The organism is Streptosporangium vulgare (assembly GCF_042428775.1).
Taxonomy (GTDB): Bacteria; Actinomycetota; Actinomycetes; order Streptosporangiales; family Streptosporangiaceae; genus Streptosporangium; species Streptosporangium vulgare.
The window spans coordinates 63,111-293,796 of record NZ_JBHMBS010000005.1 but is presented as its reverse complement, the minus strand read 5'-3'; the positions used below and the strand labels follow the sequence as shown (position 1 = coordinate 293,796).

General features: G+C 71.7%; 184 protein-coding genes, 3 tRNA genes, 1 pseudogene and 1 riboswitch (1 of these 189 running past the window's edge). Of the genes and pseudogenes, 82 read left to right on the top strand and 106 right to left on the bottom strand.

Annotated features, from left to right (window positions below; all coding sequences use genetic code 11):
• The 8 genes from ACFFRH_RS13290 to ACFFRH_RS13255 form a co-directional block, all read right to left on the bottom strand.
• Positions 1–287: the 5' end (the start) of a hypothetical protein gene (locus tag ACFFRH_RS13290; RefSeq protein ID WP_386156537.1), read on the bottom strand. 496 nt of this gene lie to the left of the window's left edge; only the first 287 of its 783 coding nucleotides appear in the window; it begins with the start codon at positions 285–287; the stop codon falls past the left edge of the window.
• 234 nt (positions 288–521) lie between these two features.
• Positions 522–1,160 carry an ACT domain-containing protein gene (locus ACFFRH_RS13285; RefSeq protein WP_386156534.1) on the bottom strand — a complete coding sequence of 213 codons (639 nt, stop codon included), beginning with the start codon at positions 1,158–1,160 and terminating at the stop codon, positions 522–524.
• A 93-nt stretch (positions 1,161–1,253) separates the two neighbouring features.
• Positions 1,254–2,519 (bottom strand): right-handed parallel beta-helix repeat-containing protein, encoded by a 1,266-nt coding sequence (locus ACFFRH_RS13280; RefSeq protein WP_386156532.1) that lies wholly within the window; start codon positions 2,517–2,519, stop codon positions 1,254–1,256.
• A gap of 125 nt (positions 2,520–2,644) precedes the next feature.
• Positions 2,645–3,724: a LacI family DNA-binding transcriptional regulator gene (locus ACFFRH_RS13275; RefSeq protein WP_386156529.1), complete on the bottom strand. Its 1,080-nt coding sequence runs from the start codon at positions 3,722–3,724 to the stop codon at positions 2,645–2,647.
• Complete coding sequence (locus tag ACFFRH_RS13270) at positions 3,714–5,330, bottom strand: glycoside hydrolase family 13 protein (RefSeq protein WP_386156527.1); 1,617 nt, start codon at positions 5,328–5,330, stop codon at positions 3,714–3,716. The genes ACFFRH_RS13275 and ACFFRH_RS13270 overlap by 11 nt, the downstream gene beginning before the upstream one ends.
• Positions 5,331–5,380: 50 nt before the next feature.
• The gene (locus ACFFRH_RS13265; protein WP_386156524.1) at positions 5,381–6,262 is read right to left on the bottom strand and encodes a sugar ABC transporter permease; all 882 of its coding nucleotides are present in this window, start codon (positions 6,260–6,262) and stop codon (positions 5,381–5,383) included.
• The gene (locus tag ACFFRH_RS13260) at positions 6,259–7,272 is read right to left on the bottom strand and encodes a carbohydrate ABC transporter permease (RefSeq protein WP_386156521.1); all 1,014 of its coding nucleotides are present in this window, start codon (positions 7,270–7,272) and stop codon (positions 6,259–6,261) included. Before ACFFRH_RS13260 ends, ACFFRH_RS13265 begins: the two co-directional genes overlap by 4 nt.
• 3 nt (positions 7,273–7,275) lie before the next feature.
• Positions 7,276–8,568: an extracellular solute-binding protein gene (locus tag ACFFRH_RS13255; protein WP_386156517.1), complete on the bottom strand. Its 1,293-nt coding sequence runs from the start codon at positions 8,566–8,568 to the stop codon at positions 7,276–7,278.
• Positions 8,569–8,934: 366 nt separating this feature from the next.
• Here ACFFRH_RS13255 and pulA point away from each other — a divergent pair, with 366 nt between their 5' ends.
• The 4 genes from pulA to ACFFRH_RS13235 all read left to right on the top strand — a co-directional run bounded on the left by pulA (position 8,935) and on the right by ACFFRH_RS13235 (position 20,883).
• Positions 8,935–14,802, top strand: a complete 5,868-nt coding sequence (pulA, locus tag ACFFRH_RS13250) for a pullulanase-type alpha-1,6-glucosidase (RefSeq protein WP_386156514.1) — start codon at positions 8,935–8,937, stop codon at positions 14,800–14,802.
• A gap of 180 nt (positions 14,803–14,982) precedes the next feature.
• Positions 14,983–16,713 carry a carbohydrate-binding module family 20 domain-containing protein gene (locus ACFFRH_RS13245; protein ID WP_344747248.1) on the top strand — a complete coding sequence of 577 codons (1,731 nt, stop codon included), beginning with the start codon at positions 14,983–14,985 and terminating at the stop codon, positions 16,711–16,713.
• 91 nt (positions 16,714–16,804) lie between these two features.
• Positions 16,805–19,789, top strand: a complete 2,985-nt coding sequence (locus ACFFRH_RS13240; RefSeq protein ID WP_344747247.1) for a carbohydrate binding domain-containing protein — start codon at positions 16,805–16,807, stop codon at positions 19,787–19,789.
• A gap of 218 nt (positions 19,790–20,007) precedes the next feature.
• Positions 20,008–20,883, top strand: a complete 876-nt coding sequence (locus ACFFRH_RS13235; RefSeq protein WP_344747246.1) for an AEC family transporter — start codon at positions 20,008–20,010, stop codon at positions 20,881–20,883.
• 13 nt (positions 20,884–20,896) lie between these two features.
• On the opposite strand, the gene ACFFRH_RS13230 is transcribed toward ACFFRH_RS13235, so the two are convergent.
• Positions 20,897–21,853, bottom strand: coding sequence for a GntR family transcriptional regulator (locus tag ACFFRH_RS13230; protein WP_344747245.1), 957 nt, complete (start codon positions 21,851–21,853; stop codon positions 20,897–20,899).
• Positions 21,854–21,989: 136 nt separating this feature from the next.
• Here ACFFRH_RS13230 and ACFFRH_RS13225 point away from each other — a divergent pair, with 136 nt between their 5' ends.
• Entirely contained in the window at positions 21,990–22,586 is a 597-nt protein-coding gene (locus ACFFRH_RS13225; RefSeq protein WP_344747244.1) for a GNAT family N-acetyltransferase, read from the top strand.
• Between the two features lie 61 nt (positions 22,587–22,647).
• The gene (locus tag ACFFRH_RS13220) at positions 22,648–23,526 is read left to right on the top strand and encodes an alpha/beta hydrolase (protein ID WP_344747243.1); all 879 of its coding nucleotides are present in this window, start codon (positions 22,648–22,650) and stop codon (positions 23,524–23,526) included.
• A gap of 213 nt (positions 23,527–23,739) precedes the next feature.
• Here ACFFRH_RS13220 and ACFFRH_RS13215 read toward each other — a convergent pair whose 3' ends face one another.
• Together ACFFRH_RS13215 and ACFFRH_RS13210 are read right to left on the bottom strand one after the other, a co-directional pair.
• The gene (locus tag ACFFRH_RS13215; RefSeq protein ID WP_344747242.1) at positions 23,740–26,262 is read right to left on the bottom strand and encodes a WD40 repeat domain-containing serine/threonine protein kinase; all 2,523 of its coding nucleotides are present in this window, start codon (positions 26,260–26,262) and stop codon (positions 23,740–23,742) included.
• A gap of 572 nt (positions 26,263–26,834) precedes the next feature.
• On the bottom strand, positions 26,835–27,236 hold the full coding sequence (locus tag ACFFRH_RS13210) for a winged helix-turn-helix transcriptional regulator (RefSeq protein ID WP_386156506.1): 402 nt from the start codon (positions 27,234–27,236) through the stop codon (positions 26,835–26,837).
• A gap of 262 nt (positions 27,237–27,498) precedes the next feature.
• On the opposite strand from ACFFRH_RS13210, the gene ACFFRH_RS13205 reads away from it, so the two are divergent.
• On the top strand, positions 27,499–28,152 hold the full coding sequence (locus tag ACFFRH_RS13205; protein WP_386156503.1) for an NAD(P)-dependent oxidoreductase: 654 nt from the start codon (positions 27,499–27,501) through the stop codon (positions 28,150–28,152).
• Positions 28,153–28,324: 172 nt separating this feature from the next.
• Here the strand turns inward: ACFFRH_RS13205 and ACFFRH_RS13200 are convergent, their stop codons facing one another.
• The 4 genes from ACFFRH_RS13200 to ACFFRH_RS13185 form a co-directional block, all read right to left on the bottom strand.
• Positions 28,325–29,122 (bottom strand): ArsR/SmtB family transcription factor, encoded by a 798-nt coding sequence (locus ACFFRH_RS13200; RefSeq protein WP_386156500.1) that lies wholly within the window; start codon positions 29,120–29,122, stop codon positions 28,325–28,327.
• 295 nt (positions 29,123–29,417) lie between these two features.
• Positions 29,418–30,134, bottom strand: coding sequence for an MgtC/SapB family protein (locus ACFFRH_RS13195; protein WP_386156497.1), 717 nt, complete (start codon positions 30,132–30,134; stop codon positions 29,418–29,420).
• A gap of 241 nt (positions 30,135–30,375) precedes the next feature.
• Positions 30,376–30,648 (bottom strand): hypothetical protein, encoded by a 273-nt coding sequence (locus tag ACFFRH_RS13190; RefSeq protein WP_344747237.1) that lies wholly within the window; start codon positions 30,646–30,648, stop codon positions 30,376–30,378.
• A gap of 306 nt (positions 30,649–30,954) precedes the next feature.
• Positions 30,955–34,473 carry a S8 family serine peptidase gene (locus ACFFRH_RS13185; protein ID WP_386156493.1) on the bottom strand — a complete coding sequence of 1,173 codons (3,519 nt, stop codon included), beginning with the start codon at positions 34,471–34,473 and terminating at the stop codon, positions 30,955–30,957.
• A 356-nt stretch (positions 34,474–34,829) separates the two neighbouring features.
• Here ACFFRH_RS13185 and ACFFRH_RS13180 point away from each other — a divergent pair, with 356 nt between their 5' ends.
• From ACFFRH_RS13180 to ACFFRH_RS13150, 7 genes are all read left to right on the top strand, one after another.
• Positions 34,830–35,801, top strand: a complete 972-nt coding sequence (locus ACFFRH_RS13180; RefSeq protein WP_344747233.1) for an alpha/beta hydrolase — start codon at positions 34,830–34,832, stop codon at positions 35,799–35,801.
• Between the two features lie 305 nt (positions 35,802–36,106).
• On the top strand, positions 36,107–38,164 hold the full coding sequence (locus ACFFRH_RS13175) for an N-acetylneuraminate synthase family protein (RefSeq protein ID WP_386156490.1): 2,058 nt from the start codon (positions 36,107–36,109) through the stop codon (positions 38,162–38,164).
• Positions 38,165–38,225: 61 nt separating this feature from the next.
• A complete protein-coding gene (locus ACFFRH_RS13170; RefSeq protein WP_386156487.1) occupies positions 38,226–39,152 on the top strand; it encodes a glycosyltransferase family 2 protein in 927 nt (308 codons plus the stop codon).
• The gene (locus tag ACFFRH_RS13165; protein WP_386156484.1) at positions 39,152–40,441 is read left to right on the top strand and encodes a polysialyltransferase family glycosyltransferase; all 1,290 of its coding nucleotides are present in this window, start codon (positions 39,152–39,154) and stop codon (positions 40,439–40,441) included. Before ACFFRH_RS13170 ends, ACFFRH_RS13165 begins: the two co-directional genes overlap by 1 nt.
• Before the next feature lie 78 nt (positions 40,442–40,519).
• A complete protein-coding gene (locus tag ACFFRH_RS13160) occupies positions 40,520–42,241 on the top strand; it encodes a serine hydrolase domain-containing protein (RefSeq protein ID WP_386156481.1) in 1,722 nt (573 codons plus the stop codon).
• Positions 42,242–42,247: 6 nt separating this feature from the next.
• Complete coding sequence (locus ACFFRH_RS13155; protein WP_386156479.1) at positions 42,248–42,922, top strand: response regulator transcription factor; 675 nt, start codon at positions 42,248–42,250, stop codon at positions 42,920–42,922.
• A complete protein-coding gene (locus ACFFRH_RS13150) occupies positions 42,919–43,977 on the top strand; it encodes a HAMP domain-containing sensor histidine kinase (protein ID WP_386156477.1) in 1,059 nt (352 codons plus the stop codon). The genes ACFFRH_RS13155 and ACFFRH_RS13150 overlap by 4 nt, the downstream gene beginning before the upstream one ends.
• A gap of 152 nt (positions 43,978–44,129) precedes the next feature.
• On the opposite strand, the gene ACFFRH_RS13145 is transcribed toward ACFFRH_RS13150, so the two are convergent.
• Together ACFFRH_RS13145 and ACFFRH_RS13140 are read right to left on the bottom strand one after the other, a co-directional pair.
• The gene (locus tag ACFFRH_RS13145; protein WP_386156475.1) at positions 44,130–45,332 is read right to left on the bottom strand and encodes a DUF6716 putative glycosyltransferase; all 1,203 of its coding nucleotides are present in this window, start codon (positions 45,330–45,332) and stop codon (positions 44,130–44,132) included.
• A 115-nt stretch (positions 45,333–45,447) separates the two neighbouring features.
• Entirely contained in the window at positions 45,448–46,416 is a 969-nt protein-coding gene (locus tag ACFFRH_RS13140; RefSeq protein WP_386156473.1) for a hypothetical protein, read from the bottom strand.
• An 812-nt stretch (positions 46,417–47,228) separates the two neighbouring features.
• Positions 47,229–47,367, top strand: a riboswitch (cyclic di-AMP (ydaO/yuaA leader).
• Positions 47,368–47,385: 18 nt separating this feature from the next.
• Here ACFFRH_RS13140 and ACFFRH_RS13135 point away from each other — a divergent pair.
• From ACFFRH_RS13135 to ACFFRH_RS13105, 7 genes are all read left to right on the top strand, one after another.
• A complete protein-coding gene (locus ACFFRH_RS13135; protein WP_344748608.1) occupies positions 47,386–48,078 on the top strand; it encodes a CHAP domain-containing protein in 693 nt (230 codons plus the stop codon).
• Positions 48,079–48,598: 520 nt separating this feature from the next.
• Positions 48,599–49,948: an ABC transporter substrate-binding protein gene (locus ACFFRH_RS13130; protein WP_344748609.1), complete on the top strand. Its 1,350-nt coding sequence runs from the start codon at positions 48,599–48,601 to the stop codon at positions 49,946–49,948.
• A gap of 355 nt (positions 49,949–50,303) precedes the next feature.
• A complete protein-coding gene (locus tag ACFFRH_RS13125; RefSeq protein ID WP_344748610.1) occupies positions 50,304–51,281 on the top strand; it encodes a carbohydrate ABC transporter permease in 978 nt (325 codons plus the stop codon).
• 89 nt (positions 51,282–51,370) lie between these two features.
• Positions 51,371–52,177: a carbohydrate ABC transporter permease gene (locus ACFFRH_RS13120; RefSeq protein WP_344748611.1), complete on the top strand. Its 807-nt coding sequence runs from the start codon at positions 51,371–51,373 to the stop codon at positions 52,175–52,177.
• Entirely contained in the window at positions 52,174–53,598 is a 1,425-nt protein-coding gene (locus ACFFRH_RS13115) for a GH1 family beta-glucosidase (protein WP_344748612.1), read from the top strand. Before ACFFRH_RS13120 ends, ACFFRH_RS13115 begins: the two co-directional genes overlap by 4 nt.
• Before the next feature lie 34 nt (positions 53,599–53,632).
• Positions 53,633–54,640 (top strand): LacI family DNA-binding transcriptional regulator, encoded by a 1,008-nt coding sequence (locus ACFFRH_RS13110; RefSeq protein ID WP_344748613.1) that lies wholly within the window; start codon positions 53,633–53,635, stop codon positions 54,638–54,640.
• Between the two features lie 111 nt (positions 54,641–54,751).
• The gene (locus ACFFRH_RS13105; RefSeq protein ID WP_344748614.1) at positions 54,752–55,741 is read left to right on the top strand and encodes a phosphotransferase family protein; all 990 of its coding nucleotides are present in this window, start codon (positions 54,752–54,754) and stop codon (positions 55,739–55,741) included.
• A gap of 170 nt (positions 55,742–55,911) precedes the next feature.
• Here the strand turns inward: ACFFRH_RS13105 and ACFFRH_RS13100 are convergent, their stop codons facing one another.
• The 4 genes from ACFFRH_RS13100 to sigK all read right to left on the bottom strand — a co-directional run bounded on the left by ACFFRH_RS13100 (position 55,912) and on the right by sigK (position 58,641).
• Positions 55,912–56,316 carry a YkvA family protein gene (locus ACFFRH_RS13100; protein WP_344748615.1) on the bottom strand — a complete coding sequence of 135 codons (405 nt, stop codon included), beginning with the start codon at positions 56,314–56,316 and terminating at the stop codon, positions 55,912–55,914.
• Between the two features lie 164 nt (positions 56,317–56,480).
• A complete protein-coding gene (locus ACFFRH_RS13095; protein ID WP_344748624.1) occupies positions 56,481–57,089 on the bottom strand; it encodes a TetR/AcrR family transcriptional regulator in 609 nt (202 codons plus the stop codon).
• A gap of 188 nt (positions 57,090–57,277) precedes the next feature.
• On the bottom strand, positions 57,278–58,045 hold the full coding sequence (locus ACFFRH_RS13090; protein WP_344748616.1) for an anti-sigma factor: 768 nt from the start codon (positions 58,043–58,045) through the stop codon (positions 57,278–57,280).
• Positions 58,042–58,641, bottom strand: a complete 600-nt coding sequence (gene sigK, locus ACFFRH_RS13085) for an ECF RNA polymerase sigma factor SigK (protein WP_386156467.1) — start codon at positions 58,639–58,641, stop codon at positions 58,042–58,044. Before sigK ends, ACFFRH_RS13090 begins: the two co-directional genes overlap by 4 nt.
• 85 nt (positions 58,642–58,726) lie before the next feature.
• Between sigK and ACFFRH_RS13080 the strand changes: the two genes are divergently transcribed.
• Both ACFFRH_RS13080 and ACFFRH_RS13075 read left to right on the top strand, forming a co-directional pair.
• Positions 58,727–59,944 (top strand): FAD-dependent oxidoreductase, encoded by a 1,218-nt coding sequence (locus ACFFRH_RS13080; protein WP_344748618.1) that lies wholly within the window; start codon positions 58,727–58,729, stop codon positions 59,942–59,944.
• Positions 59,945–60,009: 65 nt separating this feature from the next.
• A complete protein-coding gene (locus tag ACFFRH_RS13075; protein ID WP_344748619.1) occupies positions 60,010–61,341 on the top strand; it encodes a class II 3-deoxy-7-phosphoheptulonate synthase in 1,332 nt (443 codons plus the stop codon).
• Between the two features lie 182 nt (positions 61,342–61,523).
• On the opposite strand, the gene trxA is transcribed toward ACFFRH_RS13075, so the two are convergent.
• Positions 61,524–61,895, bottom strand: a complete 372-nt coding sequence (gene trxA, locus ACFFRH_RS13070) for a thioredoxin (protein ID WP_344748620.1) — start codon at positions 61,893–61,895, stop codon at positions 61,524–61,526.
• Between the two features lie 570 nt (positions 61,896–62,465).
• On the opposite strand from trxA, the gene ACFFRH_RS13065 reads away from it, so the two are divergent.
• Positions 62,466–63,527 carry a pentapeptide repeat-containing protein gene (locus ACFFRH_RS13065; protein WP_344748621.1) on the top strand — a complete coding sequence of 354 codons (1,062 nt, stop codon included), beginning with the start codon at positions 62,466–62,468 and terminating at the stop codon, positions 63,525–63,527.
• Between the two features lie 53 nt (positions 63,528–63,580).
• Here ACFFRH_RS13065 and ACFFRH_RS13060 read toward each other — a convergent pair whose 3' ends face one another.
• Complete coding sequence (locus ACFFRH_RS13060) at positions 63,581–64,426, bottom strand: alpha/beta fold hydrolase (protein ID WP_344748622.1); 846 nt, start codon at positions 64,424–64,426, stop codon at positions 63,581–63,583.
• A gap of 166 nt (positions 64,427–64,592) precedes the next feature.
• Between ACFFRH_RS13060 and ACFFRH_RS13055 the strand changes: the two genes are divergently transcribed.
• A complete protein-coding gene (locus ACFFRH_RS13055; RefSeq protein ID WP_386156463.1) occupies positions 64,593–65,285 on the top strand; it encodes a permease prefix domain 1-containing protein in 693 nt (230 codons plus the stop codon).
• Positions 65,286–65,605: 320 nt separating this feature from the next.
• Here the strand turns inward: ACFFRH_RS13055 and ACFFRH_RS13050 are convergent, their stop codons facing one another.
• On the bottom strand, positions 65,606–65,935 hold the full coding sequence (locus tag ACFFRH_RS13050) for a PadR family transcriptional regulator (protein ID WP_386156461.1): 330 nt from the start codon (positions 65,933–65,935) through the stop codon (positions 65,606–65,608).
• Between the two features lie 166 nt (positions 65,936–66,101).
• Between ACFFRH_RS13050 and ACFFRH_RS13045 the strand changes: the two genes are divergently transcribed.
• The 4 genes from ACFFRH_RS13045 to cydC are packed head-to-tail and all read left to right on the top strand — an operon-like array spanning position 66,102 to position 71,828.
• Positions 66,102–67,286, top strand: coding sequence for a cytochrome ubiquinol oxidase subunit I (locus tag ACFFRH_RS13045; protein ID WP_386156459.1), 1,185 nt, complete (start codon positions 66,102–66,104; stop codon positions 67,284–67,286).
• Between the two features lie 9 nt (positions 67,287–67,295).
• The gene (locus tag ACFFRH_RS13040; RefSeq protein WP_386156457.1) at positions 67,296–68,066 is read left to right on the top strand and encodes a cytochrome d ubiquinol oxidase subunit II; all 771 of its coding nucleotides are present in this window, start codon (positions 67,296–67,298) and stop codon (positions 68,064–68,066) included.
• Positions 68,067–68,082: 16 nt separating this feature from the next.
• A complete protein-coding gene (gene cydD, locus ACFFRH_RS13035) occupies positions 68,083–69,927 on the top strand; it encodes a thiol reductant ABC exporter subunit CydD (RefSeq protein ID WP_386156454.1) in 1,845 nt (614 codons plus the stop codon).
• Positions 69,924–71,828 carry a thiol reductant ABC exporter subunit CydC gene (cydC, locus tag ACFFRH_RS13030; protein ID WP_344747476.1) on the top strand — a complete coding sequence of 635 codons (1,905 nt, stop codon included), beginning with the start codon at positions 69,924–69,926 and terminating at the stop codon, positions 71,826–71,828. The genes cydD and cydC overlap by 4 nt, the downstream gene beginning before the upstream one ends.
• Before the next feature lie 350 nt (positions 71,829–72,178).
• On the opposite strand, the gene ACFFRH_RS13025 is transcribed toward cydC, so the two are convergent.
• Both ACFFRH_RS13025 and ACFFRH_RS13020 read right to left on the bottom strand, forming a co-directional pair.
• Positions 72,179–72,835 carry an acyl-homoserine-lactone synthase gene (locus ACFFRH_RS13025; protein WP_344747477.1) on the bottom strand — a complete coding sequence of 219 codons (657 nt, stop codon included), beginning with the start codon at positions 72,833–72,835 and terminating at the stop codon, positions 72,179–72,181.
• Positions 72,836–72,979: 144 nt separating this feature from the next.
• On the bottom strand, positions 72,980–74,380 hold the full coding sequence (locus tag ACFFRH_RS13020; RefSeq protein ID WP_386156451.1) for a family 43 glycosylhydrolase: 1,401 nt from the start codon (positions 74,378–74,380) through the stop codon (positions 72,980–72,982).
• A 539-nt stretch (positions 74,381–74,919) separates the two neighbouring features.
• Between ACFFRH_RS13020 and ACFFRH_RS13015 the strand changes: the two genes are divergently transcribed.
• Positions 74,920–75,171 carry a glycoside hydrolase family protein gene (locus ACFFRH_RS13015; RefSeq protein ID WP_344747479.1) on the top strand — a complete coding sequence of 84 codons (252 nt, stop codon included), beginning with the start codon at positions 74,920–74,922 and terminating at the stop codon, positions 75,169–75,171.
• Here the strand turns inward: ACFFRH_RS13015 and ACFFRH_RS13010 are convergent.
• Positions 75,168–76,350: pseudogene (locus ACFFRH_RS13010) on the bottom strand (RNA-guided endonuclease InsQ/TnpB family protein). The gene ACFFRH_RS13015 and the pseudogene ACFFRH_RS13010 sit on opposite strands and share 4 nt — an antisense overlap.
• 844 nt (positions 76,351–77,194) lie before the next feature.
• Between ACFFRH_RS13010 and ACFFRH_RS13005 the strand changes: the two are divergent.
• Positions 77,195–78,544: a ricin-type beta-trefoil lectin domain protein gene (locus ACFFRH_RS13005; protein ID WP_344747480.1), complete on the top strand. Its 1,350-nt coding sequence runs from the start codon at positions 77,195–77,197 to the stop codon at positions 78,542–78,544.
• 110 nt (positions 78,545–78,654) lie between these two features.
• On the opposite strand, the gene ACFFRH_RS13000 is transcribed toward ACFFRH_RS13005, so the two are convergent.
• From ACFFRH_RS13000 to ACFFRH_RS12950, 11 genes are all read right to left on the bottom strand, one after another.
• On the bottom strand, positions 78,655–80,028 hold the full coding sequence (locus ACFFRH_RS13000) for a S1C family serine protease (RefSeq protein WP_386156448.1): 1,374 nt from the start codon (positions 80,026–80,028) through the stop codon (positions 78,655–78,657).
• Between the two features lie 283 nt (positions 80,029–80,311).
• Positions 80,312–81,847 carry an acyl-CoA synthetase gene (locus ACFFRH_RS12995; protein WP_386156446.1) on the bottom strand — a complete coding sequence of 512 codons (1,536 nt, stop codon included), beginning with the start codon at positions 81,845–81,847 and terminating at the stop codon, positions 80,312–80,314.
• Between the two features lie 311 nt (positions 81,848–82,158).
• A complete protein-coding gene (locus ACFFRH_RS12990) occupies positions 82,159–82,764 on the bottom strand; it encodes a ubiquitin family protein (RefSeq protein WP_386156444.1) in 606 nt (201 codons plus the stop codon).
• 179 nt (positions 82,765–82,943) lie between these two features.
• A complete protein-coding gene (locus ACFFRH_RS12985; protein ID WP_386156442.1) occupies positions 82,944–83,600 on the bottom strand; it encodes a methionine ABC transporter permease in 657 nt (218 codons plus the stop codon).
• The gene (locus ACFFRH_RS12980) at positions 83,597–84,559 is read right to left on the bottom strand and encodes a methionine ABC transporter ATP-binding protein (RefSeq protein ID WP_386156440.1); all 963 of its coding nucleotides are present in this window, start codon (positions 84,557–84,559) and stop codon (positions 83,597–83,599) included. The genes ACFFRH_RS12985 and ACFFRH_RS12980 overlap by 4 nt, the downstream gene beginning before the upstream one ends.
• A gap of 456 nt (positions 84,560–85,015) precedes the next feature.
• On the bottom strand, positions 85,016–85,261 hold the full coding sequence (locus ACFFRH_RS12975; RefSeq protein ID WP_386156438.1) for a DUF2630 family protein: 246 nt from the start codon (positions 85,259–85,261) through the stop codon (positions 85,016–85,018).
• A complete protein-coding gene (locus tag ACFFRH_RS12970) occupies positions 85,258–86,022 on the bottom strand; it encodes a pyridoxamine 5'-phosphate oxidase family protein (RefSeq protein WP_386156436.1) in 765 nt (254 codons plus the stop codon). Before ACFFRH_RS12970 ends, ACFFRH_RS12975 begins: the two co-directional genes overlap by 4 nt.
• Positions 86,023–86,344: 322 nt before the next feature.
• Positions 86,345–87,214 (bottom strand): alpha/beta fold hydrolase, encoded by an 870-nt coding sequence (locus ACFFRH_RS12965; RefSeq protein WP_386156434.1) that lies wholly within the window; start codon positions 87,212–87,214, stop codon positions 86,345–86,347.
• Positions 87,215–87,357: 143 nt separating this feature from the next.
• A complete protein-coding gene (locus ACFFRH_RS12960) occupies positions 87,358–88,077 on the bottom strand; it encodes an alpha/beta fold hydrolase (protein ID WP_386156432.1) in 720 nt (239 codons plus the stop codon).
• Positions 88,078–88,246: 169 nt separating this feature from the next.
• Positions 88,247–89,110, bottom strand: coding sequence for an alpha/beta fold hydrolase (locus tag ACFFRH_RS12955; protein WP_386156430.1), 864 nt, complete (start codon positions 89,108–89,110; stop codon positions 88,247–88,249).
• 112 nt (positions 89,111–89,222) lie between these two features.
• Positions 89,223–89,834 (bottom strand): TetR/AcrR family transcriptional regulator, encoded by a 612-nt coding sequence (locus tag ACFFRH_RS12950; protein WP_386156428.1) that lies wholly within the window; start codon positions 89,832–89,834, stop codon positions 89,223–89,225.
• A gap of 373 nt (positions 89,835–90,207) precedes the next feature.
• Between ACFFRH_RS12950 and ACFFRH_RS12945 the strand changes: the two genes are divergently transcribed.
• Complete coding sequence (locus ACFFRH_RS12945) at positions 90,208–93,462, top strand: ATP-binding protein (protein ID WP_386156426.1); 3,255 nt, start codon at positions 90,208–90,210, stop codon at positions 93,460–93,462.
• 55 nt (positions 93,463–93,517) lie between these two features.
• Here the strand turns inward: ACFFRH_RS12945 and lon are convergent, their stop codons facing one another.
• Positions 93,518–95,887 (bottom strand): endopeptidase La, encoded by a 2,370-nt coding sequence (gene lon, locus ACFFRH_RS12940; RefSeq protein ID WP_386156424.1) that lies wholly within the window; start codon positions 95,885–95,887, stop codon positions 93,518–93,520.
• Positions 95,888–96,158: 271 nt separating this feature from the next.
• Complete coding sequence (locus ACFFRH_RS12935) at positions 96,159–97,004, bottom strand: cellulose binding domain-containing protein (RefSeq protein WP_386156422.1); 846 nt, start codon at positions 97,002–97,004, stop codon at positions 96,159–96,161.
• Positions 97,005–97,393: 389 nt separating this feature from the next.
• Here ACFFRH_RS12935 and ACFFRH_RS12930 point away from each other — a divergent pair, with 389 nt between their 5' ends.
• The 3 genes from ACFFRH_RS12930 to ACFFRH_RS12920 all read left to right on the top strand — a co-directional run bounded on the left by ACFFRH_RS12930 (position 97,394) and on the right by ACFFRH_RS12920 (position 101,691).
• On the top strand, positions 97,394–98,734 hold the full coding sequence (locus tag ACFFRH_RS12930; RefSeq protein WP_386156420.1) for a sensor histidine kinase: 1,341 nt from the start codon (positions 97,394–97,396) through the stop codon (positions 98,732–98,734).
• A 49-nt stretch (positions 98,735–98,783) separates the two neighbouring features.
• Positions 98,784–99,440 carry a response regulator transcription factor gene (locus ACFFRH_RS12925; protein ID WP_386156418.1) on the top strand — a complete coding sequence of 219 codons (657 nt, stop codon included), beginning with the start codon at positions 98,784–98,786 and terminating at the stop codon, positions 99,438–99,440.
• Positions 99,441–99,765: 325 nt separating this feature from the next.
• Positions 99,766–101,691: an MGMT family protein gene (locus ACFFRH_RS12920; RefSeq protein ID WP_386156416.1), complete on the top strand. Its 1,926-nt coding sequence runs from the start codon at positions 99,766–99,768 to the stop codon at positions 101,689–101,691.
• A 97-nt stretch (positions 101,692–101,788) separates the two neighbouring features.
• On the opposite strand, the gene ACFFRH_RS12915 is transcribed toward ACFFRH_RS12920, so the two are convergent.
• Positions 101,789–102,316 (bottom strand): GNAT family N-acetyltransferase, encoded by a 528-nt coding sequence (locus tag ACFFRH_RS12915; protein ID WP_386156414.1) that lies wholly within the window; start codon positions 102,314–102,316, stop codon positions 101,789–101,791.
• 273 nt (positions 102,317–102,589) lie between these two features.
• On the opposite strand from ACFFRH_RS12915, the gene ACFFRH_RS12910 reads away from it, so the two are divergent.
• From ACFFRH_RS12910 to ACFFRH_RS12900, 3 genes are all read left to right on the top strand, one after another.
• The gene (locus ACFFRH_RS12910; RefSeq protein WP_386156412.1) at positions 102,590–103,333 is read left to right on the top strand and encodes an alpha/beta hydrolase; all 744 of its coding nucleotides are present in this window, start codon (positions 102,590–102,592) and stop codon (positions 103,331–103,333) included.
• Complete coding sequence (locus ACFFRH_RS12905; protein ID WP_386156410.1) at positions 103,326–104,651, top strand: acyltransferase family protein; 1,326 nt, start codon at positions 103,326–103,328, stop codon at positions 104,649–104,651. Before ACFFRH_RS12910 ends, ACFFRH_RS12905 begins: the two co-directional genes overlap by 8 nt.
• A gap of 85 nt (positions 104,652–104,736) precedes the next feature.
• Positions 104,737–105,390 (top strand): biliverdin-producing heme oxygenase, encoded by a 654-nt coding sequence (locus ACFFRH_RS12900; RefSeq protein WP_386156408.1) that lies wholly within the window; start codon positions 104,737–104,739, stop codon positions 105,388–105,390.
• A 34-nt stretch (positions 105,391–105,424) separates the two neighbouring features.
• Here the strand turns inward: ACFFRH_RS12900 and ACFFRH_RS12895 are convergent, their stop codons facing one another.
• Positions 105,425–105,796 carry a DoxX family protein gene (locus ACFFRH_RS12895; RefSeq protein ID WP_386156406.1) on the bottom strand — a complete coding sequence of 124 codons (372 nt, stop codon included), beginning with the start codon at positions 105,794–105,796 and terminating at the stop codon, positions 105,425–105,427.
• 92 nt (positions 105,797–105,888) lie between these two features.
• Here ACFFRH_RS12895 and ACFFRH_RS12890 point away from each other — a divergent pair, with 92 nt between their 5' ends.
• From ACFFRH_RS12890 to ACFFRH_RS12880, 3 genes are all read left to right on the top strand, one after another.
• Positions 105,889–106,545 carry a TetR/AcrR family transcriptional regulator gene (locus ACFFRH_RS12890; protein ID WP_386156404.1) on the top strand — a complete coding sequence of 219 codons (657 nt, stop codon included), beginning with the start codon at positions 105,889–105,891 and terminating at the stop codon, positions 106,543–106,545.
• 41 nt (positions 106,546–106,586) lie between these two features.
• Positions 106,587–107,201, top strand: coding sequence for a TetR/AcrR family transcriptional regulator (locus ACFFRH_RS12885; RefSeq protein ID WP_386156402.1), 615 nt, complete (start codon positions 106,587–106,589; stop codon positions 107,199–107,201).
• Between the two features lie 356 nt (positions 107,202–107,557).
• The gene (locus ACFFRH_RS12880) at positions 107,558–108,490 is read left to right on the top strand and encodes a class I SAM-dependent methyltransferase (RefSeq protein ID WP_386156400.1); all 933 of its coding nucleotides are present in this window, start codon (positions 107,558–107,560) and stop codon (positions 108,488–108,490) included.
• 122 nt (positions 108,491–108,612) lie between these two features.
• Here the strand turns inward: ACFFRH_RS12880 and ACFFRH_RS12875 are convergent, their stop codons facing one another.
• The 5 genes from ACFFRH_RS12875 to ACFFRH_RS12855 form a co-directional block, all read right to left on the bottom strand.
• A complete protein-coding gene (locus ACFFRH_RS12875; protein WP_386156812.1) occupies positions 108,613–109,485 on the bottom strand; it encodes an STM4011 family radical SAM protein in 873 nt (290 codons plus the stop codon).
• A gap of 88 nt (positions 109,486–109,573) precedes the next feature.
• Entirely contained in the window at positions 109,574–111,076 is a 1,503-nt protein-coding gene (locus tag ACFFRH_RS12870; RefSeq protein WP_386156398.1) for an STM4012 family radical SAM protein, read from the bottom strand.
• The gene (locus tag ACFFRH_RS12865) at positions 111,067–111,873 is read right to left on the bottom strand and encodes an STM4013/SEN3800 family hydrolase (RefSeq protein ID WP_386156809.1); all 807 of its coding nucleotides are present in this window, start codon (positions 111,871–111,873) and stop codon (positions 111,067–111,069) included. Before ACFFRH_RS12865 ends, ACFFRH_RS12870 begins: the two co-directional genes overlap by 10 nt.
• Complete coding sequence (locus ACFFRH_RS12860) at positions 111,870–112,979, bottom strand: STM4014 family protein (RefSeq protein ID WP_386156396.1); 1,110 nt, start codon at positions 112,977–112,979, stop codon at positions 111,870–111,872. Before ACFFRH_RS12860 ends, ACFFRH_RS12865 begins: the two co-directional genes overlap by 4 nt.
• Entirely contained in the window at positions 112,976–113,932 is a 957-nt protein-coding gene (locus ACFFRH_RS12855; protein ID WP_386156394.1) for an STM4015 family protein, read from the bottom strand. The genes ACFFRH_RS12860 and ACFFRH_RS12855 overlap by 4 nt, the downstream gene beginning before the upstream one ends.
• 323 nt (positions 113,933–114,255) lie before the next feature.
• Here ACFFRH_RS12855 and ACFFRH_RS12850 point away from each other — a divergent pair, with 323 nt between their 5' ends.
• On the top strand, positions 114,256–115,683 hold the full coding sequence (locus tag ACFFRH_RS12850) for an MFS transporter (protein WP_386156392.1): 1,428 nt from the start codon (positions 114,256–114,258) through the stop codon (positions 115,681–115,683).
• Positions 115,684–115,695: 12 nt separating this feature from the next.
• Here the strand turns inward: ACFFRH_RS12850 and ACFFRH_RS12845 are convergent, their stop codons facing one another.
• Complete coding sequence (locus ACFFRH_RS12845; RefSeq protein ID WP_386156390.1) at positions 115,696–116,925, bottom strand: cytochrome P450; 1,230 nt, start codon at positions 116,923–116,925, stop codon at positions 115,696–115,698.
• A 95-nt stretch (positions 116,926–117,020) separates the two neighbouring features.
• Between ACFFRH_RS12845 and ACFFRH_RS12840 the strand changes: the two genes are divergently transcribed.
• Complete coding sequence (locus ACFFRH_RS12840) at positions 117,021–118,454, top strand: FG-GAP repeat protein (protein ID WP_386156388.1); 1,434 nt, start codon at positions 117,021–117,023, stop codon at positions 118,452–118,454.
• Between the two features lie 29 nt (positions 118,455–118,483).
• Here ACFFRH_RS12840 and ACFFRH_RS12835 read toward each other — a convergent pair whose 3' ends face one another.
• On the bottom strand, positions 118,484–119,230 hold the full coding sequence (locus tag ACFFRH_RS12835; RefSeq protein WP_386156386.1) for a TetR/AcrR family transcriptional regulator: 747 nt from the start codon (positions 119,228–119,230) through the stop codon (positions 118,484–118,486).
• Positions 119,231–119,323: 93 nt separating this feature from the next.
• On the opposite strand from ACFFRH_RS12835, the gene ACFFRH_RS12830 reads away from it, so the two are divergent.
• Together ACFFRH_RS12830 and ACFFRH_RS12825 are read left to right on the top strand one after the other, a co-directional pair.
• Positions 119,324–120,391 carry an amidohydrolase family protein gene (locus tag ACFFRH_RS12830; protein WP_386156384.1) on the top strand — a complete coding sequence of 356 codons (1,068 nt, stop codon included), beginning with the start codon at positions 119,324–119,326 and terminating at the stop codon, positions 120,389–120,391.
• 147 nt (positions 120,392–120,538) lie between these two features.
• Positions 120,539–121,753, top strand: a complete 1,215-nt coding sequence (locus ACFFRH_RS12825; protein WP_386156382.1) for an ROK family transcriptional regulator — start codon at positions 120,539–120,541, stop codon at positions 121,751–121,753.
• Between the two features lie 97 nt (positions 121,754–121,850).
• Here ACFFRH_RS12825 and ACFFRH_RS12820 read toward each other — a convergent pair whose 3' ends face one another.
• The 3 genes from ACFFRH_RS12820 to ACFFRH_RS12810 all read right to left on the bottom strand — a co-directional run bounded on the left by ACFFRH_RS12820 (position 121,851) and on the right by ACFFRH_RS12810 (position 125,246).
• Positions 121,851–122,390 carry a hypothetical protein gene (locus ACFFRH_RS12820; protein ID WP_386156380.1) on the bottom strand — a complete coding sequence of 180 codons (540 nt, stop codon included), beginning with the start codon at positions 122,388–122,390 and terminating at the stop codon, positions 121,851–121,853.
• Between the two features lie 43 nt (positions 122,391–122,433).
• The gene (locus ACFFRH_RS12815; protein WP_386156378.1) at positions 122,434–123,981 is read right to left on the bottom strand and encodes an alkaline phosphatase D family protein; all 1,548 of its coding nucleotides are present in this window, start codon (positions 123,979–123,981) and stop codon (positions 122,434–122,436) included.
• A gap of 431 nt (positions 123,982–124,412) precedes the next feature.
• Positions 124,413–125,246 (bottom strand): hypothetical protein, encoded by an 834-nt coding sequence (locus tag ACFFRH_RS12810; RefSeq protein WP_386156376.1) that lies wholly within the window; start codon positions 125,244–125,246, stop codon positions 124,413–124,415.
• Positions 125,247–125,471: 225 nt separating this feature from the next.
• Between ACFFRH_RS12810 and ACFFRH_RS12805 the strand changes: the two genes are divergently transcribed.
• Entirely contained in the window at positions 125,472–126,296 is an 825-nt protein-coding gene (locus ACFFRH_RS12805) for a PaaX family transcriptional regulator (protein WP_344745205.1), read from the top strand.
• A gap of 24 nt (positions 126,297–126,320) precedes the next feature.
• Here the strand turns inward: ACFFRH_RS12805 and ACFFRH_RS12800 are convergent, their stop codons facing one another.
• Positions 126,321–126,830, bottom strand: a complete 510-nt coding sequence (locus tag ACFFRH_RS12800) for a flavin reductase family protein (RefSeq protein WP_344745206.1) — start codon at positions 126,828–126,830, stop codon at positions 126,321–126,323.
• 94 nt (positions 126,831–126,924) lie between these two features.
• Between ACFFRH_RS12800 and ACFFRH_RS12795 the strand changes: the two genes are divergently transcribed.
• Positions 126,925–127,413, top strand: a complete 489-nt coding sequence (locus tag ACFFRH_RS12795; RefSeq protein WP_344745207.1) for a hypothetical protein — start codon at positions 126,925–126,927, stop codon at positions 127,411–127,413.
• 6 nt (positions 127,414–127,419) lie between these two features.
• On the opposite strand, the gene ACFFRH_RS12790 is transcribed toward ACFFRH_RS12795, so the two are convergent.
• From ACFFRH_RS12790 to ACFFRH_RS12755, 8 genes are all read right to left on the bottom strand, one after another.
• Positions 127,420–128,193, bottom strand: coding sequence for an SDR family NAD(P)-dependent oxidoreductase (locus ACFFRH_RS12790; protein WP_344745208.1), 774 nt, complete (start codon positions 128,191–128,193; stop codon positions 127,420–127,422).
• Complete coding sequence (locus tag ACFFRH_RS12785) at positions 128,190–129,212, bottom strand: LLM class flavin-dependent oxidoreductase (RefSeq protein WP_344745209.1); 1,023 nt, start codon at positions 129,210–129,212, stop codon at positions 128,190–128,192. The genes ACFFRH_RS12790 and ACFFRH_RS12785 overlap by 4 nt, the downstream gene beginning before the upstream one ends.
• The gene (locus tag ACFFRH_RS12780) at positions 129,199–129,486 is read right to left on the bottom strand and encodes a TIGR04076 family protein (RefSeq protein WP_344745210.1); all 288 of its coding nucleotides are present in this window, start codon (positions 129,484–129,486) and stop codon (positions 129,199–129,201) included. Before ACFFRH_RS12780 ends, ACFFRH_RS12785 begins: the two co-directional genes overlap by 14 nt.
• Positions 129,483–129,755: a TIGR04076 family protein gene (locus ACFFRH_RS12775; protein WP_344745211.1), complete on the bottom strand. Its 273-nt coding sequence runs from the start codon at positions 129,753–129,755 to the stop codon at positions 129,483–129,485. The genes ACFFRH_RS12780 and ACFFRH_RS12775 overlap by 4 nt, the downstream gene beginning before the upstream one ends.
• Positions 129,756–129,778: 23 nt before the next feature.
• On the bottom strand, positions 129,779–130,987 hold the full coding sequence (locus ACFFRH_RS12770; protein ID WP_344745212.1) for an acyl-CoA dehydrogenase family protein: 1,209 nt from the start codon (positions 130,985–130,987) through the stop codon (positions 129,779–129,781).
• 98 nt (positions 130,988–131,085) lie between these two features.
• Positions 131,086–131,877 carry an amino acid ABC transporter ATP-binding protein gene (locus ACFFRH_RS12765; protein ID WP_344745213.1) on the bottom strand — a complete coding sequence of 264 codons (792 nt, stop codon included), beginning with the start codon at positions 131,875–131,877 and terminating at the stop codon, positions 131,086–131,088.
• Complete coding sequence (locus ACFFRH_RS12760; RefSeq protein WP_344745214.1) at positions 131,874–132,746, bottom strand: amino acid ABC transporter permease; 873 nt, start codon at positions 132,744–132,746, stop codon at positions 131,874–131,876. Before ACFFRH_RS12760 ends, ACFFRH_RS12765 begins: the two co-directional genes overlap by 4 nt.
• Before the next feature lie 9 nt (positions 132,747–132,755).
• On the bottom strand, positions 132,756–133,727 hold the full coding sequence (locus ACFFRH_RS12755) for a transporter substrate-binding domain-containing protein (protein ID WP_386156369.1): 972 nt from the start codon (positions 133,725–133,727) through the stop codon (positions 132,756–132,758).
• Positions 133,728–134,204: 477 nt separating this feature from the next.
• Between ACFFRH_RS12755 and arfB the strand changes: the two genes are divergently transcribed.
• The gene (gene arfB, locus ACFFRH_RS12750) at positions 134,205–134,627 is read left to right on the top strand and encodes an alternative ribosome rescue aminoacyl-tRNA hydrolase ArfB (RefSeq protein ID WP_386156367.1); all 423 of its coding nucleotides are present in this window, start codon (positions 134,205–134,207) and stop codon (positions 134,625–134,627) included.
• A gap of 103 nt (positions 134,628–134,730) precedes the next feature.
• The gene (locus ACFFRH_RS12745; RefSeq protein ID WP_386156365.1) at positions 134,731–135,174 is read left to right on the top strand and encodes an NUDIX hydrolase; all 444 of its coding nucleotides are present in this window, start codon (positions 134,731–134,733) and stop codon (positions 135,172–135,174) included.
• 28 nt (positions 135,175–135,202) lie between these two features.
• Here the strand turns inward: ACFFRH_RS12745 and ACFFRH_RS12740 are convergent, their stop codons facing one another.
• From ACFFRH_RS12740 to ACFFRH_RS12730, 3 genes are all read right to left on the bottom strand, one after another.
• Positions 135,203–136,648 (bottom strand): glycosyltransferase family 39 protein, encoded by a 1,446-nt coding sequence (locus tag ACFFRH_RS12740; protein ID WP_386156363.1) that lies wholly within the window; start codon positions 136,646–136,648, stop codon positions 135,203–135,205.
• A 299-nt stretch (positions 136,649–136,947) separates the two neighbouring features.
• Complete coding sequence (locus ACFFRH_RS12735) at positions 136,948–139,311, bottom strand: ABC transporter permease (protein WP_386156361.1); 2,364 nt, start codon at positions 139,309–139,311, stop codon at positions 136,948–136,950.
• A complete protein-coding gene (locus ACFFRH_RS12730) occupies positions 139,305–140,066 on the bottom strand; it encodes an ABC transporter ATP-binding protein (RefSeq protein WP_344745184.1) in 762 nt (253 codons plus the stop codon). The genes ACFFRH_RS12735 and ACFFRH_RS12730 overlap by 7 nt, the downstream gene beginning before the upstream one ends.
• Before the next feature lie 107 nt (positions 140,067–140,173).
• Between ACFFRH_RS12730 and ACFFRH_RS12725 the strand changes: the two genes are divergently transcribed.
• Together ACFFRH_RS12725 and ACFFRH_RS12720 are read left to right on the top strand one after the other, a co-directional pair.
• A complete protein-coding gene (locus ACFFRH_RS12725; RefSeq protein ID WP_344745183.1) occupies positions 140,174–141,376 on the top strand; it encodes a sensor histidine kinase in 1,203 nt (400 codons plus the stop codon).
• On the top strand, positions 141,367–142,008 hold the full coding sequence (locus ACFFRH_RS12720; RefSeq protein ID WP_344745182.1) for a response regulator: 642 nt from the start codon (positions 141,367–141,369) through the stop codon (positions 142,006–142,008). The genes ACFFRH_RS12725 and ACFFRH_RS12720 overlap by 10 nt, the downstream gene beginning before the upstream one ends.
• Before the next feature lie 175 nt (positions 142,009–142,183).
• Here ACFFRH_RS12720 and ACFFRH_RS12715 read toward each other — a convergent pair whose 3' ends face one another.
• The 3 genes from ACFFRH_RS12715 to ACFFRH_RS12705 all read right to left on the bottom strand — a co-directional run bounded on the left by ACFFRH_RS12715 (position 142,184) and on the right by ACFFRH_RS12705 (position 144,999).
• Entirely contained in the window at positions 142,184–142,816 is a 633-nt protein-coding gene (locus ACFFRH_RS12715) for a hypothetical protein (RefSeq protein ID WP_344745181.1), read from the bottom strand.
• A gap of 153 nt (positions 142,817–142,969) precedes the next feature.
• The gene (locus ACFFRH_RS12710) at positions 142,970–143,752 is read right to left on the bottom strand and encodes an HAD-IIA family hydrolase (protein ID WP_386156358.1); all 783 of its coding nucleotides are present in this window, start codon (positions 143,750–143,752) and stop codon (positions 142,970–142,972) included.
• A 347-nt stretch (positions 143,753–144,099) separates the two neighbouring features.
• On the bottom strand, positions 144,100–144,999 hold the full coding sequence (locus ACFFRH_RS12705) for a TIGR03619 family F420-dependent LLM class oxidoreductase (RefSeq protein WP_344745180.1): 900 nt from the start codon (positions 144,997–144,999) through the stop codon (positions 144,100–144,102).
• Between the two features lie 57 nt (positions 145,000–145,056).
• Here ACFFRH_RS12705 and ACFFRH_RS12700 point away from each other — a divergent pair, with 57 nt between their 5' ends.
• Complete coding sequence (locus tag ACFFRH_RS12700; RefSeq protein ID WP_344745179.1) at positions 145,057–146,151, top strand: aminoglycoside phosphotransferase family protein; 1,095 nt, start codon at positions 145,057–145,059, stop codon at positions 146,149–146,151.
• Between the two features lie 45 nt (positions 146,152–146,196).
• Entirely contained in the window at positions 146,197–146,484 is a 288-nt protein-coding gene (locus ACFFRH_RS12695; RefSeq protein ID WP_344745178.1) for a TFIIB-type zinc ribbon-containing protein, read from the top strand.
• 335 nt (positions 146,485–146,819) lie between these two features.
• Here the strand turns inward: ACFFRH_RS12695 and ACFFRH_RS12690 are convergent, their stop codons facing one another.
• From ACFFRH_RS12690 to ACFFRH_RS12615, 16 genes are all read right to left on the bottom strand, one after another.
• The gene (locus tag ACFFRH_RS12690; RefSeq protein WP_344745177.1) at positions 146,820–147,797 is read right to left on the bottom strand and encodes a hypothetical protein; all 978 of its coding nucleotides are present in this window, start codon (positions 147,795–147,797) and stop codon (positions 146,820–146,822) included.
• A 23-nt stretch (positions 147,798–147,820) separates the two neighbouring features.
• Entirely contained in the window at positions 147,821–149,452 is a 1,632-nt protein-coding gene (locus ACFFRH_RS12685; RefSeq protein ID WP_344745176.1) for an ABC-F family ATP-binding cassette domain-containing protein, read from the bottom strand.
• A gap of 429 nt (positions 149,453–149,881) precedes the next feature.
• Positions 149,882–151,333 (bottom strand): bifunctional phosphatase PAP2/diacylglycerol kinase family protein, encoded by a 1,452-nt coding sequence (locus ACFFRH_RS12680; RefSeq protein WP_344745175.1) that lies wholly within the window; start codon positions 151,331–151,333, stop codon positions 149,882–149,884.
• Positions 151,334–151,607: 274 nt separating this feature from the next.
• Complete coding sequence (locus ACFFRH_RS12675; protein ID WP_344745174.1) at positions 151,608–152,393, bottom strand: polyphosphate kinase 2 family protein; 786 nt, start codon at positions 152,391–152,393, stop codon at positions 151,608–151,610.
• 54 nt (positions 152,394–152,447) lie between these two features.
• Positions 152,448–154,466 carry a CehA/McbA family metallohydrolase gene (locus ACFFRH_RS12670; RefSeq protein ID WP_344745173.1) on the bottom strand — a complete coding sequence of 673 codons (2,019 nt, stop codon included), beginning with the start codon at positions 154,464–154,466 and terminating at the stop codon, positions 152,448–152,450.
• A gap of 321 nt (positions 154,467–154,787) precedes the next feature.
• A complete protein-coding gene (locus ACFFRH_RS12665) occupies positions 154,788–155,429 on the bottom strand; it encodes a GTP-binding protein (RefSeq protein ID WP_344745172.1) in 642 nt (213 codons plus the stop codon).
• Complete coding sequence (locus ACFFRH_RS12660; protein WP_344745171.1) at positions 155,410–155,796, bottom strand: DUF742 domain-containing protein; 387 nt, start codon at positions 155,794–155,796, stop codon at positions 155,410–155,412. The genes ACFFRH_RS12665 and ACFFRH_RS12660 overlap by 20 nt, the downstream gene beginning before the upstream one ends.
• Complete coding sequence (locus tag ACFFRH_RS12655; RefSeq protein WP_344745170.1) at positions 155,793–156,296, bottom strand: roadblock/LC7 domain-containing protein; 504 nt, start codon at positions 156,294–156,296, stop codon at positions 155,793–155,795. Before ACFFRH_RS12655 ends, ACFFRH_RS12660 begins: the two co-directional genes overlap by 4 nt.
• Before the next feature lie 103 nt (positions 156,297–156,399).
• Entirely contained in the window at positions 156,400–159,159 is a 2,760-nt protein-coding gene (locus ACFFRH_RS12650) for a sensor histidine kinase (RefSeq protein WP_386156352.1), read from the bottom strand.
• A 212-nt stretch (positions 159,160–159,371) separates the two neighbouring features.
• Complete coding sequence (locus ACFFRH_RS12645) at positions 159,372–161,147, bottom strand: prenyltransferase/squalene oxidase repeat-containing protein (RefSeq protein WP_344745167.1); 1,776 nt, start codon at positions 161,145–161,147, stop codon at positions 159,372–159,374.
• A complete protein-coding gene (locus tag ACFFRH_RS12640) occupies positions 161,144–162,082 on the bottom strand; it encodes a terpene synthase family protein (RefSeq protein ID WP_344745166.1) in 939 nt (312 codons plus the stop codon). The genes ACFFRH_RS12645 and ACFFRH_RS12640 overlap by 4 nt, the downstream gene beginning before the upstream one ends.
• A complete protein-coding gene (locus ACFFRH_RS12635; protein ID WP_344745165.1) occupies positions 162,079–163,473 on the bottom strand; it encodes a cytochrome P450 in 1,395 nt (464 codons plus the stop codon). The genes ACFFRH_RS12640 and ACFFRH_RS12635 overlap by 4 nt, the downstream gene beginning before the upstream one ends.
• A 438-nt stretch (positions 163,474–163,911) precedes the next feature.
• A complete protein-coding gene (gene meaB / locus ACFFRH_RS12630; RefSeq protein ID WP_344745164.1) occupies positions 163,912–164,898 on the bottom strand; it encodes a methylmalonyl Co-A mutase-associated GTPase MeaB in 987 nt (328 codons plus the stop codon).
• Positions 164,882–167,116, bottom strand: a complete 2,235-nt coding sequence (gene scpA, locus ACFFRH_RS12625; RefSeq protein WP_344745163.1) for a methylmalonyl-CoA mutase — start codon at positions 167,114–167,116, stop codon at positions 164,882–164,884. Before scpA ends, meaB begins: the two co-directional genes overlap by 17 nt.
• On the bottom strand, positions 167,113–168,993 hold the full coding sequence (locus ACFFRH_RS12620) for a methylmalonyl-CoA mutase family protein (protein ID WP_386156348.1): 1,881 nt from the start codon (positions 168,991–168,993) through the stop codon (positions 167,113–167,115). Before ACFFRH_RS12620 ends, scpA begins: the two co-directional genes overlap by 4 nt.
• 409 nt (positions 168,994–169,402) lie before the next feature.
• Positions 169,403–170,170 carry a peptidoglycan recognition protein family protein gene (locus tag ACFFRH_RS12615; protein WP_344745162.1) on the bottom strand — a complete coding sequence of 256 codons (768 nt, stop codon included), beginning with the start codon at positions 170,168–170,170 and terminating at the stop codon, positions 169,403–169,405.
• A 225-nt stretch (positions 170,171–170,395) separates the two neighbouring features.
• On the opposite strand from ACFFRH_RS12615, the gene ACFFRH_RS12610 reads away from it, so the two are divergent.
• The gene (locus ACFFRH_RS12610) at positions 170,396–171,883 is read left to right on the top strand and encodes a serine/threonine-protein kinase (RefSeq protein WP_344745161.1); all 1,488 of its coding nucleotides are present in this window, start codon (positions 170,396–170,398) and stop codon (positions 171,881–171,883) included.
• Here the strand turns inward: ACFFRH_RS12610 and ACFFRH_RS12605 are convergent.
• Positions 171,849–172,814 (bottom strand): DMT family transporter, encoded by a 966-nt coding sequence (locus tag ACFFRH_RS12605; protein ID WP_344745160.1) that lies wholly within the window; start codon positions 172,812–172,814, stop codon positions 171,849–171,851. The two genes, ACFFRH_RS12610 and ACFFRH_RS12605, sit on opposite strands and share 35 nt — an antisense overlap.
• 70 nt (positions 172,815–172,884) lie before the next feature.
• On the opposite strand from ACFFRH_RS12605, the gene ACFFRH_RS12600 reads away from it, so the two are divergent.
• From ACFFRH_RS12600 to ACFFRH_RS12585, 4 genes are all read left to right on the top strand, one after another.
• Positions 172,885–173,769, top strand: a complete 885-nt coding sequence (locus tag ACFFRH_RS12600) for a LysR family transcriptional regulator (RefSeq protein WP_344745159.1) — start codon at positions 172,885–172,887, stop codon at positions 173,767–173,769.
• 42 nt (positions 173,770–173,811) lie between these two features.
• Positions 173,812–174,945 carry a DUF5925 domain-containing protein gene (locus ACFFRH_RS12595; protein WP_344745158.1) on the top strand — a complete coding sequence of 378 codons (1,134 nt, stop codon included), beginning with the start codon at positions 173,812–173,814 and terminating at the stop codon, positions 174,943–174,945.
• Between the two features lie 85 nt (positions 174,946–175,030).
• A complete protein-coding gene (locus ACFFRH_RS12590; protein WP_344745156.1) occupies positions 175,031–175,474 on the top strand; it encodes a DUF1622 domain-containing protein in 444 nt (147 codons plus the stop codon).
• Positions 175,467–175,778, top strand: a complete 312-nt coding sequence (locus ACFFRH_RS12585; protein ID WP_344745155.1) for a hypothetical protein — start codon at positions 175,467–175,469, stop codon at positions 175,776–175,778. Before ACFFRH_RS12590 ends, ACFFRH_RS12585 begins: the two co-directional genes overlap by 8 nt.
• Here ACFFRH_RS12585 and ACFFRH_RS12580 read toward each other — a convergent pair.
• Entirely contained in the window at positions 175,760–178,849 is a 3,090-nt protein-coding gene (locus ACFFRH_RS12580) for a DUF6493 family protein (protein ID WP_386156343.1), read from the bottom strand. The genes ACFFRH_RS12585 and ACFFRH_RS12580 overlap by 19 nt on opposite strands.
• Positions 178,846–180,210 carry an SWIM zinc finger family protein gene (locus ACFFRH_RS12575; protein WP_386156341.1) on the bottom strand — a complete coding sequence of 455 codons (1,365 nt, stop codon included), beginning with the start codon at positions 180,208–180,210 and terminating at the stop codon, positions 178,846–178,848. The genes ACFFRH_RS12580 and ACFFRH_RS12575 overlap by 4 nt, the downstream gene beginning before the upstream one ends.
• 1,224 nt (positions 180,211–181,434) lie before the next feature.
• Here ACFFRH_RS12575 and ACFFRH_RS12570 point away from each other — a divergent pair.
• The 7 genes from ACFFRH_RS12570 (at position 181,435) to ACFFRH_RS12540 (ending at position 192,642) form a co-directional block, all read left to right on the top strand.
• Positions 181,435–181,815, top strand: a complete 381-nt coding sequence (locus tag ACFFRH_RS12570) for a histone-like nucleoid-structuring protein Lsr2 (protein ID WP_344745152.1) — start codon at positions 181,435–181,437, stop codon at positions 181,813–181,815.
• A 145-nt stretch (positions 181,816–181,960) separates the two neighbouring features.
• Positions 181,961–183,268, top strand: a complete 1,308-nt coding sequence (locus ACFFRH_RS12565) for a M20/M25/M40 family metallo-hydrolase (protein WP_344745151.1) — start codon at positions 181,961–181,963, stop codon at positions 183,266–183,268.
• Positions 183,269–183,790: 522 nt separating this feature from the next.
• Positions 183,791–185,323, top strand: a complete 1,533-nt coding sequence (locus tag ACFFRH_RS12560; protein WP_344745150.1) for a lipopolysaccharide biosynthesis protein — start codon at positions 183,791–183,793, stop codon at positions 185,321–185,323.
• Between the two features lie 108 nt (positions 185,324–185,431).
• On the top strand, positions 185,432–186,553 hold the full coding sequence (locus ACFFRH_RS12555; protein WP_344745149.1) for a DegT/DnrJ/EryC1/StrS family aminotransferase: 1,122 nt from the start codon (positions 185,432–185,434) through the stop codon (positions 186,551–186,553).
• Positions 186,554–186,812: 259 nt separating this feature from the next.
• Positions 186,813–187,904: a GNAT family N-acetyltransferase gene (locus ACFFRH_RS12550; protein WP_386156340.1), complete on the top strand. Its 1,092-nt coding sequence runs from the start codon at positions 186,813–186,815 to the stop codon at positions 187,902–187,904.
• Between the two features lie 20 nt (positions 187,905–187,924).
• Positions 187,925–189,193, top strand: a complete 1,269-nt coding sequence (locus ACFFRH_RS12545) for a DegT/DnrJ/EryC1/StrS family aminotransferase (RefSeq protein ID WP_344745146.1) — start codon at positions 187,925–187,927, stop codon at positions 189,191–189,193.
• Between the two features lie 89 nt (positions 189,194–189,282).
• Entirely contained in the window at positions 189,283–192,642 is a 3,360-nt protein-coding gene (locus ACFFRH_RS12540; protein ID WP_386156338.1) for an AfsR/SARP family transcriptional regulator, read from the top strand.
• Between the two features lie 178 nt (positions 192,643–192,820).
• Here ACFFRH_RS12540 and ACFFRH_RS12535 read toward each other — a convergent pair whose 3' ends face one another.
• Both ACFFRH_RS12535 and ACFFRH_RS12530 read right to left on the bottom strand, forming a co-directional pair.
• Positions 192,821–193,630, bottom strand: a complete 810-nt coding sequence (locus tag ACFFRH_RS12535) for an ABC transporter permease (RefSeq protein WP_344745143.1) — start codon at positions 193,628–193,630, stop codon at positions 192,821–192,823.
• Positions 193,627–194,577, bottom strand: a complete 951-nt coding sequence (locus tag ACFFRH_RS12530; protein WP_344745142.1) for an ATP-binding cassette domain-containing protein — start codon at positions 194,575–194,577, stop codon at positions 193,627–193,629. Before ACFFRH_RS12530 ends, ACFFRH_RS12535 begins: the two co-directional genes overlap by 4 nt.
• 322 nt (positions 194,578–194,899) lie before the next feature.
• Here ACFFRH_RS12530 and ACFFRH_RS12525 point away from each other — a divergent pair, with 322 nt between their 5' ends.
• Complete coding sequence (locus tag ACFFRH_RS12525; RefSeq protein ID WP_344745141.1) at positions 194,900–196,222, top strand: phytase; 1,323 nt, start codon at positions 194,900–194,902, stop codon at positions 196,220–196,222.
• 151 nt (positions 196,223–196,373) lie between these two features.
• On the opposite strand, the gene ACFFRH_RS12520 is transcribed toward ACFFRH_RS12525, so the two are convergent.
• From ACFFRH_RS12520 to ACFFRH_RS12510, 3 genes are all read right to left on the bottom strand, one after another.
• Positions 196,374–197,888 (bottom strand): acyl-CoA synthetase, encoded by a 1,515-nt coding sequence (locus tag ACFFRH_RS12520; RefSeq protein ID WP_386156334.1) that lies wholly within the window; start codon positions 197,886–197,888, stop codon positions 196,374–196,376.
• Positions 197,881–199,206, bottom strand: a complete 1,326-nt coding sequence (locus ACFFRH_RS12515; protein ID WP_386156332.1) for an MFS transporter — start codon at positions 199,204–199,206, stop codon at positions 197,881–197,883. Before ACFFRH_RS12515 ends, ACFFRH_RS12520 begins: the two co-directional genes overlap by 8 nt.
• 91 nt (positions 199,207–199,297) lie before the next feature.
• Positions 199,298–200,161 (bottom strand): amidohydrolase family protein, encoded by an 864-nt coding sequence (locus ACFFRH_RS12510; protein WP_386156330.1) that lies wholly within the window; start codon positions 200,159–200,161, stop codon positions 199,298–199,300.
• A 72-nt stretch (positions 200,162–200,233) separates the two neighbouring features.
• Here ACFFRH_RS12510 and ACFFRH_RS12505 point away from each other — a divergent pair, with 72 nt between their 5' ends.
• Entirely contained in the window at positions 200,234–201,085 is an 852-nt protein-coding gene (locus ACFFRH_RS12505) for a PaaX family transcriptional regulator (RefSeq protein ID WP_386156328.1), read from the top strand.
• Here ACFFRH_RS12505 and ACFFRH_RS12500 read toward each other — a convergent pair.
• Positions 201,075–202,403: an extracellular catalytic domain type 1 short-chain-length polyhydroxyalkanoate depolymerase gene (locus tag ACFFRH_RS12500; protein WP_386156326.1), complete on the bottom strand. Its 1,329-nt coding sequence runs from the start codon at positions 202,401–202,403 to the stop codon at positions 201,075–201,077. The genes ACFFRH_RS12505 and ACFFRH_RS12500 overlap by 11 nt on opposite strands.
• Before the next feature lie 228 nt (positions 202,404–202,631).
• Between ACFFRH_RS12500 and ACFFRH_RS12495 the strand changes: the two genes are divergently transcribed.
• Positions 202,632–203,105 carry a MarR family winged helix-turn-helix transcriptional regulator gene (locus ACFFRH_RS12495; protein WP_344745134.1) on the top strand — a complete coding sequence of 158 codons (474 nt, stop codon included), beginning with the start codon at positions 202,632–202,634 and terminating at the stop codon, positions 203,103–203,105.
• A 138-nt stretch (positions 203,106–203,243) separates the two neighbouring features.
• On the opposite strand, the gene ACFFRH_RS12490 is transcribed toward ACFFRH_RS12495, so the two are convergent.
• From ACFFRH_RS12490 to ACFFRH_RS12475, 4 genes are all read right to left on the bottom strand, one after another.
• Positions 203,244–203,684, bottom strand: coding sequence for an ATP-binding protein (locus ACFFRH_RS12490; RefSeq protein WP_344745133.1), 441 nt, complete (start codon positions 203,682–203,684; stop codon positions 203,244–203,246).
• Positions 203,685–203,848: 164 nt separating this feature from the next.
• Positions 203,849–204,607 carry a DUF1206 domain-containing protein gene (locus ACFFRH_RS12485; protein WP_344745132.1) on the bottom strand — a complete coding sequence of 253 codons (759 nt, stop codon included), beginning with the start codon at positions 204,605–204,607 and terminating at the stop codon, positions 203,849–203,851.
• Between the two features lie 97 nt (positions 204,608–204,704).
• Positions 204,705–205,637, bottom strand: coding sequence for a Ppx/GppA family phosphatase (locus tag ACFFRH_RS12480; protein ID WP_386156323.1), 933 nt, complete (start codon positions 205,635–205,637; stop codon positions 204,705–204,707).
• A 30-nt stretch (positions 205,638–205,667) separates the two neighbouring features.
• A complete protein-coding gene (locus ACFFRH_RS12475) occupies positions 205,668–206,306 on the bottom strand; it encodes a class I SAM-dependent methyltransferase (RefSeq protein WP_386156321.1) in 639 nt (212 codons plus the stop codon).
• Between the two features lie 199 nt (positions 206,307–206,505).
• Between ACFFRH_RS12475 and ACFFRH_RS12470 the strand changes: the two genes are divergently transcribed.
• On the top strand, positions 206,506–207,459 hold the full coding sequence (locus ACFFRH_RS12470) for an NADP-dependent oxidoreductase (protein WP_386156806.1): 954 nt from the start codon (positions 206,506–206,508) through the stop codon (positions 207,457–207,459).
• A gap of 438 nt (positions 207,460–207,897) precedes the next feature.
• Positions 207,898–209,736, top strand: coding sequence for a tetratricopeptide repeat protein (locus tag ACFFRH_RS12465; protein ID WP_386156319.1), 1,839 nt, complete (start codon positions 207,898–207,900; stop codon positions 209,734–209,736).
• A gap of 425 nt (positions 209,737–210,161) precedes the next feature.
• Here the strand turns inward: ACFFRH_RS12465 and ACFFRH_RS12460 are convergent, their stop codons facing one another.
• Both ACFFRH_RS12460 and ACFFRH_RS12455 read right to left on the bottom strand, forming a co-directional pair.
• Positions 210,162–211,163 carry a phosphotransferase enzyme family protein gene (locus ACFFRH_RS12460; protein WP_386156317.1) on the bottom strand — a complete coding sequence of 334 codons (1,002 nt, stop codon included), beginning with the start codon at positions 211,161–211,163 and terminating at the stop codon, positions 210,162–210,164.
• Between the two features lie 34 nt (positions 211,164–211,197).
• A complete protein-coding gene (locus tag ACFFRH_RS12455; RefSeq protein ID WP_386156315.1) occupies positions 211,198–212,079 on the bottom strand; it encodes a class I SAM-dependent DNA methyltransferase in 882 nt (293 codons plus the stop codon).
• A gap of 279 nt (positions 212,080–212,358) precedes the next feature.
• Between ACFFRH_RS12455 and ACFFRH_RS12450 the strand changes: the two genes are divergently transcribed.
• A complete protein-coding gene (locus ACFFRH_RS12450; protein WP_386156313.1) occupies positions 212,359–212,769 on the top strand; it encodes a GlcG/HbpS family heme-binding protein in 411 nt (136 codons plus the stop codon).
• A gap of 144 nt (positions 212,770–212,913) precedes the next feature.
• Positions 212,914–213,057 (top strand): hypothetical protein, encoded by a 144-nt coding sequence (locus tag ACFFRH_RS12445; protein WP_386156311.1) that lies wholly within the window; start codon positions 212,914–212,916, stop codon positions 213,055–213,057.
• 28 nt (positions 213,058–213,085) lie between these two features.
• Here the strand turns inward: ACFFRH_RS12445 and ACFFRH_RS12440 are convergent, their stop codons facing one another.
• The 3 genes from ACFFRH_RS12440 to ACFFRH_RS12430 form a co-directional block, all read right to left on the bottom strand.
• Positions 213,086–213,982 (bottom strand): ribokinase, encoded by an 897-nt coding sequence (locus ACFFRH_RS12440; protein WP_386156309.1) that lies wholly within the window; start codon positions 213,980–213,982, stop codon positions 213,086–213,088.
• A 198-nt stretch (positions 213,983–214,180) separates the two neighbouring features.
• Complete coding sequence (locus ACFFRH_RS12435; RefSeq protein ID WP_350966815.1) at positions 214,181–214,828, bottom strand: response regulator transcription factor; 648 nt, start codon at positions 214,826–214,828, stop codon at positions 214,181–214,183.
• Positions 214,819–216,069 carry a sensor histidine kinase gene (locus ACFFRH_RS12430; RefSeq protein WP_386156307.1) on the bottom strand — a complete coding sequence of 417 codons (1,251 nt, stop codon included), beginning with the start codon at positions 216,067–216,069 and terminating at the stop codon, positions 214,819–214,821. Before ACFFRH_RS12430 ends, ACFFRH_RS12435 begins: the two co-directional genes overlap by 10 nt.
• Before the next feature lie 289 nt (positions 216,070–216,358).
• Between ACFFRH_RS12430 and ACFFRH_RS12425 the strand changes: the two genes are divergently transcribed.
• The 4 genes from ACFFRH_RS12425 to ACFFRH_RS12410 all read left to right on the top strand — a co-directional run bounded on the left by ACFFRH_RS12425 (position 216,359) and on the right by ACFFRH_RS12410 (position 221,778).
• Positions 216,359–217,732 (top strand): acyltransferase family protein, encoded by a 1,374-nt coding sequence (locus tag ACFFRH_RS12425; RefSeq protein ID WP_386156305.1) that lies wholly within the window; start codon positions 216,359–216,361, stop codon positions 217,730–217,732.
• A 96-nt stretch (positions 217,733–217,828) separates the two neighbouring features.
• Positions 217,829–218,569, top strand: coding sequence for an SDR family oxidoreductase (locus tag ACFFRH_RS12420; RefSeq protein ID WP_386156303.1), 741 nt, complete (start codon positions 217,829–217,831; stop codon positions 218,567–218,569).
• A 127-nt stretch (positions 218,570–218,696) separates the two neighbouring features.
• Positions 218,697–221,189: a DEAD/DEAH box helicase gene (locus ACFFRH_RS12415; RefSeq protein ID WP_386156301.1), complete on the top strand. Its 2,493-nt coding sequence runs from the start codon at positions 218,697–218,699 to the stop codon at positions 221,187–221,189.
• A gap of 70 nt (positions 221,190–221,259) precedes the next feature.
• Complete coding sequence (locus ACFFRH_RS12410; RefSeq protein WP_386156299.1) at positions 221,260–221,778, top strand: DUF2087 domain-containing protein; 519 nt, start codon at positions 221,260–221,262, stop codon at positions 221,776–221,778.
• A 94-nt stretch (positions 221,779–221,872) separates the two neighbouring features.
• Here the strand turns inward: ACFFRH_RS12410 and ACFFRH_RS12405 are convergent, their stop codons facing one another.
• The 4 genes from ACFFRH_RS12405 to dusB all read right to left on the bottom strand — a co-directional run bounded on the left by ACFFRH_RS12405 (position 221,873) and on the right by dusB (position 227,595).
• Entirely contained in the window at positions 221,873–222,964 is a 1,092-nt protein-coding gene (locus ACFFRH_RS12405) for a sulfite oxidase (protein WP_386156297.1), read from the bottom strand.
• A 306-nt stretch (positions 222,965–223,270) separates the two neighbouring features.
• Positions 223,271–224,242: a TAXI family TRAP transporter solute-binding subunit gene (locus tag ACFFRH_RS12400; RefSeq protein ID WP_386156295.1), complete on the bottom strand. Its 972-nt coding sequence runs from the start codon at positions 224,240–224,242 to the stop codon at positions 223,271–223,273.
• A complete protein-coding gene (locus ACFFRH_RS12395) occupies positions 224,239–226,200 on the bottom strand; it encodes a TRAP transporter permease (RefSeq protein WP_386156293.1) in 1,962 nt (653 codons plus the stop codon). Before ACFFRH_RS12395 ends, ACFFRH_RS12400 begins: the two co-directional genes overlap by 4 nt.
• A 273-nt stretch (positions 226,201–226,473) precedes the next feature.
• Positions 226,474–227,595: a tRNA dihydrouridine synthase DusB gene (gene dusB, locus ACFFRH_RS12390; RefSeq protein WP_386156291.1), complete on the bottom strand. Its 1,122-nt coding sequence runs from the start codon at positions 227,593–227,595 to the stop codon at positions 226,474–226,476.
• A gap of 91 nt (positions 227,596–227,686) precedes the next feature.
• On the opposite strand from dusB, the gene ACFFRH_RS12385 reads away from it, so the two are divergent.
• The 6 genes from ACFFRH_RS12385 (at position 227,687) to ACFFRH_RS12360 (ending at position 229,083) form a co-directional block, all read left to right on the top strand.
• Entirely contained in the window at positions 227,687–228,349 is a 663-nt protein-coding gene (locus ACFFRH_RS12385; RefSeq protein ID WP_386156289.1) for an ACT domain-containing protein, read from the top strand.
• 174 nt (positions 228,350–228,523) lie between these two features.
• A tRNA-Gly gene (locus tag ACFFRH_RS12380) sits at positions 228,524–228,595 on the top strand.
• 25 nt (positions 228,596–228,620) lie between these two features.
• Positions 228,621–228,691: transfer RNA gene (locus ACFFRH_RS12375), tRNA-Cys, on the top strand.
• A gap of 17 nt (positions 228,692–228,708) precedes the next feature.
• Positions 228,709–228,783, top strand: a tRNA-Val gene (locus tag ACFFRH_RS12370).
• A 55-nt stretch (positions 228,784–228,838) separates the two neighbouring features.
• Positions 228,839–229,003: a hypothetical protein gene (locus tag ACFFRH_RS12365; protein WP_386156287.1), complete on the top strand. Its 165-nt coding sequence runs from the start codon at positions 228,839–228,841 to the stop codon at positions 229,001–229,003.
• Positions 229,000–229,083, top strand: a complete 84-nt coding sequence (locus ACFFRH_RS12360; protein WP_386156803.1) for a pentapeptide repeat-containing protein — start codon at positions 229,000–229,002, stop codon at positions 229,081–229,083. The genes ACFFRH_RS12365 and ACFFRH_RS12360 overlap by 4 nt, the downstream gene beginning before the upstream one ends.
• 136 nt (positions 229,084–229,219) lie before the next feature.
• Here the strand turns inward: ACFFRH_RS12360 and ACFFRH_RS12355 are convergent, their stop codons facing one another.
• Positions 229,220–230,080 (bottom strand): universal stress protein, encoded by an 861-nt coding sequence (locus tag ACFFRH_RS12355; RefSeq protein WP_386156285.1) that lies wholly within the window; start codon positions 230,078–230,080, stop codon positions 229,220–229,222.
• Positions 230,081–230,686 lie beyond the last annotated feature (606 nt).

The following is a 230,686-nucleotide window of genomic DNA, read 5'->3' as shown; positions in this document are numbered from 1 at the left end:
CCGTTGGCGGGTCCCCCGATCCGCTTGAACCCCTCCGGTACGGGCGCGGCGCCCTCCGGGGATCCGGGACCCGGGGTGGCGCTCGCCCCGGGCCCGGGGCCGCTCGTGCCCGGCTCGGGGCTCTGCCCGGGACCGGGACTTCGCGCGAGGTCGAGTCCTCGCGCGAGGGCTGCTGGGGCGGCGGGGGCGGCGCCCGTGACGGTCCCGCTCCCGCCCCCGCAGGCCGTGCTCGCTCCCAGGCAGAGTCCCAGCAGGGTCATCGTCACGACGTGGTGGCGCTCAGACATCAGGCTGCCCTCCTCGCGGACCCGCGAGGGCCCGGTACCGATACGACCAGCGGCGTCTATCGGGGGGAGATCTGATGCGGGTGTGCGCGACGGCCACCGTCCCGCCGGGCGGACCCGGCCGCCCGTGGCGGGCGGGACCGGGCACGACGGACGGGAAGGCGCGGTCACGGAAGGTGGCGCCGAGCCACTCCTAGCCTTCCTACCCCATAACCGACATATCGGAAACGTGAGGGCTCAGGAGGCGTGGCTCATGATGGAGACGATCTCCAGGACGCGGATGGCACGATCCAGCTCCGCACGGTGGAAGGGCGGGCCGTCGGTCCTGGCCAGGACCAGGTGCCGGCTCGTCTCCGGAACCGGGAGGCTCATCAGCTGGTGCCGCCCGGAGCCGAGGACGGCGGGGCGCAGCGTGGCGAGGTCGGCCGCCTTGACACCGACGAGACCACCCGTCTCGTCGAGGGCCGTCGGAGCCTGCCAGCTGCGGTGGACGAGATCCTCGCTCTCCGGCGACAGGATCACCGCCCACTCGGCGCTCACCAGGTCGGGCATGGCGTCCACGAGGGTGGCGAAGGCCCTGCCGGGATCGGCGGCGACGTGCTTCAGCAGGTCGTAGTCGGGCGCGGTGCCGGGTATCTCGCGAGTGGGCCAGACACCCTCGACCCGCATCCCGGGAACGCCCGAGAGACGGTCCCTGACCGTCTCCGCGTCCACGGGACCGGGCCAGGAGACGGTGAAGTCGTCCACCGCCCGGCCCACCTCACGTTCCAGGACGGTCACCTGGAGGATGTCCGCACCCAGCGTGCCGAGCACCCGGGCCGCCTGGCCCAGGGCGCCCGGCCTGTCGGGGAAGGAAACACGTAGCCGCAACATCATGCCGATCACCTCGCTCTGCGACCAGACTGTCCTAGCCAGGTTTCACGAAGGTTCCGGGGAGATGTCCAGAATAAGACCCAAAACCAGTAAAAGTCAGGACTGATAGGCCCCGGCGGCGGGGGTCGCGGACAGCGCGGCCCCGGAGAGGTCGCGGGCCAGGCCCGCCCCTCCGTACCAGGTGGGGCCGAGCTTGACGCCCCGGCCGAGCGCCGGGGAGCCGGGACGCAGGCGCAGGTCCGTCCGGCTCCTGAAGCGGGGGTCGGCCACGATCGACCTGGGGCCGAGCTTGAACTTCAGGGAGCGGCCCTTGTAGACGCCGGCGTCCTCGTCGGCCCCCTTGCCGTCCTCGAAGCCCACCTCGCCGCCGACCACGATGATGTTGTTGCGCAGCTTCAGGATGCCCGGGGAGCAGCCGTCGTGGCAGGCCCAGCCGAGGGTCTTGCGGGCGGGCAGGTAGACCGAGTTGTGCACCGCGACGGTGCCCTTCACCGGCCCGACCACGTGGCCGGGGCCCCGGGTGACGAGGAAGGAGCCCCGGCGCGAGGAGGTGACCACGTTGTGGGCGAAGATGTTGCCCCCGGCGGTCTTGCCCTTCTGCGCGCCGAGCTCGACGAAGGTCTCGTTGTTCCTGGCGACGTTGTGGGTGATCCGGTTGCGGTCGCCGTTGAACACCTCGACGGCGGCGCCGTCGGTGCCGTAGTCCTTGCTGCTCGCGTAGCTGCCGGTGATCGTGTTTCCGGTGACGAGGTTGTCGTCACCGTTGAGCAGCACGCCGAAGGCGCCGGAGTCGTCGTCGCCGCCCTCGTCGTTGACGCTCATCCGGTTGTTGTCGCTCAGGACGCTGTTCTTGACGACGTTGCGCGCGCCGATGAAGTGGACCCCGGTGATGTTGCGGTCGGCGATGACGCGGTCGAGCTCGTTGCGGCTGCCGCCGACCTCGAATCCGGCCCACTGGCAGTTGCTCGCCCGCACCCCCACGACCCGCACGTAGGAGCCCGAGATCACCACGCAGGCGGCGTCCCTGCCGCTGATCCTCGGGGCCGCGCCCTTGCCGTACGGCTCGACCGAGATGGGGCTGGCGGCGGTGCCCCGGCCCGACAGCGTCAGCGCGCCCGGCCAGCTGCCGCCGCGCTTGAGGCGCACGGTGTCGCCGGGGCCCAGGGTGGCGGCGTTGACGTTGTCCAGGCTGCGCCAGGCCGCCGCGGCCGAGGTTCCGGCGGCGGAGTCGTCCCCCGACCTGGAGTCGACGTAGTAGGTGGTGCCCGCCGCGGCCACGGCGGCCCCGGGCACGGCGACGAGCATGTTTCCGGCCACGAGAGCCCCTGCCACGGGAGCGGCCCACAGCCTCGTCGAGTTCATCTTGGTACGCTCCATCGCCGTCACCGCCGGTACGTCAGCGCAGATCTTCGCACACCCGGGGTTCACTCAGCGATCCGAGTGAGGGACACACAGCGGGCCGTTACCTCCGCCCCGGGCGGGGTCGATCAGCGAACGATCTTGGGCCCCGAACCGGTCGAGCCCCGCACGATGAGTTCCGGCTGGAAGATCAGCTCGGAGTGCTGGCCGGGCGCCCCGGCGACGGCCTCCAGGAGGGTGTGCACGGCGGCGGTGACCATCGGCTGCACGGGCTGGCGCACGGTGGTGAGCGGCGGGTCGGTGAACGCGATCAGCGGCGAGTCGTCGAACCCCACCACCGAGACGTCTCCCGGCACCGACAGCCCCCGGTCACGGCAGGCCCGGATCGCGCCCAGCGCCATCAGGTCGGACGCGCACACGATGCCCGTGCAGCCGCGCTCCAGCAGCTGCGCCGTCGCGACCTGGCCGCCCTCGACCGAGAACAGCGAGTGCGAGATCAGCCCGTCGACGTCCGTGACGCCGAGCAGCTGGGACATGGCCTGCCGGTAGCCCTCGATCTTCCTGATCACCGGCACGAACCGGCCGGGGCCGACGGCCAGGCCGATGCGCTCGTGTCCCAGGTCGGCCAGGTGCTGCACGGCGAGCCGGGCCGCGGCCCGGTCGTCGGGGGAGATGAACGGGGCGGGCACGTCGGCGGCGTGCCCGTTGAGCAGGACGATCGGCACGCCCTGCCCGATCAGCTGGGTGTAGCGGTCCGAGCGCGCGGTGATGTCCGCGTGCAGCCCGGAGACGAAGATGATGCCGCTCACCCCGCGCTCCACGAGAACCTCGGTGAACTCGTCCTCGACCGCCCCGCCGGGCAGCTGGGTGCAGAGCACCGGGGTGTAACCGTGCTGGGTGAGCGTCTTCTCGAAGGCCTGGGCGAAGGCCGGGAAGATGGGGTTGTCCAGCTCCGGGGTGACCAGGCCGATCAGCCCGTTGCTGCGCTGGCGCAGCCGTTGCGGGCGTTCGTACCCCATCAGGTCCAGGGCGGTCAGCACCGCCTGCCGGGTCACGGCGGAGACCCCCGGCTTGCCGTTGAGCACCCGGCTGACCGTGGCCTCGCTCACCCCGGCCTGCGCGGCGATGTCGGTCAGCCTGGCGGTACCGCCGCCGGTACCGGTACCGGTACCGGCGGCGGAGCCGAGCTGCCCGGTGCTATGCGACATCGGGTTCCCACCAGACGGCGGAGTCGGGGGCGAGCCGTGCCACGCCGCCCTCGACGGCCGTCTCCGCGCTGGCCAGCAGGATCCGTCCGGGGGCGGGCAGCTCCACGGGCTCGCCGGTGAGGTTGACCGTGCAGGCGAACCCGTCGCCCCTGGCGAAGGCGAGGGTGCCCTGCGGGGAGTCGAGCCAGGTCAGCGGGGCGTCGTCGAAGGAGCGGCGCTCGCGCCTGATCCGCAGCGCCTCCCGGTAGAGGTTCAGCGTGGAGACCGGGTCGCCGAGCTGGGACGCGACGCTGAGCGGCCCCCAGGACGGCGGCATGGGCAGCCAGGTCCCCTCGGCGCCGGGCAGGCTGAAGCCGAAGTGCGGCTCGCCGTCGGCCCACGGGAGTGGCACCCGGCAGCCGTCGCGGCCGTCGTCGGGGTTGCGCAGGCGCTGCGGGTCGCGCTGGAACTCCTCCGGCAGATCGAGGACCTCGGGCAGCCCGAGCTCCTCCCCCTGGTAGACGTAGGCCGAGCCGGGCAGGGAGAGCGTGAGCAGGGCGGCGGCGCGGGAGCGGCGCAGGCCGACCTCGCCGCCGCCGTAGCGGGTGAGGTGGCGCTTGACGTCGTGGTTGGAAAGCACCCAGGTGCAGGGCGCGCCGACCAGCCCGGCCGTCGTGAGCGACTCCCGGATGACCGCGTGGAACGCGGCGGCCTCCCAGGGGGCGACGAGGAACTGGAAGTTGAACGCCTGGTGCATCTCGTCCGGGCGGACGTAGTTGGCCAGCCGCAGCGAGGACGGCGCCCACGCCTCGGCGACGCCGATCCGCTCGCCGGGGTAGGAGTCGAGCAGCCTGCGCCAGGCGCGGTGGATCTCGTGCACGCCGTCCTGGTCGAAGAACGGCACCACCTCGGTGCCGATCATCCGGACCTGGTCGGGGTGGCCGACGTCGGGCAGGCCGTCGGCCTTGACCATGCCGTGGGCGACGTCGACGCGGAAGCCGTCCACCCCCATGTCGAGCCAGAACCGCAGGATCGACTCGAACTCCGCGTGGACCTCGGGGTTCTCCCAGTTCAGGTCGGGCTGTTCGGCGGCGAACAGGTGGAGGTACCACTCGCCGTCGGGCAGCCGGGTCCACGCGGGACCACCGAAGACCGACTCCCAGTCGTTGGGCGGCAGCTCCCCGCCCGCGCCCCGGCCCCGGCGGAAGATGTAGCGCTCCCTCGCGGGGTCTCCGGGGGGCGCGGCCAGGGCCTCCAGGAACCAGGCGTGCCGGTCGGAGGTGTGGTTGGGCACCACGTCCACGATGACCCGCAGGCCGTGCCGGTGCGCGTCGTCGATCAGCGCCCCGGCGTCGGCCAGCGACCCGAAGATCGGGTCCACGTCCCGGTAGTCGGCCACGTCGTAGCCGAAGTCGGCCATCGGCGAGGTGAAGAACGGGGTGAGCCAGACCGCGTCGACCCCGAGGTCCGCCAGGTACGGGAGCCTGCCGCGCACGCCGAGCAGGTCCCCCACGCCGTCGCCGTTGCCGTCGGCGAAGCTGCGCACGTAGACCTGGTAGATCACCGCGTCGCGCCACCATCGGGTGGCGGTCCCGGCACCCCGGTCCACTCGGGCAAGCTCAGTCATATTAAATCCCCCGATCAAGTGACATATCAGGACGTAATAGCACGGTGGTGTTACGACTTCGTGGCACCGGCGGTAAGCCCGGCGACCAGATGCCGCTGGACGAGCAGGAAGACGACCGCCGCCGGGACCGCGATCAGCACCGCCGCCGCGGTGAGCAGGCCCCAGTCGGACCAGTGCTGGCCGACGAACTGCTGAAGCCCGATGCCGAGCGTGCGCTTCTCCTCCTGCGACATGAACACGGTGGCGTAGGCCACCTCGCCCCAGGCGGTCATGAACGAGTAGAACGCGGTGACCGCGAGGCTCGGCCTGGCCAGCGGCAGGACGACCCGCCAGAACGCGCCGAACGGCGTGAGGCCGTCGACGAGCCCCGCCTGGTCGATCTCCCGCGGGATGGAGTCGAAGTAGCTCTTCATCATCCACGCGCAGAACGGCACCGCCACCGTCATGTAGGCGATGACCAGCCCGGGGATCTGGTTGAGCAGCCCGAGGCCCGCCATCAGGTTGTAGAGGGGCACGATCAGGATCGCCACCGGGAACATCTGGGTGACGAGCAGCATCCACATCACCCCGCGGTAGCCGGGGAAGCGGAAGCGGCTGATGGCGTACCCGGTCGTGGAGGCGAGGAAGACGCCGATGACCGTGGTCAGCCCGGCGACGATCACCGAGTTGAGCAGCCAGGTCGGGAACCGCGTCTCGGTGAGCACCCGCACGTAGTTGTCCAGCGAGGGCTGGTTGAAGATCTCCAGCTCGCTGGAGAGCCAGCCGTCGCGCGGCTTGAGCGAGGTGAGGACCAGCCAGACGATCGGGAACAGCGAGGTGACGACCGCGGCGAGCAGGGTCGCGTGCAGCAGGATCGACTTCCCGACGCTGCGTTCCCCGCGCCCCCGGGCGCGTCCGGTCCCCCCGGTGGTGGCTGTGGTGGCTGTGCTCACCAGACCTCCCCTTGCTTGCGCAGCGAGCGCCGGTAGACCACGGCCAGCACGACGAGGAGCAGGAGGATGATCACTCCCCACGCCGCGGAGTTGGAGTAGTTGCGGACGCCGGTGAAGGCCTCACGGAAGGCGTAGGTGACCAGGATCTCGGTGGAGCTGCCCGGTCCTCCCCCGCTGATCAGGTAGATCACCGGGAACATGTTGAACGTCCAGATCGTGCCCAGCAGGACGACCGTGCTCGACACGGTACGCAGACCGGGAACCGTGATGAAGCGGAAGCGCTGCCACGGCGTGGCGCCGTCCACCTCGGCCGCCTCGTACAGCTCACCGGGGATCGACTGGAGCCCGCCCAGCACGGCGACCATCATGAACGGCACGCCCATCCAGACGTTGACCGCGATGACCGCGATCTTCGCCGTGGTCGGGTCGTCGAGCCAGCCGACCGCGCCCAGGCCGGCGGCCCGCAGCATCGCGTTGATCACGCCGAAGTCGCTGTTGTAGAGGTAGCGCCAGATGAACGCCGAGACGAAGCCCGGGATCGCCCACGGCAGGATGAGCAGCAGCCGGTAGGCCGAGCGGAACCTGACCTCGCGGTTGAGCAGCAGGGCCAGGCCGAGGCCCAGGCCGTAGTGGAACGCCACGCAGGCGACGGTCCACACGACCGTCCAGGTCAGCTTCTCCCAGAACAGCCCGCTGGTCAGGATCGTGACGTAGTTGTCGAACCAGGTGAACTCGTAGGTCGAGGGGATGACGTTGACGCCGATCGTCCGGCCGATGTTGGCCTCGGTGGCGTCGGTCAGCGAGAGGTAGACGCCCCTGGCCAGCGGCCAGCCGACCAGCAGGCCGGTGACCAGGATCACCGGGGCGACCATGGCCCAGGCGTACCAGTGCCTGGCCGTCGTCCGCCGAAGCCGGCCGGGCTCCTTGCCGCGGCCCCGGCCGCGGGCGCCGTCGGCGCCCGCGGCCCGGTCCCTGGCCGTGCCGTTCACACGCCCAGTCGAGAGCGCCACGGGTCAGCTCCAGTCCTTGAAGATGCCTCGGTACTGGCCGTCGACCTTCTTGAGCATCTCCTCGGGGGTCGCCGTGCCGCCGACGAGCGACTGGTAGCCCTCAAGGAGCGGCTGGAAGAGCTGGCCGCCCTCGGGGATCCACGGCCGGGCGGTCGCGGTGTCCATGATGGGCTTGAAGACGGCGACGTCCTTGTTGGCCTGCACGTCGGGGTTGTCGTACGCGGAGGCGCGGGTCGGCAGGAGGCTGATCTCCTTGGCCACCCTGGCCTGGGACTCGGGGGTGCTCATGAAGCGGACGAACTCGTAGGAGGCGTCCAGGTTCTTGGAACCGGCGTAGATGGCCAGGTTCCAGCCGCCGGTGGGGGCGCCGGCCTTGACCGAGCCCGCCGGGACGGGGGCGATGCCCAGGTTCTCCTTGTCCTTGAACTCCTTGCCCTGGTAGATCTCCGACAGCGCCCACGGGCCGTTGTAGATCATCGCGGCCTTGCCGTCCTTGAGGGCGGTCATCGCGTTGGCGTAGCTGTCCTGGATCGCGGGCTTCGGCGCGGCGCCGGAGGTGACCAGGTCGGCGACGGTGGCCATCGCCTTCACGTTCGCCGGGGAGTTGACGGTGATCTTCTTGTTCTGCACGTCGAGGAGGTCGCCGCCCTCGCCGTACATGAAGGGCAGCAGGAAGTAGGAGTCGACGTTGAGCGCGAGGCCGTTCGCCCCGGTCTTCTCCTTGACGTCGAGCGCGGCCTGCTTGAGCTCCTCGACCGTGGTGGGGGCCTTCTCGTGCCCGGCCTCCTTGAGCAGCCGCTTGTTGTAGATGAGCGCGAGGGTGTCGGTGACCTGCGGGACGGCGTACGTCTTGCCGTCGTACTTGGTGCTGCTCAGCGGCCCCGGCAGGAAGTCCGCCTCGTTCTCCACCGCGCGGGTGCCCTCCAGCGGCTGGAGGTAGCCGAGCGAGGCGAACTGGGAGGTCCAGGCGACCTCGGAGCGGATCACGTCCGGCGCCCCCGCGCCCGCCTGCGCCGCGGTCTGGAACTGGTTCTGCGCCTGGTCGGAGGGGACGTTGACGTACTTGACCTTGATGCCCGGATACTTCGCCTGGAAGTCCTTGATGAGCGCCTGGAAGGTCGGGCCCTCACTGTCGGGCCTGACGGTGTCCCACCACGTGATCTCACCAGTGATCTTCGACGGGTCCGACGCCGCGGACTGGGCGGGGGCCGCCGTACCGGCGTCACCGCCGCCACAGGCGGAGACCGCCAGGGCGAGGGCCCCGACAATCGCCGCGGCCGAGAGGGCTCGCCGCATGTTCTTCTCCTCGTGTTCAGGGGGCGGCCGGGACCGATGAGCCGTCCGGCCGGGTCTGGAGTACGCCGGACGTTACGCCGACGTGAACCTCATTGGAAGAAGTTTCTGCAAGAGTCTGCAAAGTCGTTACAAAGCCCCCCAAAGCTGAGGAGTCATCCCACCTTCCCACTCGACCGACGAGCAGCCGTATCACCCTTTTAATCACGAAAAATCACCTTTTGTACGTTTTGGGCAACCGATTGGGTCCCCTTCCGGACGGCCATGAATTGCCGGGATTCAGAAAATTGCCGCAAGGGATTGCACAGACCATTCCCAGTGAGTAACTTCCGGGCAACACCCTCGAAACAACTCCCGTGGAGGCCCTCCGTGGTCTGGCCGTTCCCCCCACGGCGCGCGAGAACGACCTTCCTGACGGGGGCCGCGCTCGCGGTGACCCTGGTCACCACCCCTCTCGCCGCCCCGCTCCCCGCCGCCGCGTCCACCTCCCCCGCCCTCCCCCCCGCGCCCCTCTCCGCACCGGTCCCGGTCTCCGCGACGCCCTCCTCGTCCGGCGCCGGCACCGGCCCCGTGGTGTCCGCGCTCAGCCGCACCGCCGCCCCCTCCGACCGGGACCTCGCCCGCGACGCGCTCCGCACCGACCTGAGCCGCGAGCGCTTCTACTTCGCGATGACCGACCGGTTCGCCAACGGCGACACCGGCAACGACCGGGGCGGCCTGTCGGGCGACCGGCTCACCACCGGCTTCGACCCCACGCACAAGGGCTTCTACCAGGGCGGCGACCTCAAGGGACTGCTCGGAAAGCTCGACTACGTCAAGAACCTCGGCAGCACCGCGATCTGGATCACCCCGGCGTTCGTGAACCGTCCCGTGCAGGGCACCGGCGCGAACGTCTCGGCCGGATACCACGGCTACTGGATCACCGACTTCACCAGGATCGACCCGCACCTGGGGACCAACGCCCAGATGAAGGAGCTGGTGCGCGAGGCCCACCGGCGCGGGATGAAGGTCTTCTTCGACATCATCACCAACCACACGGCCGACGTGGTCGACTACACGGAGAAGACGTACTCCTATCGCTCCAAGGGCGCCTACCCCTACGTCGACAGGAGCGGCGTGCCCTTCGACGACCGCGACTTCGCGGGCAGGGACACCTTCCCGAAGGTGGACACCGGCTCGTTCCCGTACACCCCGGTCGCGCCGAGGAACGCGAAGACCCCGTCCTGGCTGAACGACCCGACGATGTACCACAACCGGGGCGACTCCACCTTCAGCGGCGGCGAGAACGACGAGTACGGCGACTTCTTCGGCCTCGACGACCTGTGGACCGAGCGCCCCGAGGTCGTCAAGGGCATGACCGACATCTACCGGACGTGGGTGCGCGACACCGGCCTCGACGGCTTCCGCATCGACACCGCCAAGCACGTGAACATGGAGTTCTGGGAGAGGTTCTCCCCGGCGCTGCGCGGCTACGCGGCCCAGCAGGGCAACAAGCGGTTCTTCATGTTCGGCGAGGTCTACTCCGGCGAGCCGTCCTTCACCAGCCGCTACTCCACCCGGGGCGCGATGAACGCCACCCTGGACTTCCCCTTCCAGGAGGCCGCCCGCTCCTTCGGCGGCGGCACGGCGGACGCCTCCAGGCTCGCCCGGCTGTACGCGGGCGACGACTACCACACCGACGCCGACGGCAACGCGTCGTCGCTGCCGACCTTCCTCGGCAACCACGACATGGGCCGCATCGGCCGTTTCGTCACCCAGGACAACCCGGGCGCCCCCGACTCCGAGCTGCTGCGCAGGGACCTGCTCGCCCACGAGCTGATGTACCTCACCCGGGGCCAGCCGGTCGTCTACTACGGCGACGAGCAGGGCTTCACCGGCAAGGGCGGCGACCAGGACGCCCGTGCGTCCATGTTCGCCTCCAAGACGGAGAGCTACCTGAGCGACGACCTGATCGGCACCGACTCCACCCACGCCAAGGACAACTTCGTCCCCACGCACCCGCTCTACCGGGGCATCTCCGCCCTCGCCGCGCTGCGCGACGCCCACCCGGCCCTCGCCGACGGCGCCCAGATCGAGCGGCTGGTCTCCGGCGGCGTCTACGCCTTCTCCAGGATCGACGCCACGCGGCAGGTCGAGTATCTGGTCGCGGTCAACAACGCCGAACAGCCCGCGACCGCGAGCGTGCCCACCTTCTCGGCGGGCGCGGCCTTCACGAAGGTGTACGGCGAGGGCGCCGCCGCCCTCACCACCGGCACGGACACGAAGCTGGCGCTCACCGTCCCCGCCCTGTCGGCGGTCGTCTACAAGGCGCCCGCCAGACTCGCCGCCCCGGCCGCCGCCCCGGCCGTCTCGATCGCCCTGCCGGGCACCGAGATCAGGGGCACCGCCGAGGACGGCCGGATCCCGGTCGTCGCGACCGTGCCCGGCACCGGCTTCGACCAGGTCACCTTCGCCGCCAAGGTCGGCGACGGCGCCTGGCGGGCGATCGGCACCGACGACGCCCCCAACGCCACCCCCTCGGGTCGCGCCTTCCGGGTCTTCCACGACCTGCGCGGCCTCGCGGCGGGCACGAAGGTGTCGTACAAGGCCGTGGTGAAGGACTCCGCGGGCCGGTTCGCCTCGGCGGTCGCGCAGGCGACCGTCGGCGCCGAGCCCGCCCCCGAGGAGCCGGGCGCGGTGAAGCGCGACTGGCTGGTCGTGCACTACCAGCGGGAGAACGCCGGCGACTACGACGGCTGGGGCCTGCACGTCTGGGGCGACGTGGAGAACCCGACCGAGTGGGCGGCCCCGCTCCCGCTGACCGGCGAGGACTCCTACGGCCGCTTCGCCTGGATCAAGCTCAAGCCGGGCGCCACCAGCGTCGGGATCATCGCCCACAAGGGCGACGAGAAGGACGGCGGCGACCGGATCGTGAACCCCGCCAGGAACGGCGAGGTCTGGCTGGCGAAGGGGAGACCGGAGACCCACCTGTCCCGCGCGGCGGCCCAGGGGTACGCGACCGTCCACTACAGCCGCCCGGACAAGACCTACGACGGCTGGGGGCTGCACCTGTGGGGCGACGGGCTCGCCGACGGGGTGCCCACCGACTGGGCTTCGCCGCGCCCGCCGGACGGCGTCGACTCCTACGGCGCGTTCTGGAAGGTGCCGCTGAAGGACGCCTCCGTCGCGGCGAACTTCATCGTGCACAAGGGCGACACCAAGGACCCCGGGCCCGACCAGTCGTTCACCCCGGCGCTGCAGCCCGACGCGTACGTCGCCTCGGGCGTGGCGAAGGCCCACCCGACCCGGGCGGCGGCCGAGAACGTCGCGATCCTGCATTACCACCGGCCGGACGGGAATTACGACGGCTGGGGACTGCACCTGTGGGGCGACGTGGCGAATCCCACCGAGTGGGGCGCGCCGCTGCGGCCCGCGGGCGAGGACGGGTTCGGCGTTCACTTCCGCGTCCCCCTGACCGAGGGGGCCAAGACCGTGAACTACATCATCCACAAGGGCGACACCAAGGACCTGCCCGACAACCAGTCGCTGGACCTGACCTCGACCGGCCACGAGGCGTGGCGGGTCGCGGCCACCGAGGGACACCTGCTGCCCCAGCCCTCGGCGCGCGGGGCCGACGCCGACCTGTCGAAGTCGTCGGCGCACTGGATCGACCGCGCCACCGTCGCCTGGAAGATCGACCCCTCGGCCGCGAACCGCTACTCCCTCGCCTTCTCCGCCAAGGGCGGCATCACCTACGACAAGGGCGACCTGACCGGCGACCTCAGGCTCGTCCGTCTCGCGCCCGGCGCGCTGACCGAGGCGCAGAAGGCGAAGTGGCCGCACCTGGCCGGGCACGCCGCGTTCACCGTCGACCCGCGCGACGCCGACCTGGTGAGGGAGGCCACCCGCGGCCAGATCGTGGCCGTCGAGCGCGACGCCTCGGGCGCGCTGCTCGCCGCCACCGGCGTGCAGTTCCCCGGCCTGCTCGACGACCTGTACCCCGGGGCGGCGACCGCCGACCTCGGGCCCTCCTGGAGCGGCGGCGCTCCCAAACTGTCGGTCTGGGCGCCGACCGCGGGCAAGGTCGAGCTCGCCCTCTACCGCGACTCCTCCGGCGGCGGCCGCACCGTCCACCCCATGCGCCGCGACGACGACACCGGCGTCTGGTCGGTGCGCGGACAGCGGGACTGGAAGGACCGCTACTACACCTTCCTCGTGACGGTCTACGCGCCGGGCGAGGGGAAGGTCGTCGTCAACGAGGTGACCGACCCCTACAGCCTGTCGCTGTCGGCGGGCTCGGGCCGCAGCCAGCTCGCCGACCTGTCCGACCGGGCGCTGCGCCCCGACGGCTGGACGTCCCTGGCCAAGCCGAAGGCCGTCCCCCAGCAGAAGGCGTCGGTCTACGAGCTGCACGTGCGCGACTTCTCCGCCTCCGACACGACCGTCCCGGCCGCCGAGCGCGGCACGTACGCCGCGTTCACCGGCGACTCGGCCGGGATGCGGGAGCTGCGCGGGCTGGCGAAGGACGGGCTGACCCACGTGCACCTGCTGCCCGTCTTCGACATAGCGACCGTTCCCGACAAGAGGGCCGACCGGACCGAGCCCGCCTGCGACCTGGCCTCGATGCCCCCCGACTCCGAGGAGCAGCAGGCCTGCGTCGCGAGGACCGCGGCGAAGGACTCCTTCAACTGGGGCTACGACCCGCTGCACTACACCGTGCCCGAGGGCTCCTACGCCGCCGAGCCCGACGGGTCGTCGCGGATCAGGGAGTTCCGCGGCATGGTCGGCGGGCTGAACAGGGCCGGGCTGCGGGTGGTGATGGACGTGGTCTACAACCACACCCACGCCGCGGGCCAGGACCCCACCTCGGTGCTCGACCGCCTCGTGCCCGGCTACTACCACCGGCTGCTCGACGACGGCACGGTGGCCACCTCCACCTGCTGCGCCAACACCGCGCCCGAGCACGCCATGATGGGCAGGCTCGTCGTCGACTCCATCGTGACCTGGGCCCGCGAGTACAAGGTGGACGGCTTCAGGTTCGACCTGATGGGCCACCACCCGAAGGCGAACATGGTCGCGGTCCGCGCGGCCCTCGACAAGCTGACCGTCGCCCGCGACGGCGTCGACGGCAAGTCGATCATCCTGTACGGGGAGGGCTGGAACTTCGGCGAGGTGGCCGACGGCGCCCGCTTCGAGCAGGCCACCCAGGCCAACATGGCGGGCACCGGGATCGGCACCTTCAGCGACCGGCTGCGCGACGCGGTGCGCGGCGGCGGCCCGTTCGACGCCGACCCCCGCGTGCAGGGCTTCGGCTCGGGGCTCGCCGGGGCGCCCAACGGCTCACCGGCCAACGGCGACGAGGCGCAGCAGAGGTCCCGGCTGCTGAACTACCACGACCTGATCAAGGTCGGGCTCGCCGGCAACCTCCGCGACTACACCTTCACCGCCTCCGACGGCAGGCTCACCAAGGGCTCGGAGGTGAGCTACAACGGCTCCCCCGCCGGGTACACCGCCTCGCCGGGCGAGGTCGTCACCTACGTGGACGCCCACGACAACGAGACGCTGTTCGACGCGCTGGCGTACAAGCTGCCACCGGCGACCGCCATGTCCGACCGGGTGCGCATGCAGTCGCTCTCGCTGGCCACGACCGTGCTCGGGCAGGGCACCTCGTTCATGCACGCGGGCAGCGAGCGGTTGCGCTCCAAGTCGCTCGACCGCAACTCCTACGACTCGGGCGACTGGTTCAACCGGCTGCTGTGGGACTGCTCGGCGGGCAACGGCTTCGGCGCCGGGCTCCCCCCGAAGCCCGACAACGAGGACAAGTGGCAGTACGCCAGGCCGCTGCTCGGCGACCCGGCGCTGAAGCCCGACTGCGCGGCGATCGGCGCGGCCCGCGCCCGGTACGGGGAACTGCTGCGGATCCGCTCCTCCTCGCCGGTCTTCGGCCTCGCCACCCTGGCCGAGGTGCAGAAGCGCGTGACCTTCCCGACCGGCGGCGCCTCGGAGACCCCGGGTGTCGTGACCATGCACCTGGACGCCACGGGGATCGACCCGCGCTGGAAGTCGGTCACCGTCGTCTTCAACGCGACCCCCGAGGCACGGCCGCAGACCGTCGGCGCGCTGAAGGGCGCCCAGGTGACGCTCCACCCCGTCCAGGCGGCCGGCGACGACGCCGTCGTGAAGCGGTCGGCGTTCGACTCCGCCACGGGCACGCTGACGGTCCCGGCCCGCACGGTCGCCGTCTTCGTCCAGCCCTGACGGAACCTGTCCTCGTCCAACCCCGAGAGAGCCCGCTTTCGTCCAGCCCCGGCAGAACCGCACGGAACTCCCCGGAACCCCCGGGGAGTTCCCCTACAGCCCCGCCAGACCGCCGGGCCGGGTGTTGCAGCACCCGGCCCGGCCAGGGAACCCGTCCATCGATCCTGGAGGCCCCCACCCATGAAACCCTACAGAGTCATCGTCACCACGGCGTTGAGCGCCCTGGTGAGCGCCGCCGTGCTGGTGCCCGGCGCGCTGAGCGCCCCCGCCCAGGCCGCGCCGCCCACCCCCGGCCCGATCGTCAAGCTGTGGAACTGGAACTGGAACTCCGTCGCCAGGGAGTGCACCGACGTGCTCGGCCCTGCCGGGTACGCCGCCGTGCAGGTCTCCCCGCCGAGCGACTCGATGTCCAAGGGCGGCTCGGTCTGGTGGGACATCTACCAGCCCGCCCGCTACACCCTCACCAGCAAGTTCGGTGACGAGAACGCGTTCAGGAACATGGTGAACGCCTGCCACGCGGCGGGCGTCAAGGTCCACGCCGACGCCGTCGTCAACCACATGACCGGTCAGGGCAGCACCAGCTACGGCGGCTACACCTTCGGCAAGTACAACTACCCGGGCCTCTACTCCGCCGCCGACTTCCACTCCCCCACCTGCACCATCAACGGCTCCGACTACGTCAACGACGGCTGGCGGGTGCAGAACTGCGAGCTGGTCGGCCTGTCCGACCTCAACACCGGCTCCGAGTACGTCCGCGACCAGATCGCGGGCTACCTCAACAAGCTGACCTCCCTGGGCGTGGACGGCTTCCGCGTCGACGGCGCCAAGCACATCAACCCCGGCGACCTCGCCGCGATCAAGGGCAAGCTCACCGGCTCGCCGTACATCCACCAGGAGGTCATCCAGGGAGACGGCGAGGCGATCACGCCGAGCCAGTACACCGGCATCGGCGACGTCCACGAGTTCGTGTACGGGCGCAAGCTCAAGGAGCAGTTCGGCGGCGGGCAGATCAAGAACCTGCAGAGCTTCGGGCAGAGCTGGGGCCTGTCGGTGCCCAGCGACAAGGCCGTGGTGTTCATCGACAACCACGACACCGAGCGCAACGGCTCGACCATGAACTACAAGTACGGCGACGCCTACAAGCTGGCCAACGTCTTCATGCTCGCCTGGCCGTACGGCACGCCGAGGGTCTACTCCGGGTTCACCTGGAGCAACGCCGAGGCCGGCCCGCCCTCGGCCAATGGCGGCTTCGCCACCGACGCCAACTGCGGCAACGGCCAGTGGACCTGCTTCCACCGCCAGATGAACGGCATGGTCGGCTTCAACCGCGCCGTGCAGGGCACCTCGGTCGGCAACTGGTACGACAACGGCAACAACGTGATCGCCTTCAGCCGGGGCGCGAAGGGCTGGGTCGCGATCAACAACGAGGGCGGCAGCGTCACCCGCACCTTCGCCACCGGCCTGCCCGCCGGGACCTACGCCAACGTCGCGGGCGGCGGCACGGTGACCGTCGGCGCGGGCGGCTCGGCCTCGGTGACCGTCCCCGCCAGGGGCGCGGTCGCCATCCACACCGGCGCCTCGGGCCCCGGCCCCAGCCCGACGCCGACCGTCGACCCCGGCCAGGTCGCCACCACGTTCAACGCGACCGTGACCACGAACTGGGGCCAGAACGTCTTCGTCGTCGGCAACGTCTCCCAGCTCGGCTCCTGGAACCCGGCGAACGCCGTCGCCCTGTCGTCGGCCGCGTACCCGGTCTGGAGGGCCACGGTGAACCTGCCGCCCGGCACGGCGATCCAGTACAAGTACATCAAGAAGAACTCCGACGGCTCGGTGACGTGGGAGAGCGACCCCAACCGATCCTTCACCACCCCGGCGAGCGGCACCGCGACACGTAACGACAGCTGGCGCTGACCTGTGGGCCGGGCTTCGGCCCGGCCCGCCATCCAGGACGCCCATCGGCGTCCTGGACCACCCCCTCGCCGTCTCGTACGGAGGAACCACCATGCGCTCATCTCCCAAACGTGCCCTCAGACTGCTCACCGTCGCGGCCTTCGGCCTGGCCTCCGCCGTCGTCCCGCTGTCCGCGGCCCTCGCCGCCAACAGCGTGACCGTCTACTACGCGACCACCTGGGCGAACGCCAACATCCACTACCAGCCCACCGGCGGCGCCTGGACCACCGTCCCCGGCGTCATCATGGACGAGGCCGCCTGCGCCGGCTGGAAGAAGAAGACCGTCGCCCTCGGCACCGCCACCGGGCTCAAGGCCGCCTTCAACAACGGAAGCGGCACCTGGGACAACAACAACGGCGCCGACTACACCATCGCCACCGGGACCGTGAAGGTCTCCGGTGGCCAGGTGACGTCTGGCAACCCGTGCCCGGGAGGCGAATCACCGGCCAACCAGGCCGTCGTCTACTTCCACAAGAAGACCAAGGGCTGGACGACCGCCAACATCCACTACCAGCCCACCGACGGCGCCTGGACCACCGTCCCCGGTCTCGCCATGGACGAGGCCGCCTGCGCCGACTGGGCCAAGAAGACCGTCGCCCTCGGCACCGCCACCGGGCTCAAGGCCGCCTTCAACAACGGAAGCGGCACCTGGGACAACAACAACGGCGCCGACTACACCATCGCCACCGGCGTCAGCACCGTCAGGAACGGCGCGGTGACCGGCGACGCCGCGGACCCGTGCGCCCCCGAGATCCCGGACACCGAGGAGCCCAGCACGCCGACGGGCGTGACAGCGGCCGCGACCGGTGTCTCGATCGCGCTCGCCTGGAACGCCTCCACCGACAACGTCAAGGTGACCGGTTACAAGGTCACCCGCACCGGCGGCACCGGGGGAACCAGGGTCGTCGACGTGACGGCCACCGCGCTCTCCGACACCGGCCTGGCGGAGAACACCCTCTACCGCTACACCGTCCAGGCCAGGGACGCCGCCGGCAACCTCTCCGAGGCGAGCGGGGAGGCCACCGCCACCACCGGGAGGAAGCCCGAGGAGCCCGAGGGCGGCACCCCGCTCGGCGGCGACCCGCGCGAGGACTCCATCTACTTCGTGATGACCGCCCGGTTCGCCGACGGCGACACCTCCAACAACCGGGGAGGCAGCCAGCACGTGAAGTCGGGCAACGCCGCGAACAACGATCCGATGTTCCGCGGTGACTTCAAGGGCCTGGTCGACAAGCTCGACTACATCAAGGGCCTCGGCTTCTCGGCCCTGTGGATCACCCCGGTCGTGCTCAACCGCTCCGACTACGACTTCCACGGCTACCACGGCTGGGACTTCCACCGGGTCGACCCCCGACTGGAGTCCGAGGGCACGTCGTACCAGGACCTGATCAACGCCGCCCACGCCAAGGGCATCAAGATCTACCAGGACGTCGTCTACAACCACAGTTCCCGCTGGGGCGCCAAGGGCCTGTTCACCCCCACCGTGTGGGGCGCGCGCGACGACCAGTGGAAGTGGCTCTACAGCGAGAAGGAGGCGGGCCGGGAGTACGACCCGATGCGGGAGCACCAGGGGAACGACCCGAGCCTGACGGCCGCGCAGAACGCGATGGCCAAGGGCAGGCCGTACAACGGCGACCAGTGGTCCACCACCGAGCCGACCGGCAACACCTGCCGCGACTGGGGCACTCCCACCCAGTGGAGCAGCCCCGAGGGGTTCCGCATCCACAACTGCCAGTGGCCGAACCCGACCTCCGGCATGTTCCCCGCGAACTACTACCACCAGTGCTGGATCGGCAACTGGGAGGGCGAGGACTCCCGGAGTTGCTGGCTGCACGACGACCTGGCCGACTTCAACACGGAGAGCAAGGTCGTCCAGGACTACCTGATCGACGTCTACAACAAGTACATCGACATGGGCGTGGACGGTTTCCGCGTCGACACCGCCGTGCACATCCCCAGGGTCACCTGGAACCGCCGGTTCCTGCCCGCGATCCGCGAGCACGCGACCGCGAGGTTCGGCGCCGAGAAGGCCAAGGACTTCTACGTCTTCGGTGAGGTCGCCGCGTTCGTGCACGACAAGTGGAACCGCGGCTCGGTGAACCACTCCGCCCAGTTCTTCACCTGGAAGGAGCGCAAGGAGTACAGCGCCGACGACGTCAGGGCGGCGATCGAGCAGTACGACTACGAGAACCTGATGGGCTCGGGCAACCAGCCCACCAGCAACAACGCCACGCTGAACGGCAACACCTACCACGCGCCCGACCACAGCAGGTTCTCCGGCATGAACGTCATCGACATGCGCATGCACATGAACTTCGGCGAGGCGTCCAACGCGTTCGGCAACGGCAAGGACTCCGACGACAGCTACAACGACGCCACCTACAACACCGTCTACGTCGACTCCCACGACTACGGCCCGAACAAGTCCTCGGTCCGCTACGACGGCGGCACCGACGCCTGGGCGGAGAACATGAGCCTGATGTGGACCTTCCGCGGCATTCCGACGCTCTACTACGGCTCGGAGATCGAGTTCCAGGCGGGCAAGCCGATCGACTGCGGGCCGACCTGCCCGCTGGCCACGACGGGACGCGCCTATTTCGGTGACCGCCTGGCGGGATCGGTCACCGCCTCGGGCTTCGGCACGGTGTCCAGTGCCTCGGGCACGGTGGCGCAGACCCTCGACAAGCCGCTGGTCAAGCACGTGCAGCGGCTCAACCAGATCCGCAGGGCCGTCCCGGCGCTGCAGAAGGGGCAGTACTCCACCGAGGGTGTCTCGGGTGGCATCGCCTACAAGCGTCGTTTCACGCAGGGGTCCGTGGACAGCTTCGTACTGGTCTCGGTCTCCGGGAACGCCACCTTCACCGGCATCCCCAACGGCACCTACGTCGACGCCGTCACCGGTGACAGCAAGACCGTCACCGGCGGAACACTCACCATCTCCCTGAGCGGCAAGGGCAACCTGCGGACCTACGTGCTCGCGCTGCCCGGCAACCCCGCTCCCGGCAAGGTCGGCGTCGCGGGACCGTACCTGAGGTAACCGCGCCCGACGGCACCGCCCGGATCGGCCCAGGGGCCGATCCGGGCGGGGCCGCGCCCTCCACCGGCGACACGTGGCGATCCCGCCGATCGCCACTCGGCGCCGTGACCTCGTTGGTTCGCCGGTCACGGCACCGGACGTGCCGGCGTTCCCCCGTGACGGGCGGAGCGGTGCCGAGCTTTTCCGGGGAGCGCGAGAACCCGGCTACGGTATGCCGAGTGCAGTCGGTTATCGCGGCATTTATCCCGATATGGTTTATCGGTGCCCTCGGCTGGCTGGCCGCCCGGTTCGGGTGGGCGGGCGACCAGGCCCGGCAGGCGCTGACGCGGTTCGCGTTCACCGTCGCGATGCCCGCGGTGCTGTTCACCACGCTCAGCCGTACCCCGCTCGACCGGATCCAGCCCGGCCCGCTGCTCGCCTTCGCGATCAGCACCTTCGCCGTCGGCCTGCTCGCGCTCGCGCTGTTCCGCGGCGGGCTGCCCGAACGGGTGCTCGCCGCGATGTCGTCGTCCTACGTCAACGCCGGCAACCTCGGCATCCCCGTCGGCCTGTACGTCCTGGACGACGCGACGTTCGTGGTGTCGGTCCTGATCTTCCAGGTCCTGATGGTCTCCCCGCTGATCTTCCTCGGCCTCGGGGCCGGGCGCGCGTCCTTCCTCGCCCCGTTGCGGACGCCGATCGTGATCGCCTCGTTCCTCGGCCTGGGCGTGTCGGCCCTCGGCCTGCGGCTGCCCGGCCTCGCGCTGCGGCCCCTGGAGATCCTCGGCGGCGCCGCGGTGCCCCTGGCGCTCTTCTCGCTGGGCATGTCCCTGAACGGCACGGCCGTCTCCTGGCGCAGGACGGCACCGGCGGTGCTGCTCAAGCTGCTGCTCCAGCCGCTGGTGGCGTTCCTGGTCGGGCGCTTCCTCCTGCACCTCGACGGCCCGGCGCTCTTCGCGGCCGTCCTGTTCGCCGGACTCCCCACCGCGCAGAACACGTTCGTGTACGCCGCCGAGTACGGCCGCCCCACCGACCTGCCCCGCGACGCCATCCTGGTCTCCAGCGTCCTGTCCCTGGGCACCCTGTCCCTCATCGCCCTGCTGGGAGCCGCCTGAGCCGAGGACGGAACTACGGGCGCGTCCGTTCCACCAGGGCGGCGAACCCGTCGAGGTGGCGCGCGAGGCTGTACTCGAACAGTCCGTCCACGTCCGGCACCTCCTCCCCGGTGAGCGTGGCCAGCAGCGGGAACCGTCCGGAGTCGAGGAGTTCGTCGGCCCGCTCCCGCCGCGCCAGCCACCACCGGTCGAGCGTCACCCCGGTCTCCTGCTCGGCCTCGGCCTCGTCCGCCATGGACAGCGCGACGCTGATGACCAGCGCGGGCAGCGTGAGCGCCTCGCGGATCCGGGTCTCCATGGGCAGCCCGAGCCCGTCGAGCGCGCGCAGGGTCCACTCGGTGTGCTCCATCACGTTGGGCGCAAGCGACGGGCGGACGAACGAGACGGCCCTGGGCAGCCAGAGGTGCCTGCGGCACAGCTCCCACTGCAGGCGGGAGATGAGTTCGAGCTTGGCCCGCCAGCCGTCCGGGCCCGGGACGGGAAGCTCCGGTTCGCCGAAGACCTCGTCGGTCATCCGCGTCACCAGCTCCTCCTTGCTCGAAACGTGCCGGTACAGCGACATCGGGCCGACACCGAACTCGGCCGCGAGCCGCCGCATGGACACGGCGTCGAGTCCCTCGGTGTCGGCGATCGCGATGGCGGCCCGGAGAGTCCGCTTCAGGCTCAGCGCCTGCCGGGGAACGCCGGCCCGCCGTGGTCCGGGAGGAGGGGGCACGGCGACCGGCCGCGTCCGGCTCCTGAGGGCGCCGACCACCGTGCCGGCGCCGACCCTCGTCTCGACCAGCCCCTCGTCGCGGAGGGTGGCCACCACCCTGGTCGCGGTCGCGACCGCGACGCCCCACCGCCGGGCGATCTCCCGGACGGACGGCACCCGGTCTCCGGGCCGCAGGTCACCGGCCAGGATCCGGGCACGGACCTCCGCGACGATCTGCCGGTACGGCGGTTCCGGTCGCTGCGCCGACGACGGCATGGAAGGGCCCCTGATCTTCGGTGAGGTTGCTGCCGGTCAAGAGTGTACTAGTTCAATCTTTCCGTACCAGTGCACTTTGACGTGCTGAACCCCTGAAATATGACCATTTGTACGGTCAGCTCAATACGCTGCACCCATGACAGTCGATACACCGTACGCATCCGTGCGGCGGGCGGATGACGCGGACCTGCGGGTGGTGTCGGACGTGCTGACCGAGGCGTTCATGAACGATCCCCTCGTCTGCTGGCTCTTCCCCGACGCGGACCGGCGAGGCCGTCTCCAGGCGCACCACCACCGCTCCCTGCTCGCCCATCCCGCCGCCGAGGCGTACCTGACCGGCCACCACGAGGGCGCCTCGATATGGCTGACGCTGGCTACGGGCCAGACGCCGTACGAGGACGGCTGGGGCCAGGAGACGGCCTTCGGTGAGGACGGCGCGCGATTGACGGCCCTGGGCGAGGCGCTGGCCCCACGGCACCCCGACCGCGAACCGCACCTCTACCTCCCGTGCATGGGGGTGATCGGCGTGCGGCGGGGCACCGGACTCGGCTCGGCGATGTTGCGGCACCGGCTGGGGCGAGCCGACGCCGACGAGCTCGCCGTGTATCTGGAGGCGAGCTCGCCCCGGAGCCACGCCCTCTACCTGCGGCACGGATTCGAGGATCTCGGCGAGCCGGTTCGCGTGGCGGACAGCCCGCCCCTGTGGCCGATGTGGCGCCCGCCGCGCCGTTGACCACCCACCCCGCACCACACCACCCGTTCAACAGACGGAAACAGACAGAAGGAGAACGTCGATGACCACGAACCGCGACACCGACCGGCGACCGCCGACCCTGGTATTCGTCCACGGCACCCATTCCTCGTCCGCCTGGGCCTCGGGGCTCACCACCGAGCTCACCCTGCGCGGGCACCGGTGCGTCGCCGTCGACCTCCCTGGACACGGCGGCGAGGCGTTCTCCCCCCGTTCGTACCAGGCCCCGCAGGACCTCGCGGAGCTGGCGGCCGAGCCGTCACCGCTCGCCAAGATCACCATCGACGACTACGTCGAGCGAGTGGTGGAGGTGGTCCGCCGCGCCCGCCGCCACGGGCCCGTGATCCTCGCCGGCATGAGCCAGGGCGGCGTCACCGTGAGCAGGGTCGGCAACGCCGTCCCCGAACTGCTCGACCGGGTCGTCTACGTCGCGGCGTACTGCTGCGTGGACCTGCCGAACATGACCGCCTATCTCAAAACGCCGGAGAACGGCGACAGCCTGCTCCCCCTGATCGCCGCGACCGTGGTCGCCGATCCGGCGGTCCTGGGGGTGACCAGGCTCAACTGGCGCTCGGCCGACCCGGCGGTGTTCCACGCCGTCAAGGACACCCTGGCCGGGGACTTCACCGACGAGGGGGTACGGCGGCTGCTCAGCGTGCTGGAGCCGGACGAGACCGCCGCCATACCCCTGGCCGAAGCCCGGGGCGAGGCGCACACCTGGGGCCGGATCCCCCGGACCTACGTGCGCTTCACCCTCGACCGGCTGATCCCGCCCGCGTTGCAGGACCGGTTCGTCGCGGAGGCCGACCGCCTCACCCCGGACAACCCGACCGACGTGCGAAGCGTCGCGGCTCCCCATGTCGGCCCGTTCGATCGGCCCGAGCTGGTGGAGATCTTCTCGGAGCTCGCCTCCGGTCGCTGACCCGGCACGGCACCCTCCTGGACAAGCGGCACGTTCCTCGAGAAGTCGCGTATGGCTGAGGGCGAGGGCCCACTGACCCGGGGCCGGTCGACGCGGGCGCCGGAAGCCGCGCACGGCCGATCGAGGTGAGGGCCCGGTGCCCCGGGGCCGGTCGACGCGGGCGCCGGAAATCGCGCACGGCCGAGGGCGAGGGCCCGGCGTCCCGGGGACCGGTCAGCGCAGGCGCCACACGCGGACGGTGTCGTCTCCGCCTCCGGTGACCGCGACGGGGCTCCCGCCGAGTTCGGCCACCGCGGCGGCGAACACGTTGTGGTCGTGGGCCTTGAACGGCCGCCCCGCCCGCTTTCCGGTGTCGAGGTCGTGGACCTGCGCGGTGGCGTCGTTGCTGCCGGAGACGACGACGGTGAGCGACCCCACCCGGCCGACGGCCAGGGAGTAGACCCAGCCGCTGTGGTCCCGGATGGGCGGGCGTGCCTCACCGGCGCCCGCGGCGTCGTCGATGTGGATGTCCTGCGCGCCCCCGGCGGACAGCACCACGAGCCGGCCGTCCAGTTCGGCCGTGGTGACGGCGCTGACCTGGCCGCGCTGGGTGAGGATCGTCTCGCCGGGCCCGGAGCGGAGCGGCCAGCGGCGCACCGTACCGTCACCGCCGCCGGTGAACACGACGGGCTCGCCGTCGAGCTCGGCGGCGGCCAGGCCGAACACGGCGCCGTCGGAGGCGCGGCGGGCCTTGCCGATCGCGGCGCCCGTCCTCAGGTCCCACACGCGCAGGCTCCCGTCGCGGCCCCCGGTCACCACGACGGGCTCGCCGTCGAGGGTGGCGAGGGCGAGGGAGAAGACGGGCACGGCGGCGTCGATCGCCTTGCCGACCGGCTTGCGGGTGGCGAGGTCCCAGCGGCGTACGGTGCCGTCGTCGCCGCCCGACACCGCGATCGTCCTGCCGTCCAGTTCGGTGACCGCGACGGAGCGCACCCAGTTGGTGTGCCCGGTGAGCGTGGCCAGCGGCCTGCGGGTGGCGAGGTCCCACAGGCGGACGGTGCGGTCGTTGGCCCCGGAGACGATCACGGACCTGCCGCCGACCTGGGCGATCGCCACCGTCTGGAGGTCGTCGCGGTGGCCGCGCAGCGGGCCGCCGACCGGTGCGCTCTTCCAGTTCCCGGTGACCGAGGTGGGGGTGGCGGCGGGAGACGGGGAACCGCTGGGGGATGGGGAGCCGCTGGGCGGCGGCGAGGCGCTGGGCGGCACGGACTCGCCGGGCGAGGGGGATTCCCCGGAGATCGCCGGGGAGCCGGTCAGCGCGACGGGGGTGGGGTCCGCGGGCTCCTCCCCCGTACCCGCCAGCAGCGGCGGGAGCACGAAGGCGCCCGCGGAGACCGCGACGGCCGAGACGGCGACGGCGGCCCCGATCCACCACGGGCGCGACCGGCCGGACGCGCCCGGCACGGTCGCGTCGGCGGATCCCTTCCACGCACCCCCGGGCAAGGCCGGTCCCCCGGGACCCGCCGGGCTCCACCGCTCCGGTGTGTCGCCCGGACCGATCGGTGACGGCCCGGTGTAGGAGGGCCGCGTGGGCGCGGCGCTCCGCCCGGGTGGCGGCAATGGCTGGGACGTCGGCTGGGACGTCGGCTGGGGTGGAGGCTCGGACAGCGATCGGGAAAGCGGCTGCCGGGACGGCGGGAGTTGGGACGGCTCGAACTCGCCGTCCCACCCTGAAGACGGCTGCCCGGACTCATCGTTCGGCTCGGGAGACGGCTGCCCGGACTCGGCACCCCATCCGGGGGACGGCTGCGGCGGCGGTGGCCGCTCGGCTCGCGAGGGTTGCCGGGACGACGACGGCTGGCCCCCTGCTGACTGCCCGGCCCGCGGCGGTGACGGGGACGGTGGCGCGGCCGGAGACGGAGACGAGGACGGTGGCGCGGCGGCGCCGGCCGACGACTGGCGGATCAGCCGGAACAGCAGGTCGGGGGCGGTCGGCCGGTCGGCGGGTGTCTTGGCCAGGCAGGCACGCAGCAGCGGCCGCAGTCCCTCGGGCACCTCCGACAGGTCGGGCTCGGCGGTGAGGATGCGGTGGAGCACGGCCGGGATGGTGTCCCGGCCGAACGCGGGACTGCCGGTGGCGGCGAACACCATCGTCACCGCCCAGCTGAACACGTCCGAGGGAGCGGCGGCGGGCTCGCCGTGGATCTGCTCGGGTGACATGTAGGTCGGGGTCCCGAAGGCGCCGCTGGTCTGGGCGGGCCCGGCGTCGAGCGCCTTGGAGACGCCGAAGTCGATGACGCGCGGGCCGTCGAAGCCGAGGAGCACGTTGGCCGGTTTGAAGTCGCGGTGCGCGATCCCCGCCTGGTGGATGGCGACGAGCGCGGTGGCCGTGCTGATCGCGATGCGCTGCAGGGCGGCGCCGTCGCGCGGCCCCTCCCTCTCGACGGCCTGCTGCAGCGACGGCCCGTCGATGAACTCGCTCACCACGTAGAGGTGGTCGCCGCTCTCCCCCGCGTCGAGCACGCGGGCGGTGCAGAACTCGGCGATCTGCCGGGCGACGGCGATCTCCCGCTCGAAGCGCGCCCTCGCGACCCGGTCGGCGGCGAACCTCGGGTGCAGCACCTTGACCGCGACGCGCTCACCGGCCGGGTCACGGCCGAGGTAGACCGTGCCCTGCCCGCCCTCGCCGAGCCTGGCCTCGATCGTGTACGGGCCAAGGCTCGCGGGGTCGCCGGGCCGCGGCGCCGTGACAGCCATCGTGCTCCTCCCAGGTACGCACCCACCCGGAACCGCTCCCCGCCGTACGAGGGGTGAAGCAGGCGCCGGACCGTGGGAGGCCGAGTCCCGGGAAAGAGCATGCCATCACCGACAAATTAGACCAAACGCCCACGGGCCCCCGTCTCCCGCCCGCCCGCCCGCCACGAGGCGACCTCCCGCCGCTCCGATGACCGGTACCCGAGGATGGCCGGTGCCCGGGGACGACGGGACGGGACGGCCGGACGGGATGGTCCGCGAGCCGGCCCCCGCCAGGCTCGCGGCTTTCCCGGCAGCCGGTGCGGCACCCGCGAGGAACGGCACCGGCGTCGTCGAAACGACGACGAGGACGGATCCAGCCTTTTCCCGCCCGCCCCCCGTGGATCGGTCAGGGCGGGTCTTTCCGAACGTTAGGCAGGGACGCGGCGGAAAGCATGAGTATCCCCTACTCATCCCACCGGACCCTCGCCCGGCAGAAGACGCGAGTCCCCACGGCATGGGTCCGCGTCCCCTCTCCACCCGGCAACGACGTCACGGAACGGTTCGCGATGACCGCAGTTCACGGTGGCGGTGGTTCAGGAGTCGCCGGGACGGTCCTCCCGCACCGGGACGGTCACCCGGTCCTCGTATGCGTCGCGGGCCCTGAGCAGCTCGGGCAGGTGCGCCTGGCTCCAGTGGCAGCAGGCGTTCATCGGTTCGAGGAGCGTGTGCCCCAGCGAGGTCAGCGCGTACTCGACCCTGGGCGGGATCTCGGGATGGACCGAGCGGGAGACCAGCCCGTCGCGCTCCATCGCTCGCAGGGTCTCGGTAAGCACCTTCGGGGTGATGCCGCGCAGCGGCACCTGCAGCTCGGAGAAGCGCCGGGGACCGTCCTGCAGGCATCTGATGATCTTCGGGGTCCACTTCCCGCCGATCTGGAACGGCGGGGTACCGGGGGCGCATCCGGTGAACATGTCGGGATCGAGCGGCTCAATCACCCTCCCAGCGTACGCGCGGCCATCACGTCGCACGGGCCACCGCCGCGATCACCGTCGTACCGGCCACCGCCACGCGAGCACCACCGCACGGTCGTCACCGCACGCGGGCCGTCGCCGTACGCGTCGTCCCCGTACGCGTCGTCCCCGTGCGCGGGACCCCCTTCGCACGCGGGTCGGTATCGTTGCGGGAACCGAGGGGTCACGGGCTACCGTCCGCGTCAGAGGCCGGCGATCACGCCGGTCCCGTCGATCGGAGCCCTGGATGAGCAGGATCGTTGTCTTCGGAGCGGGAGGCCGGGCGGGCCGCCGGACGGTCGCGGAGGCCGCCGCCCGCGGCCACCGGGTCACCGCGGTCGTCCGCGAACCGGCCCGGTACCCGGACCTGGCCGGTGACGGTGTGACCGTGGTCTCCGGCGACGTCACCGGCGCGGACAGCGTCGCGGCGGCCGCCGCCGGGCACGACGCGGCCGTCAACGCCGCCGCCCGGCTCGACGTGTCCGCGACGGATTTCTACCTGGCCTCCACCACCGCCCTGCTGGACGGTCTGGCGCGGGCGGGTGTCGGCAGGCTGGTCGCGATCGGTATCGGCACCACCCTGGAGACCGCGCCGGGGGTGCCTCTCTACAGCACGCCCGGCTTCCCCGCCGAGGCACGCGACTTCTCCCTGGGACACGCGGCGGAACTCGACGCCCTGCGCGCGGCGGACACCGCGATCGACTGGGTGGTGCTCGCCCCACCCGCGGTCCTCCTGGACGAGAAGGCCGCGCGCACCGGCCGGTACCGGACCGGCGACACCCGGCTGCCGTCCGCCGACGAGAGCGCGCCCCCGTTCTCCTACGCCGACCTCGCGGTCGCGGTCGTCGACGAGATCGAGACCCCGAAGCACCACCGGGCACTGGTCGCCGTGTCGTACTGAACCGGCGGTTTCCCGGCACCGGAACCGGTTCCTGACAGGCGGTTCCTGGCGGGAACGGCACCCCGAGACCGGGGGCTCTCCGGGGAGGCACGAGAGCAGGACCGGCGCCGGGTCGTTCCCCAGCGCTCCGGGGAGGGACGCCGCCCACCGGCAGCGAACCGCCACCCGCCCCCTAACCGAGCGGCAGCGTCTCGCCCGATTCCAGCAGGGTCTTCAGGTTCGACAGGATCTCGGGCCAGCCCTGACTGACCCCCTTGATCATCTCGCTGCCGGCGACGAGGCCCTCGTGGGTCACGGTCAGCTTGACCGTGGCCCCACCGGCGGGCTCGATCTCGAAGGTGATCTTCGAGATCGGCTCCTTCCTGAGCTCGGCGAGCTTCTCGTCGCTCCAGCCGAACAGGTCGGCGACCTCCCGCTCGTAGTTGTGCCAGGTGTACGACAGGCGCTTGCCGGGCTCGGCCTCGAGCACCCGCTGGCCCCAGTCGTTGTACTCGCCGTCCGCGGTGACCTTCCACTCGATCGGGGCCCCGGGCGTCCAGTCGGATCGCGGACCCCCGCCGCCGAAGTAGCGGCTGATGAAGGCCGGGCCGGTCAGGGCCTCCCACAGCCGTTCGGGAGTGGTCATGATGTAGCTGACGTAGACGAAGCTGGTCTCGGACACGTGCGTCCCCTCCAGGGCTCGTTTCAGGTCGGCGAGCGCGCGCGCCCGCTCGCGGTCGTAGCGGCCGATCCAGCGGTCGGCGATCTCGTTGATGGGCGCGGCGTTGAGGTAGTGGAACTTCTCCCTGCCACGCCTGACCGTCTCCACCAGACCTGCCGCCTCCAGGACGGACAGGTGCTTGGTCACGGCCTGCCGGGTCATGTCCAGCCCAGCGCACAGCTCGCGCAGGGTCTGGCCGTTGTGCCGGTTGAGGCTGTCGAGCAGCCTCCGGCGACTGGCGTCGGCGAGGGCTTTGAATACCGCGTCCATGCTGTCTCACAGAGTTAGGCAACCATTCGGATGCGTGTCCGAATATAGGCAACCCTTTGGTTGCCTGTCAATGTGGGCGACCGCGCCGTCGCGCTCAGGATCTCCGTAGATGATGAGCCTGACGGCCGCGACGACGCCGGAGACGATCACGGAGAGCATCACGAGGGGAAGGGGCGCGCCCAGGGGGTCGAGCGGCCTGGCGAGCACGATCGTAAGAGCCCGGCGATGAACTCCGGCCGGTCGGCGACGACGCCCCGCGCGGCCCCGACCTCGGTGCGCCATGTGTCGGCGTCTCTCAGCGCACCACCGTGTTGGCGTCCCGGCTCACCACGGCGAGCACCCCGTCGATCTCGGAGAGCGCCGTGGTGAGCTCCGTGATCGAGCCGGCGCCGTGCACGGTGAGCCAGAGCGAGACGGTCGCCGGGCTCCGCTCCTCGTGGCGCTGGTCGACGGAGAGCTCGTCCACGCCGAATCCCCGGTGCGTGCATTCGGCCAGTGCCAGCCGCAGCACGCCCCGCCCGTCGAGATAGGTCAGCTGGAGCCGCGAGGGCGCGTACTTGGAGCGGGGGAGCCGGTCGGCCAGCGGTGTGAGGACGAAAACCGTCGCGAAGTATCCCACGGTCACGACGATCGCCAGCAGCCACAGCCCGGCCCCGGCCGCCATGCCCACCCCGGCGGTGAGCCAGATCGCCGCGGCGGTGGTGAGGCCGCGGACCGCGTCACCGCGGACGAATATCAGACCCGCGCCGATGAAGCCGATGCCGGACACGATCTGGGCGGCCACCCGGGACGGATCGAGGGCGACGTTCTTTCCCAGGACGTCGTAGAAACCGTACTTCGACACCAGCATCATCAGGGCGGCGGCGAAGCCGACCAGGGTGTGGGTGCGCAGGCCCGCGCTCTTCAGGCGGACCTCCCGCTCAAGGCCGATCACGGCCGAGAGCACGAAGGCGAGGCACAGCGCCCCCACCTGTGCCCAGCCCTGTCCGGCGAGGTCACCGAGAGGTGCCATCATCCCCACCCCCACCCCCGGCCCTGGCCCTGGCCTCGGTGAAGGCGTCCCCCGTCTCCGTACCCGTTCCCGGTCTCGGCCGGGCCTGGCCTGGCAGAGATTCCGGTGGTTCCGGTGGTTCCGGTGCTGTCCCGGACGCCCGTCCGGGAGCTCGGGCGGCGGGAAAACCCGGGCCTGACATCCAGGGTCCCGTGCCGGGCGTTCGCGATCCCGTACTCGGCGTTCGTGATCCCGTACCCGGCTACGCGGCCTCGGCGGCCAGCCCGGCCTGCCGCAGGGCGGGGAAGCGCCGCTGTTCCGACAGGTAGTGGCCGAATCCGACGACGAGCGCGACGGGCCATTCGATGACTCCCAACGCTCCCAGAGCGCCCAGCACCCCGTAGAAGACCAGCCGGTCCGGCGACGGCAGGGTCAACGTGCCGATCACCGGCACGGTGATGTGCGGCGGCAGCTGTTCCCTGTTCGCCGGGACATGTGTCCTGCCGTTCGAGGCGGTGGTGGTTGTCCTGGCCATGGCGGCCTCCACGAATCACGACACACCCCGCCAATCCCCGGCTCAGCACGACCCGTAACACCGTTTGACCAGGACTTTGCCCGCCCGCCCAGCCACCCCAAGGCCACCGGTCCACCGGGCCGCTGAGCCGCAGGGCCGCGAGGCCACTGGACCGCAGGGCCACAGGGCCACAGGGCCACAGGCCCAGCGGACCGGCCCGCGCGGGCCCCGGTGACCCGCGGACCACCGGGAGACGAGCACGGCCCGTCCCGCGGGGAAGGCGGGACGGGCCGTCTGGTCGCCGGGTCGTCGGCGGGGTTCAGGCCGCTACGGGGTGGCCTTGTCGGGGCGCTCGGAGATGCGGATGCTGTTGAGCACGGTGTCGCCGGTCCGCTTGGCGAACCGCACGTTGAGCTGGCCGTCGGTGACCTTCACCGTGTACTGCCGGGTGGTGGCGACGTACGCGCCGGTCTCCAGGGCGAGGTCCAGCGCGGGGATCGCCAGCTGGCCCTCGACGATGACGTCGAAGACACGCTGGCCCTCACGCTTGCCCCGGGTCTCGGCGAAGCCCAGCTCGACGGCGTAGGTGCCGTTGGGCACCTGGTCGAACCGGTACTCCAGCATCCCCTCGCGGACGCTCCTGAACAGCGCCTGCTCGGTGGTGCCGGTGATCGCCTTGCTCGTCGTGTTCGTCTTGGTGCTGGTGCCGACGTAGCCGTGACCGCCGGTGCTGTGCTTGCGGTCCGCGGTCCAGCGGTCGCCCGCGCTGTCGACGACGTCCTTGGTACCGCCCACCTCGACGGCGACCTGGTGCTTGGGCACCACGACGGTCACGGCGATCTCGATCTGCGGGTTACGGCCGCTCGCCGAGCGGACCAGCAGCTTGCCGGTGCGTACGGTGCCCGGCGGGACACCCGCGCTGGAGGCGGTCACCTTCAGCGTCACCGACTTGCCCTTGGCGAGCTCGCCGGTGGCGGGGGTCACGCTCAACCAGCCCTGGGCGGGGTCGGTCACCACGGTGTAGGCCGTGGTGACACCCAGGTTGGACAGTTCGACCGTGCCCGTCCTGGTGGTCTCCGCCGGTTGCACCAGGGTCAGCTCGGCGACCGAGGCCGTCACCCGGCCGGTGGCCAGCGCGGTGTCGGCCCTGGTCACGGCTCCGGCGGTGATGGTGACCTCCTGGGTGAAGGTCCCGTAGTTCTCCTTGGAGACCTCGACCCGGTAGTCGCCCAGCAGGATCTGCCCGAGGAACCTGCCGTCCGCCCCGGTGGTGAAGGTCGCCACGTCGCCGACCTTCACCGTCGCGCCCGCCAGCGGCTCGCCGTCGTTGGCGTCGGTGACGACGCCGGTCAGCAGCCCGTGCCGGCTCGCGGTGAAGGTGAGGCTCTGGCCGTCGCCGATCGCGGCGCTGTTGAAGGAGTACTGCAGAGCGTCGGTGCCGTCGGCGTTCTCGATGCCCACCGTGGCACCGATCCCGGCGTCGCGCTCGCTGTCGATGCTGTCGTAGCGGTATCCGACCGACCCGTTCTCGCCGAGCAGCGCCGAGAACGAGACCCGCTGGGTGGCGTCGGCGTAGAAGCGGGCGTTGCGCCACTCGACGACGAAGGTCCGGTTCGGCGCGGTCCCGACGGTGGCGGTGTAGACGCCGGACTGGTCGTCCAGCACGAGGTCGTCCCAGAAGGCGTAGAGCGCCGCGTTGGGCGCGGCGGAGGCGGGCAGCGTCACGTTGCCCGCCAGGGCGGCGCTCTCCCTGAAGGCGAGGAACCCGTTGGTGCTCACCCAGGCACCGGTGTAGCCGGTGCCGTAGAACGGGAAGGTGAACGGCAGCGCGATCTGCTGGACCGCGTCGTCGCCGGTGAGCGTGCTCTTGGCGGTGCCCGCGACGTACGCCTCCGCGGCGCTGTCACAGGTGTAGCCGAAGGAGTCGGCGCGGCGCGGCAGGTCGACGTCCTTGGCCAGGTCGCCGACCACCGTGATCGGCACGGTGAGCTCTCCCGCGCACCGGGAGCCGGGGGTGACCTTCAGCTGGTAGTCGCCGTCGGGCAGCGTGAGCCGGTACCGGCCCGCCGCGTCGGCGACCGCGCTGACCGGGGTGCCCACCGCGGTCAGCGTGGCACCCGGCTCGGGGGCGCCCGCGGCGGTGACCGTGCCGGAGACCGTGCCCGAGGACAGCTGAGTCACCGACACGTCCTGGGTGGCCTCCTGGTCGGACACGACGGTGACGGTCGCGGTGGCGTCGGCGTACCCGAACTTCTTCACGGTGAGCCGGTAGTCGCCCGCGAGCAGGCGGGGCAGCGCGTACGTCCCGTCCTGGGCGGTGGTGGTCGTGCGGTTCAGCGGCCCGGTGACGGTGACGCTCGCCGCGGCGAGCGGCGTGCCGCCGGAGGTGACGGTGCCGCCCAGCCCGCCGAGCTCACCGGCGGGGGTGGCCTGGACCGCCGCGAACGCGTCGAGCCTGCCCTCGCCCCAGATGTTGTTGTCCGCGGCGGTGCCGCCGCAGCGCGTGTCGTCGACGTCGATCGCGGTCCGGTCGAGCAGTTCCCGCGTGGTGGCGATGTCGCCCAGCAGGGCCGGCGAGGCCGACCACATCAGCGCGACGGTGGCCGCCAGGTGCGGCGCGGCCATCGACGTGCCGGAGTTGGACCCGTAGCCGCCGTTGGTCACGGACGAGCGCACGTTCACACCGGGTGCCGCGAGGTTGGGCTTGATCTCGCCGTTCTCGCCGGTGCCCCGGGTGGAGAAGGTCGCGATCGTGTTGTTGACGTCGAACGCGCCCGCGCTGTAGCTGGCGACGTACTGGCCGGGCGAGCCGCTGGAGTTGCAGCCCGCGTTCGTGACGTTGCCGTTGGAGAAGACGGGGAAGATGCCCGCCGCGATCCACGCCTCGACGGTCTCCTTGTACCAGGGGTCGAAGCCGCCGCCGCCCCAGGAGTTGTTGACGACGTGCGGCGCCAGGTCGGGACGCGGGTTGCCGCCGTCCAGGTCGGTGGGCGCGAGCACCCACTGACCGGCGGCGAGCAGCGAGGCGTCCGAGCAGGTGTTGGACTCGCAGCCCTTGACGGCGATCCACTTCGCGCCGGGGGCGACGCCGATCGTGTTGGCGCCGCCGTCGTCGCCCACCATGGTGCCCATGGTGTGGGTGCCGTGGCCGTTGTTGTCGCACGGCGCGGTGCCGGAGCAGATGCCGGCCGGGTCGAACCAGTTGTAGTCGTGGTCGACGGTGCCGTCGGCGCTCCTGCCGCGGTACTTGGCGGCGAGCGCGGGGTGGTCGAACTGCACGCCGGTGTCGATGTTGGCCACGACGATGCCCTCGCCGCGGACGCCGAGCTCGTTCCAGACCCGGGGGGCGTTGACACGGTCGATGTTCCACTCGATCGCGTCGACCTTCGCCACCTCCTTACCGGGCAGCGGCTCGGGCAGCTTGGTGACCTGGCTGGGCGTGATCCGCTCCACCTCGGGCCGCTTGGCGATCTCCTCGGCCAGCTTGGCGTTGCCGGTCACCTGGATGGCGTTCGCGATCCAGAAGGGGGTGAAGTCGACGCTCTCGGCGGTGAGGAATTCACGCAGGCCCGCCTGCGAGGAGGCGGCGAGCTCGGTCTTGGCCCGGAAGACCTGCGCGGCCTTCTCGGTCTTGGTCTTCGCCCTGCGAGCCGCGCCGAGGTCGGCGTCGCTGCTCAGGCGTACCCAGAAGGTGGCCTTGTCGTCGACGGCCAGGTCCGCGAGGACAGTCTTGTCGATCTTGTCTGGGTCGGGTGCGGCCTGGGCCACTCCCTGAGGAAGCACGAGCATCAGGGCGGTGGCGATCCCGATCAGGACCGATCGCCGGTGTCGAGGGGTGTTTGACACACGATCTCCTTCACTCCGGGCGGGAGTTTCCCGCCGGGCAGAGCGCCGTGGGATGCACACGATCTTTACAACCCACGTGGAGAATCCTGAATAGACCTTGTGTAATTTTCAAGCTTTCGGGTTATTGAAACGCCATATGTCACCAGAATTAACATGAACGGACCGGCCTAAATGGCGAGCCGCACGGCCATGAGAACTCCCCTTCCAGCACACCGAGCCGCTCCGAGCCACGCCGGGCCGTTCCGGACCACCTCCGGGCCGCTTCGGGCTGCTTCGGGCCGCCCCGGGTGCTCCGCTACGAGCCGGTACGGCATGTGGGCTTCACGCGATCAACGAGACACGGGAGGATTGGCGGCGTGAACCGCACCGCTGTACGTCTCGGAGTGCTCCTGCTGGCCGCCGTCGCGGTCGTGGCGGTGCTGCTCGCCCTGCTGCCCCCGTCCTCCACCGGCACGTACGGGGAGGAGGGCGGGGAGAACGCCCGGGCCTCCGCCGTCGCGGTGAAGAAGCTGGGCGAGCGCGACCACGAGCTCACCGTCACCTCCGCCGCGCTCGGCCGCGAGGGCAGGGTCAGGGTCCTGCTGCCCCAGGGGTGGACGCCGGGCTCGGGCCCGTGGCCGGTGCTGTACCTGCTGAACGGCTGCTGCCAGTCCGGCTACGACACCTGGGTGACCAAGGGAGGCGCCGCGGAGCTCACCTCGGGCTACCCCGCGCTCGTGGTCATCCCCGAGAGCGGCCCCGTCGGTTTCTACTCCGACTGGCGTGAGGGCCCCGGCTGGGAGACCTTCCACCTCACCGAGGTGCGGACCGTCCTGGAGCGCGACTACGGCGCCGGGGACCGGCGGGCGGTGGCGGGACTGTCCATGGGCGGGTTCGGGGCGATGTCGTACGCGGCCCGCCACCCCGGCATGTTCCAGGCGGCGGCCTCCTTCTCCGGGGTGCTGCACACCCGCGACGGCAACGGCGGCGTCGACTGGCTGCTCGGGCAGTACGGCGAGGAGTCCGTGAAGCTCTGGGGCCCTCCGCAGGACCCGGAGTGGGCCGCCCACAACCCGGCCGACCTCACCGGCGCGCTGCGCGGGACGCGCCTCTTCGTCTCCAGCGGCGACGGCTCCCCCGGCCCGCTGGACGACGCCTCCGAGGCGCGGGACGAGGGCGAGGCCTCCCTGCTCCTGCAGGCCGTCACCTTCGTCGAGCGGGCCAAGGCGAACGGCGCCGACGTGGCCGTCGACTTCTACGGCCCCGGCACCCACTCCTGGCCCTACTGGCGCCGCGGCCTCGAACGCTCGCTCCCCATGCTCATGGGCTCCATCGGCGCGGCCGTCTGAGAACCGGCGGCGCCCCGGACCTGCGCTCCCGGACCCGCGCGTCCAAGCCGCCCCTCCCGGACCGGCGCACCCGAACCGGCGTACGCCCGGACCAGCACCCCCGGACCGGCGTGCGCCCCGGACCCGCGCACCCGGACCCGCGCCCCGAACCGGCGCGCGCCCGAGCAGGGGCTCCCGGTCGCGCGGAAAGTTAAGACGGGCGACTCTGGACGTTCAGCTCAGACACCCCTTTCCGGTCACCCCCATGGCTAGGTTCCTATGACACCCCAGCTCAGGGGCGTTCGCCGTATGTCTGAGGAGCCACCTTGCGAGTCCTGGCCGTTGTCCCCGCCCGTGGAGGTTCGGTGGGGGTCCCCCTGAAGAACCTGGCCGCGGTGGGCGGCAGTCCCCTGGTCGCCCGTGCGGTACGAGCCTGCGTGCGCGCCGAGCTGGTCGACGAGGTCGTGGTCAGCACCGACCACGACGGCATCGCCGAGGTGGCCCGCGCCGCGGGCGCGACCGTGATCGACCGGCCGGGAGAGCTGAGCGGCGCGACCGCCTCCAGCGAGTCCGCCGTGCTGCACGCGCTCGACCACCTGTCCGAGGTCCCCGACGTGGTCATCCTGGTGCAGTGCACCAGCGCGTTCATCGACCCCGCCGACCTGGACAGCGCGATCGCGAAGGTCCTGGACGGCAGCGCCGACGTGGTGTTCTCCGGGCTGGAGACGCACGAGTTCCTGTGGAGCGCGAGCGGCGCGGGCGTCAACCACGACCCGTCCCACCGTCCCCGCCGCCAGGACCGCGAGCCGAACTTCCGCGAGACCGGCGCGTTCTACGTGATGCGCACCGAGGGCCTGCGCGAGCACGGCCACCGCTTCTTCGGCGCCGTCGCCGTGCAGCAGGTGCCCTCGCGCCACGCCATCGAGGTCGACACCCCCGAGGACCTGGAGATCGTACGGGCGCTCGCGCCCTTCGTCGACGAGCCCGAGCCGATCGACGTGGACGCGGTGATCACCGACTTCGACGGCGTGCACACCGACGACCGCGCCTACGTCGACCAGGACGGCCGCGAGATGGTCGCGGTCAGCCGCTCCGACGGCATGGGCATCTCGCTGCTGCGCCGCTCCGGCGTCAAGCTGATGATCATGTCCACCGAGCACAACCCGGTGGTCGCGGCCCGCGCCCGCAAGCTCGGCGTGCCCGTCCTGCAGGGCCTCACCGACAAGCGGACCGTGCTGCGTGACTGGCTCGCCATCGAGGGGATCGACCCGGCCCGCGTCGCGTACGTCGGCAACGACGTCAACGACCTGGGCCCGATGAGCGACGTCGGCTGGCCCGTCACGGTCCCCGACGCCCACCCCAAGGTCCGTGCCGCCGCCAGGACCGTGCTGACCAGGGCCGGAGGGGCCGGGGCCGTACGGGAGCTGTGCGACCGGGTCCTCGCGGCCCGCCCGCTGGAGGAGGTCGTCACCGCTCCCGCGCCCCGCGCCGAGCTGCGGCTCACCCCGGTCGCCAAGCCCGTCCAGATCGGCGACGCGCTGGTCGGCACCGGCCAGCCGGTCTACATGATCGCCGAGATCGGCATCAACCACAACGGCGACCTGGACATCGCGCGCAGGCTGATCGACGTGGCCGCCGAGGCGGGCTGCCAGGCGGTCAAGTTCCAGAAGCGCACGCCGGAGATCTGCGTGCCGCTGGAGCAGCGCGACCAGATCCGGCAGACGCCGTGGGGCGAGATGACCTACATGGAGTACAAGATCAGGACCGAGTTCGGCCTGAAGGAGTACACCGAGATCGCCAAGCACTGCCGGGAGCGCGGCCTGGACTGGTTCGCCTCCCCGTGGGACGTGCCCTCGGTGGAGTTCCTGGAGTCGATGGACGTGGTCACCCACAAGATCGCCTCCGCGAGCGTGACCGACCTGGAGCTGCTGCGCGCGCTCGCCTCCACCGGCAAGCCGCTCATCCTGTCCACCGGCATGTCCACGCTGGAGGAGATCGACCAGGCGGTGGAGATCCTCGGCACCTCCAAGCTGGTGATGATGCACGCCACCTCCACCTACCCGCTCCCTCCCGAGGAGGCCAACCTCCGCGCGATCGTCACCCTCCAGGAGCGGTACGGCGTGCCGGTCGGCTACTCCGGTCACGAGCGCGGCCTGCAGATCTCGCTCGCGGCGGTGACCCTGGGCGCGGTGACCGTGGAGCGGCACATCACGCTCGACCGCACCATGTGGGGCTCCGACCACGCGGCCTCGCTGGAGCCGTCCGGGCTGGAGCACCTGGTCCGCGACATCCGGATCATCGAGACCGCCCTGGGCGACGGCGTCAAGCGGGTCTTCCCCGGCGAGGAGGCGCCCAAGTCGCGCCTGCGCCGCGTCACCGTGTGACCCTCCCGATCGGGAGGCCGCCTCACCGTACGAACCTCTGATCGGGAATGGGAAGAACAACTTGATCAAGCTGTCCGTCGTCGTCCCGGTGCGGGACGCGGAGGCCTACATCGGTGACGCGCTGACCTCGCTGGTCAGGAACGCGCGCCGGGACTTCGAGTTCATCGTGGTGGACGACGGATCCGCTGACGCGACCGGGCAGATCGTCGAGGACTTCCGCGACGACCTGCCCGGTCTGGTCGTGCTGCACAACGACGCGCCGGTCGGGCTGGCCGACGCGCGTAACCTCGGGGTCTCGCTGGCCTCCGGCCGCTACCTGACGTTCATGGACGGCGACGACTGGCTCGCGCCCGGCTACCTGGGAGACCTGGTGGGGGCGATCGAGCGGCTCGGCTGCGACTTCGTCCGGGTCGACCACGTCCAGGCCGAGGGCAGGAAGCGGGTGATCCACCGGGCGCCGCTCGCCACCCGGGAGGTGGTGCTGAAGCCGCGCGACCACATCCTGCCCGCCCGGTCGAAGACCATGGTCGACTACCCGTACGCCTGGGCGGGGATCTACCGCCGCGACCTCGGCGAGCTGCTGACCTTCCCCGGGCACCTGCACACCGCCGAGGACAGGCCGTGGATCTGGCGGCTGCACCGCGCCGCGGGTTCGTTCGCGGTGGTGTCGCTGGCCGGGCTGTTCTACCGGCGGATGGTGGCGGGCTCGCTGACGCGGATCGGAGACGCCAGGCAGCTGCACTTCTTCGACGCCTTCGACCTGGTCTTCGAGGACCTGGAGGAGGAGTTCGTCCCCAAGGCGGTGCGCATGTTCCGCGCGCTGCTCGCCCACCACCTGGAGACGGGCGAGCGGTTCTCCCCCGAGCTGCGCGCCCGCTTCGAGGAGCGCGGCGCCGCGACCCTGAGGCGGTTCCCCGCGGACCTGCTCGCCGAGACGCGCCTGGACCCGGAACGCGACCAGATCCTGCAGAGACTCCTGGAGGGCTGATGACGCAGCTGTTCTACGCCTCGACCCTGTTCGGCGCGATGACGCTCGCGGCGGCGATCGACGACGGCCGCTTCGGCCCGCGCGAGGGGCGCCGGATCCTGCTGGTCTCCAACAACGCGGCCATCCCGGAGATCACCCCGTCCCTGGACGAGACCCCCGGGTTCGCCGCGCTGCGCCCGCGCTTCGACGAGGTCCACTCGTGGAACGAGATCGTCGCCCCGCTGCACCCCTCGGACTGGAAGGCCCGCGTCATCGAGGTGCCGATGCTGAGCCGCCTGGTCGGCTCGTATCTGTCCCTGGGAGACGGGCCCGCCGAGCTGATCCTGGAGTCCGTCGCGGTCCCCCCGGCCAGGACGCTGGGAGGGCTGGTCAAGGACTGCCCGATCTCGGTCTACTCCGACGGCCTGATGAGCTACGGCCCGACCCGCGACCCGCTGCCGCTGGAGATCTCCGGCCGGATCACCCGCCTGCTCCACCTCGACCTGGTCCCCGGCCTGACGCCGCTGCTGCTGTCGGAGTACGGGGTCCCCGCCGAGACCGTCCCCGGCGCGGCCTTCCTCGACGTGATCGGAAGCGTCGGCGGGAGGGCCGGCGACGCGGCCCCGGGCCGGGCGATGATCCTCGGGCAGTACCTGTCGGCCCTCGACCTCGTCACCCCCGAGGAGGAGGCGCGGCTGCACGCCGACATGCTGCGCGGCCTCGCCGCCCGGGGGTTTCGCGAGGTGCTGTTCAAGCCCCACCCGGCCGCGGGGCGCGAGCACGCCCGGCGGCTGCGCGAGACGGCCGCCGAGCTGGGCGTCGGGCTGGACGTGGTGGCGGAGACCGTACCCGCCGAGTCGTGCTTCGCCGAGCTGCGGCCCGAGCTCGTGGTCGGCTGCTTCTCCACCGCCCTGATCACCGCGAGCCGCTACTTCGGGCTCCCGGTGGCGACGGTGGGCGGCGAGCTGGTCCTGGAGCGGCTCACCCCGTACGAGAACAGCAACCGGATCCCGGCCACCGTCACCGACGCCCTGCTGCCGCGCCTGTCGGCGGACGGCTCGCTGGAGGAACCGCCGCCGGTGGACCTTCCCGCCCTGGTGAGAGCGGTCGGCTACTGCATGCAGGCCGAGGTGTATCCGGGGCTGCGCGACAGCGCCGCCGCCTATCTGGAGGAGCACGGCCCCGCCCGCTACTTCAAGCGCCAGCGCCTCGGCGCCCTCGACCTGGTCTCCCCCCGGGCCTCCGCCGTCGCCCGGGAGCGGAGTCCCCTGGGCAGGCTCCGCGACCGCCTTTCCAGGGCGTTCCCATAAACCCCCGCCCCCGGGGAGCGCGCACGGCCGCGGAGCCGTTCACATCAGGTTTGCGGGCGGGGTCCTAGCTTCGCCCTCATGCGAAACCTCTTTCCAGCGATCGCGGCCGTCGTGCTGACGGCGACCCTGGCCGCGTGCGGCGCGAACCCGGGCGGCCCGCGTCCGCGGCGGGCCGCGGACGTCCCCGCGACGCGGTGCGACCACCGGTTGGACACCGCGTTCCGCGCGTGGGCCGGGGCCGGGTTCAGCGGCTCGATCGCGATCACGAAGGGCGGCCGGGTCGAGTGCCTCGCCGCCTACGGCACGGCCGACGAGGCCACCGGAAGACCGAACACCCCGGAGACGGTGTTCAGCATCGGATCGGTCACCAAGGCGTTCACCGCGGCGGCCGTGTTCGCCCTGGTGGAGGAGGGAAAACTGTCGCTCGACGACCGGGCGGGGCGGATCCTGCCCGAGCTGGACGGCGCCGCGGCCAAGGCGACGGTCAGGCAGCTGCTGCTGCACACCGGCGGGCTCAACGGCTCGCACGCCGGCGACGACTACGAGCCACTCGGCCGGGACGCCGCGCTGGCGGCGATCGGCGCGCTGGAGCCGGCCTTCGAGCCCGGCCGCGGCTACCTGTACTCCAACGCCGGCTACACGTTGCTCGCGCTCGTCGTCGAGAAGGCGTCCGGCCTGAGTTTCCGCGCCTACCTGGCGTCGAGGATCCTGCGGCTGCCCGGCGGACGGGGCGCGGGAGGATTCTGGGACGGTGAGCCGGCCGTGGCCGGCCCCCGGGCCGTCGGCCGCCTCGGCAACGGCACGGCCGGCCACCCGGGGGGTTTCGGCGGGCCGTACTGGGCCGTGGAGGGCAACGGCGGCCTCGCCATGACCATGCGAGACCTGGCGGCCTGGACACACGCGCTGTTCACCGGGCGGCTGCTCTCCCGCGAGTCGGCCGCGGCCATCGGCAGGCCGGGGCACGACCTGGGCGGCGGCAGGTCCGAGACCCCGGGCTGGGTGGCGTTCGACGAGTCGCTGTTCGGCGAACCGTTCCTGACCACGGCCGGGGGCGGTGGCGAGGTCGGCCACAACACCACCGTCGCGTGGATCCCCGGGCAGGAGCGGGTGGTCGCGATAGCGGCCAACAGGCCGGAGGTGAGCGCCGAGGACCTGTTGCGGGCGGTGGGCCCGGCCCTGCTCACCGGCGGCCCGCTACCCACCCCCACCGTCGCGCCCCGCGACGGCGCCGACGGCGCCGACGGCGGCGCTGCCGCCGACGTCGCCGCTATCGTCGGATCGTACGAGCTGGAGACGGGGGGTTCCTTCGACGTGAGCGCGGCCGCCGGCAAGATAACGGTCTCCGCCACCGGCCCCGACGCCGTCACGGCGCTGTTCCCGCCGGGCGGGTCCAGCGCCCTCGACCAGCGCGGGCACGACGAGCGCGTGCTGGCGCTGCTCGCCGGCGAGACTCAGGAGGGCCGCAAGGAGCGGGCGTCCCTCACCGCCGCCTTCGGGCCCCTGCGCGGCGTCGCCCTGGCAGGCACCGTGACCGGCGGCGGCGAGGTGCGCACCTACGTCACCATCACCGCGGGAACCCGGCCGGTCCTCGGCTGGTACAGCGTGAACGAGCGAGGGGGCGTCCAGGCGGCCGAGGTCCCCACCGAACCCCCGAGGCTCACCTTCGTCCCCTCCGGAGACGGCCGCTACGTCCCCGACGACCCGACCGGCGCCGGACCGGGGGTGAGCCTCTCCCTCCGGGACCGGAACCTGGTCGTCTCCCGGGCGGACGGGACGTCGACCGCCCGGCGAACCGGCTGACGCGCCGTGCGCATCCTGATCGTCGAGGACGACCCCGACCTGGCCGAGCTGGTCGCCCTCGGCCTGCGCAACGAGTCGTACGCGGTCGACCTGGCGGCGACCTGCCAGGAGGCGGAGGAGGCGCTGGGGACCACGGCCTACGACGTGGCCTGCTTCGACCTCTCCCTGCCCGACGGTGACGGGCTCGACCTCGTGCGCCGGCTCGGCCGTGATCCCGGCCTGCACCGGCCCCGGCGCACGCTCGTGCTGACCGCCCGCGACGCCGTCGCCGACCGGGTGGCCGGGCTGGACGCCGGTGCCGACGACTATCTCGTCAAGCCGTTCCACTTCACCGAGCTCGTCGCCCGGCTGCGCGCGCTGGGCCGGCGCGGCGACGACCACGGATCGATCCTGCGGTTCGGCGAGCTGACGCTCGACCTGACCGCCCACCGGGTCTGGCGATCCGATGTCGAGCTCGCTCTCACCTCGCGCGAGTACGCGATGCTGCGCTACTTCATGCAGCGCCCCGGTGCGACGCTCTCCGCCGAGGACCTGCTGGAGCACGTGTGGGACGCGCACGCCAACCCGTTCACCGCCTCGGTACGGGTCATCCTCAGCCGGTTGCGCAGGAAGCTCGGCGACCCTCCCCTCATCGTCACGATCACCAACGTCGGCTACCGGCTGGGGAGGCCGCCGTCATGACCCGTCCCTGGCGGTCGCTGCGCGGGCGCCTGGCCGTGCTCGGATTCCTCGCGATCTACCTGCCGGTCCTGCTGCTGTTCGGTGTGATCCTGGTGACCGACACCGAGACGACCCTCCAGACGTTCGACGGTGCGGAGATCGTCCGGAGCACCTCCACGCACAGGTCGGCGTGGGTCAGCTGGACCATCCTCGCGCTCGCTCCGGCCGCCGCCGCGCTCGCCTGGTGGTGGGCGGGCCGGGCGACGGCGCCGATCGAGCGGATCCGCGCCGCGGCCGACGACATCGGCGGAACCGACCTGAGCCGGCGTATCGCCCTTGACCGCGGGCCTGCCGAGGTCGTGGCGCTGGCCGCCTCCTTCGACGCCATGCTCGACCGGCTGGAGCAGGCCGCCGCGACGCAGTGGCGGCTGATCGACGAGACCAGCCACGAGCTGCGCGTACCCCTGTCGGTGCTGATGACCAACGCCGAGGTGCTCCTCGATCACCCCGCGCCCACCGTCGAGATCTACCGGCGAGGGCTGCAACGCTCGCGGGCGGCGTCCGAACGGCTCCGGACGACGATCGACCACCTGCTGGTCGACGCCCGCGCGCGGGCCCGCGCCGTCGACCGGCGACCGGCCGACCTGATGGCCCTGGTACGCGACGTCGTCGAGCACGCCGGCGTGCTGGCGGCCGGGAAGGAGATCGGCCTGTCGGTCACCGGCCCGCCCGTCGCAGTGTGCTCCGTCGACGAGCCCACCATGAGCCGCGCGATCTCCAACCTCGTCGACAACGCGATCAGGTACGCCCCGGCCGGATCGAGGGTGGAGATCGACGTCGAGGTCACCGGCACCGAGGCCGCGGTGACCGTGACCGACCACGGCCCCGGCGTCCCGGACGGCGAACGGGAACACGTCTTCCAGCGCTTCTGGCGCGGCCGGCGTGACGTCCCCGGCACCGGGCTCGGCCTGCCGATCGCCCGGCAGATCGCGCTGGCCCACGGCGGCGACCTCACGCTGAGCCCTTCCCGGCCCGAAGGCGACGGCTGTGCCTTCCGGCTCACCCTGCACCGCTGACCGTTTCGAGGACGGCCCCCGGGCTCCGCGCACCGGGGGCCGGGGCCGGGGGCCGTTCCCGGCCGGACGCCCTGGGACGTTCCGGCCGGACACCTCGAAGGTTCCCTGCCGAACGCCTCGAAGACGTTCCCGGCCGGGCGCCGTGGAGATTCCTAGCCGAGCGCCCTGAGATAGCGGCGCATCCGGCGCTTGGCGCGGTAGCCGACGCGCAGCACGTTCGGCGGGACCTCCACGCGCATGCGGGCGCGGCGGCGGGCGGCGGCGAACTCGGGGCCTTCGAGCAGGGACCTCGCCGGGACGAGACGCCCGGAGCGGGCCTGCCCGACCAGCGAGACCATCCGCGACGCCCAGTCGCTCTCACCACCGGGGTGGAAGTAGTTGACCTTGCACCAGGCGTCGTCCGGGTCCAGGAACCGCCCGGCGGAGAGGTCGTCGAGGGTGCCGAGCAGGCCGCTGTCCTCGAAGACCAGGTTGATCATCTCGGCGCCCACCCCGAAGTCCGACAGCACCAGGAGCGGCACCTTCTGGGCGATCGCCTCCAGCGCGGCGGTCGAGCTGACGGTGACGAACCCCGCCGCGTGGGCCAGGTGCTCGTGCATGGGCCCCACCGCGAAGCGCACGGCCTCGGCGCGCACCCGGCCCTCCCCGGCGAGCGACTGCCACAGGCGCTGGTAGTGGTGACGCTCGTTGTGGGTCTGGCGCTCGGTGTCCAGGGCGCGGAGCTTGACAACGACGTCAAGGTCCGGACGCCTCCTGGCCAGCTCGGCCAGGGCGAGCAGAATGCGCTCGCGCTCCTCCCTGCGCCTGGGCACCTTGGCCTGGGTGGCGAACACCACCCGGTCTCGCGGCCCGGTGGCGGGCGTCTCCGCGCCGTCGCGCAGGAACGGCAGCCGGGCCAGCCCGACCTGGCCCCCGCCGCCCAGCCTGCGGCCGATCTCGGAGAACTCCTCGACCTCCCGGCCGCTGTGCAGCACGAACAGGTCGCATCCGCTGCGGAACAGCCACGCCTTCTCGGTGGCGGGCACGGAGATGCCCGGCAGCCCAGAGACGAACACCGGCCGGGGCCGCAACCCGGCCAGCACCTCACCGGCCAGCACGTCCACCACGGGCCCCGTACAGGCGACGAGCACCACGTCGGGCCGCAGACGCTCCGCGGACCTGCGCAGCGCGCGGGCCGAGAGCACGGGCGGGTCGGCCGCCGAGCCGGCGACGGCGGCGTGGATCTGCGCCGGCGACGGGGTGATGGGGGTACGGACGACCGCCAGCTCCGTCTCGCAGCCCGAGGGCAGGTCCCTCAGCAGGCAGGCCGCCCACTTCAGGTAGGAGTCGGAGTCGGCCACGGCCAGGACCTTCAAAGAGAACCTCCGGCGGGGAATCCCCGGTTTCGCGCGGTTTTCGTACGGTTTCGTAGGCATAGAAGCGCGGCGCGCGGCCCGCGGGCGGCGAGCCCGCCGGGCGTCGGCCACGGGGTCATGACCCGGTGACTCCCGTGTCGTGGTGGGCGAACCTCGACAGGTGCGAGCGGAGTGAGGGAACCGCCTCGGCCGTCCACCACTCGTCGGGGACGTCCACCGTCTCCACGGCGACGCCCCGGGCCGAGAGCAGGACCCGCAGGGAGGTGACCGCGGTGGAGGGCAGGCTGAGCACCCGCTGCTCGGCGGCGAGCCCGCGCAGGGTCATCTCGGCGGGGGTCCCGCCGTCGTAGACGGTGATCCCCGGCTGCTCCCCGACCCGGGCGAGGTCGTCGGGATCCTCGCGGCGGTGCGGGAAGTAGGCCACCGGACCGGCCGAACCGAGCCCGGCCAGCCAGGTGAAGTAGCGGTCGCGGTGGATCAGGCCGTTGCGGACCAGCGAGGTCCCGAGGACGACGGTGCGCTCCTCGGGACGGGGCCCGCGCAGCGGCTGGGACCGCAGCCAGGCGAAGTCGTGGGTGACCAGCTCGGCTCCCCCCGCGCGTACCGCCTTCGCCAGGTCGGGAGGGACGGGCAGCGCGGTGAAGATCGACAGCCGTCCCGAGCGGGCGGCGGCGCGCAGCCTGAGCCCGGCCGCCGCGCCGAGGGCGGTCCTGAGCCTTCCGACCTTCGCCCTCGCCCTCAGCAGGGGCGTTCCCAGTCTGCCGGTGAGCAGTTCCAGGAGCCTGATGGTGGCGAGACCGTCGTCGACGATCACGATCCGGCCGGGGAGCGCGGTGAGCCAGCGGAACTGGACCTTGCCGGAGAAGGCGTCGCCCACCACCCAGGTCTCGCCCCGGCGCGGCCGGGGCATGTCCGGCCTGGCCGCGGTGAGCTCCAGCCCTCTGGGCAGGGTGAGACGGCCCAGCTCGCGGCCCGTCACGGCCAGCGGGCGGAGTTTCGCCCTGGGCACGAGATGGCTGCGGGCGCCGAGCAGCCCGGCATGATGGGCCTCCACCGCGCAGAGCATCTGCAGCGGGGACTCCACCCAGGCAACGGCCGAACCCTGATCCCGCGCGTGGTCTCGGCCGTCCTCCACGCCGGGCGATGACCCGTTCACGACTGCCACAACCTAACCCGGTGTCCTTAAGCGCCCGGGAACTGCGGGTGAACAGCCGACCACGCGCGCTTGTGGATGATCGTCCGGTCTTTACCCGCGTGCTCGGCGGGGCCTGGGGGAAAGCGTGTTCCTTTACTCGGCACCTTTACTTTCCCGGGGCCGCGGGACCCCGCCGAGCGCGTCGCTTTACCCTCCGGGCGGCGAGACCCGCTCACCCCTCTCCATCACCGCCCTGAGCTGGGGAAACTCCCCCGGGCACGAGCCTGGAGCCGCCGGATCCGGCACACCGGCCCCGGACCTCCCATGGGAGAACCCCTACCATCCGAATACTTTTTACTATCGAAAACATGTTCGACATTTGACCGGATGCGCCGCCTCCGGCCAGGACCCTCACCCGCGCGTCGTAGCACCCCTCGACCCGGGGGCCGCGGGCGGGTCCGGAGAACCCGGATCGCCGCGGAGGCAGGGGATTCCGGCCTCGAAGGGCCGTCCCTCCGTCCACCGGGACGAGGCACGGACAGGGTCGCCTCACCTCACCCCTCCCGCCGGGCGGCACCCGGCAACACCTTCCCGGTTCATACGTATTCCCAAGTCAGGGCAATATGTCCTACTTGTAATCGTCTGTCCGTCTGACGTACCTTCGTCCTATTCATGGCGATTGCCTAGGTCTACCAAGGTCTGTGCATTGCCGTCACATTGCCCGACCGTGTCCCACCTGGCGGAGCTCCTTCCACCGATGGTGAGCACGGCCGCCGAATCCGCGAGGTCTGCGGAACCGGGGAACCACGTTCCTGGGGTGAATCAGCGCACCTGTGCGCCGTAGGGCACTTCCCAGCCCGAACCCGTCAGCTAACCCGGTAGGCGGAATGGAAGCGAAGCAAGGAGTCGAACCCCCGCATGACCCATCGCCTCATCTCCACTCCCCGCGCGGCATGCGCCATCCTGGGCGCGTGCGTCGCCCTGGCGACCGGCGCCACCGGCACCGCACTTGCCGACGGACACGGCGTCGTGAACGCCCCGCCCGTCGACACCAAGGCCCAGGACGCCAAGGCCGCGAAGACCCCCCTCCAGATCGCGGCCGAAAGGCTCCCCAAGGTCTCCGCGGCGAAGGTCCTGGACATCGCCTCCAAGCAGATCGGCGTCCGCGAGAACGCCCAGGGCGGCGGCACCAAGTTCCACTCCTGGTACATGTCGAGCCCCCGCGCCAAGGAGACCCTCGCCCGCGACGGCGGCCGTAACGTGTACGACTACGCCAACGCCCCCTGGTGCGCGATGTTCGTCTCCTGGGTCGGCGAGATGGCCGGCATCCGCCCCACGATGGGCTGGGACGCCTACACCGTGGCCCACGCCAAGTGGTTCAAGAACAACGGGCACTGGGGCACCATCCCCACCCCCGGCGCCGTCGTCTACTTCGACTGGGCCGGTGGCAAGAGCATCGACGGCATCGACCACGTCGGCTTCGTGAAGAACGACAACGGAGACGGCACGATCACCACGATCGAGGGCAACACCGGCAACGGCGACGTCGAGCAGCGCGTCCGGCCCATCTCCCAGGTCGTCGGCTACGGCTACCCCGTCTACTCCAACTGATCCACCCCCGCCGCCCGCGCCCGTCATCCTCCCACGGCGCGGGCCTCCCGGCCCCACGGCCGTCCGCCGGCGAACGGCGGCCCGCTCCACACGCCCCCGGGGGCGTCGCTCCGTCCGGCGACGCCCCCGGGGGCGTTCCTACCGCCCCCCTCGCCCTGACACGCCCTTGACAGCCTTCCGCCGGCACCCGGCGGGTGCGCCCCTCCCGGCCCTGCCGACGGCACCCCGGCCACGCACGGACACGAAATGCCCCGACTGTATGTCCGTGAGATGGGAGCGCTCCCAATCACCTCGATGAGACGTTTGGGTAGGTTTGCTGCTAATAGTCCCGCCTAAAACGGCCGGATGTAACGGTTGAGTTTCGGCATATTGACGTCCTGGTTGCCCATCGTCCACTCTTCGTGGGAGCGCTCCCAAAGCACATTGAGGAACGACCTCGTCACGAGGACCGCGTTTGTCGGGGACCGGTCCGCGATGTCGCCTCCCAATGATTCGGGCGACCACCTGAGAGGGGTCCGGAATGTTGAACAACAAGCGACACGGCAAGCTCGCCGCCGTCGCGGTCATGGCGGCCACCGCCCTGGCCATCACGTCGTGTAGCTCCAGCGAGCCCGCCAAGACAGCCGCGGACGGCGGCTCCGCCGCACCGGCCGAGCCGGTGACCATCACCGTGCACACCTTCGGCGGCGGCGAGAACTTCGGCTACGACAAGGCCGTGGAGACGTGGAACGCGGCGCACCCGAACATCCAGGTCAAGTACCAGAACCTGACCGACCGGTTCGAGGACGTCTACCTCCCGCAACTGCTCCAGCGTCTACAGGCGGGCAGCGGCGCGGCCGACATCATCGCCCTGGACGAGGGCGCGATGGGCCTCATGAAGGCCCGCCCGCAGTTCTTCACCGACCTCGCCGAGTACGGGCTGGACAGCCGCAAGGCCGACTTCCCCGCGGCGAAGTGGGACAACGGCATCAACGCCGACAACAAGCTCTTCGCCGTGGGCACCGACATCGGTGGCATGACCATGTGCTACCGCAAGGACCTGTTCGAGAAGGCGGGCCTGCCCACCGACCGCGAGGAGGTCGGCAAGCTCTGGCCGGACTGGAACGCCTTCAAGGCGATCGGCGAGAAGTTCAAGGCCGCCAACCCCGGCAAGACCGATCCCAAGTTCATTGACGGCCCGAACACGCTCTACAACGTGATCCTGTCGCAGGAGGCGCCGAAGAACGGCAACGTCGCCTACTTCGACAAGAACAACCAGCTCATCATCGAGACCAACCCGGCCATCAAGACCTCCTTCGACACGGTGAAGAGCTTCAGCGAGGCGGGCCTGACCGCCAAGCTCGCCTCGTTCAGCCCGCCGTGGAACGCCGCGATCAAGAAGGGCGCCTTCGCGACCATGGGCTGCCCGGCCTGGATGCTCGGCGTGGTCTCCGGCGCGGCCGGTGAGGACAACAAGGGCAAGTGGGACGTCGCGGCCGTGCCCGGCGGCGCGGGCAACTGGGGTGGCTCCTACCTCGCGGTTCCCAAGCAGAGCAAGCACCCCAAGGAGGCCGCCGAGGTCCTGAACTACCTCACCGGCAAGGAGGGTCACATCATGGCCTTCCAGGAGGCCGCGGCCTTCCCGAGCTCCATCCCCGCCCAGCAGGACCCGGCGGTCGCCGACCTGAAGAACCCGTTCTTCAACGACGCGCCGACCGGTCAGATCTTCGGCGCCTCGGTCAAGGACCTGCTGCCCGTCTTCCTCGGCGAGAAGCACGCCCAGGTCAAGACCGCGGTGGAGAAGGTCCTTGAGGGCATGGACCAGGGCTCGGTCAAGTACGACCAGGCCTGGACCAAGTTCCTCGAAGCCGGCGTCAAGGCAGCGGGCTGATCCCCGTACCGACCCGCATCGGCCCGGCCGCGGTGACCCCGCGGCCGGGCCAGTCGCCTGACCCCGCTGAAAGGCTCTGACCTTTGACTTCCTCTCCACGGCTGAAGCCGGGAGATTCCGGCCCTCGCGGGCCGGGCTTCCCGGTTCACCGGCGACCGTCCGCCCGGCCCGAGCCGGCCGGGTCCCACCTCGCCCCCACAGGCGCTTCGTCTCTCCGCCCGCCCGGCGAGGGCACCACGCGTCATGCGTCGGCGGCCTGGTCATCGCCGCAGAACGCCCTACCGACCCGCGCGACACCGTGCCGCGTTCCCACCCCGGAGCCAAAGCTCGAGGTCTCCACGCTCAAGGAGATTCGATGACACTGCACGTCGACTCCCCGGCCGCCCCGCCACGACCCGGCCCCCGCCGGTCGCAGGGCCGCCGAGGACCGGAGCGGGGTGGTGGATGGGCCCGGTTCGACCTCCGGGCGACCCCCTACTTCCTCGTCTCCCCGTACTTCCTGCTCTTCGCCGTCTTCGGCATCTTCCCGCTCGGCTACACCCTCTGGGTCTCGCTGCACGATTGGGAGCTCGCCGGGGACAAGACCCTCGTCGGCCTCGACAACTACATCGAGCTGATCACCGACGAGGCCTTCTGGAACGCGGTGATCAACACCCTCGGCATGTTCGTCCTGTCGACGGTCCCGCAGCTCGTGCTCGCCCTCCTGCTGGCCAACGCGCTCAACAAGCGCATCCGGGGACGGCTCTTCTTCCGCCTCGGCGTGCTGCTGCCGCTGATCACCTCCGTCGTCGCCGTCGCGGTGGTCTTCACCCAGCTGTACGGGCGCGACTACGGCATGATCAACTGGTTCCTGAGCTTCTTCGGGGTCGACGCGATCAACTGGCAGAACGAGAAGTGGTCCTCGTGGATCGCGATCTCCACGATGATCGACTGGCGCTGGACCGGCTACAACGCGATCATCATGCTCGCCGCCATGCAGACCATCCCCAAGGACCTCTACGAGGCCGCCTCCATCGACGGTGCCACGCCCAGGCGGCAGTTCTGGCAGATCACCATCCCGATGCTGCGCCCGACGATCATCTTCGTCGTGTTCATCTCCACCATCGGCGGCCTGACGCTGTTCACCGAGCCGGTCATGTTCGACGGCAACCCGACGATGAGCGGCGGCGCCACCGGCCAGTACCAGACCGTGGCGATGTTCATCGTCAAGGAGGCGTTCCGCGACTTCGACTTCGGCTACGCCGCGGCCGCCTCGTGGCTGCTGTTCGCGCTGATCCTCATCGGGACGCTCATCAACTACTCCTTCACCCGCCGTATCGGGGGTTCCAAGTGACGGTCACCCAGCTCCGGCGGCCCCCCGCGCACTCCCGACGGGCCTCGGGCCAGTCGGCCGCGCGGAACCGCATCTGGGACGCCGGCCCCATGACGAAGGTCGTGCTGGCCTTCGCCCTCGTGCTGTCCGCGTTTCCCATCTACTACATGTTCATCATGGCCACCCGGACCAACGAGGAGGCCATCGACGTACCTCCGCCGCTGCTCCCCGGCGGCCACCTCGGTGAGAACATCGCGCGGCTGCTGTCCACCGAGGACGCCTACTTCATGACCGGCCTGATCAACTCGGCCATCGTCTCGGTCACCGTGACCGTCTCGGTCGTGCTGATCTCCACGCTGGCCGGCTTCGCCTTCGCCAAGCTCCGCTTCCGGGGCAGCAAGGTCCTGCTGGGCCTGATCCTGGTGACGATGATGGTCCCGCTCCAGCAGATGGGCGTCGTGCCGCTGTACGAGCTCATGGTCACGCTCGGCTGGACCGGCCAGCTGAAGGCGGTCATCCTCCCCTTCCTGGTCAACGGCTTCGGGGTCTTCATGATGACCCAGTACGCCACCCAGGCGGTGCCGGACGAGCTGGTCGAGGCGGCCCGCGTGGACGGCGCCTCCACCATGCGCATCTACGCGAACGTCATCCTCCCCGCGCTCCGGCCGGGCATGGCGGTACTCACCCTCCTGGTCTTCATGCAGACCTGGAACGAGTTCATGTGGCCGTTGATCGTGCTGAACCCGGACAACCCGGTGGTTCAGACGTCGATCGCCGCGCTCAACCAGGCTCACGGAACCGACTACGTGATGCTGTTCACCGGCACCGCGGCGTCGGTCCTGCCACTGTTCATCGTTTTCATCGCGTTCGGCCGCCAGATCGTCGGCGGACTCATGGAAGGTGCGGTCAAGGCGTGACGACGCAAGAGACGCGAATTCAGACCCCGGAGCTGGTGTTTCCGACGAACTTCGTCTGGGGCGCGGCAACCTCCGCCTACCAGATCGAGGGCGCCGTCTCGGAGGACGGCCGAGGCCGTTCCATCTGGGACACCTTCGTCAAGCAGCCGGGACGGGTGGTGAACGGCGAGCACGCCGACATCGCCATCGACCACTACAACCGCTACCGGGACGACGTGCGGGTGATGGCCGAGCTCGGCCTCAGCGCGTACCGCTTCTCCGTCTCCTGGCCCCGGATCCAGCCCGACGGGCGCGGCGCCGTCAACCCGGGGGGCATCGACTTCTACAGCCGCCTGGTCGACGAGCTCCTCTCCCGGGGCGTCGACCCGTGGGTGACGCTCTACCACTGGGACCTGCCCCAGCCCCTGGAAGACGCGGGCGGCTGGCCGTCGCGGGACACGTCGAAGCGCTTCGCCGACTACGCGGCGGCCGTGCACGACGCGCTGGGCGACCGGGTCCGCAACTGGAGCACGGTCAACGAGCCCTGGTGCTCGGCGTTCCTCGGGTACGCCTCGGGCGAGCACGCCCCCGGGCGGCGCGAGCCGGAGAAGGCCGTGTTCGCCGCCCACCACCTCCTGCTCGCGCACGGCCTGGCCGCGCAGGCGATCCGGGCCCAGCGGCCCGAGACCCTCATCGGCGGCTGCGTCAACCTGTACGCGATCTCGGCCCAGACCTCCTCCGAGGCCGACCTGGACGCCGCCCGCCGCATCGACGGGCTGCAGAACCGCTTCTTCCTGGACGCCCTGCTCAAGGGCGAGTATCCGGCCGACGTCCTGGAGGACCTCGGCCGGCCGGAGGGGCTCGTCCACGACGGGGACATGGAGACCATCTCGACGCCGCTGGACAAGCTGCTGATCAACTACTACAGCCGCTTCACCGTCTCGGGCACCCCGGGCGGCGCCGCGTCGGCCGCGGCGGCGCCCACCGACTCCGGGTCCCCCTGGGTCGGCAGCGAGCACGTGTCGTTCGTCGGGGGCGGACGGCCCGTGACCGCGATGGGCTGGGAGATCGACCACGCGGGGCTGCTGGAGATCCTGCACCGGCTCGCCACCGAGTACCCGCGCGTCCCGCTGGTCATCTCCGAGAACGGCGCGGCCTTCGACGACGTCGTGGGCCCCGACGGCGTCGTCCACGACCGCGACCGGGTGGACTACCTCGACGCCCACCTGCGCACCTGCCACGCCGCGATCGAGGCGGGAATCCCGCTGGAGGGCTACTTCGCCTGGTCGCTGATGGACAACTTCGAGTGGGCTTGGGGGTACGGCAAGCGGTTCGGGCTGGTCCACGTCGATTATGAGACCCAGGTCAGAGTTCCCAAAGAGAGCGCTCTCTGGTATGCCGGGACCATCAGGCGTGGAGGCCTGAGCGGTCCGGCAGAATAGGGGCCGGGAAATTCACCACTGGGGGCACAAACACATGAACGGCGACCGTCGTCCGACGCTTGAGGCGGTCGCGGCCCTGGCCGGCGTCGGCAGGGGAACGGTGTCGCGGGTCATCAACGGCTCACCGAAGGTGAGCGAGAAGGCCCGCGACGCCGTGCTGCGGGCGATCCAGGAGCTGGGATACGTCCCCAACCGGGCGGCCCGCGCGCTGGTCACCCGGCGCACCGACACCGTGGCGCTCGTCGTCTCGGAGTCGGAGCTGCGGGTCTTCGACGAACCGTACTTCGCCGGGACCATCCGTGGCATCGGCTCGGCCCTTTCCGAGACCGGTCTGCAACTGATCCTCGCGATGGCGCAGTCGGAGCAGGAGCACGAGCGGCTGGAGCACTACCTGACCGGGCAGCACGTCGACGGGGTGCTGCTGATCTCCCTGCACGGCGCCGACCCGCTGCCGGGACGGCTGGAGGCGATGGGCGTGCCGACCGTCATCGGCGGTCGGCCCGTCGGCCTCACCCCCTACAGCTACGTCGACGTCGACAACCGGGCCGGGGCGAGGCAGGCGGTCAAATACCTGCTGGGCAAGGGCCGCCGCCGGATCGCCACCATCGCGGGCCCCCAGGACATGGGTGTGGGCGTCGACCGGCTCGCGGGCTACCGCGACGCGCTGCTCGCGACCGGTGTGAGCGAGATCGTGACGTACGGCGACTTCAGCGAGGAGAGCGGCATGGCGGGGATGCGCAGGCTCCTCGCCGAGAACCGTGACCTGGACGCCGTCTTCACCGCCTCCGACCCGATGGCGCTGGGCGCGATGCGGGTGCTGCGCGAGGAGGGCAGGTCGATCCCCGGCGACGTCGCGGTGATCGGCTTCGACGACTCCCCCGCCGGGGCGCACTCCTCCCCCGCCCTCACCAGCGTGCACCAGCCCACCGAGTCGATGGGCCGGCAGATGGCCCATCTGCTCGTCGCCCGCATCAACGGCGAGCAGCTGGAGCAGCCGGTGGTGATACTGGACACCCACCTGATCGAGCGCGACTCCGCCTGATCCGCGCTACTTCCGTCCCTCCCCTTGACTCACCCCTGCCCGTCGCGTCACCGTTCCCCCGAGCAGCACCGAGGCAACCCCCGAGTCAGGACAGGCAGGACGAGGTAGGAAATGGACAGTAGGACGAAACGCCCGCTCACCTCCGCCGAACTCGACGCGCTGGCGCGGCGGGCCCTGGACGTCGGCGTCTCCTCGGCCACCGAGATGACCGACGGCTTCGCCAACGCCGTGTGGCGGCTCGCCCTGCTGGACGGCCGGGAGGTGGTCCTGAAGCTGTCGCCGCCGCCCGAGCTGGAGCAGCTGAGCTACGAGCGCGACCTGCTGCGCACCGAGGCCATGGTCTACGGCCTGGTCGGCCCCGCGGGGGTGCCGGTCCCCGAGCTGCTGCGCGCCGGGTTCGACGACCCGGTGCTGGGCGGCGACTACCTGGTCCTGGCCGCCCTCGACGGGGTGCCGTGGAACCAGGCGAGTCCGGCGGAGGCGGACCAGCGGGCCCTGCGCCGGGAGCTCGGCGGTCACCTGGCCCGGCTGAACGCGATCACCGGTGACGTCTACGGCTACCCGCACGCGGGCCTGACCGGCGGCACCTGGCGGGAGGCGTTCCTGACGATGACCGGCGCGCTCCTGGCCGACGCGGGCCGCTACGCCACCCCGCTGCCGAGGCCGGCGCCCGAGATCGCGGCGGCGATCGAGTCGGGCGCGGGCGCGCTGGACGAGGTCGAGGTCCCCCGCCTGGTCCACTTCGACGTGTGGCCGGGCAACGTCTTCCTCACCCGCGACGAGACACCGCGCATCCAGGCGATCATCGACCACGAGCGGGCCTTCTGGGGCGACCCGCTGGCCGACTTCGTCACCCCGACGATCTTCGAGGAGCTGGACGAGTCAGACCCGATCGTCGCCGGCTACCGCGACGCGGGCGGCGTCGTGGAGTTCACCGGTCCCGCCCGGACCCGGATGACCCTCTACCGCCTCTACCTCGCCCTGATCCTCCTGGTCGAGAACGGCCCCCGCCAGTACCCGGAGGAGGAGTACGCCTCCCTTCGCGACCGCTCCATCACGGCCGTGCTCAAAGCCCTCGACGAGCTCTCGGCGACGCCGTGACCGGTGCCGCCCGGGATGTCCGGTGCGTCCGGGGTGCTCACACGACCGAAGCCACCCACATGAACAGGGCGCCCGCGTAACCGGAGTCGCCCACGTGACCGGGGCGGCTCATCACGTGACCGGAGCCGCCCGTCACGCCCGCCGGTGCCGGGAAACGCGGCTCCCGGCCGTCACGTCCCGCCGACGAGGCGCCGGACGACGGCCAGTCCCTCCGGGGTGCCGGGCCAGTGCCCGGCCAGCGCCTCGGGTCCGGCACGCCTGACGACCGAGCGCAGGACGAAGGCGACGATGATCGCGTCGTCGGCGTAGCCGAGCACCGGGATGACGTCGGGGATCAGGTCGATGGGCAGCGCGAGGTAGCCCAGCAGCAGCCACAGCCGCACCCGTACCCCGCGCGGCAGGCCGCCGTCGCGCGCGAGCCTGGCGACCAGGCGGAGGAGGTCGGGCAGCAGGCGCAACGTCTCGGTCAGCGCGGTGCCCCTGGGACGCGCCATCACCAGGAAGGCGGCCAGGGCGAGCCAGAGCAGCAGCAGACCACCCGCGACCCCCGCCGCCACCCGCCAGACCTCGGACATCTTCTCGCTCTCCTTCTCGCCCGGCGAACGAACACCACCGGACTCCCGGGGCCGGACGCCGAACCGGGCGGGGCCGGGCCCGAGGCCAGAGTACGCGAGCGCCGGAGGACGGCCCGGCGGGCGTACGCCTACTCCGGTGAAGCCCGCGACGGAACGGGTGGGGGTCAGGCCGCCGAGGCCCGCAACGCCGTCAGCGCCGCGTCCAGCGCGGCGCGCAGCGGCGTGATCGACCGCGTCGTCTGGGTCAGCAGCAGGCCGCCCTGGAGCGCCGCGAAGATCGCCAGGGCCAGTTCCTCGGGGTCGGCGTCGGCGCGCAGCAGGCCGGTGGCGCGCATGCGCGTGAGCCCGGCCCGCAGGTATCCACACCAGCGGTCCATGTGCCCGGCCACCTCGGCGGCGCGCTCGGGATCGCTGCCGGCCAGCTCGCTCGCCATCGCCCCGATCGGGCAGCCCCAGTGCGGCTGCGAGCCGTAGTGCGCGATGACGGCGTCGCGCCAGCCCTCCCATGCCTCCCAGGTGTCGAGCGTGTCCAGGAACGGCCGCTGCGCCTGGAGCACCCGCTCGGCCTGGAACGCCGCGATCGCCGCGACCAGATCGCGCTTCCCGTCCGGGAAGTAGTGGAACAGCTGGCTCTTGCTGGTCGCCGTCCCGGCCCGGATGTCGTCCAGGGTGGTGCCCCCGACCCCGCGGGCGAGGACCAGATCGGCGGCGGCCTCGACGATGCGGGCGCGCGTGAGCGCCCCTTTGGCGGTGAACCTCACCGGGTTCGGCATGTCCACAGCATAACCTCCTGGACCGTACGGTCCAATGCGCCGCGCCGCCTCCCGGGACCCGTGCCCGCCGGGCCGATCCCCGCTCTCCCCGGCCCGGACGGCCCCGGACCCGGACCGGCGCCTCCTTCGTAGGGGGTCGAGGTACGGGATCGAGGCCCCTTCAGGCGTCCGGGCGCCGGGGAGCCCGTTCAGGTGGAGGGGAGGTCGGCGATCATGATGGGGGTCGTGGTGGGCCGGTCGGAGCCCCCGGCGGGCTCGACGGTGAGGCCGACCCGCTCGTCGCCGCGCAGGGGGGTGGCGAGGACCGGGACGACGCTGCCGTCGGCGGCCCGTTCCAGCAGCCCCGCCGGGCGGACGCCGTCTCCGCCCATCATCCACAGCTCGTAGACCCGGGAGCCGGGCAGCGGCGGCAGGCCGGTGGCGGTGAAGAGCATCCTGCCCTGGGAGGGCGCCATCACGACGACGCCGGTGCCCCCGGAGGAGACGCGCTGCCTGACGGTCTCGGCGTCGGGGGCCGCGATCACGGCGACGACCTGCCTGAGCTGCTCGCGTTCCCTGGCGGCGTCGACCGCGACGACGCCGAGGACCACCGCCGCCGCGGTCGACACCGCGGCCAGGCCGGTCAGGACACGCCCGCGCCAGGGGGAGGCCCCGCGCAGCGGCACCACGTTCTCCCGCCCGGACTCCCCGGGCCGGTCGGACGGCGCGGCCTGGCGCTCCAGGATCGGCGGCTCCTGCCGGACCTCGGCGATCCGCCTCATGACCCGGGCCTTCATCGCCCGGGGAGGGGGTTCGGCGGCGCCCAGGGCGAGCCGGGCGGCGGTCTCGGACAGGCCGCGCACCTCGACGGCGCAGGCCTCGCAGCGGGACATGTGCGCCTCGAAGAGCGCCACGTCCCGTTCGGGCAACGCGTGCAGCGCGTACGCGCCGGAGAGGGTGTGGAGGTCGTCGTTCACCTTTCCACCCCCATGCAGTCGCGGAGCCGCACCAGGCCGTCGCGCATCCTCGTTTTGATCGTACCCAGCGGCACCTTGAGCAGCCCGGCCACCTCCGGGTAGCTGTAGCCGCCGTAGTAGGCCAGTGTGACGGCCTGTTTCTGCAGGTCGGTCAGGCCGCCGAGGCAGCGGCGCACCCGCTCGCCCTCCAGCCGGGTGGTCACCGTCTCGGAGACCTGGTCGTAGGGGATCTCTCCCGACATCCTGGAGACCCGTTCCTCCCTGTCGGTGGCCGCCTGGGCGGAACGGACCCGGTCGACGGAGCGGCGGTGGGCCATCGTCATCACCCACGCCAGGGCGCTGCCACGGGTCCGGTCGTACCGGGAGGCGGTACGCCAGACCTCGACCAGGACCTCCTGCGCCACCTCCTCGGCCTGCGCGCGGTCGCGCACGACCCGCCGCGCGAGGCCGAAGATCGGACCGGCCAGCAGATCGTAGAGCCGCTCGAAGGCCGGCTCCCGCCCGAGGGCGACCTGGGCCAGCAGGTCCTCCAGGCCGGGGGGATCCTCGGGATCCGGCGTTCCCGCGGGGTCGCGTTCTGTCCTCACAGTTCGCAATTCGACACTGGGTGAGGGGTGGATTGCCGGCGAACCTGTTTTCTTCCGCCGGATCCTGTGTCAGAATTTCATTGGGTGATGAATTATGAGACGAACCACATGCGTGATCGCCGGGGGCGGCCCGGCGGGCGCGATGCTCGCGCTGCTGCTGGCCAGGGCCGGCGTCGAGGTGACGCTGCTGGAGAAGCACGACGACTTCCTGCGTGACTTCAGGGGTGACACCATCCATCCCTCGACCCTGCAGATCCTCGACGAGCTGGGCCTGGCCGAGGAGTTCCACCGCCTTCCGCACCGCAAGGCGTACGGGATGGAGATCCACACCGACGACACCACGGTTCCGGTCGCCAACCTGAGGCGACTTAAAAGCAAATATCAGTACATAGCCTTCGTCCCGCAGTGGGAGTTCCTCGACCTGCTGACCACCGCCGCCAAGCGCTACCCGAACTTCCACCTCCTCATGGAGACCGAGGTGCTCGGGGTGATCCGCGAGGGCGACGCGGTGCGCGGGGTGCGCTACCGGGACGCCTCGGGCGAGCACGAGCTGCGCGCGACGCTCACCGTCGCCGCCGACGGCCGCCACTCCGACGTACGCCGGTCCGCCGGGCTCGTCCCCGTGGAGCACAGCGCCCCCATGGACGTGGTCTGGTTCCGGCTGCCGCGCGAGCCCGAGGACCCCGGCGTGACGTTCCTGCGGGTGTCCAGCGGCCACATGATGGTGTCGATCAACCGCGAGACCTACTGGCAGCTCGCCTACCTGATCCCCAAGGGCGGGTTCGAAACCCTGCGCTCCCAGGGGATCGAGGCGATCCGCGAGCCGGTCGCCAGGCTGCTGCCCTTCCTCGGGGACCGGGTCGGGCAGCTGCGGGACTTCGAGGCGGTCAGCGTGCTGTCGGTCGTGCTCAACCGGCTGCGCCGCTGGCACCGCCCCGGCCTGCTGGTCATCGGCGACGCCGCGCACGCCATGTCGCCGATCTTCGGCGTCGGCATCAACCTGGCCGTACAGGACGCGGTCGCCGCCGCGAACCTGCTGGCCGAGCCGCTCGCCGCCGGGGCGGAGATCCCGGAGGCACTGCTCGCGAGGGTCCAGCGGCGGCGCACCCCGCCCACCGCCATCACCCAGTTCGCCCAGCGCGTCGTCCAGAACCGGCTGATCCGGCCGACGCTGAGCGAGCACCCCCGGCAGGTGCGGCTGCCGCGCGACATCTCCCGGCTCCCCCTGATCGGCTTCCTGGCCAGGCGTTTCGTGGGTTTCGGGGTCCTTCCGGAGCATATTTCCAGCCCCATGAAATCTCACCAGGTATAAAGACCTTCTCACTCCGTGGACAATCGGGTCTGTTCGAAGAGCCGGTTGCAATAGCCTGGTATGTCGTGAGCATCAACCTCGATTCCTGGCGGCAGCTGCCTGCGGCGCAGCAGCCCGAGTGGCCCGACCGCGGCGAGCTGGACAAGGTCGTCACCGAGCTGAAGGGCCTGCCGCCCCTCGTCTTCGCGGGCGAGTGCGACAACCTCAAGGCGGACCTGGCGGCGGTGACGCGGGGCGAGGCCTTCGTCCTCCAGGGCGGAGACTGCGCCGAGACCTTCGGTGGCGCCACCGCCGACGACGTGCGCAACAAGCTCAAGACGCTGCTCCAGATGGCCATCGTGCTGACCTACGCGGCGAAGGTCCCCGTGGTGAAGATCGGCCGGATGGCCGGGCAGTACGCCAAGCCGCGCTCGAAGAACTTCGAGACCCGCGACGGCGCCGAGCTGCCCGCCTACCGGGGCGACATGGTCAACGGCTTCGACTTCACCGCCGACTCCCGCGTTCCCGACCCGTGGCGGCTGCTGCGGGCCTACCACTCCTCGGCGGTGACGCTCAACCTGATCCGCGCCTTCACCAAGGGCGGCTACGCCGACCTGCGCCAGGTGCACGCCTGGAACCAGGACTTCGTGATCGAGTCCCCGGCGGGCAAGCGCTACGAGCAGCTCGCCCGCGAGATCGACCAGGCGCTGGCCTTCATGCGCGCCTGCGGCGCGGAGCCCGAGGAGTTCCACACCGTCGAGTTCTACTCCTCGCACGAGGCGCTGATCCTCGACTACGACCGGGCGCTCACCCGGATCGACTCGCGGACCGGCCGCCCGTACGACGTCTCGGCGCACATGGTCTGGATCGGCGAGCGCACCCGCCAGCTCGACGGCGCCCACGTGGAGTTCTTCGCCAGCATCCGCAACCCGATCGGCGTCAAGCTCGGCCCGACGACCAGCGCCGAGGACGCCCTCGCGCTGATCGAGAAGCTCAACCCCGACAACGAGGCCGGTCGCCTCACCTTCATCACCCGGATGGGCGCGTCGAAGATCCGCGAGCACCTCCCCGAGCTGGTGGAGAAGGTGACCGCGAGCGGCGCCCAGGTGGCGTGGATCTGCGACCCCATGCACGGCAACACCTTCGAGGCGCCCAGCGGCCACAAGACCCGCCGCCTGGACGACGTCCTGAACGAGGTGGCGGGCTTCTTCGAGGTGCACCGCGCGCTCGGCACCCACCCGGGCGGCGTCCACATCGAGTTCACCGGCGACGACGTCACCGAGTGCGTGGGCGGCGGCGCCGAGATCGTCGAGGACGACCTGTCCAGGCGCTACGAGACGGCCTGCGACCCGCGTCTCAACCGTGGCCAGTCACTTGACCTGGCCTTCCGGGTGGCCGAGCTCTACCGCTCGGCCTGACCTTCCCGGCCGGATCGGGCCGTCCCGGCGAACGCCGGGGGGCCCGGTCCGATCCTCCGGATCCGCGAGACGACTCCACGGCCCCTGAGGGAGCCGGAGAGCTCCGGTGCCCCCGATCATGCGAAAGCCCCGCGCCGCCCGAGGAAGCGATCCGATGGCGCGGGGCTTTCGCGATCCGGGCATCAGCCCTTCTGGGCGCCCAGCTCGTTGGCGAGCTCGGCGCGGATCGCATCCATGTCAAGCGCGCGAACCTGGCCGATGAGGTCCTCAAGGGCGGGCTCGGGCAGCGCGCCCGGCTGGGCGAAGACGACGATGCCGTCGCGAATGGCCATGATCGTCGGAATCGAGGTGATCTCGAATCCCTGCGCGAGCGCCTGCTCGGCCTCGGTGTCGATCTTGCCGAACTTGATGTCGGTGTGCTTCGCCGACGACTTCTCGAAAATCGGTCCGAAGGTGCGGCACGGTCCGCACCAGGCCGCCCAGAAGTCCAGCAGGACGATCCCCTCATCGGCGATGTCGTTGAAGTTCTTCTCGGTTACCTCGATGGTGGCCACCGGTGGCTCCTCCTGTCGTTCACGTCTGTACGGCTGGCATAACCACTTCCCCCCCTCGCGCATTCCATCCCGCCATCCCGCCACCCCGCCCTCGACCCCGGGGCGAGCGCACCGGCGGCGCCGGCTTCCAGGTGAGCCGCCCGAACGGCGACACCGCGCTCCCGTCCGGATACACCTGCGCCTGACGGCCACCCCCGGCCCGCCTGCCCCGGCTCCTCCGCCCGCACGAGGGGCGGGTGAGCCGGGGACCGGCGCCGGCGGACACTTGTGGGTCCGCCGGCCCCGGTCCGCCGAGGGCGGCGCCGAGGCGAGGGCCGCGACGCCGGTGGCGGGGAGGGCGGTGGTGGCGAGACCGATGCGGGGAGGCCGGTGACGAGGGCGGCGAACGGCCCGGACAAAGCACGCGTGAACCGGAGCGTAAGGCTCTGCCGCATTGCGGAACACACCCGCATAAGCGAATAGACGGTTAAATTACGAATATTGATACTTTATCGCTATCCGGCTTGGCCAGTTATGGCTTTCTTTGACCTGAAAGTCGCTTGTCCCGCCATCTAGGGGTATCACTGGAACATGAGAACTCTGGACGTGGGTTGGGTCACCTGCGCCGCCTCCCCGGAGTGCGCCGGATCCGCGCGGCAGCCGTACGGCCGGTGCCTGGCCCATCTGGACGCCACCGAGCTCGACGAGGTCGTCCGCGGCCTCTCCCCCGGTTCCGCCGTCGACCTGCGGGCCACCGTCGTCGACAGGGACCTGCTGGAGCGGATCCTCGGCGCGACCCGGGGCCGCCTGGGCCGGGCCCGGTTCGACTGGGCGACCTTTCCCGAGAGCGTGCGGTTCGGCGACATCACGTTCGGCGGGGACGTCTCGTTCGACCACGCGCACTTCGGGCGCCTCGCCTCGTTTTTCAACGCCCGTTTCGCGCGCAACGTTTCTTTCAGGGAGGCCAGGTTCGACCGGGGGCTGTCCCTGCACGGCGTCGCCGTCACCGGGCACGCGGCCTTCGACCGGGTCTCCATCGACGGTGACGCCCTGTTCGGGGGCGCTCTCTTCGACCGGACCGCGTCCTTTGAATGTGCTGACTTCCATGGATTCGTCACCTTCGACGGCACCGGCTTCGCGGGCGACGCGACCCTGAGGGGGTGCAGGTTCCGCCGTACGGTGTCCTTCCGCAAGACGAGCTTCGGCGGGCTGGCCGGGTTCGACGGGGCGCGTTTCTCGGCGGGCGGCTACCTGGCCCCGATCTCGGTCGGCCGCCACCTCACCCTCGCCGGGGCGTGGGCGGGCAAGGGACTCGACGTGACCACGGGCGGGTGCTCGGTGGACCTGCGGCGCCTGGAGGTCGGCGGGCGGCTGAACGTCCGGCTCGACGACGCCGAGGCCGACCTGGAGGGGGCGACCCTGCACGGCCCCGCCACGGTGCGAGGCCGCGACGGCGCCCGGGTGACCTCGCTGCACGAGGTGGACGCCGAGGAGCTGGAGCTCGCCGACCTGGACCTCAGCACCTGCCTCTTCACCGGCATCCGCCATCCCGAGGGGCTCAGGATGAGCGGCTGCGCGCTCGCCGCCGTCCCGCGCGGTCCCCGGCTCGGGCTGCGCTGGTGGTCTTTGTGGCGGGCCCCCGACCACGGGTGAGCGCGCTCCCGACCAAGGGTGAGTTCGTGGGCCGGGGCTCCCCTGGCGTGAGGCTAGGAGGTCGTACGGGCGATCTCCCCCGATCCTCCCGGGCCGGTTCCGGCGAGGAAGGCCGTGACGTCGGCGGCGAACCGGCCGCTGCGAAACGTCCCCAGGTGCCCGAGACCGGGATAGGTGATCAGGCGGCTGTCGCGGATCCCCTCGGCGGTCTCCCGGAAGAGCTCGACCGGATAGTCGAGGTCCCTCTCACCTCCGAGGACCAGGGTGGGGGCGACGACGTCGGCCAGGCGCCCGGTCAGGTCGAACCCGTCCTCCGCGCGGGCGAAGGCGAGCATGTCGCGGGGGTCGCCGGGCCGCACCAGCGGGTCCAGCAGCCACAGCAGCGCCCCGGCCAGGGCCTGCCCGGCGGGCGAGGAGGCGGCCGTGACCGCCTGGTGCTGCAGGCCGCGCCGCCCGGCGGCGACCGCCTCGGTGTAGCGGCGCTGGAGCCGCCTGACGTTCGGCGTGAGCCGGTGCGCCGCCCCGGCCACGACCAGCGCGCGGACCACGTCCGGATGGTCGGCGGCCATCTGCAGCGCCACCGAGCCTCCCGACGACAGGCCCATCACGTCGACCGGCCCGCCGAACTCCGCGCGGAGCGCCTCGGCGTGCCGGGCCGCGATGTCGGCCATGGTGGTCCCCTGAGCCATGCCGGGAGCGCGGCCCACGGCGTACAGCCGGAAGTGGCGGGCCAGCGGGGCCAGCACCCGCAGCTCCACCCCGCGCGTCAGCCCGGCCGGGTTCGCGTGGGCGGGGGTGAACCAGCGCAGCACGACGAGCGGCGCGCCGGTGCCGAGGGCGTAGTACGGCAGGTCGTTGGCGAGCGTGCCCTCCCGCACCTCCAGGCCCCTGATCCTCACGCCGAATCCCCTCCTTCCGCCGGCACGGCTGGATTCGAGCGTATTCGCAGATGAGCGCCGGTCGACTCGGGGTCTTCTCAGGGTGGTCCCCGATGCGCCCCTTCTGGCCGGGACACCAGGATGGGAAACGCATACCCTGGATGGAAATCGGGCGACTGGAGAGCGTATGGCAGGCACCGGGGTCATCGAGGACTACGTGACCGGGCTCAGCCGTACTCTCAGAGGTCCTCGGCGACCGAAGCTCGACATGATCACCGAGGCGCGCGACAGCCTGCTCGACAGCGCCGAGGCGCTGGAGAGCGACGGCCTGAGGCGCGACGAGGCCGAGCGGGCCGCGGTCGAGGAGTTCGGGACGATCCGCGAGATCGCGCCCGGCTACCAGGAGGAGCTGTCCAAGTCGGCGGGCCGGAGGCTCGCCGCCCTGCTGTTCGTCACCGTGCCGCTCACCGCGATCATGTGGAGCGTCATCTGGAAGATCTTTCCCACCGCTCCGACGGCGTACGAGCACACGCCCGCCTGGTTCGTCCCGGTCGCCCGCGGCGTGGACATGCTCCAGATGTTCATCGGCGTGGTCGGCGGGCTCGCGCTGTTCGCGCTGGGCCGGGGCCTGCGCGGGATCAGGCGGCCCTGGCTCGTCACCCGGTTCCTGGGCGTGTTCGTCTGGGCCATGCTGCCGGTCATGCTCGTGTCGTGCGGGGCGCTGATGTTCGGCTCCCGGGACTCCGCCGGGTTCAGCGACTATCCGCCGGGGATCGCCGCGTCGCTGGTGAGCTACGCGCTCTGGGCCATGCAGCTGTACGGCGCCTTCCGCTGTCTGAGCGTCACCCGGCGTGTGCCCGCCCCCGCCGTGGCCGCCTGAACCCCGCGACCGCCTGAGCCCCGTGACCGCCCGAGCCTTACGGTGGCCCGAGTCTCACGGCGGCCTGAACCGGCGGCCGGCCGGATCCGGTGACCACCCGCCTCACGACCACTTTCACGGCCCCCCGAACCCGCGACCGGCCGGATCCGGTGATCGTCCGGGCCCGTGGCCGCCTGAAGGTCGTGGCCGCCTGAAGGTCGTGACCCTCTGAGCCCCGCCTCGCGTGTCCCGGCCGGCGCGGGCGCCGGTGACCTGGACGCACGGGGTGCGGCCCGGCGATCCCGGACGCCCTCCCCCCGCCTGTCGGCGGCTCCGGGACGTCAGCGGGTGGTGCGCGGCTCCAGGACGCTGCCGATGACTCCGGCGAACTCCCGCCAGGCGGAGCGCTCACCGGCGAGGGCCGTGCGCCCCGAGGGGGTGAGCCGGTAGGTGCGCCGCTTGCGCCCGCTCACCGTGGCCCACTCGCTGGCCAGGTATCCCGCCTGCTCCAGCCGTCGCAGCGCCGGGTAGACCGTGCCCGTCGGCACGTTCAGCGTGCCGCCGCTGCGCGCCTGGAGGGCCTCGATGATCGCGTAGCCGTGCAGCGGCTCGTGCTCCAGCACGGAGAGCAGCAGGGCGTCCATGTGCCCGCGGAGCGCGTCGGCGTTCACGCGGTCACCTCCGCCCGCCGGACGGATCCCGCGTCACCGCGCACGGCGGTTCGTTCGCTTCGCTCGCTCACGTCGTCAGCCTACCTCTCGTATAGGCATGCTACATGTAGGCGTTCTACATGTAGAGTGCCTATAGGTAGACAAACATAACAACGGAGGTGAGACCGTGGACGTGCTCGACCTGGCCCGGACACAGTTCGCCGTGACAGGGAGCCTCCACTTCCTGTTCGTCGTGCTGACCCTGGGCCTGGCCCCCCTGATCGCGATCATGCACACCCGCTACGCCGTCACCGGCAAGCCGGTCCACGAACGGGCGACCCGCTTCTGGGGTCAGATCTACGTGATCAACTACGCGCTCGGCATCCTCACCGGGCTGGTGATGGAGTTCCAGTTCGGCATGAACTGGAGCGGCCTCTCGCACTACGCCGGGGACATCTTCGGCGCGCCGCTCGCGATCGAGACACTCGGCGCGTTCTTCCTGGAGTCCACCTTCCTGGGCCTGTGGATCTTCGGCTGGCACCGGCTGCCCAGGTGGCTCCACGTGGCGTGCATCTGGGTGGTGACGCTGACCGCCTACGCCTCCGCCTTCTGGATCATGGTGGCCAACTCCTTCCTGCAGAACCCCGCCGGAGCCGTGGAACGTGACGGCCACCTGGTCCTGACCGACTTCGGCGCGCTGCTCACCAACCCGACGCTGACCATGGCGCTGCCGCACGTGCTCGGCGCGGGCCTGTGGACCGGCGGTTTCGTGGTGATGGGAGCCAGCGCGTACCAGCTGTTCCGGCGCACCGCCGAGCGGGAGTTCTTCACGAGCTCGCTCCGCACAGGGGTGATCACCTCGTTGGTCGGCTCGCTGCTCGCGGTCGGCTTCGGCTACGCCCAGTTCGGCGTGATCGCCGCGGTCCAGCCGGACAAGTTCAACGGCGGCGGCCTCGCCGGCCTGGGGCTCGGACTCATGATCATGATTGGCCAGCTGATCCAGCTCCTCATCCTGTTCGTGCTGGCGCCGACCGTGTACTGGCTGCCGCGCTGGCGCTGGACACATCCGGTGCTGATGGCGATCACCCCGCTGCCGTTCGTGGCGGCGATCCTCGGCTGGCTGGCCAGGGAGTCCGGCCGGCAGCCCTGGATGGTCAACGGCAAACTGACCGTCGCCGACGCCATGTCCCCCGGGCTCACCTCCGGGATGGTCACCGTCTCGCTCGTCGCCTTCGCCGGCGTGCTCGCCCTGCTCGCGGTGATCGACTACGTGCTGATCGCCCGTACCGTGCGGCGCGGGCCCGCCGCCGTCACCCTCGGCGCCGACGCGCCGGCCGACCCCACCGAGCGCGCGCACGCGCTCAGCCACTAGGGAGAGACCGTGGACATCCTCTGGCTCGGCGTGTTCGCCCTCCTGCTGATCGGCTACTTCGCCCTGGAGGGCTTCGACATCGGCGTGGGCATGCTGCTGCCCGTACTCGGCAGGACGCGGAGGGACCGGGACGGGATCGTCGCCGCCATGGCGCCGTTCGTCCTGGCCAACGAGGTGTGGCTGGTGGCCGTGGCGGGCGTGCTGTTCGGCGTCTTCCCCTCGATCGAGGGAGACGTGCTGTTCGGCCTCTACCCGCTGGTGGTCTCCCTGCTGGTGTCGTGGATCGTCCGCGACGCCGGGCTCTGGTTCCGCCGCCGCGCCGACGGGAGCGCGTGGCGGGCGACCTGGGACTGGGCGATCGTCATCGGCTCGTACGGCCTGGCGCTGAGCTGGGGCATGGCCCTGGCCGCGGTGGCCGGCGGCCTGACGGGGTCCGCGATCGGCCTGCCGGGGCTGGCGGGCGGGCTGGTGGTGGCCGCGCTGCTCGCCTTCCACGGCTGGACGTTCGCCGCGTGGCGGCTGGCCGGGCAGGTGACCGGCGCGCGCCGCACCGGCCGGGCGTTCCTGCTCTCCGCGTGCGCCGCCGCCGCGCCCGTCGCGGTGCTGCTCGCCGTACTCGCCCCCTGGCTGCTCGACCGTACGGCGCCCGCCGGGACGCTAAGTGTGCTCAGTGTCATGATTCTGCCCTTCGCGCCGGTGATGGTGGGTGCGCAAGTATGGGTGTGGCGGACGTTCGGTCCCGGGCGCGCCGCCTCCGATCGGGTTCCGTCGTTCTTCTGAGCTCTCTAGGGTTGGCATGCACAAGGATCTCGTACGGCTGGCGCTGGGCGAGCGGGCCGTCCGCCGCCACCTGGCCGTGTGCCTGGCCGCCGCCGTCCTGACCGGGCTGCTCGTCCTCGTCCAGGCGGAGCTGCTCGCCGGGGTGCTGTCCGGGCGGTTCGCGGCCTCGGCCCTGATCCTGCTGGCGCTGGTCGTCGGGGTCCGGGCGCTGCTCACCCTGGCGCAGGGGGCCGCCGCCGGGCGGATGACCACCGGGGTGAAGTCCGCCCTGCGGCACCGCCTGCTGGCGCGGCTGCGGGACCTGGGCCCCGTCAGGCCGGCCTCCCAGCGCTCCGGCGAGCTGGTGACGCTGACCGGCCGGGGGCTGGACGCCCTCGACCCCTACCTGTCGGGCTACCTGCCCGCGGTGGCGGTCGCGGGCGTCGTGCCGATCGCGGTGCTCGTCCGGCTGTTCGCCGCCGATTTGGCCAGCGCGGTGATCGTGCTGGTCACGCTGCCGCTCATCCCGATCTTCGGGGCGCTGGTCGGCATGCACACCAAGGCCGTGACGGAACGCCAGTGGAGGGCCCTTTCCCGCCTCGGCGGGCACTTCCTTGACGTGGTGAGGGGCCTTCCCACGCTGCGCGCCTTCGGCAGGGCCCGCTACCAGGCCGAGGTGATCCGGCGGGTGGCCGACGCCCACCGGGCCGCGACGATGCGCACGCTGCGGGTGGCGTTCCTGTCCTCGCTGGTGCTGGAGCTGGCCGCGTCGCTGTCACTCGCCCTGGTCGCCGTCCCGGTGGGCCTGCGGCTGCTGTCCGGCTCCCTGGACCTGTCGGCCGCGCTGCTGGTGCTGCTCCTGGCACCGGAGGCGTACCTGCCGCTGCGCAACATGGGCGGCAGGTTCCACGCGGCGATGGAGGGCGTCGCCGCCGCCGACGAGGCGTTCGGCGTACTCGACGGCCAGGCGGAGACGGCAGGTAAGGCGAGGACGGCAGGGACGGCGGAGGCACCGCTTCCGCGCGACGAGCAGGCGGGCACGCGCACGGCGACGACGAGCGCACCGAGCCCGAGGCCGAAATCAGGACCGGGACCGCGATCAGGACCGGAGCCAGGCTCGGGGCCGGAATCGGGCAGGGCGCCGGAGATCCGGCTGGAGAACGTCACGGTGCGTTACCCCGACCGTGAGGAGGCCGCGCTGGAGGACGTGTCGCTGGTGATCGCGCCCGGTGAGCGGGTGGCGCTGGTCGGCGAGAGCGGAGCGGGCAAGAGCACCCTGCTCCACCTGCTGCTCGGCTTCGTCACCCCCTCGGAGGGCAGGGTGCTGGTCGACGGCGCCGAGATCGGCGATCACGACTCCTGGCGCGCCCGGCTGGCGTTCGTACCGCAGCGCCCGCATCTCTTCGCCACCTCGGTGGCCGACAACATCGGGCTCGGCGCCCCCGGCGCGACGATCGGCGAGATCAGGGCCGCGGCGCGGGCCGCGCAGGCCGACGAGTTCGTCACGGCACTGCCCGAGGGCTACGACACCGTGCTCGGCGAGCGGGGAACGAACCTGTCCGCCGGGCAGCGGCAGCGGGTCGCGCTGGCCCGCGCGTTCTGCCGCCCGGACGCCGGGCTGCTCCTGCTGGACGAGCCGACCGCGCGACTCGACGGCCGTAGCGAGGGCGCGATCGTGAGCGCGACCCGCGACCTCGCCGAGGGCCGCACCGCCGTGATCGTCGCCCACCGGCCCGCGATGATCGACCTGGCCGACCGGGTGATCCGGATAGCCGACGGCCGCGTGGTGGCAGGGGACGCGGGAGACACAAGGGACGCAGGGGACGCAGGGGACGCAGGGAACAGGGCATCGGCGGAGACGCGAGAGGAGGTCACCTCGTGACCGGCGTCAGCGGGATCCCGGTGAACCGGACGGACGGACGACCGGCGAGCGAGGCGGCCGAACGAGACGGACGACCGGCGAACCACCTGGACGAGCGGTCGACAGGCGGCGCGGACGAGCGACCGGCGAGCCGCACGGACGCACCACAGGCGAGCCGGGCGGACGCACCACAGGCGAGCCGGGCGGACGCACCACAGGCGGACAGCGCGGACGAGCGACCGGCGGGCCGGACCGGCGGGCGGCTCGTCCTCGCGGCGGCGGGGGCGGCCGCGGCCGAGCTGGCCGGGCTCGGGCTGATCGGGTCCGCCGCGTGGCTCATCACCAGGGCCGCGGAGCAGCCGCCGCTGGCCGCGCTGAGCGTGGCGATCGTCGGGGTGCGGGCGTTCGCGACCACCAAGGGCGTCTTCCGCTACGGGGAGCGCCTGGCCGGTCACGACGTGGCGCTGCGGGCCCAGGCGACGACCAGGGAGCGGCTCTACCAGGCGCTCATTCCCACGGGATCGTCGAACAGGCGCGGGGCCGACCTGCTCAGCCGCATGGTCGACGACACCGACGCGGTACAGGACCTGCTCGTACGCTGCCTGCTTCCGGCGGTCGCGGCACTGGTCACCGGCGTGGCCGCGATGGTGATCGGGCTGTTCCTGCTCCCGGTGGCGGCGCTGGTGCTCCTGGCCGGGCTGCTGGTGGCCGGGGTGCTGATCCCGGCGGGCACGGCCGCCGCCGCGCGGCGCTGGTCGGCGCGGATCGCCCCCGCGCGGGCGGACCTGGCGGCCCGGGTCGCCGACCTGGTGCACGGCGCGGCCGACCTGGCCGCCTACGGGGCGGACGAGCGGGCGCTGGCCGCCGCCGCCGAGACCGACGCCCGGCTGGCGGCGCTGGAACGCAGGCAGTCCCGGGCGAACGCGATCGCCTCGGCCCTGGGCCTGCTCACCCAGGGACTCACCGTGGCGGCCGTCGTCCTGCTGGCCATGAACTCCGGGGCGGGTGCCGTGGCCACCGCGGTCCTCGCGCTGGTCTCGCTGGTGTCCTTCGAGCCGATACTGCCGATGGCCGCGGCCGGGGAACGACTGACCGGGGTGCTCGCCGCCCTGCGCCGCCTGCGGGAGGTGGGCGCGACCCCACCGGCGGTGGCCGAGCCGGCCGTTCCCGTCGCGGTCCCCGCCGGGCCGCCCACCATCGAGATCGAGGACCTGGTGGTCCGGCACGGCGCCGGGCTTCCCCCGGCCCTGGACGGCGTCAGCCTGACCCTCACCCCCGGCAGGCGTGTCGCCCTGGTCGGCCCCAGCGGCGCGGGCAAGAGCACCCTGCTGTCGGCCCTGATGCGCCTCGTCGAGCCCGAGTCGGGGACGATCCGGGTCAGCGGGGTGGACGTCCGGGAGCTGGCGGCCGACGACACCCGGCGGGTGATGACCGGGCTGACGCAGGACCCGTACGTGTTCCAGACGTCGCTGCGCGACAACCTGCGGCTCGCGGGCCCGGAGGCCGGTGACGAGGAACTGGCCGAGGCGGTGCGGCGGGCGCGCCTGGACCGGTGGGTGGAGCGGACCGGCTGGGACGCGGTGCTCGGGGAGGACGGGCGCACGGTGTCCGGGGGCCAGCTGCAGCGGCTGGCTCTGGCGCGGGCACTGCTGCACGACCCGCCGGTGCTGCTGCTGGACGAACCCGCCGAGGCCCTGGACGAGACGACGGCGGACGCGCTCATGGCCGACCTCCTGGACGCCACCCACGGCCGCACGACGCTGCTCGTCACCCACCGCCTGCGCGGGCTGGAGCGGATGGACGAGATCGTCGTACTGGAGAACGGCTCGGTGACGCAGCGGGGCACCCACGCGGAACTGGTGTCCTCCCCCGGCTACTACCGCGACCTGTGGCGCTCGGAGGCCCTGACCGCCGGTCGGTGAGGGCCTCCGGGACGCTCCCCGACCGCGTTCGAGGAGCGGCGTTCGAAGCAACCCGGGTGGAGCGCGGCCAAGGACGACACTCGCGACGTGGAGAGCCGGCACCGACCGGACAGATGGCGTCTGTCGCTGCGTGTGATCTCGCATTCTCCTGGGCCGGGTCTGGACAGACCAGACAGGGGGTCCACCTTGCCCGCTTCATGGTCGGCGAGCCGCCAGAACCCGGCCGCCTCCACGATCTTCACCACATCCAGGCGACGACGACCTTCCCGCTGGTGTCTCCGTCCGCTGTCTCCGTCCACGTCGTGGCGCCCGCTTGGGCCCGATCCGGCGATCACCCTCCGCATCGGCTCTCAACCCCGAACGGCGGCACAACCGCCCTGACAATCGGTCTCCGTTTCCGGAACAGGTGGCGCGTTTTCCAGAAAATCCCTGGTCAATGTGATGTAGGCGGAACAGAGAAGCTTGCCGAGCCGGGCCGCTCCGCCATCGCCCAATCGCCGGGTAGGAACACCCATCGCATTCACCCTGCGCTCCAGGGCCACGCCCGAAACCGCTACCACCGCTTCGCCGTGCTGATCGACCCAGCGGAACGCCTCCCAGAGCAACGCACGAGCGAGGGGACCGAGACCCGCCGCCACGGTACGAGATCCGCCCCCGCCGGTGGCGAGCCGGCTCAGCTCCCAGACAGCCGGATCACGAGGAGCGACGCCACCGCGCAACGTCTCGGAAAAGACCTCGGGGAGCATGTAACGGCCGTCGGTGGGCAGCAGCCGACAGCACCCCGTGACCTCCCGGCAGCCCGCCCGATAGGTGATCACGTAGACCGGATCGCAGTCATCGTAGAAATCGCGTTCCATACCGTGAAAGCTGTCGACGTCCCAGCGCAGACGCTCGTAGAACACCTCGTGACGCAGGCGGAACATACCATCGAGCAGCCACCCCGGCAGTTCGCCCGCGCGGCCGACAACGATTCGCTGGGCGCACGACTTCGGTGGTGGATCGTTCACGAGAACCCCTGGGAAACGACCGGCTTTCCCGCCGATTACTTTTCTCCTTGTTCGTGACATCCCGCTGTTCGGATTGGCGGGCTTGAAAGAATCGTTACCTGGACCGATGTTCTCCGGACACTCCGTCGCGACCGGGAGAACAGCTCAGAGGGGGGGCACGACCGGGCGGATCGTGCCGTCCGCGTTGAACTCCATCCGGTCGACGGCCACCTCCCTGTTGGTGCCGTTCCCCGCCGGTACGGCGAACCGGTGGTAGGCGACGTACCACGTGTCGGTGCCGGGCGCCCGGACGACCGAGTGGTGCCCGGTGCCCTTGATCCCGGCCTCCAGCCGCTTCTGCAGCACGACGCCGCGCCTGGTCCACGGCCCCGTCGGGCTCGTCCCCGTGGCGTACGCCACCCGGTAGTCCTCGCTCCGGGTGTCGTTCTCCGACCACATGAGGTAGTAGATCCCGTTGCGCTTGAACACGAACGGCGCCTCGTTGTAGCCCGACGGGGTGATCACGCGCACCTGCGCGGGGTCGAAGGAGGTCATGTCACCGTTCAGCGGCACGACGCGGGCGGCGCCCTGCCCCCAGTACAGGTAGGAGCGGCCGTCGTCGTCGGTGAAGACCATCGGGTCGATCGCCTGGCCCGAGTACTGGCCGGCGGCGACGAGCGGCCGGCCGAGCGCGTCCCGGAACGGGCCCGTGGGCGAGTCGGACACCGCGACCCCCAGCTGCTTGGCGGTGTTCCCGGAGGCCGCGCCGCCGCTGAAGTACATGTAGTAGCGGCCGTCGGCGGCGGCGACCGCGGGCGCCCAGGCCGAGTCGTCGGCCCACGACACGTCCGGGCCGTGGTCGAGGACGACGCCGTGGTCGGTCCAGTTCACCAGGTCGGCGGAGGAGAACGCCTTGTAGTAGGTGCCGCCCCAGCCCGCGTAGCCGTCGGTGGTCGCGTAAAGGTAGTAGCGGCCGCCCGCGGTGATGACGTGCGGGTCGGCGAACAGGCCGGGAATCACCGGGTTGCGGTTCGTCCTGGGCGACCACGGCGCGGTGATCTTGAACGAGCTGTCCGCGCGGAACCCAGCGGTGTCCTGGTAGGTGTCCAGCCAGAGCCCGAAGTCGCGGTGCCTGATCCGACGGCCCGGGTAGTTGTAGGAGGTCAGGGAAGTCGAGCCGGCGACCGACCCGTCCACGGCGCAGAACGTGGCGTCGGCACGGAAGGTCGCGTCGCCGGTGTTGGCGTCGACGCGCAGCCGCCAGTCGTAATGCCGCAGGAAAAGGCCGCTCTTGGTCTGGAAGGAGTAGCAGGACGGCGAGGCCAGACCGTTGACCACGGTGAACGTGGCGTCGAGCTTGGTCTGGGCCGGGCTCGCGGAGGTCACCGGGTCGAGACGGCCGAGCGCGTCGGCGTGCCGGACGTAGTGGCCGGGGTAGTTGACCGCCTCCAGCGACCGGGCGCCGGTCGGCAGCGTCGCGGCGTACGCCGGGGAGGCCGTCGTCACCAGGGCGGAACCCGCGAGCACGAGCGCGGCCGTCCCGGCCGCCCATCTGCCGACCTTCATACGGACCTCTTTTCGAGCGCTGAAATGTTATCGCTAACATTCATTGACGGAGAACCGCCGCACGAGGAGGCGGGAAATGCCGATGCGCATGGCACACCATCCGCGAGCACTGCGGAACGGCAGGTCAGGTCGGCGCCACATCAGTGTGTGCGCTCACAATCGATCGGTCAAGCCTGTCAGATCCGGCGAGTACGCGTTCCGGGACCTCGCGGATCTGTTGACATCCGCGATGGCAACGTAAACACTCTGCGGAAACACAGCGGAAACACCGATGCGCTCCGATCCTTTCCGGCCCGCGGGGAATCCACCCGTTTCCACGGGCCGACGCGTATCCCTGCTGTTAGCGCTAACACAATCGCACGCCGTCCTGCCCCTCGTAGAAGGGTGCCTGTTGTGTCCCCGCGCCGGAAGACTCTCGCGGGCGTCGCGTCACCGGCGACCGTGCCGAGCCGTGTCGTCACCCCCGCCGCCGAACGACGCCCCACGGCGGCGCCCTGGTCGGCAACTTCTGGCCCGGCGGCCACCGCGAGGCGCCGGCCATGTTCAAGCGCGGGAGCACGTACTTCCTGCTGACGTCCGGCGCCACCGGATGGAATCCGAACCAGGCCAGGTACGCGACGGCCTCCAGCGTCTCCGGCCTGTGGAGCGGGTGGACCAACGTCGGCGACGGCACGACGTTCGGCTCCCAGCCGGCGTACGTCCTGCCGGTGCAGGGCACCTCGACGACGAGCTACCTCTACGTGACTCCTCCGCTACTCCTCCGCTCTCTGGAGGGAGCGGCTTCTCGCTAAGCCGCTCGCGCGACGTGGCGAAGGGCAAGCCCTGCCCTGAGGATGTTGGTCGCCGCGTTCACGTCGGCGTGCGCGACGTGTGCGCACCGCTGACAGTGAAACTCGGCTTGAGTGACGCGGTTCTCCTTCGCGCAGTGCCCGCATCGGGCACAGGTGCGGGAGGTGTTGGCGGGATTCACCGCGATCAGCTCTCGACCGGCGCTTTCAGCCTTGTGCGACAGGATCGTCAGGAACACCCCCCAACCCGCGTCCAGGATGCTGCGATTGAGGCCGGACTTGGCCGCCACGTTGCTGCCGGGCGCCTGGAGCGTGCCGGACGCCGAGCGGGTCAGGTTCGCGATCCGCAGGTCCTCGCAGGCGATGACGTCGTGGTCGCGGACCAGCGTGAGGGCGGCCTTGTGCGCCGTCGAGGCGTTGACGGCGGACCTTGCCGTGCAGGGCGGCGACCCGCGCCACCGCTTTACGGCGCCGCGTGGAGCCGCGTTTCTTACGGGCGAGATCGCGCTGGGCGGCGGCGAGACGCTCGGCGGAGGCGGTCAGGTGGCGCGGGTTGGCCAGGTGCTCACCCTCGCTGGTGGTGACCAGCGCCGCCACCCCCAGGTCGATCCCGACGGCAGCGCCGGTGGCGGGCAGCGCCTCGGCGGGCACGCCGTCACACGACAGCACGACGTACCAGCGGGAGCCCTCCCGCTTCACGCCGATCGTCTTGACGGTACCGCGCACGGCGCGATGCCGGTGGACACGGACGTGGCCGACGCCCTGAAGGCGGACGAACGTCACGGTGGGGTGCTCGGGCTGGGAGTCCCACCGGCAGCCGTCGCCGTCCTTGGGCCATTCGACGGTGTCGAACCGTCCCTCGCCCTTGAAGCGCGGAAAGCCCGGCGTGCGCCCGGCCTTGAGCCGGGCGAAGAACGCCTGAAACGCCTTGTCCAGGCGGCGCAGGGTGGCCTGCTGGGAGGAGAACGACCACCGGCCCTGGCCGTCTGTGTCATCGGCGCGGATGTGTTTCAGGTCGGCGGACTGGTCACCGTAGCGGATGCTCACCTTCGCCTTGGCGTAGGCGGTGCGGCGGTGCTCCAGCGCGGCGTTGTACAGGGCGCGGTGATCATCCAGGCAGGCGGTCAACGCGACGCTCTGGCGGGCGGTGGGGCGCAGCAGGAACTTAAACGACCTACGCACCACACCACCCCTCTCGCTCGAACCTTTGTTCCCACCGTATCGAATGTCGGAAAGAGGAGACGCGGAATGCGTGAACCCGTCAGACCACTACACGCTCGGGCCTTAGCGGCCCTTCACCGGCACGACCGGAGAGCCCCTGACATCCTGTTCGCGAGGCAACCCGGGCGGGGCGGGACCATGAGCCACGCCCGCTCCCCCCGGGCCTGCGGTCCCCGGTGATCCACCGCCGTCCGGCCTCGTCCGTGGTCGTTGTCACCCGGTCGGTCACCTGGTGATTCGCCTGTCCGAGCCGATGGAGCGCGCCGTCCCCGGTTCTCACTCGGGACCGCTCAACTCTCGGTACGCCTCGCGTAGTGGATGCGGGTCTCCTCGAACCCGACCCACGCGACCCAGGATTGGCCGATTCCAGCCGAAACTATCGGAATTATATCGAAACTTCAGGGCGGGGCGCGCCTACACGTGACAGCGGCATTCCATGATCATATTTGAGGACCGCAACCCTCCGCCCGGCGCGCGATCGACCCGTTCGCTACGAAACTTTCATTCCGGGCGTCAGGAGCGGGCACGAACCTTCCCTGGCCAGCACGCACAGGGGCACGCCCCGCGGGCCCGGCGGCCGGGACCGCGAATCAAGTTACTTGACATCCACAATCAGGTCGTATTTGCTCCCTGGCATTACGCCCCGTACAGCGCGCAAGCGGCATACCGATAAGTCCTGATGAACATTGGCGTTCACACCTCGATTCCGGTTTCGCGGCTCCGGGCATTCGATGCCGCCGATGGAGAGGAAGGCAGAACATGTCCTTGTCGTCGACCCGGTCCCTGCGGCCAGAGGGAATCACGAATGTTGAGGCATAGGTTCATCCTCGGGACCATGGCGCTCGCGGCGGCCGTCGTCCTGGTGACGGGACACGCGGCGATGAGCAGCGGCACAGGAGCCTCGGCGTCCACCGCCGCGCTCGCGGGAACCGCGGGATGTGGAAAGAACCCGACGCTGAGCAGCGGAACACACACCATTCAGTCCAGCGGAAAGAATCGCAGCTTCATTCTGCGAATTCCCGCGAACTACGACAACAACAATCCCTATCGCCTGATCTTCGGCATCCACTGGCTGAACGGCACCATGAACGACGTCGACTCCGGTGGAAGCAGCGGGGCCTCCTGGTCCTACTACGGACAACGACAGTTGTCGAACAACACCGCGATCTTCATCTCGCCGCAGGGCCTCAACAACGGCTGGGCCAACTCCAACGGTGAGGACGTCACCCTCTTCGACGACATCATGCAGCGGGTGGAGGCGGATCTCTGCGTCGACCCCTCGCTGCGTTTCGCCATGGGGTTCAGCTACGGCGGCGGCATGAGCTTCTCCCTCGCGTGCAGCCGCGCGACGGTCTTCCGCGCGGTCGCGGTGTTCGCCGGCTCGCAGCTCAGCGGATGCAGCGGCGGCACCCAGCCCATCGCGTACATGGGACTGCACGGCATCACCGACAGTGTCCTCAACATCTCGCAAGGACGGGCGCTGCGGGACAGATTCGTCCGCAACAACGGCTGTACCGCCCAGAACCCGCCTGAGCCGGCCTCTGGCAGCCGGACGCACGTCGTCACCGCCTATTCGGGGTGCCAGGCCGGATACCCCGTCGTCTGGGCCGCGTACGACAACGGTCACACGCCCGCCCCGGTGGACGGGACCTACACCGAGAACGGCGCCCAAACCTGGACCAAGGGGGAGGTGTGGAAGTTCATCTCCCAGTTCCAGAGCACCTCCACGCCCGGCCCGACGCCCACCGCGACGCCCACCCCGAGCGTCACCCCAACCCCCACGACCAGCTTCCGCCTGCGCAGCGAGGGCGCCGGACGCTGTGTCGACTCCCCCAACAGCGCCAGCGCCAACGGCACCCAGTTGCAGATCTACGACTGCCACACCAACGCCAACCAGCTCTTCAGCTACGGCTCCGGCAGGCTCCAGCTCCTCGGCAAGTGCCTGGACGCCCCCACGAACGCCGGCTCCGGCACCCGCGTGCAACTGTGGGACTGCCACACCAACAGCAACCAGCAGTGGACCTTCAACTCCAACGGCACCGTGACCAGCGGCGCCAACAACCTCTGCCTCAACGTCACCGGCACCGGCAACACCTCCACCGTGACCGTCGCCACGTGCAACGGCCAGGCCACCCAGAGATGGACCAGGGCATGACCACCTAGCCGACGGCAGACGTCGGGTCCAGGCGACTTCGCCCGGACACGGAGGCGCCGCCGGGGTCGTGGACATGTCCACGACCCCGGCGGCGCGCCCGCTCCCGAGCCCTACTCGCCGGTCTTCTCGGCGAGGGTGACGGTGACGGTGCCGGGCCGCCCGTCGCGGACGTAGGCGATGGTCACCTGCTGGCCGGGCTTGAAGCCGCGGACGGCCCCGACCACGGTGGCCGCCTCGTCCACGGCCGTGTTGTTGATCTTGGTGATCAGGTCGCCCTGCTCGATGCCCGCCTTGGCCGCGGGGCTGCCCTCGGTGACCTGGCCGACCAGGGCGCCGCCCGCGTCCCCGGTGGCGTCGGTCACGCTCACGCCCAGGAAGGCGTGGGAGACCTTGCCGCTCTCGATGAGCTGCTCGGCGACCTGGTTCGCGGTGGTGATGGGGATGGCGAAGCCGACACCGATGCTGCCCTCGCCGCCGTTGGTGGCGATGGCGGTGTTGATGCCCACCACCTCCCCGGCCGCGTTGACCAGCGCCCCTCCCGAGTTGCCGGGGTTGATCGCCGCGTCGGTCTGGATGGCGCCGCCGATGGTGGTGGCCCCGCCGCCGCCCTGCTGCTGCCTGCCCCAGCCGGGCGGGAGCTGCTGCTGGCCCTGGTCGCCGCCGACGGTCAGGGTACGGTTCAGCGCGCTGACGATCCCGGCGGTGACCGAGCCGGACAGGCCGAGCGGGCTGCCGATGGCGAGGACCGAGTCGCCCACCTTCAGCCGGTCGCTGTCGCCGAGCGTGGCCTTGGTGAGGCCGGAGACGCCCTCCGCCTTGATGACCGCGAGGTCGGTGGCCGGGTCGGTTCCGATGATCTTCGCGGTGGCGGACTTCCCGTCGCTGAACTTGACCGTCACCTGGCTGCCCGGACCCCCCTGGCCCCCGGCCTCCACCACGTGGTTGTTGGTCAGGATCAGGCCGTCGGCCGAGAGCACCACCCCGGACCCCTCGCCCCCACCGGCGGCGGTCCTGACCTCGATCGACACCACGGAGGGCTGGACGGCCTGGGCGATGTCGGCGACCGTGGTCGCGTTGCCGACCGGGCTGACCACCGGGCTGGACGACGAGACCTGGGCGGTGGCACCGCTGTTGAGACCCGTCGCGGCGAAGGCCCCCGCGACCCCACCACCGACGGCCATCGCCGCCAGCGCGAGACCGGCGCCTATCTTCTGCCCGGCGGTGAGCCGCCCCCGCTGCGGGGGGACCGTCCCCGGCCCCCCGGGCCCCCCGGCCCCTCCGGATCCCCCGATCCCCCCGGCCCCCCCGTGCGCCTCGGCGGCGAGCCGCTCCGGCACCGGGTGGATCAGCGTCGGCTGCGATCCGGTGTCGGCACCGGCGCGGTAGGCGCCCGCGCGGGGCGGCACCTTGCCGAACTGGGTCCAGCCGTCGTTCCCGGGGGTCGCCTCGGCCGGTGTGTTCTGCTCATTCCTGTTCGGGTCCATGTCTTCCCCCAAGTCCTACGTCCCCCCCGATCGGACGGGGCGGAGACCGGTACTCACCGGCTAGGGAAAACAATGCCCGACGACGTGTAAGCGCAGGTTAAGAGCCTGATCGCGGTGATCGGGATCCTCTGACAACGGCTTTATCAGCCGTGCTCAGCGAAGGTCCCGGCCACTCGAAATCGACGGGAGAAAACTTCGCGGCCACCCCTCGCGAACCCTGTCCGCCGGCGGTGAGCCCGCCGATCGGCCGATCAGGTGGGAGCGGGCAGCGTCCCTGGACGGCTCAGGAGCCGGAGGGCCAGTACTCGTCGCGCAGGAGTCGCTTGTAGAGCTTTCCGGTGGGGTGCCTGGGCAGTTCCTCGCGGAAGTCGACCGACCGGGGACACTTGTAGGGCGCGAGCTGGGAGCGGCAGTACTCGATCAGCTCGGCTTCCAGCCCCGGGCCCGCCAGGTCCATGGAGAGCGGCTGCACGACGGCCTTGACCTGCTCGCCCATCTCCTCGTCGGGGATGCCGAAGACGGCCACGTCCGCCACCTTCGGGTGGACGGACAGGACGTTCTCGGCCTCCTGCGGGTAGATGTTGACCCCGCCAGAAATGATCATGTAGGAGCGGCGGTCGGTGAGGTAGAGGAACCCCTCCTCGTCGAGATAGCCGATGTCCCCGAGGGTGGTCCAGCCCCGCCCCTGGGGGTCGCGCGAGGCCCGCGTCTTGTCCTCGTCGCCGTGGTAGACGAACTGGGGGCCGTCGGAGAAGTAGACCGTGCCGTGCTCGCGCGGCGGCAGCTCGTTGCCGTCCTCGTCGCACACGTGGGTGACGCCGAGCAACGGGCGGCCGACCGTCCCCCTGTGGGCGAGCCAGTCCTGGGAGCCGACGTACAGGAAGCCGTTGCCCTCGGTCCCCGCGTAGTACTCGTGGATGATCGGGCCCCACCAGTCGATCATCCGTTCCTTGACCGGGACGGGGCAGGGGGCGGCGGCGTGGATCGCGCAGGTCAGCGACGACAGGTCGTACCGCGCGCGGGTCTCGCCGGGCAGCTTGAGCATCTTGATGAACATGGTCGGCACCCACTGCGAGTGGGTGACGCGGTACCTCTCGATGAGCGCGAGCGCCTGCTCGGGGTCGAACCTCTCCATCACGACGAGCGTGGCGCCCAGGCGCTGGAAGGTCATGCAGTAGCGCAGCGGGGCGGCGTGGTAGAGCGGCGCCGGGGAGAGGTAGACGCTGTCGGCGGAGGGCGCGAACAGGAGCTGGACGAGCTGCAGCAGCGCCCCGGGCGCGTCCAGCGGGGCCCGGGAGAGGGTGGGCTTGACGCCCTTGGGCCGTCCGGTGGTGCCCGAGGAGTAGAGCATGTCCACGCCCTGGCACTCGTCCTCGACCGGGGTGGCGGGATGGGCCGCGACGGCCTTCTCGTACGAGTCGAAGCCGGGGGCCACGCCGTCCAGCATGAGCCTCAGCCCGACGCCCGGGGTGAGGTCCGCGATGGAGACGGCCACCTCCGCGAGGGCGGCCGAGGAGATGAAGACCCGGGCCTCGCAGTTGTCGACGATGTAGGCGAGCTCGTCGGTCCTCAGCCGCGGGCTGATCGCGGTGTAGTACAGGCCGGAGCGGTGCGCGGCCCACGCGACCACCAGGAACAGCGGGTGGTTCTCCAGCATGAAGGCGATGTGGTCACCCGGCCGCAGCCCGGCCGCGCGGAAGAGGTGGGCGAGGCGGTTGGACTCCTCGTCGAGCTCGCGGTAGGTGACGACCCGCCCGGAGCCCGCCATGATCACAGCGGGTTTGTCGGGCGAGACTGCTGCGATCGCTCCCGGATGCATGAAACCGAACATTACTCGGTGAGTAGTTCGGTGAGAAGTGCCCGCACGCGACTGGGCCGCGACCTCGCGTGAGGTCGCGGCCCAGCGGGTGGTCAGGTCTCGGGAGCGCCCTGACCGTGCGGATCACGTGCTGTACCCGGTAGCGCCCTGACCGTGCGGATCGGGTGCCGGGCCCGGGAGCGTCCCGGCCACGCGGATCAGGGGTGGCCGTACTCGGGTGAGCCCCGGCCGTGCGGATCGGCGTGGCCGGGTTTCCGGGAGTCCCGGCCTCGCTCGGCGTGGCCGTATCCCGGGGAGCCCCGGCCGGATGATCAGGCGTGGCTGTAGACGTGCTCCCAGCCACTCTGGTAGCCGTTCGAGTGGCCGTGGCTGCCGCGGCTCACCTTGACGTAGATGTGCTCGGCGTTCGTGCCGGAGAAGGAGTAGAAGGCGGGCTTCCTGGAGCAGTTCTGGAAGCTCTTGAAAGTGGTCGAACCGTCGAAGCCGACGACCTTGAAGGTCTCCCACGCGCAGAAGTGCTTGGGCTTGCTCCACCACTTGTGGTTGGTGAGCTTGCTATCGACGGTGTAGCGGTATTCGTGCTCCCACTTCCACGCGCGCTTCTTGAACCACTGCTTCACCCACTTGCACTTCTTTTCACCCTTGTACCAGGTGCACTTCTTGACGATCTTCGAGTACTTCTTCCAGTACCAGTGCCGTTCTGACTTCTTCTCCACGGCGACCTTGCCTTCGGCCTCCGCCTTCTCGTCACCGGAGTAGTACGGGCCCCAGCTGTCGGCGAAGTAGGGGTCCGCGGAGGTGGTCGTGGCGACGGTCTGGACGGGGGTCACGGTCGCGGCGCTGGCCATCGCCGGGGTAGCCGTGGTGAGCAGGGCGGCGACACCGGCGCCCAGGAGGATTCGGCTGGCGAATCGCATTTCGAGGGGTTCCTCTCGGGAGTGAGGATTCTGACACCCCTTGTTGTACGGTGCGCCGATTGCCGGTAACTTTCACTTCACTTAAAACCCGAGGCCACACCAATGATCAAATTAGGTTTCTTACCGGATAAATCATGAAATAGCACTGAATGATCAGTGTGACAATCCGATCGGTCCGGTCAGTTACGCGCGAGACGGCGGGCGACGGTATCGCCCAGGGTTTGCACGAGTTGCACGACGACGACCAGCACGACAACGGTGACGATCATGAGCGTGGTCTCGAAACGCTGGTAACCGTAACGGATCGCCAGGTCACCGAGCCCTCCCCCGCCGATCGCCCCGGCCATCGCCGAGTACGAGATCAGCGCGACCACGGTCACCGTGAGCCCCGCGACCAGGCCGGGCATCGCCTCGGGCAGCAGGACCTTGCCGACGATGGTCACGCGCCCGGCGCCCATGGCCTGGGCGGCCTGGACCTTGTCCCTGCCGACCTCGCGCAGCGCGGTCTCCACCAGCCGGGCGAAGAACGGCGCCGCGCCGAGCGTCAGCGGGACCACCGAGGCGATGGTGCCGATGGTCGTGCCGACGATCAGCCGGGTCAGCGGGAGGATCGCGATCATCAGCACGATGAAGGGCAGCGAGCGGCCGATGTTGACGATCAGCCCGAGCACCCGGTTGAGGGCGGGCGAGGGGAGCAGCCCTCCCCGGTCGGTGGCGACCAGCGCCACCCCGAGCGGGAGGCCGAGGATCACCGTGAACAGGGTCGACCACAGGACCATCTGGACGGTCTGGCCGGTCGACTCCATCAGCAGCGGGAACATCTCTTCCCAGGTCATCGGGCCTCCTCGACGAGCAGGCCGCGTCCGGCCAGGTAGGTGAGCGCGGCGGCGCGCTCGTCACCGGTGACGAGCAGGCGCAGCCGTCCCGTCGAGAGGCCCGCCACCTCCTCCAGGGCTCCGCCGAGGATGTTGACGTCCACGTCGAATTTGCGGACCACCTGCGACACCACCGGCTCGCCGGCCTGCCCGGTGAAGGTGATCGTGACGTGGCCCGGCTCCGGCTCGGGCAGGGGGAACAGCTCCGCGGCGAGCCTGGAACCGGGCCTGGAGATCAGCTCGGGGATGGTCCCCGACTCCTCGACCAGGCCGTCGCGCATGACGGCGACCGAGTCGCAGATCGACTTGACGACGTGCATCTCGTGGGTGATCAGCAGGATCGTGAGGCCCAGCTCGCGGTTGAGGCGCTTGAGCAGGGCCAGGATCGACTGCGTGGTACCGGGGTCGAGCGCCGAGGTGGCCTCGTCCGACAGCAGCACCGGGGGGCTTCCGGCGAGCGCGCGGGCGATGCCGACCCGCTGCTTCTGCCCTCCCGACAGCTGCGCGGGGTGCGCCCCCGCCTTGTCGGCCAGCCCGACCAGCTCCAGCAGCTCGGCCGTGCGCCTGACGCGCTCGGCCTTGGCCACCCCCATCACCTCCAGCGGGAAGGCGACGTTCCCGGCGACCGTACGGGAGGAGAGCAGCGCGAAGTGCTGGTGGATCATCCCGATCCGCTGCCGGGCCCTGCGCAGGTCGCCCTCGCGCAGGCCGGTCAGCTCCTGGCCCGCCACCGAGACGGTGCCCGAGGTGGGTCGCTCCAGCAGGTTCACGCAGCGCAGCAGGGTGCTCTTGCCGGCGCCGCTCTGCCCGAGCACGCCGAATATCTCACCCTCGCGGACGTGGAGATCCACCCCGTCGACGGCGACCACCTCGCGGCCCCGATCCTGATAGACCTTCCGCAGGCCCGACACATCGATCACAGCTGGTCCCCAACGCGCCCCGGCTTTGCCCTCATTCCCGACATGTTATGTGAAACCGATCACCCGTCACGAACAGTCGCTCCCGTTGGCCCCGGCCATTACCGGTACGGGTCCCGCGGCGGGACGATCCGCTGGACGAACTCCTCGATCGACCGCCTCCTTTCCCTGCCGCGTGGACGACCTCCCCGGTGGCGGATTCAGCCGGTCGTCGCCGGGGATCACCGTTCGCGCGTCGTCAACAAGGCGGCTCGGAACTCCGGAAGCTCCCTGCGAGAGGCTGAGCGCCCCTCGCCGGGACGGCGCTGATCACCGACCGGACGTCTCCGGCCGCCCGTTCGAGTCGCGCCGGCTGTGGACGTCGGCGCGGCTCCTGGGCGCCTGCTTCGCGAGGTCACGGGCTCGTCGCCTTCGGACTGCTCGCAGACGGCGGAGCCCGGTTCGAGCTCTGCCTCCGGCCTACTGCCAGTAGTGCTCGACCACTGAGGCGGACCTGGGGACGGCCTCGTCAGGGTCTCCGCCGAAGTCCCGCTTCGCGCGACGTTGCCGCAAAAGGTCCCAGCACTGATCGAGTTCCACCTCGACCGCGTGCAACTCGTGGTGTCCGGTCCGTTCTTCCAGGGAGCCGTCTGCCCGATGACCGCGCAACTTGTGCTCACGATCGATCAGTGCGGTGATCCGGTCCAGGATGTTGTCGTCGTTCACCGGTCCTCCTTCGGTTGTCGTGGCTGGGACAGACGCGTTTCGGGGTCCGATAGGAGTGACGCGACCCGGGCGCGAAGAAGGTCGTTCTCGGCCTCCAGGACCTCAACGCGGCGCCGGAGCGGTTGCAGCAGGGGCGCCACCTCCTCGGCCGTGTAGCGCGGAGTGATGTGCTGAGGGCAGTTCCAGTCGAACGCCCTCACCTCGACGCGCACCTCGCGTTCGACGATCGCCCGATATCCCGGGACAGCGGACGCACTTGACGACGGTCCCTGGTGGCGTACGTCCTCGATGGTCGCGACTCCGAAGATCTTGAGGCGCAGCCGGCGGGCGTAGTCCATGAAGATGATGGATACGCGCGGGTCGTGCGCCACGTTGCCGGTGCTGATGTACTGACGATTGCCTCGGAAGTCGGCCCAGGCCAGGGTGTGCTCGTCGGGGACCGTCACGAATCCCGGCGGGCCGCCACGGAACTGGACGTACGGCCAGCCGCTGGTGGCGACCGTCGCCAGATAGAAGCCGTCCCGTCCGGCGATGAAGTCTCGTTCGGTGCGGCCCAGGGGATCCCCGATCTGAGCGAGTCCGCCGATCTCCGCGACCTCGGTGTCCGGAGCCGAGCCCATCCCGTCCGCCGCCCCGATGCCCGAAGGTCTCGGGCCGGAGGAACGCCGGGTCATGCGGTCGGCAGCGGTCCGGCTTCCGTACCGGTCCTGCGCGTCCAGGACCGGCTCGGTGAATGCGATCGAATGATAATTACGGCTCATCTGTCCCCCTTGTCGGAGCGAGCCTCACGCTCGCGGGCTGCCTGGTCCGTTGCGATGTGGGAAAAGCCGCGACTGGGCGGCCAGGTCGCCGAAGCCATATGGGCGCGGTGGAGAAAGAGTGAGGACCCCCGTGCACCGTTGCGCCGGGCCGGCGGCGCCGACCGCCGGGGGGGGGGGGGGGGGGGCGGCGGGCGACCGCTCGGGGGCGTCTCCTCTGGAACAGCCTCAGACGAGCCGGGCAGAGTCCGGCACGTTCGGCCGCGCACGTCACCGAGCCTTCCGCGCCCCGCGCGGACGACCCGGTGGCTCGAGATCGCGTCGCCTACCTGGTCGGCGTCGACCGATCGGCCTCGACGATCAGCGCCTCGACGGTGTGCGGGTTGGTGACCATCGGGAGGTGCCCCGCCTTGACCTTGGTGATCTTGGCCCCTGCTTTCCCGGCCATCGCGCTCTGCAGGGCCGGGGGGACGATGTGATCCTGGGTCCCGAGCAGGTAGAAGCTCGGCAGCGACTTCCAGGCCGGCGCGCCGGACTCGGCCGTGAGCGCGCTGAGGGTGACGGGCCGCTGGGCCGCGGCCATCGCGGCCGCGGTCCCTGCCGGGATCCCGTTCGCGATGGCGTCGGGGAAGACACCCTGCTTCAGATAGAGGTCGGAGTCGCCGTCCGGAGCGCCCGGGTACCGCACGAAGTCGAAGAGATCGGCCGGGTCGATCTCGTGGTTCGGGTCCAGCAACCCGAGGATGCTGTCACCTGTGTCGGGAACGAACGCGTTGACGTAGACGAGGGCCTCGACGTCCTCGTCCGACCTGGCGGCGTTTGTGATGACGGCTCCCCCGTACGAGTGGCCGACCAGGACAACCGGGCCGGTGGTCCGGTCACGGAGGAACGCGGCGAGGTACTCCGAGTCTTCGTGTAGCCCACGCAGCGGGGTCGGCGGTGCGAGGACCTGGTAGCCCTGGGATCGCAGGCCGGCGGTGACCTTCGCCCATCCCGAGGAGTCCGCCCAAGCCCCGTGGACGAGCACCACCGTGGGCTTGGGCTTCGACTCGCCCGAAGGCGCCGTGCTCGTCATGGACTGCCGACCGCCCGCGTCGCCGACCGCCTGGGCCGCGGAGATGCCGGCCAGGGGCAGCATCCCGACAAGCGCGAGAAGGTTGACCGCGCGCAGCCGTCGTGCTCGGAAGATCTTCACTGTGACTCCTGATGGGTTGATGGGATCAAGCGATATGCCTGGAGGACTTGAGCGGAGAGACCGACGTTCTCGTGCGTGACCGATCGGGCCCGCGACGCCGCCATGGGCTCCCGGCGGGGTGTCGCGACGGGATGCCGGTGTCGTCACACGGTCACGGAAGCGAGTGCCTCGCGGATCACCCGGACGACCTCCGCCGGGTGGGCGTGCATCACCAGGTGCGAGGAGACGACCTCGGTGACCTTGGCCCGGGCGCGCCCGTAGCCGAACCGCTGAACGTCGGGGTTGATGGCCTGGTCGGAGGACGCGACGATCCCCCAGGCGGGCCGCTCCTTCCAGGCGGCCGTAGCGGCCGGCTCACCGAAGGCGGCCCCGGCGAGCGGTCGCTGGGAAACGGCGAGGACTCGGGTGAGGGCGGTGTCCACATCGGCGGCGAAGATCTCCGGGAATCTGGAGACGTCCACCGAGACATCGATGCCCGGCTCGTCGGAACCCTCGACGGGGAAGGGCGTGTAGACGAGGGCCCCGGCCAGCGGCGAGTCGGGGAAGCGGCCCTGCAGTTCTCCAAGGCTCTCGCCCTCGTCGAGGACGTACGCGGCCAGGTACACCAACCCCACCACGTTGTCCTCACGACCGGCGACGGTGATCACCGCGCCGCCATAGGAGTGACCGACGAGGAGGACCGGGCCCTCGATCTGCCGGACGACGGAGGCGACGTACGCCGCGTCACCGGCGAGACCGCGGTTGGGGACCGCGGGAACCAGCACCTGGGTGCCGTCGGCGAGCAGCTCGGTGACGACGCGGGCGTAGCTGGACGCGTCAGCGAAAGCTCCGTGGACCAGGACCACGGTGGGCGTGTTGGACATGGCTTCTCCTTCGGTGAACCGCCGGTGGCGGTAGTGGGAACGCGCCGTCCGGCACGTCCGTGAGATGTCGGTCGCTCCTCAGGAGCCCCTGCGATCGCTTTCAACGCTAGGGAGGTGCAGTGGAGGACTAGTGACCGATCTGTGGACCGCGCCGGCCGGAGTGGGCGCTTCAGAGGTGCTTGACGAGAAACGCCCGGACGAGAGGCACGACCTCGTCGAGAGCGCTCTCGAGCAGGAAGTGGCCACCGGCCACCAAGTGGACCTCGGCGTCCGGCAGGTCGGTGGCGAAGGTGAGCGCCCCGGCGGGTCCGAAGATCGGGTCGCTCTTCCCCCAGACGGCGAGCAGCGGAACCTGCCGCTCGCGGAAGTATCGGTGCACCTCGGGGTACAACGCCAGGTTGGTGGCGTAGTCCAGGAACAGCGCGAGCTGCACCCGGTCGTTGCCGGGCCGCGACAGCAGGTCGTGGTCGTGAGTCCAGGTGGTGGGGTCCACCAAGGTCTCGTCCGTCACGCCCGCGAGGTACCGCCAGCGGGTCAGTTCCAGGGTGAGCGCCTGACGGACCCCTGCCTCGGTCTGGGGGGTCTGCTCCCGCCAGTAGTCGCTCACCATGACGAAGAACTCCGGCTGCAATCCCTCGGCGTACGCGTTGCCGTTCTGAGTGATGATCGCCGTGACCGCGTCCGGTGCCCTCAGGGCGAGCCGCCACCCGATCGAAGCGCCGTGGTCGTGGACGAACAGGCAGTACCGCTGGATGCCGAGCTGCGTGAGAAGAGCCTCCGTGACATCGGTGAGCGAGTCGAAGGAGTACGTGAACTCGTCAGCCGTCGGCGCGTCGGAGAGTCCGAAACCGACATGGTCAGGTGCGACGAGGTGCCAACGGTCGGCCAGCCGAGGGAGGAGGTGCCGGAACATCATGGAGCTGGTGGGGAAGCCGTGAAGGAGCACCAGGGTGGGCCGATCTCTCGGCCCGGCTTCTCGGTAGAAGATCTGATAGCCGTCGACCACGGCGTACCGGTGATGGATCATGACCATGTTTTGTGCCGCCTTAGCCCGGTGTTCCCGTTGTCCTGGGGTGCTCACCGAAACGTATGGACACACTGTGGATGAATTGTGAAGTCGCGGCGAAGCGACGTGTCCGCCCCCGTCAGCCCTTGAGGATCGCGGCCGCGACCCGATCCACGAGCCACCGTGTCCCCCGGTCGACACCCCATCCGAACGTCTCCACGACGAGGACGAATTGAGGGTTGCGGAAGTGGAAGTAGATGATCTTCGCTGCGTCCTCGACCGAGAGCCCCTCGGCCAGGTCGCCGTTGCCGGCGATGCCCTCGACGATCATCTCCAGCGCCTCGATGTGGCGTTGGTCGGCGACATCAAGGAATGTCTGGGCGACCGGGGAACTGGGGGCGGCGCGCTCGACGATGCGCATGATGTCACCGGCCTCTGCGGCGTGCGCGGCGTAGCCCGCGGCCAGGACCTCCAGCTTGGTCCGACTTGCGGACGCGGCCGCCGCGTCGGTGATGATCCGTCCCACCGTCGGGCTCATCGTCCATATGTCCATCAAGGTCCGGAGCAGCCCCTCCTTGCCTCCGCACTGGGCGTAGACGGTGGCGGGGGAGACACGCGCCTCGCGTGCGATCTCGCCAACCGTGGTCTGTGCGTAGCCGGGCACGGAGTACAGCTTCCGCGCCGCCTTGATGACCTCCTGCCGAGTCATCTCGGCGTACTCGTCACGACGGCTTGGCGCCTGATCTGGCAACGTCTCGCTCCCCATCCCGTTAACGACCTGTCTCACCGGATCAAGTTCGGCCGAATGCTCTCATGGGGATCCGGTCGGCACCGGTCGCGCACGCGGACTCGAAGGCGCCGCTCCTCAGGATCGCCGAGACACCGATCCACACTCGTACCCGCGCCTGGCCGCCCGCCATCCGGCTTCCGGCGTCGCCCTGCCGAAACGTCGCACGACGGTGCCGTCCGTCCGCCACCGATCCTCCCCCGGCCGGAAACTCAAGTCTGGCTGGAGTGGCACTCTAGCATTTAGAGTGTGCGTACACTCGCAATAGAGCAACTACGATCCGGCGCGGAGCGAGCGGCAGGGCCAGGGCCGGGCCACCGAAGGAGTCGGATCGGATATGACAGCGACGCTCGTCATTCCCGAAAGCGTCGGCGCGAGGAGGGGACTGCCACTCGAGGGTCCCCTGCGCCTGCAGGTTCTCGGCCCGTTGCGGGTGTGGCGAGGCGAGAACGAGGTCGAGCCCGGGCCACGCCAGCAGGCGTACCTGCTGGCGCTGCTCCTCGCTCGCGGAGGCCGGCCGACCGGCACCGGGGAGCTGATCGACCTGATCTGGGGTGAGGACGCGCCCGCCAGCGCCCTGAACGTGATCCACAAGTACGTCGGCTCGTTACGACGCCTGCTGGAGCCCGACCTGCCCCCTCGAGGAACGGGCGCCTACCTGCTGAAGCGGGGAAACGGCTACCTGTGCGCAGCCGGGGCGGACCTTCTCGACCTCACGAGGTTCCGGCAGCAGTCCGCCGCCGCCCGGACGGCGCGGGCGGAGGGGCGCGACGCGGCGGCACTGGACCACTACCTCGACGCGCTCCGCCTGTGGAGTGGGCCGGCCGGCGACGGGTGGGTACACGGACCCGCGGCCACACCGATCTTCGCAAGCCTCGACGACGAGTACTTCCATGCCTGCGTCGAGGCGGCCGCCGTCGCACTTGTGCTCGGGCAGCCCGCGCGAGTACTGCCGGCCCTGCACCTGGCCGCCGCGATGGCTCCCCTGCACGAACCGGTGCAGGCCAGCCTCATCACCCTGCTGGGCGGCGCGGGTCAGCAGGCGAAGGCCCTGGCCGTGTTCGACACGGTGCGCGGACACCTCGCCGAGGATCTCGGAATCGACCCCGGGGAGGCCCTCAAGGCCGCCCACCGGCGGGTGCTCACCCAGACCCCCGCGACCCGGGCGCCGGCCACCGAGGTTCCGGCCGCCGCGCCCTCGGGCACACCGGCACCGCCGGCCTCGCCGACGCCCTTGCCGGGCGGCGCCGGCCGATTGGTCGGCCGGGCGGACGAGATCGCGGTGCTGCGAAGTGCCGTCGAGCCGGCCCTGAAGAACGGCACGGCGGTCGTGCTGCTCGAGGGCGAACCCGGGGCCGGGAAGAGCCGGCTCATGGAGGAGATCGCCGGCCACGCCGAGGATCACGGCGCCCTCGTGGTGTGGGGTCACTGCCTCGAGGGTGAGGGCACGCCGACGATGTGGCCGTGGGTCAAGACAGTGTCCGGCCTGCTCGACGTCATGCCACAGGCACGGCGCGAGCAGTGGCTGGCTCGCGATCTCGGTCATCTCGTCGGCTCCCGCGTGGAGACGTCAGAGGCGCCGGCGATCCCGGCCGACAACGCCCGGTTCCGCCTGATGGAACAGGTCGCCGACCTGATCGCCGAGGCTGCCGGCGAGCGACCTCTCGTGATGATGCTCGACGATCTGCAGTGGGCCGACACGAGCTCGCTACAGCTTCTGGATCATGTCGTCTCCCGCCTTCCCGCCGGCACGGCCATCGTCGGCGCGCTTCGCAACCGAGTCCCCTCGCCCCGCTTGGAGCTGGTCCGGACGCTCGCCGCCGCCAGTCGCGCGACCGGTCACCGGCGGCTCCTGATCGGCCCCCTGGGCCCCACCGAGGTGGCCGAGCTCATTCACCTCGAGACCGGCGTCCGGCTCGCCCCCGACGTGGCCGCATCGGTACACACCCGCACGGCCGGCAACCCGTTCTTCGTCCAGGAGCTGGGCCGGCTGTGGGGCGCCGGCAGCGAGCTCACCACGGAGACGGTGCTGCGCGGCACCGTCCCGGTGACAGTGCGCGACGTCGTACGCGACCGCCTCGCCGTGCTCGACGGCGAGGCGCAGGAACTGCTGGAGATCGCGGCACTCGTCGGCCAGAGCGTCGAGCTCGCCCTGCTAGCCCGGACGGCGTCACTCGACGTGGGGTCCTGCCTCGAGCGCCTGGAACCCGTCCGCGCCCTCGGTCTGGTCGGCCCGACGCCCGGCGACCCGTTCTCCTACCGTTTCACCCACGACCTGGTGCGCCAAGCCGTGTCGGAGGCGATCCCGCCAGGTCGCGCGGCCGCGCTGCACGGCTCCATCGCGGACGCCATCGAGGAGGTCGGACTGAGCGACGAGTCCGTCGCCGAGCGAGTGGCACACCACCTGTGGACCGCGGGGCCCGTGGCAGACCCGGCTCGTACCGTCGCGGCCCTGATCCGCGCCGGCGCCCGCGCCAAGGCGAAGACGGCGTTGGCGGCAGCCGAGCGCCACCTCGGGTCGGCGGTGGAGCTGGCGCGCAGGGCGTCGCTTCTCGAGCTGGAGCTCGAGGCGCTCTCACAGCTGATCGCGGTCGTCGGGATGCGCTCGATGTACGGCATGGCCTCCGTCAGCCTGCTGGAACGAGCGGAGCAGGTCGCGCGGCGCCTCGGGCGCGATCGCGAGGCGGCCGGGTTTCTGTTCTCCCGCTGGACCGCGCACGGCCAGGCTCTCGACCTGGACCGCAGCAGTCCCCTCGCCCGCCGGCTCGAGGAGCTGGGCGGGACTTCCCAGGACCCAGTCGTCCGGTGCTACGGCAGGGCCGCGGCGGGCATCCACGAGTGGTGCCTGGGGAACATCGGTGGGTCCTTCCGGCGACTGAGCGCGCTGAGTACCGACGTCCTGTCCGACGATCACGACGAAGATCACCGCGATTCCGTGCGGGACGGCGTGCAACTGATGGCCGCCGGGATGTTCGCCGAGATCGCGGGCTACCACGGACAGACGGCCCAGGCGCGCGCGGTGCTCGACACCCTGGCGAAAGCGGCAGGTGACGACCCGTACGCGGTCACCGCCGCGACCTCCTTCGAGGCCCGAACCGCCTCGGTGGTCGGCGACCCCGACTGGGCTCTGCGTGCGGCGGAGCGCGGGATCGCCGCCGACCCGCACTTCTCCTTCGTCTCCCTCGGCACCTACCTGCGCCTGGCCCGGTGGTGGGCGCTGGCGACGACCGGGCAGGACCCCGTGGCCGCCGCGGACGAGGCCGAACGGCTCATTCGCACCAACCTCGCCAGCCCCGCCCGTACCTGCGTGTCGACCTGGTACGCGCTGCTGGGCGAGATGCGCCTCGCCGCGGGCTCGCCGGACAAGGCCGCGGCGGCGCTCGACAGCGCCGAGGAGTATCTCGAGCACTACGGCCAACGTTCCGCGGAGGCGCTGATCATCCTCGTCCGCGCGCAGCTGGAGCACGCCGTCGGTGACGACCGCACCGCCGTACGCCTTGCCGGCCGGGCCCGCACCGTGGCGCTTCGGCAGGGGGCACATCTCTTCGTGCGACGCGCCGACCGGTTTCTTGCCGAGAGGCCCGCCCCCTAGAAAGCGCCCTGTGAGACCAGGGGCCCTTTCCAGGGGGCGTCACGGGGATCGCGCGTCAGGCGGCGGTGTGCTGGGCCACCTTGGCCGGGGTGAGCGCGATCTCCAGAACCTCGCGCACGTCGCTCACCGTGTGCACGGTGAGCTCGTCGCGGACGGCCTGCGGGACGTCGTCCAGGTCGGGCTCGTTGCGCGCCGGGATCAGCACGGTCGTGATGCCCGCCCGGTGGGCGGCGAGCAGCTTCTGCTTCACCCCGCCGATCGGGAGCACCCGGCCGGTGAGGGAGACCTCCCCGGTCATGGCCACGTCACCGCGGACCTGACGGCCGGAGAGCAGCGAGGCCAGCGCCGTGATCAGGGTGACGCCCGCGGACGGGCCGTCCTTGGGCACGGCTCCGGCCGGGAAGTGGACGTGCACCGAGCGGTCCTTGAGGGAGGCGACCGGCAGCTCCAGCTCCGCCCCGCGCGAGCGCAGGTAGGAGAGCGCGATCCTGGCCGACTCCTTCATGACGTCGCCGAGCTGGCCGGTCAGGGTGAGGCCGGTGTCGCCGGTCTCGGGGTCGGCCAGGGACGCCTCCACGTAGAGGACGTCGCCGCCCGCCCCGGTGACCGCCAGGCCGGTGGCCACGCCGGGCACCGACGTACGCTGGCTGGACTCGGGGAGCGAGGACTCCGGCACGTTGCGCGGGCGGCCCAGGTAGGGGACCAGGTCCCCCACCGTCACGGGCAGCTCGCTCTCGCCGAGCGCGACGTTGGCCGTCACCTTGCGCAGGATCCTCGCGATCGAGCGCTCCAGTGACCGGACCCCGGCCTCCCGGGTGTACTCGCCGGCGAGCTTGCGCAGCGCGTCGTCGCCGACGGTGACGTCCTCGGCGGTGAGACCGGCCTTGTCGAGCTGGCGCGGGAGCAGGTGGTCGCGGGCGATGGCGACCTTCTCGTCCTCGGTGTAGCCGTCGAGCGTCACGATCTCCATGCGGTCGAGCAGCGGGCCGGGGACGGCTTCCAGCACGTTGGCGGTCGCCAGGAAGAGCACGTCGCTGAGGTCGAGCTCCACCTCCAGGTAGTGGTCGCGGAAGGTGTGGTTCTGTGCCGGGTCGAGCACCTCGAGCAGCGCGGCCGTCGGGTCGCCCCGGTAGTCGGAGCCGACCTTGTCGACCTCGTCGAGCAGCACGACCGGGTTCATCGAGCCGGCCTCGCGGATGGCCCGGACGATCCGGCCGGACTGGGCGCCGACGTAGGTGCGCCGGTGACCGCGGATCTCGGCCTCGTCGCGCACGCCGCCGAGGGCGACGCGGACGAACTTGCGGCCCATGGCGCGGGCCACGGACTCGCCGAGGGAGGTCTTGCCGACCCCGGGGGGACCGGCCAGCGCCAGCACGGCGCCGCTGCGGCGCCCGCCGACCACGCCGAGGCCCTTCTCGGCCCTGCGCCCGCGGACGGCGAGATATTCGATGATGCGGTCCTTGACGTCGTCGAGACCGGTGTGGTCGGCGTCGAGGACGGCACGGGCCGCGGCGATGTCGTACGAGTCCTCGGTCCGGTCGTTCCACGGGATGTCGAGGACGGTGTCGAGCCAGGTGCGGATCCAGCCGGTCTCGGGGGACTGGTCGGAGGTCCGCTCCAGCTTGTCGACCTCCTTGAGCGCGGCCTCGCGCACCTTCGCGGGCAGGTCGGCGGCCTCGACGCGGGAGCGGTAGTCCTCCTCCTCGGAGGAGGGGGTGTCACCGTTCAGCTCGGCGAGCTCCTTGCGGACCGCGGCGAGCTGCTGGCGGAGCAGGAACTCGCGCTGCTGCTTCTCCATGCCCTCCTGGACGTCCTTGCGGATCGTCTCGGCCACGTCGAGCTCGGCCAGGTGCTCGCGGGACCAGTCGACCAGCATCGAAAGGCGGTCGGCCGGGTCGGCGGTCTGGAGGATCTCCGCCTTGCGCGGGGTGCTCAGCCAGGGGGCGTACCCGGAGTTGTCGGCGAGGATCGAGGGGTCGTCCATCTGGTTGACCGCGTCGACGACCTGCCACGCGCCCCGCTTCTGCAGGATCGTGGTGGCCAGCGCCTTGTACTCCTTGGCGAGCTCGTGGGCGCGCTCACCGGCCGCGACGGCGGGAATGCGGGTGGCCTGCACCCACAGGGCCGCGCCGGGGCCGGTCGTGCCGGTGCCCACCCGGACCCGGTCGACACCGCGCACCACGGCCGCGGGCTCGCCTCCGGGGAGCCTGCCCACCTGCTCGACGATCGCCCGCACGCCCACCGAGCCGTATCTGCCGTCGATCCGGGGAACGAGAAGGACCTCGGGCTTGTTGTCAGCGAGAGCCTGCGCCGCGTCGATCGCGGCCCGGACTTCGGTCTCCGACAGGTCAAGCGGGACCACCATGCCCGGCAGCACGACCTCGTCGTCGAGCGGCAGGACCGGGAGGATCAAGCTCTCACTCATGCGAACTCCAAAGGTTGAGTTATACACACTCAATTAATGGGAGCCGGAGAATGTTCCCGAGCTTGAGTGAGTTCGCTGTGAGCGATCGTAATCGTGTAATCATGGCTGCTCGGATGACTCGGTGAGCACGTGTTTCAGGCCCGTCCGGGCGAGGCGCGCACCCCCGTGGGAGTGGCGGGCGGCGCGCCCTCACCCGGTCCGGACCTCGGGTTCCGCCGCCGGAAAGGCCCTGGCCGTTCAGCGGGGGCGTGTCACCGGGCCGGCCCCTCCCTCACGACTGAGCACACGTGATCCCGTTGAACCGGAAGGCCGCCGGAGGGGGGTTGGCGCCCGTGTGGGTGCCCTGGAAGCCGATGAGCAGCGACTGTCCGGGAGCGAGGTCCTTGTTCCAGGGCTGGGCCACGGCCGTCACCGCGCTCGCGGTCTGCAACCAGGTGGCAGACCAGCCGGAGGTCACCCGCTGGCCGGGGTCGGCGAAGGCGAACGCGAGCTGCCAGTCGGTGAAGGTCGCGGAGCCGGTGTTGGTGATCCTGATGTTCGTGCTCATCCCGGTGCTCCACGGCCAGGAGGTGTACTTCACCTCGCAACTGCCGGGCACCGGGGGGAGGTCGTTGTAGATCGTGACAGGCACCGTTTCGGACGGGGGGCTCACCTCGCCCTTCGTGTCGACGGCCACGACGTACAGGTGGTGGACCTCCGACGCGACGTAGCGCGGGGGGAACGGAAGATAGATCGTCGCCTCGGTGACCGCGGGCTGGAGGGTGGCCAGCCGGACGGCCGTGCCGTTCTTGTTCTCGTAGATGTAGTAGCAGGCGATGCCGTGCGGATCGGTGGAGGGGGCCCAGCTCAGGCGCACCTGGGTGAGCATGACGTCCACGACCACGGGCGTTCCCGGCGCGGTCGGCGGGGTGCTGGAGGGAGCCGGGGTCTGCGGTGGCGTACGGCACGGGAGGGCGGGGGACGGAGAGGGCACCGGTACCGGTGCCACTGCCGGTGCCGCTGCCGCTGCCAGTGCCGGTGACGGTGCGGCCGTGGCGCTCCCGGCCGCCAGGATGGCGAGAGCGACGGCCGTCACTCCCCCGCCGACCCAACCGGCCAGCCATGTCGTCATCCGCATCGATGTGCCCCCTTCGGTGATCGATCCTTTCCACGAAAATCACACTCCGGACGGGACCGGTCAACGTCGCGCCGCCATCACGGCCGGGTGACCCTGATGAACGGTGCCGGCCGATGAAATGTTCAGCGACGGCGGGTGCGCGGGGAATCACCGGGAGGAGAACGAGGGCGTGGCCGCTCCGGCTCTCCGGCTCTCCGGCTCTCCGGCTCTCCCGCGCGACTTCACGACTCGGCGACTCGGCCCGGAAGGCGACCCGGCGTATGTGGGGGCCGGCGAACCGGGCCGGGCACGGCCCGAGCCCACCGGACGGCACGGGTTCCGTCCCCGGTCGTGTTCCGTGACCCACCAGGGGGTGACACGGAAGGTCACCCCCTGGTGGGATGCGGGCGATGACCGCGCCGCCTACGCTGATCCGGGTGACCCCCAGCCCCGCGCGGCAGTTCCTCGCACGGCGCGCGCAGCGGGCGTGGAAGACCGCCGTACGGCTCACCCGCCCGCTCACCGAGGCGCTGGTGACCGGAACGTCCGACCCGGCCCGTCCCCGGTCACGCCGCCTCACCCCCCGCGTGCCGCGCGCCCTGGGGCTGCTGCCGTTCCGGACGGTCCACCTGGTCCTGCTGGGCGACCTGGCGCTGACCTTCGTCCTGTTCGGCGGCGGCCTGTCCTACCTGCAGACCGAGGCGGCCGCGGCGCGCTCCCCCCTCGACCAGGAGGGGCTCATGCTCGCCGCCCTGGCCTTCTCACTGCCGCTCGCGCTGCGCGACCGGTGGCCGTTGGCCGCCTGGCGGTCGGCCTTCCTGCTCGTTCCCCTGGGGACGGTCGTCTCGCGGCAGTTCCTCGACCAGGTCCCCTACACCGCGGCCGGCTCGATCACGTACGTACTCGTGGTCTACGCCGTCGCGGTCCGCTGTGAGCGGCACATCACCGTGGGCGTGTGGATCGCCTCCTTCCTCGTCGCCTGGATGATCCATCCCAACTCGCTCGCCCTCGTCGCCGGCACGGTCTCGGTGACCGTCCTGTTCGGCTACAACGTGCGCGCCCGGCGGCTCGCCGCCGGGCTGCTGGCCCAGGAGGAACGGCGCAGCGAGCGGGCCCGCGCGGCCCAGGCCGCCCTGGAGGAACGGGCCAGGATCGCCAGGGAGCTGCACGACGTCGTCGCCCACCACATGTCGGTGATCGCCATCCAGGCGGAGGCCGTCCCGCTGCAGGCGTCCGGAGACGCGCGGCGCCTGGAGGAGGGACTGAGGGAGATCCGCGCGCTCTCCCTCGCGGCCATGACCGAGATGCGCCGCGTGCTGGGCGTCCTCAGGGAGGGGGACGAGCACACCGGCACCGCGCCGCAGCCGGGTCTCGGCCGCCTGGAGGAGCTCGTCGACACCGCGCGCTCCGCCGGGCTCGACGTGACGCTCAAACTCGTCGGTGACCTGGCCGGGCTCCCCACCGCGGTGAGCCTGTCCGCCTACCGGATCACCCAGGAGTCGCTCAGCAACGCCATGCGGCACGCCCCCGGTTCCACCGTCTCGCTGAAGATCGCCAGGTACGGCGCCGAGCTGCACGTCCAGGTGACGAACAGCGCCGGGCACCGCTCCTCCGGGGAACCCGGGCACATGGGGCACGGCCTGATCGGGATGCGGGAACGGGTGTCCGTGCTCGGCGGGAGACTCTGGGTCGGTCCGACCGGGACGGGCTTCGCGGTCACCGCCATACTGCCGATCACCGAGGACGCATGACCCTCTCCCCCGGGCCGCGCCCCGGGGTCTGCCGGCCCAAGGAGATTCGATGACGATCCGGGTGCTCATCGCCGACGACCAGGGCATGGTACGGACCGGTTTCACGGTGTTCCTGAGCTCGCAGCCCGACATCGAGGTCGTCGGCGAGGCCGCCAACGGACGCGAGGCCGTGGCACGGGTGGCCGAGCTGCGGCCCGACGTGGTGCTGATGGACGTACGGATGCCGGTGATGGACGGCCTCGCGGCGACCCGGGAGATCACGAAGTCCGCCGACCCCCCGCCGAAGATCCTGATCCTGACGACGTTCGACCTCGACGACTACGTGTACGAGGCGCTGCGGGCGGGGGCGAGCGGGTTCCTGCTCAAGGACGCCTCGGCGCAGCAGCTCGCCGAGGCGGTCCGGGTGGTGGCGGCCGGGGAGGCGCTGCTGGCGCCCTCGGTGACCAGGCGGCTGATCGCGGAGTTCGCCCGTATCGGCCCGAGCCGCCCCCGCGCGCGGCTGGACGACATCACCGAGCGGGAGACGGAGGTGCTCGCCCTCGTCGCGCGGGGCAGGTCCAACCAGGAGATCGCCGAGGAGCTCGTCCTGTCGGAGCAGACCGTCAAGACCCACGTGAGCCGCATCCTCGCGAAGCTGAACCTGCGCGACCGCGCCCAGGCGATCGTCCACGCCTACGAGACGGGCCTGGTCCGTCCGGGCGAGTGACATCCCGCGGCTTTCGCCACGCTCGCCTCTATCGCCTTGAGCGAAGATCGACTCGAACGCTTGGGGTTCCGACCTGCCCCATTGCCTGAATTCGACACCAATACCGGCTTACGGCTTCGGCCCGCTGCGACTCCGGGCTTTCTCGTTCGACGATATGGCAAAATACGTCAAATCGCCCATTTGGAAAGAACCGTGATCTCCGAGATCCTAGCAACCGGCCTCGCCGAAGCGATAACGGTCATATTCTTTCGGGAAGATCCTCTGTTCTCCCTGGATCAGGGTCGCCCCCGTCCAGCCCGACAACTAAAAAGTACGGAGCCATCCCGTGTCCTTCTCCGAGCAGAGCGCTGCGATCCTCCGTGCGGCCCTGGAAGTGCTGCACGAGACGGGTCGCCCGTTACAGCCGGACGCCGTGCGCGACGCGATCACCAAGAGAGTCGAGATCGCACCCGAGTACCAGAAGTCCAACGCGCACGGCCAGACGCGCTGGTGGGCACAGTTGGGCTTCCGAACCGGAGAGGCGGCGGCTCTGGGTTGGATGACCAAAAGAAATGGCTGGTCGATCACCGAGGTCGGGGTTCGGGCACTGGAGAACTTCCCGGGGACCGAGCTGTACCGGGAATTGACACGTCAGTACAGGGCACGGCGGCTGCCCTCCCAGGGCCGCGCATACGCCGATCCGCGGTGGCAGACGGTTTTGAAAGCCCTGAAACTGCTGGAGCCCGGCACCTGGACGACCTATGGAGACCTGGCCGGGCTGGTCGGCATGTCGGCACAGTCCGTCGGCGGATTCATGGCCTCGTCCTCGGTGGGCGACAACGCCCACCGAGTACTTCAGGTGAACGGACGTATCTCGCCGGGTTTCCAATGGCCGGACTCCGAGCGAACGGACAACCCGCGGGACCTGCTGGAGCGAGAAGGGGTGCGGTTCGATCAGACCGGACGGGCCGACCCCGCACAACGGGTCACCACCGATGACTTCCACAGGCTGCTCGGCGAGTCAACGCTCGCACCGGTGGCGGAAAAGACGGAAGTCGAACCGACGCCTGATCCCAACGACTCCCCTGCGGCGTTCGAGCAGTTCCAGCAGAACCTCAACTACGCTCGACAACTCGTCCACGGCGGCCGAAATCTAGAGAGACTAAAGGTCGGCGCCTTTGATGTCACCGATCTTTACCGTGCGGCATGGACGCAGGCCGTCGCGGCCCTCGATCACTGGATCACCCGGGAGATCATCGAACGGGGGGTAGCTCTCGCGCAGCAACCGGGAACAGCTCGCCCTCCCAGGTTTAACAATCTATCAATTCCGGTCGAGCTGTTCGAAAATGTCCACCATCACGCCAAGCCTCTTGGGGACGCTTTCCGGGCTCATCTCGAACAATTCTTCGGGTTCATGACCTTCCAGAACCCGGAAAAGATCAAAGAAGGTTTCGCCTACATCAGCACGGTCAACCTCTGGCCCACAGTCGCCAAGATCCTTACCGGCCAGGACCCGAGCAAGCCGATCACAGCCGACGAAGTGCGGGGGCGGCTCAGAGAGATCGCCTGGCGCAGGAACAACATCGCACACACAGCCGATCACAACCCTGAGGCATTCGGCCAGAAAAAGGCTATGGCCGCGCAAGAAGCCGAACAGACCATCGATCTACTCGAATCGATCGCGATCGCGATACTTCTGGCGCTCGGCGACCCGCTGCCAACCGTGGACTACGACTCCGCACCGCCCGAGGCAGGTGCTCTCGGGGCCGCCCCCGCGCGGATCGCCGCAGAGCGGACCGGTTTGGTCCGAGCATCGGGCAAGTGGGACGAAGACAGTCTTCTGCACGCCCTTGAGCAGTATTGCCCTCACGACGTGGCCGACACTCTGCTGGCCGTCTATCGGCATGCCGAACGCCACCCTTTCTTCCGGGGCTACTACTTCGGCGAAGCCGCCTACCCCTCCGTCACGGCCTGGTTCGGCATCGGTCATGACGAAGCGGCGGTGTGGAGCATTTACACCGGCGTGAGCAAGTCAGTACTGTCGATCAATTTCGAGTGGATGCGCAATAGGGGAGCCTCCACAGCTCGCCTCACGCGACTGGCCGACGCTCTCGACCTTCTTCCAGGCTGGAAGCACGTGCATGCGCAGCTCGCCTCCGCTGACTTCGCGAAACGACCGTCCCTCGCCCCGCCCGCCCTAGCCCGTCCCGACGCCTCGGAAATCATCATCACGGCACTGAACGATTTTCTGACCACGGACGGCGACACCTGATCTCTCGATCCTCGGGCTTCCGAGCCGGCCACCTCTTGACGGCTCGACCAGGGGCGTCAAGAGGTGGCCGGTTTGAAAGGTCTCCGAGCCGCTCGCGTCATGGCCGTCCGAGACGGTAAAGGACGTGGGAGCGCACCGGGTGACCTCTGGGCACCGCCGGGTGGTCGAAGTCGTCGGCCGGGTCGCGGGTCATGCCCAGCCGTTCCATCACCGCGCGCGAGCGCCTGTTGCCCACGGTCGTCATGGAGACGATCTCGTCCACCCCGGCCACCGCGAAGCCCTCGGCGACGGCCCGTCTGGCCGCCTCTATGGCGTACCCGTGCCCCCAGGCGTGCCTGGCCAGCCGCCAGCCGACCTCCAGCGCGGGGGTGAAGGGCGCCTCGAACCGTTGCCACATCAGCCCGGTGAAGCCGATGAAGCGGCCCGTCTCCCTGACCTCCAGCGCCCAGAGGCCGTAGCCCTGCTCGTCGAAGGAGCGCTCGATCTTGTCGACCATGGTGTCGCTCTGCGGCCTGGTCAGCGGGGCCGGGAAGTGCTCCATCACCTCGGGGTCGGCGTTCAGGGCCGCGAACGGCTCCCGGTCGTCATCCCGCCACCTGCGCATGATCAACCGTTCTGTCTCCATCCGGCCGAGTTTATCGCCGGGTCCGTCCACGGCGGCGTCCCAGGTCCGGGACCGGTCCGGGACGGCCCACCTCCACCCGGAAGCGGTGCGGAAGCGGCCTGGAACCGGCGCGGGACCGATGCGGAAGCGGCCTGGGACCGGCGCGGAAGCGGTGCGGGATCACCCCCTCGCTCCCGAGGGGGACGGGGAGGGTGAACGCCTCGGGGTGACGCGGGTTACGGTCCGCGATTCCTAGCGTTCTGTCCGGTTCTTCAGACCGGACAGGAGGCTCGCATGTTCCGCCGTACGCTCGTCGCCGCGGCCGTCGCCGCGACGCTCGCCTACGTGACGGTCCCGCCGCCCGCGGGCGACCGGGTGGTGCGGGTCTACGGCGATCTCGGCACGGCCGAGCACGTCGCGGTCGTCGTCCCCGGCGCCGACACCACGGCCGCCACCTTCGACGGCGGCAGGGCCAAGCCGTACAGCACGCCGGGGGGCGGGGCGCGGGCGCTGCTGGCCGAGGCGCGGGCGCTGGACCCGGGGGCGAGGCTGGCTGTGGTCGCCTGGCTCGGCTACGACAGCCCGGCGACGCTCAGCCTCGGCGTGATGACCGGCGAGGCCGCGGAACGGGGCGCGGTGGAGTTGCGGCGGTACGTCACCGGGACGCTCAGGGGGAAACGGGTCAGCCTGCTGTGTCACAGCTACGGCTCGGTGGTGTGCGCCGGGGCCGTGCCCCGTTCCGGGGTCACGGACACGGCCGTGTTCGGCAGCCCGGGGCTGGGCGTCTCGTCGGCCGCCGAACTGGACGGCACCCGGTTGTGGGCGGGCAGCGGCGCCCGCGACTGGATGCGCGAGGTGCCCAAGTTCAGGATCGGGCCGCTCGGCTTCGGCCCCGATCCCGCCGACCCGGCCTTCGGCGCCCGCCTGTTCGGTACCGGCTCCGCCGGGCACAGCGAGTATCTCGCACCGGGCGGCGAGTCCCTGCGCAACCTGACCCTGATCGCGCTCGGCCGGGGCGGCGAGGTGTCCCGTGGCTAGTCTCACGGCCGGGATCGAGGCGGCCACTCCCGAGGGCAGGGACCGCGGGGTGGACGCGCTGCGGGCGCTGGCGATCGCGGGCGTGGTGCTGGGGCACTGGCTGGTGACGGCCTGGGCACCGGGCGCTGCGGGGGCGGTTCACCTGTCCAGCCCGCTCGCCCACCTGCCGGAGTTCACGCCGCTGTCGTGGGCGTTCCAGACGCTGGCGGTGTTCTTCCTCGTCGGCGGCTACGCGGCGGCGCGCGGCTTTCGCTCGGCGGCGGCGCGCGCCTCGAAGACCCGCGAATCCTCGGCGGTTCGCGATCCCTCGACGGTCGGCGAACCCTCGGTGTTCGGCGAACCGGAGACTCGCGGGCCGGGCTCAACGGTTTCTCCCACCCCGTCGCGCGGTACGGGCCTCGTGGCGGCACCCGGTTCGCGTCACCCGCTTCGTTCGCTTCGTTCGCTTCGGGAGACCGGGGACGGCGCGTACCGGGCCGGAATGTGGGTGCGGGCCAGGATGGGCAGGCTGCTGGGACCGGTGGTGCCGCTGGTCCTGGTCTGGGCGGGGATCGCGGCGGGGATGGCGCTGCGCGGGATCTCGGCGGGGACGATCAGGGTGCTGGTGGTCCCGGCGGTCGGGCCGCTGTGGTTCCTGGCCGTCTTCGCCGCGCTGACGGCGGCCACTCCCCTTCTCCTGCGCGCGCACCCGGGCGTCACGGCCGCCGTGGCGTTCGTGGTCGTGCTCGGGGTGGACCTGGCCAGGTTCGGGCTCGGCGCCCCCGCCTGGGTCGGGTGGGCGAACCTGGCGGCCGGATGGCTGGTCCCGTACGCATTGGGGATCGCCTGGGCGGGCGGGCTGCTCACCTCGCGCCGGGTGGCGGTGAGCCTGCTGGCCGGCGGGGCGGCCGGGGCGGCGCTGCTGGTCGGCGGGTTCGGGTATCCGGCGAGCATGGTGGGCGTGACCGGGGACGCGGTCTCCAACCTCAGCCCGCCCAGCCTGGCGGCGGTCTGCTTCGGGCTCGCCCAGGCGGGGCTGGCGCTGCTCGTACGGGCGCCGCTGGCCCGGCTGATGCGGCGCCCCCGGCTGTGGGCGGTGGTCGCGTCGGCCAACCTGTCGGCGATGACGCTCTTCCTGTGGCACCAGAGCGCGGTGACCGTGCTCGCCGTCGCCGCCCTGCGCTTCGGCGACGTGCCCGGCCTGCTCGCGGAGCCCGACGAACCGATCTGGCTGCTGCACCGGCTGGCCTGGTTGCCGGTGTTCGCGGCCGTTCTCGCGCTCGCCTGGCTTCCGGGATCGACTCGCCCGGCTTCCGGGATCAAGGCGCGGGCGGTTTAATGACAGGGTGTCGTCATCGGCTTGACGAGGGGGCACGATTTTTGTGACACTGTGTCATAAAAGTTTCCCTCGTCGCGGAGTGATCATGAGCGAGCCACCCTTCTCCGAAGTTCTCAGGAACGCCACCTGGGGTGACCACGAGTCCGCCGAGGACGAGAGCTACCTCAAGGCGCTGATGGCGGGCAGTCTCAGCGCCGAGGCCTACGGTGAGATGGTCGCCCAGCACTATTTCGCCTACGTGGCCCTGGAGAGCGCCTCCCGCTCGCTGGCCGCGGACCCCGTCGCGGCGCCGTTCGTCATTCCCGAGCTCTACCGGGAGGAGGCGCTGGTCCGCGACCTGGAGACGATCTACGGGTCCGGCTGGAGGTCCAGGATCGAGCCCTCCAAGCCGACCCTCACCCTGGTCGCCCGCATCAACCAGGTGGCCGCCTGGCCGGGCGGCTACATCGCCCACCACTACACCCGCTACATGGGCGATCTGTCGGGCGGGCAGTTCATCCGGATGGAGCTGCAGAAGATCTACGGCTACCAGCCGGGCGGCGGCGTCGACTTCTATCTCTTCGACGGGATCGGCAGCCTGCCCCGCTTCAAGAACGAGTATCGGGCCCGGCTGGACGCGCTCCCCCTGGACGAGGCGGAGAAGGGGCGGCTGATCCGCGAGACCAGGCTCGCGTACCTTCTCAACACCGAGGTCCTGGGCGAGCTCGGCCGGGTGGCCCGATCCGAGTTCGCCGCCTGACCGGACGTCTTCCCCCTACAAGGCGAGGGATCCCTCAGAAGGAGTAGGGGCCGAAGCGGCCCCAGGCCACGAAGGCGGCCAGCAGCAGGAGCACCACGTTGAAGGCGATCCCCGGATACTCCTTGCGCCGGAGGTGCACGGCGATGGCACCGATCATCGTGATCACCAGACCGGCGGCGGCGATCGGGGTCAGGATGGGCAGGATGCCGGTGAGGGCGGGCAGGACGAGGCCGATCCCGGCCAGCGCCTCGATGATCCCGATGATCCTGACCTGCCCGTCCGAGAAGTCCTCCACCCACGGCATCCGGGCGGCCAGTCCCTCGCGGCTCTGGGTGGCTTTGGTGAGACCGGCGATGAGGAAGAGCCCGGCGAGCAGGCTCTGCGCGATCCAGAGGACGACGTTCATGATGCGCTCCGAGAGAATAAGTGAAGGCGGCCCTTCGCTTACGGTCACCGTAGCATAACCGCAGGATGGCCTTCACTTTGTAGAATCGACTCATGAACGCGTGCAAAGGCCGGGGACTGCGCAAGGACGCCGAGCTCAACCGGGAGCGGATCGTGGCTGCGGCGCGGGTCGCGTTCCGTGAGGGCGGGCTCGACGTGCCCCTGGAGGAGATCGCCCGCCGGGCGGAGGTGAACATCGCCACTCTTTACCGGCGCTTCCCCGACCGCGAGGCGCTCATCGAGGCGATCCTGGCCGACCGCATGGCCGAGTTCGTCGAGGCCGCCGAGGCGGCGGAGCTCGCCGACGACCCGTGGGAGGGGTTCGCCGGGCTGGTCGAGCACATCTGCGGCATGCAGGCCGCCGACCAGGGGGTGACCGAAGGTCTCACCTCCTGCTTCCCCGGGGCGGCGCTGGAGTCGCCGAGGGCACGGGCGCTGGACGCGATCGACCGGGTGATCGAGCGGGCCCGTCGCGCCGGGACGCTGCGCGCCGACTTCACCGGCCAGGACCTGATGCTGATCATGATGGCCAACGCCGGGGTGCTCGGCTCCACGCGCTGCGCCGCCCCGGAGGCGTGGCGGCGGCTGATCGGCCTCATCCTCGACGCGTGCCGCACCGGCCGCGCCGATCGGGCCGCTCCGCCGCTCCCCCCGGCCCCCAGCGCCGAGGACATGCGCAACGCGATGCTCACGGCCCGTCTTCACCGCTGACCCCGCCTGACGAGGTGCCGGGGCTGTGCGACCATGGGGCCATGCCCCGGATTTCGGCCGCGACCATCGGCGAGCACCGCGTCCAGACCCAGGATCGCATCCTGCGGGCGGTCTCGCGTCTCTCCCGGGACCAGGGCATCGACGCCATCTCCATGACCGACGTGGCGAACGAGGCCGAGATCACCCGCACCGTCCTGTACAACTACTTCCCCGACAAGGCCGCGCTGCTGCTCGCCTTCACCGAGCGGGTGACGCACTACTTCATCGACAGCTACGAGCGGGAGCTGCCCGACCGGGCCTCGCCCGCCGAGCGGCTGCGGGTCTTCGTCAGGCTCCAGCTCGACGGGCTGCTCGCCCACCCCCACCCCGGTCCCGCCGACCTGTCGGCGGCGCTGGGCCCGGACGCCTACCAGCGCCTCGCCGACCACGTCGAGCCGATGCAGCGCATCCTGACGGACATCATCGACAGCGGCGTGTCGTCGGGCGACTTCCAGGTCCCCGACCTGGCCGCCGCCGCCCGGATGATCCTCGCCGTCATCGGCGCCGAGCGGGTACCACTGCTCGGCGGCGAGGTGACGCCCGAGGAGGCCGAGAAGATCATCTCTGGTTTCGTGCTCCGCGGCCTGGGCTCCCGGAGCGTCCCGGACGGGCTCTGAGCACCGGCGGGCCCCGAGCCCGGGCAGGGAACCCGGGTACTGGCAGGATCCAAACCTGGACTGGACGGGATCCGAGTCCGGACGGGATCCGGCCCCGGACAGGCCCGGCCGCTCTCCGGACCGTACGCGCACCGGCGTCCCGGACCGTCCGGGCTCCGGGCTCTCCGGGCACCCGGCCCTTCGCCGACACTTCCCCTCCCGGCGGAGCGGGGCTCCCCGAGGTACCCGGTACGAGAGAGCGGACGCGGACCGTTGGGTGAGCGGCGGCCGACGGCCACGTGTCGTGCCGGTACACCGTGGGCGACCATCGGGCCAACACCCGCCGGACCGCCGTTTCCGGCTGCTAGCGTCCGCCCATGTCAGCAGTGAAGGCAGAGATCACCCCGAAGTCACTCGACCGGATCCCCGGCTGGTTCTGGGGGACCGACCAGCGGCTCTTCGAATGGATCCTGTCCGGGCAGGCCACCGAGAACTCCCCCGGTGACCTGCTGGAGCTGGGGACGTACCTCGGCAAGAGCGCGGTCATGATCGGGGCTCACGCGCGTCCCGGTGAGGTGTTCACGGTCTGCGACCTCTTCGAGTCCGAGGCGCCCGAGGCGGCCAACGACGCCGAGACGAGCCGGTCCTACTCGGCGCTCACCCGGGACAGGTTCGAGGAGAACTATCTGACCTTCCACGACGCGCTTCCGCGGATCGTGCACGGCCCGACCTCGATCGTCCTCGACCACGTCGCGGCTGAATCGTGCAGGTTCGTCCATGTGGACGCCTCGCACCTGTACGTCCACGTACGGCAGGACGTCATGTCGGCCAGGAAGGTCCTGCGCCCCGACGGGATCGTCGTCTTCGACGACTACCGGAGCGTCCACACTCCCGGGGTGGCGATGGCCGTCTGGGAGGCGGTGTCGAACCTGGGACTGGCGCCGATATGCGTCAGCACGCAGAAGCTCTACGCGACCTGGGGGGACGCGGCCCCGGTCCGGGAGCGCCTGCTGCGCTGGCTGGAGTCCCGCGAGGACCTGTGGCACACCACGGACGCGTTCGACGGCTGGGAACTCGTCCGGGTCAACCAGATCAAGAAGCCCGCGCCTCCCGCGGGCGACGCCGCCACGCTGAGGAAACTCGGGGACGACCTCCAGCGCACCACGGCGGAGTTGAGGAAGGCGATGGCGGAGTCACGGGCCGCGACCCAGGCACTGAAGAAGGCCACCGCGGAGATCAGCCTGGCCGGTCCCGTGGTACGGCGTGCCGTGCGGTGGACCCGCAGGGTCACCCGGCGCGGCCGCGCCTGACCGGCGATCGCGAGCCGGGCGGCCGCGGTCCACCCCGCTCGCGATCGCCCGCTGTCCGCCCGCCTGTCCGCCCGGCCTGTTCCGCCCGCCAGGCGGCGCTTCCGCGACGGTCCGGTGGCCGATCAGCCCGGGTGAGGGCGGGCGGGGATCCGTTCCAGGATTCCTCCGGCGAAGACGTCGTAGAGGCCGGTCGTCTCCAGGTGCACGTAGCCGATGTGGCAGTCGCACATCGCCACCGGGCACGCCCTGGCCCCCGGAGTGAACGTGCCGTCGTAGAGGTTGCCGAGCACGGCCGGGACGAAGTGGCAGCGCCGCACGGTGCCGTCGCCGTCGACGGAGATCACGCTGTCCCCCGTACGGCACGGCAGGCCCGCGCTCCGGTGTGGCGTCCGGCTGTGGTGGAACAGCGGGTCGATCGCCGTCCAGGCGTCCGCCTCGTCGTCGGTGTAGACGACGCCCTCGGCGGCGTTCACCCAGACGTACACCTCCCCGGGCAGGTCGGCCCGGACGCGGCGGGCCTGGCCGAGGTGCTCGGGCAGCCCGACGACACCGACGCTGAAGCGGACCCCGCGGGCGACGAGGTCACGGCAGCGGCCGAGGAAGCGCTCGTACGGGACCTGGCCGGGGTGGTAGGTCACCCAGAGGGCGAGCGTGTCCAGGTCGGCCTCGGCCAGCCAGCCGGGCCGGCAGCTGAAGTTGGTCTGGATGGCGACCCGCCGCACGTGCGGGAGGTGGCTCAGCTCGACCATCGCCCGGCGGTACCACGAGCGGACGAGGCCCTCGCCCCACGGGGTGAACAGCACCGAGACCGGGTGGTCCCGCCCGGCCACCCACGCGGTGAACCGCTCCAGCGCCGCCCGGTCCCTCGCCAGTCGCCCGCGATCGTCGCGTCGCTTGGCGAACGGGCAGTAGGGGCAGTCGTAGTCGCAGCTCGCCAGCGGCCCCCGGTAGAGGATCGTGAGCTCGCCCGGCGACGTCCCCACCGGTCCTCGCATCGGGTTCACCGGTCCTCCATCTGACCCACCGGCCCTCGTATCGGGGTCACCGGCCCTCGCGTCGGGCTCACCGGTCCCCGCGTCGGGCTCACCGGTCCTCGTATCGGGCCATCAGCGCGCGGACCCGGCCGGAGAACAGCGCGGGGCCGATCGCGTCGGAGTGGGCCAGGCCCTCGGCGGTGAGCCGGAGCCACCCGGCCCCGCCGCTCCCGCCCCCGGGCGGCGGGGCGTCGCGCTCCAGCAGGCCCCGCGCCGCCAGACGCTCCAGCTCCGCGCCGAAGTGGGCCTCGGGACCGGCTCCGAAGCGGTCGCGGTAGGCGGCCGGATCGAGACCGTCGGCCTGGAGCAGCGACTGGATGAGATGGCGGCGGCGCCGGTCGTCGTCGTCCAGCCGGAACCCCACGTTGGCGACCGCGAACTCCCCGGGGGCGAGGCGCACGTAGTCGTCGATGATCGCGCGCACCTGGCCGGCGCCGACCGCGTACTCGTAGGAGTAGTGCAGGCCGGAGGTGTAGGAGCGGGCACCGCAGCCGAGGCCGACCATACCGTCGCTCTGGCAGGTGTACTCGGCCGGGCTCGCGCGCCCGGGAAGCCGGAACATCCGCATCGAGACCTGCTCGTACCCGGCGGCGAGCAGGTGGTCGCGGCCCTGCCGGTAGAGGGTGAGGCGGTGGTCGTCCCAGTCGCGGGCGCGGCGCCCGAGGCCGGTGAGCGGACGGACGTACAGGGGGTATAGGTAGATCTCCTCGGGTTTCCAGGCGAGCGCGGCGTCCAGCGAGTGGCGCCAGGACCCCTCCGTCTGCCCGTCGATGCCGTAGATCAGGTCGATGTTGAGCGCCTCGAACCCGGCCTCGCGGATCCGGCCGAGCGCCGCCTCGACCTCCCGCCGCCGCTGCGGCCTGACCGCCGCGCGGGCCTCGGCGTCGACGAAGCTCTGCACGCCGATCGAGACGCGGGTCGCGCCCCGCTCGGCGAGGACGGCGAGACGGTCGGCCGTCGCGGTCGCCGGGGAGGTCTCCACCGACATCGGCACGGCCCGCAGGTCGGCGCCCGTGATCCGCTCGGTGAGGTCGAACATCCGGGTGAGCTCGGCGGCGCTCAGGTAGGTCGGCGTGCCGCCCCCGACGGCCGCCGCCGCGAAGCGGGGATCGCCCAGGGCCTCCCGTACGGCGCCCGCCTGGCGCTCCAGCGCGTCGAGATAGGCGGCGACGAGCTCCTCGGGGGCGCCGGTCCTGGTGAACAGGTTGCAGAACCCGCAGCGCATCTCGCAGAACGGGATGTGCAGGTAGAGGAAGAGCCGTTCGGTGGGCTCCCCCGCCCACACCTCCGCCAGCGACGGCCGCGGGTCCAGCGGCCGGTAGGCCGTCTTGTGCGGGTACGCGTAGACGTAGCCCTGGTACGGGCCCGCCTCCGCCGGGGCATCGGCGGCCGGGGACACCGGGGCATCGGTGGCCGGGGACGGGGACGGGGGCGGGGACGGGGGCGGGGGCGGGGGCGACGTGGGAAGTCGAACCACGGGAAGCACGGGAAGCACCGGTCTCCCGCCGTCCGCCGCCTGCGACACCCGGCCGGAACCCACGCTCATCGCCATCGCCCCCGCTCCATCGTGAACTCCCCGTAGGGCACGGTCCAGACGACCTCGTGGCCGATCCTGTGCCCGATATATCCGTCTTCACCGTAAGCGGTGCCGTGGTCTGAACAAACGATCGCGAATCCCGGACGCCGGTCGCTCATCAGCGCGAACAGCCTGCCGATGTGCCGGTCGACGTACTCGAGCGCGGCGGCCTGGCTCCGTCGGCTGTCACCGTGCTCGCGGGTGGCCCCGGGCAGGTGGAACCAGTTGGGCTGGTGCAGCGCCGAGACGTTGACGAACAGGAAGACCGGCCGGTCGGCTCCCGCCACCGCCCGCTCCGCGCAGGCGATCTGCGCCTCGAACGAGGCGGGCGCGGTCACCCCGAACCCCGGCTCCCAGTGGCTCTCGGCGAACAACCCCGGCAGCGCGGAACCGAGCGGGGTCAGCTTGTTGAAGAACCCGACTCCCCCGACGCAGACCGTGTGGTAGCCCGCTCCCGCCAGCCCCGAGGGCAGGTCGGGGGCGTCGAACACCCAGGTCCCCGGAGCCGTGGTCTCGCTGCCGGGGAACGCGGCGGCGAACGGGCGGTGATGCGGTCCCGGCGCGGCGGGGGTCGGCAGGAAACCGGCGAGGATCGCGGCGTGCGCGGCGTAGGTGAAGCTCCCCGGGCTGTGCCGGCGCTCCCATCGCCCGCCGGGCAGCGCCCGCGCCAGGGTGGGCAGCCGCCCGGCCGACATCAGCTCCTCCGCCACGTCGTAGCGGAGGGTGTCGAGCGTCACCAGCAACAGGTCGTGGCTGCCCACCACCTCGTTCATGTCACGCACCGGCCCCTCCCCTCCCTCGCCGGGGCGTGCCGGGCGAGGATCGCGCGGACCTGGGCGCCGTAGGTGTCGAGGCCCTCGGCTCCGCCGCCGGGCAGGCCCTCCAGCCGGGGAAGCAGGTCTCCGAACGCGTTGACCTCGGCCACCGCGAACTCCCGCCAGTCGACCCCGATCATCAGGTCGACCCCGACGGCGAGGCTCCCGGGGAAGCGGGCCGCCGTCCGCGCGCAGATCTCCAGGGCCCGCTCCCACCCCCGGGGACCGAGCCCGGCCGTGACGGCGCCCAGGTCACCCCGTACGCCACCGAGGTGGAGGTTGGTCATCGGGCCGCGGCCCGCGCGCACGACCGCGTGGGTGGGCGTGCCGTCCACGACGACCACCCTGAGGTCGATCGCCCGGCCGCCGAGGCTCGCCTTGGGGAACCAGCGCTCGACGTGAAGGCCGTCGGCGGCGAGCAGATCGACGATCACCGCCAGGTCGGGCTCGTTCTCGTAGCACCTGAGCCGCAGGGAGTTGTGCAGCTCGCCGGAGGCGAGCTCCGCCGAGGTCACCGCCCTCACCCGGCGGCCCGACGCGTGCAGGGCGATGATCCCGGAGGCCGACGAGCCGTGGGCCGGTTTGACGAACACCCGGCCCCAGCGGGCCTCGTCCATCCGTTCGCGCAGCTCGGCGTAGCCGCCGACCGGCCCGGCGAGGGCCGGCGGCACCGGCACCCCGGCCGCCGACAGCCTGGCGTGGCAGCGCCGCTTGTCGAACATCACCGAGACGTCCTCGACGTCGGCGAGCAGCACGGCGCCCGGCGTCGCGGCCACGGCCCGGCCGACCCGGGCGGCCCCGGCGACGAACCCGGCGTGCCAGCGGGCGCCGCCGCCGATCCTGGACGGCTCGCCGGGGCCGCGCAGCAGCGCGTCCGCCTCGGCGTCCTCGCCCGGCGAGTCGATCCGCACGAGCGTCTCCGGCTCGATCCCGATCTCCTCGCCGCGCAGCACGGACGTCCACGGCACGACCGCGGGCTCCTCCAGCCCCTGCCGGGCGCAGGCGTCGGCGAACATGGTCACCCGCCGGTCACCCGGCGTGCCGACGACGGCGATCCCGGTCACTCGGCGACCGCGACGTAGCGCCACTCGCCGTCGGCCTCCTTCTGGCCGGACACGTCGAGCTGGACGCCGGAGCCGGAGAACGCCGTCGTGAGGCGCTCGACCATGGCGTCGGTCAGGTAGTGGTGGTGCAGGTCCAGGCGTTTGAGGTGGGTCAGGGACTGCCCCGACAGCAGGGCCTCGGCGCCCTCGTCGGTGAGCACGCCCATCGACTGGGCGAGCGACTCCAGCCGGGGCACGACGGGGGCGGAGGCGACGAGGGCGGCGACCTCGTCCTGGATCTCGCTGTTCTGCAGCCCCAGGTGCCTGAGCGCGGGCAGCCGCTCGCCGGACAGGATGTTCTCCAGGTCGGGCGCGGTGGTCTCGCCGCCGTACTCGCTCGTGCCGAGCCAGGCCTCCAGGTATTCGAGCGAGGGAAGCTCGCTCATGCCGACGCCCCTGACCACGGAGGCGGGCAGCCCGCCCGCCTCGAAGCGCAGCACCCTGAGGTGCTCGTGCCTGACCGGCCGCAGCTCCAGCCCCGTCCCGCCCCGGACCTCCAGCCGCTCCAGCAGCGGGAAGGACTCCAGCAGCGGCGTGACGTCGCTCTGCTGGATCCAGGAGATCTCGCACTCCTCCTGCGGCATCGCGGCGAAGAAGAGCGAGCGCAGGGCGGGGAAGCGCGCCGCGCTCTCGGCCAGCAGCCGGACGGGAGCCGACGCCTCCTTCTCGTAGGCGTCTTCCCAGCCTCCGATGATGAGCGCCCTGACCTCGGTGGTGTCGATGGTCTCGGTGAAGCGCGCGAAGTGCTCCTCGAAGGTCTCCTTGGCGTCGTAGACGCGCACCGAGACGCGCCACGCCGCCTCACCCGCCGGAGGATGGGGGGCGCCGGGGGGACGCAGGCTCACGATGGGCAGGCCCGCGTAGTCTCCCCGGTAGAGGCCGTCGACGTGGTCGTTGAACTCGGTGTGGTCCATCAAAGGCTCCCCGGCAGGCTCGACTGTGGCAGGACCGTCCTACCAGAGCCGCGCGACACTTCCGGCCGCACTCCCGGGATGACCGTCCTGTTCCTTCCCGGAGCGCTTCCCCGATCTCGCGTGATCACTTCCTGAACCGCTCGCGAGATCTCGCGTGATCACTTCCTCAAGCGCTCGCGAGATCCTGCGTGATCACTTCCTCAAGCGCTCGCGGGATACTGCCGTGAACGCCTCCGCTCGCGCTCGCATGACCGCCTCCGGGAGCCCGGCCGCCGCCCGGACGCCGGTCGGACAGGTGTCCGGGGTCGGCGATGATGAACGGCATGGACAATGGTCACATCCGCTTCGCCTCCGCGAAGGGCCGGTGGGTCCTCCTCACCACCGTGCTCGGCTCCGGCATCGCCCTGCTGGACGGCACGGTCGTCAACGTGGCCCTGCCCGCGCTCGGCGCCGATCTCGGCGCCGACATGGCCGGTCTGCAGTGGACGGTCAACGCCTACACCCTCACCCTGGCGGGCCTGATCCTGCTCGGCGGGTCGCTCGGTGACCGGTACGGCAGGCGCAGGATCTTCCTGGTCGGCGTCGTCTGGTTCGCCCTCGCGTCGGCCCTGTGCGGCCTGGCGCCCAACGTGGAGACGCTGATCGCGGCCCGCGCCCTGCAGGGCGTCGGCGGCGCGCTGCTCACCCCGGGATCCCTCGCCATCATCCAGGCGTCCTTCGACAGCGAGGACCGGCCCAGGGCGATCGGGGCGTGGTCGGGCCTGGGCGGGGTGGCCGCGGCCATCGGCCCGCTGCTCGGCGGGTGGCTGGTGGAGACGGCCGGATGGCGCTGGGTGTTCCTGATCAACCTGCCGCTCGCGGCGCTCGTCGTGGCGGTCGCCGTACGGCACGTCCCGGAGAGCAGGAACCCCGAGGCCGGCGGCCGGTTCGACGTCCTGGGCGCGGCGCTGGCGGCGCTGGCGCTGGCCGGGATCACCTACGGCCTGATCGACCTGGAGGTCGTCCCGGTCGCGGCGGGCGTGCTGCTGGGCGCCGCGTTCGTCTGGCTGGAGATCAGGCGCTCGCCCGGGGCGCTCGTACCGGTCGAGGTCTTCTCGTCGAGGGTGTTCACCGCGGTCAACGTCGTCACCTTCATCATGTACGCCGCGATGGGCGTGGTGTTCTTCCTCCTGGTCGTCCAGCTACAGGTGTCGGCGGGCTTCTCCCCGCTGGTGGCGGGGACCTCGATGATCCCGGTGACGATCCTGATGCTGCTGCTGTCGTCTCGTGCGGGCGAGCTGGCCAGGCGCTTCGGGCCCCGGCTGCCGATGACGGGCGGCATCCTGGTCTGCGCCGGGGCCCTGCTGCTGATGTCGCGGATCGGCCCCGGCTCGTCGTACGTGGTGGACGTGCTGCTTCCGGCGACGCTGTTCGGGCTGGGCCTGTCGTCCGCGGTCGCGCCGCTCACCGCGACGGTGCTGGCCACCGCCGCCGAGCGTCACGCGGGGGTGGCGAGCGGCGTCAACAACGCCGTCGCCAGGACCGGCGGGCTGCTCGCGGTGGCCGCGATCCCCCCGCTGGCCGGGCTGACCGGCGACGCCTTCGACTCCCCCGAGATCTTCACCGCCGGGTTCCACACGACGATGCTGATCAGCGCGGCGATGCTGGGCGTCGCGGCGCTGATCACCTTCCTCACCATCCGGGAGAACGTCCTGATCCCGTCGGAGCCGAAGCTGGGCTGCCCGGTGACGGCCCCCCAGCCGGGCAAATGACCGTCGGTAACGTCAGAAGGTGAACGCCTGGCTGCGGACGCTGTTGTCGAAGTTGGACACCAGCAGCTCCGGCTCGCCGACCGAGCGGATCTCCGGCAGCCGGGTGAACAGCGCGCGGAACATCGCCTTGATCTCCTGCCTGGCGAGGTTGGCGCCCAGGCAGAAGTGCGGTCCGGGACCGCCGAAGCCCACGTGGGGCTTGGTGTCGCGGGTGATGTCGAACCGGTCGGCGTCGGGGAAGACCGTCTCGTCGCGGTTGGCCGAGCCGTAGAAGAGCACGACCTTGTCGCCCGCCTTCAGGCGCAGGCCGCGCAGGTCGTAGTCCTCGGTGACGGTCCGGCGGAACTGCATGATGGGCGAGACGTAGCGGACCATCTCCTCGATCGCGCCGCCGATGTGCGCGTCGAAGTCCTCGGCGAGCAGGCGCCGCTGCTCGGGGTTGTCGGTCAGCAGCTTGATGCCGTGCGCCATGGTGTTGCGGGCCGTCTCGTTGCCCGCCACGAGCAGCAGCGTGAAGAACGACCCCAGCTCGCGGTCGGTCAGCCTCTCGCCGTCGACGTTGGCGGTGACGAGCGCCGAGACGAGGTCGCCTCGCGGCGCCTGGGCGCGCTCCTTGCCCAGGTTGATCACCAGGCGCTGCAGGGCGAGCAGCGCGAGCGTGTTCTGGGCGGCCATCCTGACGGTGTGCGCCAGGCTGGGCCGTACGCCGGAGTAGGCGGTGGAGATGTCGACGTGCTGGTGGACCTTGGCCCGCACGTCGTCGGGGACGCCCATCATGTCGCAGATGACGTGGATGGGCAGCTTGGCGGCCACCTGGCCGACGAAGTCACCGGGTCCGGCGGCCGTCACGTCGTCGACGATGCGCGCGCACGCGGCGTCGATGTCGCCTTGCAGGCCGGCCAGCATCTTCGGGCTGAACGCCCGGGAGACGATGCGGCGGAGCCGGGCGTGCCGGGGGTCGTCCATGTTGACCATGGACTCGCCGAACACGTGCTTGACCCAGCCGGGCGGCTCGGGGCTGGTCACGCCGGGCTCGCTGGAGAACACCTTGGCGTTGCGGCTCGCCTCCACCACGTCGGCGTGCCGGACCAGCGCGTAGAAACCCTTGCCCGAGCGGAGCAGCGGGACCCGCTTCTCCTCGAAGAACACCGGCTTGTCGAGATCCCGAAGCCGCGCGAACGCCTCATGCCGCTCCTTGAGCGGCCGCCGCCAGAACCCCAGGTCGGCCAGGTCGATTTCCATGCCGTCAATCCTGGCATGTTCTTTACGCGTACCGGCCACATGGATTTCATGTCCCGGTGGGCCGCGTGTCCGAATCACCGGAAACCATCACAGGTATGAGAGCCGCGCTCCTCGCCTCCGCAGTCCTCGCCTCCCTGCTGGTCCCCGCCTCCCTCTGTTCTGCCGCCGCCCACGCCACGGTGTCGGCTGACGCCTGCTCCGGCGTCCCCTCCGACTTCGACGGTGACGGGCGGGCCGATCTCGCGGTCGCCGCGCCCTACACCCGCACCGGCGGCCACGCCCGCGCGGGGTCTGTCACCGTGCTGTACGGCATGCGTACCGAGGCGAAGCTGACCCAGGACGGGCCCGGGGTGCCCGGCGAGGCCGAGACCGGGGACTCGTTCGGCTCGGCGCTGGCGGCCGGCGACTTCGACGGCGACCGCTGCGCCGACCTGGCCGTGGGCGTCTCCGAGGAGGACCGCTCCCGGCCGGGAGAGGACGGCGACGGCGCCGTGCAGCTGTTCCACGGCTCGCCCCGCGGCCTGCGGCCCGGCAGGCTGATCGACGCCGGGGACCTGGGACGCGAGCGCGAGCCCGGCCGGTTCGGTGCCGCGCTCGCGGCGGGGGACCTGGACGGCGACGGCGACGACGAGCTGGTGATCGGCGCTCCCGGGCTGGGCGGCGGCGCGGTCGGGGTGTACGGGCTCAAGGGGCGCGAGCCGTACATGATCACGCAGGAGACCGGCTGGGTGGGGCAGCGCGAGCGCGAGACCGACCAGTTCGGCGCGGTGCTCGCCACCGGGGACTTCGACGGGAACGGCCGGGCCGAGATCGCCGTGGGCGCGCCCGCGGACACGCTGCTGAAGAACGGCCAGGGCTCGGTCACCGTCCTCGACGTCCGGGGCCGCGGGGCGACCGCGCTCACCCAGGACAGCCCCGGGATCAGCGGCCTCGCCGAAGTCTGGGACTTCTTCGGCACCGCCCTGGCCACCGGCGACTTCGACGCCGACGGCCGCGACGACCTGGCGATCGGCGTGCCGGGCGAGGGGCTCAGCGACAACCAGCGGGCGATGGACTACGGCGACGGCGTCGTGCACGTCGTCTACGGCTCGCGCTCCGGGCTGCGCACGGCGCGGTCCGAGACCTGGTCGCAGCGCTCCCTGAAGGGGGAACCGCGCTACTTCGACCGCTTCGGCGCCGCCCTCGCCGCCGGGGACCTCAACGGCGACGGCGACGACGAGCTCGCGATCGGGGTGCCGGGCGAGAACGCCGTCCAGGTGCTCGCGGGAACCCGCTCCGGCGGCCTCACCAAGAACCACAACCTGCTGGTCACCGGCGAGGGCGGCGACTTCGGCGGGGCCCTGGCCACGGTCGCGGGCCGCGGCCTGGTCGTCGCCGCCCCGGGCGACGGCAGGCTCACCCTGCTGCGCGGGACCGTGCGGAAGGGCTCCTACCCGGGCATCCGCCCGTCGTCGGCGAGGTCCCTGGCCGGCGCTCCCAAGGACACCCTGTTCGGCTACGCCTTCGCGGGCCCGTCCTCCCGGCCGTAGGGGCTCCGAGGTCCCCCGGATCCGGCGTCTCAGTCGCCGGCGGCGAGGCGGTCCAGCCACTCGGTCAGCAGCCGCTGTTCCGCGCCGCTGAGGACCGTCTGCTCGGGTAGCGCGGCGCGCAGGGCGCGGGCCGCGCCGGCCGGTCCCGAGTCGCGTACGGCGGGCTCCTGGCTGGTCACGGCGGCAATCATGGATTCCCGGAGGGTGGTCAGCAGGGCGGGATCGCGCCGCTCCTCGGGCAGGGTCAGCCAGGTGAGCACGGCGCCGCGCGCCGTGGCGTGGATGAGCGTGACCGCGAGTTCCTCGTCGACGCGGAGCCAGCCGCCGACGGCGAGGCGCCGGATGCGGCCCATCAGGATCTCCATGCCCGCCTTGAAGGCGGCCGACGTCTCCTTCGCGGGCTCGCTGTACATCAGTGTGTACAGCGCGGGATTGGCCAGGCCGAACTCGACCGCCAGGTCCCAGCCGGCCCTCAGGTCCTCGACGGGGTGCCGCGGACCGGGGTCGACGTGCTTGGTCTCGAGAAACCTGGCGAAGCCGTGCTCGGCCACCGCGTCGAGGAGCCCGTCCTTGTCGCCGAAGAGGCGGTAGATGGCCGGTGGTTGCACTCCCGCCGCGACCGCGACCGCGCGCGTGGTGACCGCGTCGCGCCCCTCGTGCGCCAGCAGGCCGGCGGCGGCCTCGACGATCCGCTGCCGGAGCTGCTCGCGGCCCAGGGCCGCGGTGTCGGACTCGACGGCGGCCACGCCGTCCCCGTCGTGTGAACTCGATGCCATTTTCCAACGATACCGCGTTTGTGGTTCCGTTGATATTTCCAGTGATACGGTGATGTCGATTCCAATGGAAACAGCAGGACGAAGGAGCGCGGAATGCCGGACAAGATCAAAATCGTGGCGCTTGAGGAACACGTCGCCCTGCCCTCGCTGCTCGACGCCTGGGCCAGGGCGGGTGTGCCGCGGATCCCGCAGCTCGGCTTCGGCGACGAGCCCTTCGCCCGGCGGCTGCGGGACTTCGGGGAGGCGCGTCTCGCCGACATGGACGACCAGGGCATCGACGTCGCCGTCCTGTCCCTCGCCTCACCGGGCGTGCAGAACCTCGCGGCAGAAGACGCCGTCAGCGTGGCCCGCGAGGTCAACGACACGCTGGCCGAGATCGTCGCCGGGCGACCCGACCGTTTCCAGGCCTTCGCCGCCATTCCCACCGCGGCGCCCGAGGCCGCCGCGGCCGAGCTGGAACGCGCGGTGACCCGGCTCGGCCTCCCCGGCGCGATGCTGTACGGCCGCACGGGGGACAGACTGGCCGACGCCCCGGAGTTCGACGACCTCTACGCCACGGCCGAACGCCTGCGGGTGCCGCTGCACTTCCATCCCCAGACCCCGGTCCCCGAGGTCCTCAGGGCCTACTACTCGGGCTTCGACGACGGAGCCGGACTGGCCCGCAGCACCGGGATGGGGCTCGCGACGGCCGGCCTGGGCTGGTACTACGACCTGGGCGTCCAGTATCTGCGGATGATCTTCTCCGGCGTTTTCGACCGGCACCCCGGACTGCAGGTGATCGCGGGGCACTGGGGCGAGGTCGTCCTGTTCTACCTCGACCACACCGGGATCATGGCGCACAACGCCAGGCTGGAGCGCCCGCTCGCCGACTACTTCACCCAGAACTTCTGGGTCTGCGGCAGCGGCACGGTCAGCGAGCGCTACATGAGGTGGACGTCGGAGGTCGTCGGAACCGAGCGCATGATGTACTCGACCGACTACCCCTACACCTTCGGGACCCGGCCCGGCGGCTTCCCCTTCCTCGACACCGCCGGCGGGGTCGCCCGCTCGTTCCTCGAACAGGCGCCCTTCACCCACGAGGAGAAGGCCGCGATCGGATCCGGCAACTGGGAGAAGCTGACCGGGCACGTCACGGCGCGCGGCGAGCACGACCCGGCGTGACGCTCCGCCTCGACCGGCCGCCGACCGCGACGATCAGCCGGGGCGCGTGGGGAGAGGATCAGGCCGGCCTGATCGAAATGAGCTTCCACCACCGGCGGGAGGCGGATGTCCGCCGCTTAATTCACGTCGTTACCTAAGATGATGGTCATGTTCGACGTACAGCAGAGGACCGTTCGCGATCTGCGCCGGGGCAACCGGGCGATCGTGCTGCGCGCCCTCTACTTCGAGGGCCCCGCCAGCCGCCAGGAACTCAGCGAGACCATCGGGCTCAGCCCCGCCACCGTGAGCAACGTGACCGGAGACCTGCTCGCGAGCGGGATCATCGTCGAGGCCGGTCTGGCGGACTCCGACGGGGGCAGGCCCCGGGTGCTGCTGCGGGTCAACACCACCCACGGCTACGCCGTCGGCGTCGACGTCGGCGAGACGCACGTGCGCGTCGAGCTCTTCGACCTGGACATGAACCGGCAGGCCAGGGCCGAGTACGCGCTGCGCCCCACCGGGCACGACGTCGATCAGGTCGTCCGCCACATCCTCGCGGGCATCGACGTGGTCCTCGGCGAGAGCGGCGTGCCCAGGGAACGGGTGCTCGGCGTGGGGGTGGGCGTTCCGGGGGTCGTCGAGACGGGGCCCGACGCCCTGATCCACGCCCCGACCTTCGGGTGGGACGCGGTCCCGCTCGGCAGGCTGCTGCGGGCGGGTACCGACCTGCCGCTCTTCGTGGACAACGGCGCCAAGTCGATGGGGCAGGCCGAGCTGTGGTTCGGCGTCGGGCGCAGGGCCAGGCACGCCGTGGTGGTGCTGATCGGCTCGGGAGTCGGGGCGAGCATCATCACCGACGGAGCCACCTACCTGGGGGCCAACAGCAGCGCCGGCGAGTGGGGCCACACGAAGATCATGGTCGGCGGGCACCGGTGCCGCTGCGGCGGGGAGGGCTGCCTGGAGGCGTACGTGGGGGCCAGGGGCATCCTGGAACGTGCCGGGGTCTGGACGGAGACCGTCGACGAGCAGGCCGAGCTGGCCGCCCTGGTGGCCGCGGGCTCTCCGGTGATCGACGAGACCGTCACCTATCTGGGCGTCGGGCTGGCCAACCTGATCAACCTGTTCAACCCAGAGCGGATCATCATCGGCGGCTGGGCCGGTGTGCTGCTCGGCGAGCACCTGCTGACGAGGATCAGGAAGGTCGTCGCGGACAACTGCCTGGCGCAGCCGTACAAGACGGTCTCCATCGGCCTGGGCCGCCTCGGCGTCGACTCGGTGGCGCTGGGCGCCGCCACCCTCGTGATCGAGGACCTCCTGCAGGCGAACCCGGCCGCGAGGCCGAACGGCCTCTCCCCGCGCCCCCGGAACCGGGCCGGGATCTGATTCCGGGGTCCCAGCCCCTGTTCCGACCTCGATCTTGGTCCCGGGACCCCGACGCCCCCTGTCCCGGGATCCGGGACAGGGGGCGTCGGGGCCGGGGTCAGCGGATGCGCGTGCTGGCCTTGATCTTGCGCTTGATCTCCTTGCGGAGCTTGCGGATGTCGGCGTCCGCGTCGGACGTGACGATCACCCCGAACGCGGCGGTGGCGGTGCCCCGGCGCGAGCCGGCCCAGGCCCGGATCCGCACGGTGGTCGAGTCACCCTTGTCGAGGGAGGTGATCCAGCACGACAGGCCGCGGCCCTTGACCGAGCACTTGACGCTGCGCGGCTTGGAGACCACCCGGATCTTGCGGAAGCGTTTCGAGAAGTCCCCGATGAGCGCCACGTAGTGCTGGCCGCGGGCCTTCCTGTTGCGGACCTTGACGGAGTAGACGAGGGATCCGCCCCGCTGGACGTGCTTGGGGAAGGTGATCACGTACCCGAAGTCGGAGGACACCGCGGCGGCGGGCGCGACCGCGGGTGCGGCGGACAAGGCGGGTAAGGCGGCTCCGGCGGCGTTGGCGGGGGTCGGGGAAAGAAGGGTGCCGCCCAGCGCCGCGGCGAGAGCCGCGGCGGTGAGCCTCGTGGCGAGGGGACTCATAAGCGGCATCATCCAATAAATTTCCTGGAATTCCTCTCACGTTTCAGGTCAGTGCCGCCTGTCCTGACGGCACGGTGAAGCGGGCGCCGGTCTTGGCGGGGGCTCCGCGCCTGCTGATGTAGTCGAGCGTGCGGAAGTCCGCGTGCAGTTCCTCCTGGGTGACCCGGCAGACGATGTAGCCGCGTCGCTGGTCGAGGTAGGAGATGTGCGGGTTCTCCGCGATCGTCTCGGCGATCCGGCCCTCGTCGCGGTAGCCGTCGCCGTCGCTGGCGATCGAGGAGGTGACGAGTTCCACCGCCACGCGGGGCGAGTCGGGGTCGTCGAAGTCGAGCTTGAGGTCCGCCGCGTGGTGCATGTGCGCGTCGCCGGTGAGCACGACCGGGTTGGAAGCGCCCGAGTCGCGGAAGCCGGTCAGCAGGCGGGTGCGCTCGGCGGCGTAGCCGTCCCAGGAGTCCATGTTGACCTCGGTTCCCGGCCCGACCTTGGAGTCGCGCTGGGCCATCAGGATCTGCTGGCCCACCAGGTTCCAGCGGGCACCCGAGCTCGCGAGGCCGTCCAGCAGCCAGCGCCGCTGGTCCTCGCCGAGCAGGGTGCGGCCGGTCGCGAGCCGGTCGTCGCAGCCGGACCTGAGCCCGTCCTCGCACGCCTGGTCGTCGCGGAACTGCCGGGTGTCGAGCAGGTGGAACCGGGCCAGCGGTCCCCAGTCGACCCTGCGGTGGACCCGCATCGCCGCCCCGCCGGGCACGCTCGTCCTGCGCAGCGGCATGTTCTCGTAGTACGCCTGGAAGGCGTTGGCCCTGCGCCGGGCGAACGCCGGGGCGCCGGAGCTGGAGACGTCCCCCGCCCAGTTGTTCTCGATCTCGTGGTCGTCGAAGGCCACCAGCCACGGCGCGACCGCGTGCGCCGCCTGCAGGTCGGGGTCGCTCTTGTACTGCGCGTGGCGCATCCGGTAGTCGGCCAGCGTGGCGCACTTGCCCCAGGTGTGCTGCCGGACGCTCCCGCCCAGCGCCGTGTATCCCTGGGGGGCGTACTCGTACATGTAGTCGCCCAGGTGCACGACCAGCTCCGGGTCCTGCTCGGCCAGTCTCCGGTACGCCGTGTAGAAACCGTGCTCGTAGTGGGCGCAGGCGGCGACGGCGAAGGTCAGCGGGGACGACAGGGACGTGGTGGACACGGCGGACGGGGCCGTGCGAGTACGGCCGGACGGCGACAGGTGACCCTCGGCGCGGAAGCGGTAGAAGTACTCCCGGCCGGGCTCCAGGCCGTCGACCTCGGCGTGGACGCTGTGCGCCCGCTTCCAGCGCGCGGTCTCGGTGCCCTCGCGGACCACGTGGGAGAACCGCTCGTCGGTGGCGAGCTGCCATTGGACGTCCACGTCCCTGACCGGCATGCCACCCCGGCCGTTCGTGCCCAGCGGGTCGAGGGCGAGCCTGGTCCACAGCACGACGCCGTCCTCGGACGGGTCGCCGGAGGCGATGCCGAGGGTGAACGGGTCGCGGGCGAGGGTCCGGGAGGGCATCCGGGAGGGGCCGAGCCCCGCCCCGGTCAGCAACAGGCCGCCCGCACCCGCGGCGGCGACGGAAAGGAACACTCTGCGTGACGGCTTCTGCTCCACGCCATCAGTGCACCCGTTCCAGCTTTCCCCGCCGTGGCCTGCGAATCAAGGCGAGATGAACAGCCGTCGCACAGCAGAGTCACCTACCCACGGTGATTGAACAACGGCCGACCCGCAGGCGACATCGTGGCGAAGGACCGGCCTCCCGCCGGTGGCCGCACGGCACCGAGAGCGACGACGGCCCGCGACGGTGAACGGGAGCGGGGACGGGAACCGGCGGGGCTGCCCTCGACGGCGACCGGCGGGACGCCCCTCGACGGCGAACGGGAGCGCGTGGGCGGCCCGGAACGGCGAACGCGCGGGCGGCCCGAACGGCGAGGAGAGACGGGTGTTGCGGGCGCGGCGGGCGCGGCGCGGGCGGGGCTTGGAGAGGTCGGGGCTTGGAGAGGTCGGCGCGGGCAGGGCTTTCAGCGCAGGTAGGGCTTGAGGTGCGGGGTGAGGGCGCCGCAGCCCAGGTATTTCTCCACGGTGTGGAAGTCGACCCAGTCGAGGTTGACCATGGCCTCCTGGTCGACCCCGGTGAAGCAGGCCCTCAGCCCCGGCGGGATCGCCGCGATGTCGTCCTTGTCGGCGATGTTGACCCACCGCCTGACCTTGCGCGGGCGCTCGCCCCAGCCGTTGACCGGGGCGGGCATCAGGCGCTCGAAGATCACGTTGCGCATGCCGAGCGGGCTGCCCAGGGTGATCAGCAGGTCGACCTCCAGGTCGGGGTTGGCCCAGAGCGTCTCGTACGTCACCACGCTGCCCAGCGAGTGCGCGATCACCACCTTGGGGCGGTTGCGCCTGATCACCTCGGCCACCGCCGCCCGGCACTTCGCGCGCGTCTCACCCCCGGCCGTCATGTAGGCGGCGACCTCGGGGCAGAAGAACGCGGCGAAGTCGGCGGCGTTGACATCCAGCCGCTCCAGCAGCCAGCCGGTCATCCGGTGCAGGGCGCCGGTCAGCCCCTCCCCCACCGCGTCGAGCTGCTTGGCCCAGGCGACGAAGACCTCCTGGGCGCCGACGTCCATGGCCCGCACGGCGCGCACGGAGTCGTTCTTGCTCTCGCCCAGCAGGTGGGCGTAGTAGGCGATCTCGGTGACGTAGCGCTCCTTGGCGTGCGGTTTGCCACCGGTCAGCCCCTTGTGCAGGTAGCGGTCCCACTTGTCGCGCATCGCGAGGGCGGCGCCGCTGACCGAGTTACCCGCGTCGCGGTAGTAGCGGTACTTGCCGATACCGTGCACGCCGACGATGCCGTCCATACGCCCCCGCCTCCTGCTTTCGGATGCCCGGTTCTCACGGGTGTCGATGACATACGCCCCCGGGCAACTGTGGCGGAAGCGAGCACCGTGCCACAAGGCCACCGCACCGGTGAAAACCACCAACGGACTCATGCTCCGTGCGGCGCGGTGCGCCTCCCATCCGCACGGCTCCACCGCCCCCTGCCTCACCCGGGGAACGAGGAAACCGCATGCTAACATCGAGGCTTGCGTACAGACGGTGATGATCTCTTCGACGTACAGCCGCAGAGCCTGCTGATGACGACTTTCGGGGCCTTCCTGGAGCCCCGCACGGCGCCGGTGTGGTCGGGCGGCCTGGTCACCCTGCTCGACTATTTCGGGATCACCACCGCGGCGGCCCGCATCGCGTTGGCGCGTCTCGTCCAGCGCGAGCTCGCCGAGCGGCACCGCAAGGGACGGCACGTCTACTACACGCTGACCAAGCGGAGCGTGCATCTGCTGGAGGACGGCGACGAGCGGATCTCCTCGCTCGGCAAGCGCCCCGGCGCGACCTCGACCTGGACGCTCGTCTGGCACACGCTGCCCGACAGCCGCAAGGCCGAGCGGTCCAACTTCGTGCGCCAGCTCCGCTTCCACGGCTTCGGGCTTCTCCAGGACGGCATGTGGGCATCACCTCGCGACTACGTGGCCGAGGTGACCGACCTGGTCGACAAGCTGGGCATCTCCGACGCCGTCACGATCTTCCGGGCCTCGCCCTCGGGGGACGTCGCCTCGGGGCCGCTGCTCGGCCACCTGTGGCAGCTCGACCAGGTCGCCGAGCGCTATCGCCACTTCGCCGCCAGATACGCCCCGCTGACCCGGCCGCCGCGGATGTCGCCGCGCGAGGCGTTCGTCACCTGCACCGAGATGATGCAGTCCTTTCGCTCGTTCGCCGACATCGACCCCGAGCTTCCCGAGGAGTGGGCGACCCACGCGGGGGCGCGCGAGGAGGCGATCGCCGTCTACTGGGAGGCGCTGGGCCGGCTCAGGGAGCCGGCCGCGGCCCACTTCCGCGAGCTGACCCGCACGTGAGGCGGGCGGGCCGGACGCGTCCGCTCAGGCGGGCTCGCCGGACGCCAGCCGGTGGTAGCGGCTGTTGAAGAACAGCAGCGGCGTGTCGTGCTCATGGTGGGTGCGTACGACCTGGCCGATGACGATCACATGGTCGCCCTTGCGCTGGGTGGACTCGACCTCGCAGAGCATGCCCGCGAGCGCGCCACGGATCACGGGCAGGCCGTCCACCAGCTCGAAGGCGGGGTCGTCCATCGCCGGCTGCGATCCGGCGAAGCGCCGGGAGTGCTCCTCGTGCTGCTCGGCGAGCACGCACACGCTGAACCGGCCGCTGCGCTCGATGGCCGCGCAGGTGTTCGAGCCGATCTTGAGGCAGACGAGGATGAGCGGCGGCTCCAGCGACACCGACGTCAGCGAGTTGACCGACGCGGCATAGGGCCGGTCCTGGTCCACCGTCGCCACGATGGCCACGCCGGTGGCGAAGCGGCGCATCACCTCACGCAGCAGGGCCGAATCGACGGGAACGGAGCCGGGCCCAGGGTGCGGCATGCCCATCCGCGCCTCCTTTCGCAGTGGCCCCTCGGGGGCGCGCCAATAGATTACAAGTCAGCATTGTGCACTGTCTACCATCGTGGCTAGGCTGCGGAATGTGCCAGATCCACACATCGCCCCGCTGCGGCGGCTGCTCGCGGCGTACTACCGGCCGGCAGGGCTTCGCCTGGGCATCGTGCTGTCGAGCGGGTGCGTCGGCGACGACGTCACCGCCGCCGCCGACATCCTCACCGCACACGGCCAGCCACCCCCGCGGCGGCTCGCACTGCTGCACCCGCGCCCGGGAGATCCTGACACGCGCCCGGACGACATCGCGGACTTCCTGCGCAGATACGGCCACGAGTACGCCACCGCGTGGCTGCCCGCGCCCGCCGACGTGGCCGACCTCGCCTCGATCACGGCCGCGGCCAGGGGCGCCGGCTGCGCGATCGGCTGGGACCTGACCGATGGCGGGCACCCCGGCCCGGACGGCGAGGCCCGGCTGCGCGAGTGGGGGATGGACTTCGCGCTCTGGTCGGCACCGGGAGACCCCGCGGGCGAGGTGCGCGTCTACACCCGCGAACCGTCCGCGCCGCTCAACCGATGAAACCCCTCAGCCGGTGAACTCACCGCCGGTCAGCCAGACCGTCTGTCCGGTGACCTGGTCGAACTCCGGTGACACCAGCGCCACGACGGTACGTGCGACCTCGCGCGGCGCCGGAAAGCGCGGCAGCGCCATCCGCCGCCGCAACGCCTCCGAGAGCTCCCGCAGCGCGGGATCGTCCGGCTCCTCGGCGCCCGGCTCGGCCACCCGGCCCGGGGCCACCACGTTGGCCGTGATCCCGTGCCGCCCCTCCTCGGCGGCGACGTAACGCGTCAGCACCGACGCCGCCGCCTTGGCCGCCGCGTACGCGCCCATGCCGGGCATGGGTCGGGCCATCAGCGCCCCGGAGACGAACACGATCCGGCCGAAGCCCGCCGCCCGCATGCCGGGCAGTGCCCGCCGGCACAGTTCGTGGTGGGCGCGCACACCGTCGAGGTGACGCTCCAGCGTGCCAGGCTCGACGTCCGCCACCGCCGCGACGCCCACCGCTCCGGCCGGTTCCGCGGCGTTGACGAGGATCGTCACCGGTCCCAGTTCGGCCTCCACGGTGGAGAGGAGCCGGTCGGCGGATCGCGGCCCCGGCAGTGCCGCGCACACGGCCAGGCCACCGCCGCACTCCCGGACGATCTCGGCGGCCGTGCCCGCGGAGCGGTGGCAGTGCACGGCCACCGCCGCGCCCGCCGCGGCGAGCCCGGTGGCGACGTGCCTCCCGATCGCACCGGTCCCTCCCGCGACCAGCGCCACCCGTCCCGTCAGCGGCCCTGTCAGTGGCCCCGCGCTCACGGCGCGACCCGGGCGCGCAGGCTGGGCAGCACGCTCTCGCCGAAAATCCGCATCGCGTGGGCGGGGTCGGGGCCGAGCGGCGGCCCGAAGGAGATGTGCCGCGCTCCCGCGGCGAGCAGCGCCTCGCACTGCTCCAGCACGTCGCGGGCCCCGCCGACGATGCCCAGGCTGAGCATCGACGAGGAGGAGAGCACCGCCCGGGTCGCCTCGTCCAGGCGCCCCTCGTCCACCAGCGCCTGGGTCCGGGCGAACTCCTCGGGGTCCAGGCCGTGGGCGGCGAGCGCGTCGGCCGACAGCGAGCCGCTGTAGCGGGCGATGAACCTGGCCAGGACCCGGCGGGCGTGCTCACGGTCCTCGTCCAGCGAGCACCAGACGCACGCGGCGACGTCCAGCTCGGCCAGGGTGCGTCCCCCCGCCGCCGCCCCGCGCCCGATCTGCTCCATCGCGTTGAGCACCTGGCGCGGCGGCAGGCACAGCGGCAGCGCGCCGTCGGCGTACCGCCCGGCCAGCTCCAGCATCTTCGGCCCCATCGCACCGACGTAGATCGGCACCGGTCGCGGCGACTCGATGCGGGCCTGCTCGTGCCAGCCCTCGCCCGCGCCCGGCAGCCCTGCGGGGCTGCGGCCCTCGGTGAGCGCGCGGATCGCCACGACCGCCGTACGCGTACGCGGCACCGGTCGCGGCGGCACGATCCCGGCGCGCCGGAAGAAGACGTCGGAGCCCGCGCCCAGGCCGAGGATGAACCGGCCGCCCGACGACTCCTGATAGCCGGAGGCGAGCTGGGCGAGCTGGACGGGATGGATCGACACCGGGTCGAGCACCGCGGAACCGACCTTGATCCGGCTGGTCGCCCCGAGCATCGCGGCCAGACTCGCGATCCCCGGCCCGCCGAACAGATCGTTGCCGGTCCACACCTGGTCGAAGCCCATGACCTCGGCGCGCACCGCGTGCTCGGTGATCTCGGCGATACCGCCCCCGCCGACCCGCACACTGAAGATCGGCCCCTCATGCCCGGCCATCGTCACCCACCTCTTCCAGACGCATGATCAGGTTCTCCGGCGGGTCGGGGCACGCGGCGAGCGGGCGCCCGGCCAGCCAGGCGTCGCCGTCCGGCGCGGCGAGCCGCCCGTTGAGCAGTGACGTGGCCGAGGCGACGGCGTAGAAGCAGAAGTGGCCGCCCGGCGGCAGCGACACCCCCTCGGGGCCGACCTCGAAGTAGTCGCCGACGCGCAGCTCGCACGCCGAGTAGTTCATTGACTCGACGGTGCAGCGCACCCCGCGGCCCGTGCTCACGGTGCCTCCTCCAGCCGGTCCACCCGGTCCACCCGGTCCAGCCGCATGATGACGGCGTCGGCCGGGTCGGGGCAGCAGATGAAGGGCTTGCGCTCCAGCCAGTGGTCGGCGGGCAGGTCGGACAGCCGGGACTCCAGAATCGGGAAGACCGCGGCCATGGCCTGCAGGCAGAAGGGCCTGCCCTGGGGCAGGGTGAGCGCGGTGCCCTCGACCTCGAAGTGATCACCGACGGCCAGGCCGCACCGCGGGGAGTCCGCCCGCTCGACCACGACGCGCACCCTCGGCGGCGCGGTCACGGCGCGGCGCCGAACAGGGTCGGCCCGCCGGCCGGGTCGTGCAGCACCTTCTCCGCCAGGGAGCCCCAGTGCACGCGCTTGGCTCCGACGTGCGCGAGCGCGCTCCAGGCGTCCCGCAGCACGCGCTGCATGGGATCGTCGTCGAAGAGATAGTGCGATCCGTACAGCTCCAGGCACAGATCGAGCACGCGGCGCAGCGTCTCGGCCGCCATGGTGTTGGTCGCGATCAGCCGGTGCTCCTGCGTCGGCGTGAGCACCCTGCCAGGGGTGAAGATGATCTCGTCGGTCCGCTTGGCGATGTCGGTGATCCCGGCGAGCAGCATGTCCACCTCGGCGCACGCCTGGCCGAGCACGCGCCTGGTCGTGGCGTCGGCCACGGCGGCGGGCCCGATCCGGCGGCGTACGGCCGTCAGCGCCAGGTCCAGCGCGTGCTGCGCCACGCCGACGCAGACGCCGGTCAGGCCGAAGAACGCGAGCGTGACGTGCTTGTTGAGCGGGTCGGCGCCGGGATTGGCAGGCGCCTCCCTGTCGAAGGAGTGCCGCTCGGGGACGAACACCGGCTCGGTGATCGAGTAGGACGAGCTCCCCGAGCCGCGCACACCGAGCGTGTGCCAGTTGTGGGCGTGCACCACCGCCTCGCGCGGCAGCCACAGGCCGAGGGTGAGCTGCTTGCCGTTCGGCCCGATCACCGGCTCGTCGCCGTCGAAGACCAGGCAGCCGCCGATGATGTGCTCGGCGACATAGCTGCCGCTGCCCCAGTCCCAACGCCCGGTGACCAGGTAGCCGCCCTCGGTCACCTGCGCCCGGCCCTTGGGATGGAACGCGCCGCTGGTGGGCATGTCGCGGGTCGGGTACAGCTCGTGGTAGGCCTCGTCGCCGAGCCGCCCGGCGTAGAAACCGGTGGCGTTGAGCACCGCGACGTTCCAGGCCGTGCCCGCGTCCACCCTGGCGACCTTGGCGACGACGGCCACCTGGTCGGCGAGTGGCATCTCCATTCCGCCGAGACGCGCGGGGAAGCCCATCTCGAACAGGCCCGCCCGGCGCAGCGCCAGCGCCGCCCGCTCGCTGATCCGCCCCCTGGCGTCGCCGTCGGCGGCCTCCTCGGCGACGAGGTCCAGCACCGCGTCCGCGTTGGCCGGCACCGCCTGCGCGGCCACCGGCGCACGCGGCACACTCCCCGCGGGCAGTTCGTCGATGGTGGTCATCTGAATCCTTTCAGCATGGAGACCCTCGCCTTCGGGCGTGGGCAGGAAACCCAACCCGTGAGGGTCGCGATCCCCCGGCTTCGGCCGTGGGAGGGAAGTCATCGCAGCACGGCCGACAGGAACGCGCGGCTGCGTTCGTGCCGGGGGTTGTGCAGCACCTCGTGCGGCGGGCCCTGCTCCACGATCCGGCCGCCGTCCATGAACACCACGCGGCTCGCGACCTCGCGGGCGAAGCCCATCTCGTGCGTCACGACGACCATCGTCATCCCGCGCGTCGCGAGATCGCGCATCACGTTGAGCACCTCGCCGACCAGTTCCGGATCGAGCGCGCTGGTCGGCTCGTCGAACAGCATCACCTTCGGGCGCATCGCCAGCGCCCGTGCGATGGCCACGCGCTGCTGCTGGCCGCCGGAAAGACGCGAGGGGTGGTCGTCGGCCTTGTCGGCCAGCCCGACGGCCTCCAGCAACTCCAGCGCGTGCGCGCGAGCGGCGGCCTTGTCCTCGCCGCGCACCCGCACGGGCGCGAAGGCGATGTTCTCCAGCGCCGTGAGGTGCGGGAACAGGTTGAAGTGCTGGAACACCATGCCGACCTGCGTGCGCTGGTGACAGGCCGCGTTCTCCCGCAGCTCGCGCAGCCTGCCACGGTGCACGCGATAGCCGACGAGCGAGCCGTCCACCAGCACCAGGCCGCGGTCGATGTCCTCCAGGTTGTTGACGCAGCGCAGCAGGGTGCTCTTGCCGCATCCAGACGGCCCGATCAGGCACACCGTCTCGCCCGCGGCGACGGTGAGGTCGATGTCGAACAGGACCTGGCGGTGCCCGTACGACTTGCTGACGTTCTCGATCGAGACCATCGGCTGTGCGTCGCGCGGTTCCGGCTCAGCGATCATCGTTCCGCGATCCTTCGTTCGAGGACGTACTGGCCGGCCGTGAGCAGGGCGATCACGGCGAAGTACCAGACGGTCGCGACCAGCAGCATCTCGATCGTGCGGTAGTTGGAGCCGGAGATGGCCTGCGCGACGGTGAGCAGGTCTCCGCCACCGATCACCGACACGATCGCGGTCGCCTTGAGCATGCTGATCAGCTCGTTGCCCATCGGGGGCACGATCACCCGCAGCGCCTGCGGCAGGACGATGAAGCGAGTGGTCTTCAGCGAGTTGAGCCCGAGCGCCTTGGCGGCCTCACGCTGGCCTCGGCCGATCGCGAGCAGGCCGCCGCGTACGATCTCGGCCATGTAGCCGGAACCCGCGAGCGTCAGCCCGATGACCGAGGCCGCGAACGGCGTCAGCACCTCCTGCACCGGCCGGCTGAACACCTGCAGGTCGGTGAACGGGACACCGATGGTGATCCGGTCCACGAACAACCCGAGGTTGCCGACGAAGATCAGCAGCAGGATCAGCGGGATGCCGCGGAAGACGAAGATGTACGCCGCCGCGGTCGCGCTGATGATCCTGCTCGGCGACATCCGCATCAGCGCGACCACCACCGCGCCGATCACGGAGAACGTCATGCCCATCGCGGTCATCAGCAGCGTGCGCATCAGGCCGGACATGATGTCGGGGTGGAAGAGGTACTCGCCGACGACCGGCCACTCGATCTTGGGATTCGCGGCGAAGGCGTAGGCCGTCAGCGCGACGACCGCCACCACCAGCACGGCGACCACGCCGCGCCCGTAGTGCCGCACCGGCACGGCGTCCTGGCGAGCGAGCGGCGACACGCCGTCCGCGAGGCCGGGAGCCCGGGATGCCTGCTCTGTCATCACGACCGCTCAGGGGGCGGGGGTGGCCGAGGCACCCTGCCCCGCGGGCAGGCCGGTGTAACTGTTCACCTTGATGTCCTCGGCCGGCAGTGCGGCGTCACCGGAGTCCCACTTGTCCATCACCTTCTGGTACGCCCCTGAACGCGCGAGCTCACCGAGCGCTCCGGCCAGCGCGTTCGACAACCCGGGCTGCTCCTTGGAGATCGCGATCGCCACGTTGCGCTCCATGTACGGGTCGATCTGGTCGTCCGGCAGCGGCACGTTCTCGAAGGCGGCGCCCGACTCCTTGGCGATGGCCCGGACGGAGACCGTCAAGTCCATCCAGGCGTCCACGGTGCCGCTCTTGATCGCGACGATCGCGCCCTGCGCGCCCGGGTAGCCGACCGGCGTGATCGCGGGCTTGCCCTGCCCGGCGCAGAACTTCTCGCTGTTGCCCTTGACCACGGCCTCCTGCTGGCTGCCGCTCGGTACGCCGACCTTCAGGCCGCAGGCGTCCGAGAGGCTCTTGATCCCGCGCGGGTTGCCCTTCTTGACGAGCACGGACATCGGCGAGCGGTAGAAGCCGACGAGGTCGATCACCTGCTCGCGTTCCTTGCCATCGCTCACCTGGCCGAACAGCGCGTCGACGTTGCCGCTCTGCAGCCCGGGCAGCTGCGCCGGCCACTGCAGGTTCTTCCACGCCGGCGTCACACCCAGGATCTCGCCGAGCGCGACCGCGAGGTCGGGGGTGATCCCGACCGGCTTGGAGGTGTCACCGGACTCGATCCCGATGATCGGCGGCGTCTCCCACAGCGCCCCGAACACGATCTGCTTGTTCTGCTTGATCCGGTCGGGCAACTGATCGTGCAGCGCCTGGTCGAACGCCGAGGCCGCGGACGACGCCGAGGCCTGTGCCGGTTCACCTTCGGACGAGTCGCTCCCGCAACCCCCGACGCCTATTGCCAGCGCGACGGTGGCGGAACACGCCACCAGGGCGCGCACCGAACCACGTTTCGCGTTTTGCACTGTTTTAGCGACCGGCACGGCTCACTCCTTCCTAAAGGTAACCTTTCGGGCACCGAGAGCTGAGACATTACATAGGAGTCAGCTGCACTGACAAGCATTTGGCCGGGGGACGTTTCCGGCGGACGAAACGCCGCCCCGCGCCACGGCGCCCTCACATTCCGAACAGGCGGGTGTGAGGGCGATGGGGGCGATGTCGAGCGAGAATCCCCAGGCCACGGTCGTCGACGTCCACACCGCCGGCGCCGCCCCCACCCGGCTGAGGCTCTCCGTTTTGCTACGCGGCAGGCCGAGCCGGGCCAGGACGGAGAAACGGAAGATCACCGGCCGCAGGGGCCGTCCACCGCTTCACGGCTCATCGAACATCGAGAAACAGGGCATAAAAGCAGTTGATCCATGCTTGTCACTCCTCGGTACCCTGAGAACCCGTCCCACCACGAGAAGGAAGTCACCGCCATGCCCGGTCCGCTCCAGATCAGCGGCTCGGTCTCGGTCCCCGAGGCCGAGCTCGGCTGGCGGTTCTCCCGTTCCTCCGGCCCCGGCGGCCAGGGGGTCAACACCACCGACAGCCGGGTCGAGCTCAGCTTCGACCTGGCCGCCACCGAGGCACTGGGCCCCGTCTTCAAGGCCCGCGCCCTCGAACGCCTCGGCCCCCGCCTGGTGAACGGTGTGATCACCATCGCCGCCTCGGAGTTCCGCTCCCAGCTGCGCAACCGCGAGGCCGCCGAGATGCGCCTCGCCCAGCTCCTGCGCGAGGCGGTCGCCCCGCCGCCCAAGAAGCGCCGCCCCACCAAGCCGAGCAGGGGCGCGGTCGAGCGGCGGATCGCCGCCAAGAAGCAGCGCTCCGACCTCAAGCGCCTGCGCAGGGACCACCACTAGAGCGTCGTTCCCGCCTCCCCCCGGGGCGCCCGTGCCGTACGGAAATCCCGGTTCCCGGGCCCGGATGCGGGTCGTGCCACCGGCGCGGTGACACAATGGCCCCATGTCTGCCGTGCCGAGCGTCCGCGCCGTCCTCCTCGACGACGACCGGTTGGTGCTGTTCCGGCGCACGGTCCCCGGCAAGGAGCTCTACTGGTCCATTCCCGGCGGCCACGTCGAGCCCGAGGACGCCTCGCTGGAGCACACCCTGCACCGCGAGGTCATGGAGGAGCTGGGCGCCGTCGTCTCCGGCGTCACCCCGCTGACCACCCTGGAGTGCCTGCGCGACGAGGGCGTCAAGACCCAGCACGTCTACGGCTGCCGCCTGGTCTCCATGGACCCCGCGCTGCGCTGCGGCCCGGAGTTCGACGACCCCGCCCGTGGCGAGTACGAGGTGGTGCGGCTCCCGCTCGACCCGGCCGAGATCTCCGCCATCAACCTCGTCCCCCCGGAGCTCGGCGCCTACCTCGCCGACACCGTCACTCGCCTGCCCGCCCTGATCGCCTGATCTCCCACTCCCGGAGGTCCCGGAAGGATCAGCGCCGCTCGCGGACGTAGAGGCCGAACCACGAGTAGCCGAAGTCGTCGGTGGACTTCAGGGTGAAGTCACGGTTGGCCATCAGGGCCAGATAGCGCTCGTCGTCCTCCACGAAGTCCCTGCTCTTGTGCTTCCTGCCGCCGGTGACCAGCCAGACGCGCTCGACGCCGTCCAGGGCGGCCGTGAACTGCGCGGCGGTCCTCGGCGTGCGCCGTCCGGGGGCGTGGGTGAGGTCGCGCAGGTTCCGGTACGCGTCCTCGTACACGGCGGCGAACAGGCGCCTGTTCTCCCCAACGTAGAGCACGGCGTCGCCCGGACGCTGCCTGGCCAGCAGCGTGGCCGCCATGTCACGCAGGTTGTCGGGCCGCCTGTCCGGCTCGCGGATCGTCAGGTGCGTCGGGACGGTCAGCGCCGCGACGAGGACGAGCCCGATCCAGCCCAGGGCCCGGGGCCGCAGGGCGTTCAGGCCCGCTCCGGCCAGCAGTGCCATCGCGGGGACGGCGAAGAGCACGTACCTCGGGTTGAAGACGGGATAGACGATGGAGATGGCCATGGAAACGAACGGCAGCAGCGCCCAGGGCAGCGCGACCGCCGCCAGCCGCCCCCCGGAGAACGCCCCGAGAAGCATGAGGGCGACCAGCAGCAACGCCACCCACACGGTGCCCGCCACCTCCTCCCCGAACCAGGCGACGTCGGTGAGCTTCGTCGGCTTCAACCACGACAGCTGGGCCTCGCGCTGACCGGCCGCCAGGAGCGCGAGCGGGGCGATCCCGGCCACGGCCACGGTCAGCGCCCCGGCGAACCACACGAGATCGGGCCGGGACGACGACGGTGACGGTGACGGCGCGCTGTACCGGAACAGCACCACCGTCACCACGTGCGCGACGACCAGGAGCAGCGCGTAGACGTGGAACCAGCCGAGCAGTACGAGGCAGGCCCCGTAGGCCAGATACCAACGGGGGCTCGACCGCCGCGTCGCCTCGGCCAGCACCCAGGTGGCCAGGACCGCCACCGCCGTCACGATCGCGTAGCTGCGCGCCTCCTGGGCGTACCGGCTCACCATCGGCAGCGCGGCATAGAGCAGCCCGGCGACAAGGCCCGCCCCGGGGGCGGCGAGCTTCCTGCCCAGGACCGCGACGCCGTACGCGGCGGCGGCCGTGGCGACGACCGAGGGCAGGCGCATGGCCAGCTCACCGGTCGAGAACGCGGCGAACGGCCGCAGCAGGAGGTAGTAGAGCGCGTGCACCCGGTCGATGCTGTCGAGCAGGTGCCACAGGTCGTCGAGGGGCATCGCGGCGGCCATCGCGCTGACCGACTCGTCGCGCCAGAACGAGGGCGTGGTGATGCCCCAGAGCCCGATCAGCAAGGCCGCCACCGGAGGGATCACCTCCGGCAGGCGGGACCGCTCACGGGGCCGGGCCCCGTCCTTTTCCACGACACCCATCACATCGTGCTATTTCACACCATGAACGCGACCGACGCGATGGTCCTGCGGAATCGTCCCAGGCATTCTCCGTCTCGTCTCCAGCGACGGAGATCTCACCCTCTCGGCCGCCCGGATCCGGGAATCCAGGGGTCCGGGGGGCCGACCTCACCGTGTACGGATTCGGTGAACGCGCCCCCTGTCCTTCGTCGCGGCGCGCGAGTGCTCGGCGAACGCGTACGCTCGTACACCCGCTCACGAGGCGAGGCGTCACCCGACCGGCCACGTCCGTGGGAGGCCCCGGACGACCCGGCTCTCCCCTACTCGGGTCTCGTCCGGACGGTCAGCATGCTCGTGACGGCCGCCAGGAGAAGGCAGGCCACCACCAGCGCGAGGATGACGGGCCACGGCACGACGAGAGGCACCGGAGCGCCGATCGACGTGGCCAGCCCCGCGCGCATCCTGAGCAGGGCGGGCAGGGCGACCATCGTGCCGAGGGCGGTTCCGATGGCGACCACCAGCGCCGATTCGGCCGCCATCACACCCAGTACCTGCCGGTTCGTCGCACCCGCCAGCCGCAGGGCGGTGAGGTCTCGTGTCCGGCTCGCCGTGGCCATCATCAGCGTGTTCGCGATCGCGACGGCGGTGTATCCCGCCGACGTGGCGACGAGCAGCAGCGTGAAGATCCATACCAGCCGGTCCTCCTCCGCGTCGGCCTCCACGGCGTAGGTGGCGAGGTCGACGACGCGTGCGCCGAGCTCGCCCGCCATCGGCACCGGGTAGGGGAGGTAGGCCTCGTCGGCGAGCGCCGAGGGGTCGTGCGCCCGCACCAGCTGCCGGGGCAGCAGCATGCTGAACGGCGCCTCCGCCATCACACCCACCACCCTCAGCGCCACGGTGCGCCCGTCCTCGAAGGTGATGTCGGCGACGTCACCGGGCCGCCAGCCGGTCTCCTCGGCCAGCCACTCCCTGACGACCATGGTTTCGCCGCGCAGGTCGCCGAGAGAGCCGGAGATCATCTTCGGTGTCCCCGACCTGGCGAGCACCTCGGGGGTGACACCCGCCGCCGGGACGGTGACGGTCTCGCCGTACACCGCCGTGGGCAGCGCCGACACTCCGCCCACGGCGTCGGAGAGACCGGGCGTGCCCGAGGGCAGCACGACCGCACCTGCCTGGAGCGTGGCGGTCCTGCCCGTTCCGTAGGCGGCCGCCGTCGTCTGTACCATGCCGGTGACCAGCACCGCGAAACCGACCGTGGCCAGGACGGGGGCGGCCGTGGAGGCGGTACGGCGGACCGCCGCCAGAGAGTTCTCCCTGACGAGCAGGCCGGTGGCCCCGCGCAGGCGGATGAGCGGCCAGGTGACCATCCGGATGACCGGGGGGATGAGGGCGGGAGCCAGCAGGGTGAGTCCCACGATCAGGGCCATCGCGATGTAGATCACGTAGGGGACCATCTCGGCGGCGCCGGTGGTGAGGCCGGCGACGGCCGCCGCCAGGCCGCCGAGCGTGCACACCGCGCCGGAGATCCACCGGCCGCGCGGCATGGGCCGCTCGTCCACCTCGGCGTCGCGCAAGGCTTCGAGCGGGCGCACCCCGGCCGCGCGGCGAGAGGCCGACCAGACACCGAGTCCGGCCACGACCAGCCCGCCCGCGAACGCCGCCGCCGGCGGCCACGCTCGCATCCGTACCGCGAAGGTCGCCGGCTGGAATCCCACCTCGACCAGCAGGTCACCGAGCACCGGGGCGAGCGCCGCGCCGAGCGAGACGCCGGTCAGCGCCGCGATCGCACCGACCGCCAACGCCTCGCCGTACATCATCCGCCGTATCTGGCGCGGCGTGGCGCCCACGGCGCGCAGCAGGCCGAGCTCGCGCCGCCGCCGCGCCACGCCGAAGGCGAAGGTCGAGGCCACCACGAAGATCGAGACGAAACCGGCCAGGATGACCATCGCGGTCAGGACCTGCGCGCCGATCCACCGGATCCGCGCGTCGTCCAGGGGTTCGAGCGCGGCGCGCGCCTCACCGGAGAGGACCTCGCCCCGGTCACCGGTCACCTCCCTCGCGGCCCGCTCGACCGCCGCCGGGTCCGCGCCGGTCTCGGTGACCAGCCCGATCGTCCGCACCCCGCCCGCCAGGCGTGCCGCCGCCGCGTCGGACAGGTACGGGCCGGCCTCGTCGACGGTGCCCGTCACCGTGTACGGTGCCGGCCCCGCCGAGGTGAGCAGCGTCACCCGCGTCCCCGGCCCGGCCCCGAGCGCACGGTCGAGCACCACCTCCCCGTCGCGCTCGGGGGCCCTGCCCGAGGTCAGCGGGTAGGGCGCCAGCGCGGCCGCCGACCAGGCGTGGCCCCGTCCGTCCCCGATCGGCCTCCCCCCGATGACGGGCTGGGCGTAGAAGACGTGGTCGGGTACGGCCGCCGCCACACCGGGAACGGCCGCCAGCCGCCCGGCCAGGGAGATGACCGTCTCCGGCGACCAGGGCCGGTCCGGTGTGAAGTCACCGTCGGCTCTGACCGCGACCGGTGCGCGGACCAGCACCGGAGCCCCGGCGAGCCGCGCGGGAACCTGAGGGTCGGCCGACGCGTACGCCAGCGCGCTCATGGAGGTGATCGCGCTTCCCAGGCAGAGCGCGACGAACGCGCCGGCGAACCCGCTCCAGCGTTCGCGCAGGGTGGCCGGGATCAGCATGCCCGTGCCTCCAGGCTCGCCAACCGGGTCGCGACCGATTCGGCGGTGATCTCGCGGGTCATCTCCTGGACCACCCTGCCGTCGGCCAGGAAGATCACCCGGTCGGCGTGGGCCGCCGCGACCGGATCGTGGGTGACCATGATCACGGTCTGGCCCCGCTGGTCGGCGAGGTCGCGGAGCAGGTTCAGCACGCCGTGCGAGTTCCTGGTGTCCAGTGCCCCGGTCGGCTCGTCGGCGAACACCACGGCGGGCCCGGTGATCAGCGCGCGCGCTATCGCCACCCGCTGCTGCTCCCCGCCCGAGAGGCGGCTGGGCCGGTGATCACCCCTGCCCGCCAGGCCCACCTCCGCCAGTGCCGCCCGCGTCTCCACCGGGTTCACCCGGCGGCCGGCCAGGCGAAGCGGCAGTGAGACGTTCTGCTCGGCGGTCAACGCGGAGACCAGGTTGAAGGACTGGAAGACGAAACCGATCCGCTCGCGCCGCAACAGCGTTAGCGCGGTCTCGTCCAGCGTGCCCAGGTCGGTGCCGCCGACCACGACGCCGCCCTCCGTCGGACGGTCGAGGCCGGCGGCGCAGTGCAGCAGGGTGCTCTTTCCCGAGCCCGACGGGCCCATGACGGCGGTGAACGTGCCGGCGTCGAAGCCGGCGGACACCCCGTCCAGCGCGAGCACCGGCAGCGCGGCCGAACCGTACACCTTGCGCACCGACGAGAGCCGGACGGTCTCTTCACCCCTCGGGGCGTGTTCGGAGTTCATGCGCCAAGCCAAGCGGCGTCCCGCCGCCGGCACACGGGCACGGGAACGAGGACGAAGCTATCCCCAGCACTAGTGCCGGCGGCGAACGGGCCGGATACCTTCTGGAGGTGCTCTCCCCCACCGCACTGGACGCCATGTCCAGACGACCGCTGCGCTACCTCGGGTCGGCCTGGCCGTGGCGGGCTCTGGCCTACCTGCTGATCAGCGCGGGAATGGGGCCGGTGGCGGCGGGCCTGGTCCACCTGGCGTACGTGCGGGGCGTGGCGGTCGCCGTACCGGCCGCGGTGGCACTGGTGGTGGTCCTCGCGCCGTGGCTGGCCCGATTCGAGAGGTGGCGGCTGCGGCTGGTCGACCGCGTGCCCGCCCGCGCCCCGCACGGGCCCGTGAGCTCCGGACCGCTGAACCGGCTCCGCACCCGCCTGCGGGATCAGGCGAGCTGGCGGGAACTGGGCTTCGCGGCGGTCTCCGTGCTCGCGCTGTGGTGGATCGACCTGGGGCTCGTCGCCCTCGGCCTGTGGCTGCCCCTCACGCTGATGAGCGCGCCGTTACAGCCGAGCGTCGACCTGCTGCCCAGCCTGCCCGTCGTGGCGGCGGGCCTGGTGATACTGCCGATCGCCGCCTATCCGATCACCGCCTGGGCGGCGGCGCGTGCCACCGTCGTCCGCGCCGTGCTCGCCCCGCGCGAGGCGGAGATCATCCGATCTCGGGCCCGGCTGGCCGACGCCTTCGAGAACGAGCGCCGCCGGATCGAGCGCGACCTGCACGACGGCGCCCAGCAGCGGCTCGTCGCGCTCACCATGAAGCTCGGCCTGGCCGAACTCGACCTGCCTCCGGGATCGGTCGCCGCCGTACAGGTCAGGGAGGCGTACGAGGAGGCGCACAAGGCGCTGGCCGAGTTGCGAGAGCTGATCCGCGGTGTGCATCCGCAGGTGCTCGCCGACCGGGGCCTGCCGGCCGCCGTGCTCGACGTGGCGGGCCGCTCACCGGTCCCGGTGGACGTCGACATCGTCCTGCGGGAGGGACGGCGGCTGCCACCCGCCGTCGAGGTGACCGCCTATTACGTCGTCTCCGAGGCGCTCACCAACGTGGCCAAGCACAGTGGCGCCTCCCGCTGCCGGGTTCGCGGGCGGCTGGTGAAGGGCGTACTCGTGCTGGAGATACGGGACGACGGGGTGGGCGGCGCGGATCAGGGCGGTGGAAGCGGGCTGGAAGGGCTGGCCGACCGGCTCGCCGTCGTCGACGGCACGATGTCCCTGCACAGCCCGGCGGGCGGGCCGACCGTGCTCGGGGCGGAGATCCCGTGCGGGTAGTCATCGCCGAGGACGCGGTCCTGCTCCGCGAGGGCCTGGCCGGGCTGCTCGAACGTTTCGGGCACGAGGTCGTCGCCTCCGTCGGCGACGCCGGCGCGCTTCTGGCCGCCGTCGTCGAGGACGAGCCCGACGTCGTCGTCACCGACGTCAGGATGCCGCCCGGTTTCACCGACGAGGGGCTGCGCGCGGCGCTGGAGCTGCGGGCCCGCCGGCCATCGCTCCCCGTGCTCGTGCTGAGCCAGTACGTCGAGCAGACCTACGCCGCGGAGCTTCTCGACTCCGGCACCGGTGCCGGTATCGGCTACCTGCTCAAGGACAGGATCGGCGCCGTCAAGGAGTTCGTCGACGCGCTTGAGAGGGTCGCGGGCGGCCACACCGTGGTGGACCCCGAGGTCGTCATGCAACTCCTGCGACGCCGTCGTGACCCGCTGACCCGCCTGACGCCGCGCGAGCTCGAAGTGCTCGGCCTCGTGGCGGAGGGCCGCTCCAACGCCGCCGTCGCCCGCGCCCTGGTGGTCACCGAGGCCGCCGTCGCCAAGCACATCGCGAACATCCTGAGCAAGCTCGACCTGCCGCCCGCCCAGGACGACCACCGCCGCGTCCTGGCCGTCCTCGCCTACCTGCGAGGGTGAGCGTCCGCGCCGCCACGCTCCGGGGGCCTTCCCGGCCACCAGCCTGCGGGGGCGCGGGCGTCACCCCGGCAACCGTCATGCCCGTGCCGGCTTCCCAGCCCCGGAGGACCGAGACCGCGGCTCCTCGCCGTCGGCGGCTCCGGCGGTCCGGTCCGCCTGAATCGCCGGACATGCCTCAGGAGCGACGGTCCTCCATCTCCCACAGGTGGTCGACGACGTGCCAGGCGATGCGGCGGGCGGCGTAGCGGACGGGCCAGCCTCCGGGGACCGGCGGACGGCCGTCGGAGGGCCGGGACAGCACCTCGACGAGGTCCGCGCGCATCGCCACCAGGGCCGAGGGCTCGTGGATGGGCTTGTGGCGGACACCGATCTTGCGGGCGTACGCGCGCTCGGCGTTGACGACGTGGGCGGCCATCTTGTCGCGGTCCCTGCCACCGCCGCGCGGGCCCTTGCGCAACTCCTCGGGCGAGGTGGCGGTGGTCTCGCCGAAGAGCTCCCAGGCCGCCCCGAGCAGCGCGACGGTCCGGGCCGCCTCGGTCTCGTCCACCGGTTCGGAGTCGAGCGAGGGAATCGCCTCGATGGCCCCGAAGTCCGTGGTGGTGCCGCCCTTGGCCCGCTCCACCACAACCGGGTCCCCCGGCTCGAAGACCAGCCCGGCCCGCTCCGCGACCACCCGGTAGCGCGGCGCGTACGTCATCAGGGCCTCAAGCGCCTCCTCCTCGGACCGGCCGATCCGGCACCACCCCGGCCACTCCACCGAGCAGGCGAAAACCTTCTTCGGGCCGATCTCCAGGTAAACACGTGTCATGGGCGACAGCATGGCACCCGTACCTGACAGCCCACGGCAGGAATGTGCCGGTCGGCGAGAAACCGGGAGCGGGGAACACCCGAGACCGGCGGCGAGCCGGCCTCGGCCGCTCTCGCGCCGATGCCCGGCACCGCCGACCGGCCGGGCGAGGTCCTAGTCGATGAGGCCGATCAGGTCGGCGACCGAGTCGACCACCATGGACGGGCGGAACGGGTAGCGATCGACCTGGTCCCTGCTCATGACCCCGCTGAGCACCAGGATCGTGTGCAGCCCGGCCTCCATGCCGGAGACGATGTCGGTGTCCATCCGGTCGCCGATCATGGCGGTGCTCTCGCTGTGGCCGTCGATGGCCCGCAGCGCGCTGCGCATCATCATCGGGTTGGGCTTGCCCACGAAGTAGGGTTCCACCCCGGTCGCCTTGGTGATCATCGCGGCGACCGCGCCGCAGGCGGGCAGCGACCCCTCGTTCGACGGGCCGACCGGGTCGGGGTTGGTGGCGATGAACCGGGCACCGCCCTCGATCAGCCGGATCGCGCGGGTGATCTGGGTGAAGCTGTACGTGCGGGTCTCGCCGAGGACCACGTAGTCGGGGGCGATGTCGGTCAGCACGTAGCCGATCTCGTGCAGGGCGGTGGTCAGCCCCGCCTCCCCCACCACGTACGCCGAGCCGCCGGGGCGCTGGCCGTCCAGGAATCTGGCCGTGGCCAGCGCGGAGGTCCAGATCGACTCCGGCGGGATCTCCAGGCCGGCCGCGCGCAGCCGTACGGCCAGGTCGCGCGGGGTGTATATCGAGTTGTTGGTCAGCACGAGGAACCGCTTGCCCGACTCGCGCAGGCGGCGGATGAACTCGTCGGCACCGGGCACCGGATGTCCTTCGTGGACGAGGACCCCGTCCATGTCCGACAGCCAGCATTCGATCGGCTTGCGCTCGTCCACCGTTCTCCCCTGTTCCCGCCGGGTACGTACCGGAACAAGGATGACAGGACCTGTCCGGTCATGTGTCATCAGACCCGTACATCGACCGGGAAGGCCGGTCACGCGGGTCCTCCGGCACATCGCGAGGCCCGCCCGCCGGGCCGGTTCTCCGGGCCGGTTCTCCGGGTCCGTCCACCGGGCCCGTCCACCGGATCCCTTCGCCGACTCCGTTCTCCGGGCGGCTCCCGGTGCGTCGAGCCGCGAGCCCGATCGGGACGCGAGTCCGCGTGCCCGGTCGGGCGCGTCCGCGTGCCCGGTCGGGGCGCGGGTGCACACCGGACCCGATCAGCGCGGGTGCCACAGCCCGATCAGGGCGCGAGTGCCTCCAGCGCCGCCTCCGCCCTGCGCATCGACTCCTCGGGGTCGGCGTCGGGCGATCCGATCTCCGGGTCGAAGTTGAGGTCGTGGAAGACGTCGGTGACCCCCTTGGCCGCGAGTTCGTCGACGTCGCGCCGGATCTCCTCGAACGAACCGGTCAGCGGTCCGCGCCCCTCCGCCCCCGGGGCCCGGACGCGGGTGACGCCCCGGGTGACGAAGCGCAGCGCCTCGGGGTCGCGCCCGGCGGCACGGGCCGCCTCCTTGACGACGGAGATCTTCTCGCCGATGCCGTCGAGGTCCTCCCGGCTCGAACTGATCCAGCCGTCCGCCAGCCGCCCCGCACGCCTCAGCGCCACCTCGGCGGAACCGCCCAGCAGGATCGGCGGCGCGACGGGCGGCTTGGGATCCTGGTGCACCGGGGGCAGCTCGTAGAACTCACCCCTGTGCTCCACGGTCTCCTCCGTCCACAGGCGCCGCAGCAGCGGGACGTACTCCTCCGCGCGCCGCCCGCGCCGCTCGAACGACATCCCGGAGGCGGCGAACTCCTCGGGCAGCCACCCCAGGCCGAGCCCCGCGTCCAGTCGCCCGCCGGAGACCGCCTGCAGGCTCGCCAGCTGCTTGGCCATCAGCGCGGGCGAGGCGAACGGCAGGTTGAGCACCGCCACCCCGAGCCGGACGCGGCTCGTCAGGCCCGCCAGGTAGGCGAGCGTGACCACCGGGTCGTGCACGCTGCGGTAGGTCGGGCCCATGGCGTGGCCCCGCGGGTAGAGCAGGCGCTGGAAGGTCCACAGCTCGTGGTATCCGAGTTCCTCGGCACCCCGGGCGATCCGCGCCATGTTGTCCGGCGTCGCCCAGGACCCCGACACCGGCACCGCGAAACCGATCCTCATACCTCGCACTTTATGCCGCCGGTCGGCAGGACCCGCGACCGGTGGTTCACTTGCCGGATGGACAGCGAGGACCTGATCGACGAACTGCGCCGGATCGGCGCCCGATACGGCGGCGTGCCCGGCACGGTGCTGCCGACCAGGCCGGACGTGATCATCGTGCGGGCCGGTTCCGTCGTGGTCAAGGCGCACGCGCCGGGGGCGGAGCGGGAACCGCTGGTGGAGCGGATGCGGGCCACCGCGCACCCGGCGCTGCGCGGCATCATGCTCGAACCGGTGACCGAGGAGGTCCTGACCGCCGGAGACCGGCTGGTCACCGTCTGGCCGGCCGGGACGCCGGTGGACCACGCGGATCCGGACGCGGCCCCCTGGGAGGCCGCCGCCCGGCTGCTGGCGCGGCTGCACGCCGTACCGGCGCGGGCGCTGCCCCCGCTGCGGGCCGCGGGGGGACCGGCGCGGGTGGCCGCGACCGTCGCCCGCCTGGGCGACCGCTCCGCCGCCGAGCTGGCGGTGCGCCGGGCCTTCACCTGCCTGCCCTCCCCCTCCCCACCCGGTACGAATCCCGGCAGCCCGCCCGGCACGAATCCGGGCGGCCCTTCCGGCACGGCTCCGGGTGGCTCTTCCGGTACGAATCCCCGCGGCCCTTCGGGGACGACTCCCGGCGGCTCTTCCAGCGGGGCTTCCGGTGGTTCTTCCAGCACCGCTTCCGGTGGCTCTTTCAGCACGGCTTCCGGTGGCTCTTTCAGCACGGCTCCCGTCGGCCTGACCCACGGCGACTGGCACATGGGCCAGATGGTCCGCGCGCCGGGCGAGTGGATCCTCATCGACATCGACGACCTGGGCGTCGGTGACCAGGCATGGGATCTGTCCAGGCCCGCCGCCTGGTTCGCGGCCGGACTGCTGGAGCCCGAGGTGTGGCATCGCTTCCTGGGGGCCTACCGCGACGCGGGCGGGGTCGCCGTCCCACCGGACGGCGACCCGTGGGGACGGCTGGAGATCCCGGCTCAGGCGATGACCGTGCAGCTCGCGGCGGCGGCGGTGGCCGCCGCCGGCCGGGAGGGACGTCCGCTGGACGAAGTGGAGGAGGTGCTCGTCGAGTCCTGCCTCAGGATTGTCCGGCATCGAAGCGCCTGCCATAGTGTGCCCACGCAGTAGGTTGTGGTTACTCGGTTACCACGCCAGAACAAGGAGACCAGCCAGATGCAGTGCCCCAAGTGTCGGGGCGCCATGCGCACCTATGAGCGCAACGGCGTCCACATCGACCAGTGTGAGAGCTGTCGCGGAATCTTCCTGGACTACGGCGAGCTCGAGACGCTGACCCGCATGGAGAGCCAGTGGTCGCAGCAGTCCCACGCAGCTCCGCCGCCGCCCCCGCCGCCCGTGCACGGCGCTCCCGGCTACGGCGCTCCCGCCTGGGGTGCACAGCACCACGGCCACTACGGCCACCACCGCCAGCGCAGCTGGGTCGGAATGCTCTTCTCGACCTGATCGGCCGAGGTGAAACCGGGACCGCGACCTCGTCACGAGGTCGCGGTCTTCGCGTTCCCGGCGCCGCTCAGATCGCGGTGCCGCTCGAGTCGCAGCGCCGCTCAAGTCACGGCGCCGCTCGGTTCTCCGCGCCTCTCCGCCCACGACGGTCCTCCGCCCACGACGGTCCTCCGTTCAAGACGGCCCTCCGCGCACGGCGGTCCTCCGTTCGGGGCAGCCCTGCGGCAGGACCGCCGCCCCTCCGGGGACGCCCTTCCCGGGGTCGCCGGACCGGGCGGGGAGGACGTGCCGGGGCGTGAGGAGGCCGCCCCCGGGAATCGGGAGAAGGCGGCACGTCAGGTGGGGAAGTCGCCCGGCTTGACCTTCTTCGGCTTCACGGTGCCGCCGCTCACGGCGTGCAGGGTGATCGTCCAGTCGGTCCAGCGGATCTGGGTCGCGGTATGGACGGTCCTGAACCGCACGGTCTTGCCGAACTGCTCGAAGGCGCACGACCGGGTGAAGGTGCGCGCCTTCGCGTCCCAGTCCTGGCCGAGGGTGTAGTAGATCTTGTAGCTGCCGTCCCGGACACCCCGGATCTTGAAGTTCGACTTCTTGCGGACGTACACGGTGACGGCCTTCTTCTTGCCGCGCACCAGGACGACGACGGCGTCCTGCCTGGTGCCGTTGCGCAGTTCGAGGTAGGCGCGGCCCGTCCGCCCCTCGGAGGCGATGAACCTGCCGTTGGACAGCCGGCGGTCGCGCTTCTTGGCCGCCTTGACCGGGATGACGCTCGCCGGGTACCCGCTCAGCGTCTTGGCGACGTCTTCCACGTCGGACAGCTGGTCCGCCTCGGCCATGCCGGTCAGCACGGCCGGGCCGGTGCACACCCGCTGCTCCTCGGCGTCCTGGCGGGCGGTGTCGAAGGAGGTCCGTAGCCGGCCCAGGGCCTCGACGTAGCTGTCGTGCTGGGTCTTCACCTCGGCGGGAGGTGCCAGCGCGGAGAGCCGGGTCACCGCGCCCTCCACCGCGCCGGAGGTCTTCTGCAGCTGCTTGCCGAGGGTCTTCAGGCCGCCGGTCGCGGCCAGCTTCTTCACCGCGGCGCGCACCGGGCCGCGCGCCTCCTCCAGCTCGGCCCGATACTCGTCGGGCGTCAGCGTCACGGCGGCGGGCGAGCCGGTGGGAGACGAGGAGCCTCCGCCCTCCGTCCCCCGTCCGACGCCCACCGTGCCGCCCGCGGTGGCCGGGCCGACCACGGGCTCACTCGGAGACGGGGTGCAGGCGGTGAGGGCCACCAGGGTGACCACGGCACAGGCGAGCAAACGGGGGGTAGTCACTTGCACAACTATTGCCGGATCGGTCACTGGGCGTCAAACAGTGCCCGGGAATCGGCAATCTCTGACAGCCCTCCCTCCCGGTCCACGGACAGCCACCGGGTGATACCGACCGATTCCAGGAACGGCAGGTCGTGGCTGACGACGACGAGCGCGCCCCGGTAGGCCTCCAGCGCCTGGGCGAGCTGCCTGACGCTGGCGATGTCCAGGTTGTTGGTCGGTTCGTCCAGCAGCAGGAGCTGTGGCGGCGGCTCCGCCGACAGCAACGCGGCGAGCACCGCGCGGAACCGCTCACCGCCCGACAGGGTGCCCGCCGCCTGGTCGGCGCGGGCGCCGCGGAACAGGAACCTGGCGAGCCTGGCCCTGACCTGGTTGACCGGGGCCGACGGCGCGAAGCGGCGGACGTTGCCGACCACGCTGAGCGTGTCGTCCAGCAGGTCGAGCCGCTGCGGCAGATACCGCACACCGGGCACGGACACCGTGACCGAGCCCTCGGCCGGTTGGAGTTCCCCGACGACGGTACGCAGGAACGTCGTCTTGCCCGAGCCGTTGGGACCGATCAGCGCGATCCGCTCGGGCCCCCTGACCACGAGGTCCGCGGGCGCCGCCCCGCCCACCGTGCGCAGGCCGTCGGCGGTCAGCACGATCCGCCCGGCGGGGACGGCCGTCTCCGGCAGCTCGACGCGGATCACGGCGTCGTCACGGACGGCGCCCTCTGCCTCGGAGAGCCGGTCGCGGGCCTCGGCGAGCTTGTCGGCGTGCGTGCTGCGGTACTTGCCGGCCGCCACCTCGGCCTGCCGCCTGCGCGCCTGCATGATCACCTTCGGTTCGCGTTTCCGCTCGTACATCTTGATGCCGTAGCGCACCCGGCGGGCCAGCTTGACCTGGGCCTCCTCCCATTCGCGTTCCTGCCGGCGCACGTCGGCGCCGGCGACCCTGACCATCCGCTCCGCGGTCTCCCGCTCGGCGGCGAGCATCTCCTCGTAGGCGGAGAGGTTCCCCCCGTACATCCGCACGGTGCCGCCGGTGAGGTCGGCCACGTTGTCCACCAGCTCCAGCAGGGCCCTGTCGTGGCTGACGACCACCAGCACCCCCGGCCACGACTCCACCGCGGCGTAGAGCCTGCGCCGGGCGTCGAGGTCGAGGTTGTTGGTCGGCTCGTCCAGCAGCAGCACGTCGGGCCCGCGCAGGAAGAGCGCCGCCAGCCCGACCATGACGACCTCACCGCCCGACAGCGTCGCCACCGTACGGTCGAGGCCGACGTGTGCCAGGCCGAGCCGGTCGAGTTCGGCGCGGGCGCGCTCCTCGACGTCCCAGTCGTCGCCGACGACGGCGAAGTTCTCCGCGGAGACCTCGCCGCGCTCGATGGCGAGCAGCGCGGCCCTGCGCTCGGCGATGCCCAGCAGCCGCTCGACGGTACGGCCGGTGTCGAGCGGCAGTCCCTGCGGCAGGTGGCCCACCTGTCCGGCGACGCCGATCGATCCGGAGAGCGGGGCGAGCTCCCCCGCGATGAGCCTGAGCAGGGTCGACTTGCCCGAGCCGTTGACGCCGATCAGACCGGTGCGCCCGGTGGGAAAGGCGGCGTCGAGGTCGTGGAGGACGACGGTGCCGTCCGGCCAGGCGAACGACAGGCCGTCGACGACTATCGAAGAGGACATGGGGCGGCTCCCACAAGGTGTCGAGATGGAACATGACACGGGAGACACCGCGGGCGCGCACGCGCCCATCCGGGATTCACCAGGGAAGCGTCATCACGACGATGACGAGATCCGCCGAGGTCAGATGCGCGCCGGGCCGGAAGGGCGGCTCGGGCGGCGCGGTGTCTGGAACCTCAGAACTTCAACGGACTCTCCCACGGACGGTGACACGGCTGTTGAGAAACTACCCGACGCGCCTCGGACCGCGTCAAACCCTTTTCCACGCCCCGCTTCCCGAGCCTGGGCGTGGATCCGTAGCGCGACGGTGGGCGTGACCCACCGGTGGCGGCGCGGTCACGACCGGGTCCCGGGTCACGGTCGGATCCCGGATCACGACCGGATCCCGAGTCACGGTCGGATCCCGGTCGTGGCCGGGACCGCGTCCGGAGGTCAGCCGGCCGGCCGGATCACGAGGAGCGACCGCGGGCGCTTGGTGAACTCCACCTCGCCCGTGACCGTGAACGTCTCGCCGTCGCGTGCCAGCGACAGCCTTCCCGAGGGCGCGGAGACGCGCAGCGTGTCGGCCTGCCACTGCTGGTAGTGGCGCGACAGCTTCACCCGCCCCGCCAGGAGGCTGAGGAACACCCGCAGCCTGGGCAGCCGGTCGGCGGCGGCGAGCACGCGGATGTCCAGCAGGCCGTCCTCCAGGCGCTGCCTCCTGGCGGGGGCTCCGCCACGGGCCTCGTAGCGGCAGTTGCCCACGAACACCATCCAGACGCGCCGGGGCGCCCCGTCCACGACGAGATCGACGGGTTGTGCACCCCCAGGGCCGAGCACCTCGGCCATCGCCCAGAACAGCGCCGGCCACTTGCCGATCCGGCCCTGCCGCCGCTCCCTGCGCTCCACCAGCGCCGGGTAGACGCCCACGCTGGCGGTGTTGACGAACGTCCGGCCCGCGACCTCGCCGACGTCGACGGCCACGAGGTCGCCGCTGTGGTAGGCCGTCACGGCCTCCTCCGGGGTCTCCACCCCGAGCGCGCGGGCGAACTGGCCGCGGACGCTCGCGGGAACGACGAGCAGCGGGGTCGCCCCGCCCACCGTCTCCTGGGCGGCCAGGTTGACCACGGTGTCTCCCCCGGCCACCGCGAGCACCTTGGCCCGCGAGGCGGCGTCCCGTACGGCGGCCCCGAGGTCGGCGCCCGGCGCCACCTCGACGACCTCGGCCCGGGGGAGGGCCTCGCGCAGTGCCTCGGCCGTTCCCGCGACGGCGTCGGCTGAGCCGTCGACCACGGCGACCGTCCCCTCGCCCTCCTGGTCGAGCCGCGCGGACGGCGCCGTGAGGGCGGCGCGCGCCTGCCCCGCCTCACCCGCGTCGGGCCAGATGCGACGGGTGATCAGCCCCGCCGCCACGCCGATCCCGGCTCCGGCGAGCACGTCGCCGGGATAGTGCACGCCGGTGTAGACGCGGGAGAAGCAGACTGCCGCCGCGAGGAGCGCGACGGGGACCGCGACCACGCGGGGCGCCTCCAGCGCCACGGCCGCGGCGAAGGCGCCCGCCGAGGCGGAGTGGCCCGAGGGGAACGACGCCGACGCGGGCATCTTGATCAGCCGGGCGAGCGGAAGCCCCTCGGCCGACGGCCTGTTCCTGCGGAAGGCCTGCTTGCCGACCAGGTTGACCAGCGGGCTGGCGAGGCTGACCGCGAGCAGCCCCCTGGTCGCGGCCCGGCGCAGCGGCCGCCGCCCGCTGACCGCCAGCGCCCCCGCCACCCCGGCCCACAGGAGCGAGTTGTCGGCCGCGCGCGACAGCGCGGGCACGACGCGTTCGAGACCGGGCAACCTCGCGCCCGCCACCATGGCGAACACCCGCCGGTCCAGCCTGCTCAGCCGCGACCCCAACCGCATGCGCCGCCCCCTCCTGCGATGAAGAAAAGCAATGACGAACCGCGACGATCGACCGCCCCGGCGAACCGCCCACGACGAACGGCGATGACGAACGACCGGGCGGCCATTCGATTCTGCCGCGCGTCCCGGTGTCCGGGGTGTTTCCGCCGCTCCCATACTTCTCACCGGAACGGCGCGAAACGACACCGGCACCGGCACCGACACCGACACCGACACCGACACCGACACCGACACCGACAGCGCCGATAGCACCGATGACGCCGACGCGGCCTCGCTACTCGTCGGCGGCGTCGCCCGCCGGGGAGGAGATCACCGGCTCGTGGCCCCTGGCGGCGAGTTCGGCCTCGACCGCGGCGCAGACGGTCTCCACGACCGTGACGCGGGCCAGGCGCTTGTCGTCGCCGGGGACCACGTGCCAGGGCGCCTTCGGGTGGTCGGTGCGGGCGAGCATCTCCTCCACCGCGACCTCGTACTGCGGGCGCCTCTCACGGTTGCGCCAGTCCTCGTCGGTGAGCTTCCACGCCCGCAGCGGGTCGTCGGCCCGATCCTGGAAGCGCCTGAGCTGCTCCTCCTCGGAGACGTGCATCCAGAACTTGACCATGATCATGCCCTCGGCGGCGAGGGTCCGCTCGAACTCCACGATCTCCCCGTACGCGCGGGACCACTGCTCCTCGGTGGCGAAGCCCTCGACCCGCTCCACCAGCACCCGGCCGTACCAGGAGCGGTCGAGCACGGCCATCCCGCCCCAGCCGGGCAGGACCGGCCAGAACCGCCACAGGAAGTGGTGGCGCTTCTCGTCGTAGGTCGGCGCGGCGAACTGGGCGACGCGGACGTGGCGGGGGTCCAGCGGGCGCACCAGCCGCTTGATGGCCCCTCCCTTGCCCGAGGCGTCCCAGCCCTCGAAGACCACGCACAGCGGCGGGCCGATGCGCTGCTCGCCGACCTGGCCGCCGAGCACGAGCCGCAGGTGGAGCAGGCGGTCCAGAGCGGCGTCGAGGCGCTCGGAGGCGTCCTTCTTGGAGAGCTTCTGCGACAGGTCGACCTTGGAGAGGCGGTTCATGCCGACAAGCCTCGCATGTCCCGGCCCGCGAGTGGCCGCCGCGTGCCGTCACCGTCAGGTCAGGCGGGCCCGGTAGACCTCCCTGGCCCGGTCGATCAGGGCGAGGTGGTCGGCGAACTGCCGGGTAGTCTCGAAGACGCCCTCTTCCCGCAGCAACGCCTCCAGGGCGTCCAGCCATTCCAGGCACCAGCCGACGTCCTCGGCCCTGGCCACGTGACGGCCGTCCACGTCGAGGTAGACCGGGCTGGTGTGGGCGTACACCTCGCCGGTGAAGGACCGCTCGTGCGGGCCGCCGGTGGCGACGGCGACGACGTAGGTGGGGGCGCCGACGACCAGTTCGGCGGTGAGCTCGCCGGGCGATCCCCCGGCGAGCACGCCGTCGGCGGTGCGGATCTCCAGCCGTTCCACCTCCGGGCCGACCGACCGCGCGGTGATCGTGACCCGCTCCCCCGGTGACAGGTCCAGGGTGGCACCCGGGCCGTGGCCCGCGACCGACAACTCCAGCCAGGGTCCCGTGGTGCCGAACGTATGGCCCCGCCTGACCGCCTCGGCGAACGAGACGGCGGTGAGCGGCCCGTCCACCCGGGCGTAGACACGCGCCCAGCCGGGCGGGTTGGACTGGTTTCCCCGCCGGGCGAAGGAGACCATCGCGTCGGTGCCCGCGGTGACCGCGACGCGGTTGCCCGCCCCGATCAGGCGCCGGTAGACGGCGGCGGTCGCGGTGATCGAGGTCTGGCTGAGCACGTCCAGGGTGTCGACGAGGCCGAGCGCCGCGTCGGCGACGATCTCCCGGGAGGAGCAGTTGCGCCCCCACCGCAGCGCCTTGTCCGGGGCGTCGGTGTCGGCGAACGGCGTGTGGAAGGGGTGGCTGTAGCCGGTGACGGCCCCCAGACCCCGGAGTTCCTCGCAGGCGACGCTGTTGGGCGGCCAGTCGGCGGTGCCGAGGAAACCGGTGTGGAAGCGCGAGGGCGGGGCCGAGACACCGAAGGCGTAGAGGTGGCCGAGCAGGTCGTTGCGGTACTCGACGCCGATCCGGGCCACGTGGGAGGCGTCGGACCAGGGCAGGTCCTTCCCGGCCCAGTGTTCGAGCGCCTCGGAGTCGTAGACCCGCTCGGAGGAGACGTTCCCGGCGACCAGGTTGAGGACGTGCAGGTCCTCGCCGTGCTGCATGATCCCCGCGAGTCCGGGCGTGCCGACCATGTCGCCCGCCCAGTTGAGGTGGACGTGCATGTCGCCGCCGTACCAGCCGAGGGCGGCGGCGTCGTAGAGCCGTTCGGGGGTCAGCTCGACGAGGGTCTCCCCGCCCGGCGCCGGAGTGACCGTGACCTGCGCGGAGTCGTACTCCATGCCCCTGGACGCCCGCACGGTGAGCGTCTCGGCCGGGACGTCCAGGACCAGGTCGTCGCCGTGGAAGTAGGGCAGCACGTGGTAGTCGTGCCGGTCGGGGGCGCCTTCGGGGTACCAGCCCTGGCCGTGCTCACCGTACACGCTCCACTTGCACGGGAAGCCCGCGCGCACCCGGAGGCGGGCGGCGGGGGCGGGGCGGGTCAGGGGCGACAGGTCGATCGGTACGCCGTCGGCGACCACCTCGCTCCAGCTCGTGATCTTGATGAGCCGGGCGCCGCCGGGGCCGACCACGTGCGCCCGCCCGTCCACCAGCACGGTGGCCGGCTCGGACCTGGCGGAGTCGACGAGCAGCGTCGTGCGCAGGGGCCTGCCGTCCAGCACGGCCTGTGTCCGTGCCCGCAGCGCGGTTTCCCCGTCGGTGAGGCGGAGCGCGGCGAGATTGTCGAGCACCCTGCCCGCGAGGACGCCGCGGACGACCTCGTCCATGTCCAGCTCGTCGAGGCGGTCCCTGAGCTCCTCGAACGGCGCCCCGGGATAGCGGGTGCCGAGCATGCCGTAACAGACTTCCCAGAAACCCGTCGTGCCCATCAGGTAGGCGTCGGTGGTCATGGACCTGACGTAGAAGATGGGATCCTCGCCCCAGGTGACCCCGTGCTCGTCCAGCAGCGCCCGGTACTCTCCGAGCGCCCGCGCGACGGTGAGGGGAATGTTCGGGTCGTCACACATAGGTCTCCCCACGCGGTAGGACGCCAGGTGATCGCCGCTATCGTGACACGCCGGGCACGAGGTGTTGCGTGCAGGAGTCAATTGGTGAGGGATTCATCCCTACCGGAGGGGCAAAAGCGCTCCCGGGGCGGTGATGATCCGCCCTGGAAGGCCTCGTCGTGTCAGCGGGACGCCATCTGCCCACGAGCCGGGGGCAGCGGGCCGCCACCTGTCCCCGTGGGGGATCGAGGTCAGCGGGCCGCCTGACCCGTGGGGACGGGGCCGGGGTCAGACAGGGCCGGGGTCAGACGGGCCGCCACCCACCCCCGTGGGAGACCGGGGTCAGCGGGCCGCCGCCTGACCCGTGGGGGGTTCGGCGCCCGACGGCTGGGACGTGGGGCCCAGCCGCATCCGCATCGCGTGCTCGACGAGGGTGATGAGCACCTCCTTGCCCGACTCCCGCTGCCTGGCGTCGCACAGCACGATCGGGATGTCCTCGTGCAGGGTGAGCCCGAGCCTGACCTCGTCGAGCTCGTAGCGGCGGGCCCCGTCGAAGCAGTTGACCGCGACGATGAAGGGCGTCTCGCGCCGCTCGAAGTAGTCGAGCGAGGGGAAGCAGTCGGCCAGCCTGCGGGTGTCGGCGAGGACCACCGCGCCCAGCGCGCCCAGCGCCAGCTCGTCCCAGAGGAACCAGAAGCGCTCCTGTCCCGGCGTGCCGAACAGGTAGAGGCGGTAGTCGTCGCCGATGGTGATGCGGCCGAAGTCCATGGCGACCGTGGTGGTCTGCTTGGTCTCCACACCCGACAGGTCGTCGACACCGATGCCCCGGTTGCTCAGGGTCTCCTCGGTGCGCAGCGGCTCTATCTCGGAGACCGCGCCGACCAGCGTGGTCTTGCCCGCGCCGAACCCGCCCGCGACCAGGATCTTGATCGCCTTGGGCAGCTTCACGCGCCCGGCGTCGCGACTAGAGCGCACGGAGTCCATCGAGCACCGCCCTGTACAGCCTCTCGTCGTGCATGTCCGTCTCCGAATGCGGTTCTTGCATGGCGATGAATCCCTGGTCGAGCAAGTCGCTGAGCAGGACACGGACCGTGCCTGCCGGAAGGTTCGTATGGGCCGCGATCTCCGCGACCGACTGGGCCTGCCGGCAGAGCCGGACGATGGCCAGGCACTCCGGGTCCAGCCCCGGTTCCCTCGACGAGACCTGCCGGATGGTCACCACCAGGGTGATGAGGTCGAACCGGCCGCGGCTCGGTTCGGTCCGGCCCCGCGTCAGGATGTACGGCCTGACGATCGGCCCCGCCTCGTCGCCGACCCACTGGGACTCGGGCTGCTCGTCGAAGATGCTCATCGTGTGCCGTCGCCCCTGGGGGAGTCGGTCCTGAGGGAGTCGCCCCTGCGGGGGCCGGCCTTGTAGGCGTCACCTCTGGGAGGGTCGCCCTTGAAGGAGGACTCGGCCGTCCTGGTGGGCGAGGTGAGGTACTGCCCCACCCGGGTGACGAGCATGGCCATCTCGTAGGCCACCAGGCCGACGTCGGCCTCGGCGCCGCAGAACACCGCGAGGCAGGCCCCCTGCCCGGCGGCGGTGACGATCAGGTACGCCGTCCGCATCTCGATGATGGTCTGGCGCATCGGCCCGCCGCCGACGCGGTCGCTGACACCGCGGCCCAGGCTCTGGATCGCCGATCCGACGGCGGCCAGATGCTCGGCGTCGGCCGGGGAGAACCCCGCCGACGCGGCCAGCAGCAGGCCGTCTGTGGAGAACACGATTCCGTGCTGAGCTTCCTCCACCCGCGAGACCAGGTCGTCCAGCAACCAGGCCAGGTCCGTGAAGGATCCTGTTCCCTGCACCACTCGTTGTCCTCTCCTTCTGCCTGCCGACTGTTACGTCGTCTGTTCCCGGCGGCTCGTCGGCGCCTGCCTGGCACTCGCGTCTTGGGGTCGTCCACTGAAATCACACGGCGGGTCCGCCCTCGTCCACCGGATCGCCCTCGCCGTCGAGCAGCTGGGCGGCGTCGTCGCGGCCTCGGCGCGTACCGGCCTGGAAGGACGACATGGCCGCGCGGATCATCTCCGGCGAGCGCTCGTCGGCGTCGTCGGCCGGGGGCGGGGCCACGGGCTCGTCCTCCTGCAGCGGGGCGGCGAGGTGGGTCTGCGGAACGCGTCTCGGCAGGCCGCCCGGGGTGTGACTGCTGTCGGGCGGGGGCAGCACGGGCGGCAGCGACGTGCCCGCGCCGCCCGGACGCGCGTGGGCGCCGGAGTCGTCGAGGCCCCCGCCGCCAGGAGCGCCCGGCGCGGCGGGAGATCCGGGGTGCGTGAAGTCGGGCAGCCGTCCGGGGGCTCCGGTCTCGGGCATCTGCCTGAGCGCCGAGGGATCGGCGAAGCGTCCGGGGAACGTCGGATCGGTGAACCCCTCCCCGGGCGTGGGGCCCGCGGAATGCCGCCCGGAGGGCGCCTGGTCGGCGAGACCGGCCGGAACGCCGGGATCCGCGGAACGGCCGGAGTTCGGCGGGGTGAAGAACCCGCCGGGGTCGGCGGGGCCGTCGGAGGGCGCCTGACCGGCGAGAAGGCCGGAGGACGCGGGGCCGGCCGGATGCGACCTGCCGTTGGCGGGCCGCGCGGACTCCCGCGCCTCGGACCCGGCGCCGGGAACGTGCTCGTCGATGACCTCTCCCTCCGCCCCGGCGGGCCGCCCGGGGCCGCCGGTGATGCCGAGCGGGTCGCCCACCCTGCCGCGGACCGCGGTCACCGCGGAGGTGGCACCGTTCATCTCCGAGCTGCTCGCCGAGCGCGCCTGCGGCACACCGACCCCGACGGAGGGGCCCGGGTCCTCCTCGCTGATCAGTTCCTGCGGGATGAGGACGACGACGGTCGTGCCGCCGTACGGGGAGGACTTGAAGGTCACCCGGATGTCGTGCCGTTCGGCCAGGCGGCTGACGACATACAGGCCGAGGCGGGCGTTGCCGGAGAGCTTGAGCTCCGGGGGGTTGGCGATCCGCTCGTTGGCCTCCGCGATGTCCGCGGGGCTCATGCCCAGGCCGCGGTCCTCGATCTCCAGCGCGTAGCCGTGCGCCACCGAGTATCCGCCGACCTGCACCGTCGTGTAGGGCGGGGAGAAGGAGGCGGCGTTCTCGACGAGCTCGGCGATCAGGTGGATGACGTCGCTCACCGCACGGCCGTCCAGCGAGACCTCCCCCAGGGGCATCACGTCGACCCGGGTGTAGTCCTCGATCTCGGCGAGGGAGCCGCGGACCACGTCGATCATCGGGACCGCGTCGCGCCAGGCGCGGCCCGGCGCCGCGCCGGAGAGCACGAGGAGGTTCTCCGCGTAGCGCCGCATGCGGGTCGCGAGGTGGTCGAGCCGGAACAGGTCGCGCAGCTCCTGGGGGTCGTTCTCGCGCCGCTCCATGACGTCGAGCACGCTCAGCTGGCGATGCACGAGCGACTGGGTCCGGCGGGCGAGGTTGCGCAGGATGTCGGCGATGTCGCGGCGCAGCTGGGCCTGCTCGGCGGCGACCTTGATGGCGGTCCGCTGCACGGCGTTGAACGCCTGGCCGACCTGCCCGATCTGGTCGTCCCCGAACTTGAGGGGAGGCGCCTCCGCGGCGACGTCCACCACCTGCCCGTGGCCGATCCGCTCGACCACGGCGGGCAGCCGCTCGTTGGCGAGCTCCCAGGCCGCGGCCCGCAGCTTCTCCAGCTGCTGGACCAGGGCGCGGGCCGTGGTGATGGCGAGGACGACCGAGGCGATGACGGCCACGAGGCCCAGGCCGCCGGCCAGCGCGAGCCGTACGATGACGCCGATGGCGACCGGGCCCGACCTCTCGACCACGCCGCTGCCGGCGGTGAGCACGGCCTGGGTGAACTTGGTCTGCGCGGGCTGGGCGTCGGAGCTCCACCGCGTGACGTCGATCACCCCGGCCTGCACCACGTTCGGGTCCTCGATGAGCTGGTCCTCCATGATGCGCAGCCGGGTGAACTGCTCGCCGGCGACCAGCCGCCGGTGGGCCTCCTGGTCGGCGGCCGGCAGCTCGGCCACCGCCCGCTCGGTGAGGAAGCGCCGCGTGCCGACCATCTGCGTGAACCTGATCTGCTCGCCCTCGGCGAACCGGCCCGCCGTCAGCGCGCCCATCACCAGGGCGTCCTCCTGGGCCAGCATGTCCCGGACCCGGTTCATCTCGATGAGCGTGCGGGTGTCCTGGGCGAGTTCCTCGTCGTCCAGCGTCGCCAGCGAGTCGTAGACACGGAAGATCGAGTCGACGATGGCGGTGAACTCCGCGGCCGCCCAGGTCCGGTTGACCCGGCCGGCGTCGATCGCCTTGCGCGCGGCGGGCAGGTCGTCCATCAACTGGCGGGTCTCGCCGATGCGGCGCTCCAGGGCGGGGGTTCCCAGCAGTCCCACCCCGCTGCCGCCGGTGAGCTTGCGGAAGTGCGCGTCGGCTGCGTCGGTGCGCTTGCGCTGGGCGGCCATCGCCTCGCGCCGCCGGCTCTCGGTGCCGACCGACCCCAGGGTGATGGCGGTCAGCCGCCGCTCGGCCTGCAGCTCGACGATGAGCCGCTCGCTCGGGTCGGCGACCTCGGTGTTGAGGGTCGCCACGCCCAACATGTTCAGACCGTCACGGACCGTTACCCATGCCGTGAACGCCCAGAGCGCGGTGAGCGACACCAGAAGTGCCGTGACCTTGGTCCGCAAGCTCGCGTTACGCAAGCGCATGGTATCCACCCCGGGAAGGATAAAGAAAATAGACGGCATTTTTCGTGGCGGTTGACAGACACCGGTCAAACAGGTCAAACGGTCGCCACATCGCTGGGATCAGCGGGACACCCCACATCACACCCGCCGAACCTTAGCAATGTCACTAAAAACCCTCAAGGCGGACAGAGTGGATGCACCCTTGTGTCCTGTTTTGAATTCACGGTCAATTCTCAATACGAGTCACCTGCCGGAATGGCGAGCGCGCGTCGCGCCAGGTGAAGCGCGCCCAGAACGGCCGCCCTCACGATCGCAACCGGCAGATACAGGTCCTTATCCACCCAAAGCGATGGCGCCTCACCGTCACGGACGGTCAGCAGATGCCGGTACCCGCGCTCCACGGCCTCCCGCCACCGCTCCTCCCGCGTCGTACCGGCCAGCAGCAGGGTCTGCAACGCGTAGGCGGTCTCCTCGGCGGTGCCTCCCCACCGGCCCCACGACCCGTCCCCGCGCTGGGTGCCGAGCACCCAGTCCACGGCGGCGCCCACGGCGTCCGCCGACCTCCCGCCGCCGAACTCGCGCAGCGCGATCGCGCAGCAGGCCGTGGCGTAGTACGGCGAGACGTGCCAGCGGTCCGTCCAGCTGCCGTCCGCCTCCTGGCGGTCGCGCAACCAGGCCACCAGCTTGGCGACGACGGCCGCGTGGCGGGGTTCTCCCCCGCACCGGCGCAGGTACTCGCCGAAGGCGTCGAGCACGTGCGCGTTGGTCGTCGGGGACATCCCCTCCTCCCCGCGCCAGGTGCAGAAGTGGGTCTCCAGCTCGAACGGCCACAGCCCCTCCGGCTCGCGCGGCTCGCCGAGCAGCGCCAGCGCGTACAGGGCGACGGAGGTGGTGTCGGCGTCGGCGGGCAGGCCGGGGCCCGTGGCGACCCCGTCGGGGCCGAGCCCGTCCCGCAGGCTCGCGACCAGCTCCGGCGGCACGTCCACCGGGATTCCCGCGCGCCGCAGCCAGCTCAGCGTCCAGCCGCGCTCGAACACGGTGATGGGGGTGGTGCACGGCACCGGCCCGCCCGTGGAGGCCACCACGGCCTCCAGATACCGCCGTACGGCGGCCTCGTCCCCGTCCCTCCACGCGTCACGGTCCCCGGCGCCTGAGACGCGCCCGGCCCCGGAGACGGTCGCGGCCCCGGAGACGGTCCCGGAAGCGGCCGTGACTCCGGAGGCGTTCACGGTCCCGGGCCGAAGCTCGGACGACGCGGCCAGCCAGGCGGCGCTCGCCCCCGGGGAGGCCCCGGCGGCCGCCATCCCGCCGGGCATCGGCGTGGGGCGGATCCCGGAGGCGGCCGTCGCCTCGGGGCCCGCGACCTCAAGGGCGTGGACCAGCTTCTGCGGGATCGCCGCGCCCGACGCCAGCCACGCCCGCACGGCCGTCAGCTTGGCGTCGCCCATGCCGGGGGGTGGTTTCGGCCCCTCCCCGCCGAGGTGCCCGTCGATCAGGGCGAGCAGGGACGACACGATGAGCTCGATCGCGGGCGTGTCCGGCGGCCAGGTGGCGGTGAAGGACCAGTTCCTGATGGCCTCCAGCCCGCGGTCGGCGGCCTTGGCCAGGAGGGCGGGACTGGCGGCGCCGTCGCGGCCGAGCTCGGCCAGCAGCGCCTCCACCGCGCTCAGGGTGGGGACGAAGGCGTGGTCACCGGACGGGGACCAGCCGCCGTCCGGCCGCTGGGCGGCGAGCAGGAACTCGACTCGCTCGGCGTGCCCGGCCAGCCAGGGCGCCAGGCTCACCACCCGGCCGGTCTCGTACGGCGAGGCGGACACCTGGCCCCAGGGCTCGGCCAGCAGCCCGGCGACCAGTTCGCGCGCCTCGGCGGCCGCGTCGATCCCCGTGCCGATCCCGGTACCGATCCCGAGGCCGATCTCCGTGCCGATCCCCGGACGGTTCTCCGTGCCGGTCCCGGCGCCGGTTCTCGTACCCGGGCCCGTGGTGGCGAGCAGGCCGTCGACGCTCACAGGGCCCCCCAGTAGTCGCCGACCTGGTAGAAACCCGCGCAGAAATCCATCTGCCGTTCCATGTAGCCCGCCAGCTCCGGATGGACGGCCCGCAGCGGGGCGACCAGTTCCCTGCTCCGGGCCGCGAGCCCGGCGATCCGGCGCTCCACCTCGGCGCGGTCCACGCCGAGCAGCAGGACGTTGAGGTCGCCCCAGGCGACGTCCCGCTCGTAGGTGCCCAGGTCGTTGAGGAGGCGGATGACCCGCTGCACGGCCCGGCCCGCCTCGCGCAGCGCGCCGACGTCCGCGACGGCGCCGGAGCCCGTGACGTGGATCCAGTGGGCGGCGAACACGTAGGAGAAGCCGAGGTTGTCGGCGTTGCCGAGATACTCCTCGTAGGTCGGCGTGACCTTCTCGGTCTTCCAGCGCCACTCCGTGAGCATCCCGTCCAGCATGCGCTCCAGTTCGTCGCGCCAGACCGGCCCGAGCTCGGCGAACGCGGGCGAGGACGCGAGCTCGTCGCGGATGTCGGCGAGCATGCGGGTGAGGTCGTCACCGGGGACCGGCGGGGCGCCTCCGGCCACGTCCAGGCACCGCCGGGCGATCCCCTCCACCTCGGCCGACGAGGTGGCGACGTAGTCGACGAGCCAGTCCAGGCCGAACGCCCAGAGGGAGACCTTGTTCGCCGTCCGCAACTGGCCGGCGTCGAACCAGGGGCCGCCGAACGCCATGGCGAGCGAGAGCGTGCTGTACAGGGCCGCGTCGAACGGCTTGGCGGAGAACAGGCCGGGATAGGTCTCGGCCCACTCCCGCATGTCCCGCTGGGACCGCCCGGCGCGGGCGCAGATCGCCCCGGCCTCCCTGGCGTCCAGCCGGGCGCCGGGATCGAGCCGGGCATCCGGACCTGGCCGGACATCCAGGCCGGGCCGGGCGCCGGGGTCGTGCCGGGGCGTCATCGCAGGACCCCGCTCCGGTCGCGGCCGTTGAAGGACACGCCCAGCGCGACCTTCTGCCGGGGGCGCAGCGAGGCGGCCCAGCCGGTGTCGAACGGCCCGGGGGTGCGCACCGACATCCGGAACCGGCTGAGGATGCTCGCGACCACGAGCGGCGCCTCGACGTAGAACAGCGGCTCGCCCAGGCACCTGTGCGGGCCGCCGCCGAAGGGGAAGTAGGAGTAGCGGTGCCTGCGCTCCTCGCTCTCCGCCCTCCCCGGCGCGAACCGCTCGGGGTCGAACTCGTCCGGGCGCTCCCAGAACTCCTCCAGCCGCTGGGTGGCGTACGGGCTGACCAGCACCGAGGATCCGGCCTTGATCCGCACGCCGCCGACCTCCGCGTCCTCCATCACCCTGCGGGGCAGGAACCAGCCCGCCGGGTACAGGCGGAGGGTCTCCTGCAGGACCATGCGCGTGTAGACGAGGTGGGGGATGTCCTCGGGCACGGCCGGTCCCTCGCCGACCACCTCGTCGATCTCCGCCTGTAGCCTGGCCGCCACGTCCGGGTGCTCCTCCAGCAGCAGCCACAGCCAGGTGAGGATCATCGCGGTGGTCTCCGAGGACGCGGCGTAGACGCTGACCAGCGCGTCGCGGATCTGCTTCTCGGTGAGCCTGTCACCGTTCTCGTCGACGGACCGGCAGAGCACGGAGATGACGTCGACGTTGTCGTCGGGGTTCGCCATCGCCTTTCTCACGATGGGGAACACCACGTCGTCGATCGATTCGACGGCCTTCAGAAAGGTCCGGTCGCCGGGGATCCGCATGAAATACGGCATGAACGGCAGGAGAATCCGGTAAACGAGCGAATAGGACGCCTGTTCGAAGGCGGGGATGATGCGTTCGCCGTCCTCCCGGTTCAGCTTGTCCCCGAACAGCACCCGGTTGACGATGTAGCTGAGGATCCTGGACATCTCCGTGGCCGCGTCGAAGTCCCGTCCCGACCGGACGTAGTCGTCCCACTCCTCGACGCGCCCGGCGACGCGCCTGGACACCTCGTCGGCGATCGTGGCGACGTACCGCGCGGTGAACAGCGGCTGCAGGACCTTGCGGCTGTTCTGCCAGTGCTCGCCGTCGCTCATGATGCTGTGCCCGAAGAGCCGCTCCAGGGGGCGCCAGAACATGCCCAGGCGCTGGTGCTTCGTCCATTCGAGGCGCATCACCTTCTGGACGTGGTCGGGGTGGGTCACCAGGTAGGGGCGGAAGGGCCCCAGCTCCAGCCGGAGGACCTCCCCCCCGGACTCGCGAGCGAATCCGGCGAGTGCGCCCGCCGGTTCGCGAAGCAGCTTCGGCAGGGCCCGGTGCATCGGAACGGATCTCGCCCGGCGGCCGGTACGGGCGCGCACGTCCATGGACATAGGTAAACGTCTCCCACCTCGTGTGACGTGAATTCGCGCAGCACGAGACAACCGCCCGCACGGGTGGGTGCGGCGGTCTTCGGAAACGGGACATCCCACCTGCCCCGCGCCCGCCCGGGGCGTGGATAAGGACTGGTCAACCGACAGATCAGGGACCGGTCGGCCGGCAATCCCGGGACACTCCGGGCCTCCTCGCCTGTCTCATTCTGTGTTTTACACGCTAAAGCGCATCACATCACAACATTAGTTAATCTTCGCACGAAGTATCACATGACTCACTAGAAGTGATCAAGGTCGTATAGAATATAAATCTTGCCACTTTCGGACACGAGCCTTGTTAACATGCGCTTAACACAGGCGCTTTAATCGCCGGTCAGGCGCCAATCGCGCGATGACCTGGAGTAGCCCAGAGTGACGCCGGGGTCGCGCCCGGAGCCGTCAGCCGCCCTTGGTGAAGGCCGTGAGGATGCGGTCGGCGGCCAGCGACGGGGTGAGCGTGCCCTCCTGGACCTCGCGCTCCACCTCGGTGACGATCGCCGCGACCTCGGGGTGCTCACGCAGCCGGGTGAGCAGCCTGTCGGTGATCAGGGCCCAGGTCCAGCGGACCTGCTGGCGGCGGCGGCGCTCGGCGAGCTCCCCCGAGGCCTCCAGGGCGTCGCGGTGCCCGACGACCTGCCGCCAGAGCTCGTCCAGGCCTTTGCCGGTGAGCCCGCTGCAGGTGAGCACCGGGGGCGTCCGCTCCGCGCCCAGCAGGCGGAGCGCCCCGGCGAGCTCCCTGGCGGCCTTGCGCGCGTCCAGCTCGTGGGGGCTGCCCTCGGCCCCGTCGGCCTTGTTGATCGCGATCACGTCGGCGAGCTCCAGCACCCCCTTCTTGATGCCCTGGAGCTGGTCGCCCGTCCTGGCCAGGGTGAGCAGCAGGAAGGTGTCGACCATGTCGGCCACCGCGGTCTCGGACTGGCCGACGCCGACGGTCTCCACGAGGACGACGTCGTATCCGGCCGCCTCCACCACGACCATCGCCTCGCGGGTCGCCCTGGTGACCCCGCCCAGAGTGCCCGAGGTGGGCGAGGGGCGGATGAAGGCGTTCGGATCGACCGCCAGGCGGGCCATCCTGGTCTTGTCGCCCAGGATGCTCCCGCCCGTGCGCGTCGAGGACGGGTCGACGGCGAGCACCGCCACCCGGTGGCCCTGCGCGGTCAGCCGGGTGCCGAGCGCGTCGATGAACGTGGACTTGCCGACACCGGGCACACCGGTGATGCCGACCCTGCGCGCCGCCCCGGCGAGCGGGGTCAGCTCGGCGAGCAGCCGCTGGGCCAGGTCACGGTGGTCGGCCCGGGAGGACTCCACCAGCGTGATCGCCCGCGCGATCCACGCCACGGACCCCTCCTTCACCCCCTGGACGTAGTCCTCAAGCGTCCGCGTCATGGCCCAGCCGGGTGAGCAGTTCCGCCAGCAGTCCCCGGGCGGCGTCGGCGATCACGGTCCCGGGCGGGAAGATCGCGCTCGCGCCCGCCGCGCGCAGCGCGTCGAAGTCGCCCGGCGGGACGACCCCGCCGACCACGATCATGATGTCGTCGGCGCCCAGCGCGGCGAGCGCCTCGCGGAGCGCGGGCACGAGCGTGAGGTGCCCGGCGGCGAGCGAGTTCACGCCGACCACGTGCACGTCGGCCTCGACCGCCTGGCGGGCGACCTCGTCGGGCGTCTGGAACAGCGGGCCGACGTCCACGTCGAAGCCGAGGTCGGCGAAGGCCGTGGCGATCACCTTCTGGCCCCGGTCGTGGCCGTCCTGGCCCATCTTCGCCACCAGGATGCGGGGACGGCGGCCCTCCAGGCGCTCGAACTCGGCGCAGGCCGCGCGGACTCCGTCCACGCCCGATCCCACCTCCTCCCGATAGACCCCGGTGATCGTACGGATCTGCGCCGCGTGCCGCCCGAACACCCGCTCCAGCGCGTCGGAGATCTCCCCGACCGTGGCCATCGCGCGGGCCGCCTCGATCGACAGCGCGAGGAGGTTCCCGTCGCCCGCGGCGCCCTTCGTGAGCGCGGTGAGAGCCTCCTCCACCCGGTCGGGATCGCGCTCCTCGCGCAGGCGGCGCAGCTTCTCCAGCTGCTGGGCGCGCACCGAGGTGTTGTCGACCTTCAGCACCTCGATGGGCTCGTCGACGTCGAGCCGGTACTTGTTGATCCCGATGACCGGCTGACGCCCGGAGTCGATGCGCGCCTGGGTGCGGGCGGCGGCCTCCTCGATGCGCAGCTTCGGCAGCCCCTGGTCGATCGCCCTGGCCATGCCCCCGGCGGCCTCGACCTCCTCGATGTGGCCCCACGCCCTGGTGGCCAGCTCGTGGGTGAGCCGCTCGACGTAGTAGGAGCCGCCCCAGGGGTCGATCACCCGGCAGGTGCCCGACTCCTGCTGGAGCAGCAGCTGGGTGTTGCGGGCGATCCGCGCGGAGAAGTCGGTGGGCAGGGCGAGCGCCTCGTCGAGGGCGTTGGTGTGCAGCGACTGGGTGTGGCCCTGGGTGGCGGCCATCGCCTCGACGCAGGTGCGGACGACGTTGTTGTAGACGTCCTGGGCGGTGAGCGACCAGCCGGAGGTCTGCGAGTGGGTCCGCAGCGAGAGCGACTTGGGGTTCTTCGCCCCGAACCCGGACACCAGCCGCGCCCAGAGCAGCCGCGCCGCCCGCAGCTTGGCGACCTCCATGAAGAAGTTCATGCCGATGCACCAGAAGAACGACAGGCGCGGCGCGAAGGCGTCGATGTCCAGGCCCGTCTCGACACCCGCCCGCAGGTACTCCACCCCGTCGGCGAGGGTGTAGGCGAGCTCCAGGTCGCAGGTGGCCCCGGCCTCCTGGATGTGGTAGCCGGAGATCGAGATCGAGTTGAACTTCGGCATCCTCTCGCTGGTGTACGCGAAGATGTCGGAGATGATCCGCATCGAGGGGCCCGGCGGGTAGATGTAGGTGTTGCGGACCATGAACTCCTTGAGGATGTCGTTCTGGATGGTCCCGGCGAGCTGCTCGGGGGCCACCCCCTGCTCCTCGGCGGCGACGACGTAGAGCGCGAGCACCGGGAGCACCGCGCCGTTCATGGTCATCGACACGCTCATCCTGTCGAGGGGGATCCCGTCGAACAGCTGCCGCATGTCGTAGATGGAGTCGATGGCCACGCCCGCCATGCCGACGTCCCCGGCCACCCTCGGGTGGTCGGAGTCGTAGCCCCGGTGGGTGGCCAGGTCGAAGGCGACCGACAGGCCCTTCTGCCCGGCGGCCAGGTTGCGCCGGTAGAAGGCGTTGGACTCGGCCGCGGTGGAGAATCCGGCGTACTGGCGGATGGTCCAGGGCTGGTTGACGTACATGGTCGGGTACGGGCCGCGCAGGTAGGGGGCCGCGCCGGGATAGGTGTCCAGGAAGTCGAGCCCGGCCAGGTCGGCGGCGGTGTAGAGCGGCTTGACGCCGATCCCCTCGGGCGTCTCCCACACCAGCTCCCCGGGATCGCTCCCGGTGGCCTCCCGCACCGATCGCGCCCAGGTCTCCAGGCCGGGGTCCGGGGCCTGGCCAGGGGTCTCCGCACCGGGCCGGGACGCCGGGCCGGGACCCGGGACCGCCGGGCGGGGGCCGAGTTCGATGCCGGAGAAGTCGGGAATCATCGAGCCACCCCCAGGTCCTCGAAGGTCGTCCGGAGCACGCCGAGCGCGTCGCATCCCGCGTAGAGGTTGTCGTCCACGCCCTCGAACTCTCCCTTACCCGCCAGCCATACCTTTACCGCCCCCGCGCCCCGCAGCGCGGCGGCCACCGCCTCGGCGTGCCCGGCGTACAGCCGGTCGCTGGAGCACAGGCACGCGACCTTCGCGCCTCCGGCGGCGAACTCGGCGGCGATCTCGGCGGGGTCGGTGACGGCGCCGCCGGTCACGGTGGCGATGCCGCCCGCCTGGAACAGGTTGGCCGCGAACGACGCCCTCGCGGTGTGCGCGGCCACCGGGCCGATGGTCGCCAGGAAGACCTTCGGGCGGGTCTTCTGGGCGTCGGCCAGGTCGCGCAGCGCCTCGAACTCCTGCGCGTAGTGCACCCCGGTGCCCCCGGCTTTCCCTGCGGCGCCGGCGGGCCTGGGCCGCCTGCTGAGCGGCTTCTCGGCCAGGTCGGGGAACTCGCTGACTCCGGTGATCGGGTCGCGGCGCCTGGCGATCGCGGCCGCGTGCCGCTCCCAGGTGGCGGCGAGCCGTTTCGCGACGACCCCGGAGGCGAGGGCGTCGGCCATGCCCCCGGCGCGCTCGATCTCCTGGAACCACGTCCAGGCCCGGCCCGCCAGGTCCTCGGTGAGCCGCTCCACGTAGAAGGAGCCCCCTGCCGGGTCGATCACCCGGGCCACCCCGGCCTCCTCCACCAGCAGCGACTGGGTGTTGCGCGCGATGCGGCGGGCGAAGGCGTCCGGCAGGCCGAGCCGGGTGTCGAAGGGCTGCACGGTCACCGCGTCGGCCCCGCCGGTCCCGGCCGCGAAGCAGGCGAGCGTGGTGCGGAGCATGTTCACCCACGGGTCGCGGGCGGTCATCATGGCCGAGCTGGTCACCGCGTGCTGCCGCTGCGCCGCGCCGGGGACGCCGGAGACGCCGCACACCTCGGCGACGCGCGCCCAGAGCCTGCGGGCGGCGCGGAGCTTGGCGATGGTGAGGAACTGGTCGGCGGTGGCGGCGTACCGGAACTCCAGCTGCCCGAACGCCTGTTCCATCGTCAGACCGGCGCCGACCAGGGTCCGCAGCGCGGCGACCCCCGCGGCGACGGAGCAGCCCAGCTCCTCCGCGTCGCCGCCCCCCGCCTCGTGGTACGGGGTGGCGTCCACGACGACCGCCCTGAGTCCCGGGTGGTCCCTGACACAGCGGCGGGCCAGCTCGACCGCGGTCCGCGCGTCGGCGAGGGCGTCGGCACCCAGGCTCCCGGTGAGCGCCACCGGTCCGCCGCCGGGCGGGCGGCCGCTGCCGGGAGCGCGGCCGGTGTCGCCGGAGACCGTCCCCGAGGCGCCGCCGGACACCGCCGTGCCCGCGTCTCCGGGGGACGCCGGGGCTCCCCGCTCCGCGGCCAGCGCGAAGAGCGCCTCGGCCGCCTCGCGGGTCCGCTTGCCCGCGTCGAGCGTGATCGAGATCAGGTCCAGGTAGACCGGCGCCAGGGCGCGGGGCAGGTCCTCGGGGTCGAGGGTGAGCCACAGCGAGGTGACGCCGTTCTCCAGGTCCGCCAGGATCGCCTCGGGATCGGGCTCCTCGTGGCGCTGCCGCACCTCCCAGCCCCCCTCGGGGCGGGAGCCGCGGACGTAGGGGGCGGCCCCGGGAAGGCCCGGGTCGCCGGGCAGGTCGGACGCGTCGTAGATCGGCGCGATCGTCACACCGTCATGGGTGGTGGAGGCCAGCGCCTCCTCGGGGGAGCCGGTCTCGACACCGGACTTGCGCAACACCCCGAGCGCCAGCTCCCGCCACCGGTCACGGGTGACCGGTGGGAACTCGGCGGCCGATCGAGGTTCCTCAGGCGGCACCGTCATGCACCGGATACTAAGCGCCGCCCCGCCGGGAATCCCCCCCGGGTCCGGGACGGATACCAACAGTGGGGTCAACAGTGGTGCCAGTAGGGGGGTTCGTGGATCGTTCCGGAAAGAGGCGTGCGGGAGCGAGGGATCGCCGGGCGACGCCAAAGGTCCTCGCGGAGGGCCGACGGCCGGCCGGAGACGCCCCAGGTGGCAGGGCGGCCATCGCCCACGGAGGCCGCGATCGGCTGACGGGCTCCCACCCGGAAGGCGGCCCAGGCGGCGGGCCGGCCGCCGCCCGCGGGGGCCACGGTCAGCCGACGGGCTCCTGCCCGGACGGCGCCCCGGGCAGAGGCCGGTCGACGGGCTCCCGCCGGAAGGCGCCCCGGGCGGCGGGCCCGCACCTCACCACCGGCGGGAGCGGAGGTCAGCTGACGGGCTCCTGCCAGGCGGCGTCCCAGGTGGCGCGGTCGACGGCGCCGGTGACGGGCAGGCCCTTCTCCTTCTGGAACCTCCTGCAGACGTCACCGGAGGCGGGACCGTACAGGCCGTCGACGTCGATCGCCCAGCCCCGGTCGCTCATCTGCCGCTGCCAGGTGCGGACGTCCTCGCCCTTCATCACCGGCGGCTGCTTGAGCGTGCGGCCGGGAAAGGAGGGGTGCGGCTCCGGCGGATTGGGAGCCCCTCCGGGACGGGGAGCGCCCCGCTTGACCCAGGCGTACAGGGGCTCGCCGGGGCAGCTGGTCGAGTAGCCGTCGCGGTGCCCCTTGATCTCCCTGCCCGCGCCGCCCTTGTCCCTGAGGTATTCGATGGCGTCCAGGATGCCGTGCAGGACGCCGTCGGTCGGCTTGGTGAACCCCGAGGAGCCGACCAGGCCGAGCACCGCGTAGTGACCGCTGTTGAGCCCGGCTCCGTTGGCGGCCGGAACGTGGTGCGGGCCACGGCCCTCGAAGACCTTCCGATGCGGACAGACCAGCATCGAATAGCCGACGTCGATCCAGCCGTTGCCGTCCATGTGCTGGTTCTGGATGGATTTCACCAGCGCGACGCACTTGGCGTGGTCGTTCACGATGTCCGGGCTGACCTGGCCCCCCGTGTAATGGACCTTCACCCCCTTGGTGGAGGCGAGGTTGCTGTAGGAACCGCGCGGCTGGCGGGCGCCCCACTCACGGCGAGTAACGAGATCGATGGCCACGAACGTCTCCACTGTCTGAGTGATATTGCCCTACCGGAGCGTAATGGTTGGCAAGACACCGAATGAGGCCGTTAAACCAACTGATTCCTTGGCACGGTGTGGTGCGGAAGCGCTCCTGATGATCGTCGGGCAGCGGAACAGCCGTCCCCCTAACCCCGGCCGGACGTCCTAAACCGTTCGTCCATGACGCCTCTCATCCCGGACAAGACGGATAGCCTTGCCTCCATGGTCGCGACCCCCCTCGTCCCCGGCGATCCGGACCGGCTCGGCGTGTTCCGGTTGGCCGGAAGGCTCGGCGAGGGCGGCCAGGGCGTCGTCTACCTCGCGCACGCGCCCAGCGGCGAGCGGGTGGCGGTGAAGGTGCTGTTCCGCGGCGACACCGCGTCACGGGCGCGGCTCGCCCGCGAGCTGTCGGCCCTGGAGGGCGTCGCCCCCTTCTGCACGGCGCGCGTGCTCACCGCCTCCGTGGACGGCCCCCTCCCGTACGTGGTCAGCGAGTTCGTCGACGGCCCCTCCCTGGAGGAGAGGATCCGCGAGCGGGGCCCGCTGCGGGGCGGCGAGCTGGAGCGCCTGGTGGTCGGTACGGCGACCGCGCTGGCGGCCATCCACGCCGCCGGGGTGGTGCACCGCGACTTCAAGCCCGCCAACGTGCTGCTCGGCCCCGACGGTCCCCGGGTGGTCGACTTCGGCATCGCCAGGGCGGAGAGCGCGGCCACCACCGCCTCCGGCCTCATCGGCACCCCCGCCTACCTGTCCCCCGAGCAGATCAACGGGGCTCCCGCCTCGCCCGCCTCCGACGTGTTCGGCTGGGCGGCCACCATGGTCTGCGCGGCGAGCGGCAGGTCCCCCTTCGGGGCCGACACCGTGCCGGCCGTCCTGAACCGGATCGTCAACCACCACCCGGACCTGTCGGCCCTGCCCCCCGCGTTCGCGGGACTGATCGCCTCCTGCCTGGACAAGGATCCCGCCCGCCGCCCGACGGCCCGCGCGCTGATGGTCGGCCTCGTCGACCCCGCCGCGGCCGGCGAGCCGGGCGCGGCCAACCCCTCCACCGAGGACCTGGCCAGGATCGGCAGCCGGATCGCCGTCCCTCCGGGACGGTCGGCGCTCACGACCCAGGAATCCCGCCGCGGCTCCCGGGGGATCGTCGTCGGCGCGGTCCTCGTCACGGTGTCCCTGCTGGTCGCCGCGGGGATCGCCGCCTGGTTCGCGCTGAACGCCCCCGAGAGCGTCGCCGGGGACACCGGCCGGACGACGCCGTCCCCCTCGGCGTCTTCGCCCTCCTCCTCGGCACCTTCACCGTCCTCCTCGTCCGGGGGCGACGCCCCGCCCACCCCCGAGCCCTCCGGCACGAAGGGATCGGCCTCGCCGGGAGGCGGCGACGAGGTCCCCGCCTCCTTCGCCGGAACGTGGGCCGGCGACGGCGTCACCTCCACCAACCCGTTGTCCTCCGGCACGAAACGGATCGAGGTCACGCTCAAGGAGGGCGACGACGGAGCCGAGTGGGCGGAACCGGACAGCGGCTGCAAGGGACGGATCGCCCTGGCCACGGTCACCGCCGACGAGCTGACCTTCACCCTCGGTTCCGGCACCGGCTGCGTCCCCGGCACCGTCTGGCTCAAGCGCAAGGGCGAGGCCCTGACCTACACCTGGAAGGACGTCCCCGGCCCCGAACTGGTCACGGAGACCGGCGACCTGACCAGGAACCGATGACGCCCTGGCCGGTCATGATGCCGGCGACGACGACCACCGCCCCCACGGGCTGGTTCCACGTCAGCGTCTCACCCAGGACGACCACCCCGAGGACGACGCCCACCAGCGGGGTCAGATAGGTCACCGTCGAGGCGGTCGCCGCCCCCCAGCGGGCGATGACCGAGGTGTTCCACACGTAGGCGAGCCCCGTGCCGAAGACGCCCAGGGCGGCCATGCTCGCCACGACGGGGAGATCCAGGCGTACGGGACCGGTGGCCAGCAGCGGGCTCAGCGCGAGCATGATCAGGGCGGCCACGGTGATCTGGGCGGCGGCGATGGTGGGGGCGTCGTGGCCGTACGCCAGGACGAAGCGCCGCGTGTAGGCGAAGGCGAGCCCGTAGCAGAACGTCGCCCCCAGGCAGGCGGCCTGCGCCCACCAGGGACCGGTCTGCGCGCCCAGGTTCCACGGGGCCAGCACGACGACGACACCGGCGGCGCCGAGCAGCAGGCCGAGCACCCCGGCCGCGCCGAGGCGCTCCTGCCGCAGCGCGGCCAGGGTCACGAGCATCGTCATCAGGGGCGTCGTGGCGTTGTAGATGCTGGAGAGCCCCGAGGGGATGTACTGCCCGGCCCAGGCGAACAGCAGGAACGGCACCACGCACAGCATCAGGGCGATCACCCCCATGTGCGCCCAGAACACCGGCCGTCTCGGCCATCTCCGGCGGGTGACCAGCATGATCACGTTGAGGGCGAGCGCCCCCAGCGCGAGGCGCCCCAGCACCGTCTGGGCGGGCGAGAGGCCGGTGAGCGCCACCTTGATGAACAGGAAGCTGGCTCCCCACGTCAGGGCCAGGGCGAGGTACCGGGCGAGGACGGACCGGCCCGCGGGATGCGGCGCGGCGCCGGTCACCGGCGGGGGCGGGGAGAGGGTTCCTTCACGGGCACGGGTCACGGGAACAGTCTCGCCACCACCCGGATCATGCGTCCAATGAGTTGCCCGCCAGGTGTGATGAGATGTCCTCATGAGTGCGACGGTCGCGCAGCTCCGGGTCTTCACCGCCGTGGTCGCGAACGGCGGCTTCGGCGTGGCCGCCGAGGAGCTGGGCATGTCCCAGTCGGCGGTCTCCCACGCGCTCGCCGCCCTGGAGCGCGCCCTCGGCGCCCCGCTGGTGCTGCGGCACGGGAGCGTGCGCCCCACCGCGCTGGGCGCGGCGATCCTGCCACACGCCCAGGCCGCGCTCGCCTCGGTCACCGCCATCGACGAGGTCGTCTCCTCGCACCTGGGACAGCACGCGGGGACCGTCCGGGTCGCGGCCCCGCCCACGGTCTGCTGCGGGCTGCTGCCCCAGCTCATGCGGACGTGGCGCGCGGAGCTCCCCGGCGTCGAGGTGCAGGTCTTCGAGGGCGACGACGACGAGCTGTCCCCCTGGCTGGAGACGGGGGTCGTCGACGCCGCGATCCTCGTCGACCCGGTGCCCCCGCCCCCGGCGCACGTGGTGGTGGGCCGCGACGCCTTCCACGCGGTGGTCCGCGCCGACCACCCGCTGGCCGGTCAGGAGCACATCACGATGGCCGAGCTGGTGGAGGATCCGCTGCTGGTCTCCAAGGGGGGCTGCGAGCCCCAGACCCGCGCCCTGTGCTCCATGGCGGGCGTCCCCTACGCGCCCGCCCAGCACGTACGCGAGCTCGGCACGCTCATCGGCATGATCGCAGCGGGCATCGGCGTCTCGACGGTTCCCGACCTCGGCCGCGGCCTGCTGCCTCCCGGGCTCGTCATGGTCCCGCTGAGGCCGTCCCTGGAACGCGCCCTCGTCCTCACCGGCCCGCTGACCCGCCCGCCGAGCCCGCTGGTCGACGCCCTGCTCCGCGCCGCCCCCGAGGTCCCCGCGCCGGTACCGCCGGGCTAAAACCCGTCGACCGGCGGGCACCTCGCGAGGATCATTGGCGCCATGTCCGTACTCAAGGAGGTCGACTTCCAGCCGGAGCCGCGCCCGGTGGAGCTGCCGATGAAGATCTGGCTCGACGACGGCGACGCGGCGGTGGACGTGATCGACGCGCTCGCGCTGTCGCCGTTCGCCACCGGGGCCCAGCCGTGGTCGCGCACCGCGAGCCTGGAGCGGGTCCGCCCCGACGCCTCCCTCGCCCCCGCCTCGGGAACGCTCGTCAGGGCGGCCTCGGAGAAGGACGGCCGCGACTCGCGGCTGCTGTGCGGGGAGGGTTGGACGCTGCGCGTGGTCCGCTACCGCAACCGCGCCGCCACGGTCAGCGTGACCGCGGTCGACGAGGGGCTGGCCCGCTCGGTGATCGAGGAGGTCATCAGGGACGCCGAGGAGCCCGCTCCCGAGAGCGACCACGTCGAGATGGGCTTCTGGTGGCAGAGCCCCCGGGGCAGCCGCCGCTCGGAGAAGCCGATCACCGCCTCCCCCTGGGCGGAGATCTCCGGCAACTACGCCAGGTCGGTCAGCGAGCCGCTGTCGCGGCTGATGTCCGTCACCCCCTCCGAGGCGCACGGCCGGCTGATCCTGCTGCACGGCCCGCCGGGCACCGGCAAGACGACGCTGCTGCGCACGCTCGCCCACGAGTGGCGGTCGTGGTGCCAGGTCGACTGCGTGCTCGATCCCGAGCAGCTGTTCCAGTCCCCCGGCTACCTCATGGAGGTCGCGGTCGGCTCCGACGACCACGACCACGACCACGACGGCGAGGGAGGCGGTGACCGTTGGCGGCTCCTGGTGCTGGAGGACTGCGACGAGCTGATCAGGGCCGGCGCCAAGGAGGCCACCGGTCAGGGCCTGTCGCGCCTGCTCAACCTGACCGACGGGCTCCTCGGCCAGGGTCGTGACGTCCTGGTGGCCATCACCACCAACGAGGACCTCGCCCACCTCCACCCCGCCGTCACCCGCCCCGGCCGCTGCCTCGCCCAGATCGAGGTCGGCGCCTTCCCCTACGACGAGGCCGCCCGCTGGCTCGGCGGCACCGAGGGGATCTCCCCCTCGGGTGCGACCCTCGCCGAGCTCTTCGCCCTCCGCGACGGTGTCCTCAAGCGCGCGCCCGCCGCCCCGGAGAACACCGGTCTCTACCTCTGAGCGCCTTCTGACCACCTTCTGCCCCTCGCGGACCGGGCGGCGCCCCTGGGCGCATGGGCGGGGAGCCACCGGGTAACAGCAGCGCATGCTCGATCTCCTACCGGAGGAGACCCTCCGGCAGCTCGTCAACCTGCTGGTCCGCCTCGTCGAGGCGGCCGGGGCCGCCGTCATCTTCGTCGGCGCCGCGATCGCGTTCGTGCGGTTCGTGCTGGTGGCCGCACGGCGGCACGACGACGGGTTCATCACGGTGCGGCTGTTCCTGGGACGGTTCCTCGCCCTCGGCCTGGAGTTCCAGCTGGCCAGCGACGTGCTGCGTACGGCCATCGCGCCGAGTTTCACGCAGATCGGGCAGCTCGCGGCGATCGCGGCCATCCGCACCGCGCTGAACTTCTTCCTGAACCGGGAGATCGAGCGGGAGGGGCGCACGGTGAACGACGCCCGCGAACGCGGCTCGCAGGTCGCCCCGGACGGGCACGGCGGGCCGGACGACCCTGGCGGGCGCGTCCTTCCCGGTGCGGGGAATGGCTGACCTCGTCCGGATCCTCGTTCCCCTGATCGTCGTCATGGGGCTGGTCGCCGCGCTCGCCGTGCTGCTCTCCGGTGGCGGTTCCGGCGGCGCGCTCGCGGTGCTGCTCGACTTCCTCCTCGCGGCCGGGCTCCTGCGGCTCTCCCAGGCCCAGACCTGGGCGGCGATCGCCACGGCGGCGCTCACGGTGGTGGTCCGCAAGCTCGCCGTCGCCGGGTTCTCCGCGCACCCGGCGGGACGACGCCCGCCCGGCCGCCGTCCCGCCGCCCCCACCCCGAGCGGGCGGGATCAGGGTCGTACGAGATAGTCGTGCAGGCGGCGGCACTGGCGGCCGAACTCCGAGGAGGAGCGGCGCGACGGCGGGGCGAGCCCGGGGATCTCCCCGCGCGCCCCCGCCCACCGGGCCACCTCGACGCCCAGGGTGACGAGATCGGTCGCGCCCGAGCGCGGACGCTCCCCCTTCCCCGGCAGCACGTGCGGCAGCGCCGCCCGGATCACCTCCCAGACCTCCCGGTGGGCGCCCTGCCCGGCCGCCTGTCCGAGCCCGGCCACCGCGTGCGGCAGCTTCACCTCGCCCCGGTTCGTGAGCAGGGCGAGCTGCCCGCCGAGCGCCTCCGACGGCAGGTCTCCCCGCGCCGCCATCCGCAGCACCAGCCGCACCCCGTGGTCCGGGTCCCGCTGGGCCAGGAAGAAGGCGAGCAGCAGCGCGGTGGGCTCGCCGACCGGCCCGTCGCAGGCGGCGAGCGCCTCGACGTGGGCAGGCCGGACCTCGGGCCGATACCAGGAGTGGAGCAGGTGCGGGACATAGGAGGCGGCGACCACGTCGCGGTGCGAGGGCAGGACGGAGGGCCACCAGTCCATGTGACGGCCGTGCTCGTCCCAGTTGCGGTGCGGCACCTCGCCGAGCAGCTCGTCGACGAGGGAGAGGCCGGTCGGCTCGGCCCGCACCCAGGGGACCGGGCGCAGGTCGGCGCCGGGGGGCGGTTCGTGCTCGTCGGTGTGGCGTGAGTTCCCGTTGTCGGTGAACCTCCAGCGGACGCGCGTCTCCGGCTCGACCGGCCCCTCCGCCAGCCATCGCGCCGCCCGGCGCCCGGCCTCGGAGGTGAGCCGCCCGGCTCGGGCGGCCGTCTCGGGATCGGTGGTTCCCGGCAACCGCAGCAGCGCCTGCTGGAAGTCGGCGGGCAGCGGCTCGGCCCCGGCGGCCTCGACCGCCTCCAGGCGGGTGAGGAACGCGGCGGGGTCGAGGTGGCCGGTGGCGCGGGTCGGCGTCGCGAGCAGGACCGGCGGCAGGGTGCCCGTCCTGAGCGCGGCGAGCACCTCCGCGCACCGCCGGAGCACGAACCGGTGCGGCACGGAGACGTCGTGCTCGCCGGGGAGCCGATCGGGCCCGATCTCCTCGGGAGCGTGATGTCTCCGTGCGACCTCGTCGTGGGAAACTCGGTGCTCGGCGACACCGTCCTGGGAAACTCGGTGCCCGGCGCCGCCGCCGTAGGGAACGCGGTGCCCGGTGGCACCGTCGTGGCCGGACCACCCGAAGGAGCCCGTTTCTCCCGTCTCGCTGGGATCCCCCGTCTCCAGGGTCGTCACGGTCTCCCCGCCCTCGCCCGGATCCGCGGGCCGGCTCCAGATCCGGATCGACGAGTAGACGTCTTCGAACCCGGCGGCGTCGGACCTGATGCCCGGCGGCATGCCCCGGGAAAGACCGCGTCCCTCCCCAGGCCCGGTCACCCTGCCGTCGCCGTCGCCTCCGGTGAGGAACCGCATGACGTAGTCGCGCGCCCCGGCGAGAAAGCCGCCGAAGGACAGCTCTCCGCCCTCCCTCTCCCGCGCGCCGGTCATGACGCTCCCGAAGACCCATCCCTCCGAGACCTCCGGGGCCTCGCGGGCCGCCGGTCCGGGGTCGGCGCCCGGGGAGACGAGTTCCGCGGCGATCGCGGTGAGCCACTCATGGGGCGCGTACCAGTTCTCACACCGGTAGAGGTCGTGGATCTCGTGGACGCTCCCGGTGAGCGCGGCGCGCAGCTCCTCGCGGTCCTCCGCCGCGAACCTGACGAAGCCCGCGAGCCACCGCTCGGTCTCCCGCCAGTCGTGGGACGAGCGTGGGCGGACCAGCTCGGCGACCGTGCCCGGCGGGACGGGGAAGGCCCCCACGGGATCGGGCGGGGTGAGCGGCGGCGGGACGAGGACCTCCGGCTCCCACCCGGGCCCCGCCTCCCCTCCGACCGTCCCGGCCAGGAGCCCTCCCAGGTCCGGCGGGAGCGCGCCCAGCGCCGCGCGCAGCGTCTCCGCGCCGAGCGGGGTGAGGTGCGCCGCGTGCCTGACCGCGAGACGCGCGGCGCGTTCCTGCACGGCGTACGCCTCGTGGCCGAACGCGGACGCGAGGGCCGGGGCCAGTTCGTCGGCCCGTTCCGGCGACCGCCGCAGGGTCTGGTCGAGCCATGTCAGTCCGGTACGCACCAGCCCGACCTCGGCGCGAAACAGCAGGCCCTCCAGCGCCTCGGTGACGTCGGCCGGGTCGAGGCGGTCGAGGCGGCGCAGGTGCCTGAGCGCCAGCTCCGCGACCGGTCCCGGCGCGGCCGGCAGCAGGCGCAGGTAGTCGCGGGCGCGGGCCTCCACCTCCGCGGGCGCGGGTTCGAGCAGCTCGTGGAGGCGGACGAAGAACCGCAGGTCGGTGGCGTCCCCTCCGCGCAGGAACCGGCTGACGCAGCCGTTCACGAGCGTCTCGCGGCTCACTCGCCCCTCACCGCTCAGCACGGTCAGGGCTCTGAGCCAGGACCCGGCGCGCGGCGGGTCGCTCCGCTCCTCGCGCAGGGCGCGGCCCACACCCTGCGCCTCGAAGATCCTCGGCAGCAGGGTGTCGAGGAGCGGGTCCCGGCGGAGCCCGCCCACGCTGGGCGGCGTGGCGAGCCAGCCCAGCACGAGCGGGTCGTGCTCGGGCGGGGTCACGCCGGTACCGCGGAGCAGGGCCAGCACCAGCGGCAGCCCCGGCGAGGTCGAGGTGCGGATCCGGAGCACGAGCCGGTTGACCAGGTCGGCCCGCCACCCGGGCTCCCGCGCGGAGATCACCCGGATGAGGGCGTCGGTGTCGCCCGGCGTCTCCCAGGGGGAGATCGCGAGTTCGCGGCGGTTCAGCCAGGTGGCCGCGGCGGCGGCGCCGCCGAGCGAGCCCGCACCCGCCACCCGCAGGTGCTCGGCCCGTCCGCCCCGCCTTCTCCACGGGTCGAAGGTCCCCGCCTCGCGACGCGCCGGCCTGAGATATCCGGGCAGCTCCCTGGCGACCTCCCTGCGCTCCGCGTCGTCGAGCTCCACCATCCGGGCCGCGAGCTCGTCGAGGCCGCCGTTCTCGACGAGGTTCCGGACCTCGTCCCAGACCGTCATCGGGAGTCCTCCCGGGCGAGGGGGGCCGGTGCCGCCGGGGAGTCGGCGGTGCCGGAGGCCATCCGGGCGGCGAGCACGTGCTTGCAGGGGCCGCGCGAGCCCCGGTGGTCGTACCACCACGGGCAGGTGCACGCCCCCTCCGTCATCCGCACCAGACGGACGCCGCCGCCGGTGGTCACCTCGGCCGAGTCGGGGCCGGTGAGCCGTACGGCGCCCGAGGCGACCAGGGCGCGGGCGGAGCCGAGCCTGGGGTTGAGCGCCGCGACGTGGTCGCGGTCGTAGGGCAGCTCGCGGTGGAAGTGCGCGGCCTCGAAGAGGTCGTAGCCGACCCGGCCCGCCGTGCCGAGCTGGGTGAGCGAGGCCCGGACCCGCTCCGGCGCGAGCCCGGAGCGCTCGGCGAGCACGCCCAGCTCCAGGGTGGGCTCGAAGTCGAGCAGGATGCCGACCAGGTCGGCGTCGCCGGCCACCAGGTCCGAGGAGAGATCGTCCAGGACGGCGCCCTCCCCGGAGAAGCCGCGCCAGGCCTGCGGGGACAGCACCAGCGTGTAGCGCATGCCCGGCAGTTCCAGCTCCCAGGCGCTCGATCCCGAGCCGTCCGCCGGCCCATATACGCGCAGAGCCTTGGCGAAGCGCAGCAACGGCGTCATCGTCGCCAGCCTGCCGACTCCGGCGAGGTGGACCCCGCCCGGTACGGCCCGCTCCGAGAGCCGCAGCTCCCTGCCCGCGGGGACCGCCCACACCTCGGCCGCCGCCCGCTTCGGCAGGCCGCGCAGGAACCTGACGGCCTGCGGCCCGGCGAGCTCGGCGCGCAGGTCGAACCCGGAGGCGATCACCTGGACCTCCGCGAAACCGCGCAGCCACCGGTCGGGCAGCGGCACCTTCTTCTCCACGACCGCGCCGTCCAGGGTGGTCACGGTGAGCTCGTCGGGACCGACCCCGACGTGCAGCGGGTCACGTCCGCCGACCCTGGCCAGCGCCTCGCGCAGCGGGTTGTTGACGTCCACGTTGGTGGTGCCCCGGTCGAAGACCTCACCGTCGAGGGCGGGGCCCAGCACGTCCAGCCGGGCGTAGACGCCGCCGCAGGCGGAGAACGACTCGAACCTGAGGCGGTCGCCGCCGCAGGTCACGACCGGATCGCGGGTGAACCCCGGCTGCGGCCGGTGGTAGCGGGCCAGCGCCACGTCGGCGACCGCGAGCAGGCCGGACGCGGCGGGCGCGGCCTGGGTGAGCAGCCCGCTGAAGAACCGGGGGTGGTCGAGAAAGCCCGTCGTGGTCCGGCCTCCGGACGTCGACAGTCCCAGGTGTCCGTCGGAGAGCGTGGAGGGACCGGCGTAGGAGTAAGCCTGCACTGCACTTGTCATGGGCCGGACGGTAGAGATCACGACCGACAAATCCGATCACGACCGCGCGGCCGGTGTACGACCACCGGCCGGGGAGCCGTGGAGCCGGGGAGCCGTGGAGCCGGGGAGCTGGGGAGGCACGGGGGCTTGGAGGCACGGGGGCTTGGAGGCACGAGGGCACAGGGGCGTGGAAGCGTGGGGGCGCGGAGCCGTGGGGGCACAGGGGTGTGGGGGTGCCGGAGCCGTGGGGGCGCCGGATCCGGTCAATGTCCCTATCCGATCCCCCGGCCGGCTCGCGAACAATTCGGGGAACGCGGGTTGATTGACCCGGACGGACGATGGAACGGGCCAATGACCGTCAAGGGCCAAACGACGCCCGCCGCCCACGCTCCCCCACAATGCGAGACGCCCGGAATCAGACGTTCCGCAAGGCGAGTCTTGCCTTACCTCAGAGTGTCGAGACCGCACCCCAATGTGATCGGCCGCGCGCCTCCGAGGCGCCTTCGAAGACGCCCGGCACCGGACTCCGGCAAACCCGTGGACCGACGGCACGCATTCCGGACGCGGGTAAGTCATTTGTCCGTCAGAATCCCGGAACGCGTTCGGTTACGGACATCTGGCGCGCGTGAATTGTCACCGAGCGCCCGGGGCCGCGCCCGCGGGACCTCCCCTCCCCGCCTCCCCGGGACCCGGCCCGTCCTCCCGTTCCCTCCTCCCGGCCTCGGCCCTGCAGATACCGTGAACAGCAAAAACGGACCGAAGGACGCACCCGGCGGCCGGGCGGGACGGCGGCGGGATGCCACCGCGTCCGGTGCGGCGGCGCCCGGGAAACGAACGGCAGTGGAACGACGGACCGGAGTGGCCCCAAGTGGCGGAAGTCGATTTTTTCCGGGCGTCGATGCCGGAAACCACCCGGAGGTCATGAAACTCCAAAGCGCTCCGGCCCCCCTTCCGGAAAACCCTCCGAGGGCAACCGACAGATCTCGGCATACAAGGCGCCGGGGAACCCCGGCGCCACCGCCGTTTTTAATCCCTCGTGAGCGGGAAGCATTTCCCAATGACGTGGAGACGTCGGAGTTCGGCCTTGAGTAATTAACCGAAGGACGGATCTCCGACGGGCAGGGGTTTCCCAAGCGCGACGGCGAAAGGAGGGGCTAGAGTTTCGCGCGCGGGGAAGAGACGCGGGAACCATCGTCGGCCGGTTCACGACCGCACGCTCCGGCGCCGAGATTAAGGAGTCACACAATGGCACGTCAGCAAGTCGTCACGTTCACCGACGACATCACCGGCAAGAAGGCGGACGAGACCGTCTCGTTCGGCCTGGACGGCACCGCCTACGAGATCGACCTGAGCTCGAAGAACGCCACGAAACTTCGCGAGGCCCTCAAACCGTTCCAGTCCGCGGCCCGCAAGGCGAGCACCTCGTCAGGCCGTAAGGGCAGAGGGAAAGGCTCCGGCGGCAGCCGTGAGCGGAGCGCGGAGATCCGGGCGTGGGCGAAGTCCCACGGGATCGAGGTGAGCGAGCGCGGGCGCATCGGAGGGAAGGTCGCCGAGGCGTTCGCCGCCGGCGACCCCAGCGTGGCCAAGGGCTCGGCCAAAAAGCCGGCGACCGCGCTCAGCGACTGAGACAAGCTCCCGGACCCTTGGAGGGGTAGCGGCGTCGCAGCCGGCCGGGAGTGCTCGGCACGACGACCCGAGGTGCTATTTCCAACCCGGAGGGGTATGCACCTCTGATTCAGGTTTTGGATCTTTTCTCCGGGGGCGTTCGTTGATGAGTGAGGTCGCGCAGATCTGCTCGGATCTGATTAGGTTCGACACCACCAACCCCGGCTCCGGTGAGCGTCCGGCGGCCGAGCACGTCGCCGCCCTGCTGTCCGAGGCCGGGATCGAGCCGGTGGTGTTCGAGTCGGCCAGCCGCAGGACCAGCGTGGTCGCCAGGATCCCCGGCGACTCGCCCGAGGCCCTGCTGATCCACGGCCACCTCGACGTGGTCCCCGCCCGGCCCTCCGACTGGCGGATCCACCCGTTCTCCGGCGAGATCTCCGGCGGATGCGTCTGGGGCCGGGGCGCGGTCGACATGAAGGGCACCCTCGCCATGACGCTCGCCCTGGTCCGCGACTGGGCCCGGCGCGGGGTGCGGCCGGACCGGGACGTCGTGCTGGCCTTCCTCGCCGACGAGGAGGCCACCGGCGAGTACGGCGCGCGCCACGCGGTGCGCCACCACCGCGAGCTGTTCGACGGCTGCACCGACGCGATCAGCGAGTCCGGCGGCTACAGCGTCGAGGCCCCGGGCGCGCGGATCTATCCGGTCGCGGTGGGCGAGCGCGGCACGGCCTGGATGCGGCTCACCGCGACCGGCGTCGCGGCGCACGGCTCCCGCCCGCCGGTGGACAACGCGGTGGCCGAGCTCTGCCACGCCATGTCCAGGATCGCCTCCCACCCCTGGCCGGTACGGCTGACGCCCGGCGTGGCGACACTGATCGAGAATCTGTCGGCCGTTCTCGGCGAGCGCATCGACCTCGACCGGCTGGAGGAGGAGGCGAGGCGGCTCGGCCGGATCGGCGACCTGTTCGGCGCGCAGATCCGCAACTCTGCGAACCCGACGATGCTCCAGGCGGGCTACAAGGTCAACGTGGTCCCCGGCACCGCCGAGGGCCACGTGGACGGGCGGTTCCTGCCGGGATACCGGGAGGAGTTCCTGGAGACGATCGACCGCCTGCTCGGCCCCCGGGTGACCCGGGAGTTCGTCAACCTCGAGGACGCCCCCTCCGCCCCGATGGACTCGCCGTTCTTCGACCGGCTCGGCGCCGCCCTGGTGGCCGAGGACCCGGCGGCGCGGCCGGTGCCGTACGTGATGTCGGGCGGCACGGACGCGAAGTCCTTCGCGGGGCTCGGCATCAGGGGCTACGGCTTCGCCCCGCTGATGCTCACCCCGGACCTCGACTACTTCGGCATGTTCCACGGCGTGGACGAGCGCGTCCCCGTCGAGGGCCTGGAGTTCGGTGTCCGCGTCCTGAACCGTCTCCTCACCACCCGAGACTCCGGGGATCTTCGAGGCGCTGAGGCCCCGGCGTCCTGAGGCCCCGGCGTCCTGAGATCCCGAGGCCCCGGGCCCCTGAGGCGCCGCCCCCTGAAGCCGTGAAGCCCCCGAGGCCACGAAACCATGAGGCACTGAGCCCTGAGCCCTCGAAGCCCCGAGCCCCCGAACGGCACACGGAGAACCCGCCCGCCCCCGGGCCCCGGCGACGACCCCGGTGACCTTCACCACTCCCGCCCCTGCCCTCACCCCACGAAAGCGGGGCAGTCTCCATCACAATCGGGCCCTGCCGGGGACTTCCGGATACATGCCGGACACGGCTCGCTTGAAACTGGGGCATCATGACTCACGTGCCGATTCTCATGTACCCCTCGCTGACCGGCAGGTCTCGTGACGAGACGCGAACACCGGTGACGCGCCCTCCGGTGCCCGCCGGCGGGGCCACCGATTCGTCCCGCCCGAGCGATCCGCGGCACCCCCGCACCGCCTCCGGGAACACCGCCTGCGGGAGCACCGTCTCCGGGAACGGCGTCTCAGGGAACGGCACGGACCGGGAGCACCGGGGTGAGTGAGCACGACACCGGGCGGGGCCGGCACGCCAGGCCCGGTGACGGCGTCCACGTGCCGGGCACCCGGCCGGAGGGCCCCGAGCCGCCGGCGAACGCGTTCACCGGTCTCCGTACAGCGGGCGGCAAGGTCGATGCAAGCGGTCCGGCCGACGATGACGGCGTGACGCGCGACGGGAGCGACCAGGCGGCGGGCCGGGCGGCGACCGAGGAGCGCGGGGCCGGTCTGATGGACCGCCTGCGCAAGGACCTGAGGAACCCCCTGTTCCTGCAAGGGTACGCGCTGATGATCAACACGGGGATCACCGCCGTGCTGGGCCTCGGCTACTGGTTCCTCGCGACGCACCTCTACACCGCCGCCGCGTTCGGCGAGGGCCAGGCCCAGATCAGCGCGATGCGGCTGTTCTCCTCCCTGACCGGGCTCGCCTTCGCGGGCGCCCTGGCCAGGTTCATCCCGGTGGCCGGGCGCCGCACCGCCGAGTTCGTCCTGCGCGGCTACGCGATCGCCGGGGCCGCCGGTCTGGTGGCGGCGCTGGGGTTCCTGCTCACGTTGCCGATCTGGGGGGAGGTCTACGCCGACCTCGGCGGGATCGGCCCGGGGCTGTTCTTCCTCGCCTCGGTGCTCGTGTGGACCATCTTCACCCTCCAGGACGTGACGCTGGCCGGGCTGCGCAACGCCGTCTGGGTGCCGGTCAACAGCCTGGCGTTCGGCCTGGTCAAGATGGGCCTGCTCGTCGCGCTGGCGTACGCGCTGCCGCAGGGCGGCGTCTTCGGCGGGATCTTCGTCTCGTGGATCGTGCCGACGGCCATCGCGCTGATCCCGATCAGCTGGCTCATCTTCGGCGTGATCATCCCCAAGCACGTCAAGAACACCGAGGTGAGCGCCGCGAACCCGCCGCGCCTGCGCGAGGTGGGCCGCTTCCTCGCCGGAGACTTCCCCGGCGCGTTCTCCATCCTGCTGATCCTCTATCTCGTCCCGGTCATCGTCGCGGGCTGGCTCGACGACGCGCCGACGTTCGGCTACTTCTCGATAGCCCACACGCTGGGCTCCATGGTCGGGCTGCTCGCGGCCAACATGGCGGTCTCGCTGACCGTCGAGGGGTCCTTCAACGCCGCCCAGCTGGCGCAGAGCGTGCGCAACGCGCTGCGGCGCACCTTCCTGATCGTCGGCCCGGTCATCGCGGTGGTCGTGATCGGCGCGCCGCTGATCCTGAGCGTGTTCGGCCCCGGCTTCGCCGAGGCGGGCTCGCCGCTGCTGCGCCTGATGGCGATCGCCGTGCTCCCCCAGACGGTGATCGAGATCTGCCTCAGCATGCTGCGCGCCCAGAGCGAGGCGCGCAAGCTCGCCCTCGTCCAGATCGGGATGGCCGTCCTGGTCCTCACCTCGATCGCGCTGCTCTTCCCCCACTTCGGGATCGCCGCGGTGGGCTACGCCATGCTCGGCAGCCAGCTCCTGGTGGCACTGCTGATCTTCCCGAACATGCGCAGGGTGATGAACCATGGCAAAACATCCCAGGTGGGCACGGGTTAAGCCGACACGCGGGTCCCGGTTTGCGGTCTTAATGTCGTACGTGATAGACGGTCTCCAGTGACTCCTGAGCACATTGTGGCGAAGCGGACACATCGCCTCTGCCTTCCGTTGCCTTCCAACCGCCTGGGCCTGTATCTGGCCCTGCGGCACTGGTGTCGTCCCGGCCAGCGGCTGCTGATGTCACCCCTGTCGGCGGACGAGATCCTCTTCCTCGTGCTCGCGGCAGGGCTGCGCCCGGTCATCGCCCCGCTCTCCCTCGACGACGGCAACATCGACGTCGACCGCGTCGACCTCGACACCGTCGACGCGGTGCTCACCACCAACCTGTACGGCCTGCCCGACCGGGTCGCCGCGTTCGGCGGCAAGATCCTGATCGAGGACGTCGCGCACGCCATCGAGACGAGCGTGCACGGCAGGCCGATCGGCACCTTCGGGGTGGCCGGCGTGTTCAGCCTGTCCAAGCACGCGGGGGCGGGCTCCGGCGGGGTGATCGCGGTCGAGCACCTCTCGGACCTGCGCGCCCTGGAGCGCGACCGCGACCGGCTGCTGCAGCCCGGCGCCTTCAGGAAAGAGATCCACAGCGTGCTCACCTCCGCGGGCCGGCACGCCGCGCTGCGCCTGAACATGGTCCGCCCGGCCCTGAGGGCGATGCGCGCGCTCGGCATGGAGGAGGAGCGCGACGGCTACCGCATCGCCCCGCGTCCCGCGGAGCTGCTCAGGGCGCTGGAGCACGCACCGCAGCAGCTGCCGGCGTTCGACTCCTGGGTCCAGGCCGACCTGCACGACTACCGGGCCAGGCGGGGCCACCTCTCGCGCTGGTACCAGTCGAGGCGCCTGCACGCGCTGCCCCGGCAGCGGTCGCGGCGGATCGCCGGTGTCTCGGCGCTGGCCGCGCTGCCCACCGTGGCGCCCGCCGTCCGCCGCCATCTGGACCAGCCGCTGTTCCGGGTCCCGCTGCTGGTCTACGGCCGCGACGGGGCCATCGCCGAGCTGGAGCGGCACGGGGTCGCCACCGGATACCTCTACGACCCGCCGTACGACGGCTACCTGCCGGAGTTCACCGACCCCTCCCCCGAGCCCGAGGTGGCGCGCTGGTGGGGCCGGCACGTGCTGCCGATCGACCCGCTGTACGCCCACCGCGCCCTGCCGGTCATCGAGCGGCTCATCCCCGCGGTTCCCCCGATGCCGCCGAGGGTTCCCCCGGGCCCGGCCTCCTTCGGCGTCGCGTAGCGAACCTGTCGCGTAGCTAAGCGAATAGGGCGATACATCGCTAGATTTGACTTATTGATTACCGGCTGGCGGTACGGGGGATCGCCTCCTGGTTCCGGGATGGTTTCCGCGTGCCGTGACGCAGCCCCTTCGCGCCCGCGCCGGCTGGATCCCGTCCTTCGCTCCGACGCCGGGACCAGGCTTCGAGAAAGGACCACAGCCTCGTGAACGGTAGGTTTTCGTACCCCGCTGGTCGTCCCCGTCCGGCGGGGGCCGGCGTATGAGAATCAGCGTCATCCGGCCCGCGGAGCTGGGCCCGGCCGAGATCGCGGCGTGGCGGAGGATGCAACGCTCCAGCCCGCACCTCGACAACCCCTTCCTCAGCCCGGACTTCACGATCGCGATGGGCGAGGTCAGCGCGGAAGCACGGGTGGCGGTGATCACGGAGTCGGACGGGCCCGTCGGGTTCTTCCCCTTCGAGCGGCACGGCGGCGGGGTGGGCGCCGCGCTGGGCTGGTGGGTCTCGCTCTCCCAGGGGGTCGTCCACCGGCCGGGCGCCGAGTTCGACTCCGACGCCCTGCTCAAGGCGTGCGGGCTGAGCGTGTGGGAGTTCGGCTGCATGGTCGACCGCCAGCCGTGGTTCCAGCCGTTCGAGACGCTCAGGCAGGAGGCCGTGGTCCTCGACTTCGGCGGCGGCTACTCCGCCTTCCTCGACGAGCTGCGCGAGCGCTCCCCGAAGTTCCTCAAGAGCACCCTGTACAAGGAGCGCAAGCTGGGCCGCGACGTGGGCGAGGTCACCGCCGAGTTCGCGGTGCGCGATCCCGCGCGGTTCCGGCTGCTGCGCGAGTGGAAGTCCGCCCAGTACCAGCGGATGGGCCGCCCCGACCGCTTCGGCAAGGCGTGGGTCGTTGAGCTCGTCGAGCGGCTGCACGCCGTCGACACCGACGACTTCGCCGGTCCGCTGTCGATGCTGTACGCCGGGGGCAGGCCCGTCGCGGGCCACTTCGGGCTGCGCACCGGCACGACGATGATCGGCTGGTTCCCCGCGTACGACCCCGAGTACGCCAAGTACTCCCCCGGCCTGATCCAGCACCTGCGCATGGTCGAGTCCGCCGCGAAGCTCGGGGTCACCTCCCTGGATCTGGGCATCAGCAACGGCTCGGAGTACAAGGACGCGCTGTGCAGCCGGACCGTTCCAGTCACCGAGGGCATCGTGCGCCGCCGGTCGGCGGGCGCGGCGGCGCACTGGCTGCGCACCGAGCCGGTCCGCCGGGTGCGGCGGTTCATCCTCGACAACCCCGCCCTGTACGGCGCCGCCGACAGGGCGATGAAGCGGTACGGTCGGCTGCGCACCCGGGGGAAGACCGGGTGAGCCGACCGAAGGAGGGTCCGATGAGCGGTCGCCCCGGCATCCCCGGCATTTCCGGCCGCGCGGACGGCCGTGCCGAGGGCCGTCCCGACGGTCGCGGCGACGGCCACGCCGACGGCCGCCGCGCGCTCGAGGCGGCCATGCGCGACCGGATCGGCCAGGACTGCCTCCACGTGCCGTCCGCCAGGTTCGGCCTGCTGCTCGCGCTGCGCCACTGGTTCAGGCGCGGCGACAGGGTGCTGATCTCGCCGACGAACTGCGAGACGGTGCTGTTCGTCGTGCTGGCCGCCGGGCTGGAGCCGGTGATGGCGCCGGTCTCCTGGCGCGACGGCAACATCGACGTCCCCGCCGTCGACTGGACCGGCCTCGCCGGTGTCGTCACCACGCACCTGTACGGTCAGCCCGACCGGGTGACCGAGCTGCGGGCCGAGTGCGACCGGCGCGGCGTGCTCCTTCTCGACGACGCGGCGCACGCCATGCAGACGATCGTGGACGGCCGCCCGGCGGGCACGTTCGGCACCGCCGGGGTGTTCAGCCTCGCCAAGCACGGGCGGGCGATGTCCGGCGGGTTCCTCACCGCGGAGGACCCGGCCGCGCTGCCCGAGCTGGCGCGGGCCAGGGACGAGCTGCTGCTCCCCGGCGGGGCGCGGGCCCAGCTGCTCGGCACGCTGCGGCCGGTGCTGCGCGAGACGATCTACCGCACCGGCCTGGTCAGGCCGATGTGGCACGCCCTCAAGGCGCTCGGGCTCGTGCGGTGGACCGGTCACCGCTGCCCGCCCCGCGAGGAGGAGCTGCGCGCGATCATCACCGCCGATCCGGTCGACCCGCGCGCGATGGACCACTGGCTGCGGATCGACCTCGACGACTGGCGGATGCGCCAGGGGCCGCTGCTGCGCGGCTACCACCGTTCCCGGTTCCGGGTGGTCGACCGCGAGCGGGAGCGCAGGGTGGCCGGGGTCGAGCTGCTGCGCACCCTGCCCTGGACCGCCGAGGGCGTCCGCGACGCGGCGCCACAGCCGCTGCTGCGGGTGCCCCTGCTGGTCGAGGACCGCGACGAGGTCGTCGCCCGGCTGGAGAGCAAGGGCGTGGTGCCCGGTTTCATCTACGATCCGCCGCTGGACGACTACCTGGACCTGGTCCCCCCGGGGCCGACCCCGGAGATCGCCCGCTGGTGGACCGGCCACGTCCTGCCCGTCGACCCGCTCCGCGCCGCCCGTATGGCCGCTCTGCTCGCCGAGCTGGACGTCCGCCCGGCCACGCGGCCTTCCACGGCGTCGCGGCGACCCGGCTGAGCGGCCGGGTGAGCACGCGGGCGCGCGCGGACGGGCAGGCTCGCGGGTCCACCTGCCCGGACACGCCGGGCAGGTGGCAGAGTGGCCGGGTGCGCGTGAGCATTCTGGGGCCGCTACGGGTCGTGGCCGCCGGCGAGGTCGTCGAGATCGGGGGGACGCGGCTTCGCGTGCTGCTGGTCAGGCTCGCCCTCGGTGCCGGGCGCGTCGTCACGGTCGAGGAGCTGTCGGACGCGCTCTGGCCCGACGGCAGGCCGGGGGATCCGACGAACGCGGTCCAGTCGCTGGTGTCCCGGCTGCGCCGCGTCCTGCCCGGCGCGTCGGCGCTGCGCTCCGACCACGGGGGGTACCTGCTCGACGTGCCGCCGGACGCCGTCGACGCCCACCGGTTCGAGCGGCTGGCCCGCGAGGGGCGCCGAGCCCTGGGGAACGGGGATCCGGTGACCGCCTCGAACCTGCTGCGCGAGGCACTCGGCCTCTGGCGGGGACCCGCCCTGGGCGAGGTCGCCACGGCCCCGTTCGCCGTGGCGTACGCGGCCGGGCTGGAGGAGGCCAGGCTCGCCGCGACCGAGGACCGGGTGGAGGCGGAGCTGGGCTGCGGCCGGCACTCCCCGCTGGTGACCGAGCTCCAGGAGCTCACGGCCCGCCACCCGCTGCGGGAGCGGCTGCACGGCCTGCGGGTCAGGGCCCTCTACGCCGCCGGGCGCCAGGCGGAGGCACTGGCCGCGTACGAGGAGTTCCGCCGGGGGCTCGCCGAGGAGCTGGGCGCCGATCCGGGGCCCGAGCTGCGGGAGATCCACCTCGCCGTGCTCCGCGCCGACCCGGCCCTGCGCGCCGCCCGCGACGAGGCGCCGCCGGCCCGTACCGGCACGCGCGGCAACCTGAGGGCCGCGTTGACCACCTTCGTCGGCCGGACCGCGGAGATCGGGCTGATCGGCGCGCGGCTGGACGAGGGGCGGCTGGTCACGCTGGTCGGTCCCGGAGGTGTGGGCAAGACGCGGATCGCGACGACCGTCGCCGCCGGGATCTCCGGCCGGATGCCCGGCGGAGCCTGGCTGGTGGAGCTCGCGCCCGTGACCGACCCCGCCGACGTGGCGCAGGCCGTGCTCGGGGCGCTCGGCTTCCCGGCCCCGGCCGACGCGCGGGCCGGGACGTCCGACACGATGGCCCGCCTGGCGGAGCTGCTGTCGTCCACCGAGACGCTGGTGGTGCTCGACAACTGCGAGCACCTGGTCGACGCCGCCGCGCGCCTGGCCGACGACCTCCTGGGGCGCTGCCCGGGGCTGCGGATCCTCGCCACCAGCAGGGAGCCGCTCGGGATCGCCGGGGAGGCACTGTGCCCGGTGCCCCCGCTCGGCCTGCCCGAGCCCGGCGCCACGGCGGAGGAGGCCCTGACCGGCTCCGCGGTGCGGCTCTTCGCCGACCGGGTGTCCGCCGTGCGTCCGGGGTTCGCCGTCACCGACGGCAACGTGGACCTGGTGACGGAGATCTGCCGGCGGCTGGACGGGCTGCCGCTCGCGATCGAGCTGGCCGCCGCCCGGCTGCGCTCCCTCACCGTCGAGCAGCTCGCCGCGCGGCTGGACGACCGTTTCCGCCTGCTCACCGGAGGGAGCAGGGTCGCGCTGCCCCGGCACAGGACGCTGCGCGCGGTCGTCACCTGGAGCTGGGACCTGCTCGACGACGAGGAGCGCCGGTTCGCGGAGCGGCTCGCGGTGTTCCCCGCGGGCGTCACACCCGAGGCCGCCGAACGGGTGTGCGCTCCCCCGGAGCCGCCCGCCGGGCCGGGGCCCACGACCTCGAAGCCGGCCGCCGCCCCGAAACCCGGCACCGCTCCGGAGCCCGGCACCGCCTTCAGGTCCGGCACCGCTCCCGAATACGGCACCGTCCCGAATCCCGGCACCACCTCCGACACCGGCACCACTCCCGGACCCCGACCCGGTCCCGAGAGGGCGCGTGCGTGGCAGGAACCGGTCCTGGACCGGCTCGCGGCCCTGCTGGACAAGTCCCTGCTGCAGTTCGCCGAGGGTCCCCGTTACCGCATGCTGGAGACGATCAGGGAGTACGCGCTGGAGCGCCTGACCGAGGCCGGGGAGGTCACCCGGCTCAGGAGGGCCCACGCCGCCTACTTCCTCGAGCTCGCCGAGACGGCGGAACCGCATCTCAGGGGCCCCGACCAGCTGCTCTGGATCGACAGGCTCGTGGCGGAGCGGGACAACGTCCTCGCCGCGCTCCACTTCGCCGCCGACTCGGGGGACGCCGACACCGCGATGCGGCTCGCCGCCGCCATGAGCATCTTCTGGACGATCATCGGCAACGGCGCGGAGTCCGTCGGGTGGCTGCGCCTCGCGCTCGACGTCCCCGGCGAGTCACCGCAGGTCGCGCGGGGGATCGTGTCGGCCATGTACCTGCTCAACCTGGCCACCACCGGCGGCTACGCCAAGCTGGAGGACGGCATCGAGCAACTGGAGGAGATCTCCCGCGCGACCGCCGGTCACGCCGAGCACCCGCTGCTCGTGCTCCTCGAACCCGCCCTGGCGCTCTTCACCGACGACACCGAGGCGGGCCTGGCGGCGATCGAGCGGCGCCTGTCGCACCCCGACCCGTGGACGCGGGCGATGCTGCGGTCGATCCGCGCCTCCATCCGGGAGAACGACGGCGACATGGCAGGCATGCACGAGGATCTCGCCGTCGCCGTCGCCGCGTTCCGGGAGATCGGCGACCGGTGGGGGCTGGCGACCGCGCTGAGCCCGCTGGCCGAGGCGAACATGGCCTTCGGGGATTTCGACGGTGCCGTGGCTGCGCTGGAGGAGTCGATCCGGCTCCTGCGTGAGCTGAATCCCCACGACGACACCGGCCACCAGCGGGTCTGGCTCGCCATGGCGCGCATGAGCCAGGGCGACACGGAGCGGGCGCGGGCCGAGCTGTGGGAGATGACCAAACCGGGATCCTACGACTGGTCCGAGCGCAATGTCGCGTTCGCCCGGCTCGGTCTGGGCGACATGGCACGTCACGAGGGTGATCTGGGGGAGGCGGCGCTGCAGTACGACGCCGCCCGGACCGCCCTTGACAGGATGCCGTTCGTCGCGCCGCAGTTCCGTGCCCTCTTCCTCTCCGCGATGGCGTACCTGGCGATCGAGCTGGACGATCCCGCGACCGCCGGGCAGCGGATACGGCAGGCGTTCGCCAAGGCGCTCGAGGCGAAGGACATGCCGGTCGTGGCCAGGGTCGGGGTCACCGCCGCCACCCTGCGAGCCCGGCTCGGCGACGCGGCGGGGGCCGCGGAGTCCCTCGGCGCCGCCGAGGTCCTGCGGGGAGCCCCGGACCACCACCTCGACGCCACCCGGCTCGTCCTGCGGTTGCGCGAGGAGCTGGGCGACGCCGGGTACGAGGCCCGCCACGGCCACGGCCGCGGGCTGGACCGCGAGGCCGCCCTCGACCGCGTACGCATATAGGTCCGCGCGCACCGGCCGTCAGAGCGGGCCGCGAAGCGCGGCCCCCGCCCCGGGCGGCGGCGGATCCCGGCCGCCGGGCCCGGACCGGGCCGTCGAACGCGGCGGCGGGCCGGGACGCGAACGCGGCCCCGGCCGACGTGGCGGCGGAGCCGGGCCCCCGAGCCAGGGGCGCGGGCCGTCAGGCGCGGCGGCGGTAGGCGCGGACGGCCAGGGGCGCGAGCACCACGAGGATGCCGGCCGACCACAGCAGCGTCTTGAGGACCGGCCCCGCCACCGGCCCGCCCAGCATCAAGCCGCGGGCCGCGTCCATCATGCCCGCGACGGGGTTGACCCGCACCCACGCCTGTAGCCAGCCGGGCAGCGTCTCCAGCGGCGTGACCATGCTGGTTCCGAAGGTCAGCGGGAACAGCACGAGGAACGAGACGCCCTGCACCGCCCCCGGGCTCCGCATGAGCATGCCGGCCAGCACGAACCCCCAGCTCGCGCAGAAGGCGAACACGATCGTGAGCAGGCACGCGGCCAGCGCCGACAGCGGGTCGGTCTGGATGCGGAAGCCCAGCAGGTAGCCGAACCCGAGCAGGACGACGATCGCCAGCACGTACCGGATGAGGTCGCCGAGCACCGAGCCGACCAGCGGGGCGGAGCGGCCGATCGGCAGACTGCGGAACCGGTCGAAGACGCCCTTCTCGATGTCGGTGTTGAGGTTGACGCCGGTGGCCATCCCGGCGAACATCACCGTCTGCACCAGGATCGCCGGTAGCAGGAACTGCAGGTAGTCATGGGTGGAACCGGCCACCGCACCGCCGAGCAGATAGACGTACACCAGCACGAAGACGACCGGCTGGAGTGTCACGTCGAGGAGTTGCTCGGGGGTGCGGATCGTCTTGACCACGCTCCGCCTGGCCAGGGCGAGGCTGTGCCGCACCAGGGCGAAGGGCCGCTCGGCGGTGCGCGCGGGGATCAGGGCGGGGCTGTCGGTGAGGGTCACGCCGCGCTCTCCTCGGTGGTGTGGCGTCCGGTCAGGGTGAAGAAGACCTCGTCGAGGCTGGGCAGGCGCAGGGAGAGCTCGGTCACGCCGATGCCCTCGCGGTCCAGCCGCCGCACCACCTCGGTGAAGGCCGTGTCGCCGTCGACCGGCACGGTCAGCACGCCGCGGGCGGGTGACTCCGGGACGCGCCCGGCGACCGCACCGACGATGGCGGCGGCGTCGGCTAGCCTGGCCGGGTCCACGGGCCTCACCATGATCGTCTGCCCGCCCACGACGCGCTTCAGCTCGGCCGGGGTGCCGTGCGCGATGACCCGCCCGTGGTCGACGACCGAGATCTCGTCGGCGAGCGCGTCGGCCTCCTCCAGGTACTGCGTGGTGAGCAGCACGGTGACGCCGCCCGCGACGAGGGAGCGGACGATGCTCCACACGTCGTCGCGCTTGGCCGGGTCGAGCCCGGTCGTCGGCTCGTCGAGGTAGATGACGTCGGGACGCCCGACGAGGCTGGCGGCCAGGTCGAGGCGGCGGCGCATCCCTCCCGAGTACGTCTTGGCCGGGCGTCCCGCGGCCTCCGCGAGGCCGAACTCCTCCAGCAGCCGCGCCGCGCGGGCCCCGGCCTCGGCCCTGCGCAGGTCGAGCAGCTGTCCGATCAGGACGAGGTTCTCGGTGCCGGTGAGGTCCTCGTCGACCGAGGCGTACTGGCCGGTGAGCCCGATCAACCGGCGGACCTTGGCGGCGTCCCGTACGACGTCGAGCCCGCCGACGCGGGCGCTGCCCTCGTCCGGGCGCAGCAGCGTGGCCAGGACCCGCACGGCGGTCGTCTTTCCCGCGCCGTTGGGCCCGAGGACCCCGAGCACGGTGCCCGGCCGGGCGGCCAGGTCGATCCCGGCGAGCGCCGTGGTCCTGCCGAAACGTTTGACGAGCCCCTCGGCCTCGAAGGCGTGAAGCACTGGTTCCTCCTCGATGGCGGTAACCCGTGCACCCTCCCCCGGGCCGCTGTCAGACGGCGCACATATCGCTGTCACCCGCGACGTGGCGGTCCCGCACCGCCGGTCGCGGGCCGTTCGGCGCGTCCACCGCTACAAAATCCCACAAATAATCACAAAGAGACATGAACCCATACGAATACATATGGAACCGTACGAATTTGTTAATTCGCCTATCACGCCAGGCGGACACCGCGTTTCCCTCTCGTCAACCTCCCGTTATGCCGGTTCCCCGATGATCTGAAAAAGACATTCCCCCACATATCTCACATACGACGAGGTGCCCATGCGTTCACCTGCTCGCCTCTGCCTGGCGGCGCTGGCGCTCTGCCTGGCCGGATCGGCGCTCACGCCCACCGCGCTGGCCGACGGGATCCCCACGGTCAAGCCCCGGGTCGAGACCCCCGCCCTGTTCGACGACGCCGCCGGGGGCAACGCCAACGGCGACGACCCCGCGATCTGGGTGCATCCCACCCGGTCGGGCAAGAGCCTGGTGATGGCCACCGCCAAGGAGGGCGGCCTGTACGCCTACGACCTGGACGGCAGGCGGCTCCAGCACGTGCCCGCCCCCGCCGCCCCCGGCGAGGACGACGAGCCCGGCCGGTTCAACAACGTCGACCTGGTGTACGGCCTGCGCCTGTCCGGCGTCGAGACCGATCTGGCCGTCGTCTCCGACCGGGGCCGGGACCAGATCCGCTTCTACGCCGTCGACAGGGACCAGGCGGGACGCGGCCGGGCACCGCTCACCGACGTGACCGACCCCGCCGTGCCGTTCGTGTTCAGCACCGGCCAGGAGCAGGTCAACGACGCGCGGACCGCGTACGGCCTGGCCACCTGGCAGGACAGGACCGGCACCTACGTCCTGGTCAGCCAGCGGCACAGGACGCGCGTCGCGCTGCTGAAACTGACCGCCACCGCGCACGGGAAGGTCGGCTACCGGCTCGTCCGCACCCTGGACCTGCCCGGCTCGTTCCGGCTGCCGAACCGTACGACCTGGACGCCGTGCCTGGAGCCCGGCGAGCTGCCCCAGGTCGAGGGCATGGTCGTCGACGGGGAGCGGGACGTGCTGTACGCCGCCCAGGAGGACGTGGGCATCTGGCGGATGCGGGCCGACCTCACCGGCACGCCGACGCTGGTCGACAAGGTTCGCGAGTACGGCAGGCCGGGCGTCTACGATCCCGAGACCGAGGAGTGCGCGCCGGGCGCCGACCCCGGTTACGGCGGCAGGCACCTGTCGGCCGACGCCGAGGGGCTGACGATCTACCACGGTGGCGGCGGCGACGGGTACCTGCTCGCCTCCGGCCAGGGCGACAACACCTTCACCGTCTACGACCGGAGGCGCAACGACTACGTCGGCCGGTTCAGGATCGGCGCGGGCGACGGGCTGGACGGCGTCGAGCACAGCGACGGCTCGATGGTGGTCAACGTCCCGCTGGGCCGGTTCGACAGGGGCCTGCTCGTGGCACACGACGGCGAGAACACCCCCGGGGCGGTCGACGAGGACGGCGAGGCCAGGGAGAACACGAACTTCAAGTTCGTCGGGTGGGACGACGTCGCCCGCAGGCTCGACCTCGACGTGGACACCGACGGCTGGAACCCGCGGGACTGACGCCCCCTTCGCCCCCTTGACCCCGGCGGGCCGTACGCGAGGAGCGGCCCGCCGCCGATCCGCCTGGCCACCGACCCGCCGATCCAGCGGGCCACCGGAGCCGGTCGCGCCTTCGTGACCCGCGGGGCCGGACGGCCGCGGGGTCCCGCCCTCATCCGGGCAGGGGGCGGTCGCGGAGCTCGGATTTGCGGATCTTGCCCGACCCCGTCTTCGGCAGCGCGTCGACGATCTCGAAACGGACGGGGATCTTGTACTTCGCGAGCCGGGGACGGAGGAACTCCACCAGTTCGCCGGGGGTGACGGCGGCGCCCGGACGGAGCACGGCGAAGGCGCGGCCCACCTCGCCCCACTTCCGGTCCGGCATCCCCACCACGGCGGCCTCCGCCACCGCCGGATGCGCGAAGAGCACGTTCTCGACCTCCGCCGGGTAGACGTTCTCCCCGCCGGAGATGTACATGTCCTTGACCCGGTCGACGATGGTCAGGTGGCCCTCCTCGTCCACGATCGCGATGTCGCCGGAGCGGAACCAGCCGTCCTCGCTCAGCGCGGCGGCCGTCGCCTCCGGGTCACGCCAGTAGCCGGGGGTGACGTTCGGCCCCTGGACGAGGACCTCGCCGGGCTCCCCGGCCGGTGCCGGAGTGAGATCGGGGCGGACCACGCGCACGTCGGAGAAGAAGACCGGGACCCCGGCCGAGCCCACCTTGCGCACGCTCTCGCCCGCGTCGAGGAAGGTCGCGCCGGGCGCGGTCTCGGTCAGCCCGTAGCCCTGGCAGAAGACCAGGCCCCTCTCCTGGTAGGCGCGGATCAGCGTCATGGGGACGGCGGCGCCTCCGGACATGAGGGTGCGCAGCGACGAGAGGTCGGCGGTCGCCCAGCGCGGCGACCGGACGAGGTCGGCGAACATCGCGGTGACGCCGAACATCCACGTCACACGGTGCCTCTCGACGAGGTCGTAACAGAGCTCGGCGTCCCAGGACGGCATGATCACCGAGGTGCCGCCCTTGAGGAAGGTCGGCAGCATCGTCTGGTTCAGGGCCGCGACGTGGAAGAGCGGCGCGCCGATAAGCGTCACCTCGGTGCTCGTCACGTCCACGCCGATCATCATGTTGAAGCAGTTCCACACCAGGTTGGCGTGGCTGAGCATCGCGCCCTTGGGACGGCCGGTCGTGCCGGAGGTGTAGAGGATCAGGGCGACGTCGTCGAGCGCCACCGGGACGTCGACGGGATCGAAATCGCCCCCCGCCACCCAGTTCTCGAAGTCGTGCTCCCCGGGGGCGGGCGACCGCAGGGCCACGACCGTGTCCGGGCCGGGCAGGTGGCGTACCGTCTCCGCGCAGCCGGGGTCGTAGACGAGGAGCGACGCGCCCGAGTGCCGGAGCATGTAGGCGATCTCGGGAGCGGCGAGCCGGAAGTTCAGCGGGACGAAGACGCCACCCAGCATGTGGGTGGCGAACATCGTCTCGGCGAAGGCGACGTGGTTGGGGCCGAGGTAGGCGACCCGGGCCCCCGCCCGGATCCCCTCCTCGCGCATCCGCGACGCCAGGCGGGTCGCCCGCTCGTGGACGTCGGCGTAGCTGACCGACCGGTCCGCGAGGACGAACGCGGTGCGGCCCGGGCTCATCAGGGCCCGGCGGGCGGGCCAGCCTCCGAGCCCGGCGTTACGCATCGGTGGGGGCGGGGACCGCCGGGGCGTCCGAGGTGAGGTCGTCGGCGCTGGTCTCGCGCAGGGCCAGTACGCAGACCACGGTCAGCAGGCAGCAGGCGGCGATGATCACCGAGATCGTCGTCGTGCCGCCGCCGCCGGAGGAGGCGTCCAGCTGGGCGAAGAGCAACGGGCCCAGGCCGGCGCCGAGTCCGGCGATCTGGTAGCCGAGCGAGGCGCCGGTGTAGCGGTTTCTCGTGGGGAAGAGCTCGGCGTACAGCGCCGCGAGCGGGCCGAACATCAGCGGGTGGATGACCGCCTGGCCCAGCACCAGGGCGATGACGAGCACGGCGACGCTGCCGGTGTTCACCATCGGGAACAGGGCGAAGCCGAACCCGGCCATGAGCAGCGCTCCCGCCAGCACGACCGGACGGCGTCCGACCCGGTCCGAGAGCGCCGCCCAGGCGACGATGCCCACCACGGCCAGCGCGGAGGAGAGCGTGAGGCCGTTCAGCACGGCCTGCCGGGTGAAACCGGTCCGGACGCCGTAGGCGATGAGATAGGTGGTCAGCGTGCCCTGGGCCACGAACGCGGACAACCCGACGCCCACCCCGAGAAGCAGTGTCCTCGGATGGTGGCGGAACACCTCCAGCAACGGCATCCGGGCGGCGCGGCCGCCGTCCGCCTCGAACACGGGGGTCTCCTCGACCCGCAGCCGGACGAACAGGCCGACCGCCAGGAGCAGGACGCTGAGCAGGAACGGCACCCGCCAGCCCCAGCTCAGGAACGCCTCCTCGCCCACGACGGCCGCGGTGCCGCTGAGCACCCCGGTGGAGAGCACCATGCCGAACGGGGCTCCGGCGTTGGTGAAGCCCGCCCACAGGCCGCGGCGGCTGGTCGCGTGCTCGGCGGACATCAGCACGGCGCCTCCCCATTCGCCTCCGATGGCGACGCCCTGCAGCACGCGGAGGACGACGAGGGCGACGGGGGCGAGGGCGCCGATCTGCTCGTAGGTGGGGAGCACGCCGATGAGGAAGCTGGCGAGACCCATCAGGGTCATGGTCAGGACCAGCATGCGCTTGCGGCCGAGCTTGTCGCCGAAGTGGCCGAAGATCACTCCGCCGAGCGGCCTGGCGAGGTAGCCCGTGGCGAAGGTGCCGAAGCTGGCGACCGTGGCCGTGAGCGGGTCGAGCGAGGAGAAGAAGATCTTGCTGAAGACCACCGCCGAGGCCGTGGCGTACAGCAGGAAGTCGTAGTACTCGATGACGCTGCCCAGGAAGCTGGAGGCCACCGCGCGACGGAGCTGAACCTGGTTGGGGGGGTGGGCCGACGGGTTCGTCATGACCGAGCTCCTCAGTCCGAGAGCGAACTGCTGCGCTTGCTTGCCCGGAGGTTAGGCACATTCGTGACGGACGTCAATACTTTGCCCGATATTAGGAGGTGAGCCCGAGCAGGCGGGCGGCGTTGTCCTTGAGGATCTTCGGGCGGACCTCGGGTTTGATGTCGAGGGCGTCGAAGTCGGCGAGCCACCGGTCCGGCGTGATCATCGGGTAGTCGGACCCGAAGAGCACCTTGTCCTTCAGCAGCGTGTTGGCGTACCGGACGAGCAGCGGGGGGAAGTACTTCGGCGACCATCCGGACAGGTCGATGTAGACGTACGGCTTGTGCGTGGCGACCGCCAGAGCCTCGTCCTGCCAGGGGAAGGACGGGTGGGCGAGGATGATGCGCAGTTCGGGGAAGTCCACGGCGACGTCGTCGACCAGCATCGGGTTGGAGTACTTCAGCCGGATCCCGCCCCCGCCGGGCAGGCCGGCGCCGATGCCGGTCTGGCCGGTGTGGAACAGCGCGGGCACGCCCATCTCCTCGATCGCCTCGTAGAGGGGGTAGGCCGCCCGGTCGTCGGGCGCCATGCCCTGGACGCTCGGATGGAACTTGAAGCCGCGCACGCCATGCTCGGCCACGAGCCTGCGCGCCTCACGGACACCGGCCCTGCCCTTCCACGGGTCGACGCTGGCGAAAGGGATCAGCACGTCGGCGTGGGCGGCGCAGCTCGCCGCGACCTCCTCGTTGGAGATGCGCGGATGGCCGGTGGCGTGCTCGGCGTCGACGGTGAACACCACCGCCGCCATCCCGCGCTCGCGGTAGTAGGCGGCCATCTCGGGGACGGTGGGCCGGGAGTGCCCCTTGAAGTACTTCGCCGAGGCGCCGGCCAGCTCGTCACCGAGCGAGGCGTGCCCGTCGGCGGAGACCTCCGCGTGCGTGTGCACGTCTATGGCGACCAGTTCGTCGACGTTCATGAGCTCTCCTCGGGCATATATCTGACTTCCGTCAATTATGTGCCTGACATCCGGTCCGTCTACGCTTTCGGTGTGACCATCGGCGGCGAAGACGAACCGGCGGCGCCGGCAGTACTGGCAGTGCCGGTCGTGCGCCCGCAGTCCCTGATATTCAGCTTCCTCGGCATCTACGCGCTGGACCGCGGCACCGCCATCTCCTCGGGCAGCGTCATCGAGGTGTTCGCCCGCCTCGGCGTCTCCGAGGAGGCCGTCCGGTCCACGCTCGCCCGCATGGTGAAGCGCGACCTCGTGACCCGGCTCCGGGTGGGACGCAAGGCGTACATCGAGCTCACCCCGTACGCCGAGGCGGTGCTCCGGGACGGGCGCCGGCGGATCTGGGAGACCGGAGCGGTGAACCGCGACTGGGACGGCACCTGGACGGTCGTCGGGTTCTCCCTGCCGGACAGCCGGCGCAGCACCCGCCACGACCTGCGCTCCCGGCTTGTCTGGGCCGGGTTCGGCCCGTTGCAGAGCGGGCTGTGGATCGCTCCGGGCACGAAGGAGGTCACCGACGTGTTCGACGCGCTGGACGTGGACGACCACGTCACGGTGCTGACCGCCAGGGCGTTCAGACCCACCGAGGCCGCCGACCTGGTCGCGAAGGCCTTCGACATCGAGCAGATCGCCCGGCGCTATCGGGCGTTCCTCGCCAGGTGGGACGTCACCCGGCCACTTCCCGACGCGCCGGACGATCTCGTACGGCAACTGTTGCTGCACACCGACTGGCTGCAGCTCGTCCGGCAGGATCCCCACCTGCCGGCCGAGCACCTCCCCGCGGACTGGCCCGCGATCCGGGCCGAGCAGGTCTTTCACGCACGCGCGATGGAGTACGAACGGCCCGCCCTGAAAGTGGCCGGCGACCTCCTCGACGGAATCACCCCATGACGCAGGAGGTCCCGTTCAGCGCGAACGCGGCCGGGGTCGAGTTCGTGCCGCTGTAGGTGCCCTGGAACCCGAAAGAGGTCCGGGCCTGCGGGGCGATGGTGCCGTTGTAGGAGAGGTTGCGCGCGCTGACCTGGGAGCCCGACTGGGTCACCGTGGCGTTCCAGGCGCTGGTGACCCGCTGGTTCCCCGGCCAGCTCCAGGTCACGGTCCAGCCGTTGACGGGGGTCGCGCCGGTGTTCGTCACGGTGACGTCGGCGGTGAAGCCGTTGTTCCATGTGCTGGGAAGGTAGGTGACCCTGCACCCGGTGCCCGGGTCGGGAGTCGGGGTGGGGGTCGGAGTCGGTGAAGGAGTCGGGGTCGGTGAAGGAGTCGGCGACGGGCTCGGCCCGCCGGTGAGCCCGAAGAACTGGATCGCGGCGGCGGCCATCCCGCTCATCGGCAGGCTGTGCCCGGCCCCCTGGATGCTGTACGCCTCGACCCGCACCGTGCCGGAGGCGTCGGCGTAGCGGCGGCGGTTCCAGTTCGGCTGCGGCGTGTCCGTGGCGGTGGGCGTCTGGCTCAGGCCGAACACGTTGGTCCACTGGTCGATCGCCTGCTGGTGGGTGGCGTAGTACACGAGGTTGTCCGTGGTGCCGTGCCAGAGCTGGACACGCGGCCGGGGCCCGTTGTACCCGGGGTAGGCGGCACGGACCAGGTCCCCCCACTGCTGGGGCGTCTTGCTGATCCGCCCGGAGGCGCAGTTGCTCGCGCCGGGCGAGGGAATGTAGTCGGCCTCGTTCGCGAAGCAGCCGTACGGCACCCCCATGAACGCCGCCCCGGCCTTGAAGACGTCGGGATAGTTGCCGAGCATGATGTTGGTCTCCATGCCGCCGGCGGAGCTTCCGGTGACGTAGATACGGTTGGCGTCACCGTTGTAGCGCTGCCGCGTGTGGGTGATCATCGACATCAGCGAGACCGGGTCGCTGCCCCCGTCGCGTACGTGCGACGCGGCGGACCAGGAGTCGAAGCAGTTGCCCTTCTTGGACGCCGACGGGTAGATGACGATGAAACCATGCTGGTCGGCGAGGGTCCGGAACTCCGAACCCGAGTAGAAGCCCGGACCGGAGCCGCCGCAGCCGTGCATGGCGAGCACGATCGCGGGGCTGGCCTGTACGTTGTCCGGCACGTAGAGGTGCATCCGCAGGTTGCCGGGGTTGGCGCCGAAGCCGGTCACCTCGGTCAGGGTGGCCGCGGCGGCGGGCTGTCCGCCCACCAGGGTCGTGGCGGCGTACAGCACCGCCGCACCGGCGGCCGCGAGCACAGCGGTCAATCGTCTCATCGGCTCTCCTCTACTTGATGTTCGCTTGACGCACGAGACCGGGACGCCGACTCGTCCTGACATCAGCCGGTATAGAGACGACGCGGACGGGCGGTCAAGCCGCACCCGTTTAGGATCTTGACCCCTCATCTACGGAAAACCGCTGCTTGCGCTGGTTATCAAGCGATTTGTTATCAAGTAGCTTGATATTGGGGCCACGAAACTTACATCGCCGGTTATGGTCGTCCGGTGACCTCGCGCCGCATCCCCGCAGCCGACCAGCCGGTCAAACCGGCACCCCGCCTGAGCTACCTGGTCTACCGGCTGGAACGTCGCATCCGCGCCCGGCTCGACGAGACGCTCGTCCGGTACGGCATCACGACGACCGAGTACATGGCGCTCAGCGAGCTGCGCATGCGCGCCGGACTCTCCTCGGCCGAGCTGGCCCGCATCGCCTTCGTCACGCCACAGGCGATGAACCTGGTCGTCCGCGAGCTGGAGCAACGCGGCCTGATCAAGCGTGAGGCGCATCCGGACGGCGGCCGGGTGCTGTGCGCCCGTCTCACCCGTGAGGGGCAGGCGGCGCTACGGCAGTGCGACCGTTCGCTCGACGGCATCGAGGAGGACATGCTCGGCGAGGTCGACGACGCCACGCGCACCACGCTGGTGGAGGGCCTCACCCTCTGCACGCGAGCCTTGCGCCCACCCGCCTCGGGCCCGTGAGGCGGGCCCTGCCACCGCTTCACCGCTCCGCCGCTCCGCCGCTTCACTGCTCCGCCGCTTTACCGCGCTGTCGCTTCACCGCGCTGCCGCTCCGCCGCGAACGGCGAGGCCATCTCGTCGCATGGGTGCCGTCGCGTGTCAGCGGGCGCCGGCCAGGCTGCCCGCGCGCAGCCCGGCCATCTCCAGCACCAGCTCGAACCACACCTTGTTGGACCCGGCCTCCCTGACCATCCCCCAGCGGTGGGCGAGCGCCTCCAGCAAGGGCAGGCCGCGGCCCCCTGTCGCGTCGGCCGAGGCGCGGCACACACAGGGGGCCTGCGAGGAGCCCTCGTCCTGGACCGAGACCCGCACCCCCGTCGCGGAGTAGGCCACCGTGACGGTGAACGCCCCTCCGTCCCCCGAGCGGGAGTGGATCACCGCGTTGGTGGCGATCTCGCTGGTCAGCAGGACGCAGTCGTCGTGGAGGGGATGGTCTCGCCCCAGGGTCATCGAGACCAGGCGGCGGGCTCTGACCACCTGGTCGGGGGACCCCGCCAGGCGGAGAACCCATTCACTGCCGTCGTACTCCGACGAGTCCATACGCCCCCTCCGATGCTGTTTCACTTCTGGGAAGACGCGGAGCTCGACGGGGAAGATGTCTCGGAAAAGTAGGAATGCGATCACTTACCGGATAGACAGGTGGGGCTTGCCAAAGGCCCCTTCACCTGCGTGTCCGCACCTGGCGTACCGTGCGGTTCCATCCGTCACACGCGGTGCCAGCGAGCCTCGAAGAAACAGTAGGCCGCGAACAGCAGCAGGCCGATCGCGACAACGCCGAGCAGCCACGGACCGACGGGGGTCTCGGCCAGCGAGCGCAGCGTCGAGTCGATGCCCTTGGCCTTGTCGGGGTCGTAGGTGATCGCGGCCTGGATGACGAAGACACCGGCGGCCGCGGCGATCACGCCACGGGCGATGTATCCCGCCATGCCGAACTTCTCGGCGAGGTCTCGCGCCCTCGCGGGCATCTCGCCGGTGCGCAGGTCCTGGAGGAACTTCTTCTTCCAGCCCTGATTGATCCAGTAGGCACCCAGGCCGATCAGGCCCAGGCCCACCAGGCCCACGATGAACTGCCCGAGGGGCAGGTCCATCAGCGTGGCCGTGATGTCCTTCGACTGGCTGTCCATCGAGGCACCGGAGTCGCCGCGCAGCAGCACGCCGAGCAGCGTGGCCACGATCAGCGAGTAGACCGCCACCCGGGCGCCCGACTCCACCCGGTCCTTGGTCTGTCCGCGGCCCATGATGGCCTCCGACAGCTGCCAGACGACCAGGGCGACGAACCCGACGACCATGAGCCAGAGCAGGAACGTGCCGAACGGCTGCTCGGCCACCATCTCGATGGCGCCGGTCTTGTCGGCCTCCTTGCCGCCGCTTCCCCCGCCGAAGGCGATCTGCAGGGCGAGGAAACCGATGACACCGTAGAGGACACCCCGGCAGGCCATGCCGACCCGCGCCAGCCTGTCCAACGTCTGACTGTTGGCCGCTCTGCGAGCGGCACCTTCCGCGTGTGCCTGAGGGCTGTTCATAACCATGCGCTCTTACCTGTGCACGCCCTGGTAAACCTCACCGTTCCGGCATCGCGTCCAGCCGGCGCAGGATCACTCCCTCACGCAGCGCCCAGGGACAGACCTCCAGCTGGGCCACCCCGAACAGGTCCATCGCGGCGTCGGCGACGATCGCCCCGGCCGGCAGCTGAGGCGCCCGCCCCTCGGAGACGCCGGGCAGCTCGGCCCGCTCCCTCGTGCTCATCCTGATCAACCGGTCGGTCCACCCGACCAGGTCCGCGTGCCTGAGCACCCGGCGTACGGACTGCCCCTCGTGCGAGGGTGCCGCCCCGGCGATCCTGGCGAGCTGCCTGAACGTCTTGGACGTCGCCACCGCGTGGTCGGCCTGGCCGTACCGGGACACGTTTCCCACCGTGCGGGCGATCTCGGTCCGTACGTGCCTGCGCAGCGCCCGTACCTCGTCGGCGGGCGGCGGGTCGGCGGTGAAGAAGTCTCGGGTGAGCCGGCCGGCCCCCAGCGGGATCGACACCGCCGCGTCGGGCTGCTCGTCGATGCCCGAGGCGATCTCCAGCGACCCTCCCCCTATGTCCAGCACCAGCAGCCGCCCGGACGACCACCCGAACCAGCGGCGCACGGCCAGGAACGTCAGCCTCGCCTCGTCCTGGCCCGACAGCACCTCGATGTCGACCTGCGTGTCGGCCTTGATCCCGGCGAGGACCTCCTCGCCGTTCACCGACTCCCTCACCGCGGACGTCGCGAAGGCCATGAGGTCCTCGACACCCTTGTCCTCGGCGAGCCGCAGCGCCTCCTCGACGAACTCCCGCAGCCGCGCGGCGCCCCGCGCGGAAAGGCGGTTGCCGTCCTCCATGTGCTCGGAAAGCCTCAGGTCCACCTTGTGGGAGTACGCCGGCAGCGGCCGGGCACCCCGGTGCGCGTCCATCACCAGCAGATGGACCGTGTTGGAACCGATGTCGAGAACGCCCAGTCGCATGGGATGAAGTTACTACTCCCGCGAGGCCCGTCAGGCAGCGGTGCGCGTGTGGACGCTCACCGCGTATCCGCCGCCGTCGTAGGGAGCGCCGTCCCAGGTGGCCAGGCGTCGCAGCGGGGTGAGCCCGGACGCCCGGCACCAGTCGTCGTAGTCCGCCAGGGTGACCGTCGCCGAGGCGAGCGGGAGGTGCGCGGTGTCCAGCCCGAACCCGCTCACCAGCAGCCCGCCGGGCCGCAGCAGCGCCGCGAGCCCCGCGACGGCCCGCGCCTCGGTCCCGGGGGCGAGCAGCGGGATGACGTTGCCCGCGGCGACGACCATGTCGAAGGATCCCCCCTTCCGTACGGCGTGATCCTCCCCGTCACCGAGGTCGCTGAGGTCGGCCAGGATCCAGGGCAGCCGCGGCGCGGCCCGCCGGGCGACGTCGAGCATGGACGCGTCGAGATCGACGCCCACGCAGTCGTACCCCAGCTCGGCCAGCCGGATCGCCACCCGCCCGGTGCCGCATCCGGCGTCCAGCACCCGCGCGCCCGGCGGCAGCAGCTCCGCGCACAGGCGCGCCTCGCCGTGCGTGTCCGCCCCGGACTCGGCCAGCCGGGCGAACCTCTCGGCGTACCGCTCCCCGGCGTCGTCCCCCGCGATGTCCGCCCAGCGGCTCCTCGGTTCTCTCACCGCACCAGGCTCTCACCTCCGGCGGGAGCCGCCCGCGGCGACCCGGGCGCGAGGACGTCCGGCACGGCTCGCGCCCCGGCGGACGGCAGGGCGACCGGGTCGCCGGGGACCGGAGGGGTAGCGTGATCCACACCGCCCCTCACGGGCGGCCACCTGCGGGAAGAACGGCGAGAGACCGGGGAGAGCCATCGTGACCCAGATGCGAGCGATCAGCCAGGACACCTTCGGCGGCCCCGAGGTGCTGCGTCCGGTCCGGGTGGAGCGCCCGGAGCCGCTGCCCACCGAGGTGCTGGTACGGGTCGTCTCGGCGGGGGTGAACCCGGTGGACCTCAAGACCAGGGCGGGCAAGGGCATGGCCGGGGTCCTGGGGGACCCGCCCTTCGTCCTGGGCTGGGACGTCTCCGGTGTCGTCGAGGAGACCGGCTTCGGGGTGAGCACCCTGGAGGCGGGGGACGAGGTGTACGGCATGCCGTGGTTCCCGCGCCAGGCCGGCGCCTACGCCGAGTTCGTGACCGCGCCGTCGCGTCAGTTCACCCGCAAGCCGCGCTCCCTGGGGCACGACGAGGCCGGCGCCATGCCGCTGGCCTCGCTGACCGCGTGGCAGGTCCTGGTGGACACCGCGAAGGTCGCCCCGGGACAGCGCGTCCTCGTCCACGCCGCCGCGGGCGGCGTCGGGCACCTCGCCGTCCAGATCGCCAAGCACCTCGGCGCGTACGTGATCGGCACCGCCCGCGCCGGCAAGCACGACTGGCTGCGCGGGCTGGGGGCCGACGAGCTCGTCGACTACACGGCCGTCCGCTTCGAGGACGTGGTGCGCGACGTGGACGTGGTCGTCGACCTGGTCGGGGACGAGCACGACGCGACGAGCACGCGCTCCCTCGACGTCCTCCGCCCCGGCGGGCTGCTCGTCCCGGTGCCCTCGGGCGCCTCCCCCGACCTGCTTCGCGCCGCCGAGGCGCGGGGGCTTCGCGCCCGCGCGTTCCTGGTGGAGCCGGACGGAGCCGCCCTGGCCCAGATCGCCGAGTTGATCGACGGCGGGCTGATCGCCCCCGAGGTCGAGGAGGTGTTCCCGCTCGACGAGGCCGCCGCGGCCCACGAGCGGCTCGGCGGCGGACGCGCCAAGGGCAAGATCGTCCTGCGGGTCGCCCCCTGACGCCCCCCGTCGCGCGCCACTCCGTCCGCCACGACGCGGACGGGCGGCGGGTGGATGACGGGCGGGGTGGCGCGCCCCCTTGGGCGCGTGCCGGTGACGACTCCGGACGGGTCCGAATCCCGGGCGGGCCGCGCCGATTCCCCCGACACCACCGTGCGGCCCCTGTCCAGGGGATTGTCCGGATCCGGCCACGATAAGTAATAGATCTTGTCAGTATGGGCGATTATTGCGAATACTTGCAATTTGTTCTTATTCGCAAGGAAGGTCAATAATGAAGCGTGTCATTGTCCACAAGCCTGGCACCATCGCACTCAGCGGCACGGCCAGTCCTAAGCACGTCGGCTGAGACGGAAACGCAGAACCGGCGTCCAGGGATGGGCGCCGGCTCCCGGCGAAGCCATATCATCAAATATCAGCTAATCGAGTTAAAGGAGTCCGGTGAGCCGGGGACCATACCCGCAGGGCAACCCGTCTCTTCCCGCACCGCCGCTGCCCGCGGTGGACGCGGACCGGCGCCTGCGCGGGCCGTACACCGCCGGGGGCGCGATCGTCGCCGCGCTGCTGCCCGCCGCCCGGCCCGAGCTCGTCGCCCGCTACGACATCGAACTGCGCGCCGTGGCGCCCGACCTGCGTGATCTGATCCCCGCCCGGCGCCGGTCGGTGGCCGCGAGCCTGCCCGGCGCGGAACGGATCCTGGTGCACGCGCCGCGCCGCACGCTGCGCCTGGCCAACGGCCTGGCCGAGTTCGTCCGTGAGCACCTGTCGGAAACCGGCCCCCGCACGCTCGTCGTCGAGAACGTCGACCTGGCCGACCCCACGGACCTGGAGCTCCTGACGGTGCTGCGGCGCCGTGTCCCCGGGGAGCTGCTGACCGTGGTGACCCGCGAGCGGACCGCCCCCGAGGAGCCGCCCGGCACGGAAGCGCACGACGCCCTCGCCGACGAGCTGGAGCGGGAGGGGACCGTCGGCGCGCGGCTCGGCGCGATCCCGTACCACCGCGAGCGCGGCGGCGACCCGGTGAGGGCGGTGGAGGCGTTCCTGTTCGCGGTGCAGTGGTGCCTGGACGAGGGCTACCACGACGCCGTGGTGGATCTCGGCCGGCGTGCCCTGCGTCTCACCGATCCCGAGGACGATCCCGCGACCTGGTGGCGGATCCTGCACAGCACCGCGACCGCGCTCGCCGCGCTGGGCCGCGAGGACGAGTCGGAGGCGCTGTTCGACCTGGCCAGGCGGGAGAGCCTCTCCCCCACGGTCCACGCCTCGGCCGCCTACGCCACCGGGATGCTGAAGGTGCGCCACCACGACCGGGCCCGGCGCGACCCCGAGGCCGCGCTGGCACTGGTGAACCAGGCGATCGCCATCTCCTCGCTGCTGCCCGACCCGCGTGAGCGGGCGTTCAAGATGGGGTTCGACCTCAACGGCCGGGCGCTGGTGGAGGTGCGGCGCGGCCGTCCCGCCAAGGCCCTGGAGCTGGTCGAGGAGGCCGTCGCCCTGGCCGATCGCGACCTGCGGCCCGGCGAGCACCCCATACACCGGCTGGTGCTGCTGGCCAACAGGGCGCAGCTCGCCGTGATGCTGGGCCGCCCCGAGGAGGCGCTGGAGGACCTGGACGCGGTGATCGCGGCCGACCCCGGCTATCCCGACTACTACATCGACCGGGGCAACCTGCTGCACCGGCTGGGCCGGATGGACGCGGCGGTCGCCGACTACGAGACGGCGATGCGGGTCGGCCCGCCCTTCCCCGAGCCCTACTACAACCGGGCCGAGATCCGCTTCTCCGCGGGTGACCACCGGGGCGCGCTCGCCGACCTGGACCACGCGCTGGAGCTGGACCCGGAGTTCGTGGACGGCCTGGCCAACCGGGCGGGCCTGCTGGCCGCGCTCGGCGAGTACGCCGCCGCCAGGGCGGACGCGGAGAGCGGGCTCGCGATCGATCCCGCCAACCCGTACCTGCTGTGCGCGCTGGGCCAGGTGGAGACCGCGGAGGGCCGTTACGACAGGGCGCGCACCGCCTTCGACCGTGCCCTGGAGCTCGCGCCCTCGCTCTCGGCGGCCTGGGCGAACCGGGGGCTCCTGTCGTTCGAGACCGGCGACCCCGAGGGCGCCGTCGCGGACTTCACCCGGGCCCTCGACGCCGGGGACGACCCCGCCCTGCTGTTCAACCGGGCGATGGCGCTGCGCGCCGCCGGACGCGACGAGGAGGCGGCCGCCGATCTCACCCGCGCGCTGGAGCTCGCCCCGGACGACGAGGACATCAGGCGCGAGCTGAAGTCCTGACCTCACCCGACCCCCGGCCGGGGCCGGGACGAGGGCGCCGGAAAACATTCCGGATTCGGGCGGAAGCACCGCCTTATCGGCCGGGAAAGTCACGGCCGGTAAGGCGGTGACACCATCCGGGATAATCCCGTTATCCGAATATCCGTTATACACACGGTGATGTACGCGGCGTCTGATATTTCCCCTCCCGTATCCCCGATACCGGCGGGTGGATAGGAGCGATTTCCCGATGCGCGGTCACCGTGCGCCACGCCACCGGACGCCCCGTACGCGAATGCCGCGCCCGCGCGGGGCGGACGGAGATGGAAGGAGACAGGCGGAAGCGAACGGAGGCGGAGACGGACTGAGACGTGTGACGGGTGACGGTGCCGACGGATGATGGGCGGCAGGCAGGTGACGGCGACGGGCGGCGACGGGCGGGACCGTCAGCCGAACGAGCCGCCGAGATAGCGTTCGGCCAGTTCGCAGGTGCCCTCGGTGTAGCCCGCGCCGAGTTCCGCGGCGATGTCCGCGCCGCCGTGGGTGCCGATCCAGGCGACCAGCAGCAGGCGGCGGAACAGGACGAACGTCCAGATCTCGGCCTCGTCCTCGGCCGGGAGGTCCAGGACGGTCCGGTAGCCCCGCACCCACGCGTCGAGCAGCTCGGGCACCTCGGGGCGGTGCTCGACGAAGCTGACCGCCGCGGCCAGGTCGTAGAGGTACCAGCCGAAGCCGCAGTCGTCGAAGTCGATGACGCCGGGCGGGTTCTCACCCTCCACGAGCAGGTTGGCGGCGCGCAGGTCGGCGTGGATCAGGCCGTAGCGTTCCGGGCCGCGGCCGAAGCGGTGGAGCCGCTCGCGCACCTCCTTGTCCAGCCGTCCCAGCACGGTCCGCGCCTCGGCCCCCACCCCCAGGCCGTCCTGCCAGCGGCCCCACCGCGACTCGGCGCCGAGAGCGGCCTCGTGGTCCCAGTGGAAGCGGGTGAATCCCTCGGGCCGGGACCATCCGCGCGCGTGCCGGTGCATCCGCGCCGTGAGGGCACCGAGCCGTTCGAAGCCGGGCACCGGGTCGTCCTGGGACGGCTCGGCACCGGGCAGGAACTCGAACATCACGCAGTCGCGCGGCTCGGGGCCGGGAACGGTCAGCACCCGGGCGCCGCCGGGAGCCGGGATCACCCGGGGGGTGCGGATCCCGGCCTGCTCGCGGAGCGCCTCCAGCCAGGCCAGCTCGGACAGGATCGCCGGGGTGGAGTGGTAGCCGAGCCGGTGCACCCGCAGGATGGACCGCGTCCCCGTGGCCGGGTCGTCCACCCGGTAGGTGGCGTTCTCGGACACGTTGACCAGGGTGACCTCGGCGCCGGTCAGGCCGTGGATCCGGGTCGCCTCACGGGCCACCGCGTGCACGCGGGCCAGCACGTCGCCTCCGGCGGACAGGTCGTGGGCCCGCATCGGTTCCTCCAGGTCAGTCGCGCGAGGCGCCAGATCATATCCGAGATTCCTCCCCGGGCCCCGGCGCCGCCCGCCCGGCCCCGCGGCCGAGGCCCTCCATGGCGGGGCCCTCCACGGCCTGGTCCTCCACGGCGTGGTCCTCGGAGGGCGCCGGTGCCGGGAAGGTGACGCGGATCTTGGACTGCCGGTGCGGGAGCCGCTCCCAGTCGTCCATGAGGGTCGCCCGGAGCCCGCACGCGGTGGCCAGGTCGATCAGGGTCTCGGCGCGGTAGTAGAAGTCCTCGCGCAGGACGTGGTGCTCCCTGCCCTCGGTGCGGTCGAAGGTGAAGTCGAACCAGCCCCCCGGCCGCACGATCCGGCCGACGCTGCGCAGGCACTCCTCGATCACGTGGAGCGGGGAGTGGGAGAAGACGCTGTGGGCGTGGACGACGTCGAACGCCCGGTCGGGCAGGGCGGTGAAGCGCAGGTCGCCGACCGGCAGGAGGTGCGGGAACCGGTCGCGCAGGCCGTAGGTGACGAGGGTCTCCTGGGCGGCGATCAGGATGTCCGGGGAGATGTCGACGCCGTAGTAGTTCCCGGGGTCGAGGTAGGCGATGAACAGGCGCCCGGCCCGCAGGTTGCCGCAGCCGATCTCCAGCAGGCGGTGCTCGGGCCTCAGGCCGTGCCGCACGAGATAGTCGAACTGCATCTTCCCCAGGGCCACCCAGCGCCGGTACGACCTGCTGCCCACCGCCCCGCGGGGGTTGCGCGCGGTCTCCGACCTCATGACGGCCCGGTAGTAGGAGATGTGGTCGCGGTTGCCCAGGCGCAGCCACGTGTTCCTGGTCAGCCGTCTCAGGTGCCTGGGGATCCGCCCCGGATGGCCGAGGGCGTACCTGAGCTGGTGGACGACGCTCGCGCGGTTGTGACTGTGCATGCCTCTCCCCCCGTCGGGACGACACCTCGACGATCCCCCGGTGACGAGATCGTAGCCCTGAGCAAGGCAAATATCACTCTTGGTGAACATCGTCGGAATGTCGCCCCGGGGTGCCACTTCCCTCTCGGGACGACCCTCCCGGCGCGTTCCGGTCCTCCGAAGGGCTCGCGCGGGCGTCCCATCGTTATGACATCTCGCACCACCCGAACGGCGGCGCACGCCCACCCGGCCGCCCATGCCGAAGACCGCCGAAACGGTTTCGAAACGGTGAGGAGATCGGTGAACCTGGAACTCGCGCTGCGCATGTGTGAGGCCGCGGTGCGGCAGGCCGCGCGGGAGGGCGCGCTCATCTCGGTCGCCGTGGTCGACGCGGGCGGGCACCTGGTCGCGTTCCAGCGGATGGACGGCGCGCGGATCACCGGCCCCGTCCTCGCCCCCGGCAAGGCCTACACCGCGGTGGCCCACCGCATGCCCACCGCCGACCTCGCGCCGCTGGTCCTGCCCGGAGGCGAGCTGTACGGCCTGGCCGGTGACCGGTACGTGTGCTTCGGCGGCGGCGTCCCGCTCGGGGAGCCCGGTGACGGGCGCATGGGAAGCGAGGTGGCGGGGGCGGTCGGCGTCAGCGGCGGCACCGTTTCCCAGGACGTCGCCTGCGCCGAGGCCGCCGCGGCCCTCTGGGAAGGGGCATAGCCGGATATATCGGTAAAAAGCGGGTCGATGGAAATCGTCCTTCCGATGAAACAGGGGCGCGACGTGTTACCTCCGATGGGCAAGGGGCAGTGAGGGCTTGCCCCAGACGATGATCGTCTGGGGGTGACCCTTTGGAGGATTCCCGTGGACGTTCTCGTGCTGCTCGCCCTGGTCTGTTTCCTGGCCGCCGCGATCTGGTCCGCCATCAGCCGGTCCTGGCCGATCACGCTGCTCGCCGCCGGGGCCTTCCTGCTCACGCTGTCGGAGACCTCGCTGATCAACGGCTAGAAGATCCCCGTCCCCCGGCGCGCCGAGATCAGGTACCGGCTCCGGGAAGGCTCCGGTCGATCTCGGCGCGGGTGGGCATCGAGGTGCTGGCACCCGCGCGCTGGACGGACAGGCCCGCGGCCGCGGTGGCGAACCGGACGGCCAGGTCGGCGGGCTGCCGCTCGACGCGGGCCGCGGCGAGGGCGCCCACGAAGGTGTCGCCCGCGGCGGTGGTGTCCACCACCGGCACCGCGGGGGCCTCGACGCGCACGGCGGACCCGTCGCCCGAGGCGGTGAGCGCTCCGCGCGACCCCAGGGTGATGATCACCCAGCCGACCGTTCCCCTCAGCTCCTCCAGGGCGCGCTCGTGGTCGGCCTGGCCGGTGATCGCGGCGGCCTCGTGCTCGTTGGCCACCAGGACGTCCACGGCCTCCAGCAGCTCGGCGGGGAGCGGCTGGACGGGCGCGGGAGTGAGGACCACGGTGGTCCCGGCCGCGCGGGCGGCCCTGGCGGCGGCGGTGACGGCCTCGATGGGGAGCTCCAGCTGGAGCAGGAGCATGTCCGACCGGGAGATGACCTCGATCTCGGCCTCGGAGGGGGCGGTCACGGTCCCGTTCGCGCCGGGGACCACGATGATCGAGTTGCCGCCGTCGCCGTCCACCACGATCTGGGCGATGCCCGAGGGGCCGGGAGCGGTGCGCAGGCGCGTCACGTCGACCCCCGCCTCGGCCAGCGTACGCCGCAGCTCGGCGCCGAAGGCGTCGTCGCCCACCGCCCCGAGGAAGGCCACCTCGGCGCCCGCCCGCGCGGCGGCGATCGCCTGGTTGGCGCCCTTGCCACCGGGGACCGTGCCGAAGGAGCGGCCGGTCACGGTCTCGCCGAGCGCGGGGGCGACGTCGACGTAGGCCACGAGATCCATGTTGGCACTGCCGAAGACCGAGATCACTGTTCCTCCTCGCGGCCGGGAACGCCCAGGTGAGGGCGCGGGCGTGAGAGCGCGGGCACGGAAACGCGGGCGCGAGGGCGCGTGACCGGCACGGAAGCGCGGATGTGAGGGCACGCGAGCGGAAACGCCGGCGCGGAAACACGGGCGCGAGAGCGCGGATACGAGAGCGTGATCACGGGAACGCGGCCTCGAAAGCGATCAGGAACGCAGGTAGGCCAGGACCGCGAGGACCCGGCGGTGCTGGTCGCCGTCCTCGGCGTACAGGCCGAGCTTGGCGAAGATGCTGCGGATGTGCTTCTCCACGGCCCCGTCGCTGACCACCAGCTGGCGGCCGATGGCCGGGTTGGACCTGCCCTCGGCCATCAGGCCGAGCACCTCGCGCTCTCGCGGGGTGAGCTGGGCGAGGGGATCGTCGCGTCGGCGTCGCACCATCAGCTGTGCCACCACCTGCGGGTCGAAGACCGTCCCCCCGGCCGCGACCGTGCGCAGGCCGCCCATGAAGTCGTCCACGTCCACGACGCGGTCCTTGAGCAGGTAACCCACCGCGCCCCTGGCGTCGGCGAGCAGGTCGTCGGCATAGGACACCTCCACGTACTGGGACAGGATCAGCACCGGCGTGCCCGGAACCCTCCGGCGCGCCTCCACCGCCGCCCGCAACCCCTCGTCGGTGAAGCCGGGCGGCATCCGCACGTCCACCACCGAGACGTCGGGACGGTGCTCGGCGACGGCCTCCACCAGCCCGTCGCCGTCCCCCACCGCCGCGACCACCTGGCAGCCGAACTCCTCCAGGAGCCTGATCAGGCCCTCCCTGATGAGCACCGCGTCATCGGCCACAACTACCCGCACGGAACCTCCGCCACTATGACCGTCGGTCCTCCGGTAGGTGAGTCGACCACCAGCTCACCGTCGACCGCCTTCAGGCGATCACCCAGACCCGACAGGCCATGCCCCTTGGCGACATGGGCGCCGCCGACCCCATCATCCCCGATCGTCAGCATGAGGAAGTCACCCGTCCTGCTCAGCGTCACGGTACAGACCGTGGCGTGGCTGTGCTTGGCGACGTTGGTGAGCGACTCGGCGACGACGAAGTAGACGGTGTTCTCCACGGCGGCGGGGAAGCGGCCCTCCACCTGGACGTCCAGCTCGACGGGGATGGTGCAGCGCCCGGCGAGCGCGGCGAGCGCGGGGGCGAGGCCGCGGTCGCTGAGGATCGGCGGGGCGATGCCGCGCGAGAGGGCGCGCAGCTCGTCCAGGGTCTCGCGGGTGGAGGTGATCGCCTGGCCGAGCATCTGCTCGACGCCCGCCGGGTCGCGCCTGAGCTGGCGCTGGGCCCGCGACAGGTCCATGGCCAGGGAGACCAGGCGCTGCTGCGGCCCGTCGTGGATGTCGCGCTCCAGCCGGCGCAGCGCGTTGGCCTCGGCCGACACCGCGGCGGCCCGGCCCTCGGCCAGGTCGTCGATGCGGTCGTGCAGCTCGGCGACCCCGGTCAGCATGGCCCTGCCGAGCCCGGCCTGGACGAGCGCGGCGCCCCGCACGATCACCGGGAGGGTGAGGGCGAAGAGCACGCCGATGGTGGTGTTGATGATCACTTCGACCCACAGGCTGCCGCCCAGGCCGAGGAGCATGCCGAGTCCCCCGTCGTTGCCGGGGATGGCGTAGACGATCCACCCGTAGAGCGGGTAGGTGAGGCCGGCGATCGATCCGACCCACCAGGCCACCGCCAGCACGAAGGTGACGATGGAGATCGGGAAGGCCACGATGCCGTAGAGCAGGTCGAGCCACGACTGGCCGTTGGTGAACGGGTTGATCATCCTGCGGAACCATCCGGCGTTCTCCGGGGCCGGCCGATACCTCGGCCGGGCGACCGGACGGCCGAGCACCTCGGGCAGCCAGCGCCGCTCGACGTCCGCGAAACCCCGGGCGACCAGGAGGGTCGTCGCGAGGATGGGCAGCCCCACGAACGCGACGGCCGAGCCGACCCCCGCGGCGAAACCGGCCACCATCAGGACGAACCAGATGATGGACAGCGGGAAGCCCACGACCAGGTAGCGGGTGTCGGCGCCGATGCGGCTGAGGAGGGTTCTCATGCCGCCCACGCTACGAGGAGCGGCGCCCTCTATCGACCCTGCGTGCCCGCTTACGGGGGTGGGGCCAGCACTACCCGGGTTGGTGGGGGGATCGGGCGAGAAGACTGCTGCGCGCGTCACTGTGCCGCCGGGCTCCCGGCGGGAGGCTTCTTCCATCGCGATCCCTTCGTCTTTCCCTCGCGATCCCTGAGATCTTCTCGTCCCCTCCCGGAGAATCGAGCTCCCCTTGACCGCCGTGATCCCCGGCCCGGCAGTGCGGCCGGCAGTGCTCCCGACAGTGCCTCCGACGGTGCCCCCGACAGACCTCTTGACGACGACTCCCGCCCGCCGCACGGCGCGCACGGCACCGGCGCCCGCCGGGCGTGACCCGTTCATCGACGTGCTCCGGGTGTTCGGCATGGTCCTGGTGGTGCTCCAGCACTGGAGCATCCCGCTGCTCTCCTTCGCCGACGGGCGGATCTCCACCGGCAACGCGCTGGCCACGGGGAACGCATGGATGATCACGTGGATCAGCCAGGTGATGCCGCTGGTGTTCTTCGCGGGCGGCGCGGCCAACGCGATCAGCCGGCGGAACGCGGCCCGGCGCGGTGACGCGACTCCCGCGTGGCTCGCCGCGCGCCTGCGCCGCCTGGCCTGGCCGGTCGTCCCGCTGGCGGCGGTGTGGCTGCCCCTCCCCCACCTGCTCCTCGCGCTCGGGGTGCCGGAGCAGCCGGTCCTGACCGCCTCGCGGCTGGCCGGGCAGCTGCTCTGGTTCCTGGCGATCTATCTCGTCGCGGTGGCGGCGACCACCCCGATGCTCAGGCTCAACATGGTGTACGGCTGGCGGGTGCCCGCCGCGCTGGCCGCGGGGGCCGTGGCGGTGGACGTCCTGCGCTTCACCAGCGGCCTCGACGTCGCCGGTCTCCCCAACATCGCGCTGGTCTGGCTGGCGGTGCACCAGCTCGGCTTCCTGTACGCCGACGGCAGGCTGGGCCGCCCCTGGGTCCTCGCCCTGGGCGGGTACGGCCTGGGCGCGGCGCTGGTGGCCTTCGGCCCCTACCCGCTCAGCATGATCGGGATGCCGGGGGCCGTCTCCAACATGGCGCCGCCCACGGTCGCGCTGCTCGCGGTCGGGGTGGGCCAGATCGGGCTGGCGCTCGCGCTGCGCCGGTGGATCGTCTCCTTCGCGGAATGGCCGGGGGTCTCGCGGGCGCTGGGCTGGGCCGGCGACCGGATGATGACCCTCTATCTGTGGCACATGAGCGCGCTGTTCGTCATCGTCTCGGTGGTCGTGGTGGGCCTGGGCATCTCCACCCCCGAGCCGGGCACCCCGGCCTGGCTGTCCGGCTGGCCGCACTGGCTGCTCATGCTCGCCCTGGCGATGTGGCCGCTGCTGCGGGGGTTCGCCCGGTTCGAGACGCCCCCCGCGTCCGGGCCGTACACCGGTGGGACGGTCAGGGTCCTGGTGGCCGCCGCGCTGGTGGGACTGGGCCTGCTCACGCTCACGGTGACCGGCTTCGTCCCGGGGATCGCGCCCCTGGCCGGGGCGGGCGCGATCGCGGCGGGCCTGGCGCTCACCCGCTCCTCCCGCTCCCCCCGCGGCACCTCGCCGGGCTCGCCGGGTATGCCCGTCTCGCGGCCGGGCGAGCGCGCCGGGGGGCTCCGCGTCTCGTCCGCCCGGTGACGGGTGGCCCGCTTCCTTCATGGCGTATATGGACAGCATGCTCATATACGTGTATATGTACATAGTGTACACAAACTCGAAGAGGGAGTATCGATCATGAGCACCGCACCGGCCCGCGTCGCCGTCGTCACCGGAGGCTCCCGAGGCATCGGCCGCCAGGTCGTGGAGCGGCTCGCCACCGAGGGCTACGCCGTCGTGGTCAACTACGCGAGCAACGAGGCCGAGGGGCAGGCCGCGGCCAAGGAGGCCACCGCGGCCGGAGGCAGGGGGCTCGCCGTACGGGCCGACGTCAGCGACCCCGACGCGGTCTCCGCGCTCTTCGACACGGCCGAGGAGACCTTCGGCGGCGTGGACGTCGTCGTCCACGCCGCCGGGATCATGGGCCCGCCCGTCCCGGTCGCCGACCTCGACTTCGAGGCACTGGACCGCATCCTGCGCGTCAACGTACGCGGCACCTTCGCCGTCGCCCAGCAGGCCGCCAGGAGGCTGCGCCGGGGCGGCGCCCTGATCACCTTCTCGACCTCGGTCATCGGGCTCGCCCTTCCCGGCTACGGCGCCTACGTGGCATCCAAGGGCGCCGTCGAGGGCCTCACGCTCATCCTCGCCCGCGAGCTGCGCGGCAGGGACGTCACCGTCAACACCGTCGCCCCCGGGCCCACCGCCACCGCGCTCTTCCTGGACGGCAAGGACGAGGAGACCGTCGCCAGGATGGCCGCCCAGCCGCCGCTCGAACGGCTGGGACAGCCCTCGGACATCGCCGAGGCCGTGGCGTTCCTCGCCGGCCCCGCCCGCTGGGTCAACGGGCAGGTGCTTCGCGTCAACGGCGGCATCATCTGATTTGATCAGCATTTATGCCGAAAAAAGCAGCTATAACTGCACAAAGTCACGCACTTTACCTGCAATGTAAGGTGATCCACGACCGCCTCCGGTCCGACCACCTCAAGTTCTTCGGCAGTATTGAACCGTGAGCCTCGTAGACCGCCTGCCAGAAGAGATCGACGCCGACCCCGACGCCATCTTCGACGCCTTCGTCGAATGGAACTCCGAGCGGGGACTGACCCTCTATCCGGCGCAGGAGGAGGCTCTCATCGAGGTGGTGTCGGGAAACAACCTGATCCTGGCCACCCCGACCGGCTCGGGCAAGAGCCTCGTCGCCGCCGGAGCCCATTTCACCGCGCTCACCAGGGACGTGCGCACCTTCTACACCGCGCCTATCAAGGCTCTGGTGTCGGAGAAGTTCTTCGACCTGTGCGCGGTGTTCGGCACCGAGAACGTCGGGATGATGACCGGCGACGCGAGCGTGAACCCCGGGGCGCCGATCATCTGCTGCACCGCGGAGATCCTCGCCAACGTCGCGCTGCGCGACGGCGCCGCGGCCGACATCGGCCAGGTGGTGATGGACGAGTTCCATTTCTACTCCGAGCCCGACCGCGGCTGGGCCTGGCAGGTGCCGCTCCTGGAGCTGCCGAACGTCCAGTTCATCCTGATGTCGGCGACCCTGGGAGACGTCACCAGGTTCGAGGAGGACCTCACCCGGCGCACCGGCAGGCCCACCGCGGTGGTGAAGAACGCCGAGCGGCCGGTCCCGCTGGTCTACTCCTACCGGCTCACTCCCCTCCACGAGACGCTGGAGGAGATGCTCACCACCAACCAGTACCCCGTCTACGTCGTCCACTTCACCCAGGCCTCGGCCATGGAGCGGGCGCAGGCGCTGATGAGCATCAACATGTCGACCAAGGCCGAGAAGGAGGCGATCGCCTCCATGATCGGCCACTTCCGGTTCACCACCCGGTTCGGCAAGGCCCTCTCCCGCCTGGTGCGGCACGGCATCGGCGTGCACCACGCCGGGATGCTCCCGAAGTACCGCCGCCTGGTGGAGCGCCTCGCCCAGGCGGGCCTGCTGAAGGTCATCTGCGGCACCGACACGCTCGGCGTCGGCGTCAACGTCCCGATCAGGACCGTGCTGTTCACCGCGCTGTCGAAGTACGACGGCAACAAGGTGCGGCGGCTGCGCGCCCGCGAGTTCCACCAGATCGCCGGACGGGCCGGCCGGGCCGGGTTCGACACCATCGGCTACGTCGTCTGCCAGGCCCCCGACCACGTCGTGGAGAACGAGAAGGCCCTCGCCAAGATCGGCGACGATCCCAAGCGGCGGCGCGGCTTCGCCCGCAAGAAGCCGCCGGAGGGCTTCGTCGGCTGGAGCGAGGAGACCTTCGAGAAGCTGCAGGCCGCCGAGCCGGAGCCGCTGAACTCCCGGTTCAAGGTCAGCAACGCCATGCTCCTCGCGGTGATCAACCGTCCCGGCGACTGCTACGCGGCGATGCGCCACCTGCTCACCGACAACCACGAGGACCGCAAGTGGCAGCGGCGGCACATCGGCCAGGCCATCGCGATCTACCGGTCGCTGCTGGCCGGAGGCGTGGTGGAGAAGCTGAGCGAGCCCGACGAGCACGGCCGGATGGCCCGCCTCACCGTCGACCTGCAGGAGGACTTCGCGCTGAACCAGGCGCTGTCCACCTTCGCGCTCGCCACCCTCGAACTCCTCGACATGGAGTCGCCCAACTACGCCCTGGACATGGTCTCGATCATCGAGTCCATCCTCGACGACCCCCGCCAGATCCTGTCGGCGCAGCTCAACAAGGCGCGCGGCGAGGCTGTGGCGCTGATGAAGGCCGACGGCATCGAGTACGAGGAGCGGATGGAGCTCCTCGCCGACGTCACCTACCCGATGCCGATGGCCGACATGCTGCTGGGCGCGTACGAGACCTACCGGCGCGGCCACCCCTGGGTGGGCGACTACACGGTCAGCCCCAAGAGCGTCGTCCGCGACATGTACGAGCGGGCGATGACCTTCGCCGACTACGTGCAGTTCTACGAGCTGACCCGCTCCGAGGGCACCGTGCTGCGCTATCTCGCCGACGCCTACCGCACCCTGTCGCGGACCATCCCCGAGCACCTCAAGACCGAGGACCTGGTCGACCTCATCGAGTGGCTCGGCGAGCTGGTCCGCCAGGTCGACTCCAGCCTCCTGGACGAGTGGGAGCAGCTGCAGAACCCGACCGGGGAGCTGGAGGCGCCCTCGCTGGAGGAGAGCACCAAGCCGGTCACCGCCAACACCCGCGCGTTCCGGGTGCTGGTCCGCAACGCGATGTTCCGCCTGATCGAGCTCGCCTCCCTGGAGAACGAGCAGGAGCTGGAGCAGCTCGCCCCCGACGTCGACTGGGGCGCCGCGCTCGACGCCTACTACGACGACCACGAGGAGATCGGCACCGGCCCGGACGCCCGGGGCCCCGGCCTGCTGCGCATCGAGGAGGAGAAGGAGTTCTGGCGGGTCCGCCAGGTCGTCTCCGACCCGGCGGGCGACGGCGACTGGGGCATCGACGCCCAGGTCGACCTCGCCGCCTCCGACGAGGAGGGCCGCGCGGTGGTCCACGTCATCGGCCTGAACCGCCTCTGACGACCCCGGGCCGCCACAGCCGCCGTCCTCTGGCGCGGAAATATCGGACGGGACCGGCAAGAATGGCGAGATGAGCGACGACGCGATCAGGCAGGTGCTGGGCCTGCTGTACCAGGAAGACACGTTGAAGGTGCTGGCCGCCCTGGTGCTGGGCGGCAAGCCCGAGGAGGAGTCCGGCCTCGACAGGGAGGCGGTCAGGCGCGCGCTGGACCGCCTGGAACGCGGCGGGCTCGCCGTACGGGAGGAGAGCGGCGAGTGGGGGGTGCGGCGCGAGCGCTTCCGTGAGCTGCTGCACGCCACGGCGAGGCCCGCCACCCCGGTCTCCCCCGAGGAGAGGGTGCTGCAGTCCTTCCTCGTCGAGGGACGGCTGCGGGCGATCCCCACCAAGCGCGACAAGCAGCTGGTCGTGCTCGACTACGTGGTCCAGGTCTTCGAGCCGGGGGTCCGCTACTCCGAGAAGGAGGTGAACGTCGCGCTGCGCGCCTTCCACGACGACCACGCGGCGCTGCGCCGCTACCTGGTCGACGAGGGCATGCTCAGCAGGGAGAACAACGTCTACTGGCGCAGCGGCGGCTCCGTCGAGGCCTGAGGGCGGGCGCGGACGGCGTCCGGAGACCGCGGCCCGAAGGCGGGCTGACGGCGTCCGGACACCGCGGCGAGCGTCTCTCCCCGGTCGGCGTACCTCAGGGAGCGCAGGTGACGCGGACGCGAGACCACGAGGTGTTGGCGTACCCCTTGGGATTCCACACGTCCCGGGCCGAGTCCGGCTGGGTGGCCCCGCAGCTGTCCCAGGCGCGGGCGGCGATCACGGTCTCGCCCTCCCCCAGTTCGGCGGTGGTGTGCCAGTGCCGCCACGCCCAGGGACCCGCCTGCTCGCCGAGGTCCGCCTGGATCCAGCTGTCGCCCCCGTCGAGGGAGACGTCGACGCGGGCGACGGTGCGGCCGTCCCCCGCGTAGGCGTAGCCGGTGATCCGCGTGAGCCCCGGCCGGAGGCGGTCGCCGTCGCCGGGGCTCAGGATCGCGGTGTTGAGGACGACGGGTCCCAGGGAGATGCCGTCACCGGGTCCCGCCTTGGCGGGGTCGGCCTCGGGGGGCAGCAGGCGGTAGGCGGTGGCCTGGAAGTAGTTGTCCGACGGTTCCTCCCGGGCGGTGACGCGCTGGAGCCACTTCACGCTGCGGGCGCCGATCCAGCCGGGGACGACGACGCGGAGCGGGGCGCCGTGGAGCGGTGACAGCGGCCGGTCGTTCATCGCCCAGGCCAGCAGGACGTCCCCGCCGACGGCCTTGGCCACCGGGATCGAGCCGCCGTAGGGCTGGGCCGGGTCGGCGAGCCGGGAGACGTCGGGGGCGGCGAAGGCGATGTGCGCGGCCTCGGGGAGCAACCCGGCGCGGGCGAGGACCCCGGCCAGGCCGACACCGCTCCAGCGGGCGGTGGAGGTCGCGCCGGGCCCCCAGGGATCCTCACCGGGAATGTCGCGCACCTCGACCAGGCCGGCACGGCGGTTGCCCGCGCACTGCAGGGTCGCCACCAGGCTGAGCTCGGGGAACCCCGAGCGCAGGTCCTCCAGGGAGAGCGTCAGCGGACGCTCGACCAGGCCGTCCACGGTGAGGCGCCAGGACCCCGGATCCAGGTCGGGGACGGGCCCGTGGTTGCGGCTGTAGAAGGTGTCGAGCGGGGTGATGATCTGATCGGCCAGGGCACCCGGCGGAGCCTCGGCGTTGTACGGATCGGTCCCGTGGACCACCATGTCATCTCTCTTGTCCCACGTGTTCACACGCTTCGGGATACCCGGGGAGGGGGACACGACACGGCCCCCGTCCGAGACGGAGGGCGAAGCTGGAGCTCCCGGACACCGCGTACGGCACACCGTGCGGCGCGGCGTGCGACGTCCGGAACGCCGCGCCGGGACACGCGAGGCCCGCCGCCCGGATCGGCCGTGCCGTCCCCGGCGGTCCGACTCCAGGCGGTCCGTCCCCCGGCACTCCGACTCCCAGTGGTCCGGCTCCCCGGGGCCCGGCGACCGGCGGGGCGCGAGGCCGTGGAGCACCCCCGGTCAGCCCGTGGTGCTTCTTCGCACCGCTCAGCCGTAGTACTTCCTCGCGCCGTCGTGCAGGGGCACCGGCTCGGTCTTCCGGGCGTTGTCACGGGTGACGTCCTTGGCCGCGGGGTGGACCTTCTCCAGGTCCGCCTTGCGGTCGAAGAGCAGCTTCGTCAGGCTCCCGGCCAGCGCGGGGTCCATCTTCTCGTTCACGACGAGCAGGTTGGGCACCGAGATCGTGGACACGTCGGCCGGGGTCTGGTAGACGTCCTTCGCGATCGTCCCCGCGGCGTAGACCGGGCCGTGCTCGGCCCGCATCGCGGGCAGCACCCCGTCCAGCGGGACGAAGGCGACCTCGTCCTTGAGCGAGGTGAGCAGGTCGGTGAGGCCCGGCGTGGGCAGGCCGCCCGACCAGACCAGGGCGTCGAGGTCGCCGTCCTTGACGGCCTGCACGCTCTCGGGCAGGCCCAGCGACTGGCGGGTGACGTCCTTGTCCGGGTCGAGACCGGCGGCCTTCAGCAGGCGCAGCGCGATCACTTCGGTGCCGGAGTTGGGCGAGCCGGTGGAGACCCGCTTGCCCTTGAGGTCGGCGACGGACCTCACCCCCGAACCCGCGGTGGCGACCACCTGGGTGTAGTTGTCGTACAGGCGGGCGAGGGCGCGGATCGGCTGGGGCGCGGTGAAGGCGCCCTTGCCCGCGACGGCGTCGGCGGCGGAGTCGGCGAGGGTGAAGGCGATGTCGGAGTCGCCCCTGACGACCCGCTGGATGTTCTCCACCGAGGCGCCGGTCGCCTCGGCCGTCGCCTGGTAACCGGGGAGGTTCTTGCCGATCTGGTCGGCCAGGCCCCCGCCGAGGACGTAGTAGACGCCGGTGGTGTTACCGGTGGCGATCGACAGCCGCTTGCCCGCGGCGGCGCTCTGGCCCTCGCCGCGCTCGGCCGACCGGTCTCCGCCGCACCCGGTGAGGAACAGGACCCCGGCCGCCAGCAGGACGGCCACGCGTTTGACGGTCATCGAACCACCTCTCGTTCGCGCATCACCAGATGGAGGGAGACGGCCACTATCAGGAGACCCGCCCCGACGAGGGCGGGCAGCGGCGACAGGAACAGCAGCAGCACCGCGGCCACCGCGCACAGCACCCGCTCGACGAGCCCGGCCGGGCCGACCAGCCGCCCGCCGGTGGCGGCGGCCAGCGCGGCGACCGCGAGCGCCGAGACCCCGGTGGCCGCCAGGATCTCCCCGATCGGCCCCTGGGCCAGCAGCCCGGCCCCGCCGGGGGTCAGCACGAAGGCGAACGGCACCAGGAACGCGGGCAGCGTGTACTTCCAGGTCGCCATCATGGTCCGGTAGGCGTTGCCTCCCGTGATGGCCGACGCCGCGAAGGCCGACAGCGCCGTGGGCGGGCTCACCTCCGACAGCACGGCGTAGTAGAAGATGAACATGTACGCCTCGGCCTGGCTGACGCCGAGGTCCGTCAGCGCGGGCCCGATGATCACCGCCGCGATGACGAACGACGCGGTCACCGGCACGGCGAGGCCGAGCACGAGCACCGCGACCGCGCACAGCAGCGCGGTGACGGCGAGGATCCCGCCCGAGGCTCCGACGATCAGCGAACTCGCCTTGAGGCCGAGACCGGTGAGGGTGACGACGGCGACGATGAGCCCGGCGGCGGCGCAGGTCGCCGCGACCGGCAGCACCCCGGTCGTCCCCGCGGCCAGGGCCCTCGCCGCCCTGCGCGGGGTGAGGGCGTGCTCCCTGTCGAGGAAGGAGAGCGCGACGGCCAGCAGCGTGGCGTACACCACGGCGCGGAACGGCGACTGGCCCAGCGCCATCAGGACGACGATCACGAAGAGCGAGCTGAAGTGGTAGCCGAACCGCCTGACCAGCGGCCAGAACCTCGGCGCGTCCACCTCCACGGCCCGCGTCCCGTACTTGCGGGCGTCGATCTCGATGGCGAGGAAGATGCCCAGGTAGTACAGGACCGTGGGGATGGTGGCGTAGAGCAGCACCGTGAGGTAGCCGACCCGCATGTACTCGGCGATGATGAACGCCGCCGCGCCGAGTGTGGGGGGCGACAGGATCGCCCCGATGCCCGCCGCGGCGAGCACTCCCCCGCCCTGCTCGGGCGGGTATCCGGCCCTGCGCAGGATCGGCCAGGCGACGCTGCCCACGCTCACCGTCGTCGCGACGCCCGAGCCGCTCACCGTGCCGAGCAGGAACCCGGCGAGGGTGACCGTACGGCCCGGCGCGGAGCGCGAGCGGCGGAACGCGGCCAGGGAGACGTCGACGAAGAACCTCCCCGCCCCGGAGTGGTCGAGGACCGCGCCGTAGACGGTGAACAGGATGATGTAGGTGGCCGCCACGTCGAGCGGCACCCCGTACACGCCGTCGGTGCCCATCACGAACGAGACGACGATCCGGTCGATGTCGTAGCCGCGGTGGCCGATGACCCAGTCGAAGGGCAGGTAGCCGCCGTAGTAGGCGTAGAGGGCGAACCCGACGCAGACCGCGGGCAGTATCCATCCGACGGTGCGGCGGCAGGCCTCCAGGACCAGCAGCACGATGACCGCCCCGGCCGCCACGTCGAGGGGCGTCGGCTCGAAGGCGCGCCGGATGAAGTCGTCGAAGACCGCCAGCGGGTAGAGGCAGGCGGCGAGCGCGAGCAGGGCCAGCGCCCAGTCCACGACGCCCGGCCGGTCGGTGCCCCGCCGCCCCGGCTTGTAGCAGACGAAGACGAGCGGCAGCACGACCGCGAGGAAGACCATCCGGTACGGGAGCACGGAGCCGGGCCGGAAGGCCCGGTACAGGACGTACAGCGACAGCCCGAGGGCGACCAGCGTGACGGCCCCGGCCACCCGGCCCGACAGCCGCCGGGCGGGCCGCTCCGCGTCGAACTCCGCGATCAGCTCGTCCGCCGACGCGGCGTCCGGCGTCGTGCCGCTCGCCGATCCCGCCGATGTGGTGCCTGTCAAACCGCCGTCTCCACGTGTGAGCCGCGACCTTTGACCGAACATTACATAGATCGCTGACGCCCGTCTGTCAGGACGCGGTCACATTCGCGTCACACCTGCCGTGCGGGCCGCACCGGGCCACACCGGGCCGTACGGAACACACGAAGAGGCATGAAGAGGCATGAAGAGAGCGAGATGTCCGGAATGAGGTATCGGAACCGGGGCGGACGGGAGCGAGCGCCGGGGGACAAGGACCCGGTCGGTCCGCCCCGGCACCACCGGCCGCCGGGGCCGTCAGCCGCCCGAGGTGTCGTTCTCGGCGTCCGCGCTGGGAACCGCGAGGTCGTAGGGGTCGTCCAGCCACCCGGCGGGCAGGTGGACGCGGTCGCGCGGGTTGGTCTTGCCCCGGGGGGTGTCGACGCCGTCGGGCCACGGCTGGGTGACGTCGAGCTCGGCGAGGCCCTCACGCAGACCGGCCAGGCTCTCCGCGGTGGCCAGGCGGCGGCGGAGCTCGGCGCCGACGGTGAAGCCCTTGAGGTACCAGCCGACGTGCTTGCGGAAGTCGACCACGGCGTGCCGCTCGCTCTCGAAGCACTCGGCCATCAGGGTGGCGTGCCGGTCCATGGTCGCGGCGACCTCGCCCAGCAGGGGGCGGCTGCGCTCGTCGCCGCCCTCGCACATGGCGGCCAGGTCCGCGAACAGCCACGGGCGCCCCAGGCAGCCCCGGCCCACGACGACCCCGTCGCACCCGGTCTCGTCCATCATGCGGCGCGCGTCGGCGGCGCTCCAGATGTCGCCGTTCCCCAGCACCGGGATCTCCGTCACGCTCTCCTTGAGCCGCGCGATCGCCTCCCAGTCGGCGGTGCCGCCGTAGTGCTGGATCGCGGTGCGGCCGTGCAGCGCGATCGCGGAGACGCCCTCCTCGACGGCGATCCGCCCGGCGTCCAGGTAGGTCAGGTGGTCGTCGTCGATGCCCTTGCGCATCTTCACGGTCACCGGGAGCGTCCCCGCGTTGCGCACGGCCTCGCGCAGGATCGCCCGGAACAGGTTCCGCTTGTACGGCAGCGCGGAGCCGCCGCCCTTGCGGGTGACCTTGGGCACCGGGCAGCCGAAGTTGAGGTCGACGTGGTCGGCCAGGTCCTCCTCGGCGATCATGCGGACGGCCCTGCCGACGGTCTCCGGGTCGATCCCGTACAGCTGGATGCTGCGCGGGCTCTCCTCGGGCTCGAAGCGGATCATCTTGAAGGTCTTGGGATTGCGCTCCACCAGCGCCCGCGTCGTGATCATCTCGCAGACGAACAACCCGCCGCCCTGCTCCCGGCAGAGGGTGCGGAACGGCGCGTTGGTGATCCCGGCCATCGGGGCGAGGACGACCGGCGGCCATACCTCCAGTGATCCCAGCTTCAACGACTCCACCTGGCTTTTCTACCGCACTGCGACGAGCAGGACGAATCATCGCTGGGTATGGTGTCCCTGGCGTAGATCAACGTGACACGGGAGGCCCCGGATGCTGCTGCGACTGCGGATCGCGCTGCCCGACCAGCCGGGTTCCCTGGGGAAGGTGACCCGTGTCCTCGGCGTCGCGGGCGCGGACATCACCCAGGTGGTCGTCCTCGACCGCGGCGAGGGCCGGGCGCTGGACGACATCACCGTCTACTGGCCCGACTCCGCTCCCAGGGAGAGCCTGGTCGAGGGGCTGGAGAGCGTCCCGGGGGTGACGATCGAGGGCATCTGGAGCACGCGCGAGGCGCCGGGGACCTACCCGGAGCTGGAGATCCTCAAATACATCACCACCGCGGGCGACCGCGCCCTCGCCACCCTGATCGACTCCATGCCGGTGCTGTTCAGCGCCGACTGGGCGGCGGCGGCGACCGAGAAGAGCCCTCGTACGATCGTCCACTCCAGCTGGCGTGCCCCCGAGCAGGTGCCCTTCCCCGACGAGACGCCCGTCCGCCCGGCGGCCTTCACCCTCGACTCCGGCCTGCACGTGATCGCCGCCCCGCTGCCGCCGCTCGCCCTCACCTTCCTGCTGGCCCGCGCCGACGGCCCCGCCTTCCACCGCATCGAGGTGCACCGCCTCACCCGCATCCTGGAGATCTTCCTCACCCTGCCCGCGGTGGAGCGCGTCGTCGCCCGCCAGCTGCGCCGCCCGCCCGAGCAGGACGGCTGAACGACCGCCCGGACGGGCCCGCCGCACGGGTGCCGGGCGGGCGGGATCGCGTTCCCGCGGGCGGGTTCGCCCGACGGCCACGGGTCCGGCGGCTGAACGCGCGGTTACGCAACCGCCGGGAAAACCCGCTAGAGTTCTCTCGTCGCCACCGGGTACGAAACCCGGGGGAAACACGCGGAAGTGGCTCAGTGGTAGAGCATCACCTTGCCAAGGTGAGGGTCGCGGGTTCGAATCCCGTCTTCCGCTCGAAGGGTCTTCGGGCTCTCACTCCGGTGGAGTGGCCGAGAGGCGAGGCAACGGCCTGCAAAGCCGTCTACACGGGTTCAAATCCCGTCTCCACCTCTGGTCTTTCCCCATGCGGACGATTAGCTCAGCGGGAGAGCACTTCCCTGACACGGAAGGGGTCACAGGTTCAATCCCTGTATCGTCCACCACAGTTTCCCCAGGTCAATGGCCTGGGGTTTGCTGTTTTCCGGGGTGGACGGAAGCGTGTCGAAAGGATCTGGGCACAGGTTCGGCCAGGAGTCCGAGGACGAGGCCGTGCGCACGGTCCTCGGCGGGCCGGCCGGTCACGTGTTCGGGATCGGCGAGCGCGGCTCGTCGGCCGTGCCACGAGCGGCCCCGCGCCCGGCCCCGGTCGCGGAGCCGATCTGACGGGAGCCGACCTCACCGACGCCGCACTCGACCAGGCCGACCTCACCGGCGCGCTGGCGCTGTCACCCGGTCCACCGTGATGCGGAAGACGGGGCTTCCCTGACGTACGGCTCCGTGGCGGGCAGCGTCACCGGGCGGGAGAGCGGCCCGGACCGCTCGGCCGATCGCGGGCCGGGCCTTTCGACCGGCGCGGGCCGGTCCGCTCACGCGGGCCGCTCAATCGGCCGCGGAGCGGACGACGGCGACGGCGCTGCCGGCGTGCAGCAGCACGGCCCGGCTCACCGAGCCAAGTATCGCCGAGCTGACGGCACCGCGGCCGTGGGAGCCCACCACGACCAGGTCGGCCTCGGCCGAGGCGCGGGTGAGGGCGTCCACCGGGTGCGCGCAGACGGTCTCCTGGACCACCTTCACCTGGGGGTGGCGCTCCTGCCGGCCGCGCAGCCTGTCGGTGGCGGCCTGCTGGTGGGCTTGGCCGACCTCGTCGAGATCGTAGGTGATCTCTGGCGCGTAGACGTGCACCGGGGCCTGCCAGGCGTGGATGGCGCGCAGGGTGGCGCCGCGCAGCGCGGCCTGCGCGAAGGCGTAGGCGAGGGCCGGCTCGCAGGCCGGGGAGTCGTCGATGCCGACGACGATCTGACCGTGATCGCTCTGCCACCCGGGCCGCACGACGACCACGGCGCCGTGCGCGTGCCCGGCGACGTGGGCGCTCACCGAGCCCATGACCGCTCCGGCGAAACCGCCCAGCCCCCGGGCGCCGACGACAAGCTCGTCGGCGTGCTCGGCCTGGGCGCGCAGCACCGACACCGCGGTGCCCTCGATCGACTCGGTGGTCACCTCGATGTCGGGCTGCCGCTTGCGCGCGACCTCCTCCGCCTCGGCCAGCACGCGCCGGGCGCCACGCTCCAGCACGTCGCCCATGGCCGGGTTGGGGAACCTGGAGATCTGGTACGGCCAGCGATCGACCGCGTAGACGATGCGCAGCGGCCGGTCGGCGCGGGCGGCGTCGTCGGCGGCCCATTCCACGGCGGCGGTCCCGGCGGCCGAACCGTCGGTCCCCACGACGATCACGTGAGTCATGATTCCTCCTTGTTTTCCTCCATCACACGCCACGCCCGCGAGCTGCCGAAGAGCCATAGGTCCCGAGTTCCCGGGGCCTTGGGGCACCGGCGTCACGCGCACGACGGCCGGGGAGCAGGCGGCGTGTGCGCATGCGCAGCGGTGCCCTGGGCCAGGCGCATGCCAGCGGTGCCCTGAGTCAGGCACAGGGGCGCCCGGCCGCTGACGCGGTACTCGCAGGTGCCGCAGGTCAGCCCAGCCAGGGCACGGCCACGCGCTCGCCGAGGGCGCGCTCGGTGACCCTCGCGCCCAGCCGCTCGACACGGCTCACTCCCTCGTGGCCGGAGGGGGGAGGGGCACGACCGGCTTGACCGGCCGGTCGCCACTGGCGGTGCGGATGCCGGTACGGCACAGGCCGCCGGCCTCGACACGGATGAGGACCTGGCCGGGTCGGGCGACGGGGACGGGTACCTTCCGCGGGTGCAACGGCTGGTCTAAAACGGTGACACGGGCGGCTCGCACGGTGTTCCTCCGGAGTGCGGACGGGTCGCGCGAGGACGCGCGACCGGGTATCCGCGGGAGAGGGAAACGCGTCGTCGCCCGCCCCTGCGCGGGCGGGCGACGGCG

Bases quoted from the DNA above. Each gene is read 5' to 3' on its own strand.
- ACFFRH_RS13285 (WP_386156534.1), bottom strand. From the start codon at position 1,160: ATGATGTTGCGGCTACGTGTTTCCTTCCCCGACAGGCCGGGCGCCCTG.
- ACFFRH_RS13280 (WP_386156532.1), bottom strand. From the start codon at position 2,519: ATGAACTCGACGAGGCTGTGGGCCGCTCCCGTGGCAGGGGCTCTCGTG.
- ACFFRH_RS13275 (WP_386156529.1), bottom strand. From the start codon at position 3,724: ATGTCGCATAGCACCGGGCAGCTCGGCTCCGCCGCCGGTACCGGTACC.
- ACFFRH_RS13270 (WP_386156527.1), bottom strand. From the start codon at position 5,330: ATGACTGAGCTTGCCCGAGTGGACCGGGGTGCCGGGACCGCCACCCGA.
- ACFFRH_RS13255 (WP_386156517.1), bottom strand. From the start codon at position 8,568: ATGCGGCGAGCCCTCTCGGCCGCGGCGATTGTCGGGGCCCTCGCCCTG.
- ACFFRH_RS13245 (WP_344747248.1), top strand. From the start codon at position 14,983: ATGAAACCCTACAGAGTCATCGTCACCACGGCGTTGAGCGCCCTGGTG.
- ACFFRH_RS13240 (WP_344747247.1), top strand. From the start codon at position 16,805: ATGCGCTCATCTCCCAAACGTGCCCTCAGACTGCTCACCGTCGCGGCC.
- ACFFRH_RS13230 (WP_344747245.1), bottom strand. From the start codon at position 21,853: ATGCCGTCGTCGGCGCAGCGACCGGAACCGCCGTACCGGCAGATCGTC.
- ACFFRH_RS13225 (WP_344747244.1), top strand. From the start codon at position 21,990: ATGACAGTCGATACACCGTACGCATCCGTGCGGCGGGCGGATGACGCG.
- ACFFRH_RS13220 (WP_344747243.1), top strand. From the start codon at position 22,648: ATGACCACGAACCGCGACACCGACCGGCGACCGCCGACCCTGGTATTC.
- ACFFRH_RS13215 (WP_344747242.1), bottom strand. From the start codon at position 26,262: ATGGCTGTCACGGCGCCGCGGCCCGGCGACCCCGCGAGCCTTGGCCCG.
- ACFFRH_RS13205 (WP_386156503.1), top strand. From the start codon at position 27,499: ATGAGCAGGATCGTTGTCTTCGGAGCGGGAGGCCGGGCGGGCCGCCGG.
- ACFFRH_RS13200 (WP_386156500.1), bottom strand. From the start codon at position 29,122: ATGGACGCGGTATTCAAAGCCCTCGCCGACGCCAGTCGCCGGAGGCTG.
- ACFFRH_RS13195 (WP_386156497.1), bottom strand. From the start codon at position 30,134: ATGGCACCTCTCGGTGACCTCGCCGGACAGGGCTGGGCACAGGTGGGG.
- ACFFRH_RS13190 (WP_344747237.1), bottom strand. From the start codon at position 30,648: ATGGCCAGGACAACCACCACCGCCTCGAACGGCAGGACACATGTCCCG.
- ACFFRH_RS13165 (WP_386156484.1), top strand. From the start codon at position 39,152: ATGACGCAGCTGTTCTACGCCTCGACCCTGTTCGGCGCGATGACGCTC.
- ACFFRH_RS13160 (WP_386156481.1), top strand. From the start codon at position 40,520: ATGCGAAACCTCTTTCCAGCGATCGCGGCCGTCGTGCTGACGGCGACC.
- ACFFRH_RS13150 (WP_386156477.1), top strand. From the start codon at position 42,919: ATGACCCGTCCCTGGCGGTCGCTGCGCGGGCGCCTGGCCGTGCTCGGA.
- ACFFRH_RS13135 (WP_344748608.1), top strand. From the start codon at position 47,386: ATGACCCATCGCCTCATCTCCACTCCCCGCGCGGCATGCGCCATCCTG.
- ACFFRH_RS13130 (WP_344748609.1), top strand. From the start codon at position 48,599: ATGTTGAACAACAAGCGACACGGCAAGCTCGCCGCCGTCGCGGTCATG.
- ACFFRH_RS13125 (WP_344748610.1), top strand. From the start codon at position 50,304: ATGACACTGCACGTCGACTCCCCGGCCGCCCCGCCACGACCCGGCCCC.
- ACFFRH_RS13120 (WP_344748611.1), top strand. From the start codon at position 51,371: ATGACGAAGGTCGTGCTGGCCTTCGCCCTCGTGCTGTCCGCGTTTCCC.
- ACFFRH_RS13110 (WP_344748613.1), top strand. From the start codon at position 53,633: ATGAACGGCGACCGTCGTCCGACGCTTGAGGCGGTCGCGGCCCTGGCC.
- ACFFRH_RS13105 (WP_344748614.1), top strand. From the start codon at position 54,752: ATGGACAGTAGGACGAAACGCCCGCTCACCTCCGCCGAACTCGACGCG.
- ACFFRH_RS13100 (WP_344748615.1), bottom strand. From the start codon at position 56,316: ATGTCCGAGGTCTGGCGGGTGGCGGCGGGGGTCGCGGGTGGTCTGCTG.
- ACFFRH_RS13095 (WP_344748624.1), bottom strand. From the start codon at position 57,089: ATGCCGAACCCGGTGAGGTTCACCGCCAAAGGGGCGCTCACGCGCGCC.
- ACFFRH_RS13080 (WP_344748618.1), top strand. From the start codon at position 58,727: ATGAGACGAACCACATGCGTGATCGCCGGGGGCGGCCCGGCGGGCGCG.
- ACFFRH_RS13065 (WP_344748621.1), top strand. From the start codon at position 62,466: ATGAGAACTCTGGACGTGGGTTGGGTCACCTGCGCCGCCTCCCCGGAG.
- ACFFRH_RS13055 (WP_386156463.1), top strand. From the start codon at position 64,593: ATGGCAGGCACCGGGGTCATCGAGGACTACGTGACCGGGCTCAGCCGT.
- cydD (WP_386156454.1), top strand. From the start codon at position 68,083: ATGCACAAGGATCTCGTACGGCTGGCGCTGGGCGAGCGGGCCGTCCGC.
- ACFFRH_RS13020 (WP_386156451.1), bottom strand. From the start codon at position 74,380: ATGAAGGTCGGCAGATGGGCGGCCGGGACGGCCGCGCTCGTGCTCGCG.
- ACFFRH_RS13015 (WP_344747479.1), top strand. From the start codon at position 74,920: ATGTTCAAGCGCGGGAGCACGTACTTCCTGCTGACGTCCGGCGCCACC.
- ACFFRH_RS13005 (WP_344747480.1), top strand. From the start codon at position 77,195: ATGTTGAGGCATAGGTTCATCCTCGGGACCATGGCGCTCGCGGCGGCC.
- ACFFRH_RS13000 (WP_386156448.1), bottom strand. From the start codon at position 80,028: ATGGACCCGAACAGGAATGAGCAGAACACACCGGCCGAGGCGACCCCC.
- ACFFRH_RS12995 (WP_386156446.1), bottom strand. From the start codon at position 81,847: ATGCATCCGGGAGCGATCGCAGCAGTCTCGCCCGACAAACCCGCTGTG.
- ACFFRH_RS12990 (WP_386156444.1), bottom strand. From the start codon at position 82,764: ATGCGATTCGCCAGCCGAATCCTCCTGGGCGCCGGTGTCGCCGCCCTG.
- ACFFRH_RS12985 (WP_386156442.1), bottom strand. From the start codon at position 83,600: ATGACCTGGGAAGAGATGTTCCCGCTGCTGATGGAGTCGACCGGCCAG.
- ACFFRH_RS12970 (WP_386156436.1), bottom strand. From the start codon at position 86,022: ATGAGCCGTAATTATCATTCGATCGCATTCACCGAGCCGGTCCTGGAC.
- ACFFRH_RS12960 (WP_386156432.1), bottom strand. From the start codon at position 88,077: ATGTCCAACACGCCCACCGTGGTCCTGGTCCACGGAGCTTTCGCTGAC.
- ACFFRH_RS12955 (WP_386156430.1), bottom strand. From the start codon at position 89,110: ATGGTCATGATCCATCACCGGTACGCCGTGGTCGACGGCTATCAGATC.
- ACFFRH_RS12945 (WP_386156426.1), top strand. From the start codon at position 90,208: ATGACAGCGACGCTCGTCATTCCCGAAAGCGTCGGCGCGAGGAGGGGA.
- lon (WP_386156424.1), bottom strand. From the start codon at position 95,887: ATGAGTGAGAGCTTGATCCTCCCGGTCCTGCCGCTCGACGACGAGGTC.
- ACFFRH_RS12935 (WP_386156422.1), bottom strand. From the start codon at position 97,004: ATGCGGATGACGACATGGCTGGCCGGTTGGGTCGGCGGGGGAGTGACG.
- ACFFRH_RS12930 (WP_386156420.1), top strand. From the start codon at position 97,394: ATGACCGCGCCGCCTACGCTGATCCGGGTGACCCCCAGCCCCGCGCGG.
- ACFFRH_RS12925 (WP_386156418.1), top strand. From the start codon at position 98,784: ATGACGATCCGGGTGCTCATCGCCGACGACCAGGGCATGGTACGGACC.
- ACFFRH_RS12915 (WP_386156414.1), bottom strand. From the start codon at position 102,316: ATGGAGACAGAACGGTTGATCATGCGCAGGTGGCGGGATGACGACCGG.
- ACFFRH_RS12910 (WP_386156412.1), top strand. From the start codon at position 102,590: ATGTTCCGCCGTACGCTCGTCGCCGCGGCCGTCGCCGCGACGCTCGCC.
- ACFFRH_RS12900 (WP_386156408.1), top strand. From the start codon at position 104,737: ATGAGCGAGCCACCCTTCTCCGAAGTTCTCAGGAACGCCACCTGGGGT.
- ACFFRH_RS12895 (WP_386156406.1), bottom strand. From the start codon at position 105,796: ATGAACGTCGTCCTCTGGATCGCGCAGAGCCTGCTCGCCGGGCTCTTC.
- ACFFRH_RS12890 (WP_386156404.1), top strand. From the start codon at position 105,889: ATGAACGCGTGCAAAGGCCGGGGACTGCGCAAGGACGCCGAGCTCAAC.
- ACFFRH_RS12885 (WP_386156402.1), top strand. From the start codon at position 106,587: ATGCCCCGGATTTCGGCCGCGACCATCGGCGAGCACCGCGTCCAGACC.
- ACFFRH_RS12880 (WP_386156400.1), top strand. From the start codon at position 107,558: ATGTCAGCAGTGAAGGCAGAGATCACCCCGAAGTCACTCGACCGGATC.
- ACFFRH_RS12875 (WP_386156812.1), bottom strand. From the start codon at position 109,485: ATGCGAGGACCGGTGGGGACGTCGCCGGGCGAGCTCACGATCCTCTAC.
- ACFFRH_RS12870 (WP_386156398.1), bottom strand. From the start codon at position 111,076: ATGGCGATGAGCGTGGGTTCCGGCCGGGTGTCGCAGGCGGCGGACGGC.
- ACFFRH_RS12865 (WP_386156809.1), bottom strand. From the start codon at position 111,873: ATGAACGAGGTGGTGGGCAGCCACGACCTGTTGCTGGTGACGCTCGAC.
- ACFFRH_RS12855 (WP_386156394.1), bottom strand. From the start codon at position 113,932: ATGGACCACACCGAGTTCAACGACCACGTCGACGGCCTCTACCGGGGA.
- ACFFRH_RS12850 (WP_386156392.1), top strand. From the start codon at position 114,256: ATGGACAATGGTCACATCCGCTTCGCCTCCGCGAAGGGCCGGTGGGTC.
- ACFFRH_RS12845 (WP_386156390.1), bottom strand. From the start codon at position 116,925: ATGGAAATCGACCTGGCCGACCTGGGGTTCTGGCGGCGGCCGCTCAAG.
- ACFFRH_RS12840 (WP_386156388.1), top strand. From the start codon at position 117,021: ATGAGAGCCGCGCTCCTCGCCTCCGCAGTCCTCGCCTCCCTGCTGGTC.
- ACFFRH_RS12835 (WP_386156386.1), bottom strand. From the start codon at position 119,230: ATGGCATCGAGTTCACACGACGGGGACGGCGTGGCCGCCGTCGAGTCC.
- ACFFRH_RS12830 (WP_386156384.1), top strand. From the start codon at position 119,324: ATGCCGGACAAGATCAAAATCGTGGCGCTTGAGGAACACGTCGCCCTG.
- ACFFRH_RS12825 (WP_386156382.1), top strand. From the start codon at position 120,539: ATGTTCGACGTACAGCAGAGGACCGTTCGCGATCTGCGCCGGGGCAAC.
- ACFFRH_RS12820 (WP_386156380.1), bottom strand. From the start codon at position 122,390: ATGAGTCCCCTCGCCACGAGGCTCACCGCCGCGGCTCTCGCCGCGGCG.
- ACFFRH_RS12810 (WP_386156376.1), bottom strand. From the start codon at position 125,246: ATGGACGGCATCGTCGGCGTGCACGGTATCGGCAAGTACCGCTACTAC.
- ACFFRH_RS12800 (WP_344745206.1), bottom strand. From the start codon at position 126,830: ATGGGCATGCCGCACCCTGGGCCCGGCTCCGTTCCCGTCGATTCGGCC.
- ACFFRH_RS12785 (WP_344745209.1), bottom strand. From the start codon at position 129,212: ATGGCCGGGCATGAGGGGCCGATCTTCAGTGTGCGGGTCGGCGGGGGC.
- ACFFRH_RS12770 (WP_344745212.1), bottom strand. From the start codon at position 130,987: ATGACCACCATCGACGAACTGCCCGCGGGGAGTGTGCCGCGTGCGCCG.
- ACFFRH_RS12765 (WP_344745213.1), bottom strand. From the start codon at position 131,877: ATGATCGCTGAGCCGGAACCGCGCGACGCACAGCCGATGGTCTCGATC.
- ACFFRH_RS12760 (WP_344745214.1), bottom strand. From the start codon at position 132,746: ATGACAGAGCAGGCATCCCGGGCTCCCGGCCTCGCGGACGGCGTGTCG.
- arfB (WP_386156367.1), top strand. From the start codon at position 134,205: ATGCCCGGTCCGCTCCAGATCAGCGGCTCGGTCTCGGTCCCCGAGGCC.
- ACFFRH_RS12745 (WP_386156365.1), top strand. From the start codon at position 134,731: ATGTCTGCCGTGCCGAGCGTCCGCGCCGTCCTCCTCGACGACGACCGG.
- ACFFRH_RS12740 (WP_386156363.1), bottom strand. From the start codon at position 136,648: ATGGGTGTCGTGGAAAAGGACGGGGCCCGGCCCCGTGAGCGGTCCCGC.
- ACFFRH_RS12735 (WP_386156361.1), bottom strand. From the start codon at position 139,311: ATGCTGATCCCGGCCACCCTGCGCGAACGCTGGAGCGGGTTCGCCGGC.
- ACFFRH_RS12730 (WP_344745184.1), bottom strand. From the start codon at position 140,066: ATGAACTCCGAACACGCCCCGAGGGGTGAAGAGACCGTCCGGCTCTCG.
- ACFFRH_RS12715 (WP_344745181.1), bottom strand. From the start codon at position 142,816: ATGACACGTGTTTACCTGGAGATCGGCCCGAAGAAGGTTTTCGCCTGC.
- ACFFRH_RS12705 (WP_344745180.1), bottom strand. From the start codon at position 144,999: ATGAGGATCGGTTTCGCGGTGCCGGTGTCGGGGTCCTGGGCGACGCCG.
- ACFFRH_RS12700 (WP_344745179.1), top strand. From the start codon at position 145,057: ATGGACAGCGAGGACCTGATCGACGAACTGCGCCGGATCGGCGCCCGA.
- ACFFRH_RS12695 (WP_344745178.1), top strand. From the start codon at position 146,197: ATGCAGTGCCCCAAGTGTCGGGGCGCCATGCGCACCTATGAGCGCAAC.
- ACFFRH_RS12685 (WP_344745176.1), bottom strand. From the start codon at position 149,452: ATGTCCTCTTCGATAGTCGTCGACGGCCTGTCGTTCGCCTGGCCGGAC.
- ACFFRH_RS12680 (WP_344745175.1), bottom strand. From the start codon at position 151,333: ATGCGGTTGGGGTCGCGGCTGAGCAGGCTGGACCGGCGGGTGTTCGCC.
- ACFFRH_RS12675 (WP_344745174.1), bottom strand. From the start codon at position 152,393: ATGAACCGCCTCTCCAAGGTCGACCTGTCGCAGAAGCTCTCCAAGAAG.
- ACFFRH_RS12670 (WP_344745173.1), bottom strand. From the start codon at position 154,466: ATGTGTGACGACCCGAACATTCCCCTCACCGTCGCGCGGGCGCTCGGA.
- ACFFRH_RS12665 (WP_344745172.1), bottom strand. From the start codon at position 155,429: ATGGACTCCGTGCGCTCTAGTCGCGACGCCGGGCGCGTGAAGCTGCCC.
- ACFFRH_RS12660 (WP_344745171.1), bottom strand. From the start codon at position 155,796: ATGAGCATCTTCGACGAGCAGCCCGAGTCCCAGTGGGTCGGCGACGAG.
- ACFFRH_RS12650 (WP_386156352.1), bottom strand. From the start codon at position 159,159: ATGCGCTTGCGTAACGCGAGCTTGCGGACCAAGGTCACGGCACTTCTG.
- ACFFRH_RS12640 (WP_344745166.1), bottom strand. From the start codon at position 162,082: ATGACGCCCCGGCACGACCCCGGCGCCCGGCCCGGCCTGGATGTCCGG.
- ACFFRH_RS12635 (WP_344745165.1), bottom strand. From the start codon at position 163,473: ATGTCCATGGACGTGCGCGCCCGTACCGGCCGCCGGGCGAGATCCGTT.
- meaB (WP_344745164.1), bottom strand. From the start codon at position 164,898: ATGACGCGGACGCTTGAGGACTACGTCCAGGGGGTGAAGGAGGGGTCC.
- scpA (WP_344745163.1), bottom strand. From the start codon at position 167,116: ATGATTCCCGACTTCTCCGGCATCGAACTCGGCCCCCGCCCGGCGGTC.
- ACFFRH_RS12620 (WP_386156348.1), bottom strand. From the start codon at position 168,993: ATGACGGTGCCGCCTGAGGAACCTCGATCGGCCGCCGAGTTCCCACCG.
- ACFFRH_RS12610 (WP_344745161.1), top strand. From the start codon at position 170,396: ATGGTCGCGACCCCCCTCGTCCCCGGCGATCCGGACCGGCTCGGCGTG.
- ACFFRH_RS12600 (WP_344745159.1), top strand. From the start codon at position 172,885: ATGAGTGCGACGGTCGCGCAGCTCCGGGTCTTCACCGCCGTGGTCGCG.
- ACFFRH_RS12595 (WP_344745158.1), top strand. From the start codon at position 173,812: ATGTCCGTACTCAAGGAGGTCGACTTCCAGCCGGAGCCGCGCCCGGTG.
- ACFFRH_RS12590 (WP_344745156.1), top strand. From the start codon at position 175,031: ATGCTCGATCTCCTACCGGAGGAGACCCTCCGGCAGCTCGTCAACCTG.
- ACFFRH_RS12585 (WP_344745155.1), top strand. From the start codon at position 175,467: ATGGCTGACCTCGTCCGGATCCTCGTTCCCCTGATCGTCGTCATGGGG.
- ACFFRH_RS12580 (WP_386156343.1), bottom strand. From the start codon at position 178,849: ATGACGGTCTGGGACGAGGTCCGGAACCTCGTCGAGAACGGCGGCCTC.
- ACFFRH_RS12575 (WP_386156341.1), bottom strand. From the start codon at position 180,210: ATGACAAGTGCAGTGCAGGCTTACTCCTACGCCGGTCCCTCCACGCTC.
- ACFFRH_RS12570 (WP_344745152.1), top strand. From the start codon at position 181,435: ATGGCACGTCAGCAAGTCGTCACGTTCACCGACGACATCACCGGCAAG.
- ACFFRH_RS12565 (WP_344745151.1), top strand. From the start codon at position 181,961: ATGAGTGAGGTCGCGCAGATCTGCTCGGATCTGATTAGGTTCGACACC.
- ACFFRH_RS12550 (WP_386156340.1), top strand. From the start codon at position 186,813: ATGAGAATCAGCGTCATCCGGCCCGCGGAGCTGGGCCCGGCCGAGATC.
- ACFFRH_RS12545 (WP_344745146.1), top strand. From the start codon at position 187,925: ATGAGCGGTCGCCCCGGCATCCCCGGCATTTCCGGCCGCGCGGACGGC.
- ACFFRH_RS12525 (WP_344745141.1), top strand. From the start codon at position 194,900: ATGCGTTCACCTGCTCGCCTCTGCCTGGCGGCGCTGGCGCTCTGCCTG.
- ACFFRH_RS12520 (WP_386156334.1), bottom strand. From the start codon at position 197,888: ATGCGTAACGCCGGGCTCGGAGGCTGGCCCGCCCGCCGGGCCCTGATG.
- ACFFRH_RS12515 (WP_386156332.1), bottom strand. From the start codon at position 199,206: ATGACGAACCCGTCGGCCCACCCCCCCAACCAGGTTCAGCTCCGTCGC.
- ACFFRH_RS12510 (WP_386156330.1), bottom strand. From the start codon at position 200,161: ATGAACGTCGACGAACTGGTCGCCATAGACGTGCACACGCACGCGGAG.
- ACFFRH_RS12500 (WP_386156326.1), bottom strand. From the start codon at position 202,403: ATGAGACGATTGACCGCTGTGCTCGCGGCCGCCGGTGCGGCGGTGCTG.
- ACFFRH_RS12490 (WP_344745133.1), bottom strand. From the start codon at position 203,684: ATGGACTCGTCGGAGTACGACGGCAGTGAATGGGTTCTCCGCCTGGCG.
- ACFFRH_RS12480 (WP_386156323.1), bottom strand. From the start codon at position 205,637: ATGCGACTGGGCGTTCTCGACATCGGTTCCAACACGGTCCATCTGCTG.
- ACFFRH_RS12470 (WP_386156806.1), top strand. From the start codon at position 206,506: ATGCGAGCGATCAGCCAGGACACCTTCGGCGGCCCCGAGGTGCTGCGT.
- ACFFRH_RS12460 (WP_386156317.1), bottom strand. From the start codon at position 211,163: ATGCGGGCCCACGACCTGTCCGCCGGAGGCGACGTGCTGGCCCGCGTG.
- ACFFRH_RS12455 (WP_386156315.1), bottom strand. From the start codon at position 212,079: ATGCACAGTCACAACCGCGCGAGCGTCGTCCACCAGCTCAGGTACGCC.
- ACFFRH_RS12430 (WP_386156307.1), bottom strand. From the start codon at position 216,069: ATGAGAACCCTCCTCAGCCGCATCGGCGCCGACACCCGCTACCTGGTC.
- ACFFRH_RS12420 (WP_386156303.1), top strand. From the start codon at position 217,829: ATGAGCACCGCACCGGCCCGCGTCGCCGTCGTCACCGGAGGCTCCCGA.
- ACFFRH_RS12410 (WP_386156299.1), top strand. From the start codon at position 221,260: ATGAGCGACGACGCGATCAGGCAGGTGCTGGGCCTGCTGTACCAGGAA.
- ACFFRH_RS12400 (WP_386156295.1), bottom strand. From the start codon at position 224,242: ATGACCGTCAAACGCGTGGCCGTCCTGCTGGCGGCCGGGGTCCTGTTC.
- ACFFRH_RS12385 (WP_386156289.1), top strand. From the start codon at position 227,687: ATGCTGCTGCGACTGCGGATCGCGCTGCCCGACCAGCCGGGTTCCCTG.
- ACFFRH_RS12355 (WP_386156285.1), bottom strand. From the start codon at position 230,080: ATGACTCACGTGATCGTCGTGGGGACCGACGGTTCGGCCGCCGGGACC.